Origin of the sequence: Synechococcus sp. UW106, from assembly GCF_900474015.1 — a bacterium.
Classification (GTDB): domain Bacteria; phylum Cyanobacteriota; class Cyanobacteriia; order PCC-6307; family Cyanobiaceae; genus Parasynechococcus.
Genome location: NZ_UCNV01000003.1, coordinates 113,406 through 318,215 on the forward strand (window position 1 = coordinate 113,406; position 204,810 = coordinate 318,215).

The following is a 204,810-nucleotide window of genomic DNA, read 5'->3' on the forward strand; positions in this document are numbered from 1 at the left end:
ACCGCGCAGCTGCACCTGCGCTGGGTGCTGCCCGGTTATGCCGCTGCCGCGCGCAACGCAGGCTCGGCTGTTTTGGACCATCGCCAGCCCCAGTCTCGCCTCGCCGGGATGATGAGTGCCTCAACCTTGCTGAGGGATCACGGCGAAATCATGATTGCCCCCAACGGCTCTCTTGTGACGCCGATTGAGGAGCGGGTGTCGCCGAGTGCTTTCATGCTTGCCCAGCATTACGGCGGCCGGGTGGTGCCGTGGTTCTTTAGCTACGACGGATTGGAGGGGGCCGTCGGCGCGCGCTACAAACCGCTGCAGCTGTTGCTGGGTCGTTTAACAGCGCCATTGGGCACGATTTACTGCCGCCGTGGGCGGGCGGATGATCTCCAGCTGCCCGCGGACCCCCGTGACCGGGAGGGTTTCAGCGCTGCTGTTCAGCAGTATTACCGGGAGCAGACAGCACAAGGCTGATGTTGTGACCGCCGAAGCCAAAGGCGTTCTTGAGCATCAGTCGTTCGGCACCTGAGCCAGAAAGCTCGACTGGCCCTTGGCTGGTCACGGCGAGCTCCACTTCAGGGTCGAGAGGATCGGAATTGATGCTGCGGGGCAACGTCCCCTGCCGAAGCGCTTGCAATCCAAGTATTGCTTCGAGGGCTCCCGCGGCTCCAAGCAGATGCCCCAGCTGCCCCTTGGGTGCAAAGACCGGGATGTGATCGGCGGCAGAGCCCAGGCTGCGCCGCAGCGCCCTTGCTTCGGCGAGGTCTCCAAGGCTGGTGCCGGTGGCATGGGCCTGGATGGCGCAGAGATCCCCAGGCTCAACTCCAGCCCGACGTAGGGCATCCTCGATCGCCAGGCTGGCCTGGGTGCCCTGAGGTTCAGGAGCCACGATGTGATGGCCGTCACTACTGCTGCCGCAGGCTAGTTGCCAACCCAGGGCAGCACCGCACGGGGTGTCTTCCTCCCGCATCATCGCCAGCACTCCGGCACCCTCTGAGAGCACAAAACCGTCCCGGTCTTTGCTGTAGGGCCGAGAGGCCTGCTCAGGGGCATCATTACGGGAGGAAAGGGCCCGCATCGCGGAGAAGCCCACGAGCCCCAGTCGGTTCACCGGTGCTTCGGTGCCGCCGGCCAGGACGAGATCGGCCCGCCCATCATTGAGCAGCATCTGGGCCAGCATCATGGCCTCAGCCCCCGATGCGCAGGCCGAAACGGGGGTGTGCGCACCACCATGCAGGCCCAGGTCGATTGCGACTTGGCCGGCCGCTGCGTCGGGGATCAACATCGGCACGGTGAGGGGATTGACCCGGCTCGGTCCTCCGGCGGTCAGCTGGGTGTGCTGTTCATGCATTGTGTGGAGCCCTCCGATGCCGGTGCCCAGCACCACAGCCACGCGCGCAGGGTCAATGCCTCCGATGGCTGCGGTGGCCATGGCCCAGGCCTCCCGGGCGGCAAGAAGTCCCAGCTGGGCGCAGCGATCGGAGCGGCGCAGCAGGAGCGGCTCCAGGGACGCTGTCGCGGCCTCGGGCACGCAGCCCGAAATGCGCACCGGCAGATCGTCGCTCCAGGTTGCGGTTAGGGCGCGGATGCCGGAGCGCTCTGCTAAGACGCCATCCCAAGTTGATCCTGCGTCACAGCCAAGGGGTGAGACTGATCCCCAGCCCACGATCGAAACACGCTGGGAGAGCTGTTGAAGCACTGCCACGGTTAGGCGGTTTTCGAGCTGGTCAGATCGATGTCGAGAGATTCCAGATGGCTCTGGATATCGCCAACTGTCTTGAATTGCAGCAGCTGCTCCTCTTGGATGCGAATACCGAAACAGGTGTCGGCCTCGATCAAAATTTCGTAGAACCCCAAGGAGTCGATCCCGATGTCCTCCATCAAGCGCGCATCACGTGTGATGACAGACGGATCTGCGCCGGAAATGCGATGCAGGATCTCGACAAGGCGTACCTCCAGCTGTTGCTTATTGGAGATTCCCTCTGTCAACACCCGCACCCTTTTGATCAAGTCAAAGTACCAGCGTCGCTTCGTTCATCACTCGCCCCGGTACCAGCTGAATTGCTGGTAGACGGGTTGGTGGTCAACGTCGATGAAGAAAGACAGGCGATCTTTCGGCAGCTGAGAAAGGTCGGCGGCCATCAGGATTTCAGTGATCTGATTGAAATCCCTCGCCAGAGATAGGTCACAGACCTTGGCTCCCATCAGATTGAAGTATTGACGCAAGAGAACCGGCAGCCGGAAGTCGTCGCTGTGTTCTTCTCGGATCGCTACTTCCAGGGCCTGAACATTGCCGATCGGGTGGATGCTGTCATCGGGCTGGATTTCGTTGATCGGGTGACGCGGAGGGGGCAGCACCGGACTGATCCTGCGGTACGGAGGCCGCATCAATGCAGTGAGAAAGGCTGTATTAATGGCATCGCTGTGGGCGAAGTGGTTGTAAGAGACCAATCCATGCAGGATGCTGAACCTCGAGTGAGCTGCGATTAGGAGCCCTCCGCGGAAGAGGGCCATTAGGGAATGCGGTTGGCGTTGAAAGCGCTGGGCTAACGCCACCCTGCCAATTTCCACATGGTGGGTTTGCCCCGCAAGCATCGCTTTGATGCCGGGGTAGACATGCTCCAAGTAGGACTGCTGGCTGCCGGGAAGGTCCTCAGCTGCTGTGTACTGAGGAATGAACTGCAGCCTGGCGGAGCCCGCCAGGGCACTGCTGCCGGCCTCCAGCAGGATTAAGTGGTCGTAGGCCGCGTCACGGCCGTCGAGGTCTCTCGTGCTGCCGGAGCCGGAAAGCTGCTGGCGGTAGGTGGATTCCCTCAGGGTGCCGACGGCATCGGCGACGGCCTCAAATTTTGATCCAGGGATGAGATGCAGCTCTAGGCCGTCGAGCCGGAACAGAAGGCTGCTGGCTTGGTTGGTTTCGCTCCAGCCTTGAGGAAGCAGGACGTCATCCTGCGCTGCTGGTCCGGTCTTCGTCATGGGCCATATGCCTGAATCGCATTATGCGGGAAGATTGGCGTCAAATTGGATGCTGTCTCAGTTCCACCCATGGTTGTGCCCTCAAGGACCGGTCTCTCCGCAGGTGTTGCTGCAGCGGTTGTGCTCATGGCTCCTGTGTTCCTTGGCGGTGGGCTGAAGGCCGAAGAGCGGATCAACTGGCTGAAAACACCGGCGAGGGTCACCACGCCGCTGCAGGCGCCGCCGCCGTTGCCATCCACGCCCAGGCTGCCGCCCCAGACCTACCGCTACCGCCTGGGCCCTGGGGACAGGCTGGTGACCTCCGTGTTCAAGATCGAGGGTTATGAGGCTCAGGTTCAGGTTTTGAGCGACGGCACCATCAACCTGCCGCGGCTTGGCACGGTTGAGGTGTGGGGGTTGACCCTTGAGGAGGCGCGTCAGCGGATCACCGATGGCTACAACCAATTCCTCCGGCGACCTCTGGTCTATCTCGACCTGGTTGAGCAGCGTCCGGTCCGGGTCACGGTGACCGGCGAGGTCCTGCGCTCGGGAGTTTTCACCCTTCCTGTCAACAGTTCGGGATCCCTAGGGGCGACTGGCGAGGTCACCGGAGTCGGCAACGACGGGGGCGGCTGGCCGACAATGGTGGATGTGATTCAGAAGGCTGGGGGGATTAGCGCCACGGGGGATTTGGCCCGTTTGGAGCTTCTACGCCCTTCCGCAACCCCTGGTGGACCCACCCAGAGTTATGTATTCGACTACCTCAATGTTCTGAAAAAAGGAGGATTTGCCCCCAACCCGTTGATTTATGACGGCGACAGCATCCGGGTTCATAAGGCGAAATCGCCAGTCAATGTGGACCTGCTGACGACGGCTGCCTCAAACTTTTCCCCGACGGCGATCAATGTGCAGGTCATTGGTGAGGTTTTTTCTCCGGGAGTGGTTGAAATCCGTTCCAATGCTCCGTTGTCCGGTGCAATCCTGGCTTCCGGTGGAGTCACCCGCCGCGGCAGTGTGAAGCGGGTGGACTTGATCCGCATGGATGGCCAGGGCCGCACCACGGTCAAGCAACTCCGTTACGACCCCAATGCTGTGCTTAGCAGTGCCAACAACCCGCCATTGCGCAATGGTGATGTGGTGGTTGTGAACCGCAATACCTTCACCAAGGTCACGGACACGATGACCGATGCCATGTTGCCGCTCGAGCCGATTGTCGATGCGGCTTCGGTCTTCCGGCTTCTCGGCCTGCCGACGGGATTTGGATCATCCAGGCGCTGATTAAATCCCCAGTCGCTCCCAGATCACGCCCAGGTTCTCCTGGTGCAATGCGGTGCTGAAGCAGTCAGCCAGCTCCGCTGCGGAGAGCCGGCGGGTGACATCGCCATCCGCTTCGAGGTTGGCGCGGAAGTCGCCGCCGGCGGTGTTCCAGGCCGTATGGGCATTGCGCTGCACGACCCTGTAGGCCTCCTCCCGGCTCATGCCTGTGCCGACCAGGGCGAGCAGCACCCGCTGGCTGAACACCACGCCGCCATACACATTCATGTTGCGTCGCATGTTGTCGGGGTAGATCCCGAGACCCTTCACAACGCTTGTCATCTCCCGCAGCATGAAATGCAGGGTGACCGAGCAATCGGGCAGCATCATTCGCTCCGTGGAGCTGTGGCTGATGTCGCGTTCATGCCAGAGGGCCACGTTCTCCAGGGCGGCAATGGTGTAACTCCGCAGCACTCGGGCCAGACCGCTGATCCGCTCGCTGCGGATTGGGTTGCGTTTGTGGGGCATGGCAGAGCTGCCTTTTTGACCCTTGGCGAAGTTTTCCTCCACTTCCAGCACATCGGTCCGTTGCAGGTTGCGGATCTCGGTGGAGAAGCGCTCCAGGGAGGCGCCCACCAGCGCGAGGGTCTGCACGTAGTCGGCATGGCGATCACGGGAGATCACCTGGGTGCTGGCGGTGTCGGGGGTGAGCCCGAGGATCTCGCAGGCGATCGCTTCCACCTGGGGATCGGTGTTGGCATAGGTGCCCATGGCGCCACTGACCTGGCCAACGGCCACATCCTGCTCAAGCCGTTCCAGGCGGGTGCGGTTGCGCTCGGTTTCCGCCAGCCAGCCGGCCACCTTGAACCCGAAGGTGATCGGTTCGCCGTGTATGGCATGGGAGCGGCCGATCATTTCGGTGCCTTTATGGGCCCTGGCCAGTTCGCGCAGAGCCTCCGCCAGTAGATCGAGTTCATCTCGTAGCAGGGCCACGGAGCGTTTGAGTTGCAGGGCCACGCCCGTATCGAGCACGTCGCTGCTGGTCATGCCCACATGGATGTGGCGGCCGGCATCACCTACGTGCTCGTTCACGTTGGTGAGGAAGGCGATCACGTCGTGGCGCACCTCGGCTTCAATCTCGAGGATGCGTTCCACCTCAAAGCTGGCCTTGGCCTTGATGGTGTCAAGGGCCTCCTGGGGCACCCGGCCGAGCCTGCAGTTGGCTTCGGTGGCGGCGATTTCCACATCAAGCCAGCTCTGGAATTTCGCCTGCTCACTCCAGACGGCTCCCATCTCAGGGAGGGTGTAACGCTCAATCACCGGCGCGCACGGTTGAACAACCCAACAAATCTATGGGGCCGCCTCCGCGCGGCTGGCCGAGCCTCTTTGCCGTCGTGCCATCTCCGGATCACCGCCATCCTGAGGCGATGAGACCAACGTTTTACCTGCACTGGACGGCGACCCCCTACGACTGGATTCGTCCTGGGCACTATCACTCGATCATCAGCGGTGATGGCCGTGTGCACCGGTTGCACGATTACAACGTGGACCTTCCAGCCCACACCTACGGCCGCAACCGCAACAGCGTCGCCCTCTCCTGTGCCTGCATGGGGGGTGTGCCTGACCCCTGGACTCAGCCCCCCACGGATGCTCAGATCAACAGCCTCTGTGCTGAGGCCGCTGCCGTTGCCCGCAGCTGGGCTGGGGAGCGGATCAGATCACGGTGGAGCGGGTGATGACCCATGGCCGAGGCGGCCTCCAACCGCGACGGTCGTTGGATGCACGACAACTACGGACCGGTGATCTGGGGCGGGACGGGGGAGCGCTGGGATCTTCTGCAATTGGACAAGAACGGATCCACAGATGGCGGGGAGCAGCTGAGGAGCCGAATTCAGGCGCTGTTCCGGGCGTCGGATGCGCGACCTGAGAAAGAGCCGCTTGCCTTCCGTGGAACTACGACCATTGAGGCCCGAGGTTATGAGTCTCGGTTCAGTTGGATGCCTTGGGTCGCTCCTGGGCCTTGGCCTCTGACTTGCTGGAACGTTATGAGCTGCCTTTCGCTTGGGATGCAAGCCACCGTCGGGTTCTGATCGGTGCCATGGATGTCAGCCCGACCTTCCGGGAGGACGGTGTTCAGGCTGAGGTGGGCTGGCCGTTGTTTGAGATGTCGCTTCAGAGCGGTTCAGCCCCGGTGATTCTTCGAGGCATTCTTCGACCCGAAACCGATGGGGATCGGGCCTGGTGTCGGGTGGTGGAACTTGCCGAAGAATTCGGTATTTCCGTCAGTTTTGATCCGCTCAGGCTTGGAGAACGCCGCGGCGGATAGGAACTGTTCTGGCCTTCGTGCTCAGAGCGCTGTGCTGTCGCGGTCGCCGGTGCGGATGCGCACCACCGATTCAACGGGGCTGATGAAGATCTTGCCGTCGCCGATTTCGCCGGTACGGGCGGCATCGGCGATCGATTTGACCACCTCTTCCACTCGGTCGTCTTCGACCACAACTTCGATCTTCAGTTTCTGCAGAAACTCAACGGTGAATTCCGAACCGCGGTAACGCTCTACCTGCCCTTTTTGGCGACCGAATCCGCGGACCTCGCTCACGGTCATGCCGATGATTCCTGCTTCAACCAACGCCACCTTTACGTCTTCCAGCTTGAAAGGACGAATGATCGCTTCGACCTTTTTCATGGGGGGAGTACTGATCTGGTCTCAAGGATGCCGCGGTTCTCAGAGCTGTGCGTGGCCGCTGTTACAGAACGCTGCCGAAGCTTGACTTCCTAGGGTCACTGCTCAGAACTGGCCCCGTGAGCCCTTTGACCCAGACCCCCCTCTACGGCGAACGCGCCATCGCGGAAGCCGAGCTGATCTGCTTCGACAATCCCCGGCCCGGGCGACCCTATGAGGTATCGATTGAATTGCCCGAGTTCACCTGTAAGTGCCCTTTCTCCGGGTACCCCGACTTCGCCGTGCTGCGCTTGATCTACCAACCAGGGCCCCGCGTAGTGGAGCTCAAGGCCATCAAGCTCTACGTGAACAGCTTCCGCGACCAGTCGATCTCCCATGAGGAGGTGACCAATCGGATCCTTGACGATCTGGTCTCGGCCACCGATCCGATTTGGATGCAGTTAGAAGCCGACTTCAATCCCCGTGGCAACGTTCATACGGTGGTAAAGGTCAGTCACGGCACCCGTCAGCCCTGCTGATGTCGTTGCCCAGGGTCGGCCGATGCAGCCACCACCTGCTGCACCAACTGGGGTAATTCATTGGCGAAGGCGGCCAGGTTGCGGTTGCAGAGGCCGCCCACACTGAGGGCTCCATCGGTTGCGATGGCCCAGAGCTGACGGGTGGCCACGAGGCTCAATCCACCGCCCACCAGCAGTACAGCGAAGCCCAAGTACACCAGTGGAACTCCAGGATCCCGTTTGAGCAGAAGGCCGCTGGCCGGTAGAACCGAGTCCACCCGCATTGGTAATCCCTTCACCTCAGCGGCTGGACCGCCAGGCTGCAGCCGAGCGATCTGTTGGCCGTCCGCATCGAACACCGTGGCGGGCCCTTGTTCACTGTCCAGGCTCAGGAACACCGGTTCCGTCCCATCGGGGCGGGTCGGCAGCACCAGTCCCCACACCTGATCTCCAAGCTCCGGATAGGTCTGCAACGGCAGCTCTAAAACGGGGCTGCGCCCGATCTGCAGGCTGATCGTCGCTAATGACCAGTCCGCCTGGTAAATCGTGATGCCCCGATGCCGCAGCGGGTGATTGACGCTGATCTCCGCATCCAAGGTTTGATTGGCGCCCTGCAGCTGCAGCGCCGATCGGAACTGTTCGGTGCGGCCGGCCGGGTCCCGATCAATGGCGAAGCGGTCAAGGGTGATCGTCAGCTGACTGGTGCCATCGCGATCCAGCAGATCGAGGCTGCGGCCTGGGGCCAGGAAGCGCTCCAGGCGGTTCCCCGCCAGGGCCCCCCAGGCCGCGCCCAGCATCAGCAGTACAAGGCCGGTGTGCACGAGCAAAGGTCCCACCCGACCGATGGCGCCGCGCCGCGCCGCCAGCCGTTGTGACTTGCGTTGTACCTCCCATCCGCTGGCCCGCAGCAGCTTCTCCAGCTGTGTCAGCCCTTGGCTGGGGTCCAGGCAGGCCTGGCTTTCGGCGATTGCCAATTTGCTCAGTTGGCGCGTGGTTCGGTAGTCGATCCAGCGCCGGGCTGCCACCAGGGCTGGCCATTGACGTCTCCAGCTGCAGAGGATCAGGGCGAGGCCGAGCCAGGCCAGCAAGGCCAAAAACCAACCGCTGGAATACACATGATCGAGCTGTAGTCGCAGTACTTGCTCGCCGTGGAGCAGGCCTAGCCAGGGGCTCGTGGCATAAGCATCGATGTAGCTAGCGGGGGGATCCCCCTGGGGGATGGCGGTTCCCACTGCACTGGCCAGGGCGATCAGCAGCAGAAGCACGATCGCCAGCCGCAGATCGCTGAGCCAGGCCGCCAGGCGTTTAAGCATCGCCATGGCCATCAGCTCCAGCGGGCCAGCAGAGTGAGCAGGCCGGTGGTGAGCAGCACGACGCCACTGGCCGGCGGCACCCAGCGGCTGATGCCCCGCAACGCCAGCAGTTTGGGAATGGCTGCTGCAAATGTGCCGGCCAGCAGCAGAGGCAGCACCTGGCCGATGCCGAAGCTGCTGAGCAGGACCACTCCCACCAGGGGACGTCCGCTTTGGGCGATCCATCCCAGCAGAACCGCCAACACTGGTGTGGTGCAGGGGGAGGCCGCCAGGCCAAAGGCCAGTCCCGCCGCAACGGGTGCCAGTGGGGCCGGGACCTTTTGACGCCACAGCTCTGGATCCGGACCACTGGGCAGCGGAATCCGCAGCACCCCCAGTAGGTTCAGCCCCATGGCAACCGCCAGGATCGCCACCAATGTGGGAATCAGTGCCGGTACCTGCCCGTAAATTCGGCCCAGCAGCCCGCTGACGCTGCCCAGCACCACCAGAGCACCGACGATGCCGCCGCAAAAGGCCAGGCTCCGCTGCCAGGCCGGTTGGCCATCTTCAAAGCCCGCCAGATAGGCCAGGGTCACCGGTAGCAACGACAGGGAACAGGGCCCCAGGCTGGTGAGTGCGCCGCCACCAAACACCAGTGCCAGGGTCAGCGGACCGGGATCCGCCAGGGCACGCTGCAGCAGCTGTTCGCTGCTCTGGGCCAGATCGGAGAGCAGCAGCAGGTCCACAGAAGCCCACGAGTTTCCAAAGCCTATCCAGGCAAGCTGGTTGGCTCGTCAAGCTCAGCGTTGGCGCACTGGCCGTGATCGCGTGCTCGATCGTCCGCCGATCAAGCCGGTGGATTCCAGCGAACAGCGGATCAGCAGCCCCAGGATCACCAGGCTCGACATCAGCGAGTTGCCTCCATAGCTGATCAAGGGCAGCGGCAGACCGGTCGTTGGCATGGCCCCAGAGGCCACCGCAATGTTCAGAATCGATTGGCCCACAAGGATCGTGGTGCAACCGATCGCCACAAGCCGCGCCTGGTGGCTGCGGCAGCGCAGGGCCACTCGCAGCCCCACCCAGGCCACCAGCATGAGGAACAACAGCAGCAGCACTGAGCCGACAAATCCAAATTCTTCGGCGAACACCGCATAAATGAAGTCGGTGCTCTGGATCGGCAGATACTGCAGCTTTTGGGTGGAGAGGCCGTACCCCTGGCCCATCCAGCCTCCCGATCCGATCGCCAACAGGCTCTGCACCAGTTGGTAGCCATCCCCCATCGGATCGTTCCAGGGATCCAGAAATGACACCACCCGCAGGCGTTGGTACTCGTTAATCAGGATGCTCGCGGTGCCCAGAAGCGATCCGGCTAGAGCGGTGCCCACCAGGCTGCGCCAGCGCAGGCCAGCCGCCATGGCCACCATCCATAGGGTGAGTCCCATCAGGGCGGCGGTGGAAAGGTTGGGCTGTTTCAGGATCATCAACAGCAGTCCGCCAAAGCTGCCGAGCCAGAGAAGCTTCTGGTCGAGACTCATCCGGCTCCAGGGAGCGAAAAGGTTGGCGGCCTGCAGAACCACGAAGGGTTTCACAAGTTCTGATGGCTGCACCTGCAGGGGCCCCAGCACCAGCCAGCGGCTGGCGCCGTTCACGGTGGTGCCCATCACCAGGGTGGCGGCGATCAGCAGGCAGCCCATCCACAGCCCCGGGCCTGACCAGCGCAGCCAGCGCCGAAGGCTGGTGGAGATCGTGATGCCGAGCAGGCTCCAGCTCGCCATCAGCCAGATCGCCTGCCGTTTCAGGTAGAAGGCGCCATCACCCATTTCCCGCAGGGCTACCCACCAGCTGGCCGAGGCCAGGATCACCAGTCCTGCAACACTCCAAAACCCGGCCAATCCCATCAGTAGGCGGGCCTCTGCCGGCCAGAGCTGCCAGGGCAAGGGCAGCAGCCTTTGAAACACTCCGTTGTTACCTCCCCCGGTCTTTTCACGCCTGGCAGAAATGGACTTAGGCGCTGTCGCGTTCACCGGTACTGGGCAGAGGGACTCTCGATGCTCCATTGAGCCGTGAAAGCCGGACTTTGCCAAGGCAAAGATGCTGTTGTTCAGGCGGCACTGAGGCGCTCGTGCTCCACTTCCCATTGCACGTGGGACCCCCAGGATTGCTGGCGCACCCAGCAGCGGCCCCCACGGCAGTGCAGCACCTGGAACGGAGGCAGGTCGGACGGCTGGTTGTCGAGCCGCACAAAGCTGCCTGGCCGCAACAGAGGCACCACGTTGGCGGGTTGGGGGCGGTGGGTGGACACGTCCCTCGATGCAGATTGGAGGAAATCCTCACGGCAGAACCGGCTCCAGCCTCTGGATCGCCGGTTTTCTTCGGGATCGTTCTGCTTTTATGTCGCAATGGCGTCCAAACAGCGTCTGGATCTGGAACTCCTGACCCGTGGCCTGGTCAGTTCACGGCAACAGGCGCAGCAGCTGATTCGTGCTGGCAAGGTTCGGGATGGTGCCGGCATGCTGCTCGACAAACCCGGCACGGAAGTCACGGCCGAGCGTGAATTGCGGGTGGAACAGCCCCCTCGCTTCGTCTCCCGTGGCGGCGAAAAACTGTTGGCTGGATTGCAGGCCTTTTCTGTACGGGTGGGGGATCGCGTCTGCCTGGATGGCGGCATCTCCACTGGTGGCTTCACCGATTGCCTGCTGCAGCACGGAGCCAGCCGTGTCTATGGCGTGGATGTGGGCTATGGCCAGACGGCTTGGAGCCTGCGCACCGATCCCAGGGTGGTGCTGCGTGAACGTACCAATCTGCGCCACCTCCAACCCGAGGTGCTCTACACGGCAGATGACCCCTGGCCCAGTCTTGCGGTCACCGATGTGTCGTTCATTTCGCTGCGTCTGATCCTTCCTGCCTTGCGCCGGCTGTTGCAGGGTCCAGGTACCGAGGCGCTGGTGCTGGTGAAGCCGCAGTTTGAGGTCGGTAAGAACAGGGTCGGCAAGGGGGGCGTGGTTCGTGATCCGGCGGCCCACCGTGATGCCATCGAATCCGTGATCACAGCAGCTGGCGAGTCGGGTTGGCAGCCGCAGGGCCTCGTGGCCTCGCCGCTCACAGGCCCCGCCGGCAACCACGAGTACGTGCTCTGGTTGGGTGAGGCCGACGCGGCTGATTTGCCGGATCTAGAGCTTCTGGTGGCGAAGACGTTGAATGGTTGATGGGCAATAAAAAAACCCGGTGTTGAACCGGGCTTAGCCTTGAATTGGAACGGAGTTCAGTTGCCGACGTTGACCTGCTGACCCCCGGTGCAGAGTTCCACCTTGATAATGCGTCCCCCCTGTTTCTGGATGCGCTGTTGCTCAGCGAACCAGCTGTCATAGGGAACCCATTTGGTGAAGAAGGTGTTCTGCAATTCGCGCTGCGTCCGAACCTTTTCAGGGCTGGGGATGCAGGCTGTGACTTTGAACAACCGCATGGGGCTCAGTTGCCGAGGCCGGAGCAGATGTAGTCGAAGTAGACGCCCATTTCCTTGCCGGCGTCAGGGCCGACCAGTCCAGCGGTGACTTCTTTCATGGCTTGGATTGCCTGAACAGTGGCGCCGATGGGAACTCCCAAGGAGTTGTAGGTCTCCTTGAGGCCGTTAAGCACCCGCTCATCGAGGATGGAAGTGTCGCCGGCGAGCATGGCGTACGTGGAATACCGCAGGTAGTAGTCCAGATCGCGAATGCAGGCGGCATAGCGGCGGGTGGTGTACATGTTGCCGCCGGGACGGGTGATGTCCGAATACAGCAGTGCCTTGGCAACGGCATCACGGATGATGGCTGAAGCGTTGGCGCTGATGGTGGCGGCAGCGCGCACGCGCAGTTCACCACTGGCGAAATACGACTCGAGGCTGCTCATCGAGGACGTATCCAGGTACAGGCCCTGGACGTCCGACTTGTTGATGACGTTGGTGATGGCGTCTTGCATGGATCCGTGAGGAGACGAGGGAGAAAATCAGCGAGCGGTTCAGGCGAGGGCGCCAACCACGTAGTCGAAGTAGGTGCCGGCTTCCTCTGCGTCGGCTCCTGTGAGGAGGCCCATGGCGACGATCTTCATCTCGCGCACGGATTCAGCCAAAGCTTCCAGAGGGGTTCCCAGGGAGCGATAGAGCTCTTTTGCGCCGATCACACCGATCTCTTCAATCGGAGTTACGTCACCGGCAACGATGCCGTAGGTGACAAGGCGGAGGTAGTAATCCATGTCGCGCAGACATGTGGCGGTCATCTCCTCGCCGTAGGCGTTACCGCCAGGGGAGATGACGTCGGGACGCTTCTGGAACAGCTGACCTCCAGCCTGCTTGACGATGCGCTCGCGGCTCTCGCACAAGACCTGAGCCACGCGCAGACGGCGTTGACCGCCGGTGACGAAGGCTTTGATCTGGTCGAGTTCGCCAGGGCTGAGGTAGCGGGCTTCGGCGTCCGCGTTGATGATCGAGTTGGAGACGATGCTCATGCAGTTCTGCCTCGAAACAAGCGGCCGCCCGTAGGAGACCGGTATCCGGTGAATAAGGGGTGATCCCGAAGGATCGAGTCTCAGACTAAAGGCTGGGACAGGGGGTCGAAGCGTCGGGAGTGAGACTTGTTCACATCGGTCAACACTGACTGAGGTGAGCTCGCTCCGTTGGATTCGGCTGAGGCATTCTGCGCTGACCATGGCCGGGGAGTTTTGACCGGGTAACAGTTCTTCATGGCTGATTTGTTGCGCAGAAAAGTACTGGCATAACTGCGATCTGCGACTTCGCTCGGGATGCGTCTAAGACGCACAAAATGATCCCGAGGAAGCTTTACTTCACCGGGATCGAATGAGAACAACCGTCGCGAATGTGGCGGTTGTTTGTCACTGAAATGGGCTGTACGGCTTAGATCGCCTCGCTCGAGGGGGGATTCATGCCGGCGTTTCCTCTGTACAGCGATGCTGTCCGCTGAATTGTGGCCTGTGGAACCCCTGAGCTGGTGTTCATGCCATCAACGCGAGGCACCGCTGTGCTGATGCGATCTGCCAGCAATTCGGTCACCGCAGCACCATGGCCTGCCTGGGCTCGTGTGATCAGGAAGCGGCTGGTCTCAGCAGGTGTGGTCGCTCGTCCCAGCAGGGCTAAACCAGCAGCGGAAGCGGCCCGAAGCGGTGCCATCGAGGAGATCCGGTTCTGGAACGCCTCGCTCATCGCTACTTCAGCGATGAAATCAGCCAGTTCGATGTCCTGATTGCGCAGACGTGACTCGGCGCTGATCAGACGCTCACTTCCGATGGGGACACGGTTGAGCAGCTGCTTGTAAGTCGCATCGAGAACCGTCTGGAGCTCATCTTCGCTGCATGGTTGTTTCAGCTCGAGCATCGCGGGAAGTCCACCCCGCAAGCGGAACCCTGAAGCTCCTTCCGTGACAAGGGCCATTCCCATGCGTGGGAGTGCCTGTCCACTCCGCGCGTTGGAAGAAATGAGCTCAACGCTCCAAGTGCGACCACCGATGCTGGTTGGCGTTGAGTTGCTGGCTCGACGCATTGGGAAGCCAGTCTTGTTGGAAGCAAGACCTTGTCGACGCACCACCGACAGCCAACTGGGTCCTGCGGCGTTTGCGTTGGTTGTTGTCGTGAAGTCTTGGGTGGCTGCCTTTTGCGTGTCAGGCAGGTTGCGTGGTGTTACGTCGCCACTGCTGCGGAATGCTTCGGATCGCTGAGTTTCAGGACGGCTGCCAAGGGTCAGGTCAGCGGCAACTTCAAGCTTGAGAGGACGTGCCCAGCCGGGAGCACGGCGAGCAGTCACATCACCGGGTGTGATGAAACGTTCGTAGGGGACTGTGTCGGCTCCAAACGCTTCGCTGTATTCCTTGCTGTCGATCAGTGCGTCCACCACTCCATAGAAACCGTGTCGTGCGGCTGTATCGAAAAGGGCATCGATTTCCCAGCGTCCGAAGGTGGGTCGGCCAAGCAAACGGCGATGCATCACTTCGATCGCCTTCACGATGTAAAGGCCGCTCCAGTAGCGGCGTCGGAAAGCATCGGATTTGGCCACGGCCCGAACAAAATCCTTGAGCGGAATATCCCCGTTTTCGAGGCGGGCTTCATCAGAGCTCATTCGCTCTCCCGCATAGCCGCCGTTGCCTAGCACTTGCACGTAAACCGCCTTGATCACGGCTTGGGTGCTGGCCTCAGTCGTGCGCACGCTGGGCTGACCGCCACGGCCTGGATTCACAGTTCCACCCGTGGCGATCTGTTGAAGTCGCATGACGCGCGGACCACTCTTGCGTGGGCGGCTCTTGCGGAAACTGTCGCTGTCCAGCTGGCCGGGGCTGTTGAGCCCATTGCTCACAAGCAAGCGGCGGCTGTCGTAGCCGTAGGGTGCCGGTCGGGTGGCCACTGAAGCTGTGCCGCTCGGGAAGATGGCTCCGAATTTGTTGGCCACCGGATCATTGCCACCGCCGTAGACGTGCTGGTCGGCAAACGGTTGGCGGTAGGAGGCGTAGAGGGTGACGTATTGCGGTGCTCCATCGAAGGGGGCACTGAAGTTGAAGAGCTTTCGGTTGGATCCCCAGCCGGCGCTTTCCTGGGCTTCCGTGCCGAGATCCCGCAGGTAGGGAACTGTTTCTTCACCAAAGGCCTGGGCGTATTCCGAGGAATTCACCAGCACATCCACGAGGGCATTGAGGCCCTGGTCACTGAGGATGGCGAACGACTTTCGGAATTCCTCGAGGGAGCTGATGCCCCGTCCGAGGAAGTGGCGATAGGCCAGTTCCACAACACGGCTGTTGACGAAACCGTCGTGGAACTGCTGGCGATATTCCTTGCTGCGGCCGAGGGCGCGAACGAATTCGCGCATCGAGATCTGGCCTTGGGCGACCGCGCTGGCTTTGTCTGCGCAGGGGGTCTGGGAGTAACCCTTGGCGATGTCGCGCTCAAAAACCTGGCGGTAAGCGGCGCGAATGATTTCAGCTTTTTCTGCTCCGGAGAGGCCCGGTCGCATCTCAAAAAGCTGGCGGCCTTCTGAGGCAAGGGCGTAGATCGCCGGGAGTTGCAAGCCCTGTTGAACTGCACTCCCCTGCCGCTGCTTGGTGCTGGGGGTGGGAATGGCCAGCTCCTGCAACAGCACGTTGAAGCAGTCGATGGTCATCTGACGGGCTTCAGGACGGTCCCGTAGCAGTTCGGCGGAGGCTGCCCGCATCTCTTGAAGGGCCACGTTGGTGGCAGCCAGAGAGCAGTTTTCCAGAAGGATGTCCCGCAGGCCGCGGGTGTTCACCGCGAGGATGCTGGGGTCTCCAGCCACCAGGGCGTAACCCACATAACGCAGGAACCAGCCCATATCGCGCACCGACTTGCGCATGAACGCAGGGCCGTACTTGGCCACACTGATGGCGTTGAAGCCTGTCGGAAGCACCACACGAATATCAGCATCCCCACCGGCCCCTTCCAAAAGACGGGTCAGAAAGTTGCCTCTCTTTGTGGTGCCGCTGTCGCCGGTGAAGGTGCGTACCGACTGTTCAAAAGCGGCTTGGTCTGCTGCCAGTGGTGTGCCCCCCTGACCACTGCTGAGTCCGGTCTCGCCCGTTGTTAGAGGCGATTCAAGAAAGGAGAGGGGCGTGCCCCCCACAAAAATTCTGTTGGCGGCGCGGGCCACGATGGCCTCGGCATTCGCCGCAATGATCCTGGACGCCTCGATCCGGTCTTGACCAGTTCGGAAGAAGGTCACAAGACTGTTCAGTTCCCCGTTGTCAGGGAAACGGTCCTGCTGCTCTGCCTGACGGACGCTGGAGAGCGGCAGCGTGTCGAACAGTTGGGGAGACACGCGCGGGCTGCCGCTGCTGGCGGTCACTGTCATCGACGAAAGCAAGCCGGATCGCGCCACGTTACGGCTGTCGGGATGATGCTCCGCGGCCCCATGAACAAATGTTTGCAGGCCCTGCGGTGTCGCAGTGTCTCGCTGGCTGTGACGTGAAAAGCTCGCAGGCGCCGAATCTGCACTCCATGGCCCACCCAAAGCCCAGTGATGCTGCGACCCCCGTGGTGAGTGCGTTCTATGACCGCTTCCCTTTCCCGGGGGACCCGCTTCAGGACGGACCGCCCCCGGGATACAACTGGCGGTGGTGTCACCGCAGCGTTCTGGCCGCAGTCCACGGACGGATCCCATCTGGGATGGAGCGGCCGCGGATTCTTGATGCCGGCTGTGGCACCGGCGTCAGCACTGACTATCTCTGCCATCTCAATCCGGGTGCGGATGTGCTCGGGGTGGATATCAGTGATGGGGCCCTGGCGGTGGCGCAGGAACGGTGTCAGCGCTCCGGGGCGGCCCAGCAGGTGACCTCCCTGCGTCAGGAGCAGCGCAGTCTTTTGGATCTCGCTGACGAAGCACCCTTCGATTACATCAATTCGGTGGGGGTGTTGCACCACCTGGATCAGCCGGAAGCGGGCCTGCGCGCTTTGAGCGGTTTGTTGGCCCCCCATGGTTTGCTCCATCTCTTTCTTTATGCCGATGCAGGGCGCTGGGAGATTCACCGGACCCAGAAAGCTCTCACTCTTCTGCAGGCCGGTACCGGGGCGGAGGGGCTGCGCCTTGGTAGGGATCTCTTCGACACCCTGCCCGAAACCAATCGTCTCGCCCGTCATCACCGTGAACGCTGGGCCGTGGACTGTGCTGCGGATGCCAACTTCGCGGACATGTATCTGCATCCGCAGGAGACCAGCTACAACCTCGAGCGGCTGTTCCAATACATCGCCACGGCAGGCCTGCATTTCGCCGGCTTCTCGAATCCGGAGGTCTGGGATCTGGCACGCCTGTTGAACGGGGAGTTGTTGGAGCGTGCCCAAGCGTTGCCCCTTTCTCAGCAATGGGAGCTTGTGGAGCAGCTGGATCCCGACATCAGCCACTTCGAGTTCTTCCTTTCCGCTCAGCCGATTGAGCCAGCGTCGCTCTCTGATGACGCTCTCCTTCAAGCCCATGGTTTGCGCCAGCCCTGCCTCTGGGGGGAGCCGGATCCGATTCTTGGCACCAACATGGAACCGCTGCAGCTGTCGAATGAGGAGCGGGAGTTGCTGCAGAGGCTGCAGGAACAGCCCGATGCTCCGCTGGGAACCCTGGCTGAGCCGTCGGTGATTCGCCGCCTGGTGGATCGGCGGCTGGTGCTGCTGAAGGGCTAAAGAAATGCGCGTGATAGATTCCGCGCGCCATTTCAGGCAGCGCTTGGAGGATTTCTACCGTCTTCAGCGTCGTCTGCTGTTGGCCACCGTTCTGGTGTCCGTCGTCACGATTCCGATCGTGGCTCTCACCATGAACCTTTCGGTGGCTGGCAGTGTTTTTGTGGGCTCCTGCGCCGGACTTTTGTACGTGCGCTTGCTTGCCCGCAGTGTGGCCCGGCTCAGTGACCAGTCCCGTGGACTGGGGCGTTTTCAGCTCATCGTTCCGACCTTGCTTGTGGTTGGTTCGGCCAAGCTGCCCCAGCTCGATCTGTTGCCGGCTTTCCTGGGATTCCTTCTCTACAAGCCCGCCCTGATTCTTCAGCACGTTTTCGACGACCGCTGAAGCTGAGCACTTTTCTCTGCACCCATGGCTTTGCTGCCCCTACCACTTCCGTTCGCTGAACTGGAAGTGGGCCACCACCTGTATTGGCAGATCGGTGATCTGTACCTCCATGGCCAGGTTTTCCTGAGCTCTTGGATCCTGATTGGCATCCTGCTTGCCCTGGTGCTGGCTGGCACCCGCAACATGCAGCGCGACCCTTTGGGGCTGCAGAACCTGATGGAGTTCCTCTGGAACTTCATCCGCGACATCGCCCGCGACAACATCGGCGAGAAGTACTACCGCGATTGGCTGCCATTCATTGGCACCTTGTTCCTGTTCATCTTTGTGAGCAACTGGGGCGGTGCCCTGATCCCATGGAAGATCTTCGAACTACCAGAGGGTGAACTCGGCGCCCCCACCGCAGACATCAACACCACGGTGGCGATGGCTCTGCTGGTGTCGCTGGCGTACTTCTATGCCGGCCTGAGCCGCAAGGGTTTGCGTTTCTTCGAGCTGTACGTGGAGCCGACTCCAATCATGCTCCCGTTCAAGATCATCGAGGAATTCACTAAGCCTCTTTCGCTCTCGTTCCGTTTGTTCGGCAACATCCTCGCCGACGAATTGGCGGTGGGTGTGCTGGTCTACCTGGTTCCGCTTTTAGTGCCTCTCCCCGTGATGCTGCTTGGCCTGTTCACCAGTGCCATTCAGGCTTTGATCTTTGCGACCCTCACCGCCTTCTACATAGGTGAAGGTCTCCACGAAGCCCACTAAACGCCCCCCTTCTCTTTCGCCTTCTATCGGCGATCTGCTAAACACATCCGCGCGCAGGTCCGGCAATGCACCCGGGCCCATTCCTTCGGGAATGTCCCTGCGCGGGGGGAACCGATCCCCAAGACCATTCCGTACAGCGCTTACCAGCGCTTCCCCTTACACCACTCAACATGGATTCCATCACCTCCGCCGCTTCCGTTGTGGCCGCTGGCCTGGCAGTCGGCCTCGCCGCCATCGGCCCTGGTATCGGTCAGGGCACCGCGTCCGGCGGCGCTGTTGAGGGCATCGCCCGTCAGCCCGAAGCCGAAGGCAAGATCCGCGGCACCCTGCTGCTGTCCCTGGCGTTCATGGAATCGCTGACCATCTACGGCCTGGTGGTGGCTCTGGTGCTCTTGTTCGCCAACCCCTTCGCCGGCTGATCAGTGCCGGGGGATCTCTGATCCCCCCTTCTGAACTCCTTGTTTCGATTCCTTTCCAGCGCACCTTTCCATGACCTGGCTTCTGCTCGCTGAAGCAGGTGTTCCGGAGGGAGGTCTTTTCGACCTCGATGCCACCCTTCCGCTGATGGCGGTTCAGGTGGTTCTCCTCACCTTCCTGCTCAATGTTCTCTTCTTCCGTCCGGTCGGCAAGGTCGTGGAAGATCGTGAGGGCTACATCTCCACCAGTCGTGCTGACGCCAAGCAGAAGCTTGCCCAGGTTGAACGCCTGGAAGCTGATCTTGCTGAACAGCTGAAAGGTGCCCGTCAGGCCGCTCAGGCCGTGATCGTTGAGGCGGAGCAAGAAGTCGATCGGCTTTACCGCGAAGCACTGGCCCAGGCGGAAGCTGAAGCCAACAGCACAAAAGAGGAAAGCCGTCGCGCCATCGAGGCCGAGCGTGAATCCGCCCGAACCCAATTGAAGGGTCAGGTGGATCAGCTGAGCACCACGATCATCAACCGTTTGCTGACCGCGTGATGACTCTCAATTTCAATCCGCTTGAGACCAATCTGGTCAACCTGGTCATTGTGATCGGTGTCCTGGTTTGGTTCCTACGTGGGTTCCTGGGAGGAATCCTGGAACGCCGCCGCGCTGACATTCTTCAGGACCTGCAGGACGCTGAGTCCCGCCTGAAGACTGCCAGCGAAAACCTGAGTAAGGCCCAGTCCGAATTGGCTGCTGCCCAGCAGAAAGCCGAAAAGATTCGTGCCGATGGTCAGGCCCGCGCCGCAGGTATCCGTGCCGAAGGCGAGAAGCGGACCATCTCCGTGATGGCTGCCATCAAGGCCGGTGCCGATGCTGATGCTGAGGCTGATGCCGCTCGAATCAAGGACAGCCTTCGTCGTGAGGCCGCTCTTGCTTCGATCGACAAGGTTCTTGCCGAACTACCCGGCCGTCTCGATGCCAAAGCTCAGGCCAAGTTGATCGATTCCACCATCAAAAATCTGGAGAACGCCTGATGCCTCTCCTTAACTCCCTGGCCACCCCTTATGCCGAAGCATTGCTTCAGGTCACAGAGGCCCGTGGCGAGTCTGAAACCGTTGCAGATCAATGCAAGCAACTGCTTGAGATCTGGAACGATTCCGAGGACTTCCGTGACGCCATGGTGTCTCCGGTTCTTGAGCCCGACGCCAAAAAGAAAGCTCTCAAAGCTCTTGTTGGTGAGGATGTCACTCCTTCAGTCTTCAATTTGCTGAAGGTGCTGGCTGATCGCCAACGTCTCATTGCTTTTGATGCGGTCATGCTCCGCTATCTCGAGCTCTACCGCGAACAGCAAGGCATCACGCTGGCCCAGGTCCGTTCTGCTCAGAGCCTCACCGAGGATCAACAGGCGGCACTGTCCAAGAAGGTGCAGGCCATGGCCGGCACCAACAAGGTCGACATCGACCTCAGTGTGGATCCGTCCTTAATTGGCGGCTTCGTCGTGAGTCTCGGATCTCAGGTGATCGACGCCAGCTTGTCTGGCCAGGTTCGTCGCCTTGGTCTTGCACTCGCCAAGGCGAGCTGACCTCACTCTTTCCTCCACCGCTCCTTCCTCCCCAACTCCCACCTGGGATCACACGCCATGGTTTCCATCCGTCCTGACGAGATCAGCGCCATCCTCAAACAGCAAATTGAGGACTATGACAAGTCGGTTTCCGTCAGCAATGTCGGTACCGTTCTGACTGTGGGCGACGGCATCGCCCGCGTCTACGGCCTGCAGCAAGCCATGGCTGGCGAACTCATTGAATTTGAGGACGGCACCGAAGGCATCGCCCTGAACCTCGAAGACGACAACGTCGGCGCGGTGCTGATGGGTGAGGGATACGGCATTCAGGAAGGCAGTACGGTCAAGGCAACCGGCAAGATTGCCTCTGTCCCTGTCGGTGAAGCCCTGCTGGGCCGCGTGGTGAACTCCCTGGGTCGCGCTATCGACGGTAAGGGTGAAATCGCCACCAGCGAAACGCGCCTGATCGAGTCCATGGCGCCCGGCATCATTCAGCGCAAATCGGTGCACGAGCCGATGCAGACCGGCATCACCGCGATCGACGCGATGATCCCCGTTGGCCGAGGTCAGCGCGAGCTGATCATTGGTGACCGTCAGACCGGTAAAACTGCCATCGCGATCGACACGATCCTGAACCAGTCGGATCAGGACATGATCTGCGTCTACGTCGCGGTTGGGCAAAAGGCCGCCTCCGTGGCCAACGTTGTTGAGGTGCTGCGTGAGCGCGGTGCCCTCGACTACACCGTGATCGTGGCTGCGAACGCTTCTGAGCCCGCTGCACTGCAGTACCTGGCTCCTTACACAGGTGCCACCATTGCCGAGTACTTCATGTACAAGGGCAAGGCCACCTTGGTGATCTACGACGATCTTTCCAAGCAGGCTGCCGCCTATCGCCAGATGTCGCTCTTGCTGCGTCGTCCGCCCGGTCGTGAGGCTTACCCCGGTGACGTCTTCTACTGCCACAGCCGTTTGCTGGAACGCGCTGCCAAGTTGTCTGACGCGATGGGCAAGGGTTCAATGACCGCTCTGCCGATCATCGAGACTCAGGCCGGCGACGTTTCGGCTTACATCCCCACCAACGTGATTTCAATCACGGACGGACAGATCTTCCTCAGCTCTGACCTGTTCAACTCCGGTCTACGCCCAGCTATCAACGTTGGTATCTCCGTCAGCCGGGTGGGTGGTGCTGCCCAGACCAAGGCCATCAAAAAGATTGCTGGCACCCTGAAGCTGGAGCTTGCCCAGTTCGACGAGCTGGCTGCCTTCTCGCAGTTCGCCTCTGACCTGGATGCCTCCACCCAGCAGCAGCTCGAGCGTGGCAAGCGCTTGCGTGAACTGCTGAAGCAGCCTCAGTTCAGCCCCCTGATCCTGGCTGAGCAGGTCGCCATCGTTTATGCGGGTGTGAAGGGCCTGATCGATGCGGTCCCCGTCGACAAGGTGGTCGACTTCTCCCGAGAACTTCGTGAGTACCTCAAGTCCAACAAGGCTGAGTTCATCTCCGAAATCCAGGAGAAGAAGGTGATGAGCCCTGAGGCTGAGGCCATCCTCAAGGATGCCATCACCGAAGTCGTGTCCACCATGGTCGCTTCTGCGGCCTGACGGAGCTGCCGAAATGGCGAATCTCAAAGAAATCCGCGACCGAATTAAGTCGGTCAAAAACACCCGCAAGATCACTGAGGCCATGCGCCTGGTGGCTGCGGCCAAGGTGCGCCGCGCCCAGGAGCAAGTGCTCCGCAGCCGTCCCTTCGCGGATCGGCTGGCGCGAATTCTGGAAAATCTCCAGTCCCGCATGCGTTTCGAAGATGCGGCATCTCCCCTGATGCAGCAGCGCGATGTGGAGACCATCACCCTGGTAGCGATCACTGGTGATCGCGGTCTGTGTGGTGGCTACAACGCCAACATCATTAAGCGCACGGAACAGCGTTTCGCTGAACTGAAGGGCAAAGGCTTTGATGTGAAGCTTCTGCTGGTTGGCACAAAAGCCATCGGCTATTTCACTCGCCGCAACTATCCGATCCAGGCCACCTTCTCCGGTCTCGAACAGGTGCCCACCGCTGATGAGGCCAACACGATCTCCACGGATCTTTTGGCTGAATTCCTGGCGGAGAGCACCGATCGAGTGGAGTTGATCTTCACTAAGTTCATCAACCTGGTGAGCTGCAAGCCTGTGGTTCAGACCCTCTTGCCTTTGGATCCTCAAGACATTGCTGATCCGGAGGACGAGATTTTCCGTCTCACCACCAAGGACGGTTTGTTGACAGTTGAGCCCGGTGCTGGTCCTGCCAATACCGAGCCGAAGATTCCTTCGGACATCGTGTTTGAGCAGACCCCTGAACAGTTGCTGAATGCACTGCTTCCTCTGTATCTGCAGAACCAGATGCTGCGTTCACTGCAGGAATCGGCAGCGTCTGAGCTGGCCAGCAGGATGACGGCCATGAACAACGCCAGCGACAACGCCAAGGAATTGGCGAAGACCTTGACGCTGGATTACAACAAGGCCCGTCAGGCTGCAATCACCCAGGAGATTCTGGAAGTGGCAGGTGGTGCCGCCGCGGTCGGCTGATCTTTCCGATTAATCCACCCTTGAAAGCCGGTCCATTGGGCCGGCTTTTTTGTGTTTGTTGAAGCTGGCGTCTCTCCGACTGGTCAAGGCTCTGCTTGGAGAGAGGCCACCACTTCAAGCGTTGTTTACGGTTGAGCTGAGGGGTTTGAGGTTGTCGGCGTGCTTCAGCTGCATCAGCTCTTTCCCACAGTGGTAGGCACAACCCAACTCCCCCTGGACCCACTGCAGCAGGCCGCATGCATGCAGGCTCTGCTGGACGTACGAGGCGAGGCAGAGGGAAACCCCAGCGAGGGCTGCGCCTGGACGGGTGACCTCAATGGTGTGTGGCAGCTCCATCAAGACGACCGCTTTCAGGCCTTGGTGCAACAGGTGAATGATCAGGTGTGGAGCTACCTCGATTCAATTGGGTTCGCCCGAAGCCAAGTTGCCCTGCATCTGCAGCGCTGCTGGCCTGTCATCAGTGACTGGGATCAGGCGGTTGGACGGCACCATCACCCCAATGCTCATCTCAGCGCTGTCCTCTATCTCACCGGCACCGGCTCCGGTGAGGAGGGGGTTTTACGTCTGCATGCGTCCCATCAACCGAATGAGTTGGTGGCTGGCTTGGCGGTGGGTTATGGCGGTCCGATTACACCAAACCATCCTTTGAATCAATCCCATTGGGATCTAGCTCCACGACCAGGTTTGCTCGTGCTTTTCCCTTCGAGTCTTCAGCACAGTGTTTTGCCGAATGCCGACCCGGATGAGCTGCGTTGTTCCATCAGTTTTGATTTTGTTCTGACGGATCAAGAACAGAGTGGACCTCCGGAGTACCTCGCACCCCACCCCCGTCATTGGACATCCCTGGATGAGCCCATTGCCTGAGAGAATGCGGCCTCTTCTCCTCTGACACCCGGCATGACCGACGTGGCCACCTACACCGTCCGCGCCGAGTTCGAAGGCGAGATCCGTACCTTTCCCTGCCGCGCCGACCAGACGGTGCTCAATGCAGCGGAAGCTGCTGGCGTGATGATCCCAAGCTCATGCTGCTCTGGGGTCTGCACCACCTGTGCCGCGGTGATTACCGAGGGCAGTGTTGAGCAGCCCGACGCGATGGGCGTGAAAGGCGAGCTTCAAGAGCAGGGCTACAGCCTGTTGTGCGTCGCCTTCCCGCGCGCCGATCTCACCCTTAAAACCGGCCAGGAAGATGCGCTCTATGAAGCCCAGTTCGGGCAATATCAGAAGTGAGGCTGACCAGCCTGCAACGCCAATTCCTCTGGCCCGCTGATTTGCCGCTGGTTGAGCTGCGCAGCTGGATTCGTCAGCAGTTGGCGCTAGAGGGTGATGTGCTGCGTTTTGCCCTCACTGAAGTGCATCCTGCCCCCGATGGTGGTCGAACCATTCAGGTGGAGGCGGTGACCAGCGCATGAGCTCGGCTCCGATGCCAACGCTGATGCTAGTGCCGACGGGCATTGGTTGTGACATCGGAGGCTATGCCGGTGATGCCTTGCCGTCAGCACGGTTGTTGGCCGCAGCGAGCGGCTGTTTGATCACCCATCCCAATGTGATGAATGGGGCTTCGCTCTATTGGAGCGATCCCCGCGTTCACTATGTGGAGGGCTACGGCCTCGATCGTTTCGCCGTGGGCGAGTGGGCCTTGCGACCGGTGCGGAGGCAGCGCATTGGGCTGTTGTTGGATGCCGGGATCGAGCCCGAGTTGGCCCAGCGCCAGATTCAGGTGGCCGAGGGCTGCCGCGCCAGCTTGGGTTTGGATATCGGCCCGGTGATTTCAACGGATGCGCCGCTCGATGTGACGCTCGAGCGCGGTGCCAGTGGCGCCAGCTGGGGGCGAGTGGGTTCTCCTGATGCCTTGTTGCGGGCTGGTGAACGGTTGAAGCAAGCAGGGGCGACGGCGATCGCCGTGGTGGCCCGCTTCCCGGAGGATCCGGAGAGTGAGGAGCTGGCGGCCTATCGCCAGGGCAGTGGCGTGGACGCTTTGGCTGGCGCTGAAGCGGTGATCAGTCACCTGCTGGTGAAGCACCTGGAGATCCCCTGTGCCCACGCGCCAGCCTTGGATCCGTTGCCCCTAGATCCTCAGCTCGACCCGAGGGCGGCGGGTGAAGAACTGGGTTACACCTTTTTGGCTTGCGTGCTGGTGGGGCTGAGCCGGGCGCCGGATCTCGTGGCCGCTGGGCGACACAGGCCCGGAGACCTCAGTGTCGAGCAATTGGGGGCGGTGGTGGTTCCCGATGGAGCCCTGGGGGGCGAGGCGGTGTTGGCTTGTGTGGAGCGCAATCTGCCAGTGGTCAGCGTGGCCAATCCATCGGTGTTGTCGGTCACTGCCGACGCCCTTGGCTTGAGCCAGAGCGTTTTTCATGTCAGCAGTTACAGCGAGGCAGCAGGTTTGTTGCTGGCTCTGCGGGAAGGGTTGAGTCCGGCCTCCCTGGGCCGCCCACTGCCTGCGTTGCAACGGTTGGACTGATGCCTGGCGGTTTCGGTGGAGTCCTTGATCAGAGTCCTTGTCCCTGTGGGGGTGGTGCTTATCGCAGTTGCTGTGGACCCATGCATCGCGGCGAACAGCGTGCTGAAACGGTTGAACAGCTGATGCGCTCGAGGTATTCAGCCTTTGTGTGTGGGGAAGTGGACTACCTGATGGCCACCCATCCCGAGCCGGATGTTCCAGTGCAGCAGCGGCGCCGTGCCCTGCAGCGGAGTTGTCGCCAGACCCATTGGCTCGGCTTGACCGTGCTTGCTGTCAGCAGAGGCGGCCTGAGTGATCTCGAGGGAACGGTGCAATTTGAGGCGCGTTACCGCGGTGGGGTTCTCAAGGAAACATCGTTGTTTCGGCGTCGCGATGGCGCGGCCGATGGCCCTTGGCTCTACGTGGCTGCGCTCAAGTTGGAGGGCTAACGCAGGCAGGCCATCGGATGCCGGGGCGGCAGGCCAAGCGCTTTGGCTACCCCCGGGTGACAGACAGCACCCTGCACCGTGTTTAGGCCCGAGAGCAGTTCGGGTCGTTCGGTCACGGCCTCTTCCAGGCCCCGGCCTGCGATTCCCAGGATGTAGGGGAGCGTCACGCTGACGAGGGCTTCGGTGGAGGTGAAGGGCACAGCACCCGGCATGTTGCCCACGGCGTAGTGCTGCACGCCATGAATGGTGACGGTGGGATCGCGATGAGTGGTTTCCTGGCTGGTGGCGATGCAGCCGCCCTGGTCGATGGCTACGTCGACAATCACCGAACCAGGCCGCATCTGCTGCACCATCCCTTCGTCTACCAGGGTGGGGGCCCGCCCGCCGGGTGTGAGAACGGCTCCGATCACAAGATCAGCCGTTGGCACCAACCGTTCCAGCAGGCCGCGGCTGCTCACCACACTCATCAGCCGGCCGCGCCGGTCGGCTTCCAGGCTGCGCAACCGTTGGGGCGATCGGTCGAGCAGCAGCACTTCCGCATCCATTGCGGCAGCAATACGTGCGGCATTCCAGCCCACGGTGCCAGCGCCAAGCACCACCACCCTGGCCGGTTGCACGCCGGTGCAGCCCCCCATCAGCACGCCACGACCGCCATGGGGTTTTTCCAGCAGGTGGGCACCCACCTGGCCCGCCAGCCGCCCTGCGATTTCGCTCATTGGTGCCAGCAACGGCAGGCTGCCGTTCTCCAGCTGCACGGTTTCGTAGGCAATGGCGGTGGTGCCTGCCTCCAGCAAAGCTTCCCCGACGCCGGGATAGGCCGCCAGGTGGAGGTAGGTGAACAGCACCATGTCCTGCCGCAGGAAGGCAAATTCCTCCGCTTGCGGTTCCTTCACCTTCACCACCAAATGGGCGCCCCAGGCCTCATCGCGGTTCACCAGGCGAGCTCCCGCCGCGGCAAATGCGTCATCGCCGATTCCTGCTCCGGCTCCGGCCCCCGCTTCAATCAGCACTTCAAGGCCCTGGCTCACCAACTCCCGCACGGCGTCAGGGGTCAGCGCGACCCGTTTCTCATCGAGCTTGATCTCCTTCGGCACACCGATGCTGGCCATCGGGGCCGAGAGGACGGAGGCTGCCATGGCGGCTTCAGGGGGATTCCTTCAATGTGGCTCCGCTGCGAGCAACCCGCCACATCTCAATGGTGGGACTGCTTTAGGCCGCTGCAATTGGCAAGCGCCAGCCGCTGCCGAAGGCCTGGGGACTCACCTTTAGTAACGGTGCCGCCTGCCGCCGTTTGAATTCGGCCCGTTTCAGCAGCCGTTCCACCCGTTCCACCAGGGCGGGTTCGTGGCCGGCGGCCACCAAGGCCTCGCCGGAGTGGCGCTCCTGAATCAGGCCTTTGAGCAGTGCATCAAGGGCGTCGTAGTCGGGCAGGGAGTCGCTGTCCTTCTGGTTGGGCCGCAGCTCGGCACTGGGGGGTTTGCGTCGAATCGCTTCCCCTACCAGCTCTCCTTGCGTCGGTAGCCCCAGCGACTGCCGGCAGCCCTGGGCTGCTTGGCTGTCGAGCCAATCGCACAGGGCAAACACGCTGGTTTTGTAGAGATCGCCAATCACCGCCAGCCCGCCGTTCATGTCGCCGTAGAGGGTGCAGTAGCCCACGGCAAGTTCTGATTTATTGCCGGTAGTGAGCAGCAATTGCCCCTGTTGGTTGGCCACGGCCATCAGCAGGGTGCCGCGAATACGGGATTGCAGATTCTCCGCCGTCACCCCTTGAGGCACCTCCCCCAACGGTGCTGTCAGGGCATTGTCGTAGCCCTCCATTAGGCCGGCGATGGGCACCGTGTTGGTCTGCAGGCCAAGCCGTTCGGCCAAGGCCAAGGCATCGTCAATGGAACCAGCCGAGCTCCAGGGGGAGGGCATCAACAGCGTGGACACTGCTTCCTTCCCCAGGGCAGCGGTGGCGATCACCGCCACCAGTGCGGAGTCGATGCCGCCGCTCAACCCCAGCAATGCCTTTTTGAAACCGCATTTCTGGGCGTATTCGCGCACTCCGAGCACCAGGGCTCGGAAAAGTCGCTCCAGGGGATCCATCGGTTGGATCCGAGCAGGAGCGAGTTGGTCGCTGTCCCAGACCACGAGATGGTCTTCACAGACGGGCAGCTCCAGCTTTACAACGCCATCGGCGCCCACCACAAAACTGGCCCCGTCGAACACCAGCTCGTCGTTGCCTCCGACTTGATTGAGATAGATCAGTGGGCAGTTGAGGCGCCGCGCCGCTGCAGCTGCTAATTGCTGGCGCAGGGCGGGCTTCGCGGCATCGAAGGGAGAGGCCGCAAGGTTGATTACCAGATCCGGCTGCTCTGGCATCAGTTGATCGATGGGATCCGGTCCGGCCAGACGCTCGCGTTGCAGGCCGTCATCCACCCAGAGGTCTTCGCAGATGGTGAGTCCCAGCCGCTTCCCGCCCAGCAAAGTCAGCAGACAGGGGCCATCGCCAGGGCGGAAATAGCGCCGCTCATCAAAGACGTCGTAACTGGGCAGCAGCTGTTTTTGGGCAATCGGCCGCCAGCCCAGGCGATTCACCAGCACGACACCATTGAGCAGCCTTGGGCTGCGGTTATCCGCTGCCGGCAGCGCAGCACCCACCAACAGGGTGATGCTGCTGCTGAGTTGGTTTACCAGCCACTGCAGCATCGCCTGCTGCTGCTGGATGCGGCTGGGCTCGAGCAACTGGTCCCGGGGGGGATAGCCCCAGAGGGAGAGTTCAGGGGTCAGAACAAGCTCTGCCGCCTGTTCCTCGGCACTGCGCACGGCATCCAGAATCTGCTTGGCATTGCCCTCGAAGTCGCCGACCACGGGGTTGAGTTGGGCCAGAGCGATGCGCATCAGCAGAGGCTTCCCGACAGGCCATACAGATTGTGCTGGAGTAACAGCGGCCACACCGATTCCGGAATTTCAGCTGCATTGGGTTGACGGCGCAGCTGCGAACTCGCGGTGGCGGGAACCTCAAGATCCAGCAGCTCCACCCGTCCGCCTAGATCCCGCAGCGCTTGCAGATTCGCGTCCTGGAGGGGCCAGCCCTTGCGCGGGGCGATCGCCAATCGGCACTGCGGCAGCCAGCCATCGCTTTGTTTCCAGCGGGGGATCTGGCTGGCCAGGTCGCTGCCCACCACAAACACCAGCTCCCGATCCGGCCAGTGCTGGGCGGCCCGTTGCAGGGTGATCAAGGTGTATGGGCTGCTCAGGTGCTGGGCTAGTTCCAGGCGTTCATCCTGCAATTGCTCCACCAGCTGGCTGAGCAGCATCGCCCGCAAGGACAGGGGGGCATCGTGTTGTTTCAGAGGGTTGTTGCTGGCCCAGGTCGCCACTTGGCCGTAGCGGTTCAGCAGCCCTTCCAGCAGAACTTGATGGCCCCGGGTGGGCGGATCGGCGCTTGTGCCCAGCAAGGCGATGGCAGCAACGGTCATCTCAAGGCAGCAGCGGTTGGAGATCCTGCTCCAGAGCTTTCGGCCAGCGCAGCAGCCAGTGGTGCACCACGGGATCTCGTTCTGCCAAGCGGCGCAGCAGGGCTCCGGGTTGACCGCCACGACGGCGCAGCAATTGCTGAGCTACGAGCCGTCCCGTCCGGCGGCTGGCATGCACCGCCAGGGCGGCTTGAGCGAGGGCCACAGGAGCTGCCGGGGCCAGGCTGCCGCCGCTGCTGACGGGCACCAGCAGCAGAAGTGCCTGTTTGAGGGCCGCTAGTCCCAGCTGAACACCTCCCAGCAGAGCGTTATGGCTGGAGAGACGAGTCAGCAGCAGTCGTGCCGCCGCTGGCGTCATCGGCAGGTTGTAGAGGCGGCTGAGCTGAAGCACCAGGGCGGTATCGCAGGCCATGCCTCCCGCCATATCAAGTGCCACCACTGGGTTGACGGCCACACCGGTGGCCTTGGCTGCTGCGTAGCGACCGATCAGGCTCTGGGCCGTGCGGCGGTGCTGTTGCAGCCGGAGTTGCTGGCATGCTCCTTGGAAGCGGTCGGCCTGGCGTAGCGACTGGATCGCCAGCAGCAGGGTGCCTTCGCTCTCCAGCTGCTGGCTGAGCTGCTCGCGCAGGTCATGCACCTGTGGAGTTGTAATCGTGCTGCGCACCCGGCCATCGGCCTGGATCTTGGGGCTGCGGGGTGCAGCCGCAGCGGCCGTGATTGGCAGATCCACCGGCAGACGCCCGCGAATGCTGCGAAGCAGCGCGGCGCGCTCCTGCTCCGGCCAGCGATCGCTGCGATTCAAAACCACTTGTAGGGGCTTTCCACTGGCTAAAAGCGTGGTCAAGGCCTCCAGGTCAGCCCGGGTCAAGTCGCTGTCCAGCACCAGCAATACCAGGTCGGCTCCCATGGCTACGCGGGACGCCAATCGTGCCCGCCCGGCGGCATCGATTTCATCGATGCCAGGGGTGTCCACTAGCTCAACTCTGGTCAGCCCAGCAATGTCAATGGGCCAATCCACCGCCTGTTGCCGCCGGGTGCTGCCGTGAGCGACATCCGTCTGCAGTAGCGGGCGTTGGATCAATGCATTGATCAGGCTGGATTTGCCAACCCCCACCCGACCAAACAGCGCAACGCGCAGGCGCCGTTCCTGCAGCCGTTGCAGTTGACGATCCAGAAGCCGCAAGTCACCCCCCAGCAGTCCCCGTTCCTTGGCGCTCAGCTGCAGCTGGTTCCTCCAGCGCTCCAGCAGCACCTGGCAGCGTTCGACGGTGTGGGGCGGGGTGGGTTGCATCCCGCTCATGCTGCCGGCTTGCGCCACCACCCGGCCAGCACTGCCAGCACCGATTCGGCTCCGATGACGCCAACAAATCCTCCGAATTCATCCACCACCACGCGCACTCCGCTGCTGTCGCGCCGGAACCCCGTCAGCAGCCGATCGGCCCGGATCATCTCCGGCACATACTCCACCGGTTCGCAGAGGTCGACGGGGGTAAGCAGGCCACGGTTTTCCAACAGAGCTGTGAGCACCCGTTCGCGGCTGGCCACCCCAAGCACTTTGTCCACCTGATCGCCGAGCACCACCCACCAGGGGTCGTTGTTGCTCATCAGCTGGGCCCGCTGGGCTTCGATGCTCAGGCCGCCGTCAAGGGTTGGTGCCGCCACCCGCGGAGTCATCAGGTCACGGGCAGTGAGATCGTTCAGCTGAAAGACCTTGCCGATCATCGCGGCTTCGTCGGCCTCGATTTCTCCCTTCTGTGAGCCCAGGCGAGCCAGCAGACGGATTTCCTCTTCGTTGGTGCTGAGCTCCGCTTCTGCGGTGATGGCCGGAAGCATTCTCTCCAGCAACAGCACAAGCGGCCTGAGCGCCAGGCCAAGCCAGTGCAGCAAGGGTGCGCTGGCCAAAGCCACCGGCAGGGCCAAGCGGCTGCCGAGGGCTTTGGGCAGGATTTCGCCCAACAGGATCACCAACACGGTCAGGCCCACCGAGAACACCGGCAGGGCGGCGCCGCTGATGTTGCGTTGCTCGAACACCCAGGCGGCGTAACCGCCCAGCATCAGGCTCCCAAAAATGTTGAAGCCGTTGTTAGCGATCACCAGGGCAGACAAGGTGCGTCCCAGGCGCTTGCGCAACTGCGCCAACCTGCGGGCTCCGGGTACGGGGCGCTCCCGGGCCGCCAGTTCGTGCACTCGGATCGGACTCACCGTGAGTAAGGCGGCTTCCACGCCGGAGCAGAGGGCCGAGCCCAGTAGCACCACCAAAACCAGCAGCAACAGCACCAGGAGGTCGGAGCTCATTGCCGTCTGAAACTCCTTGCATCGTAGAGGCCTTGGCCAGTTTGGCCTTGCCAACTGCCATCCTGTTCCTCTGAACTCTCTGCTGCTGTGAACGGCTTCGATTCCGGAATCCATGCGCGTCGTCGCGCCCTGTTCCTGGAGCAACTGGGCGCAGCCGCTGCGGTGATTCCCGCTGCCGCATTGGCCACCCACCACGCCGACTGCGAGTGGCCCTTCCGTCAGGACAGCGATTTTTTCTATCTCACCGGTTTTGATGAGCCCGATGCAGTGGCCTTGTTGCTGCCGCATCGGCCGGAGGGAGAGCGTTACGTGCTGTTCGTGCAGCCCAAGGACCCTGCGGCCGAGGTGTGGACGGGGATTCGTTGGGGTACTGAGGGAGCTGTGGAGCGTTACGGGGCGGACGTGGCCCATCCGTTGGATCAGTTGAGCGCAAAACTGCCGGAGTACCTAGCCGGTGCCGAAGCCATTGCCTTTCGGGTTGGCCGTCACGCTTCTGTCGAATCGATAGTGCTCTCCGCCTGGGGGCGACAGCTCGACACCTTTGCCCGTACGGGGACGGCCGCCTTGGGCTTGGTGGCACCAACCCCGATCTTGCAGCGCCTGCGCCTGCGCAAGGAGCCCCACGAGCTGGAACGGCTAAGGGAGGCTTGTCGCATCTCCGCCGAAGCCCACGAATTGGCCCGTTCGATCACCCGCCCCGGCATGAATGAGGCTGAGGTGCAGGCGGTGATCGAAGCTCACTTCCGCAGCCAAGGTGCCCGCGGCCCGGCCTACGGCTCCATCGTTGCCGGTGGCGACAACGCCTGCGTGCTGCACTACACCGCCAACACGGCACCCCTCCAGGACGGAGACCTGCTGCTGATTGATGCCGGCTGTTCGCTGGCGGATTACTACAACGGCGATATCACCCGAACCTTTCCTGTAAATGGAAGCTTCTCGGCGGAACAGCGGGAGCTCTACAGCCTGGTGTTGGCAGCCCAGGAGGCTGCCGTTGCTGTCGTGGCCCCAGGAGGCACCGCTGATGCGGTGCACGCCACAGCCCTGCGCTTGCTTGTTGATGGGCTGGTGGATCTGGGCCTGCTGATCGGGGACGTGGACGGGATCATCGAGCGGGGCGACTACCGCCACCTGTACATGCACCGCACCGGCCATTGGCTGGGTCTGGATGTGCATGACGTGGGTGCTTATCGGCTCGGGGAGCAACCTGCTCCGCTGGAGCCGGGCATTGTGCTCACGGTGGAACCAGGCCTTTACGTCAGCGATCGGCTCAGCGTGCCTGAAGGTCAGCCTGAGATCGACGATCGCTGGAAAGGCATCGGCATCCGCATCGAAGACGACGTTGCCGTTACCGAGACCGGCCACGAGGTGCTCACTGCTGGTGCCCTGAAGAGCGTTGCCGCGATGGAACGCTGACCCAGGATCAGCTCACCACCTGCAAGGCCACCCAGACCACGCCCACGGTGAGCAGCATCAGACCATCCATTTCGCTGACGCGGCCGCTGATCGGCCGCACCAGGATCAGCGTCAGCACCAGCAGCACCGTTTCGATCGGATCCAGTCCGAGGATTACATCGGTTCCTGTGAATTCACCGATCGCCAGAACTGCCGGCACTGTGAGGCAGAGGGTCGCCAGGGACGAGCCGTAGAGAGTGTTGAGCGACCGCTGCAACTCCCCTTTCCCGGCGGCTTGGAAGGCATTGAGAGCTTCTGGTGCCACCACCAGCAAGCCCACGAGCAGGCCGCCGAGGGAACTGGGTAGCTCGAGGTCGTTGATGCCGGTTTCGATCAGGCTTCCCATCGATTCTGCGATCAGCACCAGCACCAGCAGGCCTGCTGCCATCAGACAGACGTTTTGCAGGATTGAGCTCTGAGATTCTTCATGGGGTGTTGGTTCCGCTGAGGTGCTTTCCGCGAGGGAAAGGTGGTCTGAGCCTTGTTGCTGAGCGGTATCGATGAAGAGGTTGCGGTAGCGGCCGACCTGGCCGCCCAGAAAAATCCCGTAAAGGCTGATCGACACGAACGTCAGCAGCCAATTGATGGGCAGCGAGTAGTTGGCCTCGAGGCTGTCCTGGCTGAAGTTGGGAAGCACCAGAGCCAGAACGCTCATGGTGGTGATCAGATTGATGTAGGCACTTGAACCGCTCTGATTCACAGCCGCCAGGTCTTCCAGCTGCATGGGCTGGGTTCGGCCCTGTCTCTGAAACCTGGCGGCCACGATCAAGGTCACGCCCTTAACCCCCGTGAGCACGATCATCAGCACCGAGAACATCGAGTCCCGGGCCAGGGTGGGGTTGCTGTCTCCCGTCAGCATTGTGGAGGTAATCAGGGCCAGCTCAATCACGATCACGGATCCGGTCAGCACCAGGGTCCCCAGGGGCTCCGTGAGTTGCTCCGCCAGTTGATCGGCATGGTGCGCCACTCCACGCGCCATCAGCAGCACCAGCACACTGAGCAGGCCAAGGCCCGTGAGGACGGGCAGAGCGGGTTGCAGGAGCAGCCAGTCGAGCACTGTTGTGGTTTCCAGGCTGATTAGGGCCAGGATCCCGATGAGTAGGGGAGTTTCGCGGAGAACGGCCGCCTTCATGCCATCACTCCCTCCCAGCTCAGCAGGGCTTCGGTGTTGTTCAGCACCAGATCAGCGCCGGCCTCCTGCAGCCGTTGTTCATAGATCGTGCGCGCCTTTGCCTGCCCCGCGGTCTGCAGGTGAGGTGGCACCACCGCAAGACTCACGAACTGTTGCTCCGGCCAGCGTTCTCGGGCTTGAACCACGGTGTGCACATCGGCCACGGTGTCGCCGAGATAAGCCACTCGAGTTGCCTCTGTGTTCGCCCCCAGAGCCTTGGCCAGGCGGATCAAGCCTGTGGGATCTGGTTTGTCGGGGGCATCTCCCATCGCGATCAAGGGTGGATCCTGGAGCCCCAGTCGCTGCTGCAGCACGAAGCGTGCTGAGGGCGGCTCAGCACCGCTCACGAATCCCCAGCGCACCTTCCTCTGGGAGAGCGTGGCGAAAAAGCTGGCGTCCACAAGCAGGGGCTCATCGCCGATGAATCCAGTCCAGTGACTGGGGTCCCCCTCTGGATCTCCGCCGAAGTAAAAGTCGCTGAACACATCGATCAGCGCGGCCCGATCCGGCAGAGCAGCGCCATGGCGCCGCAGCAATTCAAGGCTGGCGTCCCAGTCGTTGTTCCAGGCCCCTTCAGCCTTGAGTGCATCGATGGCAGCGGCGCTGGGCTGCCAACCGCAGTAGTGCTGGACAGTGCATTGGAGGGCCCTTCGGTAACTGCCAGCGACATCGCGGATCACACCATCGATGTCGAACAGCAGGATGGTTGGAGATCCCAGAACGTCTGATGTGGAGCGGCTGGTAGGTTAGTTGTTTGTATTTCTGTCTTGAGCGCTGACACCATGCCGGTCACCGAAGGCGCTGCCCCTACCGACCAGGAGGTCGCGACTCCGTCCGCCGACGCGGCTGAAGGCGCCACCCAGGCAGCTGAAACCACTGAAAAGCCTGCAGCCAGCGAGGGTGAAGGCCGTCCTGTTCTGAAGGGTGCCGCCGCGGCTCTGGCCACGGCAACCATCGACGCCGATGGTGTTCCCTCCGGCTACACCCCTAAGGCCGACGAGGGCCGCTTCCTGCTGAAGATCCTCTGGCTTCCCGACAACGTGGCCCTCGCTGTTGATCAGATCGTCGGCGGTGGCCCCAGTCCCCTCACCTCCTACTTCTTCTGGCCCCGTGAGGATGCCTGGGAAAGCTTGAAGACCGAGCTGGAAGGGAAGAGCTGGATCACCGACAACGAACGGGTTGAAGTGCTCAACCAAGCCACTGAGGTGATCAACTACTGGCAAGAGGAAGGCAAGGGCAAGAGCCTTGACGAGGCCAAGGTCAAGTTCCCCGATGTCACTTTCTGCGGTACCGCCTGAACCCTGTCTCCAGGCTGTTCATCCAAACCTGCCTTCGGGCAGGTTTTTTTGTGTCTGCCCGAAGGCAGGTGGTGATCGGATGAACCATCAAAAAAGCCAGGAGCGTGAGCCCCTGGCGTATGGAATCTATCTGCGAAGCAGATGAATTAGTCGGGAGTTTTGCTGGCTTGAAGGCGAGCCCGGGCTTCATTCAGCTGCTGCTGTGCCTTGAGCTTTTCCGGAGAAGCCGGTTGGCCTTCCATGCCAGCCACGACGGTTGAGGCCTTCTGGAAGGCGGCTTCAGCGGTACCGGCATCGATGGCGCTGCCCAGTTCGGCTTTGTTCACCAGAACGGTGACTTCATCAGCATCGACTTCAGCGAAACCACCCATCAGAGCGATGGAGTTCCAGGCTCCGTTGGCGCGAACCCGCAGAACACCGATGTCGATGGCGGTGAGCAGCGAAATGTGGCCGGGCAGGATGCCGAGTTGACCGGTGGTACTAGGCAGGATCACCTCGTCGGCGCTGCCATCAAAGACGTTCTGGTCTGTTGCCAGCACGCGGAGGGTGAGGGACATGAACCTTGGTTCGAAAAGAGAACGGACTGTCGAGAAACACGTGATCGGGGGTGTGATTCACACCCCCGCAATGATCACTTGGTTTCGGCGGCGATCTTCTCGGCCTTGGCTTTCACTTCCTCGATGTTGCCTACCAGGTAGAAGGCGGCTTCGGGGAGGCTGTCCAGCTCACCGGAGAGGATCTGGTTGAAACCGGCGATGGTGTCGTCCAGCTTCACGTACTTACCGGGCATGCCGGTAAAGATTTCAGCCACGAAGAAGGGCTGGGAGAGGAATTTCTCCACCTTGCGGGCACGATCCACGATGCGACGGTCGTCTTCCGACAGTTCGTCGAGACCCAGAATCGCGATGATGTCCTGGAGTTCCTTATAGCGCTGCAGGGTGGACTGCACGGCGCGAGCGGTGCGGTAGTGCTCGTCACCCACCACTGCTGGCTGCAGCATGGTGCTGGTGGAATCCAGAGGGTCCACAGCGGGGTAGATGCCTTTGGAGGCCAGGGCACGGTTCAGCACCGTGGTGGCATCGAGGTGAGCAAAGGTGGTCGCAGGAGCGGGGTCGGTCAGGTCGTCAGCAGGGACGTAAACCGCCTGAATCGAGGTGATGGATCCTTCAACGGTTGAGGCAACACGCTCTTGAAGAGCACCCACGTCGGTGCCGAGGGTGGGCTGGTAGCCCACAGCGGAAGGCATGCGGCCGAGCAGTGCGGACACTTCGGAACCGGCCTGCACGAAGCGGAAGATGTTGTCCACGAACAACAGGACGTCCTGCTTGTTCACGTCGCGGAAGTGCTCCGCCATGGTCAGAGCGGAGAGACCCACGCGCATCCGGGCGCCGGGGGGCTCGTTCATCTGGCCGTAGCAAAGAGCCACCTTCGACTTGGAAAGGTCGTCAGCGTTGATCACGCCAGACTCTTTGAATTCCTCGTAGAGGTCGTTGCCTTCGCGGGTGCGCTCGCCCACACCGCCAAAGACAGACACACCGCCATGCTCTTTGGCGATGTTGTTGATCAGCTCCTGAATCAGCACGGTTTTGCCCACGCCGGCACCGCCGAACAGGCCCACCTTTCCGCCTTGGCGGTAAGGAGCCAGAAGATCGATCACCTTGATGCCGGTTTCGAAAACCTTGGGCTTCGTTTCCAGTTCGGTGAGGTTGGGCGCCTCGCGGTGAATGGGAGCAGTGGTTGTGGTTTTGACGGGTCCTTGCTCGTCAACGGGCTCGCCGAGAACGTTGAAGATCCTGCCGAGGGTGGCTTCGCCAACGGGCACTGAGATCGGTGCACCGGTGTCGACGGCTTCCATGCCGCGCACGAGTCCGTCGGTGCCACTCATGGCAACGGCGCGAACGCGGTGGTCACCCAGCAGCTGTTGAACTTCAGCCGTCAGAGCGACGTCATCACCTGCGGGGTTTTTGCCCTCGATGCGCAGGGCGTTATAGATCTTGGGCAATTTCCCTGCGGGAAATTCCACGTCCAGAACCGGGCCGATCACCTGACGGATCACACCCTTGGTGCCAGCAGATGCAGGAGCAGAAGCGACCATAGGTAAGGAGAGTTGCGGGAACAGGCGCTACGCGCTCGGACCCATTCAGAGCGGCGCAACCATACCACTGTCAGTTCAACGGCCCCATCTGTTGGGTCGGCACAGCCTGCGGTTCGGACACCCGCACAGCGCTAGGACTAGAAAAGGGACCGCCCGATTGCATACGTTGGCACTCATCGGCATCGAGTGCCAACTCGGTTCGATGCGTGGCGCATTGCGCCCTGTCCCTGCTCCTGCAAGTACCCATGGCTGCTGTTTCTCTCAGCGTCTCAACTGTTAAACCTCTCGGCGACCGCATCTTCATCAAGGTCTCCGAATCCGAAGAGAAGACCGCCGGCGGCATCCTTCTGCCCGATACCGCCAAGGAAAAGCCCCAAGTGGGTGAGGTGGTTCAAGTGGGCCCCGGTAAGCGCAACGACGACGGCAGCCGCCAGGCTCCTGAAGTCGGTGTGGGCGACAAAGTTCTCTACAGCAAGTACGCCGGCACCGACATCAAGCTCGGCAGCGATGAATACGTGCTGCTGTCCGAGAAAGACATCCTGGCTGTCGTCAACTGAGATCAGCCCCTCTGAGTCTCGGCTCAGTCTTTCCTGTTCATCCTCTTCATTAGGAACCGCCTTCCATGGCAAAGCGAATCATCTACAACGAGAACGCCCGTCGCGCTCTCGAGAAAGGCATCGACATCCTGGCTGAAGCCGTTGCGGTGACCCTGGGACCCAAGGGCCGCAACGTGGTGCTTGAGAAGAAGTTCGGTGCACCCCAGATCATCAATGACGGTGTCACCATCGCCAAGGAGATCGAGCTTGAAGATCACATCGAGAACACCGGTGTTGCTCTGATCCGCCAGGCCGCCTCCAAAACCAACGACGCTGCTGGTGACGGCACCACCACCGCTACCGTTCTGGCTCACGCCATGGTTAAAGCCGGTTTGCGCAACGTGGCCGCCGGTGCCAATGCGATCACTCTGAAAAAGGGCATCGACAAGGCCTCCGATTTCCTGGTCAGCAAGATCCAGGAAATGGCCAAGCCCATCGCTGACAGCAACGCCATCGCTCAGGTCGGCACCATCTCTGCCGGCAACGACGAAGAAGTCGGCAAGATGATTGCCGACGCCATGGACAAGGTTGGCAAGGAAGGTGTGATTTCCCTCGAAGAGGGCAAGTCCATGGAGACCGAGCTCGAGGTCACCGAGGGCATGCGTTTCGACAAGGGCTACATCTCCCCTTATTTCGCTACCGACACTGAGCGGATGGAAGCCGTTCTCGACGAGCCCTACATCCTGCTCACCGACAAGAAGATCGGCCTCGTGCAGGATCTGGTGCCCGTTCTGGAGCAGATCGCCCGCACCGGTAAGCCTCTGCTAATCATCGCTGAGGACATCGAGAAGGAAGCTCTCGCCACCCTGGTGGTGAATCGTCTGCGGGGCGTGTTGAACGTTGCTGCTGTGAAGGCTCCTGGTTTCGGCGATCGCCGCAAAGCCATGTTGGAAGACATGGCTGTTCTGACCAACGGTCAGCTGATCACCGAGGACGCTGGCCTCAAGCTGGAGAACGCCAAGCTGGAGATGCTGGGCACCGCCCGCCGCATCACCATCAACAAAGACACCACCACCATCGTTGCCGAGGGCAACGAGGCGGCTGTCGGCGCCCGCTGCGAACAGATCAAGAAGCAGATGGACGAGACCGACTCCACCTACGACAAGGAGAAGTTGCAGGAGCGCCTGGCCAAACTGGCCGGTGGCGTCGCCGTGGTGAAGGTGGGTGCGGCCACCGAAACTGAGATGAAGGACAAGAAACTCCGTCTCGAGGACGCCATCAACGCCACCAAGGCGGCTGTTGAGGAAGGCATTGTTCCTGGTGGTGGCACCACCCTTGCTCACCTGGCTCCGGCTCTGGAGCATTGGGCTGCCTCCAGCCTCTCGGGTGAGGAGCTGATTGGCGCCAACATCGTGGCTGCTGCTCTCACCGCTCCGCTGATGCGCATCGCTGAAAACGCAGGTGCCAACGGTGCTGTCGTGGCTGAGAACGTCAAGGCTCGCGCAGGTGCCGAGGGCTTCAACGCAGCTTCCGGCGAGTACGTCGACATGCTGGCTGCCGGCATCGTTGATCCCGCCAAGGTGACCCGCTCCGGTCTGCAGAATGCCGCATCGATTGCTGGCATGGTGTTGACCACTGAGTGCATCGTGGCTGATTTGCCTGAGAAGAAGGAAGCAGCTCCTGCCGGTGGCATGGGCGGCGGTGACTTCGATTATTGACGTCGGTGCGGGTGGTTGGCAAACCACCGAATCACTCACATTCCAGTCATATCAAGAGGTCCTGCGGGACCTCTTTTTTTGTCCCGGTCATTGTCTTGTCAGATCTAGACCCTTCAAGACATTTGACGGTTGGGGTGCGGTGTCAGCTGCAGGACATGAAATAGTAGGGGTGCAGAAGTGCGCGGGCTAATGTATTGATTCGTCTGGTTTTGTCGGGACAAATGCCACAGCGCCTCGGTGCCTTTGCCGCTCAGTTTGCCCCGGAGACGCTCCAACGTTTTAAGGATCTCTGTCGACGTCAAGACAAGGCTTATTCCAAGGTATTGGAGCGTCTGGCGTTGTTGTACGTCGAAACGGATGGAGGAATTCTTTCTACAGCAGGGTCTGCGGCACCACCATCACAAGGCGTACAAAAAAGGCAAGTTCAAGTTGAATCACTGCAAAATAAATTGTTAGAAGATCTTTTGAAACGTGTTGAGATCCTCGAAAAGAAAGAAACCAAAATGTTGTATGAGTTGGATCGCGTTCATAAGGAACTTGCCTTCTTTGGGTCAGGCCTGAAGGCACCAGGCCTCTGACTAATTTGTTGTTAAAGATCTGTTGTGATCGGCACTGGCCGTTCCCGTAAATTCAACATCGTTATGATCATATTGATGACAACTTCTATGTGTATGCTGTAGCTAATTAATCCAGAACCTGATGCATCTGCCTTCTTTCTTCTATCGCTAGCAAACAAGTTTCCGACATCTCTCACGAGTGACTTGTCGACCAGTTTAACGGTTGTATTGTTGATTCCCATAGAAAAAACACAATGTTTCTCGTTGGAATGTAATATGCCCGGTTTTTTACAAAATCGATGAGGAACCAGCTGGCCTGCACCAGCGTTCGCAATGAAAAAGTCAACAGACTGGCACTGTTGAATTTTTTCTCGATAATTTTGGCCAACAAGGTTAACGATAGAGGCGTTTGAATAAGGCATTAGTTTCTTCCTTATCGAATCGACAACTACAAGATCTTGACTGATGGGGGTTGCCTTGCTGCCCTTGAGGGGCTGCCCATCAGTGTATTCATATTGCGTGAATCCATCAATTAAAAATACAAACGAATCAAACCATGGTTTTAAGTGTTCCACAAGAGTTGGTAGAAAATCTTCTTGCTCGACCCATATTCTTTTCTGCCCAGAAATGCCAAACCAAAGGGTAAGAGTTCTGTGTTTACCCATTAATTTTTTTAGTGCATTAATCGCTTTATTCCATCCATAATCAATGATCGCTCTATGGAGACCTTTTAAGCTGTCGTCATGGACAACTTTTTCCATTTCGTCGGTATATTTGTCGAGCTTCGTCCCCAATTGAGTCGACCCAATAACCAATGGGAACATAGAAAATGTAGGTTGATTTCTTGTTGAAGGCGTTATTTTCTTTAAGTTTCTTGGGATAAAAAATGAATTGCTGCTGATAATTGGCATTTTAGTTTCTAAATGCACCAGCCACTTGAGTTGGTCGTAGAAGTGATGATATGGCCTTAATTGATCAAGTAAGTATCCAGAAAATATCGCTTGTTCTGCCCAGTTTTGCGTTAGGCCAGCTTTATTGTAGTTTTTGATCACTCTATTGATGTGGTTTAGTATTTGGTTGTCATTGGGGGAAGAGTTGTGCTTGCTTGAATGTGTTTCTGAAAAAATAGCGTCAACGAACGAGGTGGATTGACACAATATCCATCGGTGCCGATTGGTTGAATCATGAAAGAAAATAAAGTTGCACATTCCTTGACGCATGCTTGTGACTGGGAATGTGTCCACACCGTCTAAGAAAGGATGAGGTAAGTGCAATATGCCCTTGCATGTGTCAATTCCTTTAACTATTTCGAGGATTGTTTCGACTTCTTGGTTTTCAATTGAACTAATTATTTTTTTCCATAGTGGACTGCACACTTCTTCGGCAAGAGAGCTTGATAGTTTTGGTGGGATAAAAAATTTGTATTTTCCTGGCTTTTTTGAGTTTGATTTTCCTTTCACTTAGACATCTTGATATCGTTTTGGATTATACATCCTTGCCATTCATTTGAGTGTGCTGAATGTTCAAGCTTGTTGGCAGCTGAGCTTGGCTGGGGAATCTGATACTGACAGCAGTTGCCAAAATGAGAGCTTAGGTATAAACCTGCTTTTGCATCTCTTGATTTGATAATTGGTTAGTGGATTGAATCGTTTCTAAGTTAAGTTTGGATGCCTCTGTTTTAGTGGTCTTTTCTTTCCAGTGATTTTCGTGAAATATATTTTCGCTGGATGTTGTGGTCGAGCTTTATTGACTCGCGGATTAAAGCTTTGAAAGTTCTGTTCTCGCGCGTTCCAATAGTTTTCCTAACTTTAATCCTTGCGGTCGGTTCTCTTTGGCGACTTCCAAAAGTTCAACCTCCGTGGTTTTCGAAACTTTCCCTGACTGACTCAATTCGATGATGGCATCAATGGTGTCGTTGGAGAGTTTTCGCTTGGACTCATTGGTCAATGTCTGTAGGAGTGTATCTCCGATAAGGCATATTGATACGGTTTCCTCGTCACGAATTTTTTGAACTTGTTCGGGTGAACTGGCTTGCATTGCTTCATGGCTGAGCGTTGCGAGCATTGTTAACTGTTCATTTGGGTCAAGGCATGCATTAATTGTTTGAAGATAAGCATCATTTTTTTCATAGACTTTCTCGAGTTGTGGCTTGGCAAGCTTGCATTGCTGGGCCTCAAGCTGGGGTTGATTTTTAATTAATGCGTCTGAAATTCTTGTACTAATCCAAGGGAATTTGCTGTAGTAAAGAGCGTTAATCGTGATCAGAATCTCAAGTTCTTTCCGGCTTAGGCTTCGATTGATAATCGCTCCAGCCATCTGGTCTGCGGGATAGAGTTCTTCGGCACCAATAAATTTGAAAATCAATTGTGAGATATCTCGTTTGTGCCGTGAGTAATTAATGATTGTATTGGGGATGTTTGACTGAGTCATCAATTCAATGATTTCAGCAGCCTTTGCATGATGGGATGATATGAAATGTCTTGCTCGAAGAAATTGTTCTAGTGGCATGGAGTCTCCATGTCGCTTAACGCGTTGTTGGTATTCGGAAGAAAGCATCTCTTCAATCTCTCGTACTGCCAGAATGATGTGTATATCAATATTGTTCTCCCACTTGCTTTTGTTTTGAATTAATTCTGGAATCAGCCAAAAAAGTGATTCCGAACTTAAAATAACTTTTGAATTATCTCCATTGTTTTTGGCGATTTCTAGCAATTCATCGCTCAAGCTCACTTCGGAGTTTGGCTCCCAATTTCCAGACGTAATTTCCAGTCGAGATGCTCGATCCCGTAGCGATTGCTGAATGGGATAACTGATTCCTTGCTCGGCTAAATCGTTTGAAGCGATGGCAAGAGATGACTGGATAGCTGAAGTGCCAGTTTTGCCATGACCAATGTGCAGGAAAAGCTTGGTTTTTTTCACTGCACTCCAGTTATCCTTACAACTTTAGCATTGGCTATGACGTTTTCATTTGCATTCTGTAGTGAAAATTTTAGGCATTGCATTAAGTCGGTATTTTGCTCTAGTCTTTATTGAAATAGGGGGCTTCTGAGGTTTTAAATGACGCGAAGGCTGGTCATTCACGTTGGGGCTCAGAAGTGTGCTTCTTCCTCCCTTCAGGCCTCTCTCCGGCTTGTTGCGCAGGCATCAAAGGGTGGCCTTGGCTTTTGCTTTTTAAATCCTGAGCAACTCCGTGGCGCAGATCAAGCCCTAAAGAAGAATAGTAAAACTACTTTTAATTATATTGATCGTGTTCTTTCTGGCCAATCTAGTTCCAAGGTTGTTATTAGTCATGAAATGTTGGGCAATCGTCCAGCGTTGGTGTGTTCGATAGCGGAGCGGGCATTGGAGGCACATTCATTCGATCATGTTGTGGTTTCTGGGTATTCCAGATTGCAATCTAATTATCATGTTTCTGCGTTCTCTCAATGGTTTTTTCGAGATCGAAAGAGGCTTGTTGATGATTTGAAGGTTTTGTCAAGATATAATTTAAATTGGCGTCAATTTACGGCGCTTGAGCGTAGCTTACTTGCTTTGTCTCTTGTTGGTAAAGATCGCAATTGGTACTCCAACTATCAATGTTTTCGTGACGGGGTGAAGAATCTTGGTGATTCTGTCACGGTCGTGAGTTGCCATATTCCAACACGCTCCCATCCTTACTCATTGCTTGAGCATTTTCTATCTTCGACAGGGATGCCCTTGGCGCTTGAAGAACTGGAATCATTTGATGTGCGAAAGAATCTTTCCTTTCATCCAGTATTGATTCATGGGATGTCTGCTTACCTCAGCTCATTGCGGCCATTGCAGCAGTCGTTTTTTCCGCTCCCCCATGAAGGGAATCGATGGCTCTTTCGTGTTTGCGAACGTCTGTCTGCTGGTCAGGATTTAATGGCTGAGTTTGATTCATTATTCTCTCCTCGACTTCAGCATTCCCTGATCGGTCATCTCGACTGCAGGGCATCGTCGAGTAATAAGCAGTATTGTGACTTAATGTCTGTTGATTTTAGTTATTTTCAGCCATCTGATGAGGCCTCGCTTTTGTCAGAGGAAGAGTTATTGGCTCTTGCTAGAGATACCGCTCAGAGTCGCAATGCAGAAGATATAGGTCATTTCGATCGCAGGATTCAAAATGCATGTATGCAGAGTATGCGCGCAGAAATTGTGAGTTCCTGAGTGCTGGTTTGTTTAGGTCAACCAGCCAGCACTGAGGATCACGGCCAAGGACAGGAACAGCGCCAGACAGGTCCATGTCAGCCGGTTTAACGTTGCTTCGGCGCTACTGGCGCTGCTGAACATTGAGCTGCCGCTGGCAGCCAGTCCACCCATGCCATCACCTTTAGGGCTGTGAAGCAGCACCAGGACAATGAGGAGAAGGCCGGTGCCAATCCAGCTCCAGGACAGAATTGAGGTCAGCATTAGACGGAAAGAGGCAAGCGAGCGGTTTTTGGGGATGGGTCTATGTTGGACATTGGCGCAATCAGGCTGAGGCCGGTCATGGCCTCCGGTTGCGGCAGGTCGAGGATCTGAAGCAAGGTTGGTGCAATATCGGCCAGACCTCCGTTATCGCGGAGTGTGATCCCATTGCCATGGCCAGGCAGCTTGCGCCGTTCTCCCTCGATCAGGATCACGGGCACAGGATTGGTGGTGTGGGCTGTCCACGCCTGTCCATCCGGTCCCTCCATCAACTCTGCATTGCCGTGATCCGCTGTGATCAGCATGGTCCCGCCTTGACGCCCCACAGCATCCAACAAGCGGCCTATGCATCCATCAACCGTTTGAATGGCCTCCTTCGCGGCATCCATCACACCGGTATGCCCGACCATGTCGGGGTTGGCGTAGTTGATCACAATCAGCGAATAGTCAGCCTTTTTGATGGCAGCAACGCAGCTGTCGGTGAGTTGCTCGGCAGACATCGCCGGTGAGAGGTCATAGGTGGCGACTCTTGGAGAGGGCACCAGGTGGCGATCTTCTCCATCCAATGGTTGTTCGATCCCGCCGTTCATGAAGTATGTGACGTGGGGATATTTCTCGGTCTCGGCTGTGCGGTACTGCTTAAGCCCCGCGTCAGCCACCACTTGGCCCAGCAGCTGGTCGAGCGGCTCCGGTGGGAAGACGACGTGGACGGGCAGATCCTGTTCGACCTGGGTGAAGGTCACCACGTCCAATGAGAGAACGCGGTTGCGCTCGAACGATTCAAAGTCTGCAAGGCAGAGCGCCTGCACGATCTGACGAGCGCGATCGGGGCGGAAGTTGAAGACCAGAACACTGTCGCCGTCCTTGATGAAGCTGTTCTGCAGGCGCACTGGTTCGAGGAATTCATCGGTGATTCCTTCGGCATAACTGGCAGCCAGCACCTGATCAGGTGTACGGCTGTCAACGGCGATCTCCGGATCGGTGTAGAGGTTGTAGGCCTTTTCGGTGCGGTCCCAGCGCTGGTCCCGGTCCATGGCCCAGTAACGGCCACAGAGGCTGGCGAGCTGGCCCACGCCGCATTTGCTTAGAGCTTCTTCCACCTGGCTGATGTAGTTCGGTGCGCTCTGGGTTGGTGTGTCGCGACCATCAGTGATGGCATGGACGGCGACATCGGAGAGGCCGCTATCGGCAGCCCACTGGATCAGTCCACAGAGGTGGTTCACATGGCTGTGGACACCGCCATCGGAGCAGAGGCCCAGCAGGTGCAGGGTCCCTCCCCGCTGTTGGATCCGTTCCACCAGCGACTTGAGCACCGGTCTCGTACCCAGTTGATTGCTGCGCACGGTGTCGCTGATCCGCACCAACTCTTGGCGGATGATGCGCCCCGCACCGATGGTTAGGTGGCCTACCTCTGAATTGCCCATCTGCTGATCGGGCAGGCCAACGTGGGATCCGCTGGCTTCAATCAGCGTGTGCGGATACGCATGCCACAGGGCATCCATCACTGGTGTGCCGCTTTGTTGGATCGCGTTGTGCTCGCTTGCGTCCCGGTGGCCCCAGCCATCAAGAATGGCGAGGACAACAGGTGCCACTGTTCCGGAGCGACCTGAACCGTTGGTAGTGCTGTTCCCCACGTTCACCCGCGACCGACGGTTCTTAAGGACTTTTGCAGAATCAACCTAACGCTCCGTCAGCCCTCAGGCTGCAGTTTCACCCGATCCCCACACCGCTGCACTGCTTTATCACCCATGGCTGACCCTGACAGGATTGAAATTCTCTCGGAGCGCGAGCTTGGTTTCACCCTGACGCGCTTGGCGTCTCAGGTGCTGGAGAGTGCCGAAGACAGCCGCAGGCTCATGTTGCTGGGCATCCCAACACGAGGTGTTCAGCTGTCCAGGGTCCTGGCGGGTGAGTTGGAAAGGCTGACGGGTCACGCTATCTCTCAGGGTTCGATCGATCCCACATTCCATCGCGACGATCTGGAGCGCATCGGGACCCGTTTGCCCCAGCTGACATCGCTGCCCAACAGCATTGAGGATCGTCTGGTGATCCTTGTGGACGACGTGATCTTCACTGGTCGGACGGTGCGTGCTGCGCTGGAAGCACTTCAGAGTTGGGGACGTCCGCAACGGGTGATGCTGCTCGCCATGGTTGATCGAGGCCATCGCGAACTGCCTATTCAGCCTGATTTCTGTGGGCGCATCGTTCCCACTCGACGCACCGAAAGCATCGAACTGCGCTTGCAGGATGTGGATGGCGAGGAGGGAGTGTTCCTAAGCCGCGTCAGCCCGCTGACTTGAGTTCGTCGGCCCGGAAGTGGGCTTTGTAGCGGCCGAAGGCAACGATTACGGGCAGCGTCGGGCTGATCACCCTTCCCTTCCAGTCGTTGAGGACGTTCACCACATCACCGCTCTGCCCTTTCATGTCAAAGGCCTGCCCCCGGTGTTCGGGATGGTTGAACACCACGACGGATGCCTCAACCGTCACCCTGTCGCCCGCCTGCATCGCACCTGAATCATCCACCGATCCATTTTGTCACGGGCTCGGAGATGCGCGTCGACAGAAACTTTCTGGCCCGTCTTCTTCGACGCGACCGCCGAGATGATTGCATCCTGAGGAAAAGGCCGTCCAAGGGTCCAGGCCTTGGCGCAATTGATCCTGGACGGCAGCATCTAGCGCCTCACCACTGATTACATCGGCATGCACCGCTGGATGCTGTTGGTGCGCCTGGGCATCGTCGAGAGCCTGAATCGCACTCTCCACACTTTCTCGGGTGGCACGGGCCTGCTGCTGCCACCAGGGATGGTCGAGTTTGTTGAGGCTGTCCAGGGCCTCCCACCAGCGTTCCTTCTCCACCAGTTGCACCAGCCGACGCTGTTCCAGTTGATTGCGGTTCCAGATTTCCATCAGGGTTGCACTGAGTTGGCTGATCGAACTGCGGGAGTGGCCTTTCAGCGGTTCCAGCAAGTCGAGCGCTTTCTGAAGTTCCCCCTGACGAAACAGGGCGACAGCCTGATCCTTCATGGCCTGTCGCCAGCGTTCAAGGGTCTTGCGATCGACGTAAGGGTCGCCGTGGCCCGAGGCGACCAGTTGTTGCTGCAGTGCTATGGCGGCGATGGGGTCACCTTGTTTCCAAAGCTGTTCGGCATGCTTCCGGCGGCAGAGTGCCTGTTCTTTGGGTGCCCCATCGCCCAACCAGCGCAGGGCTGCCAGTTGCTCACTGGTGCGAATGCAGGCCTCGAAGTTGTTGGCGTTGAGCGCGCTCTGGAGCCGATCAGGCAGTTGTTTTTCCCACCAGTAGGCGCCTGCTGCGATCGACAGAACCAGCCCCAGGGTTCCGAGACCCCAGAGCCGCAGCAGCAGATGGCGCGGTGCCGCCAAGAACGAATGAACAAAAGCTGAATCTGTTTTATGGATTGACAGCTGCTGTTCCAAGGGCCTGTGGACGGACGTCTTATCGGACAGCCCCCAGCATTGGGTGGCCCCACGCTTCTCCAGAGCGCAGATCCTTGATCTCCAGCTGAAGCTGCGCTTCAGAATCAATGCTCCAGCGCAGCCTCAAGCAGTCTTCGCCCTTTTCGCCTGCTGGTTCCAGGGGCAGCACCAGAGCGTCGCCGGGCCAGGGCTGATGGGAGATCTCGCCTGCGGGCTGCTCTTGGAGGGTCGGCAATCCATCGATAAAGACCACGCTGTGGCTGCCCTGCGGGATTGGTTCCCCAAGTACAACCTCCAGGCTGTCTTGCCCTGTCTGGCTTGCGGCCAGCACAAGTTCCAGGGGAGCCGGACTCGGCCAAGGTTGTCCGGCCATGAACAGGGGATGCCAGCGGTGGCTGTTGCTGCGCTGATCCCAGAAGCGCAGGGAAACGCCGTGTTGAAGCACATCTCGAATGGCGACCCCTGGTGTGAGTCGAAGGGCGCCGAGGGCCACGGCTTCCACTGGTGGCGGGGTGAGCAAGCGTGCTGGTGCTGTGTTCTCGGTGAGCCACTGGCGCAGGAAAGGCAGCCGGGCACCTCCTCCGACGGCTACGACGCCTTCCAACTCTTCCAGGCTGCAATTGTTGCGGCGACCGCCGGCCAGGCAGGCCTCCAGCAGTTGTTCGAGCGCGTCCCCAAATCCCCTCTCCAGCAGCAGGCTGTTGAGCTCGCTGCGTGACAGGCGGAGAACATGCTCCTGGTGATCTACCGCTAACTCCATCAGCTGCTCGCGTTCGGCCAGCGTGGTGTCGCTCAAACGGCATTTCAGGCGTTCGGCGGCGTTGAGCAGGGTGGAATTGGCGGGTTGACCCGGGCAACAGCGATCCACAATCCAGCGATCGATGTCGCGGCCGCCGAGACGCAGCCCTGCCTTGCCCAGAACCTTGGCTGTGCGCAGCATCTGGCGGCTGTTATCCCCCAGGCTGCGTCCCCCCAGCCGCAGCAGTTGTGCGATCGGTGCTGCACGACCTTCGCCTCCTTCCAGCGCCACCAAAGCCAGATCGAGGGTGCTCCCCCCCAAGTCCACCACCAGCAGCGTCGATCCGGCCGGGAGCCCTGCACCCATGGCTGCTGCGGTGGGTTCATCCACCAGGGCAATTTCGGCCACTGGCAGCGCGGTGCAGGCCTGCAGCAACCAGCTGCGATAAGCCCTGTAGCACTCCACCGGGGCGGTGAGCACCAGCCGCTCAATTTCGAGGTCAGGGGGGAGCCGGCTCCAGATCTGCTGAAGCAGCTGTTCCCCTGCCCAGCGGGCGGCCTTCTGATCTGGGGCGTCGGCTTGACCGATGCGGCCCTTGAAGTCTCGATGTAGACGGATATCACTGGAGTCATGGAGCCCTGATTCGAGCACCTGCCGACCAATCAGGGGCCGTTGCGTCGCGTTCCAAACCAGGCTCGGGATTTCACCGGCCCGACTGCAAATGGCTGGCAGGTTCAGCAGATCGGCTGTGGCTGATGTCGAACCCTGATACGCCACCACCGTGGTGGTGCTGCCCAGATCGATGGCGAGTGTTCCGCCCCGTTGGTCTGAATGCTGAAGCTTTTCTTCGCCCACGCGATCTGTGACCGTGCTCGGGGCACGGTGAAGTCAGGATGAGACTAAGGGGACTGGAGGCGATGGATCGATTGCAGCAGCTGATCTTCTCCTTCTACCGGGAAGATCCTGAACTGCAGGACAGGCTGGAGCCGCTGCGGAGCTGTCGCATGCGTCGCAGCTGGGGCACCATCCGCATCGAGTGCGTTGACGATGCTCACCTCGAGGAGCTGAGTGGTTTGGTGGTGTATTTGCGGTTGCCTCTGGCCGCTCTGGGTTTGGGGCGCCAGATCGTTTTGCGTGTGCCCGGATCTCGTCAGCGTGCTTATCCCATGCACGTGCCCTTTCACACCGATCAGCTGGCTTGAGACGGTCAACAATTAGTATGTAAATGTTTGCCTAAAAAGCCTGTGCTTTCGGCCGGAGTTGACTCCAAAGATCTCGCCAAGCGTGGCGAAAGCTTGATCCGTCAATCAAGCAACCGTTATCTGACGACCGTAAGGATTGCTTTCCGGGCCAAACAGCGGCGATTCGATGATTTCGATGGCCTGCTGGAGGAGTCCAGCGTCAAGCCGGTTCAGCGAGCCATTGTGGAATTGAGTGACGAGCAGGACCAGCCCGACCTGCTGCCTGGTTGATGGGCTGGGTGTGATTCAACAGGAGGGAGCCGGTTGGCGTGTGTCTCGGGATCCCTCCCGCGGTCACTACTGCGTTCTTGTTGGTGGAGAACGCTGGGCTTTTGAGTTGACCGAGTCGGAGTGGCGAGATCTGGTGGATCTTGTGATGACCCTGGAGCAGCAGCACCGGGGCCTGGTTGACCAGCTGATGCCTGAGGAAGCGATTGAGCTGGAGCTTGATCGCGGCGTCTGGTGGGGATGCTTGAGCGGTGATCGCAATCAATGGGACCTGCGCATCCTGCTCACCCCGCTGGAGGGCCGTGCTGCTGAAGGGGAATGGACGGCCCCCGCGGCCGCGGCGGCGGTGGCTGCGATGAGAACTCTGTGGGACTCGCAGCGTTGATTAGTGCGGCTAATCATTTCCGAGTCATTGATTTCCCCCGCCTTTTGCCGCGAGCTCTGCACAGTTTTTCCACAGGCGATGGGCTGTGAGCGCCGTTATGGAGGGCTGCTGTGGAAATCCTCCGGTTTTTGTTGTTTTCGCTTGACGTTGGCGACGGGGTGCTTAGGTCCGGCCCCTCTGGCGCACTGGCCAGTGCAGGAGTGGCTTCCAGCCATGAATCTCATGTGGAGATGCATGAGAATGCCCTCATGTTGGCTGCCCTTGACGGTGGCGCTGTGGTGTGGAGAACTGGTGTTCGTTTCGAAAAACAAAAAAGATGCCGGAAGGCCTTGAGCAAGCTTCCACGGCTGAGAGCAGTGTTGTGAGTTTCCAATCGGAAGTACCGCAACCCCTTCAGCAGGCCATGACCCAATTCATCGAGGGTCATCCGAATTGGGATCAATACCGTTTGGTTCAGGCGGCGCTGGCCGGTTTCTTGGTGCAGAACGGCACTCCTTCGCGGGAGATCACCCGGGTTTACGTCGGAAACATGTTCCGTCGGGAGTCGTTGCTGAATGGGGTTTGAGGTCGGCAGCAGGCCATCAGCACCAGGGCGCTGAAGGGGAGGCTGAGCAGCAGCCCAAGGGTCGCTCCGATCAGCCCCAGCAGATTGATCCCCAGCAGCATCCCCAGCAGCGCTAGCACCTTGAGGCCATTGCGGTGCACCAGCTGGCGGCTGTGGTCCATCGCTTGTAGAGCTCGGCAGCGCTCGTGAACCAGCAGGGGGAAGGCCAAGGTTTGGCTAAACAGCCAACTCATCAGACCCAGCCCCCCCAGCAACACGCTGAGTCCTGCCAGGGCAGTGCTCCAGCGTCCGAGCATCCAGCTCAACGACTGAATCAGTCCGAGCCCCCCCAGGACGAGAAGCATTTCAAGCAGCATCAGGGTGAAAGCTTGATGCAGAAGCTGCCGCCAGGTCTGGTCAGGCCTGTCGTCGCGTCGATCAGGGAGCAGGCCATCCGTCAGCCGCAGCAGGGCCAAGAGGGGGAACAGGGGAAGCACCAGGCTGGTCAGCACAGATAAATCCCCCAGTCGGTTTAGCCACGGGGAACCTGCTAAACGCAGGTCGTGGCCGACCACCGCAGGGCCACTGGCGCTGACCAGGACCAGCGCAGCCAGGCCCACGCAACGCCAAGGCCCGCGGCTGAAGCCGATCCAGGCCCGGGGCAGCAGTGTGACCAGTGGGATCTCAGTGGAGCTGGCCAAGCCGCGAGAGGAGGTCGAGGGCAGTGTCAGCTGGAACAGGAAGGATCGAAAGCCTGTTCCCGCGTTTGATCACGGGCAACTGCTGTTCGCTGTAGATCTCCCGCAGCTGGTCGAGACTGAGTAGAGCGTCAAACTCGCCGAGAAATCGCAGGCGAGCACAGTCCCAGCGGGGCTTATCGGTGGTTGATTTGGGGTCGTAGTACTTGGCCGCCGGATCAAACTGTGTTGGGTCCACCAAGCCGGTTTCCATGACCTCCATCAGCCCGATGATCCCGGGAGGTTTGCAATTCGAGTGGTAGAAGAACGCCTGATCGCCCACCTCCATGCTGCGCATGAAATTGCGGGCTTGGTAATTCCTAATGCCGTCCCAAAGCGTGGTGCCTTCACGACGAAGATCTTCGATCCCGTAAGCGTCGGGTTCGCTTTTCATCAACCAGAAGGCCACGTCAACAGGCTTGTTTGAGGTCATCATCGGACCGCTTGGCCCGGATGCATCCCATTGCGTTCGTTTTGTCTCAGGCGGCGTCCAAGAAGGGTTGAATCAGAGAGCGGAAGTGCTCGCCTCGCGCTTCGAAATCCCGGTATTGATCAAAGCTGGCGCAGGCCGGAGACAGCAGTAGCGCCGAGGCATCCGTCCGCTGCACGGCAGCCGCTGCCAAGTTCACAGCACTTTCGAGATCGGGGCATTGCAGAAGTTCGCCTGGATAACCCGCGGCTTTGGCCAGGCTGGCCAGTTCGTCAGCCCCCGCTCCGAAAAGGATCAGGCTGCAGGCCCTGGCGTTGAGTTCCTGCAGCCATCCCCTGGCATCGCCACGTTTGGTCTGTCCTCCGGCAAGCACCACTACCGGTCCCTGCATCGCTTGTAATCCCACCTCAGCCGCGTCGTAGTTGGTGGCCTTGCTGTCGTTGAACACGGTGGCTCCTGACAAGGTTCCGAGTTGCTCGAGGCGATGCGGGACGCCCGGAAACGTGCTGAGGGCGTCTGCGATCTGCTGGGGGGGGAGGCCGACCGCTAATGCAGCAGCTGTGACCAGTAGAAGGTTCTGACGATTGTGGCTCCCTGGCATCGCCAAGACATCAGCAGAAAACAGCGTGGTGATGCTGTTCCGCACCAAGCCCTCAGCATCAATCCAGAGATCGGCTGGCTGGCCATCCGGACTAGCCCCTTCACTGCTGACCCAGGTGCCGCGCTGCCAACTGCTTCGCTGCTGGCGCAGGTCCGGATCATCGGCATTGAAAAGGGCGCAGTCCGAGCGTTCGAGCAGCCCACGTTTGATGGCCCTGTAGGCCTCAAGGCTGCCGTGGCGCTCGAGATGGTCCGGGGTCAGCGTTGTCCAGATGCCGATCTTGGGGGAAATGGCCGGTGCTGCTTCAATCTGGTAGCTGCTTAGCTCCATGACGAGCCAATCCGGCCGTGGCGAGGCCCCTGCCGCGATCTGACAAGCCAGTTCAGCCGCTGAGAGCCCCATGTTTCCGCCCATGGGAGCATTCAGGCCGGAGCGCTCTAACACGTGGCTGAGCAGGTGCGTGACCGTGGTCTTTCCGTTGGTTCCGGTGATGCCGATCCAGGGGATCTGGCGGAGGGCATCCCAGGCCAGGTCCATCTCGCCTCGCACCTGAATGCCTTCGGATCGCAGTTGGATCAGAGTTGGATGATCCCAGGGAATGCCTGGTCCGATCACCACTGCTTCTAGCCCTTCGCGCCAGGCTTGGAAGCTCTCTGGGGTGAGGGGCTGCCCTAAGACCACCTGAATGCCCTCTTGATCCAGCTCAGCCGCGATCAGCTGGAGGGCGTCGTTGTCGCCACGTTCAAAAACAACGACATCGCAACTCTGCTGTTTGAGCAGACGCGCAGCACCCAAACCTGAGCGACCCAAGCCAACGACAATCGTGCGTGTCATCGCAAGGTCTGAAGTTTGAAAACGCAGTCCCGATCAGGGAAGTGGGCGATACTGGATTTGAACCAGTGACTCCTACAATGTCAATGTAGTGCTCTACCCCTGAGCTAATCGCCCGCCAATAGATCGAATTGGAATCTTGAGATTCCTTCGATCGAGGCTGAACAGTAGCAGCCGGAGGGGAAGCTCAATTCAACTGCGGCGCAGTTCAACCCGCCAACGTTCACGTTTTGTGCGTGTTAAGGAGAGCACCTCCACAGAGCCGCGGTCCTGCAGCTGCAGTCGGTCCCCAACCACCAGTTCACGGCTCGCTTGCCGCACGTTCCCCCAGTTGAGGCGCAGACGTCCAGCTTTGACGTGGGTCACGATCTTGGCCCGGGACAGGCCAAATCCTGCTGACGCAATCGCATCTAGGCGACAGGACGCCTCCACGGTTTGCAGGGTGCGGACGCTGCGTTGCACGGGAGGCTGTAGCTGTTCTAGGGGACGCGATTCACAGCGGATCTCCACGTCGCGGACGGCACCCACGCGTCCATGAAGGGCTTCCGCCGCGCTAATGGTGCAGATCCCTTGCCCGCCGCGATCGCCCCGCACCCAGAGATCACCAAGGCTGGTCTCGTCCATGCCCATCGCCTGCAACGCCTCGCGCAGGTCGTCGGGGGAGAGGGGGTCGAAGAGGAAGTTGCCTTCGATCAGCAGACCTTGAACGGGTGCTGCCGAATCGGGGGTGTCATCGCGCCGGTGGCAGAGCAGCTGTTGGCGCTCGGCCCCTGGATAGCCACCGTCACTCATCCAGGTCAATTCACTCAGGCTGCCCAGCCGAGCAAGGGTTTCCTCCCGGAGTGGTGCGCTGAGGAAGGGGCTCCAGGCCGGTTGCCAGGTGCGCAGAACCTGCTCCGCCAGATCGATCAGCACCGTCAGTCCTTGGGGGTCCTGGGCTCCCATTAGCAGATCCTCTCGGGGCAACATCACAGGTCGTCGAGGCGTACCACCTGTTGCGGGCGCGATCGTTGAATCACCTGCCAGGGCGCCTCGATTCCATTGGGGGTTTCCAGGAGCACCAGCCAGCATCCTTCGTCGCGGCGGTTGCGAAGAATTCGCACCCCAGCATCGTTGTCCGAATCGACGCTGGCGGCCGCGGCGTAGCTCCCCATCAGGCCGGAGCCCATTCCGAGCAGGCCGCTGATCAGGGTTTCAGCCCAGGGGCCAAAGCTGGCGAAGGTGGTGAGGTTGGTGATTTTGGTAAAGGTGACCCCAGCAAGAAAGCCGAAGGGCATCAGCCAGCGGGCCATGCCGCGCTGCCGCTGCTGACGTGTCAGGTTGGGGTTCAGCAAAGCAACTTTGTCGATGGCATCCCCGTCAGGCGGGATCGTCAAACACTTCAGCAGCGGCAGATCGGTGTCGCGGAGCCGCTGGGTCAGACCTTCTGCCGATGGGGCATCGGCCATCACCATCACACAGACCGGCATGGGGCATTCAGATCCAATGCGCTGAATTCTGAACCCTGTGCTTCGAACCGGAGGGGGTGGTGGATGTTGATCTCTACAGTTTGGCGCGGCAGTTCTGCGCCTTTCGATGACGAAAGTTCTTGTCTCTGATCCGATCGACCAGGCCGGGATCGACATCCTTGGCCATGTGGCGCAGGTGGATCAGCGCACCGGTCTCTCCGAGGACGAGCTGATCGGCATCATCGGTGAGTACGACGGTTTGATGATCCGTTCCGGCACCCAGGTGACTGCAGCGGTGATCGCCGCTGCGAGTCGACTCAAAATCATTGGCCGCGCGGGCGTCGGTGTCGACAACGTGGATGTTCCTGCTGCAACCCAGCGGGGTGTGCTGGTGGTGAACTCCCCGGAGGGCAACACCATCGCTGCAGCGGAGCATGCTCTGGCCATGATGCTGACGCTCTCGCGTCATATCCCCCAAGCTCATTCCGGCATGCGGGCCGGCAAATGGGACCGCAAGAAGTATGTAGGCAACGAGCTGTACAAGAAAACGCTCGGCGTCGTCGGTCTCGGCAAGATCGGCTCCCACGTCGCCCGGGTAGCCCAGGCCATGGGGATGGAGGTGATCGCTTACGACCCGTTTATCGCGGCTGACCGTGCCCAGCAGATGCAGGTCAAGCTCTCTGAGCTCGATGAGCTGTTCCGCACGGCCGACTACGTCACCCTGCACATCCCCCGCACCAAGGACACCGAAAACCTGGTGAATGCGGAGCTGCTGCGCACGATGAAACCCACGGCACGCATCGTTAATTGTGCTCGCGGTGGTGTTGTGGATGAGGCAGCGATCGCTGAAGCCATCAACAACGGTGTGATCGCCGGGGCTGGCCTGGATGTGTATGCCAGTGAGCCTCTCGCGGAAGACTCCCCTCTGCGGGCGGTTGAGCGTGGGCTCGTGCTGACCCCCCACCTCGGTGCTTCGACGGAGGAGGCCCAGGAGAATGTGGCGATTGACGTGGCGGAGCAGATCCGTGATGTGCTGCTGGGTCTGCCGGCCCGTAGTGCCGTCAACATCCCTGGCCTCAGCGCTGAGATCATGGAGCGCCTCAAGCCTCACCTGCAGCTAGCAGAGACCGTTGGTCTGCTCGTCAGTCAGCTGGCCGGCGGCCATGTGAAAGAGATGGAACTGCGGCTTCAGGGTGAATTCGCCAGCCATCCGTCTCAGCCTCTGGTGATCGCGGCTCTGAAGGGACTGCTCAGTGCGGGGCTGGGCGACAGCATCAACTTCGTGAATGCCTCACTGGAGGCCAAAGCTCGCGGTATTCAGGTGCTGGAGGTGAAGGATGAGAGCAGCCGCGACTTCGCCGGTGGCTCGCTTCAGATCACCACGCGCGGGGATCAGGGCAGCCGCAGTGTCACTGGAGCCGTCTTTGCCGATGGCGATCTACGCATCACCAGCATTGATGCCTTCCCGGTCAATGTGACGCCGAGCAGCCACATGCTGTTCACCCGACACCGGGACATGCCCGGAATCATTGGTCATCTGGGATCCCTGCTGGGTGAACACAACGTCAACATCGCCTCGATGCAGGTGGGTCGCAAGATCGTGCGAGGGGACGCTGTGATGGTGCTCAGCATCGATGATCCGATCCCTGCCGACCTGCTGCAGACGATCACGGCGATCGAGGGCATCCAGGAAGCTCACCCGGTCACGCTCTGATGTGGTGGCGTCTGACACTGCCGTGCCCTCCAGAACTGGAGGAATCGCTGGTGTGGAAGCTGACAGATCTCGGGCTGCATCGCCATGCGGTGCAGCATGCGCCGGAAACGCCTGACCGCAAGACGCTGCTGGTCTGGTTGCCCCAGCCAGAGTGGCCGGAGCCCCAGCGGCGTGAGCTGATCGCCAGCCTGCAGCCGCTGGCAGAGCCCTTTGGTCTCTGCCTGCCAGAAGGACGCTGGGACGTTGTGGCCGACGAGGATTGGAGCCTCAGCTGGAAACAGCACTGGCAGGCGGATCCTGTCGGCATGGGGATGCTGATTCTGCCGGCCTGGCTGGAGATTCCGCCGGAGCATGCGGACCGCCTGGTGATCCGCATGGATCCGGGCAGTGCCTTTGGCACTGGAAGCCACCCCACCACTCGGCTCTGCCTGGAAGCGTTGGAGCAGTCGCCTCCCGTGGGGGGGCTGGTGGCTGACCTGGGTTGCGGCAGTGGTGTGTTGGGGCTTGCTGCGCTGGGATTGGGAGCGCAGGCAGTGGTGGCTGCCGACACCGATTCCCTGGCTGTGCGTGCCACAGCCGCGAACCGTGGCCTGAACGACCGATCGGAGGCTGAGCTTGAGGTGGCCCTCGGTTCCGTGGACCGACTGACGGAGCTGCTTGCGCCCCGCCGCGCTGATCTGCTGCTCTGCAACATCCTGGCCCCGGTGATCGAAGCCCTGTCGCCTGGCTTCGAGGGGCTGCTTCAGCAGGATGGTCGTGCTCTGCTCAGCGGGCTCCTGGTGGATCAAGCACCACGCCTGAAGGACGTTCTTGGGGAGTTGGGCTGGGTGGTCACCAAGGAAGCGGAACAAGGCCGCTGGGGGCTCCTGGAAATCCGTCGCCAGTAGCCGTAGCCCCATAAGCCACGCTTATCGGAGTGGGGTCTCCGATTGGACCTCCTCCCTAGTCAGCCAGGAATCGTTTGGTTAGGCACCTAATTGAAGTAAAAAAGTGCTGTCCTGCAGGACCGGATTTTCCGGAGCCCTGTACGCATTCACTAAGTCATGGCTTCCTACAAGGTCACCCTGGTCTCCGAGAGCGAAGGTCTGAACAAGACCATCGAAGTGCCCGACGACCAGTACATCCTCGACGCTGCTGAAGAGCAGGGCATCGACCTCCCCTACTCCTGCCGTGCGGGCGCTTGCTCCACTTGCGCCGGCAAGATCACCGCTGGCACCGTCGACCAGTCCGACCAAAGCTTCCTGGACGATGACCAGATCGAAGCTGGTTTTGTGCTGACCTGCGTCGCCTACCCCACCTCCGACTGCACCATCAAGACCCACGCCGAAGAAGAGCTCTATTGAGCTTTCGTCCTTCAACAGGACTTGTCTTCAACCACCCCTTCGGGGGTGGTTTTTTTTGGTCTGGTCGCCTTCCATGCAAGTCCCTTGCCTTCACCTGCCGTGAGCCGCCCCGAAGTTGACGATCTTCTGGAGCCCGGCAGTGTCCACACAAGCCCTGGCGGTCAGTACAGCTTCCGTGTTATTGGCCCCTGTTGCCGATTGTTTGATCGTGAAGAGCTGCCCTGGCCTTGCTGTCGCCTCGCCTGGCGCAGCAAGGAGCCGAGTTGGCGGCGGATCGGACGACGGTTTGTGCCAGACCTGGCTGCCCGGCGTTGCCCGTCCTATGCGGTGGAACTTCTACAGCCGGGGGGGCGGCCTACGCCCACGGTGCTGACCCTGTTCTCTGTGCGCTTCACTCGAGATCTGCAGGAGTGGTGGTACAGCCGCCACCCCAACTCCATGGCTCCGGACTGTGTGAGTCCCCAACAAAAAACCCCGACGACCTAAGGGCGCCGGGGACGAGCAAAATTTCGATTGGGATCGATCAGAAATAGATCTTGCCACCGCCCCAGGCAGTTCCCTGAACTTTGGGTGACACAAGGATGTAACCGGCCATCAGGCGCAGATCCTCATCATCAAGGTCACGCATGGCGGGGTAGAGCTCGGCGTCGCGCATGCTGGGATGCACGTCGGCAATGCTGTATTCGCCGTCGTAAGAGGTCGGATCCTTCATGTAGTCGACCAGGGCCTCGACGTTGTCGCGGGCCGGGGTGGCCAGGGCAAGAGTTTCTGGATCCAAGCCCACGTTGTGGTTGGTCTTGGTGATGCCGCCAGCGTGGCAGGTTCCGCAGCTGGTGTTGAACACCTTGCGGCCAGCATCGATTTCCCGATCGCTGAAGGTCACCTCTGAACCGGAAGGGTTAGCTGGAACCGTCAGGGTCTCAGCGTCCCACTGGGCCGCCTGAGCCGGCGAGATGACGGCAAGGCCGAACAGCACCGGGATGAGGACCAGAAGGCCCTTCAGGGACCGTCGCAAGGAAGAGAACACAGAGGCCATGAAGGTTGGGGGGGCGTGACGCATTCACCGCACCCAGCTCTTGTATCACGGGGAAGTGACCCTCCGAGGCCGGATCACAAACTGTTGCAGCGTGGTTTGACGTCAATGCTGAGGAAGTCCTTCGCCAGCAGCGTGTTGGGAAAGATCGCCTTGGCCTCGTCCAGCAGGTTTTGGGGAGTCACAGGATTGCCTGGTGCATAGCGCGGGCTGAGGTGGGTCAGCACCAGTTGCCCTACCCCTGCTTCAGCGGCCGTTTGGGCCGCCATCGTGCTGGTGGAGTGCTGTTTCTGGAAGGCCATCTCCGCCTCTCCATGGGCAAAGGTGGATTCATGGATCAAGAGGTCCGCCCCCTGGGCAAGCTCCACGGCGGCATCGCAGAACACGGTGTCGGTGCAATAAACAACGCTTACTCCCGGTCGTTCCTCACCGCAAAGGCTGTTGCCGTCGATGGTGCGACCGTCCTCCAACTTCACCGTTTCGCCCCGCTTCAGCCTCGCGTAGACGGGGCCGGGCGGGATGTTGAGCTCCCGTGCTTTCTGAATATCGAACCGACCGGCCAGGGGCTTCTGTTCAATGCGATAGGCGTAGGCCGGCACGCGGTGGGTGAGTGGGGTGCAGCGCACGGTGAAGTCGTCGTCCTCGAACAGCAGCGAGCCTTGCTCTGCCGCTGACCTCACTCGATGCACCTCCAGGGGATAGCCGATGCGGGTGGAGCTGGTTCTCAGCACACCGTTGAGGTAACTCTCGAGCGGGTCTGGTCCGTAGAGATCCACTCCCGCTGGGCTGCTGCCGGCAAGCCCGAGGCTCGCCAGGAGCCCCGGCAGGCCGAAAATATGGTCGCCATGCATGTGGGTGATGAATACTCTGCGGAGCTGCGACAGGCGCAAATCACTGCGCAAAAACTGATGCTGCGTTCCTTCCCCGCAGTCGAAAAGCCACATCTCCGAGCGCTGCGGCAAGCGCAGGGCCACTGCTGAGACGTTGCGGGCCCGAGTGGGCACCCCAGAACTCGTACCGAGAAAAGTGACCTGCAAGGCCGGTGCGCCTCAGGACTCATGCTGCCATCTGGCTGAACTGAGGATCAGGCGGCACACTGGGACGCCTTTTGATCCCCAGCGTGCGCCGCGCCTCCGTTGTCGTCGGGCTGGTGCTCGTCGCTGTGATCGCTCCAACTCCCGCGGCGCTGGCCCGTGGCCGGGAGCCACAGATGCGCGTACTGCTCCTGGAGAACACCCAGCTCAGCCTGCGCTCCGATGGTGCGCAGCCGTTGCGGGTGCAGGGCCTCCCTGGCGGCGAGCGACGGCCTCAGCGGCTGCAGCTCAGCCTGCGGGGCACGCGCCTGAGTGCCAATGTTGATGGTCGTTTGATGGCGCTGCGGGCCAGCACCCTGCTGACGGTGCAGAACGACGACCCACGGGGCATCTGGCTGGGATCCCGTCGGTACCGCGGTGTGCTGCGCATCAGCGGACGGGGCGGGCGCTTACGGGTGGTCAACAGCCTTGGCATCGAGACCTATCTCGCCAGCGTTGTGGGTAGCGAAATGCCCCATCGCTGGCCCTTGGCTGCGCTGCAGGCCCAGGCGGTGGCGGCCCGGACCTATGCGCTGAAACAACGAAGCCGTGGTGGGGCCTGGGATGTGAAGGCGACGGTCGCGAGTCAGGTGTACCGCGGTGTGGAGTCCGAAACTCCGAGCACCCGGCAGGCGGTGGCCAGTACCCGTTCGCTGGTGCTTGTTCATGGGGGGCGCTTGATCGATGCTGTGTTTCACAGCAGCTCCGGAGGGGTGACCGAGGCGAGCGGGATGGTCTGGCGCCGACAGCACCCATATCTGGTCAGCGTTCCAGACCACGACCAGCACAGTCCGGTGCACTGCTGGGAGCAATGGTTTGATCCGTCCGGTTTGCGCCAGCGGTTGCCGGAGACCGGTGGACTCCAGGCCGTTGAAGTGCTCAGCCGGTCCGGCAGCGGTCGTGTGCGGCAGGCCCGGTTACGTGGTCCACGCGGATCGTTGGTGCTCAACGGGGCTGAGCTGCGCAAACGGTTGGGTCTCAAAAGCACCCTGGTGAGCTTCGAGATGGTGACGGGGGGGCAGCGCCCACCTGCGGCTTTCCCGGTGCGGAGTGGGACCACACAGGTGAGTGGTGGATCCCGCATCGATCGGATCACAGCGGCGGTGGCCCGGCAGGGGCCAGGACGCCCACCACTGTTGGTGGCACCTCCGCCGGTGCTGGTCAGCAAAGCCTCAGTGGGGCGTTGGTCCGGTGGCGGCCTACAGCTGTTGGTGAAGGGCCAGGGCTATGGCCATGGTGTTGGCATGAGCCAGTGGGGGGCCCATGGTCTGGCCGAGCAGGGGGCCGACTTCCGCTCGATCCTCCAGCACTACTACCGCGGTGCTGAGGTCGTTCCCTACCGACCGCACTTCGACCCATCGCTGGCGCTGAAGCCCCCGACGAAGCCACTCTGGAGGGAAGCTCAGGTTTCGCCTTTTGGCCCGGTTTCCCTGTCATTTGCAGCGCCACTCCAATGACATGGATCTCTGCGCTGTGCTGGCGGCCCATCTGGAGCGCCATCTGCGCAGCGGCTCTGGCCAGGGGCCTCGCTCCCTGAAGCCTTTGGGCCTGGCTACGGGACGCACGATGGAGCCGCTCTACAGGACCCTGGTGGAACGGCTGTTGTCGTGGTCTGCCGATGAGCTGGAGGCGCTACGCGCCAGTTGGTGCAGTTTCAACTTGGACGAGTATCTCGGGCTTTCTGCAGAGGATCCCCGGGGTTACCGGGCTTACATGACCCAGCACCTTGCTGCGCCACTGGGTTTGCCGCAGTCAGCGGTGCACCTGCCCGACAGCACCGCCGCTGACGGACAGGCGGCTGCGCGCCGCTACGGCGAGCAGCTGACACGCTGCGGAGGCATCGGGCTGCAGCTGCTGGGGCTGGGCAGCAATGGACATGTCGGCTTCAACGAGCCGCCCTGCCCCCCCGACCAGCACTGTCATGAAGTGGTTCTGACGCCCGCAACCCGGCATCAGAACGCTGCCCTCTTTGATGGGAGCGTGGAGGCTGTGCCCCAGCGGGCCATCACCCTTGGCCTACGCGAGATTCTCGAGGCTGCCGAAATTCATCTGGTGGTGACTGGCACCGCTAAGTCAGGCATTCTCAAGCGCTTGCTCGCCCTGAAGGAGCCGGACCCTTCGCTACCTGCCAGTTGGCTGCTGACCCACCCCAATGTTTGGCTGTGGTGCGATGCAGCGGCTCTAGCTTGAACAGCCGATGGCGGAGGCCATGAGCATCGACCCCTTGCAACGGCGTCTCGAGCAGAGTTTTGAGGTGGAACGCTGGACGCGATTTATCCAGGACTGCCAGGACCTCGAGCAATTGCGCGAAACGGCCCTGGCGCTCGTGCAGCAGCTGGCTCAGCAGAAGGCGGCCAGTGCCTGGATGGCCACCCGGGCTTCTGAATCGGAAAATGCCAAGTTGGAGATGCTGGCCCGGATGATTCGTCAGCAACCCGATGCCACAGAGGAGGAGGCGACAGGCGCTCCCTGAGGGAAACCCCGCCGCCAGCAGTCGTCCGGTGCTCAGTGTTCGCGCTGCCAGCGGGTCAGCAGAGCTGGCGAGAACTTGTGGCCGTGTTTGGCACCAACCTTGACCACGCAGGAGTTGTCCTTGCCGCAGCGCTGCACCTCGTCGCGCAGGGAGTCGTTGCTCTGAACCCGCGACATGAACGTCTCCAGCTGTTTCATGGACATGGCGATCCTCCAGTAGGGATTCCTTCGGCCTAGCTCTGGGGTTGTAGGGGGCTCAGGAGCGCAAGCTTTGGTGCGGATTTGCTGACGACAAACTTCAAGAAGGGGTCAGTCGATCTCCAGACCTTCGGCGAGATCGAGGTTGGCGCTGACGCTGCGAACATCGTCGAGCCCGTCGAGGGAATCCAGCAGCTTCAGGCAGCTGTGGGCAATGTCTGGATCATTCACAGGGACGCTGGTCTGGGCGGACCAGTGATGCCCCCACTCCCGCACATCCCAGTCATCCCGGCGCAAGCCGTCCTGAAGGCTCTCCAAGGCCTCGAACGGGCCGTGCACCACAACGGCCGCCTCTTCCAGCTCATAGCCATCGGCGTCCAGCTCCAAGAGGCTTTCCAGCAGCCGTTCCTCGTCCTCGGGGCCCGCGTTGAGGATCACTTCGCTGCGGTGTTCAAACAGATAGGCCACGCAGCCGTGCTCTCCCAGGTTGCCGCCGTTCTTGCTGAAGGCCAGCCGCAGATCCGCGGCGGTGCGGTTGCGGTTGTCGGTGAGCGCCTCCACCAGCACGGCCATGCCGCCAGGGCCATAGCCCTCGTAGCGCACCTCTTCCAACTGGGTGTCGTCGCCAGCCTGGCCTGACCCCTTGGCGATGGCGCGTTCAATGTTGGAGGCGGGAACTCCAGCTGCGCGGGCCTTGCTGATGGCCGTCCGTAATTGGAAATTCCCGGCGGGATCGGCTCCGACGCGGGCCGCCACCATGATTTCCCGGCCCAGACGAGTGAACACCGCCCCCCGTTTGGCATCAACGACGGCCTTGGTGCGTTTGATCTGTGACCATTTGCTGTGGCCAGCCATCGCGTCAGGTCAGGGCGGAATGCGGTCGGAGAGTACTGACCGACCGGGTGTGCTCAGCCTGCTGCATCGAACACCACTTTGGGGCGCAACAGACCCTCGTTCTCGCGGTGGCCGATGCCAGCCATGCTCCCATCCGCGTTGCACACCACCACAGCGTCCCCAGCTCCGGGCTCCATCGTGATGCGACGGCCGCAACGCCAGTCGATCTGTTCCGCTTCGGTGAGATTCCGCCGGGGCAGGGCTGCTAGGGCCAGCAGCGGAGATAGGGGATCGGGTGGCGGAGCGTCTCGCTCCGGTAGGGGATGGGCCTGGTGAGCATGGAATCCCAGGGCCTGGGTGCGGCGCAGCGAGGCCAGACAGCCTCCACACCCGATGCTTGCCCCCAGATCCCGAGCGATCGAGCGGATGTAGGTGCCGGCGGAGCAGTGAACGTCGATGCTGAGCCTCCCCTGGGCCTCATCCCAATCCAAAAGCTGCAGCCGCTGCACCGTGACGGCTCGCGGCGGGAGATCCATTGCTTCGCCACGCCGGGCCCTGGCATGGGCCCGTTCGCCATCCACATGGACGGCTGAGACCTGCGGCGGTCGCTGTTCAATCGCGCCTCGGAACGGCTCCAGGGCGGCATCCAGCTCGGCCTCGCTTAGCGAGGGCCAGGCCTGTTGGTCCAGCAGCTCTCCCTCCAGGTCGTCACTGCTGGTGCGCTTCCCCAGTTGGATGACGCCGGTGTACGTCTTTTCTCCGGGGAGGTACGGAAGCAGTCGGGTTGCCGGGCCCAGAGCGATGGGGAGAACTCCAGTAACTGCAGGATCGAGGGTGCCGCCATGGCCCACGCGCTTGAGGCCGTAGCTGCGGCGCAGACGGCTGACGCAGGCATGGGAGGTGAGGCCTGCGGGCTTGTCGATCACCACGAAGCCGAAGGGGCCGTTCACCGGGGCTGGAGCGGGGTGCTCTGACTGTTGCATTCCGGCGTCTGCGTAGGTTGGCCGCGCCCTGACGCCCATTCATGCCCCAGCTCCGCAGCAGCACGGATGTGGACGTCTCTGCTTTTCTGGCGAACGGTCTTGGCATCAAGCAACATCTGAGCCGTTATCTCAACCTGACGCCGGAGCTTCTGGAGCAGCGTCTGCCCAGCAGCACCGACGACCTGGCGGATCTGCACCCCGGTGCGTTTCGACCGGAGGACGCCACCGCCTTTTATGAGGACACGGTGGGTACCGGTCACCTGCTGGAGCTGGCGGCTTGGCACCTCTCCAGTGCGGACTACATCGCAGACACACTGCGGCTGCAAGGTATTGCCGTGCAAGGCCAGGTACTGGATTTCGGTGGTGGCATCGGCACCCATGCCTTGTCGGCGGCGGCGCTTCCGGAGGTCGACCACGTCTGGTTTGTTGATCTCAACCCCCACAACCAGGCCTTTGTGAAGCAACGGGCGGAAAGCTTGGGTCTGTCGGACAAACTCTCGGTGCATCGGGACCTCAGCAGCACGGGTGAAGTGCGTTTCGATGCGGTGGTATGCCTCGATGTGTTGGAACACCTGCCGGATCCCTCGGCGCAGTTGCTGCAGTTTCACCAGCGCATGGCTCCTGGGGCCATTGCCCTCCTGAACTGGTACTTCTTCAAGGGCCATCAGGGGGAGTACCCCTTCCACTTTGATGATCCGGCGCTGGTGGACGGGTTTTTCCGCACCCTGCAGGCCCAGTTCCTGGAGGTGTTTCATCCCTTGTTGATTACGGCCCGGCTGTACCGCCGTCCCTGAGGCTGAGGCGATAAAAAAGCCCCAATGCCAAACGGCATTGGGGCTTTTTTATCGTTGCTTGCGTCGAAACTCAGACCGCTGCGGTGATGTTGATGCGCTTGCGATTGCGCAGGCCGCGGCGGATTGATTCGAACTTCACCACGCCATCGGTGAGAGCAAACAGGGTGTCGTCTTTGCCCTTGCCGACATTGACGCCGGGAAGAACGGAGGTGCCGCGCTGGCGGATGAGGATGGATCCGGCGGTTACGGTTTCTCCGCCGTAGGCCTTCACGCCAAGACGTTTGGCGTTCGAGTCGCGGCCGTTACGGGTTGAGCCTGTGCCTTTTTTATGTGCCATGAGAAGTAATGGTGGTGGGGGCGGTCGATGAAGCGGGGGGATGAGGTCAGCTGATGGCCTTGCCGCCCACGGAGATGGACTCAACCATCACTCGGGTGAGTTCCTGCCGATGACCATTCTTGCGGCGGGTTTTCTTTTTGGGGCGCATCTTGTACACAATCACCTTGGGCCCGCGGCGATGGGCCATCACCTTGAGGGACACCGTGGCGTCCTTGACGTAGGGCTGGCCCAGGGTGGTGCCAGCGCCGTCCTTCACCAGAAGCACGTTCTCGAGCTTGATCGTGTCGTCCACCTCGGCTTGAAGCCTGTCGAGGTCGTAGTAACGGTTGGGCTGCAACCAGATCTGGGTGCCTGACGCCTCAACGATGGCGTAGGTCCCGCTCTGTTCCGCGGCTGGTTTGGTGTCGGCCATAGGGTGAAAAGACGCGTTCAGGCTCGGCGAACCGATTCAGGCCTGATCCGCAATCGAAAGACAAACAAAGATCTTCGTCTCTGACGCGCCCCCTCGTCAAGATTCAGATACTTCAATGATTCGGCTGAACGGATGGCCAGGCCGGCCCTCACTGTTGCTCTCGTCCTCGACAGCCCTTCTCTGGTGGAATCCTGTCGCCAGTGGCTGCCGTCCAATCGCTATGAGCCTGTTGTTCTAACTGTTGAAGCTGGAGAGGCCCTGACGGCCGTTCTCGGGCCCAGGCAGGACGACTTCGATGCCGTGGTGCTTGAGCAGACTCTTCTGGACACTGAGGTCAGGGAGCAGCTGCTCTCTGCTGGTCTGCTCTTCCCGGCCGTGATCGTTGGGGAAGTGAAGGGCCATGTGGATTACCACCCTGAGGAGCTGCATCTGCCCGACGACCAGCTGGCCCAGCTGGGATACAACGTTGACGCGGCAATTTCCCGCTTTCTGCGCCAGGGCCGCGCCGATGGCCGCCAAGAAGACCCCGCCAGCCGAAGCAAAGCCGTTGACAACCTCTCCCAACGTCTACAGGAACGACTCGGTTATCTCGGGGTTTTCTACAAACGTGATCCGTCTCGATTTTTAGGGAGCTTGGCTCCTGAAGAGCGCCGGGATTTGCTCCTTTCGCTGCAACGCACCTATCGGGACTTACTCGCGAGTTATTTCAGTGATCCGGCAGCATCCAACCAGGCCCTAGAAAGCTTTGTGAATACAGCCTTTTTCAGTGACCTGCCTATCACGCGAACCGTTGAGATTCACGTGGATCTCATCGATGAATTCTGGAAACAGCTGAGTTTGGAGGGCCACAAACATGACTTTCTTCAGGATTACCGCCTTGCGCTTCTCGACGTGATGGCCCATCTGTGTGAGATGTATCGGCGTTCCATTCCGCCGGACCTTCCTTTATCGGGCACGGCCTCCAGCCGTGTACGTCGCCCGATGGATCAGCTCGATGTCTCGGAGGAGTCGTCATGAGTCCCCGCAAGACCTACATCCTCAAGCTCTACGTGGCGGGCAACACGCCCAATTCGATGCGGGCGCTGAAAACCTTGCGCAACATCCTTGAAACCGAATTCAGGGGTGTCTATGCCCTCAAGGTGATTGATGTGCTCAAAAATCCGCAACTGGCGGAGGAGGACAAAATTCTTGCAACGCCGACGTTGTCCAAGATTCTTCCCCCGCCGGTGCGCCGCATCATCGGTGATCTCTCTGATCGGGAGCGGGTTCTGATCGGTCTCGATCTTCTGTACGACGAGCTGTCCGACACGGCTCTTAACTCAAGTGTGATCGACGCTGTCGATGAGGAGACCGACACGACGATCACGTCGGATCCTTAAGCGACATGGTGCGCTCCAGCACGGTTCAACTCCTGCTCACTACGGTCAAGTCATAGGTGTTCGCCATGCAGTTCCCTCCGACCAGCGGTCAGCCTCAGATGCAGGTTCAAAAGCTCCCGACAGGGATCGAGGGCTTTGATGATGTCTGCCAGGGCGGCCTACCGATCGGCCGTAGCACGCTGATTAGCGGTACGTCCGGCACCGGAAAGACGGTGTTCTCGCTGCACTTCCTCCACAACGGCATCAAGGATTTCGACGAACCCGGCATCTTCGTCACCTTCGAGGAGTCGCCCCTCGACATCCTGCGCAATGCCGCCAGCTTCGGCTGGAACCTGCAGGAGATGGTCGAGCAGGACAAACTTTTCATCCTTGATGCCTCACCGGATCCCGACGGCCAGGATGTGGCCGGAAGTTTTGATCTCTCGGGTCTGATCGAGCGGATTAACTACGCCATCCGCAAGTACAAAGCCAAGCGTGTTGCTATTGATTCGATCACGGCGGTGTTCCAGCAATACGACGCAGTCTTTGTGGTGCGTCGTGAGATTTTTCGCTTGATCGCCCGGCTCAAGGAAATTGGCGTCACCACGGTGATGACCACCGAGCGCATCGACGAGTACGGCCCTATCGCCCGCTATGGCGTTGAGGAATTCGTCTCCGACAATGTGGTGATCCTCCGCAACGTGCTTGAGGGAGAGCGGCGCCGGCGCACTGTTGAAATTCTCAAGCTGCGGGGCACGACCCACATGAAGGGTGAGTTCCCCTTCACCATGGGAACCCACGGCATCAGCATCTTCCCGCTTGGGGCTATGCGCCTCACCCAACGCTCGTCGAATGTTCGGGTGAGTTCAGGTGTGCCTCGCCTCGACGACATGTGCGGTGGCGGCTTCTTCAAGGATTCGATCATTCTGGCCACCGGTGCCACTGGCACGGGCAAGACGATGCTCGTCTCCAAATTCATCGAAGACGCCTGCCGTAACAAGGAACGCGCCATCCTCTTCGCCTATGAGGAATCGCGTGCTCAGTTGCTCCGCAATGGCACCAGCTGGGGCATCGATTTTGAACAGATGGAACAGGACGGACTGCTCAAGATCATCTGCGCCTACCCCGAATCCACGGGTCTTGAAGATCATCTGCAGATCATCAAAACGGAGATCAGTCAGTTCAAGCCGTCGCGGATGGCGATCGACTCCCTCTCAGCCCTGGCGCGCGGCGTGAGCCATAACGCCTTCCGTCAGTTCGTGATCGGGGTGACCGGATATGCGAAGCAGGAGGAGATCGCTGGCTTCTTCACGAACACCTCTGAGGAGTTCATGGGCAGCCACTCGATCACTGATTCCCACATCTCCACCATCACCGACACGATCCTGCTGCTGCAATACGTTGAGATCCGCGGTGAGATGGCCCGTGCCTTGAATGTTTTCAAGATGCGTGGTTCCTGGCATGACAAGGGCATCCGCGAATTTGTGATCACGGGCAATGGTCCACAGATCAAGGACTCCTTCTCCAACTTCGAGAGGATCATCTCTGGTGTGCCTCATCGGGTGACATCGGATGAGCGCAGCGAGTTGTCGCGCATCGCCCGGGGCGTCTCCAGCGAGGATTGATCTAAAGCTCGACGGCCTCGGCGATGGAGTTGCGACTGCGACGCTCTGCTTGTAGTTGCAACTCATCTTTGTCGGCTTCCGCTAACGGCAGCTCAAACCAGAAGGTGGTGCCGACTTCAGGCTCACTCACCATCTGAATTTGAGCCCCGTGTTTCTCGAGGATGCCCTGCACGATTGAGAGGCCCAGCCCGGTGCCCACTTCAGTGTGAACGGCATTTTCGACCCGGAAGAAGCGATCGAAAATGCGTTCCTGATCGGCATTACTGATGCCGCATCCCGTGTCGGCGATTTCCACCCTGAGCTTGGGCAGCGGTGAGGTGAGGGCGCAGGTGGGTCCATCACTTCCCGTGATCGCTGTTCCCTCCACCGAACAGGTGTCGGGCCAGGCATAGGCCCTCAGCGCGAGGGGGCCACCGGGGCGGCTGAACTTGAGGGCATTGCCCATCAGGTTGTCGAGCACCTGGAGCAGAAGGTCCCAGTTGCCCAGCACCTCAGGCAAGTCTTCCGGAACATCCAGCACCAGCTCAACCTGGCGATCCTCGGCATTCAGCCTGTAGGTACGCAAGGTCTGCTCCATGGCCGGGCGCATGCTGATCGGTTCGAACTGCAGTGTTCGACCCGACTCCAACCGGGAGAGGTCCAGCACATCGTTAACCAACCGGGTGAGTCGATCGGTTTCGTCGTTGGCAACCCCGAGAAACTCCTTGTGTTCTTCAGGGCTGAGCTGATCGCCGAGGTCGTGCAGGGTTTCGACGTAGCTCTTGATGTTGAACAGCGGGGTGCGCAATTCGTGGGAGACGTTGCTGATGAAACGGCTCTGGGCTGCATTCAGCTCCACCTCGCGGGTGAGGTCCTGGATGGTGACGGCGATGCCTTTGAGGCTTTCTCCGCTGGCATCACGCACGGCCTGTAGAACGATGCGCAGGGTGCGGGCTGGTTCCCCCACGCTGCAGCGCAGATCTTCACTGTCAGAGGCACCACCAAGCAGTGCATCAAGGGGACTATGCAGTTCGATCGCCAGAAGTTCGGGTAGTTCTCCCACCAGCTCCTGGCCTTCCAGGCTGCGCCCTTCCCAGCGGAACAGGCGCCTCGCTGTGGGATTCGCCAGCACGATCCTGCCGTCGGCATCCAGCAGCATCGCCCCGTCCGCCATGGTGGCGATCAACGATTGCTGCTTGACCTGGGCAGCCGTGAGTTCCTCGATGTTGGCTTCGTCATAGGCCTCGAGCTGAGAGGCCATGGCGTTGAATCCATTCAGTAACTCTCCCAGTTCCCCTCCCACCGGCAGGTCAACACGAGTTCCGAAGTTGCCTGAGGCGACGGAGCGCACCCCCCGCAGCAGTTCCTTGACCGGACGGGTGATGGTGAGGGCGTTGAACACGGCTCCAAGAATCACCAGCACCCAGATTGAGATGAACACCGCCACCGTGACTTCGCGGGTGAGGGCTGCACTGGCCAGGGCGGTTTCATTCGGGTTCACACCGAGGCCGAGCACGCCGTAGTACTGACCTCCCCGAATCAGGGGGACAAACACGTCTGTGACGGCCCCTTGGGGCGTCAAGTGTTGCCGAACCAAGGGGTTCTGGGGGCGTCGGCGCAGCTCGTCAGGCAGTTCCAGCCGGCGATTCAGACGCAGTTCCCCATCGCCATTGCTGGGGGTGGCGCTGATGGGGATCCCCAAATAAACGACGCCTTCAGGATCGGCGAAGAAGATGTAGCGAACGCTGCGACTCGAGCGCCAAAACTTTTCGGCGACGTTGGCGAGCTCACGGTCCTGCCCCTGGGCCACCAGTTCGGTGACATTTCCGGCCAGCAGCAAGCCAAGATCCCTGGCATAGCGCGTGTCGCTCATCACTGCATCGCGCTGAATTCCATTCAGCGCGAAAAATGTGATGCCTGTCATCATCAAACTCACCACCAGGGTGGCGATCGCCAGCAGCTTGGTCTGGAGGGTGAATTCCGCCCACCAGGCGGTGATGCGGTCCCACAGGTTCTGGTCTTCCCCCGGGGGTTTGCCTTGGGGGGGAAGAGCCCAATCAGCGATGGTGGCTCCGCTGCTGCTGCTCATCCGCCCGAGCGCACTTGATGACCTATATCGCGACGGTAGGTGATTCCGGCGTAATCCAGTTGGTTCAGACCGTTGTAGGCCCCTGCAAACGCCGCATCGAAGTCATCGCCCTGGGCTACCACGGCCAGCACCCGGCCCCCTGCGGTGAGCAGTTCCCCGGTGCTTTCGCGGCGGGTGCCGGCGTGGAACAGCTGATGGTCGGGGCTTGGGGGGAGGTCGATGCGGATGGCATCGCCTTTGCGGGGGGCTTCTGGGTAGCCCTCCGCTGCGGCGACAACGCAAGCACTGCAACGGTCGGCGATGCTCAGCTGCGGGGCCAGATCAAGGCGGCCCAGGGCACAGGCCTGAAGTACAGCGGCGATCTCGGGGCCCAGTAGGGGCATCAACGTCTGGCATTCGGGATCACCGAAGCGACAGTTGAATTCAATGACCTGGGGGCCATCGGCCGTGAGCATCAGGCCTGCATAGATCACCCCGCGGTAATCGATACCGCGACGTCGTAGGGCCTCCAATGTGGGCTCGAGCACGAGGTGGCGCACGGCGTCGAGCCCGTCGGCATCCAGAAGCGGGGCGGGGGCATAGGCGCCCATGCCACCGGTGTTCGGACCGCGATCGCCTTCATTGAGCCGCTTGTGGTCCTGCGCTGGTGGCAACAGCACCATCCGCTCCCCATCGCACAGGGCGAAAACCGACACTTCAGGACCCTCCATCCGCTCTTCCAGCACCAGCTGAGAGCCCGCAGCACCGAACCGCCCTTCGAAGGCCTCGCGGATAGCGGCTTCCGACTCCTCCACTGTGTTCGCCACCGTGACGCCCTTGCCGGCGGCCAAGCCATCAGCTTTGACCACCAGTGGACGTTGCACCTCCCGCAACACCGCGAGCGCTTCCGCCTCATTGGCCACCGCCCAGTGGCCTGCCGTGGGGACCCCGGCCTCCTGCATCAGCTGCTTGGCCCAGGCCTTGCTGGCCTCCAGTTGGGCGCCCTCTGCTCCTGGACCGAACACGGAGAATCCTGCATCGCGCAGGGCATCGGCCACGCCAGCGGCCAGAGGAGCTTCCGGCCCCACCACCACCAGATCAACGGCGTTCTGCTGGCAGAGGGCAATCAACCCATCGCTATCGGTTTCGGCCACGGCCAGGGCGCTGCCTTCATCGCCCCCATTCCCTGGGGTGATCCAGACCGTATCCAGGCCGGGGCAACGGCTCAGGGCCCAGGCCAGGGACTGTTCCCTGCCGCCGCCGCCGACGACGAGGGCACGTTGGAGAGTGGGCAGCGTGCTGGGACGGGTGGACGAGATGGCCATGGTTTCGGAAGGAACGGTTTGGGCCTCGTAGGTTTTCCTTTGTAGACCGCAGCCCGTCATGGGGACTCCCCTTTTCCCCTTCGCTCTCACCCTTCTGGCTGCTCTCACGGCGGCACCCGATCCGCAGGTGATGAGCGAGGAACGCTTTCAGACCGTTCTCGTTGAGATGGATGTGGCCGCTGCGGAGCAGGCCTGTCTGGACCCGCTGATCGCTGATACCGATCGCCGTCGCCAGGACTTGCGCGATCGACTTTTGGCGTTGCATCCCGTCATCGATTCGTTGGACTTGGTGTTGGAGAACGCCGAAGCCTTAATGAGCTGTGGCGCACCCGAAGCGGCGGCGGTGGTGCTCAATCGCTACAGCCCAAGGGCTGGCGATGAACGGCGGAAGTGGCTGTTGCTGCGCTGGCGAGCAGCAGCTGCAGCCCTGGATCACCGCCAGGCGGCCTTGGCCCTACGGCGTTTGGTGGTCGGCAACCTGACCGCCCTGAACGCCCCGCTGTTGCCAGGTGAGGTCAATGGCCTGGATCAGTTGGCTTTGCACGAGGCAGCCCAGGGCCGAAACGCTGTGGCTGTGGAGGTGCAGCTGATGGCGGATCTGTCAGGTGTGCAGGGGGCGAGGCGGCTGGCGCGAGCGGTGCAATGGCTCGATGCCGATCAGTTTGAGCAAGCCGATCAACTGCTGGAAACCGCCTTGGATCAGGCGGCGGCGGCAGAGGTCTGGGGATTGGCGATGGAGCTGTTGCGTCAGCAGCTGCAACTGCAGCTGGCTGCAGGGGGCGATGGCGCCCGGCCGCGGCAGCGGATGGAACGGTTGGCCACTGTCCTTGACGACCGCTATGCCCTCCAGCAACTGCAGCCGGAGAACGACCCCGATCCCCTGCTGCGTTCACCGCGGGACCCCGGAGGCCATGCTGATGTAAGTCCTTCTGCCATTGCACCGTCGCCATGACGCCCGATCACGGAGAGCTGCTTTACGAGGGCAAGGCGAAGCGGGTGTTCGCGAGCGCGGATCCCGACCGGGTGCTGGTGGAGTTCAAAAACGACGCCACGGCCTTCAATGCCCAGAAAAAAGCCCAGCTGGAGAATAAAGGTCGGCTGAATTGTCAAATCTCGGCACGGTTGTTCGAGCTGCTGGAGCGCGAGGGGGTGCCGACCCATTACTGCTGTCTGGCCGGGGAGACCTGGATGCAGGTGCGACGGGTGGAGATCATTCCCTTGGAGGTGGTTCTCCGCAACACCGCCACAGGATCGCTCTGCCGTCAGACCCCAATCGCCGAAGGCACACCCATCGATCCAGCCCTGTTGGATCTGTATTACAAGGACGACGCCCTTGGGGATCCGCTGTTGACCGAGGCCCGCGTCCATTTGCTGGGTGTGGCGGACCCAGCGCAACTGTCAGCAATTGAACAACTTGCCCGCAGGGTGAATGGGATGCTGCGGCCTTTTTTTGAAGAAATTGATCTGCAGCTGGTGGATTTCAAGTTGGAGTTGGGGCTGGCGTCCGATGGAACACTCCTGCTCGCTGATGAGATCAGCCCTGACACCTGCAGGCTCTGGGACCGCCGCAACAGTAACGCCGAGGACCGGATTTTGGACAAGGATCGCTTCCGCAAGGATCTCGGCGGGGTGATGGAGGCCTACGGGGAGGTCCTCAAACGGGTCCAAGGCGCCTGCGCCAACCCACGCAACTGCCTGTAAGGTCGGCGCACCTTTTTGTGGCTTCGGCCCAGCCTGCGCCTCGATGACACGCCGTTCGTCTCGCCGCTCCTCGGTTGCTGTTCGTCGCACGGTGTTGGGTCTGATGCTGGGCATGCCCCTGGTTGCCCAGCCGGTGCTGGCCCAGGAGTCCCCGCCGTCTGCCGCCGACACGGTCGAGGTGGAGGAGACGATTGTTGAGGAAACGGTTGTTGAAGAGACTGTTATTGAGACGCCCGTTGTCGAGCAGCCCAGGGTTCTGATCTCCGAGGTGCTGATTGAGGGCATCGAGGGTCACCCGGAGGAGGAACGCCTTCAGATCTCCACTTATGACGCGATGCAGGTGCGTCCGGGGATGCGTGTCACCCGGGAGGAGCTGCAGAACGATTTGAATGGCATTCAGGCCACGGGCTGGTTCTCAGATGTGCGGATCGTTCCCCAGAACGGACCGCTCGGCGTGCAGGTGGTTGTGCAGGTAGCTCCCTTCCCCTCCCTGAGTGCTGTTGAGATCAGTGCCGACGATGAGGCTCTTCTGCCCGATGCGGTGGTGGAAGAGACGTTTGCGTCGGATTACGGCCGCACTCTCAACCTCAACGACCTGCAGCAGCGGATGAAGGCCTTGCAGGGCTGGATGGCCAGTGAGGGCTACTCCCTGGCTCGGGTGTCTGGTCCTGAACGGGTCAGCCCCGATGGAGTGGTCACACTGAAACTGCTTCAGGGCAGCGTGGCTGGCGTCGAAGTCAAATTCCTCAACAAGGAGGGGGATGACACCGATGAGAATGGAAATCCCATTGGCGGTAAGACCAAAGAGTGGGTGATCACCCGGGAGGTCTCGATTCAACCTGGAGATCCCTTCAACCGAAACAAGCTTGAGCGGGATATCAAACGGTTATACGGAACCCAGCTCTTCAGTGATGTGAAGGTGACGCTGCGGCCTGTGCCCGAGGTGCCAGGGGATGTGTTCATTGTTCTAGGCATTGTTGAGCAGTCCACCGGTCAGCTTTCTGGCGGCCTTGGCTACAGCCAGAGCCAGGGCGTGTTCGGTCAGGTGCAGGTACAGGAGACCAATCTCTTTGGACGTGCCTGGACTCTGGGTACGAACATCACCTACGGCCAGTACGGCGGTCTGGCCAACCTCAACTTCTCGGATCCCTGGATCTACGGCGACAACCACCGCACCAGCTTCCGAACGTCTTTGTTCTTGAGCCAGCAGGTGCCTCAGGTCTTCCAGAGCGAAGACAACGGCAACATCCGCACGGCCAAGGACTACGTCGACAACAACACCAACAAGGCCTACCGGACAGGCCGCAATTACGGCTTCACTGATGGAGATGCTCCGGGCAACATCAAAAAGGCCGAGGACGAATATCCCAATCGCAGTTGGTTTGACTACGAGGGAGACACGGTGGTGCTGCGCAAGACCGGCGGCAGCTTTTCCTTTGCCCGCCCCTTGAACGGTGGTGATCCTTACAAGGACGCCAAGTGGAATGTGCTTGCCGGCATGTCCTTCGCTGAGGTGCGGCCGATCAACTTTGCCGGTGACTCAAGGCCCTACGGCGTCTCCACAAATAACTTGGGCAAGAAAGTTAAAAACGACGACATCATTTGCGTGTCGTACAACTGCGCCGACAGCAACACCCTTGTGGGGGTGCGTGTCGCCACCACCTACAACAATTTCAACAATTCTCGCAATCCCACTAGCGGAAACTTCTTCACCGCCGGAACTGAGCAGTTCGTCGGCATCAATAACGATTCGCCCACCTTCAACAGACTTCGGGCCAGCTACACCCAGTTCTTCCCGGTGGACTGGCTGAAGCTTCACAAGGGTTGCCGTCCCAAGCCCGGTGAAGAGGCCGATTGCCCGCAAGCCATCGGTGTGCAGATCAAGGGTGGCGCCATCATGGGTGAAGCACCTCCATACGAAGCGTTCTGCATGGGTGGATCCAACTCGATTCGGGGTTGGTACGACTGCGACCTGGCTGTGTCCAAGGCCTTCAGTGAACTCACAATCGAGTACCGCTTCCCCCTGATCAGCATCTTCTCTGGTGAGGTGTTCATGGATGCCGGCACCGATTTCGGCACTCAGAAGGATGTGCCAGGCAAGCCGGGCCTGCTGCTCGATAAGGATGGCTCCGGTGTTTCGCTGGGTACCGGTGTGATTGTCACCACGCCCGTCGGTCCGATCCGACTTGAGGTGGCCAGCAAGGACTTCGCCTCCGACTGGCGCTTCAATCTGGGAGTGGGCTGGAAGTTTTAGTGACCAGCTGGCCTCAGGACTACTCAGCTGCCTGGACCCTGGCGGCTGAGACAACATGCTCCGGCGTCGGTCTCCACAGTGGAGCTGAGGTCACGGTTCAGCTTTGCCCGACGGATCAACCGGGATTCCACATGCGCTTGCCGGGGATGGAGCAACCGATCCAGCTACGGCCGGATCAGGTGCGTGACAGCCCGTTGTGCACCACGCTGGATCTTGGCCCCAGCAAGGTGGCCACCGTTGAACATCTGCTGGCGGCCCTGGCGGGTTGCGGCCTCAGTCATGTCGAGATCGTGGTCAGCGGTCAGGAAGTCCCCCTGCTGGATGGCTCAGCGCTGGTTTGGGTGGAGGCCATCGCTGCGGCGGGTTTGGTGTCTGCGGCAACCCCCAGGCCGGCTCCACCCCAGTTGGACCAACCACTCATGCGTCATCGCGGCAGCAGTGTGATCACGGCCACCCCGGCGGACCGCTTCGGTGTCGTGGGAATTATCGATTTTCCTCAGCAGGCCATCGGCCGTCAGCAGTTCGCCTTGGAACTCACGCCCCAGCGGTTCGTGGATGAGATTGCTCCGGCACGCACCTTTGGCTTCCGGGAGCAGGTGGAGCAGCTGCGCGCTGCCGGCTTGATCCAGGGTGGAGCCCTGGACAACGCCCTGGTCTGTGACGGCGATCAGTGGATGAATCCTCCGCTGCGGTTCGAGGATGAACCGGTGCGCCATAAGCTCTTGGATCTGATCGGCGACCTGGCCCTCGTCGGTTTTCCCCAGGCACAGGTTCTTGTGTACAGGGGATCCCATGGTCTTCACACCGATCTCGCAGCCGCTTTGTGACTGAATCCACCACCCCAGACATCGTGCTCACCAGCGAGCAGATCGCCGGTTTGCTTCCGCACCGTTACCCCTTTGCACTGGTGGATCGGGTCATTGCCCATGAGCCCGGGGTTTCGGCCACGGCGATCAAGAACGTGACCATGAACGAGCCCCAGTTCCAGGGGCATTTTCCAGAGCGCCCACTGATGCCTGGGGTGCTGATTGTGGAAGCCATGGCGCAGGTGGGCGGGTTGATCGTGACCCAGATGCCCGATCTGCCAAAAGGACTGTTCGTTTTTGCCGGCATCGACGGGGTACGCTTCCGGCGCCCTGTGGTTCCTGGAGATCAGCTGGTGATCCGCTGTGAACTGCTCAGCCTTAAGCGCAAGCGCTTCGGCAAGGTCAAGGCAGAGGCCACGGTTGACGGAGATCTGGCCTGCTCCGGCGAATTGATGTTCTCCCTGGTGGATTGAGCGCGATGTCGCAGCAAACGGCGTCACAGCAGATTCACCCCACGGCAGTGGTGGACCCGAAGGCCGAGCTGGCCTCGGGGGTGGTCATTGGCCCTGGCGCAGTGGTCGGCCCTCAGGTGGTGATCGGAGAGAACACCTGGATCGGTCCCCATGCCGTGTTGGACGGTCGGCTGACCCTGGGGCGCGACAACAAGGTGTTCCCGGGTGCCTGCCTCGGACTGCCGCCGCAGGATCTCAAGTACCGCGGTGCTGAAACCGAGGTGCTGATTGGGGATGGAAACACGCTGCGGGAATGCGTGACGATCAACCGGGCCACCGAAGAGGGAGAGGTGACCCGTATCGGCAACGGCAACCTGTTGATGGCTTACTGCCATCTGGGGCATAACTGCGATCTCGGAAACAACATCGTGATGTCCAATGCCATTCAGGTGGCGGGCCACGTTGTGATCGAAGACCGTGCCGTGATTGGTGGCTGTTTGGGCATTCACCAGTTCGTCCATATCGGTGGGATGGCGATGGTGGGAGGGATGACCCGCGTGGATAGGGATGTTCCGCCGTACTGCCTGGTGGAAGGCCATCCGGGTCGTGTTCGGGGTCTGAACCGGGTGGGCCTGCGTCGCAGTGGCATGGCCGGCAATCACGACGGCGCTGAACTCAAGCAGCTTCAGGAGATCTGGACCCTGATGTATCGCTCCGATCTGGTGATTGCCGATGCGCTCAAGCAGGCTCGAGTCCAGGCGTTGCTGCCGGCCGCCGAGCACCTCTGCCGGTTCCTCGAGGCATCCACTGGTCAGGGGCGACGGGGTCCGATGCCACTGCAGGGCCGCTGATGGTTCGGCTGCTGATCAGCACCGGTGAAGTCTCCGGTGATCTTCAGGGCAGCCTGTTGATTCGGGCCCTGCGGTTGGAGGCGGAACGGAGGGGCCTTGAGCTCGAAGTGCTGGCCCTCGGTGGACCGCGCATGGAGGCGGCAGGGGCTTCGTTGATCGCTGATACCGCGCCGATGGGGGCGATCGGTCTGTGGGAGGCCGTCCCGTTGATTCTTCCCACGCTGCGGCTGCAGGCCCGGGTGGATGCGCTGCTGGAGGAACGGCCCCTCGATGGGGTGGTGCTCATCGACTACGTCGGAGCCAATGTGCGCCTGGGCACACGGCTGCGGAGGCAACGGCCCCACCTGCCGATCACGTACTACATCGCCCCCCAGGAATGGGCCTGGCGCTTCGGTGATGGCAGCACCACCCGTCTGCTGGAGTTCACCGACAAAATCCTGGCGATCTTCCCGGCGGAGGCCGAGTTCTATGCGGCCCGCGGTGCGGATGTGAGCTGGGTGGGTCATCCGCTGTTGGACAGCTTCCAGAATTTGCCTGACCGCGCCAGCTCCCGACGCCAATTGGGCTTGGATCCCGAGGCGCCGGTGTTGCTGCTGCTGCCGGCATCCCGGCCCCAGGAGTTGCGCTACCTGATGCCACCGTTGGCCCAGGCGGCGGCCCTGCTGCAGCAGCGCCACCCTGATCTTCAGGTGTTGCTTCCCGCCGGGCTGGAGCAGTTCGAACAACCCCTAGCTGCTGCGCTTGAGGAGGCCGGTGTGCGCCATGCCCGGGTGATTCCTGCCGCTGAAGCGGATGCTCTTAAGACCACCCTTTGTGCGGCGGCAGATCTCGCCCTGGGAAAATCCGGCACGGTGAATTTGGAACTGGCTTTGCAGGGGGTTCCGCAGGTGGTGGGATATCGCGTTAGCCGACTGACGGCGTGGGTCGCACGCCATGTCCTGCGGTTCCAGGTGGACCACATCTCACCGGTGAATCTGTTGCTCAAGCAGCGGTTGGTGCCGGAGCTGCTGCAGGACGAGCTCACCGCAGAAGCTTTAGTGGAGAGGGCTTTACCCCTGTTGACCGCCACACCGCAGCGCCGGGCGATGCTGGAAGGGTATAAGCGGTTGCGAGCCAGCCTGGGTTCTCCCGGAGTGACCGGACGGGCTGCTAAGGCCATTTTTGATCAGGTGATCGGATGAAACGAACGCTGCTTCTGCTGTCTACCTGCTTGATGCTGTTCTGCTGGCCCCAGAGCGCCATGGCCGAACTGGAGACAGCGGTCTTCGCCGGTGGTTGTTTTTGGTGTTTGGAGCACGACCTGGAGGACCTGCCCGGGGTGCGTGATGCCGTGAGCGGCTACAGCGGCGGGCATGTGGAGCGACCCACCTACCGCCAGGTCAGCAGCGAGACCACTGGCCATCAAGAAGTAGTGCAGGTGCGTTTTGATCCCGAGCAAATCAGCTACTCCGAGCTACTGCGCAGCTACTGGCGCAATGTGGACCCCCTTGATGACGGTGGTCAGTTCTGCGACCGCGGCGATTCCTACAGGCCGGTGATCTTTACGGCCGATGCCGCTCAGGCCCAGGCTGCTGAAGCCAGTGCCGAGGCGGCGGCCCGCGAGCTGTCGCAACCGCGGGCCGCACTGAAAGTGGAGCTCAGGGAAGCGGCTCGGTTTTGGCCTGCAGAGGGCTACCACCAGAACTACGCAGAGAACAATTCCCTCAAATACAACTTTTATCGGTTCAGTTGCGGTCGCGACCGTCGCCTGGATGCGGTGTGGGGTGATAAGGCGCGAACCGGTCAGCCATGGCGTTAAACCACTGAATTCGGTCAACTTCCTTAAGAAATAGACAATCAACCTGTTGAAAAGATTAAGCGCCGCAACCTGATTGATTCAGCAAGTTCTCAGTGAACAGACGGGTTCCCAGCCATCGACCAGGCTTGCGGCCATGCTTACGATCAGTCAGTAAGTGGAGGAATGTATGTATCTGCTGACCATTAAGGATGGTCTTGGCACCCGTCACATCGGTCCCTATCCGTCGCCAAAGCATGCGTCGGACGATCTTGATCGTGTGTTGGAAACTTGCTCTGAGCGAGCACGGTGGCAGATCCATGCGCTCGAAACGCCAAGCCGATCGCTTGAACTTCAAGCTGTTGCGTCCTGATCAGCTCTGACGTCGCCCTGGAAAGCCACGGGTGAGACCGCTGTCAATCATCAGTCCAATTCCGGCATTGATACAGATCAGGCTGAGGGTTCCGTACCAGAACCAAGGGCCACCGTCGTTGCCCAGCATTTGAACGACCTTGCGGCTGATCGCTTCGCCGAACAGGCAGAGGCCCACCGGGAGCAGAAGCACCCCCAGCTGAGCCTTGATATACCAGCGCACCCGGGATCGAGTCATGACTGAGCCAGCACCCAGTTCACCAGGGTGCGTACGCCGTATCCAGTGGCACCGGCTGGATTGACGCCTTTGCCCTTGTCACTCCAGACCGGCCCGGCGATGTCGATGTGGGCCCAGGCAGTGTCCTTGGCCACGAATTCCTTGAGGAAGAGGGCAGCTGTGATCGAGCCCCCCGGCCGCGGACCGGTGTTCTTCATGTCAGCCAACAACGACTTCAGCCCATCCTTGTAGGACTGCCGCAGGGGCATGCGCCACAGGCCTTCACCGCCGGAATGGGCGGCGGCATCGAGGGCTTCCGCCAGGTCGTCGTTGTTGGACCACAGCCCGGCCATCTCATCGCCGAGGGCAATGACGCAGGCTCCGGTGAGGGTGGCCAAATCCACAACGGCATCGGGTTCCTGCTCACAGGCGTAGAGCAGGGCATCGGCGAGGGTCAACCGGCCTTCAGCGTCGGTGTTGTTGATCTCGATCGTCATGCCGTTGGCGGCCGTGACGATGTCACCGGGGTGGACGGCAGAGCCGTTCACCATGTTTTCGCAGGAGGCCACCACCATGTGTACCTCAACGCCGGCTGGCTTGAGTTCAGCGATGCTGCGCATGGCGCCCAGCACAGCGGCGCTCCCGCCCATGTCGAACTTCATCATGTCGATCTGCGCCGCCCCCACCTTGAGGTTGTAACCGCCGGAATCGAAGGTGAGGCCCTTGCCCACCAGGGCGACGCGGCGATTCACTTCGCCCTCTGGGCGGTAAATCAGGTGAATGAATTTGGGCGGTAGATCGGAGCCCTGGCTCACGGCCAGAAAGGCGCCCATGCCTTTGGCTTCGCAGTCGCTGCGCTCCAGCACCTTGAGCTCAAGGCCGTGGTCGCTGGCGATGCCAGCGGCTGTTTCCGCCAGGGCGGCCGGGGTAACCACATTGGGGGGGGCGGCCACCAGCTCCCTGGCCAGCTCCACGCCGGCACAGGTGGCGTTGACCGCCATAAATCCGCTGGCGGCGGTGGGGTCGAGGTCGATCAGCTCAAGAGCTTCGGGAATCCGGCGTGGTTCCGCCTCCTTGCGGAAGCGCTGGTCTTTGTAAAGGCAGAGCCGCACGGCTTCAGCACTGATGCGGGCCGCTTCGGTGGCATCGGTTCCATGCCATGGCAACTGCAGTCCCAGAGTGCCTCCACAGCCGATCGCGGCCTTGGCTGCACGGGCAGCGGCGCCGCGCAGGCGGTCGATGTCGATTCCATCGGCGTCGCCCAGGCCCAGCACCACCAGGCGCTCTGGGCCGGCACCCAGGGGCGTAATCACCAGTTGATCACCCGGCTTCCCCTTGAACTCCTGCTGTTTCAGGGCGTCGGTGATCCCCGCAAAGCGCTGTTCCAAGGCCGTTGCGGTTGCATCGGCATCGCCCTGGGGTAGCCCCACCGCCAGCACATTGCCGTTCCACTCCTGCAGACCGTTGGAGGACAGGGAGAAGCGCATGGATGGACGCATCGGCAAAGAACGAGCGTAGCGATCCTGCGCGACGCCTTTGCACCTTGCTGATCAGGGCGAACAGCGCTGGTTCAGGGCGGTGATGATCAGCTGCTCGGCGTCCGGTTGGCTCTGGATTACGAAGGCTTCCTGCTCGAGTGCAGTGTTGTTGGACTTGTAGTGGTTGTGCAGCAGATAGCGGATCCGGCTCACCACCGCTGGATCAACCTTGCGTTGCACACCGATCAGCGAGAGCGCTCCGTTGGGACAGCTCTGGGCGGCATGCACCGCTTCATGCAGCAACACGGCCCGGGTGATGCCGAGCTCCCGCACCAGGGGCGAAATCTCCAGCCGTTTCTCCGCCGGGATGAAGCGTCCGTAGGTCTGCCCCGGGGGCTGCCGGACGTCGATCGTGAAGCCATTGCGCAGAAGACTGCGCTGCAGTTGTTCCAGATCAGTAGCGGGGGCTGGCAGGGCCAGCAGCAGCAGCGCCAGCGCCGCTCGGATTGGGGTCACAGCTCGGCGGTGAAGGGGGTGGCCCAGCGTTGGCGGGTTTCCTTGTTGAAGGGCGGCCACCAGCGTTGAATCAGCTGTTGTTCCAGGGCCCGCCGTGCGCGGGTGGCCTGAGGTACATCGCAACTGAAGCGGATGCTCAGCTGGGCACTGAGCTCGCAGCGCTGAAGGGCTTCGCCGTAGGCGGCGAGGTAGGCCTTGCAGTCGTGATCGCCTTTCCAGCGGCGCTCGGCGGCGAGCGTTTCTCCCACATAGAGCAGAAGAGGCTGCTCCAGTTGGGCTGGCCGATCCATCACCAGGTAGATCGCCGCACCCCGATGGGACGGTTCCGGCCAGCGCCAGAAACTCATCGCCAGGGGGGTCAGCGTCAGTGGATCCAGGGCCGCGGCAGCGTCGTTGGTGGCGGAGCCGAACAGATCCCCTTGGGCGGCGTGAGTTGTTTCGCCGCGGAAGAGCGGCGCCTGATGGTCATGCAGGCGCTGTTGCCAGGAGATCAGCTGCTCCCGTTGCAGGGGTAGCTCAGGTGCATTGCTGAAGGCCAGCGCCTCGGTGGAGAACAGATCTCCCTGCATTAGTGCAGTGGCAGGCTGGGGCCGGACCGGCGGTTGCCGAAACTCACCCGGCCGATCAGGTCTTCCACGGTGCTGGCGGGAAGGCAGAGCCGTTCCTGTAGATCAGCCAGATCTTTGAAACCGGAGCTGCGTCGCTCCCGCAGCAGGCTGGCCAGCCGTTGCTCTGGCCAGCAGAGCAGCTCGAGCTGATCGGCGCTGGCGTTGTTCAGGTCCAGGGGAGTGGCCTGCGGCTGCAAAGGTGCATCGCCATGCCAATGGAAGACGAGATGCGGAGTCCAGAGCCTGCTCAGATCGATGGGCAGCTCCAGCAGCCGGAACAAATCATCTGCGCAAGCGAATTGCACGCCCCCCTGTTGCAGGCGCACCAGTAGATCGGCCATGTCCTGGCTGCAGCCGGGCAATTGCAGCCACTCATTGCGGCTGGCCCGATTTACATCCATTACCCAGGCTGGAGGCTCGGCCTCGATCGCTAATGGCTGTAGTGGCGCTGGACGGGGTGGTGTTGGCAGTTGCCCGGTGGCCTGCAGCACCCGCCTGGCCAGGGGATCCAACCAGTGGCTGCGGGGCATGCTGCTCAGCAGAGATGGGCCGACATTAACGAGTGTGGTGGGGGTGCGTCAGCGCAGGGCGCGCACAAGACCCTCGCAGCCCCCCTGTTCGTTGATGTAGCGGCGCATCAGGTCGTCGTAACCGGGAGCGCTTTGCACCTCCTCGCGCTCGGCATCGCTGACCCCTTTGCTGAGCAGAAACTGGTTGGCGATGTTGCGGGCCTTCGCGGGTTTCATCTGTTTGGTTTCGATCAGACAACGGGCATTGGCCTCGGCGATGGTCACCAGGGCGGTCGTGCGCTCGCTTGCGGCATCCACTGTCTGGATCCCGAGGCCGCTGACGCTGAGAACGACCAGGGCTGCGGTGGCGGCGCGTCGGACCATGGCGTCAAGACCGTTCAATTCATCTCAGGATGGTCCCTTTGGGGCTAAGGGGTCCAGCGGGGAATCGGCATCGGTGGATCCACCAGATTGTGTTGAAAGGCCATCAGCACAGCCTGGGTACGGTTCCTGGCATCCAGTTTGCGCAGCAGTCCTGTGATGCAGTGCTTGGTGGTTTCAATCGAGATGTGGAGTTGATCCGCAATCTCCTGATTGCTCAGGCCGCGGCAGAGGCCACGCAGCACGTCTTCTTCCCGCAGGCTCAGCACGTCGCTGATCGGATGCCCCACCCCTGCCAAGCTGCGGTCGTGATGGGCCACGCCGGCAATCACCGGATCCATGTGGCTGCCATCGCTTTCCATGGCGCGCAAGACGCTGAGCAAGCCGCCGTCGCCAATGCGCTCATGGCTGCAGAGACCGTCGCAATCAGCCGCTGCAGCGGCACGAATGGTGCTGAGCAAGGGGCGTTGGATCAGCATGAGGCAGCGCAGCGAGGGTTGGTGGGCCTTGGCTGCTGCCACCAGGGAGGGGCCGCTGCCGCGTTCGAGCCTGTCGCTGCAGATCAGTAGATCGGCGGCCGTATTGCTGAGGCAGGCCAGTGCTTCCGCTTCGGTGCTGGCAGCCCCCACGATGGAGCCGATGCCATCGAGGCTGTGCAGCAGTCCGCTGACCAAAACCCGATCGGCCGAAGCGACCACCAGACGACGCCCCTCCAGCAGGGGCCGGTTGCGCTGGGGCAGCTCACGCATCGCGGCCAGCTGAGCGGTGAAGTTCACATCCTGAATGCAGCCCGAAACTCACCATGAATCCCATGCCGCCTGCGGGCGGTGCTGGTCAGGAAGACCGTACAAAAATCCCGCCTCAGGCCTCGGCAAGGTGCGGCGATTACCCCTCAAACAAGTCGATTGTTCTTGGCAGAATTGCCTGTGCCCAGCGCGACTCGACATGGCCTTCTTCGATTCCGACATCGTTCAGGACGAAGCAAAGCGGCTGTTCAGCGATTACCAGCAGCTGATGCAGCTGGGCAGTGAGTACGGGAAGTTCGACCGGGAGGGCAAGAAGAAGTTCATCGAGACGATGGAAGAGCTGATGGGCCGCTACCGGGTGTTCATGAAGCGCTTTGAGCTCTCGGAAGATTTCCAGGCCAAGCTCACGGTGGAGCAGCTGCGCACCCAGCTCAGTCAGTTCGGGATCACCCCCGAGCAGATGTTCGAACAGATGAATTCCACCCTCGAGCGGATGAAGGCCCAGATCGAGCCTCCCTCGCCGAGCTGAACCAGCACTCGTACGATCGCCAGCGCCCGCTCGTTGCGCACCCCATGTCGGACTCAACCCCGTCGCTGCCGAATTGGCTGTCCCGGGGCATGGCCGATTTGTTCCCGGCCGGCGACCCGAGCGACGCTGATCAGGCCCTTGCGGCACGGCTGGTGCAAGCCGAGAAGGAGGGCAGGCCGCTGAGGGTGAAGCTGGGCATTGACCCCACCGGCAGCAACATTCATCTCGGTCACAGCATCCTGTTCCGCAAGTTGCGGGCTTTCCAGGACGCAGGCCATACGGCGGTGTTGATCATCGGCGATTTCACGGCGCGGATCGGCGATCCCACGGGCAAGAGCGCCACCCGGGTGCAGCTCAGCAAGGAGCAGGTGGCTGCCAACGCCTCCACCTATCTGCGCCAGCTGGGGCAGGACCAGCCCAAGGAGACGGCGCTGCTCGATTTCGAAACGCCTGGACGCCTCGAGGTGCGATACAACAGCGAATGGCTGGAGGGAATGGACCTGCCGGCGGTGATTGGGCTGCTCGGCACCGGCACCGTGGGCCAGATGCTGGCCAAGGACGACTTCTCCAAGCGTTATGGCAGTGGCACCCCCATCGCCCTGCATGAATTCCTCTACCCGCTGCTGCAGGGCTATGACTCGGTGGCGGTGAACGCTGATGTGGAGCTGGGGGGCACTGATCAGAAGTTCAATGTGGCCATGGGCCGTGATCTGCAGCGCCATTTCGACAAGGGCACCCAGTTTGGCCTGCTGCTGCCGATCCTGGTGGGTCTCGACGGGGTTCAGAAGATGAGCAAGAGCCTGGGCAACGTGGTGGGGCTGGAAGAGGATCCGCTCTCGATGTACTCCAAGCTGGAGAAAGTCGGCGATGCGGCGATCGACGACTACGTCACGTTGCTGACTGACCTGGATCTGGCCTCCTTGCCGGAGAACCCACGCGAGAAGCAGAAGGCGATGGCCCTGGCGGTGACCGCCAGCCGCCATGGTCTGGCCGCGGCGCAGAAGGCGCAGAGCGATGCCGCCACCCTGGTGGGTGGCAGCGGTGATGCCGGTGCCGATGTGCCCGAGGCCTCGCTGGCGGAGGTGAACTTCCCGGCCAAGGCGTTCTATCTGTTCAGCGCGGTGGGGATCTGCGCCAGCAGCAGTGAGGCCCGCCGCCAGATCAAGGGCGGTGCGGCGCGGCTGGAGGGAGAAAAGATCACCGACCCGAACCAGGAATTCGCCTCAGCCGCGGAGCTGGAGGGCAAGGTGCTGCAGCTGGGCAAGAAAACCTTCCGGCGGCTGACGGCTTGAGCCGCCAGTAATCCCCCTTTTGGGGGATCCGCCAAGAGAGCACTGGCGCGATGGTGAGTTCATCCGAGCCAAGATCAATGCCAGCGCCTGAAACTGAATTCAGATCAGATCAGCAAATTGCTGCTGATTTCTTGCTTTATCTGCAATCGGAATTTGAGGATCCTGTCGAGTATGAGTTTGAGCCGACCCGCCTGACTGGAGGTTTTGATGCTCGGCTGTATCGCTACAAGCTTGTTGGCCAGGAACCAAGAGTCCTTCGCATTCTGCGTCCTGCCCGTGAGGCGGAGGAGCTTTTGCACCATCAGTTTGTTCATCAGATTATGAATCACAGGGGTCTGAAGACCCCTGTGATTCATCATGTTTGTGGAGATCAATCAGTCTTGGGTGGTGTCTTTGCGGTCATGGATTTGGTGCCCGGCCAGCCTTTGATTGAGCAGAAGCCAGAGCTCCATGCCAAAGTCTTGGGCGAGTCGATGGCCACCATGCATGAGCTGGATGTGAGGCCCATCGTTGAGTCGTTCAGGCGAGCTGGTGTCCCTGATGAGCTTTTTTTAAGCCCTGCTATTGATCAAAGATCCTTGGATTTTTGTGTACAGAAGATCCCTTGGGCTTCGGAATTGATTCTTTGGCTGCGCGATCATTTGCCCCTTGATGGGCAGGATGTTGCTGTGATCCATGGTGACTATCACGGCAATAATTTGATGTTTCAAAATGGCTCTGTATCAGGAGTGTTGGATTGGACGTTTCGTATCTCTGATCCTGCTTTGGATCTGGCCCACACGATGAATGATTATCTGGTTTTTGTTCCCCAGATTGATCCAACTGCGTCGTCTTGTTTTTGGGAGCAGATCATTGATGAAGCTCTTAAGGCTTATCAAGCGATCAGACCTCTGAATTACGAGCGCATCAAGGCCTTTCGTGTTCTTCATCTTTTGGGTGCGTTGACTGCCGGTGCTGCTGCTTTTGGCCCCGAATTCATGCGTAAGCCTGAATCGCAGCGCGAGTATCTGGCCTTTATCGAGCAAACGACAGGCCTCACGCTGTCGTCCTCAGCCTGAACCCTGGTTGAGGACCACCTGCCGGCGCGACAGGATGGACTTCGGATCACCCGCTTGCCTTGGCTCCGACGCTCTCCTCTGACCCCGCCGATCGGATCATCGTGGCCCTCGATGGCATGGCGCCAGAGCAAGCGCTGCATTTTGCCGCCCAGGTGACGGGGCTGCGTTGGGTGAAGGTGGGCCTGGAGCTGTTCGTGCAGGCCGGCCCTGAGGTGGCGGCGCAACTTCGGGATCAGGGCCTGCGGGTGTTTCTCGACCTCAAATTTCACGATATCCCGGCCACGATGGCGGGGGCCTGCAGGCGGGCTGCGGCGCTGGGGGCGGAATTGATCACCGTGCATGCCTGTGCTGGCAGCGAAGCGCTCAAGGCGGCCCAGGCTGCTGCGGTGGAAGGCGCCCAAAGCGCTGGGCAAGCCATTCCAACGCTGCTGGCAGTGACGGTGCTCACCAGTTGGGAGGAGCAACGGTTGCAACGGGAACTCGCCATTGCCCAGGGCATCGCCGAACGGGTGCCGGCGTTGGCGCAGCTGTCGGCAACTGCCGGCATCGGCGGCTGCGTCTGTTCACCCTTGGAGGCCGCGGCGCTGCGGGCACAGCACCCGGAACCGTTCGCGTTGGTCACCCCTGGAATTCGCCCCAAAGGCACCGCAGTCGGTGATCAAGCCCGGGTGATGGCACCCGCTGAGGCGATTGCAGCGGGTGCCAGTCAGCTGGTAATCGGCCGGCCGATTACTAAAGCTGAAGATCCCAGCGCCGCGTTTGAGCTTTGCTGTGAGGAGTTGCTTGGTCTGGTTGGTTGATTGATTGTCGATAACGATCCTAGTGAGACCGAATGAAGCAATGACTTGTTGTGTGTCTGCAAACGATTCTCACATGATTAAAAGTCTGTATGAATTCGATCCTGGTATTGCTTTGTTGACTTCATTTCTGTTGACGAAGAGAGGCTGGAAGTCAGTATTTAGCGTTGCAAGCTTTTGCTTCCGGCGTTATCAAGATATTGACAAGGGTTGATCCGCGTTCTCCTGCTTGATCAGCCAGTTGGCTGATGGCAGTGTGATTGATGGCTGGGGCCCTGAATTGGGTCGCTGTTACGGTTTTCAGGGTGCATTTGTGCTTCTCAGCCAGCAGTGGGACCATTCCCGTCTGATTTGGCGCCTGCAGGCTGAGAAGGGTTAGGCAAGATTTGTCATAACCACTCACTAGCTTGCTGTCCGTTTCTGGTCAGCTTTAGTTGCGCATGGGGAGGCGATGTGATTTCTGATGTCTGCCTGGACGATCAGGTTGAGGATGGCCAGGGTGATGCCTACCGCTCCACTTAAGACTTCTGCCCGATTGTGGGTTCGGTGCCCGCCAGCAGTCGTTCAATGTTGCTGCGATGGCGCCACAGCACCATCAGGCTGGCTACCAATGACACCACCACATAGGCGCTGCTGCTGCCAGAGATAACCATCAGTGCTGGCAGGCTGATGGCGGCTACCACGCTGGAGAGCGACACGATTCTGCTCAGGCTGATCGTGGCCATGAACAAGCCAAAGCATGCCAGCCCCACCGGCCAGGCTAGGCCGAGCAACATCCCTAAGCCGGTGGCCACCGCCTTGCCGCCTTTCCAGCCCAGCCACAACGGCCAGATGTGCCCCGCCAGGGCAGCCAGGCCCGCCAGCACCTGCAGCCAGTCGTTGAGGCCAAAGCTGCGTGCCAGAAGTACCGCCAGAGTGCCCTTGCCCACATCCACGAGGAACACCACCAGGGCAGGGCCTTTGCCCACGTTGCGCAGCACGTTGGTGGCGCCGGTGCTGCCGGAGCCACACTCGCGCAGGTCGATGCCCTTCAACCAGCGGCCGGCGAGGTAGCCACTAGGGGTCGACCCCAGCAGGTAGCCAATGGCCAGAAGCAGTAAGGAGGTGAGGATCACAGAAACGAGCGCGGTTACGAGATCGCGGCTGAATCGAAGCACGGCGCGGGTCGGTTTGCACGGAGCCAGTGCTCGCTTCGTCGACTAAGCCCCAAATACATCTTTCGCGCTTGGTGGATGCGGCGGCGTCCGGTCAGTCGTAATGGCTCCACAGGCGCAGCACTTTCACCAGCTGTTGATCCGCTTCGGCGCTATACACGAGTCGATGTTGGATGTTGATCCGCCCGGAATAGGCCCCTCGCAGCCCACCACCCACCAGTGCCTTGAAGGGTGGTGGGCTGCGCCATGGGTCTTCAACCAGTTTTCGAGCATCTTTCTGGGCTAGTCGGCTGAACACCACTCGCCAACTCACCAGCCGAGCTCCTCGTTCATCGCATCGGCTGGCGTGGCCATTCCTTCAAGAATGGATTCGCGCATGCCCGGGATCGAGGTGAGATAAAGCGTTTCTTGGATCGCTCGCCAGTCTTGTTCGGAGAGGAGCACGGCGCTGACACGTTTGCCTTGATTCTCAATGGATTCATGGTATCCAGGCACTTCGTCGATCAACGAGAACAGGTATTTGCGTGCTTCCGTTACACAGAGATCGATCCCATCACCCCAGGTCGATCTACGAAAGATCGTACCGGTGACTGTCTGATGCGACAGGGGATCGATTTGCTTGGCGCCTACAGAAATTCGACGTCGTCGATGCGCTCGCCCGGTCCGGCCGCGAATGCCAGCCAGAGTGGGAACTGCAGCACGGGGATGTCGACGCTGCGTTCGGCGGCATCGATCAGGATCAACGGCACTTCGCCCCGTTCTTCCAGCCGGTCGGCCCGTTCCACCAGGGCTTCCGGGCGTTCGAACAGCATGATGCCGCTGCTGGGGCCGAAGTCTTCCCTCCCCAGCCCCAAGGCATCCTGCAGACCCCGTCGCCATTCACCGAGCCGTTCCGGTCCGCCGGCTAGCACTATGCACTGGAATTGGTCGCCGTAGAGCTCGCCGATGATCGCGATCAGGGCGGCGCTGGCCAGGATGTTGCGGGGCCGGGTGCCTCGGCTGGGCTGGGCGCCGCGTCCGCCTTGGTTGAAGAACCAGTCCTCTAGCAGGGCGATGTCTTTGGCATCAACGCTGCGGCGCAGGGTCCAGGGATCGGCATACACATCCGGCTGTTGGAGGAAGCGCTGCAGCGAATCGCGGATGAGCGCTTCGTCGGGGCGGAAGGTGTCGGCCACCGCTGGTGGCGGAGTGCTCTCACCGCCCTTCTCTGATGCCGTTGCGTTGTCTGCGGTCTGATCGAGGGGGGAGGGCTGCACCACCATCGGCTGCACCACCAGCTCCAGGTTTTCCACGCTCTGCACCAGGTCCTGCAAGGCGCCGCCCAGATACTCCTGGAAGCCCTTCACGCGGCGGGCGATGGCGTCCGACTGACCGGCGAAGTTGGCCTGCAGTTCGGTTTCGAGCTGCTGCTTGCGGGAGGTGAGGGCGGTGATCTCCGCCTCCAGGGCATCGCGGCGGGCCTGCAGATCCTTCAAGGCCAGTTCCAACAGCTTGTTGGCAGACGCATTGGGGGCTGTGCTGTCCTCGCCCGATGCCACTGGCTCAGCGTTGGTCTGCGGCGGGCCCGTTTGCTCGGTGTCGTCAGCCATGGCGAGATGGAATTACATCCATTTCAGCCGAAAGGGTCGAGGTGGGTCCAGCCATTGATGCAAAAGCGGTGCCTGCTGAGAGAACGACATGTCGAGCCATGCCTCTGAGCATTGGGCCATGACAAGTAGGATTTTGCGCTTGGGTGGCATCTAAGGAGATGATTTGATTGTATTGATATAGATGATTATTTTTGGTTGCGATGAATAAGGCATTTATCGAACAAATGTTTTCTAGTGGCATTCCTGAATGAACTGCTTACTTGGCAAAGGAGGGCTTTGCTTAATATTTAGCGTTGCACGCTCTTGCTTCTGGTGTCATCATCAAATTGACAATTGATGGGCCATTGTCCCCCAGGCCCGTTGCGGCCTGGCTGATGGCGGAGAGTTCTTTGCCGGTGTAGCGACTCTGAAAACTATTGGCCATGCAGTTGCAATATCTCCTTTGGTTGGAGACTTCCTCCGTTTTCCCTTGATTGCAGCCGCGCTCAAAGCCATCTCGGAATTGCTTGACGAGCTGCCTGTCGGGCTGAGCAGGCACAGCAATTGGAATCATGCTGATGCCAATTGCAGCAGCAAGGCTTATGGCGAGGGAATGTTTCATGGTAAGCACACAATGAATCAAGGAGATTGGAATGGATTTGGAGGCTATAAAGATTGGATCAATTACTTCTGGTTCGAGAGAAACGATTGAACGCGGTTCATTAGCGCGTCGAAACGAGATTGCTGTGCTTCTAGCTTGTCTTCCAGTTCTTCGATTCGAGCATTCTGGCGCCGATCTTCTGCTTCTGATTCTGCTTTTTCGTCTTCGAGTTCAGTGATGCGCTCTTGGAGCATGGCGATCAAGACGTCCTCTTCTTGCGTTGCCCCGTTGTTGCGCTTCTGATCGTCGATGAGTTTTTGCAGACGAGATCGAAGTAGATCAATTTGCTCATCTCGTGAGGAAACATCAGTTTCCAGTTTGGCAATGGTCTGCTTCACCTCGGTGCGGTACCAGAGTGACTGCACTGGAGGTGCTGAAGACAGCTGTTGATTTGCCTCTGGAATGCTCTCAGAGGTGTTGCCTGTCCAATCTTCACCACTTGGCTTTGCTTTTGGAATGCTCGCCTTCTTTGATCCACCACCGCCGATGGGGAAGCTGAATCCCACTCGTCCGGCCAGGGAGCTTGTGGAGCCATAATGATAGTCAACGGTGGGTGAATAGGCAATAGCACCGTTGAGGTGGATGCTGTCTTTGATTCGAGCGGCACAACCGCCGGCGATGGCGTATTGAGAGCCGAATCCGCCTCCAGCAAACCCGCAACGGAGTGGCTCGTCAGGATCGAGAGACACCTCGGGGATGCCGGAAAGGGCTGCACCCATGGCGCCAGCCGCTTCTGCCGCATCACCGAGAGAGCGTGCAGCACCCTCGAGCTTGTTGATATCTTTCCTGTTTTTTGCAATGTTGTTGGTGTTGTTATTGATTTGCTGGATGTTTTGATTAATTTGATTGGCATTGTCGATTATTAGAACTCTGTTGTCGTTGATGACGCTTGGGTCGAATGTGCTGTTAAACAACTCGCCATCATTGCTAACGCCAACAAGCGAATTGCCTCGGCCAGACAGGCTTGGAACCTGCACTTGAGTGTTCCCGTTGCCAAGAGTGATGTTGCTTCCTTTGAGGGTGGTCTTGCCGTTTGCAGAGGTCAGAGCATTGGTACGCTTCAAGGTTCCATCATCATTCACCATGACGGTTGAGAGTTGTTCCTGATTGGTCGAAATGTCGATCGACTTGGAACGTTGCAGACTCGGCGCTGTGATCTCAACTTGAGGGCGTGCCAGCACCATCTGGTCGGCTCGTGTGGTTGTGCTGCGTGCACCGATGGCGATCGAATTGATGTGGGTCGCTTTTGCACCAGCGCCCAGAGCAATGGATCCGGCCGCTGTGGCGCGGGTTCGTGAACCGATGGCGGTTGTGTTTTCAGCGGATGCTGTGGCGTTGTCTCCGTAGCACTCGGCTCCATTTGCATCGTCTTCGCATTGCAGTGCATTGAAGCGTTCGTCGCTGATGTTGAGTCCGACGGTGTAATCGGTGGAGTAGTTGTTGTCCTGATCAAAACCACCTGATGCGGTAACGGTGATTTTGCGATCCGATGCTGAAACAGTACTCTTGTAACCGTTGATTGCGCCGTTGGAATCGAGATCAATGTTGCTTCCAGTGTTGATCTCAATCTGGTCGTTGTTATTGATGTCTATACCATCACCGGTGGCGATTTCGATACCATAGGTCGTGGTCTGTGTGTTGGCGTTGTATCGCCACGAGACAGTGGCTCCATTCGCGGTTTGTGTTGACTCTGCGTCAGCAACAGCACCTGCTTGGGTTGCGGAGTTGTAAGCACTAACGGTGTAAGTCGTGACGTCGTCGGTATCTCTGCTGGATGTCACCACCGTGTTCAAACCTTCCTCGACGATCGACGCGGCTTTATTGATGATTGTGGAGCCCCCATCGAAGCGGATCGTTCCCGAGTTCGTGTCAATCGTTGCCCCGCTTTCGATCCGCAGGCCAGATAGCGTGCCATCGCCATTCGCCACGATCATGTTGAATTCAGTGCCGTTGTTGGCGACGCGCTCTGTGGCAAGGTTGCTTGCGGTGATCTCCGTTGTTGCTTTTCCGAGCACGATCTGAGAATCACGTGTGGTTGATGCTTCTGCACCAATTGCCGTGGCATTGGCATGGCTTGCCACAGCCGAGCTGCCAAGGGTTGTAGATCCCGTTGCGGTGGATTGTGCGTTCGAACCGATCGCAGTGGTGCGATCACCGGTGGCGATTGCACCTGTTCCATAACACTCGGCACCATCACCGATGCTCTCGCAATCGAGAGGTGTTCCAGCTGAATTCCAATTAATGGTGCTGGAGTTGCCGTTGTTAATGACATCGATATTGTTGCCGCCATTGATTTCAACGGATCTATCGCTACTCCCACCGCCTTCAGCACTGATGGTGTAAGTGGTGACGCGTCCGTCGTTGCTGGTTTCAACGGAGACGTTGTCCCCTGCTACGACGACCGCTTCATTAGCCTGAAGGGCGCCATTGTCATCGATGCTGATGCCGTTGCCTTGGCTCACATTGACTTCAATCTGACCGTTCTGATTGATAGTGATGCCATTGCCGGTGTTCACCGAGAGGTTGAGATCGCCTGTGGATTGATCAACCTCTACCTGCAATCCATCGCCAATGCTGGAGCGGATCAGGGTGCCATCGCCATTGGCCATGACCGCCCCGAAGCTGGAAGGATCCTGACCACTGACTGATGTTGGCTCTGCCAGGTTTGCGACGGTGACTTCTGCAGAAGCAGAGCCCAGCGCGATCTGGCCGGAACGGGTGGTGGAAACGTTCTGGCCGAGGGCTGCGGAACCTGAGTAATTCGCAACAGCACCACTACCAAGGGCAAGCGTGTCGTTTTGAGCAGCATTGGCCTGGACGCCAAAGGCAAACGAGCGATTGCCCAAGGCTTGCGCTTCTTCTCCAATCGCGAGTGAGCTGATGCCGGTTGCATTGGCAAGCCTGCCTACGGCAACTGCGTCTTGACCGATGGCACTGGCATAAGCGCCGAGGGCTGTGGCGCGATCAACTGCACTCGCATTCGAACCAACGGCGGTGGCACCTTGCCCCGTGGCGTTAGCACTCACACCAAAGGCAGAGGTGGCATCACCAATGGCTTGTGCATCTTGGCCAAAACAGGTGGCGCCGTTGCCCTCTGCAATGCAATTGAAGTTGGGGGCAATGATGTTGACCTGCGGTGGAACTTCAGCAATGGCGGCAATAATTTTTCCTCTCGAATCAACCGTGAGGTATTGCGTGCCTCCGGACTGATTGGAGCCTTCTTCACCGGGCTTGTTGGCGAGACCTGGGAGAAAGTAGTCCGTTTCGCCATCACCTTCTCGTCCGAGCGTGACGGAGGAATTAGAGCCATCTAAATCTTGTTTGGCGACTGATCCAGCACCAATCGCGGTGCCGTTATCGATGTCTGAGCGAGCACCTGTTCCGATGGCAATTGAGTTGAGGCCCGATGCCTCTGCTGCATCACCCAGTGCAGTGGAACCAATTCCACTTGCAATGGCATCAGAACCCAGTGCAACGGCATCCCTTTTATTGGCTAGAGCGCCTTTTCCGACTGCGGTGGAGTCAATTCCAAGTGCTTGAGCCTGGAAACCAATTGCTGTGGCGTCGCCAGCAGTTGCGTTACCCAAGGTTCCAAAGACACTGGCGTTGGGGCCAGAGGTGAAAGCAGATGTGCCAAAAGCAAGATCGTTTTTGCTGGCGGCCATTGATGCTGCGCCAAACGACATGGAGTTCTCGCCGGCTGACACAGCACCAGCTCCATAAGCGCTGGCGCTGACTCCCGTCGCTTGGGCGGCTGTGCCCATGGCTGTGGCATTCGATGCGTTGGATTTGGAACCAGCACCGAAGGCCATGGAGCGCTCTCCACTGGCACTGGCTTGGGTGCCATAAGCACTAGCCGATTCCTGGCTGGCGAAGGCTTCGGTGCCAACAGTTGTGGTGTTCGGTGCAGAGGAATTCGAGAGAATACCGATGGCGATGGCATCGGCCTCGGAAGCTGATGCATTGGTTCCAATCGCTAGAACGCTGGTGCCCGTCGCCCTGGAGAATTGTCCAATGGCCACAGCGCAAGTTTTATTCGAGAGGCTGCCAGCACCGAGAGCGATGGTGCGTACATTCTGTGCTCGTGCAAGGTGTCCGACTGCGATCGCTCCCTGGTCGGTGGCTTGTGATCCTTTACCAAGGCTGGTCGAGTCTTGACCACTCGCCGTTGCTTTTAAACCAAAGGCTGAGCTGTTGTTTGCACTTCCAACTGCTGCGTGACCGATTGCCGTTGCATTCGTCCTGTTTGCAATGGCAGCATCTCCGATGGCAATTGAATCTTTTGCAGTTGCTGCTGCATCAGTGCCAATCGCGATGCTGTTGGCATTGCTGGCCTCGGCGTCGTAGCCGATTGCTATCGACTGATTGCCAGAGCTGCTGGAACGGGTCCCAACAGCCGTTGCTCGGAAGCCAGATGAGGTTGAGTTGTAACCAATGGCCGCTGATGCATTGTTACTGGCACTGGCATAGCCACCAATAGCAGTTGTTCGATTCGATGTTGCTTGGGACTCGTAGCCGACCGCAAGAGTGGCATTGCCTGTTGAATTGCTGAACGCGCCAATGGCCTGAGATCTCAGTCCTGATGCATTGGCTTGAAAACCAACAGCTGTACTGGCGTTGAGCGTTGCTGTTGAAAAAGCACCAATGGCAGTGGCGCGATTACCAGTGGCTAGTGAATTTCGAGCAAAGCTGGCTGAATTGGCGGCAGAAGCATTGGCTCCATAGCCAACTGCTGTTGAGCCAAGAACGGCTGTGGATGAACTTGCCGCTGCAGAAGCATTAGCGCCAATGGCGGTTGTGAACTTTCCAGTGGCATTAGCGCCAGGTCCATAACAAACAGCATTCGTACCATTGCCCTCGCAATTCAGAGATTCAAGGTCGTTATCACTAATCGTGGAACGAGAAAGTGTTCCATCGCCATTAGCAACAATGAGCGAAGTGCTGGTACCACTGAGGTTGGCAACAGTAACCTCCGTTGCTGCTTTACCAAGCATTAACTGATCATCACGCGTGGTAGCTGAGCCAGTACCAATTGCTGTAGATCTGCTATTGCTTGAAGTGGCATAGCTACCGACGGCAGACGAATTCTCACCAGAAGCAGTTGCATTGGCACCAAAAGCTTGGGAAAGGAAGCCACTAGCAACGGCTAAGGCACCCACAGCTGTTGAGCACTTCCTATTGGCTCGGGTTAAAACACCGATTGCAGTAGCTCGTTCACCCGTTGCTTTGCTGACTGTGCCAAGAGCTGTGGCATCGTGCTTGCTGGCTAAAGATTGCCTACCAACGGCCGTTGATTGAGTGCCAGAAGCCTCCGCCTTCTCTCCAATTGCTGTGGCATTTTCGTTCGTCGCTGCTGAGCCAGCACCAAATGCAGTGGCTTGATTTCCGGACGCTTCAGCGGCATCACCAAAAGCACTGGAATTGACCTTTGTAGCCTTGGCTTCCGTACCAATCGCTGTTGAATTGGTTTCACTTGCGACTGAGGATGTACCAATAGCAATCGCATCCAGTCCTGAAGCTGCTGCTGAATATCCAAAAGCGATGGCATCCTCTTTAGTTGCGGTGGATGCTGTACCGAAGGTTGATGAATTAGCTCCAGAAGCTACGGAATTCACGCCATGAGCGATGGCACCAGTCTCACTGGCATTCGCGCCTGCACCAAAGGCCATCGAGGCCAAGCCACTGGCATTGGCCAATGTTCCATAGGAACTGGAATAGTTGGCTTGTGCCAAAGCAGAGGTACCAACTGCTGTGGAGTTGATTCCTAATGCGTTCGCTGTGTAGCCAATTGCAGTGGCATTAATGGCTGTGGCATTGGCCTTCCAACCCACAGCCAATGCACATTCTGCGCTGGCCTTACTTCCAGTGCCTAAAGCTGTTGAGCGAAAAGCAGTTGCATGCGCTAGGTGACCGATAGCTGTAGAGCCTTGTTGTGTCGCTTTGGACTTAATACCGATGCTGGTGGAATCGTTCCCGGAAGCTGTGGACGTAAAACCAAATGCCGAGCTGTTCTTCCCAGTAGCTTTTGAACTATCTCCATAAGCAGTGGAATTCTCTCCACTCGCTTGTGAGTCAGTACCAGTAGCTGTTGAGTTGCTTGCGCTAGCAACTGAAGATTTACCAATGGCAATGGCATCCGATCCAGAAGCCTTAGCGAGATGACCAACGGCGATGGCATCTTCAGCTGTTGCATTGGCTGCTGTGCCAAAGGTCGATGAGTTAGCGCCTGAGGCTGTTGAATTCACACCATGAGCGATTGCACCAATCTCACTAGCATTCGCCTGAGCACCAAAGGCCATCGAGGCAATGCCACTGGCGTTCGCCAATGTTCCATAAGAACTGGCATAATCGGCTTCTGCTTGAGCCGATGTACCCACTGCGGTGGAGTTAATTCCAACTGCATTAGCTGTGTGGCCAATTGCGATGGCATTTGTGGAAGTGGCGTTGGCATTCCAACCAAGTGCCATCGAGCATGTTCCATTCGCAGTACTTCCAGATCCAATAGCGATGGACCGTTCAGCATCAGCATTTGCCAAATGGCCAACTGCTATAGACCCTTGTTTAGCTGCTTTGGCAGAGGCTCCAATACTGGTCGACGATGCTCCAGATGCTCCCGCATTCGGTCCAATAGCAATTGCAGATTCGGCTGAGGCGTTGGCTTGAAATCCCGATGCTTGGGAGTAATTAGCTATTGCTTTTGCTTGAGACCCCGATGCCTGGGAGCCAATGCCAGCGGCGTTGGCCGCAGCGCCCAGAGCAATAGAGCCATTTTCAGTGGCTTGGGAAGCAGCACCAATTGCCGTGCTATTGGAGCCTGTGGCCTTTGCCTTATCTCCTAAAACCGTTGAATTTTCTTGGTTAGCAACACTCAGACGACCTACGGCAATGGCCCCATCTTCGGAAGCTTCAGTCAGCACACCAATAGCGATGCTTCCTTGATTGAGAGCCTTTGTCCCATTGCCAAGTGCAATTGATCTTTGGCCGGAGGCATTAGCGTTGTTGCCGATGCCAACTGAGGCAACACCTGCGTAGCTCGAGCGGCCAATTGCCGTTGAATTTCTATTGGCAGCACGAGCTGATGCTCCAATCGCAGTGGCGCCATAGTCGTATGAATTATCGGAGTTAGGGATCGCCGCGTTTGCTGCTGTTCCGATCGCGGTGGAGTTTTTCCCGTAGGCGTTGGCAAGAATTCCTACGGCTGTGGAGTTCACTCCATTGGCGATGGCACTCATTCCAATTGCAAATGCCCCTTCGCCAATTGCAGTGCCTCCCTCTAATGACTGTGGGCTTTCTGCTTTTAATGGAAGCGGGTTGGCAGCTTCACTTACCAGCACTCCCACGCTGCCCAATTGCCCAAAAACAGCCCAACTGGCGAAGAGTGTCTGCGCTGATCTGCTCCAGCGACGGCTACGGCTGCTGCGACGTGTCTGACTGCCACGGCGATAGCCGGCCAATTTCAGAACGAGCCTCAGCAGCAGCGATTGACCCAAAACGTCCGAAGTCGATCTATTGAGTGACTTTGTTGAGTTCGATTTGGTTTGGCATGGCTTTGTAAATGTGTCTCGCTGAGACTCGAACTAATCGGACCATTGCTATTTTTTTGCTGTTGTTGCAAAGATTTTTTTGATACCTCGACGTCAGCAGTTGCTGATGGTCTCGCTATGAGATTGCAATGTTGGCGGTGTTTCTCGCCGAAACACCTTTAATCTCCACCATATTGTTTTTCATCAGGGGATGGCGGCTTTCGGTGCACTGGAGCGCAGCCTCGTCCTCGTGATTGCTGAGGTGCGCTGGTGCGTCGCGCCAGTTCCCAAGGTCGCTTCCACCCTGCTGAAGCGTCTGGCCGTGATCGCCTCGGGGCGGGAGCCAGAAGAAAGGGCGTCTGTGGGTGAAACCCGTCCAGCCCTGGCCATCCACCGTTCGGATGTGCACCAGCTGCCGTCCTTTGCGCAGTTGTTGCAACAACAACAGGAGCAGCTGCTGGCCGACCCCCATGGGCTGCGTCTGGCAGTGACACGCCATCCCGGAGAGCGCCTGCTGTCGTTCTGGCACGACAAGTTGCATCTGGCCGATCCGGCCTATGCACCACTGAATGCCTCGGTGCAACTTTCGCGGGGTCGCTATGGGGAAGAGGCCTGCCGCTTCCAGGATTTTCTGGCCTACTTGGAGGAACATTGGCAGCCGCTGCAGAGCGATGGGCACCTGCGTCCGCAGAGTCAATGGCTTGGTGAGGCTGAGCTGTTTAATCAGCGGTTGGATCGTGATCAGTTGATCAAGGCTTTGCCGCCTTTGCTGGAGCCGTTGCTGCCCGCTGAACGTCTCCAGCGGATCCAGCATGAGTTGCAACGCTACGACCATCAGTTCCGGCAACGGCTCGCCAAACGCTGGGAAGACGCATACAGCAAAGACGGTCTGGCGCGATTGGAGCGCCTGTATGGAGCCGATCTGGAGGCCTATGGCTATGAGCTGCCGCGTCGTCGGGGCGACAAGGTTCGCCCTCTTGCCGCCGTGGATACGGATGCCCTGGTGGATCCGCTGCAGCAGCTGCGCGATCGCCACCTCCAGATCGCTGGGCTGCAGCAGCAGTTGCTCGAAGCCCAGCAGCAACTCAGTGTTGCCCAACAGGCCTTGCAACGGCCGCCGCTTGCTTCCATTGATCCACCGCAGGGCCAGTGGCCAGCACACAACAGCCCTGAGTCGGGCCTGGCGCACCTTTATGAGGCCATCAACCAGAACCGCTCCCAGGAAGCGCTGGATCAGGTGGCCTCCCTGCACAATCATCCCCATGCTGGTGAGGTTGCTTATCTGGCAGGTCTGGCCCATGCCCAGTTGGGACAGTATGAGCAGGCCCTGAGGGCCTACGAGCGGGCTCAGGCCGCTGGCTTTCTGACGCCCTATGTGCTGTTCAACGGCGGTAATGCCTGCAGAGCTGTTGGCAATAGCATGGAAGCCATTCGGCTTTATCGAGAAGCTCTTGAGCAATTCCCTAGCTTTCGAGAAGCCCACACGAACCTGTCACAGGCCTACCTCGACGCGGGGGATCGCGATGCGGCGGAACGGCAGCTGCGCCTGCTGCTGCGGGATCAGCCAGCTGCCTACCAGGCTGCTTTTGCACTCGGCAACCTGCTGCGAGAGCTCAAACGTGATGCCGAATCCGTGGAGGCGTTCCGGCTCTGCCTCGAGCATGCACCGACCTACGCCGATGCTTGGAACAACCTCGGCCTGGCCTACGGGGCCCTCAAACAACCGGCAGCGGCGATGGCCAGCTACCGCCAGGCACTTGCCATTGATGCCAACTTCAAACCTTCACGCCAGAACTTGGCCCAGGGGCTGATTCAGGAGAAGCGCCACGGCGATGCGCTCGAGCAGTTCGAACTGCTCAGCGGTCTGGCCTCGCTCACACCGATGGAGACGGTGATCGGCCTGCAGGGCCGCATCGCTTGCCTGATGGAGCTGGATCGATATCAGGTCGGGTTGTCGGTGGCGGATGCCGTCAGTGACGACAGGCGTCTCCAGTTGATGGCTCGGCTGCATGTGCTGCCGGTGCTCTACAGCGACGATCAGCAGGTTGCCGAGGTTCGTCGGCGCTGGAGCGACGACGCCCATGAGCTCTATGCCCTGCTCGAAGACATCAATCAAGACGACGCTGCCTGGCCCGAGCTGTATGCCCATGCCTGGTCGTTGACCAATTTTTACCTGGCCTATCAGATGGAGGACGACCGGCCGCTGCAGGAGCTGTACGCCGGCATCCTCGATCGGATCCTGCGCCCGAAACTGGCCAAATTCATGCAGCCCCGGCCCCAACGCGATCCAGCCGACCCCCGGCCCCTGCGGGTGGGGGTGATCTCACCACATCTGATCAATCACAACGGCTCGATCTGGGCGCTGGGGTGGTTGGAAGCCATCGCTGGCAATTCCGGCTACGAGATCGTCAGCTACAACATCGGCGAAAGCGAGGATTCAGGCACTGAGCGCTTTGGGGCCCTTGGCACCTATCGCCACATACCACTGAAGCCCGACAATCCTGAGCCGATGCTGCAGCAGATTCTCGACGATCAGCTCGATCTGCTCCTGTTCACCGACATCGGCATGCATGCCGCCAGCAAGGTGGCCTCGGTGCTGCAACTTGCTCCGGTGCAGGGCCAGGGCTGGGGGCATCCGATCAGCAGCGGTTCCCGCACGACCCACTACTACTTCTCCGGTGAGGGGATGGAGCCCCCCGGCAATGAAGCCCATTACAGCGAAACCCTCTACCGCCTCCCTAAGACTGGTCTCAACTACGAGACACCGGCGGCGATTCACGATGGCCAGCTGTTGTTCGAGAAGTTCGATCTACCTCGCGACCGGCCGATCCTCAACTCGCTGCAGAGCACCTTTAAGTACTTGCCTCGCAACGACTGGACCTATGCCGAAATCGCCAAACGTCACCCCGAGGCTTTCATTGTGCTGGTGGGGCATATGGGCAGCAACAGCATCTGTGATCGCCTCTACGAGCGCATGCGTCCTCATTTCGAGCACCGCAACCTGGTGATCGAGGAGCATCTGCGCATCCTGCCCCGCCTCGACTATGGCGATTTCATGGGCCTGTTCGCCATCAGCCACCACACCATCGACACGATCGACTGGAATGGCGGCAACAGCTCCATGCAGTCGTTCTCCCTCGACTGTCCCGTCGTCACCCTGCCCACCGCCTTCATGCGCGGTCGCCACACCGTGTCGATGCTCGAAGTATTGGAGTTGCCTGAGCTGATCGCCAAGGACGTCGACGATTACCTCGCCATCTCGGTGCGCTTATTGCAGGACGCGGGCTTTCATGCCGAGATGAAGCAGAAGATTGGAGAGCGCAAGCAGCGCCTGTTCCACGACAAATCAGTGGCCGTCGCTTTCCAGACAGCAGTTGAAACAGTCTGCCGGCAACGGCCAACAGTGGGTCAGCTTCCCCTGGAGAGCCAGGACCTGGCGGCATGATGCTGCAGCTCCAAGCCCACGACCTCTTGCCCGGTCGCCGGGTTGATGACCCCGCTTGCGACTGGGCCCAGATTCAGCTGCGGATGCGTGAGGGCGTTCAGCTCTCCCCTGTGTTGCCTGTTGGTGGTGATGCTGGCTTGGTATGGGTTCCCAAGAACGGGTGCAGCACCCTTAAGCGGGTATGGCTCCAATTCCAAGGTGCCGATTGTCAGCGGCCTGGCTTTGATCCCCATAGCGCCGCGCTGTCTGCCACCCATTGGTTGAACCCAGAAGAGCTGCGCGCCGTTTCAGACCATCGCGCTTTGGTAGCGATTTGGCGTGATCCCATCGATCGGTTTGTCTCGGCCTGCCGCAGCCATTTGGTTGAACTCACCACCGGTGCGATGTACGCCAAGTTGCGTTCCTCCAGCCCTGATCAGAGTGGTTTTGACAATGCCTTGCGCTTTCACGATGAACTGTTTGCAGGCCACGGCGTTCACTCTTTTGCCGATGATGCTGATCCGGTGGATGTGATGAATCAGGTGGCTCTGCAGTTGCCGGAATGGATTGCCTGCCACATCGATTGGAGCCACCACACCATTCCCCAGATCAACTTTCTCGGTGGTGATCCGCGTTGCTATCGCACGATCTTGGGGATGGAGCAGATCGATGCGCTGGTATCCCATTGGGCCAAGGCGTCGGGCTTACAGCTCGATCTCACACCGCAGCATGTCTCCAGCCAAGAAGAAACTAATAATCTATGGCGGCGCCTGAAGCGCGATCAACTCAGCGCAGAAGCCATCGCTGCACTGCAGAATTTTTACGCTGGTGATTTGGCCTTTTTGGAGTTGGCGCAACAGCAGCTAGGGGCTTGGCAGGCGGCATGACGCAAGCATTCCCTCCCTTATTGCAGGGGCGCTCCGAGGCCGAGCGCCTGCAGTGGGCCCGCTGGGTGTTGGGTAGCCATAGCGATCAGTTCCTCCCGGAGATGGTTGCTGCTGTGGATCAGCTCAACCGGCAATACCCCATTGAGCAGGGCCAGCCCGTTGTGAATCCAGGGGCAACGTCCAATGATTTGGTGGTGATTGCCACCCAGCGCGGCCGTCATTGCGTGGTGTTTGATCAGCCCCTTGCGTGCCCAGTCGTTTTGTTTGATTGGAACGGGGAAGGCCTAGAGCCCGGCAGCAATCCCCACGGCTTTGATGTGATCAGTGTGGCAACCGAGTGCAAAGGCCATCTGATGGAAGAGGCCTGGAAGCGACTGCCGCCGCCAGCAGGTGACCACTACATGGGTTTCATCGATGACGATGTTTTGATCAGTGCCAGCGCGATCAATCGGCTGCTGGCTGTGGCACGCATCCACAACCTCAGCGCCGCCCAGCCGGCGGTGAGGTTTGGCAGCAGTCTTTGTCAGGAATATGGCTGGCTACGGCAACGGGCCTGCACGACGCTGCACCGGGTGCCGATTGTGGAAATCATGTCTCCATTTCTTCGCCGTGATCTGCTTGATCTGGCGATGCCTTTTTTGACTGGTGTCCGCAGTGGCTATGGCCTCGATCGGTTTGCCCTGCCGCTCTGCGCCGCCCATCTCAATGCTTGGCGCTTTGGCGCTGTTGATCTCACGCCACTCACCCATGTGCGCGTGTTTGGTTCGCTTGAGAAACGCTTCTCCAATGGCTTGCGCAGCAAGGAGGAGGAATATCTCGTGCGTTTGCGGGTAATGCTCGCCATGGGCTTTGACGTCGATCGTGAGATCTACGAGCGACTTGAGGCGGCTGTAGCTCCAGCGATTTTGGCCTGAGCACTGACCTTATTAAATCTAAAAACGTCGAACTTCAGCGCGAACACGTCAACTGGCCGCAGGTCTGGCGCTGTTGATCAGTGCTTAGCCAAATAATTGAAGCTCGGCGTTATCGATGATACGCACAATTCCGAGCCAAAATTATGCCTATTTCGTGCTCAATTCGTGCCTATTTGGTGATAGCAGCTTTCGCGAAGGCCATCACCTGCTCCGCGACGCCGCGCGCCTCGTCGCTGTCCTCAGCCTCGAAACGATCGGCGAGTGCTTCGCTCTCGCTGGGATACAGCGTTTCGCTGTTCATCCGGCTCAACGCCTTGAGCCGCACAGTGCTGATGGGTGTCAAGTCGACCCCTCATGCTTCCAGGTTCTTCACAAGGCGATCCAGCGCGTGGCTGTAGGGCGGCAGGGAGCCCAGGGAAATCAACAGGGCCTTCAGCGCTTTTTCGGTGGCCTGGCCGAAGTGGTACCAAGACTTGCTTTGAAAGTCTTGTTGGGCGGTGAGTTCAGTAACAGCCCAATCGCTGTTGGCCTGGAGCATCCAGGCATCAGCGCGCGGGGTCATGACTGGCCCAGGCGCACGGCATCGCGACCGATGGCGCGCCAGTTTCCATTGCGCCGCTCCTGCCATTCCAGCTCGGTCAGCGCCAGCACGCTGGCTTTGCTGCAGTTCGGGGCAACGGCCAGCACATCCACATCTGAAAAGCCATCCCAGTCGCCCCGGGCCTAGGAGCCGAACAGCAAGACTATGCCACCGGGCTGCTGGGCCAGCACAACATTGGCCTGCTGATGCAGCTTGCTGAGCTGCTCGGCCTGCTTGCGGCGGCGGATATCAGCACCGTCATTCCCATGCCTCGACGCTATGGGCGGATCGCCCTTGCCACAAGCGCTCAGTCAGCGCTGGTTGCTGGAACTTCGAGGCTCCCAACCCGCAGCTCCAGCTGTTCGCGTAGCTCCCTTGGGCTGAACAGGATCGGCAGAAAGTGAATGCTCTGGGTTTCGCGGAAATAGAAGAGGCCTGGCAGCCAGGGGGCGAACAGCCGCCAACTCAGCCATTGGTCGTAGGGAAATCGGCGCAGCTCGCGGCCGTTCTGCCAGACGATCAGAGCCTCTTCCTTGAATTCCAGGCGCAGGCTGGCGCTCTGGATCAGCAGAAATAGTCCGAACAGCGACACCACCAGGGTGAGCCAGGGGGTTAGCGGTAACGGCAGCAGTGCCAGTCCGAGGGCCACCACTAGTAGCGGCAGCCGTACATCCGGCTTGAGGGTGACGGGGGTGGGGGGTGAACTCATGTACCGAATAGCACCTGGGTAAGAACGACATCCATCAGGGCCACCAGGATCAGAATCATTACCACCGCGCCGGTGGTGCTGGTGCCCACTTCCTTGGGGCCGCCGCGGGTGGTCAGCCCCCAGCCGCAGGCCACCGTCGCGATGATCAGCCCGAAAACCAAAGCCTTCACCAGCATGAATGGCAGGTCAAGGGGGTCCATCCAGGTGCGCACCGACGTCCAGAACACCGCCGGCGGGATGTTGTAGAGCGCCGTGCTGGTGAGTTGGCCCGACCACACCGCGACGAGGAAGAAGAAGAAGCACTGCACCGGTGCCATCACCACCATGGCGATCATTCGGGGCACCACCAGGTACTCCACCGGATCGGTGCGCAGCATCGTGATGGCGTCGATCTGTTCCGTCACCTTCATGGTGCCCAGCTGGGCGGCGTAGGCAGTGGCCACCTTGCCGGCCAGCAGGCAGGAGGTGAGCAGGGGAGCGATTTCCCGGGCCAGGCCGATCGCGAGGATGCCGCCCACCGTCGATCCTGCTCCCTGGCGGGTGAGTTCGGCGGCGACCTGAATGTTGAACACCGAGCCGGCAGCTACAGAGATGATCAGCACGATCAGCACGCTGCCGGGGCCGGCTTCCAAAAGTTGATCAAACAGCTCCCCCCGATCGATGCGTCCGCGCAGGGTGGCTGCCACGGCCTGCCCCCCGATCAGCAGGCTGGATCCCAGGCGTTTGATCGAACGGGGCGTCTTCATCCGGCGGCCTTATGTAGATGGGCTCCACGGTCAGGCCAGCCTCGCATCACTGCAAGGCCGCAGAGCACAAGAATGGCTGGAAGCAGGCCCATGCACATGCGGATCGCCAGCAGGGCTGAAAACGGTTGTTCGATGAAACTCAGGGCCCCACTGCAGTCGCCACCTTTGGCGGAGATGTAACCCGTGAGCGAGAGCAGGCTGCCGAACACCGACATGGTTAGGCCGATGATCAGCTTTTGGCCGAACACCATCCAGGCGGTGTAGAGCCCGGCGGGTTTGCTCGGGTCGGCGTCGATGGCATCGGGAAGCAGCGACCAGGGGATCAGATAGGCGGTGGCGGCTCCCACGCCCACCAGGGAAATCAGGCCGACCAGCGGCAGCAGTTGCAGCAGGCCGGGATCCGCCGGCAGGGGTGGGAACACCATCGACAGCATGCAGGCCGTGATCCAAAGCCCTGCGCCCCAGCGCAGGGCAGCCACCCTGCCGTTGCGGTTGCTGAGGGCGCTCCAGAGCTGAAGGCCCAGTAGGGCGGCGATCTGGAAGGGCAGCAGAATCCAGGTGGACAGGTTGGCGGGCACATGCACCACTTGCACCAGCCATATCAGGGCCACCACCTGCATCAGTTGCAGGCCGAACCAGAGCAGGACGTACAGCCCCAGCACTTGGCGGAAACGGGGGTTGGCCAGCACCCGTTTCAGTTGCTGCATCGGTGCTTCGCTGGTGGGTATGGGGCGCTGGGCCCGTTTGGCGTAGGGGGCGAGTCCCCAGCAGCAGAGCAGCGTGGCGATGGCGGCGATGCTGCCCGTGATGCGGCCCATCGCCAGGTAGCCCCCGCCGCCATTGGTCAACACCACCGATGCCACGACGAGTCCACTCAGGCCAGCCAGGATCGATCCGGTGAATCGCGCCGCATTGAGGCGGGTGCGAATGGCGGTGTCCGGCGTTAGTTCGGTACTGAGCGCGGCGTAGGGGAGGTTGACGCTCGTATAGGCGGTCATTAAAAGGATCGCCATTACCGCGTAGTAGCCCGTGCGTTGCCAGGTATCCCCGGGGGGGACCCACCACATCGCTGCCAGGCTGATGCCCAGCGGTAGGGCTGCGGTCAGCATCCAAGGCAGGCGCGGGCCCCAGCGGCTGCGGGTGTGATCGCTGAGCCAGCCGATCAGCGGGTCGTTCAGTGCGTCCCAGACCTTGCTCACCGTGAGCAGGGAGCCAGCGATGTAAGCCGGTAGGCCTGCGGCGCAGATGAAAAAGGGGAAGAGATAGAAGCCCAGCTGGGTTGCGGCAAGTCCAGTACCGGCATCGCCCAGGCCGTAGGCGAGCATCAGCCTGCGGCGAGACCCCTGCAGGGATGCGTCGGTCGGTGTCACTCGGAGGCTTCGGGCAGGCGAATTGCCATAATGAACGCGTACTTACGACGCCACCAGCCCTGCGGCACTGGTTCGTTTGTACTATGCGGGTGTTGTGTAATGGTAAGACCTCAGCCTTCCAAGCTGATGACACGGGTTCGATTCCCGTCACCCGCTCTGTTCACAACCGAAGGTCGGTTGTCTCTTCTTCGGCGAGCAGCAGCACGAAGCTTCTGCTCTGCAGCGGAATCTCCACACCGCTGAAACTGGCGGGTTCTGCCGGAAAATCTTTGGGACTGGGTAACGAGGTGTCGATCACCCGCTTCCAGGGGGAGGCCGGAATCGGCAACTCAAAACTGAGGCTTTCCTTGTAGGCGTTGAAGCCCATCCATAGAAGTGCGCCGCGGCTCCCGCTGTGGAGGCTGGTGGCCGTGGTGCGGCTCCAGGCGGCCCAGTCGGGTTTGGCCAGGCTTACTCCGTGCCATTGACGCCAGAGATCGCTCTGTTGTTGAGCTGATTTGCGCTTGCTCTCCCGCGGCGGCACCAGAGGGTTAAACAGTTGCGGCAGGGTCTGGCGCAGGCGCAGCAGGCGTTGCAGAAATTGCTTGAGTTCCAGGTCGCAGTGGTCTTCATCCCAGACCATCCAGCCAAGCGGGCTGTTCTGGCACCAGCTGTTGTTGTTGCCCCCCTGGCTGCGGCCCACTTCGTCGCCCATCAGCAGCATCGGCACGCCACGGGCCAATAGCAGTGAGCTGAGCAGGTTGCGTTGCTGACGCCGACGCAGGGTTTGCACCAGGGGATTGCTGCTGGGGCCTTCAATGCCATGGTTCCAGCTGTTGTTGTGGTTCTCGCCGTCGCGGTTGTCTTCGCCGTTGGCCAGGTTGTGTTTGCGGTTGTAGCTCACCAGATCCGCAAGGGTGAAGCCGTCATGGGCGGTGATGAAGTTCACCGAACGCCCCAGGGCGACCGGTTTGCCGTCATAGAGATCAGGGCTGCCCTTGAACCGCTGGGCCAGGGTCCAGGTGCTGTGCTCATCTCCTTTCCAGAACCGCCGCACTCCGTCGCGGAAATGGCCGTTCCAGGTGCCGATCCGCTCGGCGGGAAAGTCCTCCAGCCGATACAGGCCGCCGCAATCCCACGGTTCACTCACCAGTTTGAGGTCGCTTAGGTGCGGATCGGCCTCCATCGCCGCGAACAGGGGTGGCTCGTCCAGGGGTTTGAGTTGATCGCCGCGGCTCATGGCGATGCCCAGGTCGAAGCGGAAGCCATCCACCCCCAGCTCCAGCGCCCAGCAGCGCATCGACTCGAGGATTAGCTGGGTGCTTATAGGTGAATTGGCGGCGATTGAGTTGCCGCAGCCGCTCACGTCTTGATAGTCGCCGACCTCGTTCTGGTGGTAGTAGACGTCGTCGGCAAAGCCCCGCCAGCTCAGGGTGGGGCCATGGCGGTTGCCTTCGGTGGTGTGGTTGTAGACCACATCCAGCAGCACTTCGATGCCGGCCTCATGGCAGGCGGCCACCAGTTGGCGCACTTCATGACGGGCCTGTAGCGGGTCGCCACTGCTGCAGTAGCCGTGGTGCGGTGTGAACCAACTCAAGGGGCTGTAGCCCCACACGTTGTCGCGCCCGGGGGGGGCATCTGCAGGGTCGAAGCAGAACACCGGCAACAGCTCAACCGCCGTGATGCCTAGCTCCTTGAGGTAGGGCAGCTTCTCGATCAGTCCGAGGTAGGTGCCACGGTGTTCAACGGCGACCCCTGCATCCTCCCGGCGGGTGAAGCCGCCCACATGTAGCTCATAGATCACCGTTCGTTGCCAGCTGTTGCGCGGTCGGGGATGGGTCTGAAAATCGAACAGATCCCTTTCGCAGACCACCCCCTTGAGGCAGGCATGGGCGTTGGGTGAGGGGCCGGTAGCCAGCACTCGGTCGTAGACATTCCAGCCGCTGATGGCGCGAGCGGCGGGGTCCAGTAGCACCTTGGAGGGGCGGAAGCCGTGCTCCCCCGCAGCCAGAGGCCCGAAGACGCGGAAGCCGTAACAGCAGCCCTCGCCGAGACCTTCCACCTCCACATGCCAGTAGTCGCCGGAGCGGTGACGTCGACTATCCAGTTCGATCACCCGCTCCGGACTGCGGTCATTGCCGTTGCCGTAAAGCAGCAATTCGATGCGGTCGGCCCGGGGGGCCGCCAACACGAAGTTCACACCCCTGGTGGTAATGCTGCTGCCAAGGGGCCAGGGAGAACCGGTGTGAATGCCACTCAAGGCTGCTGGGGCATCTCGACTTCAAACTAGTGGTTTGGTCCGTTGTGTGAAGCGATGGCGATGACCACCACACTTGAGGCCGGTCGGCCGCCGCAGCAGCTGCGCGACAACCTCTGGTTGTTTCCGCCCAACCGCGACAGTCAAGGTGGCAGCGCCTGGTGGCTGGATCTGGATCCCGAGCCGGTATTGGTGGACTGTCCGCCGTTGACGGAGGCCAGCCTCACCGCCCTGCGTCAGCTGGCGGGAACGCGCATCCCAAGGATCTTGCTGACCAGTCGTGAAGGGCATGGGCGCCTGCGTCGCCTGCAGGAGCGTTTGGGCTGGCCGGTGCTGGTGCAAGAACAGGAGGCTTATCTATTGCCCAATGTTCAGCCGTTGGAGACCTTCGTTGAGCAGCACACCACCGTCGCTGGAGTGCGGCTGTTGTGGACGCCGGGGCCGACGCCGGGAAGCTGTGTGGTGTTCGCACCGGCACCAAACGAGCTGTTGTTCTGCGGGCGTTTGCTGACGCCATGGGCTCCAGGGCAGCTCGCACCCATGCGCCATGCCCGGACTTTTCACTGGTCCAGACAGCTCAACAGTCTGGCCAAACTCAGGGGTTGGATTCCCCCAGATGCCAGTCCCCATCTGTTGTCTGGGGCTGCACTCGGTGCCCTGCGTGGGGAGCGTCTTGTGCCCTTTAGTGGGTGGCGTGATGTTGCGCAGAACTGCTAAAGCATTGCGGCACAGGACTTTTCGCTTGCAGCAACCGGTTGCTCTCCATACGATTGGGCCGCTTGGGGAAGGCAGCGGCGAGACCACTACGCCGTTTTTGAGCCGTCTCCCGCCCCCCGACTCTCTCTAACCAATGAACAAAGCTGATCTGGTGAATCTGGTGGCTGCTCGCACCGAGCTCACCAAGACCGACGTCTCCATGGTTGTCGACGCCGCCATCGACACGATCATCGACTCTGTGGTTGAAGGCAAGAAAGTTTCCATCCTGGGTTTCGGTTCGTTTGAGCCCCGTGAGCGTTCTGCCCGTCAGGGTCTGAACCCCAAGACCGGAGAGAAGATCGCGATTCCTGCCAAGCGTGTTCCCGCCTTCACCGCCGGCAAGATGTTCAAAGATCGCGTTCAGGGCTGATCGACGGTTCACCGTTCGTTCTCCAGGCGGCCCGATGGGTCGCCTTTTTTGATGTCTGTTCCGGAGCACCTGCAGCAGCATTTGGAGGCGGGCCGAGCCCTATGGGCTGGTGGTGGCTACCGCGGTCGTTTTGCCCCGTCGCCCACTGGGGCTCTCCATCTCGGCAATCTGCAGACGGCTCTGCTGTCGTGGTTGGCGGCACGTCAGGCCGGTGGTGCTTGGTTGCTGCGCATTGATGATCTCGACACGCCGCGCAATCGCGCCGGTGCAATTGAGTCGATCCAGAGGGATTTGGCCTGGCTGGGTCTGTCTTGGGATGGTCCCCCTGTGCTGCAGAGCGAACGGCGTGGCATCTATCACTCCTGGCTGTCATGGTTGCGTTGTTCCGGTCGGCTTTTTGCCTGCCGCTGTTCCCGGCGGGAGCTGGCCGATCAACCGATCTATCCCGGGATCTGCCGGCAGGCTGGGCACGCCTGGGGCTGGCAGCAGCAGCGGCTCCCCAGTTGGCGCTTGCGGGTCGCAGATGACGACCCCCACGGGAGTGGTGATGTGGTGCTGCGCCGGGCAGACGGTTTCATCGCATATCAGCTCGCCACCGTTATCGACGAACTCAGTTTTGGTATCACCGATGTGGTGCGTGGTGCCGATCTACGGGAAGCGTTGCCGGCCCAGCGCAGCTTGTTTGATGCCTTGGGTCAACAACCACCCCTGTTTCGGCATGGCCCGCTGCTGCGCGATGCCCAAGGACAAAAACTCTCCAAGCGAGTCGCTAGTTCAGGTTTGGAATCGCTTCGTGCCGCGGGGATGGATGCGGCCATGGTTGTCGGACGCTTGGCCTCGGGCCTCCAGCTGGTGGACCCCGATGCGCGGCTCAGTGCAACAGAGTTGCTCGAAGGCTTGACGCATCAGCAGATCAATGAAGTGATTTCTTAAGGATCACTTCGGGATCAGCCGAGGGATTTCGCCTCAAACTGACTTCATCGTCTGATCCTTGGGATCATGTGCACTTGCACCGTTTGTGGGGGCAGTGGAATGCAGCGTGTTTCGGGTGATCGCTTCCGTACCTGCATTGTCTGTCTTGGAACTGGTCAGCTCAGTTCAGCCGTGCAATCCGCACCGTTGAACCACCAGCCGATCAACGCCCCTGGCCTGGCCAAGCTCAGCTGCCCGACCCGGCCGATGGCCTGAGCTTCGGTGGGCTGAATCTCAGCTCAGGGGAGCTTTTTGGTTGTTCTGGATCACGAAATAGGTCACCGTCGCCACCACGATCAACAGAGGCACCGCAGTGAAGAGCAGCAGAGCAAGGGCAGTCCAGTCTGTGTACACGGCGGTGTGATTGATCGTTGTTGCGGCATCATCTCAGTAAATCGCCCCCCTGAGCCCTGCTCACGCGCTCCGTCACAGTCCTGCTCGCTTTCGGCATGGTGGCCCCGGCGGCCCAGGCCTCTTCTCTGGCTGCCTTTCAGGCCCGAGCCCAGCGCTGCCTTGAAGCGAGTCACCACCAGCTCTGCCAACAGGCTCTGCTTGAGGCGGAGGCCCTGCAGCGAAGGGCATCGGCTCGCAGTGCGTACCCCTGTCAGACACTGCTGCTGGGCGTCCAGGCCGACCTGATCATGCAGCAACTGAAGGCTGGCCGTGGCGCTCAGGCCGTTGTGGATCTGCAGGCTGCAACCCGCGGCTGCTCTGGCCTCTGAGGAGGGAGTCTGGTCGCCGATGTGTTTCTCCCGCGTCCGGCCATTGACCAACCCGGTCATTGACCAACAATGACTGGTGTTGTGCTTCCTCCGCGGATGGGCGGAACCACCTTGGTTTTGCCGTCCCACTTATCGAGAAAGAGCTTGTAGAGGACGCTGTCATTAAGCGACTTGGTCAAAGTCTGAAACTTCAGAGCTTCTTGTTCTGCGATCTGAACTTCTGTTTTGGCACGTAGAAGTTGCTGCTGCGCAATTTGCTTCTGTTCGATTGCAGCTCTGTATTCTTCAGCGATCTTAAGGCCAGTGATGTCAAGGCCTTTGACGGCAACGTAGTCGAATTTGCTGAGTTCGTTTGAGACGCTTTCTTGTACAAGTGTAGAAATATTGTTCCAATCAGTTGCGATGGTGTCTAGTTCATACTTTGAGAAAACTGACTTCAAAGACTTCAGCAGTGATGGCTGAATCACTCGTGCGTAGATCGCAGAGTCGTCGGTTGCAATGGTGCTGTAGATTCTCGGCGCTTCTCCAGGTTTGACCGCATATTTCACGGTGGCTGTCGCTTCAATCACTTGAAGGTCTTTCGTGAGTGTCGAAAATTTTTCGGGGATGACCTGCGTTCTTACGCTGAAGTTATGGGTTGACTGAATAAAAGGGAGTTTTAAGTTCAAGCCTGGTTCCCGCGGGGTATCGGAGACTTTTCCCAGGGTCGTGACAACGCCAACTTCGCCAGCGGGAACAACAAAAATGCTCGATAGAATGGTAACTCCACCAATGAAGATCGTCGTCATGCCGACCACGGTTTTTGTGATCTGCTCTGGCTGGGGTTTTGTCTGCATAATGATGACGTGAATCGATGCTTGAAATATTAGTGATTCCTTATTGGTTGTGATGAAAAAATATTCTGGTTATTTCTGGGCCAGATTCGCTGCAATTTTTGTTGCTTCGTTGACGAGCAGTGTGCTCAGTTCTGTTGTTTGACGTAGGCCTGGATCGTTTGTGCTTCTGAGGATCAGTGGGGAAGGCCCCTCATCAACCAGGACTCCATCACAAAGAACAGAAGGAAGAATCCAACAATTCCTGCAACGAGGAGTTTGCCGTTCATTGAATTAGCTCCGTGCTTCTCTGTGCATCCAGCTGATCCAGTCAGCAGAAATGTCCTGGGGGCAGACCGCTTCGCATTCCAGGTTGCTGCTGCAGCTCCCGAAGCCCTCCGCCTCCATCTGGCGCTGCATGGCGTCGGCGCGTCGGGCCCGTTCCGGTTGCCCCTGTGGCAGCTGACCCAAATGCGCCAGTTTGGCGGCCACGAACAGGCTCGCTGAGGCATTGCGGCAGCTGGCGACGCAGGCGCCACAACCGATGCAGGTCGCTGTGCTGAAGGCGCTCGTGGCTTGCTCTCGCCCCACTGGCAAGGCGTTGCCATCCGGCGCCTGACCAGTGCCTGTGGAGCAGTAGCCCCCGGCAGCGATGAGGCGGTCGAAGGCGGAGCGGTCCACCATCAGGTCCTGGATTGGAGGGAAGGCTCGTGCGATCCAGGGCTCCAGGGTCAGCACCGTGCCATCGCTGAACTCCCGCAGGTAGAGCTGGCACACCGATGTCGCGGCCCGAGGTCCATGGGCCTGGCCATTCACGAGGAAGCCGCAGCTGCCGCAGATCCCTTCGCGGCAGTCGTGCTCGAAGCTCACGGGCCGTTCTCCGGAGCTGATCAGTTGTTCATTGAGCTGATCAAGTGCTTCAAGCAGGGAGAGGTCGGGGGAGACGTTCTCCAGCAGATAGCTCTGATGTGTCCCGGGTCGATCGGCGCTGCTCTGGCGCCAGATGCGCAAAGTGATTTTCATTTGTAGCTCCGGGTGCTGGGTTGCAGCGTGGTGAACTGCAGTGGTTCGCTGTGGCGGATCGGCTCTCCGTCAGTGTTGTGCTCCCAGGCCGCGATGTGGGCGAAGTTGGCATCGTCGCGACGGGCTTCACCGTCTTCACTCTGGTGTTCCTCGCGGAAGTGGGCGCCGCACGACTCCTCTCGGGCCAGGGCATCCCGCAGCATCAATTGGGCAAGCCCGAAGAAGTCTTTAACCCGCAGAGCTTTCTCCAGCTCGGCATTGGGACCGCTGGCGTCGCCGGGCACCCGCACTTCAGTGTCGAAGCGCTGTTCCAGGGATCGCACCTGCTGCAGCCCCTCCTGCAGACCATTGGCATGGCGGCTGATGCCGCAGCGGTCGATCATCACGCTTCCCAGCTCGCGATGGAAGCTGTCCACCGGGGTGTTGCCCTGGCTGTTGAGCAATTGGCTGATCCGGGTGCGGGTGCTCTCCAGGGCCTCGCGGCAGGCCGGGTGGTCGGTGGAGACATCCTCGGCCGGTGTGCTCGCCAGCCAGGCCGTGACCGTGGACGGCGCGATGAAGTAGCCATCGGCAAGCCCTTGCATCAAGGCGCTGGCCCCGAGTCGGTTGGCGCCATGCTCGGAGTAGTTCGCTTCCCCGAGCACAAAGAGTCCTGGGACCGAACTCATCAGGTGGTAGTCGACCCAGAGACCGCCCATTGTGTAGTGGGGGGCGGGATAGATCCGCATCGGCTTGCTGTAGGGGTCGTCGCCGCTGATCCGCTCGTACATCGTCATCAAGTTGCCGTAGCGCGCAGCAATGGCGTCGCGACCTTCGGCTTTGATGGCATCGGTGAGGTCGAGGTAGACCGATCGCCCCCCCGGGCCGACGCCCCGCCCAGCGTTGCAAAGCTCCCTGGCTCGCCTGGAGGCGACGTCCCGCGGCGTCATGTTGCCGTAGGTGGGATAAAGCCTCTCCAAGAAGTAGTCGCGCTCCTCTTCAGGAATCGCATCGGGAGATCGTGTCTCGTCCGGGTTTTTGGGCAGCCAGACCCGCCCGTCGTTGCGCAGGCTTTCGCTCATCAGTGTCAGCTTGCTCTGGAAGACATCGCCACTAGGAATGCAGGTGGGATGAATCTGGGTGAAGCAGGGATTGGCGAACAGGGCCCCTTTGCAGTGGGCTCGCCAGATCGCACTGGTGTTGGATTTGAGCGCATTGGTGGAGAGGAAGTAGACGTTGCTGTAGCCACCGGTGCAGAGCAGGACAGTGCGGGCGGTGTGCACCTCCAGTTCACCGCTCAGCAGATGGCGCGCCACCACACCGCGTGCGACCCCATCCACGGTGATTAGCTCGAGTACATCCCGACGGGTGAGCAGTTGCACGCGACCCAGCTCCACCTGGCGCATCAAGGCCTGGTAGGCGCCGTAGAGCAATTGCTGGCCGGTCTGACCACGGGCATAGAAGGTGCGGCTCACTAGAGCACCGCCGAAACTGCGGGTGGCCAGGCTGCCGCCGTATTCGCGCGCGAACGGCACCCCCTGAGCTACGCATTGGTCGATGATGCCGCTGCTGATTTCCGCCAGTCGCTGGCAGCCTGATTCGCGGGCGCGGAAGTCGCCCCCCTTGAGGGTGTCGGCGAACAGGCGACTGATGCTGTCGCCATCGACCGCAACGGAACGCGCGGCATTAATGCCGCCCTGAGCAGCGACCGAATGGGCACGGCGTGGACTGTCATGGAAGCTGAGCACCGTGACCCGGTAGCCCTGCTGCGCCAGGGTTGCCGCCGCTGAAGCGCCTGCCAGGCCGGTCCCCACCACGAGTACATCCAGCTGCCCTTTGCGTAAGGGGCTGATCAGCGGCAGTCCCTCCCGGGTCCTTCGCCAGGCATCGGCGAGCGGACCGGAGGGAATCCTGGGGTCAGGCCAACCACTGCTCATATCAATACTCCGAGGGCCAGTCCCAGGCTGATCAGCAGGAAGCCTCCTCCGATGACAGACGCCAGCAGGCGCCCCCCCCAGCGGATGCTGGGGCCATTAACCGGGGTCAGCAGCCCCAGGTTGCGGTGTGCTGCCTCAGCACCGTGCAGAAGATGCAGCCCGATGGCCAGGCTGCCGGCGGCATAAACAATCAGGCTGATCGGTTGCTGCAGCACTTGCAGCAATGCCTCTCTCTCCAATCCGTCTGCAGGACGGGGCCAACGCAATTGCTGCAGGTGCAGGGTTAGGAATCCCAGCGTGATGATTCCTGCAGCGACTTTGCTGCGGCTGGCGAGAGCCGCGAGCGGTCGACCACGACGGCTGCGCAGCGCAGCTGTATTTCCAGCGCGACGATTTCGCAGCGTTTTGGCGACGGTGAAGACCAGATGAATGGTTGCGGTGGTGGCCAAGCTGGCCTCCAGCAGAGGGAGCCACGGCTGGTGATGCAGGGTCGTGGCATACAGCTCGAACGTCAGCGGTGCGATCAGCGCTGGCAGCAAACCGGCCAGATGAACAACCAGAAACAGCACTAGCAGCAACCCACTCAGGGCTGATCCGATACGCATCGGGGTGGGGTCCTGCATCAGTCCCAAAACACAGGATTCCGGCTGGGACGATACCTGCCGTAGTCGAGTTCACTAGGCATCAAGTCTTCACTGATTCCCACACAGATCGTATTCAGCGGCATCGAAAAGCTGCTGCCGTCTTGATCAAAAGGCCCTTCCACGTAGGCGCCAATCCGCTCAGCAATCAAGAAGCCGAAAAAGAGCAGGATTCCTGTAATCGGTGAACCTTGGCTTTCAAATGAGAGCAACAGCTGCGTTCCGAACACCCAATTGATCACACGAACGAAGAGGTCGTAAGGCGGTGGAATCGGGGTGTTCCGGATCCGTTCGAGACCTCCAACGGCATCGGTCATGGCATCACTGATCTCCAGCAAATGGATGCGACCCCGCTCGCTAATCCACTGCTCCTCAGCCAGCTTCTGAATGGCCATCGCCCGTTGAGCCGACAGGCTCCGAACTGTGCTGTTGACAGGGAGAGCGAGCTGATGCAGCAGCTGTTGGCGCATCAACTGGAGATCAGGGTGCCAGAAGTTGCGCAATTCAAAGTTCAGTTGCCAGGCAATGGCGACCTGAAGCTGCACCAAGTGCTGTGTTCGTGCACTTTGCCATTGCTGCTTACTTAGCAATCCGCGTAGGCCGTCGGCCCAACAGCGGCTTTTGTTCACAACGGATCCCCACAGTGTTCGCGCCTCCCACCAACGGCTGATGGCTTGGGTGTTGCGGAAACCGATGAAGATCGACATGGCGATCCCCAGAACAGCCACGGCCTTCGTGCTCAGCAACCAATCTTTGAGGTGAATGTCGAGCGGGATCAGCACAGCACTCATCAGCACCAGCATCCCCAGATCGAATTTCGCCCGTTTCACGAGTTGGAACGCCACCCGCCAGTAGTCGCGTTGGTTGGTAGCGGCCGGGTCCCCGTAGCTGCCTGTTTTGAAGGCCACGCCTCTAGAGGGAAGGATCACAGAACGTGCACGGCGCTGGTTTTCAAGTATTGCTCTTGTCATCGTGCGAGGAGTTCTTGGTCGCCGGACGTGCGCGTCTCGTCCCGTCGCATGCGCTGGCTGATCCCGTTGGTGGCAACAGTGCTTGTTCTCAGCTTGTTGTTGCACCCCTTGCTGCACAAGGCCCCATCTCTGCCTGCAAACACATCCCCTCCGGCGTTTGACTGGGACAGGCTTGCTCAAACTCTGATTGATGTGCCTGAGGATCAGAGTGGGTCCCCAGGAATCTTGCAAGTTGGCGCTTATGTCACGAACCTGAGTGATCTTGATCTACTTGAAAATCGCTTTTCAGTACAACTTTTTTTGTGGTCGATTTGGTCGGGTCCTGCGGATCAGAATCCCAGTGATGACCTCACCGTCCTGAATGGCATTCATGACGGTGATGTGCAGCGCTTTGAACGGGTGCGTCGAGAGTCTCGTGCCGATGGTCGTGTCTGGAGCCTCTACCGCATTCGTACGCAGGCGGTCCAACGCTGGCAGCTGAGTCGCTATCCCTTTGATAGCCAGCATTTGAAGGTTGAGGTTGGCTTCCTCGATCCGTTGAACCCGACTGCTTTGGAGGTGGTGCCATCCAATGGCTTCTCTTTGAGCCCAGGATTAATTCTGCCCGGTTGGTTGTTGCATGATTCAGAAGCCTTCCCTTCTCAAGTGTCACTGATGAGTGACCTGGGCTCGGAGATCGAGTCTGGATTGTCGTTGATTCGTCAGCCCACGGTTGTATTTCAGATGCATTTGGAACGGGTGAGTTTGCTGTGGTTCACCCCTGATTTTCTTGGATACATTCTTGCAGTTGGCCTGTGCTGCATGGCGCTGCTGATTAGCCGCAGTCGTGATGATCTGATCCTTGCTGCGGTTGTTTCTGCAGGTGGTAATTATGTTTTTATTGCAGGGAAGCTTCCTGTGACAGCTATGAGTGGATTTATCGGCAATCTTCAGATCATTATTTTTCTCGGTATTCTTTATGTGGTAGGTGCGGATGAGGTTATTGATAATCATCTTGCTGACTATTCGAAGCGTGTATCTGGGATCCTGCGGCGTTGTCTGTTGCCAAGTTATTTGGCGTTCACCTTGTTTGGTGTTTACTTGATTATTCCCTCGAGCTGATGTCCACACCTCGCTTTGGTTCGCAAACAGCTGCTTCGGTTGTTCTGAGTTTGCTGGTGGTGGTGGCAGCCTTCCTCGCGATCCGCCCAAGATTTTCGGAAGGCCAGCTCGATCTTGAAAATAAGCATTTACTAACGCCAGTGGAAGTGCAGGCCATCCCTGATGGTGTGCTCCCGGTAGTGCTTGGTCGTGATCTCGGTGATACGGAACGGGAGTTCAAAACGCAGCTTTTGCGCTTGATTATGGAGCGCAGTGGAGTTGATTTTGCCTTTGGTCTAACTGCTGAAGATCTGTCGCAGGACGCAGCCATTGATGCCTTGGCATCAGGCCAGCTGGTGTGAGGCAAAAACCCCCATGCCATCACGATCGGTGCCTACGGTGCAGGTCGATCATTGAACGCGCGTTTGCGGGTCATTCCGATTCCCATTACTGGCGGTGTCTTGGGACTTCGTGTTGGTTGGACCCACGACAAGCGCTTGCCAAGGTTGGCATCTGTCGACAGCTTGAAGGAATTACGTGCTCTGACCCTGCTGCAGAGGAGTGGTTGGAGTGGGCTGGATATTTTTGATGCGGCTGGGTTGCGAACATTTGAAACATCCGGGGATAATTTATTTCGGCTCGTTGATCAGCAGAGGGTTGATCTGCTGTTGCGTGGGGTAGCAGAAATTGAGGGTGAACAGGGGGTCGTTAATCGCTTTTCCGATGGAGTGGTTCTTGATCCTCATGTTCTTGTGGTCTATCCATTTGCGGGTTTCTTTTATGTCAGCCCCGATAACATGGAGCTGGCTGATGCTGTGACAGCGGGTTTTGAGAAGATTATTCGTGATGGCTCCTATCAGCAGTTGCTCGAGTCTCAGGTTTATACATCCTGGTTGCGTGATCGCCTGAAGCTGAAACAAAGACAGGTGATTTTTATTCCCAATCCAGAAGCGCGTGGTGTTCTCGATGTTGTTGATCCTCAGCATTGGATTGTTCCCTGGGGATTGCTGGCAGACGGAACCATCCAGACGGGTGTGCAGCTATGTGCCATTCCTGGCCTTGCTGCACTTTGTCGTTAGTGCGTGAAATTAGGCGGTCTGATGTGTTGTGACCAGATCGATCGACTTAAATGCTGACAGCGTTACCAACAAACACTGCGAACCAGTGCTGAAAGCACTTTGAACATGATGTGAAGCCGATGACCTGACTTGAACAGGCGACCCACGCTTTACGAAAGCGTTGCTCTACCGGCTGAGCTACATCGGCGTCATGAGCAATTTAACATTTGCTCTGAATCCCACGGGGACGTTTGTCCGATAATCAGCGCTCCAAATCCAGCCTGGATCCCGCGTTGCGGGAGCGATTGCTCAAAGAGTCACAGACTCCCTGGCGGGGGCTCCGACGACTCCTCTGGTTCGCTCTCTTTGCCTCCGCTGGGCTTGGTCTGTTCACCATGGCCTTCCGTGCTTCCGCCGGCGACAGTGTCGACTTGGCTGATTTCGGGATCCAGGGCGGTGCTCTCCTCCTCTTCTCCGGGCTGCTCTGGTTCGATCGGGACAGGACCGGAAGCAGTGGCGACTGATTCAGGCGAAGCCGATGGGTTGGTGTTTGCAGCAGCATCGACTTCAGCCTCAACGTCAGCTTCAGCACTGTCGACATTCAGTTCTGACTCGGTGCTGACCTCCTTGTCTTCGTTGTTCAGCATCAGCTCTTCAGGCTCAATGTCAGCAGATTCCGCAGACATCTTCGCGGTGTTGTCTGTGCTCTCTTGTTCGGTGATCTTGTTTGCAGTCCCGTCATCCGTCTCCGGCTCCGCGGGTGCCGCGTCGATGTCTCGGTCGACGCCATCACTGGCTGATGCGTCGACGTTCACCACCTCAACGGCTTGATCGGTGTCGATGGCTTCGGTTTCAACCGAGTCCTCAGGCATCCCCCGGTTGATGTCTGTGCTGTCTTGAACGGTGGTCTCATTTTCAGCGCCGTCATCCGTCTCCGTCTCCGCGGGTGCCGCGTCGATGGCTTCGTCGGGAATCTCGTTGTTCGGCTGATCGATTTCCGTTTCAGATGCGTCGATGTCTCGGTCGACGCCATCACTGGCTGATGCGTCGACGTTCACCACCTCAACGGCTTGATCGGTGTCGATGGCTTCGGTTTCAACCGAGTCCTCAGGCATCCCCCGGTTGATGTCTGTGCTGTCTTGAACGGTGGTCTCATTTTCAGCGCCGTCATCCGTCTCCGTCTCCGCGGGTGCCGCGTCGATGGCTTCGTCGGGAATCTCGTTGTTTGACGGATCGGTTTCGCTGTTGTCCTGGCCCTGGCTGTCTTCAGCAACGGCTGGCGCGTCGACGTCCGCCTCCTCAACGATGCCTTCCGTGATTGGGTCTGCCTGAGCCTCCGGCCAGTCCAGGGCAGGGAGGTTGAGCAGCTGCAGGCCAAGGCTGGTTCGCTGCGTTGCAACAGCGTCAGCTCGGAAGGTTGAATCAGCAGCCGCAATTGTTGTTGCCGAACCAACCAAGACCGCTGCGGCTTGAACCAACTGCTGCAACTGCCAGACGATCAGCGCCAGCAGCGGACTGACAAGCAACAGGGTGACGAGGCGGGACTGGCCCGAAACCGGAGAAAATTCATTCACCAGCACTGCTGAATCATCGAGCCACCAGAGGGTGGGCAGCAGGATGACCGCCGCAACTACTACAGCAATGCGGCTGCTGAGACCGCTTTGCGATGCACTGATGCGGAGTTGATCGCTGCTGCGGCTGGCCAGCGGCTGACGCACCAGCAGCAGTGATCCCCAGTCGGCGGGGCGCCGCCATAACGCCACAGTCGGAGCCAGCACCCCGACGCTCCAGATCAGAAATCGCTCCACACCAGGCACAGGTCCCGGATCCGCGCCGGCTAGAACCAGGCGGATCACCAGCAGTTCCAGTGGGATGGCTCCAAGAGCCAGGCACTGAAGCCAGAGCAGTGGCTCGCTGCGGGGCTGCACGATCGCTTGCGGGGTCAGGTGGTGAGTTTGCGACGTTGGGTGACCATCTTGAACGCTTCAATGCGATCGCCTTCTTCCCAGTTGGCGAACCGATCGGTGCCGACACCGCATTCGAAGCCTGTGGCCACTTCCTTGACGTCGTCCTTGTTGCGACGCAGGGAGTCGAGGTCGCCCTCGTAGACCACCTGTTTCCCGCGATGGACCCGCACCCGGCAGTTGCGATGCAGCTTGCCAGTGTTGACATAACAACCGGCAACGGCACTCTTGCCGATGGTGAACACGGCGCGCACCTCGGCTTCGCCCAGGGCTTCCTCCACCAGCTCCGGCTCCAGCAGACCTTCCATCGCCATCTGGATGTCCTCCAGAAGCTTGTAGATCACGTCGTAATCGCGGACGTCCACCCCGGTGGCATCTGCGGCCTTCTTCGCTCCGGAGGCCATGGAGGTGTTGAAGCCCACGATCACAGCGCCGGATGCGGCGGCCAGATCTACGTCGGTTTCTGTGATCTCACCGGGTGCGGACAGGAGCACACGCACCTGAACCTCATCTTTGGGCAGCTGTTCGAGCGATCCGAGGATGGCTTCCACAGAGCCCTGAACATCTGCCTTGAGAATCAGGTTGAGTTCCTTGAGCTCGCCGTCATTCGCTTGACCGGACATGGCCGTGAGCGAGACCCGTCGCGATGCCATCTGCTGGGCGAGTCGTGTGGCACGGGCATCGGAGGCACGATCGCCCACAACAGCCCGGGCCGACTTCTCGTCGGGGTACACCTCAAACTCATCACCGGCTGTGGGGACTTCGCTGAAGCCCAGGGCCTCTACGGCGAAGGAGGGACCGGCCGACTTCAGCCTTTGACGGTTGTCGTCCACCATGGCGCGCACCTTGCCAAGCACCGGACCAGCGGCGACCACGTCGCCGGTCTTGAGGGTGCCGTTCTGCACCAGAAGCGTGGCCACGGGGCCTTTCGCCTTGTCGAGGTGTGCCTCGATCACGGTGCCGCGGGCCAGACGATCTGGATTGGCCTGCAGGTCTTCCACTTCGGTGACCAGCAGCAGCATCTCCAGCAGTTTGTCGATGTTCTCGCCCTTGATGGCGCTCACCGGCACCATCACCACATCGCCGCCCCAGTCTTCCGCCAGCAGGTTTTGTTCAGACAGCTCCTGTTTGACCCGCTCGGGAGAGGAACCCTCTTTGTCGATTTTGTTGATCGCCACCACGATCGGCACTTCAGCAGCCCGTGCATGGCTGATGGCTTCAAGGGTTTGAGGGCGGACGCCGTCATCAGCAGCCACCACCAGCACAGCCACATCCGTCACCTTGGTGCCGCGAGCCCGCATGGCGGTGAACGCTGCGTGGCCCGGGGTGTCCAGGAAGGTGAGTTTGCGCGGCTCGTTGTTGTGCTCAACCTCAACCTGATAAGCACCGATGTGCTGGGTGATGCCTCCCGCCTCTCCCGCAGCGACGCGGGCCTGACGGATGGCATCCAGCAGGCTGGTTTTGCCGTGGTCGACATGGCCCATGACGGTGACCACGGGAGGACGTCGGATCAGATGAGCCTTGTCGGCTTCCTCGATCATTTCGACGGTCTTCTTCGCAGCCTCCTCAACGTCGTCCTGGAGCACCGGCACACCGAATTCCTCGGCCACGGCCTCGATCGTCGGCATATCCAGGGTCTGGGTGACCGTGGCGATGACCCCCTTGAAGAACAGGGATTTGATGATCTCCGAGCTTTCGACGCTCAGCATGTCGGCCAGTTCCTGCACCGTGAGGTTGTCCTCCGGCACCACGATCATTTCGGGCCGCACCTGCTTGGCTTCCCGGGCTGCCCGCAGCTCCATGGCACGCCGACGCTGGCGCTGACGGGCGGTTTCCTTCTTGCGCTTGCGCATCGCCGCCACCGGCTTGGGTGCCTTGCGCTGCTGCAATTTGGGTTTTGAGGGACGAGCCAGGCTCGCCGAGAGCACCATGTTCTCCTGTTCCCCGGCGAAGCCGCCGGTCTGTGCCGCCAGCGAATCATCGTTTTCTCCGATGATGTGGACCTTCTGGCGCTGCTTCTGCGGCGAGCGGCTGCGCAGGGCTTCCAGCTTGGCGCTGTCATCCCAATCCGGCCGACCGGGACGTCGCTGGCCACCAGGACCGCCAGGACGGAAGCTCGGACGACGTGGTGCCGATGGAGCGGTCGGACGTGCCACGGGGGGTGTGGCTGTTCCTGCACCGGCTTTGGTTGGTGCGTCGGGACGGCGGGGGGCCGGTGCCGTCGGTCGGCCGACCGGCTTCTGCAGCTGCATGAGCTCACCGGGAGCCACAGGTTTGCGCATTCCAGCGGGCATTCCTGGACGCCCAGGAGCTCCTGGACGGGTGGGAGCACCCGGACGTCCGCTGCCGGTCGTGCTGCCGTCGCGACGAATCGGTTTTCCAACCAATTCCAGGGTGTTGCCACTGCGTGGGGGCATCCCTGGTCGACTTTGTCGGGTGGGGGTTCCCGGTCTGCTCGGTCCCCCCTGACGTTGGGGAACGCCGGTGCCAGCAGGGCGACGCGGCACTGGTTTACCCACCAATTCGGGCTTGGGGGTGGGGCGTGATGGGGCTCCGGGCTTGCTGGGGGCTCCAGCACGGGTTGGTGCACCCGGTCGTGTCGGGGCTCCTGCGCGGATGATCTGTGGTTTTTGCTGGCCCTGGCCTGGGGTGGGGCGCGCGGGACTTCCAGCCCCAGCGGGACGGGGCGTTGGCCGAGCCGGGGTGGGTGCTGTTGGTTTGGCGGCAGCCTTGGGCTTGCTCACCAGTTCCGGTTTGGCCGCTGGAGGTTTGCTCACCAGTTCCGGTTTGGTCGCTGGCGGTTTGCTGACGGGCTGGGGCTTTGAGGACGCTCGCGGCGCGGGTGAGGCTGCAGGCCGAGGCACGGGCTTTGAAGCCGTGGGTCGCGCAGGCGCTGCCGGCGGTTTTTGAGGGGCTGCAGGCCGTGCTGGGGGCGCCGACGCTTTTGCGGGGGCCGGCGTGGGCTTGCTGATGATCGGTTTCGGCGTTGTGGCTGCCGGTGGTTTCGGGGGTGCTTGCGGCGTGGGAGCTACCTGAGGCTTGGCCGCCACAGGCTTGCTCACGGCCGGTGTGGGCTTGCTTGGTGCGGCAGGGGCTGCCTTCTTCACAGACAGGATCGCTTTCCCTGGTGAGGGCTTGGCAGGCGCAGCAGCAGCGGGCTTCGCACCGTTCCCGCCCTTGACGAGGAGTGAACGAATCTTGCCGGCTTCAGCGTCGCTGATCGAGCTGCTGTGGCTCTTCGCAGCGATCGACAGCTTTTCAGCCGCGTCCAACACGTCCTTGTTTTCAAGGCCGAGGTCCTTGGACAGCTCGTAAATTCTGACTTTGCCGCTGCTGGTCATTCAGTTCGGGTCTCCGATCGGTCCGGGCATGGAACGCCGCGGTGGCCACTCACACAGTGGGGCCAATGTTCAGTCTGCCTCAGCGGATTCACCAGGGGTCTGGATAAGCCGCTGTTTCAACATCGCAAGCACTGTTTCGGGCACCTGACAACGCAGGGCTTTCTGTAGGCGTTTGCGACGGGTTGCCTCCTCAAGGCAGTTTTCCTCGGGACAGAGATAGGCCGATCGGCCCATCCCTGCATCGAGGAGAACTCCGTCCTGATAGTCGCGGATCACCCTCCAGAGTTGGCGGCGATCCAAGAGCTGGCGGCAGGCCACGCAGCGACGCAGGACGGGGCGCTCACTCACCGGACCTGCTCCTGGTCGGCATCGGCGTCCACCTCTGCCTCCGTGGCATCTGATTCTGGCTCAGCGTCGATTTCAGTGTCGGCTTCAACCGCGGCGGGCTCCTCTTCCGTGAATTCCTGCTCGGCCTGCTCTTCGCCGTACTCCTCCTCGTCCTCGGGCAGCGGGTACAGCTCCCGCAGACGTGCATCTTCTTCTGCCCGAGCAGCCTGTTCGGCGGCCAGGCGTTCCTCCGCTTGTTGCTGGAGGGCCTCCTCTTCCTCGCGCTGGGCGATCAACTCAGCTACCACGGCATCCTCAGCTTCCTGGTCGTACTCCGTGGAGTTTTTGATGTCGATCTTCCAGCCGGTGAGTCGGGCGGCCAGGCGCACGTTCTGGCCTTCACGGCCGATGGCCAGGCTCAATTGATCGGGGGGAACCAGCACGTGGGCATGCTGCCCCATCGGATCAACGAGGCGCACCATGTCCACCCTGGCAGGGCTGAGGGAATTGGCGATGTACTGACCTGGATCCTGAGACCAGCGGATGACGTCGATTTTTTCCCCACGCAGTTCGTTCACCACCTGCTGAATGCGGGAGCCGCGGGCTCCGATGCATGCACCGACGGGATCGACTTCACGCTCGATACTGTCGACGGCCACCTTGGTGCGGGGTCCCACCGAACGGGAGGGTGGATTGGCCTCGCGGGCCACGGCCACGATCCGTACGGATCCCTCCTGAATTTCGGGAACTTCGTTTTCAAATAGGTAGACCACCAAACCGGCATTGGAGCGGCTGACGAAAAGCTGTGGTCCCCGCCGGGGAACTTCGCTCACCTCTTTGAGGAACACCTTGAAGGTGGCGTTGGCGCGGTAGTTGTCGTTGGGCAGCTGATCGCGACGGGGGAGTTCCGCCTCGACTTCCGGACGCCCCAGGCCTGAGCTGACCGCCATGATCACTGACTGGCGCTCAAAGCGGATGACCCGTGCGGTCAGCACAGGATCCTCCAGATCGGCGAACTCCTCCTGGATCATGCGGCGCTGTTGATCCCGCAGTTTCTGGGCCAGCACCTGTTTGGTGGTGGCGGCGGCCATCCGGCCGAAATCCTCCTTTTCCGGGGTGACATCCAGCACCACCGTGTCGCCCACCTGGGCATCATCAGCCACCTGCATCACCTCGGCGATGGCGATCTGGTGGTCTTCGCTTTCCACCTCATCAACAATGATTTTGCTGGCCAGAACCCGGTATCCCTCCTCTTCCAGGTCAAGGCCGACGTCGAAGTTGCTGAAGTACTCCTCATCAAAGGGGTCTTCGCTGATCCCGAGGTAAAGGGTGCGCCGGTAACGCTCGTAGCCCTTCAGTAGGGCCTCCCGCAGGGCTGCTTCCACAACCTGAGGTGGCAACTTCTTCTCTTCACTGATGTCGTCGATCAGATTGGTGAGACCTGGAAGAAGAACGAGAGCCATCGCGTTGGTTTAAGGGAAGGGTTGAGCGGTTTGAGGAGGGTGAACGCTGGGTTCAGCTGCCTGGACTGGTGAGGCGGACACCGATCACGCAATCGCGGGGAATCCGTTTGACACGCCCGCGAATGTTGATCTGCAGCGTGTCGGCGTCGCGTTCAAGCAAGAGGCCTTCAAGGCGTTGCTCGGTCTCGCCCTTGTCGCGGTGATGGACCTCGATGGGAAAGCCGCGGAAGGTCTGAAAATCGCGATCGCTGGACAGCTGCTCTCCGATTCCGGGGCTGCTGATCTCCAGAACATACGCGTCAGTGAGCAGGGTGGAGGCCTCAAGGGCATCCCCAAGCACTCCGCTAAAACCCGCGCAGTCGTCGAGGCTCACATCCGCTCCACTGTTGTGGCGGATCTGCACTTCCAGGGTCATCGGGCTCATATGAGTGAGCAGCTGGATGCCGCAAAGGTCAAAGCCTTTGCGGGCGGCCACGTCGGTGGCCAGCGTTTCGAGATCCGGAAGCAGAGGATGAGGCAACGCGAACTGAGGGCGGACGTCGGTCCGACGTGCATTTCAGTTGTGACCGATCTCCACAGGGAGATGCCCGTCGGACACATCTTCAATCTAGGGGACCGCCCGCCATCCGTCAGGTGTTGCCTAGATCGATGGGCGGTGCATCCGGGAAAGCGTCACCAGCCTGTTCGGTGCCGCGACGTTCGGAATCCTGATTGATGCAGATTCGCTGACGGTCTGGATCAGTCACGTACTGACAGACGCGACTCCAAAGTTTGCTGCGGCTGCCTTGCGGACCATTGCTGAACGTCACCACATCGGGTAGGCCAGGCCGATCTTCAATCACAACCTGGCAGAGCTCACAGCGTTGTGAAGCAGCGGATGCGCTCAAGGATGAAGATCACAAAGCGGCCCGACCTTAAGCAGGGGAATCAAGATCTGCAGTGCGATCAGTGGCAACCCTGAACGGAGATGCAGTAGCTGAATCCAGTGGCTTGCGGGTCTTTGTTGGCCCCGATCCGGAAATTCACCTGGTTGACGCTCTTCCCCGCCACCTGTTGAAAGGGGCCGAACATGCGGCCAGTGCCCACGGGGGGCTGCAGTTGTTAATCGGCCACCTTGAGGTTGCTGCCATCGCTGAATTTGAGGAAGGCCTGGATCGGATAACTGCTGGGGTCGCTGGAATCGGCCGTGAAAAACAGTTTGAAGCTGCGATAGGGCTGATCCACCACGAAATCGGTGTTCCAGTTGGTGCGGCCGACGGCTTTGCCAATCAGTCCCTTTGGTCGCTCCACCGTCTTTTGCACAATTGGGTCACCGCAGCCCACCGGGGGCAAAAAGCTGCAGGCGGCTCGGGCCTGCATCGGAATGATCAGCAGGCCCAGGACAGGCAGAACAGCGATGGACCGCATGGAGAACCAGATCAATTGGGTGTGATGGGAGTCAGGGGAGGACCCTCTTCGAACCGCTCCAGCAAAACCTGAACAGGAATCTGGGTGCCGAATCGACAGGCATTGGTTTCGCTGGCCGCCAGACTGCCGTGCTCCCAGAACTTGTTGCTGCCGGTGCCCCCACCACACAGCCCGAAGTACTCGCAGCCCTTGTGGCAGGTGTCGACACCGCTGGTCATGTCAGCCAGGAGGCGACGGAACTGATCGGTTTTGGTGGACTCCACCAACGACAGATCACGCAGGTTGCCGAGGTTGAAGGTGCCGTAGCGGTCGGTGGCCACCGACAGCAGCTCGGGGTCGAAAGTGGAGAAATTCCCATCCGAATCAACGCTGAGAATCGAGAACGGGCGATTGAGCTCGTTCTGGGTCATCCGTTCGTTGCCTTGAATCAGGCTGATGACCTGCTCGAATTCCCGCAGCACGACGGGATGGCCGTCTTGCTCGCTAAGGCGCCAGAAAGCCCGTAGGAAGTCGCGATATTTCTCCTCCATCGCTGAGCCTTGCATCGAGGAGCTGGTGTGAATGCCCTCCTGTTCCTCAACGTTGAAGCCCACATCGCTGATGCCGTTGTCCCGGAAAAAGCGGTACATCCGCTCCGGTTGCTCCATGGCATCAGCGGTGATCACCGAGATGCAGTGAAAGGGCACATCGTTGCGGTGCAGGGCTTCAATCCCTTTCATCGCCATGGCGTGGGAGCCACGTCCATTGCGGAAGCGCCGGTGGGAGTCGTGAATGTCCTCTGGGCCATCCACACTGATCCCCACCACGATGCGGTTCCGCCGGAAGCAGTCGCACCACGCATCGTTGATCAACGTTGCGTTGGTCTGAACGTGCTGGGTGAAGTCCAGCCCCTGGGCGTTGAACTGCTCGAGGCTGCGATGCAGGATCGCCGTTGCCTCGTCGTACCAACTGGTGGGCAGGGTGAGCGGTTCCCCGGCATGCCATACCAGTCCGAACTCCGGCCCGGCATAGGGGCTTTCCAGAATCCGCTGGATCAATAGAGGCAGTAGTTCGAGGTCGAAAACCCGCTTCTTCTGCCGATCGGGCAGATAGCAATAAGAACAATCGAGGTTGCACAGCGATGTCGACTGCACAACCACGAGCCCGATGGGCCCGAACCGGTTGAGGTCGGGCCCGACGTTTGGGGAAGAAACAATCACCAGTTCACGAATCCGCCGCCACCGTTCTTCCAGCCACCGCCACCGTTGCGCCAGCCACCGCCGTAGCCACCGTTGCCCCAGGTGTTGCGGCTATTGCCCCACTTGTTGCCGCTCTTTCCATTGCCCCACTTGCCTTTTCCACGGCTGTTGCCGAACTTTTTGCCCTTGCCGTTTTTCCATTTGCTCTTGGCAACAAGCTCACCTTCGATTTCGGGATCCTTGAGCAGGCTGCCCCAGTCGGTGTTCCGCACCGCTTCGATTCGGGCTTCGATGCTGTTGGCTTTGGCCTGACCGTTGAATTGCTCAGGCGCGCTATAGCTGGAGCTGGCTTGGGCGGTTTGGCACAGCACTGCGCTGGAGGCCAGCAGTGCTTGAAAGGCAATGAGAGAACGCTTCATGGCTGTTGATTGATAAAAAAGGAAAGCAATCGAGGAACAGTCAGATTCCCGGTGTCGCTGGGGTGTTGATTTCTGCTGTGATGCTGAGGATCAGGCCGTAAAGAGACCGAATCGTTTCCTGGCTCAGGCCCACATCGCTGCCGGGACCAATCCAACGGTTGATCATGCGGCGCGTTCCGGCATCACCATCCATGTAGGCCTGCATCATCTGGCCCAACGCGATGTTGGTGGACGAGAGCAGCTTGCCGTTGTCCTGCTTGACGATGCAGCTGATGCCCGAGCGGCCGTAGGGGCGGAAGGGCAGTAGAGCCGTTTTGTCGATTCGGCTGTTGGCGGCCAACCAGAGGGTTCCACCACCAAGGATCGGAACCTCACCAGTGTAGAAGGCTTCCAAGGCTTCCTTGGGGGTGTCGAAGTTTTTCAGTGTGGCGCCGGGCACCACGCTCTTCAGCACCTTGGCGGAGGCGGTGTCCTTGACCACGCCGATGGTTTCTCCTGCCAACGAGTCAGGGGTTCCATCGATGGTGGTATCACTGGCCATCAGTAGCCGTGTGCCACCGACGCCGAAGGGAAGGCTGTAAGTGACCTGAGTGGAGCGGCCCCAGGTGAAGGCCACACCACAGGCGATGTCGGCCTTGCCGGTGATGACGGCACCAATGCCGTCATTGACGGAAGACGCAACTCGGTAAGTCACGTTGCGGCGGTTGGCCTGAATCCGGATCTGTTCGAGAACATCAACCCCGAGCCCTTCGTAGCCGGTGTCGGTTTTTTGATACAGCGGTTTGACTTCCTCAAAAATCACCGCCTTAAGCGTTGTGCTTTCCGCGGAGGCTTGTTGAGTCAGGGCAACTGGGCCAGCCAGGGCAAGCAGCGCTGCCGCTGGAGCCAGAAATGCACGCATGCGAAAACTGCGTTTGCTTGACTATTAGCTGGATTTTTCAGGCTTGTCCGCCGATTGCAATCGGCGTTGTGAGATTGCGATCGATCGGGACCAAAGCCCGCTTCCCCGGCTGGATCCGATAAAAAGAAGTCAATTCGTCGGTCCTGGTGTTGCGGTACGCCCTGCGTCAACTGTTGGTAGTGCTGGTGGCAGTGGCCTGCTTGGTCGGTGATGGAGCGTCTGTGCAGGCTCTAGAGCACAGCTTTGTAGCCGATGCCGTTCAGCGGGTGGCCCCGGCTGTGGTTCGGATCGACACCGAGCGCACCATTGAACGGCAGCCGTTTGATCCCACCCTTCTCGATCCGTTGCTGCGGGATCTGCTGGGGGACCCGCCTGCGGGTCCGGGGCGGGAACGTGGTCAAGGCTCCGGTGTGGTGATTGATCCCAAGGGGCTTGTGCTCACCAACGCTCATGTGGTGGATCGGGTGGAGTCCGTCAGCGTCACCCTGGCCAACGGGGATCAACGCGATGGCCGGGTGGTGGGCACAGATGCCGTGACGGATCTGGCCCTAGTGCGTCTTGAGGGTGATCAATTGCCTCCGCGGGCTCCCCTGGGTGACTCCGAAGCCATGCAAGTGGGCGATTGGGCGATCGCCCTCGGCACTCCATTTGGACTGGAACGCACAGTGACCCTAGGAATTGTTAGCAGCCTGCATCGCAACATCAACAGTCTTGGTTTTGCTGACAAACGGCTTGAACTGATTCAGACCGACGCCGCCATCAACCCCGGTAATTCCGGCGGGCCTTTGGTGAACGGTGATGGCCAAGTGATTGGGATCAATACCTTGGTGCGTTCTGGCCCTGGGGCTGGCCTTGGTTTTGCCATCCCGATCAACCTGGCCCGCAGGGTGGCCGATCAGCTGCAGCAGCAGGGTGAGGTGGTGCATCCCTATATCGGCCTTCAATTGGTCGCTCTCACGCCCCGGATCGCGCGCGAGCACAACAAGGATCCCAATGCCCTTGTGCAGCTGCCGGAACGCAGCGGTGCTCTGGTTCAAGCCGTGCTTCCCGATGGCCCGGCCGAAAAAGCGGGCCTGCGCCGCGGTGATCTTTTGATCACTGCTGATGATCGCGACATCCCCGATCCTCAGGTGCTTCTGGAGGTGGTTGATGCTGCTGCCATCAATGCTCCACTGCCCTTGAAGGTGCTGCGGGCGGGTCGCGAGTTGACCCTGTCGGTCAAACCTGAGCCTCTGCCTGGAATGGCTTGAAACCCTTGCTACGGTCGCGCCCAAAGGACGAGACCTGATGGCTGATCTTCAGACCCAGATGAAGCAGGCAGTGGCCGATGCCGCTGTTGAACAGATCAAAGACGGCATGGTGCTGGGTCTGGGATCTGGGTCGACTGCCGCACTAATGATTCAAGGCCTGGGCGCCAAGCTCGCCAGCGGCGAACTCAAAGACATCGTGGGTGTAACGACCTCTTTTCAGGGGGAGGTGCTGGCCGCAGAGCTGAACATCCCTCTGCTCAGCCTGAATGCTGTCAACCGTATTGATCTGGCCATAGACGGTGCTGATGAAGTCGATCCTGGCTTCCAGTTGATCAAGGGCGGTGGCGCTTGCCATGTACAGGAAAAACTCGTAGCTGCACGGGCCGATCGTTTTGTGGTGGTGGTGGATTCCACGAAACTTGTGGATCGTCTCAACCTCGGTTTTCTGCTGCCGGTTGAAGTCCTTCCGGGCGCCTGGCGCCAGGTGAAGCAGCAGCTGGAAGCCCTGGGGGGTACTGCTGAACTGCGGATGGCCCAGCGCAAGGCCGGCCCTGTGGTCACGGATCAGGGCAATTTGGTGCTGGACGCCAAGCTCAATGGAGGCATCACCGATCCAGTGGCCCTGGAGCAGACCATCAACAACATTCCGGGAGTGCTGGAGAACGGATTGTTCGTCAACATCACCGATGAGGTGTTGGTGGGCGAGATCGCTGATGGCGTGGCGGGGGTCCGCAGCCTGGAGAAGCGCCTCAGCTGAGGCGCCGTCGCACCGATTCGGCATGGCTGTGCAGGCCCTCACTGGTGGCCAGCTCCTGCACAGCTGAACCTGTTGCTTCCAGAGCAGCCCGGTTGAATCCGATCAGTGAGGTGTGGCGCATGAAGGTTTCAACGCTTAGCGCTCCACTGAAACGCGCGGCTCCACAGGTGGGCAGGGTGTGGTTCGGACCTGCTAAGTAATCCCCAACGGCTTCCGGAGACCAGGGGCCCAGGAAAATGGCTCCAGCGTTCTGGATCCGATCCGCTAGAGGTTCGGGACGTTCGACCAAGAGCTCTAGATGTTCCGGAGCGAAGCTGTCGCTCAGGCGGGCACAGCTCTCGAGGTCGTCGCACACCACCACCAGCCCCCAGTCCCGCAGTGCGGCTTCGCAGATCTCGCGACGGGGGTGGTTGGTGAGCTGCTCGGCGACCGCGGCGTTGATTCCGTCGGCCAGAGCATGGTGGGTGGTGATCAGCACCGCCGCCGCCAGAGGATCGTGCTCAGCCTGCGCCAGCAGATCCGCAGCCACCTGATCCGGTTGTGCGGAGTGGTCGGCAATCACCAGCACCTCGCTTGGACCTGCCAGGGAATCGATGGCCACCTGTCCGTATACCGCTTGTTTTGCCAGGGTGACGTACAGGTTGCCTGGGCCGCTGATCACATCCACTTTGGGCACGCTTTCACTGCCGTAGGCCATGGCGGCAATGGCTTGGGCGCCCCCGAGGCGGAACACCGTCTTCACGCCGGCAAGGTGCGCCGCTGCCAGCACCACAGGGTTGACCTTGCTATCCCGGCCGGCGGGGGAACAGATCACCAGCTCTTTCACCCCGGCGACACGGGCTGGTACTGCATTCATCAGCACCGTGCTGGGGTAGGCCGCGCGTCCGCCGGGAACGTAGAGACCCGCCCGCTGCACCGGTCTCCAGCGCCGTCCGAGCTGCTCTCCGTGGGGACCTGTTACCGCTAGGTCGGCGGGACGTTGACGTTGGTGGAAATCGGTGATGCGGCGATGGGCCAGCTCCAGAGCATCACGCAGGTTGGTCGGCAGCGTGGTCCAGGCCTGTTCGAGCGCCTCCTGGGGAACCGCCATCGGCAGAGGCCGAAAGCCATCGAACCGTTCCGTGAAGTCTGCGATCGCCGCATCACCGCGGTCGCGCACCGCTTCAAGAATCGCGTCGACTCGCTGTCTGGCTTCGTTTTGCTGGGTCTGAGCCGTGCGGCTTGATAAGCGCTGCAGTTCTGTCTGGGCCTGTTCCGGATCCCGCACGATGCGCAGGGGAGCGACGGCCGGTTGGCTCACAGACAAAGGTACTTGTGGAAGATGTAGTCAAGTTAGGACTCGACAACACTGGGAAGCGGTCCTGTCACGGAGTAAGGTGCTGGATTGTTCGCAACGTTTAAGCCTCAGTGGCCAATAACAAGTCAGCCAAGAAGCGGATTGAGATTGCTGAGCGCAACCGTCTTCGCAATCGCACCTACAAGTCGTCCCTGCGCACGTTGATGAAGCGTTGCTTCACCGCCTGTGACGCTTACAGCGCAACGCCTGGCGACGAAGCCAAGACGACGGTGCAGAGCTCGATGCGTGCCGCCTTCAGCAAGATCGACAAGGCGGTGAAGGTCGGTGTCCTGCACCGCAACAATGGCGCCAACCAGAAGTCCCGTCTCAGTGCAGCGGTGCGCAAGGTGCTCGAGCCCGCCAGCTGATCCGGTTTAAGCGGGCAGAATGGGCCGAAAGCGCGTTTCGGCCCAGCTGTGTCTCCCATCCCGACGCTGATCGACAGTCACTGTCACATCGTCTTTCGCAATTTTGACGAGGACCTCGACGACGTGGCCTCACGCTGGCGAGAGGCCGGTGTAGCCGCCTTGTTGCATGCCTGCGTGGAGCCCTCCGAAATTCCCGCGATCCGGGCATTGGCTGATCGATTTCCCGAAATGCGGTATTCCGTCGGCGTCCATCCTTTGGACACTCAACATTGGGCTGATGACACGGTGGCGGTGCTGCGTCGGGCGGCCCTGGAGGATGACCGGGTGGTCGCGATCGGTGAACTCGGGCTCGATCTCTTTCGCGAGAAGAACCTTGAGGATCAGCTTGCTGTGCTGCGTCCGCAGCTGGATCTGGCGGTGGAGCTGAACCTGCCAGTGATCATTCACTGCCGTGATGCCGCCGAGCCGATGCTGGTTGAACTTCGGGCCCGTCAGGCGGAGGGTCGTTGTCCCGCGGGGGTCATGCATTGCTGGGGCGGCACTCCCGATGAAATGCAGCAGTTCCTGGAGCTGGGTATGTACATCAGCTTCAGTGGCACCGTGACCTTTTCTAAGGCTGAGCCCACCCACGACTGCGCCCGTCAGGTGCCTGAGGATCGTTTTTTGGTGGAAACCGATTGCCCCTTCTTGGCTCCCGTACCTCGTCGCGGCAAGCGCAATGAGCCCGCCTTTGTGGCCTCTGTAGCGACGCGTGTGGCTGAGCTGCGGGGTGTGGATCTCGAGAGCGTGGCTAGCAGCAGCACCGCCAACGCCCGACGATTGTTTGGACTCCCTTAACTGCTCTTCCAAGAGTGTCGACTCCATATGTAAGATGTTGTATTGGCCTGGCCATGCGCGGGATTCGTTCTTGTGTGTGGTGCCTGAAGCGTCCATTTCCTTCCGGTGCACTTGTCGTCGTCAGCTGATCTGACCCGCGATTTCTGAACAGCAGCAGCGGCTCTGTCGGCTCCTTCCTGGAAACCGTCGGTGCCGCTGTTGTGGAGAATCGTCCTGTCGGGTGAGCTTTTGCCGCCAATCCAGACCTTCTCAGTCCCTTCGTCCTCTCTGCCGGTCCCCGCATGAGCAGCAGCGCGATTCAGGTCGCCAAGACCGCCACCTACCTCCCTGATCTGGTGGAGGTGCAGCGGGCCAGCTTTAAGTGGTTTTTGGATCAAGGTCTGATTGAGGAGCTGGAAAGCTTCTCTCCGATTACGGATTACACCGGCAAGCTGGAGCTGCACTTCATCGGTAGCGAGTACCGCCTGAAGCGCCCCCGCCACGATGTGGAAGAGGCGAAGCGTCGCGATGCGACCTTTGCCTCGCAGATGTATGTCACCTGCCGTCTGGTCAACAAGGAGACCGGTGAGATTAAAGAGCAGGAGGTCTTTATCGGCGAACTGCCGCTGATGACCGAGCGAGGCACGTTCATCATCAACGGTGCTGAGCGCGTGATCGTGAATCAGATCGTGCGGAGCCCCGGTGTCTATTTCAAGGATGAAATGGACAAGAACGGTCGGCGCACATACAACGCCAGCGTCATCCCTAACCGGGGAGCCTGGCTGAAGTTTGAGACCGATAAGAACGACTTGCTGCACGTCCGTGTGGACAAGACCCGCAAGATCAATGCGCACGTGCTCATGCGTGCCATGGGTCTGTCCGACAACGACGTGCTCGACAAGCTGCGTCATCCCGAGTTCTATAAGAAGTCGATTGATGCCGCTAATGACGAGGGCATCAGTTCGGAAGACCAGGCGCTGCTCGAGCTCTACAAGAAACTTCGTCCGGGTGAACCCCCCTCGGTGAGCGGCGGTCAGCAGTTACTGCAGACCCGTTTCTTTGATCCAAAGCGTTACGACCTCGGCAGGGTCGGTCGCTACAAGATCAACAAAAAGCTGCGCCTCACCATCCCCGACACGGTGCGCACCCTCACCCATGAGGACGTGCTCTCCACCCTTGATTACTTGATCAATTTGGAGCTGGATGTCGGCGGCGCCACCCTCGATGACATTGACCACCTCGGTAACCGCAGGGTGCGTTCTGTCGGTGAACTGCTGCAAAACCAGGTTCGGGTTGGTCTGAACCGCCTGGAGCGGATCATCAAGGAACGGATGACCGTCGGTGAAACCGATTCGCTGACTCCGGCTCAGTTGGTGAATCCCAAACCTCTGGTGGCGGCGATCAAGGAGTTCTTTGGCTCCAGCCAGCTGAGCCAGTTCATGGATCAGACCAACCCTCTGGCTGAGCTGACACACAAGCGCCGTATCTCGGCCCTGGGACCTGGAGGTCTCACCCGTGAGCGTGCTGGCTTTGCCGTCCGCGATATTCACCCCTCCCACTACGGCCGCCTCTGTCCGATTGAGACTCCGGAAGGTCCCAATGCCGGTCTGATCAACTCCCTAGCGACCCATGCCAGGGTCAACGAATACGGCTTCATCGAAACCCCGTTCTGGAAGGTGGAGAACGGTGTCGTCATCAAGGAAGGTGACCCGATCTATCTGTCCGCAGACCGTGAAGACGAAGTGCGCGTTGCCCCGGGTGACGTGGCCACCGAGGGCGACGGTCGGATCACGGCGGATCTGATTCCTGTGCGCTATCGCCAGGATTTTGAGAAGGTCCCCCCCGAGCAGGTCGACTACGTCGCCCTATCGCCGGTTCAGGTGATCTCCGTGGCAACCTCCCTGATCCCCTTCCTGGAGCACGACGACGCCAACCGGGCCCTGATGGGCTCCAACATGCAGCGTCAGGCTGTGCCGCTGCTGCGCCCCGAGCGTGCTCTGGTGGGCACCGGTCTCGAGACCCAGGTGGCCCGCGACTCCGGCATGGTGCCGATCTCCCGGGTGAATGGCACCGTCACTTATGTGGATGCCAACGCGATCGTTGTTCAGGACGAGGACGGCAATGAGCACACCCACTTCTTGCAGAAGTACCAGCGCTCCAACCAGGACACCTGTCTGAACCAGCGTCCGATCGTCCGATGTGGCGATCCCGTGATCGTCGGCCAGGTGATGGCGGATGGCTCGGCCTGTGAAGGTGGTGAGATCGCCCTCGGACAGAATGTTCTGATCGCATACATGCCTTGGGAGGGCTACAACTACGAGGACGCGCTGCTGGTCAGCGAACGTCTGGTTACCGACGACCTCTACACCTCGGTGCACATCGAGAAGTACGAGATCGAAGCGCGGCAGACCAAGCTCGGTCCCGAGGAGATCACCCGAGAGATTCCCAACGTCGCTGAGGAAAGCCTCGGCAACCTCGACGAGATGGGCATCATTCGCGTGGGTGCTTTCGTCGAAAGCGGCGACATCCTGGTGGGCAAGGTGACGCCCAAGGGCGAATCCGATCAGCCGCCGGAGGAGAAGCTGCTCCGCGCGATCTTCGGTGAGAAGGCTCGTGATGTTCGCGATAACTCCCTGCGCGTGCCTGGCACCGAGCGCGGCCGCGTTGTGGATGTGCGCATCTACACCCGTGAACAGGGTGATGAGCTGCCGCCTGGCGCCAACATGGTGGTCAGGGTTTATGTCGCTCAGCGCCGCAAGATCCAGGTCGGTGACAAGATGGCCGGCCGCCATGGCAACAAGGGCATCATCAGCCGCATCCTTCCCCGGGAGGACATGCCATATCTCCCCGACGGCACCCCTGTCGACATCGTGCTCAACCCCCTGGGTGTACCGAGCCGGATGAATGTCGGTCAGGTGTTTGAGCTGCTGATGGGTTGGGCGGCGTCCAACTTGGACTGCCGCGTACGTATCGTTCCCTTCGATGAGATGTATGGGGCTGAAAAGTCTCAGCAGACTGTGGAGACCTTCCTTAAGGAAGCCGCCAAGCAGCCCGGCAAGGGTTGGGTGTACGACCCCGCAGATCCTGGCAAGCTCCAGCTGCGTGATGGGCGCACTGGTCTGCCCTTCGACCAGCCCGTGGCCGTGGGCTATTCCCACTTCCTCAAGCTGGTCCACCTGGTGGACGACAAGATCCACGCTCGTTCCACCGGCCCCTACTCCTTGGTCACCCAGCAGCCTCTGGGTGGTAAAGCACAGCAAGGCGGTCAGCGTCTTGGTGAGATGGAAGTTTGGGCACTTGAGGCCTATGGCGCCGCCTACACCCTGCAGGAACTGCTCACGGTCAAGTCGGATGACATGCAAGGCCGCAATGAGGCCCTCAACGCAATCGTCAAGGGCAAGCCGATCCCCCGCCCAGGTACGCCGGAATCCTTCAAGGTGCTGATGCGCGAGCTTCAGTCTCTTGGTCTGGACATCGCCGTCTATACCGATGAAGGCAAGGAAGTGGATCTGATGCAGGACGTGAACCCGCGTCGCAGCACCCCCAGCAGGCCCACCTACGAATCCCTCGGCGTCGCGGATTACGACGAGGACTGACGGATCAACGAACGAACCGATTCCCCGCTCCTTCTTCCTTAACCGTCAATGACCAACAGCAACCTCCGCACCGAGAACCACTTCGATTACGTCAAGATCACCCTCGCCTCACCCGACCGGGTGATGGAGTGGGGACAGCGCACCCTGCCCAACGGCCAGGTTGTCGGTGAGGTCACCAAGCCGGAGACCATCAACTACCGCACCCTCAAGCCTGAGATGGACGGGCTGTTCTGTGAAAAGATCTTCGGCCCTTCCAAAGACTGGGAGTGCCACTGCGGGAAGTACAAGCGGGTGCGTCACCGGGGCATCGTTTGTGAGCGCTGCGGTGTGGAGGTCACTGAGAGCCGCGTGCGTCGTCACCGCATGGGTTTCATCAAGCTGGCGGCTCCTGTCTCCCACGTCTGGTATCTGAAGGGGATTCCCAGCTACGTGGCCATCCTGCTGGACATGCCCCTGCCGGATGTTGAGCAGATCGTCTACTTCAACTGCTATGTGGTGCTGGATCCCGGCGATCACAAGGATCTGAAGTACAAGCAGCTGCTGACCGAAGACGAGTGGCTGGAAATTGAAGACGAGATCTACGCCGAAGATTCCGAGATCGAGAACGAACCGGTGGTGGGCATCGGTGCCGAGGCTCTCAAGCAACTACTCGAAGATCTCACCCTCGATGAGGTTGCTGAGCAGCTGCGTGAGGAGATTAACGGCAGCAAGGGCCAGAAGCGCGCCAAGTTGATCAAGCGTCTGCGCGTGATCGACAACTTCATCGCTACCAGTGCCCGTCCTGAGTGGATGGTGCTGGATGTGATTCCAGTGATTCCGCCTGACCTGCGCCCGATGGTGCAGCTCGATGGTGGACGCTTTGCCACCAGTGATCTCAACGATCTCTACCGGCGGGTGATTAACCGCAACAACCGCCTGGCTCGGTTGCAGGAAATACTGGCTCCCGAAATCATCGTCCGCAACGAAAAGCGGATGTTGCAGGAGGCCGTCGACGCTCTCATCGATAACGGCCGTCGCGGGCGCACCGTTGTGGGTGCCAACAACCGGCCGCTCAAGTCATTGAGCGACATCATCGAAGGTAAGCAGGGCCGCTTCCGTCAGAACCTGTTGGGTAAGCGGGTCGATTACTCCGGTCGTTCCGTGATCGTGGTGGGTCCCAAGCTCAAGATGCACCAGTGCGGTCTCCCAAAGGAGATGGCGATTGAGCTGTTCCAGCCGTTCGTTATCCACCGCCTGATCCGCCAGAACATCGTCAACAACATCAAGGCGGCCAAAAAGCTGATTCAGCGTGCCGATGATGAAGTGATGCAGGTGTTGCAGGAGGTGATCGACGGTCACCCGATCCTGTTGAACCGTGCTCCAACCCTGCACCGTCTCGGTATTCAGGCCTTCGAACCCAAGTTGGTGGATGGACGTGCCATACAGCTCCATCCCCTGGTCTGCCCAGCCTTTAACGCTGACTTTGACGGCGACCAGATGGCTGTTCACGTGCCCCTGGCCATCGAGGCTCAGACCGAAGCCCGCATGCTGATGCTGGCCAGCAACAACATCCTTTCGCCTGCAACAGGCGAGCCGATCATCACTCCGTCTCAGGACATGGTGTTGGGCTCTTACTACCTGACGGCGCTTCAGCCCGATGCGACCAAGCCAGAATTCGGAGACCGCAGCTGCACCTTTGCGGGCCTGGAGGATGTCATCCACGCCTTCGAGGACACTCGCGTCGGTCTACACGATTGGGTTTGGGTTCGCTTCAACGGCGAGGTCCAAGACGATGACGAGCTGGATGCACCCATCAAGAGCGAATCACTCAGTGACGGCACGCGCATTGAACAGTGGAGCTTCCGCCGCGACCGTTTCGATGAAGACGGTGCCCTGATTAGTCGCTACATCCTCACCACCGTGGGCCGCGTGGTGATGAATCACACGATCATCGACGCGGTGGCCGCCGGCTGAATCAAAACAGACGCCCTTTCCTCCCTTTCCTGATCTGCGCGCAGCCATGACCTCTTCCTCGAAATCCCGCAAGTCCAAATCCAGCAAAGCCTCCAAAGCCTCCAAAGCCTCCAAGGCCGCCAAGCAGGCTCCTGTGAGCGCATCCCGTCCGCTCTCGAAGACCCCGCCCCCGTTCCGCAACCAGGTCATCGACAAGCGGGCCCTTAAACAGCTCGTTGCCTGGTCCTACAAGAACCACGGCACGGCGGTGACCTCGTCCATGGCCGACAACCTCAAGGATCTCGGCTTTAAGTACGCCACCCAAGCTGCCGTCTCGATCTCCGTCGACGACCTGAAGGTGCCCGAGGCGAAGAAGGATCTGCTGGGCCAGGCCGAGGAACAGATCACGGCCACCGAAGAGCGTTATCGCTTGGGTGAAATCACCGAGGTTGAACGTCACACCAAGGTGATCGACACCTGGACCGAGACCAACGAGCGTCTGGTCGATGCCGTCAAAAAGAACTTTGACGAGAACGCACCACTCAACTCGGTGTGGATGATGGCCAACTCCGGCGCGCGGGGAAACATGTCCCAGGTGCGTCAGCTGGTGGGCATGCGCGGTCTCATGGCCAACCCGCAGGGCGAAATTATTGACCTTCCGATCCGCACCAACTTTCGTGAGGGTCTGACGGTTACCGAATACGTCATCTCCTCTTACGGCGCCCGTAAGGGTCTGGTGGATACAGCGCTTCGTACCGCTGACTCCGGTTACCTCACCCGTCGATTGGTGGACGTTGCCCAGGATGTGATCGTCCGTGAGGACGACTGCGGAACCACCCGCCACATCGTGGTGGAGGCCGAGGGTGGCAAATTCCGCAGCCGGCTTGTGGGTCGCCTGACGGCCGCCCAGGTGGTGAACGCGGATGGCGAAGTGCTTGCTGAGCGCGACACCGAAATCGATCCGCCTCTGTCCAAAGCCTTTGAGGCAGCTGGGGTGAACGCGGTGAGTGTGCGCTCGCCGCTCACCTGCGAAGCCAACCGTTCTGTCTGCCGCAAGTGTTACGGCTGGGCACTGGCCCACAACGAACTGGTCGATCTGGGTGAAGCCGTCGGCATCATCGCTGCCCAGTCGATCGGTGAGCCTGGAACCCAGCTCACCATGCGGACCTTCCACACCGGTGGTGTTTCCACGGCTGAAACCGGTGTGGTCCGCTCCAAAGCTGCGGGCACCGTTGAGTTCGGCAGTAAGGCGCGGGTGCGTCCTTACCGCACGCCCCATGGTGTGAACGCCCAGCAGGCTGAGGTTGACTTCAATCTCACGATCAAGCCTGCCGGGAAAGGAAAGGCGCAGAAGATCGAGATCACCAACGGCTCCTTGCTGTTCGTCGATAACGGTGCCGACATTGATGCCGACGTGACGGTGGCTCAGATCGCTGCTGGTGCGGTCAAGAAGAGTGTTGAGAAGGCCACCAAGGATGTGATCTGCGATCTGGCCGGCCAGGTCCGCTACGAGGAGGCGATTCAGCCACGCGAAGTCACCGACCGCCAGGGCAACATCACCCTGAAGGCTCAGCGCCTCGGCCGGATGTGGGTGCTTTCGGGCGATGTTTATAACCTGCCGCCCAACGCACAGCCCGTCGTTGGTGGTGAGACCCAAGTCACCGAGGGGCAAGTCCTGGCTGAGGCAAGCCAGCGCAGTGAGTACGGCGGTGAAGTGCGCCTGCGCGATTCCATCGGTGATTCCCGCGAGGTGCAGATCGTCACCACGGCGATGACCCTCAAGGACTTCAAGCTGCTTGAGGAGTCCACCCATTCCGGTGAGATCTGGAATCTCGAGGCCAAGGACGGCACCCGATATCGCCTCAACACCATCCCCGGCAGCAAGATCGGTTCCGGTGAGGTCATTGCCGAACTGGCGGATGATCGCTTCCGCACCGGCACCGGTGGCCTGGTGAAGTTCGCACCCGGTCTGGCGATCAAGAAGGCCCGTTCCGCCAAGAACGGCTACGAAGTCAACAAGGGCGGCACCCTGCTGTGGATCCCCCAGGAAACCCACGAGATCAACAAGGACATCTCCCTGTTGATGATCACCGACGGTCAGTGGATCGAGGCCGGCACCGAGGTTGTCAAAGACATCTTTAGTCAGACCGCCGGCATCGTCACTGTTACCCAGAAGAACGACATCCTGCGCGAAATCATCGTCCGCAGTGGTGAGTTCCACCTCTGCACAGATGCCAAGGCGTTGGAGCGTTTCGAGGGCGATGGCCAGATGGTCAACCCCGGCGAGGACGTTGCCAAAGGGCTATCCGTTGATGCCATGAAGTATGTGCAGACGGTCGAGACCCCTGAAGGAAAAGGCCTGCTGCTGCGTCCGGTTGAGGAATACACCATCCCCAATGAGGCCCAGCTGCCTGAGCTGTCTCATGTGAAGCAGGCCAATGGCCCTCACCTCGGTATCAAGGCCACCCAGCGTCTGGCCTTCAAGGACAACGAGCTGGTCAAGTCAGTCGAGGGTGTGGAGCTGCTGAAGACGCAGCTGCTTCTGGAGACCTTCGACACCACCCCTCAGATGACGGTGGATGTGGAGAAGGCTCCCGACAAGCGTGCCAAGACCATTTCCCGTCTGCGACTCGTGATCTTGGAGTCGATCCTTGTGCGTCGCGACACCATGTCTGACTCCAGCCACGGTTCGACCCACACTGAGCTGCAGGTCGAGGACGGTATCTCCGTCAAGGCTGGCGATGTTGTTGCCACCACTCAAATCCTTTGCAAACAGGCTGGTCTGGCGCAGTTGCCAGAAGCGACGGAAGCCGACCCGGTGCGTCGGATGATCGTCGAGCGCCCCGAAGACACCACCACCCTCAGCACCTCCGGCAAGCCGGTGGTGAGCGTCGGCCAGCGGATTGTCGACGGCGACCCCCTCGCTGATGGGGAAACTGCCAGCTGCTGCGGTGAGATCGAGGCTGTCTCCGGTAACAGCGTCACCCTGCGTCTGGGACGCCCCTACATGGTGTCGCCGGACTCCGTCCTGCACGTGCGCGATGGCGACCTGGTGCAACGGGGTGATGGTCTGGCCCTGCTGGTGTTTGAGCGGCAGAAGACAGGTGACATCGTTCAGGGTCTGCCCCGAATCGAAGAATTGCTAGAGGCCCGTCGCCCCCGCGAATCCGCGATTCTCTGCAAGAAACCCGGAACTGTTGAGATCAAGCAGGGTGAAGACGACGATTCCCTCGTCGTCAATGTGATCGAATCCGATGACGCCATCGCTGAATATCCGATCCTGCTCGGCCGCAACATCATGGTGAGCGATGGTCAGCAGGTCACGGCTGCTGAACTCCTGACGGATGGCCCGATCAACCCGCACGAGCTTCTCGAGTGCTATTTCGAGGATCTGCGCAGCCGTAAGCCTCTGATGGAGGCCGCCCAGGAGGCGATCGCCAACCTGCAGCACCGCCTGGTGACTGAGGTTCAGAACGTTTACAAGTCTCAGGGCGTGTCGATCGACGACAAGCACATCGAAGTGATTGTGCGTCAGATGACCAGCAAGGTGCGGGTGGAGGATGCCGGTGACACCACCCTGTTGCCGGGTGAATTGATCGAACTGCGTCAGGTGGAGGACACCAACCAGGCAATGGCGATCACGGGCGGTGCTCCCGCCGAATTCACGCCGGTTCTGCTGGGTATCACTAAGGCGTCGCTCAACACCGACAGCTTCATCTCCGCCGCCTCCTTCCAGGAGACGACCCGGGTGCTGACGGAAGCCGCCATCGAAGGCAAGAGCGACTGGCTGCGCGGTCTCAAGGAGAACGTGATCATCGGTCGCTTGATCCCTGCCGGTACAGGCTTCAGTGGTTTCGAAGAGGAGCTGCAGAAAGAGGCCGGTCCCCACCCCGACATCCTGTCGGAGGACCCCGCTGGTTACCGCCGCATGCAGAACCTGCGTCCCGACTACACCGTTGATATGCCTCCTGCGGCTAGTGCCAGTGCTGTGCTGGATGACCCAAGCGATGCCGACCTTGAGGCCACCCGCACCCGCCACAACATCGACCCCTCGGCGAGCAATTTCGCCGCGTTCACCCGTCCGGACGCCGACAATGAGCTGAAGGAAGAGCAGGTGGTTGATGCTGAAGCCGTTGAAGGTCTTCAGGAGGAAGGCCTGCTCTCTGACGAATGAGCTCCGCTCAATTGTTCACCGTTGCAGACCCTTCCATGCTTGAGCCGACTGAGATCCCCACGAGACGCCTGCCCCGGTATGGGTTCCACACCCATACCGAGAGGCTGAACGGACGCTTGGCCATGCTTGGCTTCATCGCCCTGATGGCGGTGGAGATCAAGCTGGGCCATGGTTTGCTGATCTGGTGAGCCAGGCTCTGCTGGGTCGCAGTGCGGCCGAGCTGCAGGACTGGGCGGTTGCCCAGGGGCAGAAACCGTTCCGCGGCCGTCAGCTCCACGATTGGATTTATGCCAAGGGTGCCCGTTCCTTGGCAGACATCACGGTCTTCCCCAAGACCTGGCGTGCCGCCCTGCTCGAGGACGGCATTGATGTCGGTCGCCTGAAGGAAGTGCATCGTTCAGTGGCAACCGATGCCACCACCAAGCTGCTGCTTTCCACAGAAGACGGCGAGACCATTGAAACCGTGGGCATTCCCACCGACCAGCGGCTCACGGTCTGTGTGTCCAGCCAGGTGGGTTGTCCCATGGCCTGCCGCTTCTGTGCCACCGGAAAAGGGGGGCTGCAGCGTTCGCTCCTGACCCACGAAATCGTGGATCAGGTGCTGAGTGTGCGTGAGGCGATGGAACGACGTCCTTCCCACATCGTCTTTATGGGTATGGGTGAGCCTCTTCTGAACAGTGAGGCTGTTCTGGAATCGATTCGCTGCCTCAATGATGATCTCGGCATCGGCCAACGGCGCATCACCGTCAGCACTGTTGGTGTTCCGAAGACCTTGCCGCAACTTGCGGAACTGGCCATGCAGAGGTTGGGGCGAGCCCAATTCACCCTTGCTGTGAGTCTCCATGCGCCCAACCAGCGGCTGCGCGAGGAGCTCATCCCCACGGCCCATGCCTATCCCTACGAAGCTCTTCTTGATGATTGCCGTCACTATCTGGATGTGACCGGTCGCCGGGTGAGTTTCGAATACATCCTTCTCGGTGAACTCAATGACCAGCCCCACCACGCCGCAGAGCTAGCGGATCGCGTTGGTGGCTTCCAGAGCCATGTGAACCTCATCGCCTACAACCCGATTGAGGAGGAGGAGTTCAAGCGGCCGACGCCGCAGCGGATCGAGGCGTTTCGTCGTGTTCTTGAACGACGTGGTGTCGCCGTCAGCCTTAGGGCTAGCCGCGGGCTTGACCAGAATGCGGCCTGCGGCCAGCTTCGGCGTCAGCAGATGACCTCGAGCTCCGCAGAGAGCTGAACGTTGGGAAGAACGGTGGGCTGATGGCGTTTTCATCAGCAGACTGCTTCTGAACAGGGTCTTCGAATGACAGCAATCGACTGGCTGCTTCTCGGTGCCTATCTCGCCCTCACCCTGATGCTGGGGTTGTGGCTCTCGCGCCGCAACAGCGGCGAAGAGGATTATTTCGTAGCCGGCCGTCGTCTCAACGGTTGGCTTGCTGGTGCATCGATGGCCGCCACCACCTTCTCCATCGACACGCCGCTATACGTCGCTGGCCTCGTGGGCGCACGCGGGTTGGCTGGGAACTGGGAGTGGTGGAGTTTTGGTTTGGCCCATGTGGCTATGGCTGTTGTGTTTGCGCCCCTCTGGCGGCGTAGTGGCGTGCTGACCGATGCCGCTTTCACCGAGTTGCGTTACGGCGGTGCGGCGGCGGCATGGCTGCGAGGCATCAAGGCCTTCCTACTGGCCGTGCCGGTCAACTGCATCGGCATCGGTTATGCCTTCCTCGCGCTTCGCAAGGTGGTGGAAGCCCTGGGCCTGGTGTCCGGTCAACCAGCTGCGCTGGGGCTCACAGACACGGTCTGGTTGTTGATGGTCGTGGCCCTGCTCGTGATGAGCTACACCGTTGCCGGTGGCCTTTGGGCTGTTGTGGTCACCGATCTGGTCCAGCTTGTGCTGGCGTTGGCGGGCGCCCTGGCCGTGGCCGTGGCTGCCCTGCATGCAGCAGGCGGAATGACGGCTCTTCTGGAGCAACTGCAGGCCTTGCAGAGGCCTGAGCTGCTGTCTCTTGTGCCCTGGACCTGGGATGAGTCTGGCTTCAGTTGGTTGCAGGGCAGTGGCATCAGCATCCCGATGTTTACGGCCTATATCGCTGTGCAGTGGTGGAGTTTCCGCCGCAGCGATGGGGGGGGCGAGTTCATCCAGCGGATGCTGGCCACCCGTGATGAGCAGCAGGCACGGTTGGCGGGGTGGGTGTTCCTTGTGGTGAATTACCTCGTGCGCAGCTGGCTCTGGATCGTGGTTGCTCTTGCGGCTCTGGTGCTGTTGCCGGCCGGCTCTGATCTGGAGCTGGGCTATCCAGCTCTTGCGGTGCAATTGTTGCCCCCCGTGGCGCTCGGCCTGGTGGTGATCTCGCTGGTGGCGGCGTTCATGAGCACCGTGAGCACATCGGTGAATTGGGGTGCCAGCTACCTCACCCACGACCTGTATCAGCGGTTTGTTCGTCCTTCCGCCACTCCGCGGGAGCTGTTGCTGATCGGGCAACTCACCACTGTTCTACTGCTTGTTCTGGGCGTGATTACAGCCCTGATCAGCGACAGCATCGGTGCGGTGTTCCGCCTGGTGATCGCCATCGGTTCAGGCCCGGGTGTGGTCCTGGTACTGCGCTGGTTCTGGTGGCGGGTCAACGCAGCAGCTGAGCTTTCGGCCATGCTTTGCGGCTTTTTTGTGGGTGTGTTCACGTCTGTGGTTCCCCTGGTTCGGATTGAGGATTACGGGGTTCGCATTGCGGTGATCACCGGCCTCTCAGCGGTGGCCTGGTTGGCTGTGATGCTGACCACGCCTCCGGAATCGGATGCTGTCTTGGAGCAGTTTGTGCGGACGGTTCGCCCTCCGGGACCTGGTTGGGCACGTCTTCGCAAGCGCTTTGGCGTCATGCCCATGGAGTCCCTACCTGGGATGTTGCGTCGCTTCGTTCTCGCTTGCGGTGTGCTGTTCGGCGGCTTGCTCGGGACGGGTGGGTTTCTGTTGCACCAGCAGTGGACTGGCTGGATTGGTCTGTCGGTACTGATCCTCTCGATCTGGCAACTGCGGCGGCGTGTCGATGCCGTGCCGTCTTGAGCAGAATGGCGCCTTGGTTGCAGTGTTCCGGTGTCGTTTTTTCGTTCCACCCTTCTGCCGGCTCTCATTGTTCTTCTGTTCGCGCTGGCGTTGGTGGCCGTGAGTGCGCGGATCTGGCTCCCCGGTGACATGCTGGCTCCAGCTTCGATGGGTTGAGCCCTGGAATGCCTCCCGTAGCATCGATCCATGACTGACGATCGCAGCCAACAGAAGGACCAGGGGCTCTCCAACCTTTCCGTGGATCCTGAACTTCTGGCGCGCGAGCTGGCGGCCGAAGAGGACGTGGATCCGCTTGATGCGATCCAGCTCGACGACACCGATCAGGATTCCTCCCTGGAGATTGCTAGGGCCTGTGACCAAGCCCTGGTCTGGTTGCGGGGCAAACACGGAGAACGTTTGCAGGGTTTGCAAGTGTTTTGCGAATACCGCGATCCCAGGGCGATCGCCTTGCTGCTGCCTCTGCTGCAGAACTCCTGTCCAGTGGAGCGGATGAGTGCGGTCTACGCCTTGGGTCGTAATCCATCGCCTCCGGCCGTTGAACCGCTGCTGCAGCTGCTGCAGATGGATGCCAATGCCTACGTCCGTAAGGCCGCGGCTTGGAGTCTGGGCAATTTTCCGGATGCACCGGTGCTCAATCCGCTCATCCGTGCCTTGCAGACGGATGTCGCTGCTGTTCGCCTGTGGTGTCCAGGCTCGTTGGCTGAGGCCGGCAGCCGTTCACCGGTGAAGGCAGACCCCGCTGCGGGGCAACTGCTTGTAAGCCTGCGCATCGACAGCGAAGCGGTGGTGCGCAGCAACTGCATTTGGGCTTTGGGCCGTTTGATCGATCAGCTGGTGCAACCGCGGCAAGCCGAGATCGTTGAAGCTCTGGTCAGTGCTCTGCTCCACGACGGTGAGATTTCTGTGCGTGATGAGGCCAGAACCGCTCTCGAACAACTGGAGGATCCGCTGGTGTTGGAACGTCTGCAGACGTTGATCAACGACGGATTCATCCTGTAACAGGGCTATGTAACGAGGAAGGCAACAATCAGCGGTGACCCCCACTAGATTGCTGCGCAAATCACGCCGCTTCGATGCCCCAGAAGACCATTCGTTTCACCATTCGGCCCGATGGTCGTGTGGAAGAGCGGGTCGAGGGGGTAGCTGGTGAGGCGTGCCAGCAGCTCACTGAAGAAGTTGAAGCTGCACTTGGAACGGTTGAACGTCAGGAGTCCACTTCCGAAGCGTTTCTGCAGCCTGAGGTCCAGTCCCAGATTCTTCCCGCTCATACGAACTGATGTCGCATTTCAGCACCGTAAAGACCGAACTGCGTCAGCTTGAGCCTCTGGTCAAAGCCTTGGAAGACATGGGCTATGCCCCTGATCAGGGGGAACGTCCCGTGCGTGGCTATCGCGGTCAGACCGTCACGGCCGATCTTGCCATCGCAGTGCAAGAGGGAGGCGACATCGGCTTTCGCTGGAACAGCGCATCTGAGTCCTACGAGCTGGTGACCGATCTAGATCTTTGGAAGCAACAGATTCCTGTAGAACGCTTTCTTTCCAAGCTCACCCAGCGCTACGCCTTGAACTCGGTTTTGGCAGCCACCTCAAAAGAAGGTTTTCAGGTCGCAGAACAGACCCAGGCACAGGATGGTTCGATTGAACTCGTGGTGACCCGCTGGGACGCTTGAAACCTGGCTGATCCTTCTTCTTACGCCTTTTCAGCCCCCGCTCGGCCGCAGGAGCAACCAACAGGGCGCGAGCCCTTGCTTGGCGGAGATATGCGAGACCAGGCCGTCTGGGTCGATGAGGCCGTATGTATTGGCTGTCGCTATTGCGCCCACGTGGCTTCCAATACTTTTGTTGTTGAGCCGCATCTGGGACGCTCCAGAGCGATCCGACAGGACGGTGACTCCACCGAATGCATCCAGGAGGCCATCGATACCTGCCCCGTTGATTGCATTCACTGGGTTCCCTTCGAGTCGCTTGAAACGCTGAAGCAGAACCTGATTCGCCAGAATCTTCAACCTCGTCCTCAGGGTTGATGGCGCTGCCCACCCGTCGATTCGGCCGCACGGAGCTCGAGATTCCCCTGTTGTCTCTGGGTGGAATGCGGTTTCAGCAGAGCTGGACCGACCTTCCACCAGACGAAATCACTCCCGCCTCCCAGACCCAGGTCGAAACGACCCTGAAGCGAGCGGTGGATCTGGGCTTTCATCACGTTGAAACGGCGCGGCATTACGGCAGTTCCGAGCGTCAGCTTGGTTGGGCCCTGCCGCGTACGCCCGACCCTTCACGTCTGCTTCAGAGCAAAGTGCCTCCCCGGCAAGATCCCGCCGCGTTTGAAGCGGAACTGGAGCTCAGCTTTGAGCGGCTGGGTTGTGATCGCCTGGATCTGCTGGCCATCCATGGCATCAACCTGCCGGAGCATCTCGACCAGACCCTTCAGCCTGGGGGATGCATGGAGGTGGTGCGCCGCTGGCAGGCCGATGGACGGATCGGCTATGTGGGCTTTTCAACCCATGGACCCACGGCGTTGATCGCTGATGCCTGCGCCTCAGGTGCCTTCGACTATGTGAACCTGCACTGGTATTACATCCGTCAGGACAACAGTCCAGCCCTGGATGCTGCCCGCCGTCAGGACATGGGGGTGTTCATCATCAGTCCCACGGACAAAGGCGGCCATCTGCACACGCCGTCTCAACGGCTATTGGAGCTGTGTGCACCGCTGCATCCCATCGTGTTCAACGATCTGTTCTGTTTGCAGGATCCGCGGGTGCACACCATCAGTGTCGGAGCGGTACGGCCAGAGGATCTTGACCTTCACCTGGAGGCGCTGCAATTGCTGCCGGATGCGACGGCTTTGATTGCCCCGGTGGACCAGCGGCTGCGGCGTGCGGCTGATGACGCGCTAGGTCGTGACTGGATGACCACCTGGTTCGTCGGGCTGCCGCCTTGGCATGCGACGCCGGGGGACATCAATTTGCCGGTGTTGCTTTGGCTGTACAACCTGCTTGAAGCCTGGGATCTCGAGAGTTATGCCAAGGCCCGTTATCGGTTGCTGGGCTCGGGAGGGCACTGGTTCGCCGGTGCCAACGCTGATGCCTTTGATGGGGAGGTCAGTGCGCAGGAGTTACAAACCGTTCTGCAGGCGAGTCCGTGGCGCGAGCGAATTCCCGACATCCTGCTCAGCCTTAAGGACCGGCTCAAAGGGGTATCCCAGATGCGACTGTCGAGCGTCTGAACGGTCGACTTACGTCCCGAGGGGTTCACGGCTCGGCGTTCCCACGGCCCTCGGGTAGCTGCGGGGGCAGGGCCCGGTCGGTTGCACCCGCAACAGATGGCGTGTGCCGCGATCGTTGGGGAGCTGCCGGTGCTGAACTTCCACCAGACGGGCGTGCAGCAGGCGCAGGGCCTTGTTGAACGGCACGGCATCGCTGTCATTCCACTGGCCGCGATAGAGCAAGGCCTGCCCGTCCGTGTTCAGCAGGGGCACGAGGTATTCGGCTACCACAGGGGCTGCCGCCACGGCCCGGGCCACGGCTCGATCGAAACTGCCGCGGAACGCGCCGTCGCGACCGGTGGTCTCGATCCGTTCGGTGCGGACGCGCACTCGATCAGCCAGCCCCAGGGTGTTGGCCATGGCTTCAACGGCGGCTGTCTTGCGCCCAACTGAATCCAGAAGGGTCACCTGTGCCTTGGGCAGGGCAATGGCGATGGCTAGCCCGGGGAAGCCTCCCCCGGTGCCCACATCAATCCAGTGCAACGGCTGTTCCGGCGATTGCAGTTCTCCCGTCAGCGGCCAGAGGCTGTCAAAGACTTGACCCACCCAAAAATCATCACCATCAACCAGGCGTGTGAGGTTGACCTTTTGATTCCAGCTCTGTAGCTGGCCCTGAAGGGCGATCAGCTGGTCGCGCTGCGCTTGCGATGGCTGCCATCCCAGTGCGTCCCAGTACGCCGGTTCAGGCGCTGTGGCGGCCATGGCTGGAGCAACAACTCTTCTTAGGATGAAGGACCGGCCGTCCCCTGTGTCCGAAGCCCGCCTCAGCCATCACGAACGGCTTGGCGTGCGCCCAGGGGTCGACGCTGAAACACTGCGTCAGGCCTTTCGACGTCAATCCAAGGCCCTTCATCCCGACACGACGCAACTGCCGCCAGAGCAGGCCAGCATTGCGTTCCAGCAGCTCAAGGAGTCCTACGACGCGTTGCTGCGCCAGAGTCAATCACCCCCCAACCAGGGCTCACCAGCAGTGCCAATGGCACCGCCTCTGGAGAGCCAACCCCGCCCAGATGCCTGGCAGGGCATCGGTCAACGCCGACCGCTTTCAGGCGGTGAATGGTTTTCCTTGTTGTTGTTGAGCATTGCGCTGCTGCTCAGCCTGGTGCTGGGGTTGGGGGTAGCTCTGGCGCAGGGGCGCGACTGGCAGGTGTCACCCAGCTGGTTGGCGGATGAGCAGACTCAAAGAACAACCGTGCGTTCGCTGACTGATGGCCGCCCTGCCCCCGGAGAGCACCCCGCTGAATCAGCACTCTCTCCGGGCGCTTGAGGCCTGGCTTCAGCAGCTGGGGGCGATTCGCATGGATGACAACCCCTGCCAGTGGATGCTTGAGCGTTCTGAATGGAGGGCCCTGCTGCTGCTTGAGCGAGAGGATCTCAAAGTGATTTGGCACCCCGGTTCGCTGGAAGCGATGGTGCAGTGTTCTTTGCCTTACGGCCTCTCCCGAGCCGATGTCGAAGCGGCGATTCAGGCGGGTCCTTGAGGCCAAAAGAGCTCAGAGCTGATCGAGGGCCATCGCGATGACCGCGTAGCACCGTTCCAGCTGGGCATCGCTGATGCAGAGCGGTGGCAGCAGATAGACCACCTGGCCCAGGGGTCTTAGGAAGACTCCGTTTTCCATGGCCAGTCGCTTCAATTTCGGCCCCGCCGGGTTGAGGTAGCCGGAGGTCCCATCCACAACGAGATCGAAGCCGGCGACAGTCCCCGTCAATCGAGGGCGCTGAACCCGCGGATGCCGTGCCAGCTGCTCTAAATGCGGTCGATGCCGTTTTTCAAACTGTTGAAATGCGGCGGGGTTGCGCTCCAGCAGGTCGAGGCTGGCGTTGGCCGCGGCACATCCCAGTGGATTGGCGGTGAAGCTGTGGCCGTGCCAGAGGGTCAAGCATGGGTCTTCGCCGACGAAGGCTTCGAACACCTCTTCACTGGCCATGGTGACGCCCATCGGCAGGCATCCACCCGTCAACCCTTTGGAAAGGGCCATCAGATCGGGCCGGATGCCCGCACGCCGGCTGGCGAACCAGTCGCCACAGCGTCCGAAGCCTGTCAGCACCTCGTCGGCGATGAGCAGCGATCCTGCCTGGCGGGTTCGTGCTTCCACCTGCCGCAGAAATTCAGGCCGCACCATGGCCATTCCGCCGGCTCCCTGAAGCAGAGGCTCGAGAATCACTGCCGCTGTCGGCGTCTTCAGCACGCGTTCGAGCACCTCCAGCGCCGCCGATTCCTTGGCCTCCACGTCATCGTCGTCCCACCAGGTGGCTGGCCAGGGAACACGGGCGACGGGAAAGAGCTTGTCTTCGAAGGGCGCGCTGAACAGGTTGCGTTCACCAACGGCCATCGCACCGAAGGTGTCTCCGTGGTATGCCCCGTCGAAGGCGACGATCTGATGGCGAGGTTGTCCCCGGTTGGCCCACCACTGGCAAGCGATCTTGAGGGCCACTTCCACCGCGGTTGACCCGTTATCGGAAAAAAACAGGCGTTGCAGACCGCAGATTCCGCTCAGTCGCACCGCTAGTTGCTCCGCGGGCTCGTGGGTGAAGTCGGCAAAGATCACCTGCTCGAGGCAGGCGGCCTGATCGGCGATCGCTTTGGCCAGCACCGGATGGGCATGGCCATGCAGGGTGACCCACCAGCTGCTGATGGCATCGATCAGGGGCTCTCCTTCCTCGCGGATCAGCAGGGCACCGTCCCCAGAGACCACCCGTTGAGCGCTGGCTGCTTTAGCCATCTGCGTGAAGGGGGGCCAAAGATTTGGATGTCGTATTGGCCCCATGGCAGCAGCTGCAGCTTTTGCCATATTGGATCTGGAGCTGTTACTGATGCCCTGGATGGCTGCCACACGCACCCGTCGTCAGTCCAAGCGTTTTGCCGTCCCAAGCAGGCCTGAGGGGTCTGCAGTGCGTCGCCCTGTAACGCGACGCCTTGTCCTTCCGGAGGGCGACTGGCAATCGATCCGCAGTGATCTTGAGCTGCGGGGCTGGTCGTCTTCCCAGCTGGAGGTCATTCAGGCTGAACTCCGTCAGGGCTGGCCCCTGCGGATCGCAGTACGCCATGCAGCGATGCGGTTAGGTACCTGCCCTACGGGGTCAAAATCCCTGGGCTGATCCCTCAACGGCACACGTCACTGTTCTTTTCTGCCTCTGTGGCGATGGCGCTGCAGTTCACCCATCGCACGAGCTGCACTTCGATATCGGTGAACAGCACCAGAATGCCCACGCACAGTGCTGAAACAGCCAGAGTCGCCAGGGTTTGACGGGAAGTCACAGGGAAGTTCGGTTCAGCGCCTGTTGAAATTTAGTGCTGAGATCCTGCTCATGCCAAAGCCGCTCCAGAACTGTTGCTGAGAGTGAGGCTTGCGGTGGGAGTTGCGCTAGCACCGGAACATCACCGAACTGTTCGAGGGTGCCGGGGTTGTCCTGATGCAGAGGGCCGTTCAGGATCAGTCCCAGCACCGTGAGATTGCGTTTTCGCAATGCTTCCAGGCTGAGCAGGGTGTGATTAAGGGTTCCAAGCCCACTCCGGGCGACCAGCACGATCGGCAACTGCCACTGCACCAGTTGATCGATCTGGAGCCAGCTGCGGGTGAGGGGGACCATCAGACCTCCAGCTGTCTCAACCACCAGGCCCCCCTGATGGTTGGGAATCTGGAGTTGGGCCGGGTCGAGAACAGTTTCGTCCAGTTCGGCGGCCCAGTGGGGGGAGACCGGCTCTTGGAAGGAATAGGCCTCGGGCAGCATCCGTTCCGGAGGGAGGTCCAAGAGCTGGCGCACCCGTTCCCTGTCACCACCGCCCTCAAGTCCGCTCTGTACCGGTTTCCAGTAGCTGGCTTCAAGTCCCTGCACCAGCCATGCACTCACCACGGTCTTGCCAACGTCCGTGTCCGTTCCGCAAACCACCAGTCGACTGAAGCTGTTGTTCATCGCTTCACCATCAGGATCAACATCTTCCATGTCAGGGTGAACCGTGGCGACTGATCGGATTGGGGCCAAGCCCGGAAGAGGGCCTTCCACTGACCTGGGGTGAGTTGGCCGGCGTTGGTTACCGAAGCGCCAACGTTGCTCATGGGTCGCAGCAGCTTCAGCGGATTGGCGGCGTGCTGGGTGAAGCTCAGGCACTGTTCCAGTTGCACCACGCCATCGGGGAGGGCCGCCATCAGTTGATCCCGCACTGGCATGGTCAAGGCGGTGCAGTTCTGACTGGCCTTTTGGGCGGCCTGCTGCCATTGCGGAAAACTGCCATCAATCGGCACCGCTAGGGCCAGCCAGCCTTGGTCCGCTAGCGCATCCACCCAGGTCCGAAGTTGCTGCGCCGGATCCGGCAGCCAATGAAGAACAAAGCTGGAGGCCAGCAGTTGAGGTGGTACCGGCAAGTCCGGCAGTCCGCTGCTCAGGTCATGCCGCAGGATCTGCACCCCGCTGGGATGGCTTCTCAGCATGGCTGCACTCCCATCGATGCGCATCACCTTCTGCCCGGGGTGAATGGCCTCCAGGGCCGCGGCGAGATGACCGGTACCGCTGCCCAGATCAGCCCAAAGGCCGCGCGGGATCGCGCAGCGTCGGCTCAGTTGGGCGAGACGCCAGGCCATTGCCCGTTGCAGCAGGGCGTCGGTTGCGTAGGTCGGTGCTGCGCGACTGAACCGCTCCAGAACTTGGTCGGAGCGAATCACAGGCCCTCCAGCCATCGCTTTACCACCACGAAGACCCTTTGCGTGATCAGCGCGTGACCCCATGTCGGGTCGCGATGGAGGGTCAGCGGTTGATGCCCCAGCGCATCGATGAGCTGTTGCGCTGATTCTGCAGGCACGATTGCATCCCGTTCGCCCTGCACCACCAGAACAGGAACGGTTTCTGGCCACCCCGTCGGCAGAGTGCGGCAGTCCCCCAGCAGGTCCAGATCCTCCTGGAGACGCTGGCGCCCCAGGGTCGTCAGGCCCTGCAGCAGGGGGTTGGGGGGCAGGGCGCTGAGGGCATGAGGTGAAGCTGCTTTGTCGAGGAAGCGTTCCAGCATCGGCAGTTCCTGGTCAGTGCCCAGGGCTGCCTGCATTCCCTGTAGAGCGGCCCCGATAGAGCGCCCTGCTCGCCCATCCGGCACAAATCTGGTGAAGCTGCCAAGCAGCACCACTGCCGATGCCTTCTCCAGGACGGATGCTGGCAGCAGATGGAGCCCCAGGGAGTGGACGATCAGCACGTTTCGTTCCGGGCCCGTTCGCTCCGGGCCGTTTCGTTTTGGGCCGGTGGTCCATGCCGGTGGAATGGGCTTCTCACTGCCATAGCCCCGTTCGGCGACGTTCCAGGTGGCCCCCCCCTGCTCGAAGTGCTTTCGCCAGTGGGACCAAGCGCCGGCGTGGCCTGCCCAACCATGCATTGCCAGGATCTGCATCATCGAGCGCAGAGGGCTGCGAGCAGTTGCTCCAATGTGCCCTCCGGCAGGTCCCGCCGCAGCACCAGGCGCAATCGGGCGGTGCCCTCAGGCACTGTGGGTGGTCGGATCGCGACCGAAAGCAGACCGGCCTGCTCCAGCTCTTGCTGAAGGTCGAGAGCGTCTTGGTCCCCACCGACCAGCAAGGGGAGAACTGGTCCGCTCCCTGGGGGGCGCGGCCAGCCCTGGTTCATGAGTGCTGTTCTCCAGGATTCAGACCGTTGGCATAGCTCGGAGCCCCAGGTCGGGTTGGACTGGATCAAGTTCAGGGCGGCTTGGGCCCCAGCCACCAGCGGTGGCGCCAGGGCCGTGGTGTAACGGAAGGCTCCACTGGTTTGAAGCAGCCGTTCCATCGTGGTGTTATCCCCTGCGAGAAAAGCGCCTCCGCTGCCGAAAGCCTTCCCGAAGGTGCCGCTGACCAAAGCCACAGGCTGTCGCAGTCCATGGCAAAGCCCGCGGCCTTCTGGGCCCAGCACGCCTAGGCCATGGGCTTCGTCGACCAGCAGATGTGCACCGTGGTGGGCACACAGGTCGGCCATGCCTTTTAGGTCGGGACTGGTGCCTTCCATGCTGAACAGGCTTTCGGTCACGACCAGAGGTGTTGTCGTTGCGTGCTTCAGCCGCTGCAGACGCTGGTCGAGATCCTGAAGATCGTTGTGGGCAAATCGTTGCAGCCGTGCACCACTCGTGCGGATGCCTGCCAGCAGCGAGTGGTGAATCAGCCGGTCCACCAACACGGTGGTGTGCCGTTCACTCAGGGCTGTTACGGCGGCGATATTGGCTTGAAATCCACTGGGGAACAGCAGCACCCGATTCCGATCCAACCAGGTGGCGAGGCCCGACTCCAGCTCCAGATGACGTGGTCGGGTGCCTGTGATGAGTCGAGAGCCACCGGCCCCGACCCCATCGGAGGCCATGGCTTCCATCGCCGCCGCGACGACAGTGGGATGCCGGCTGAGGCCGAGGTAGTCGTTGCTGGCCAGATCGAGAAGTTGGCGCGTTCCAGACGGATCTCGCAGTTGCCAGGGTTCCCGGCCGGAGTCCCAACTCCGCAGGCGACGGCGGCGCGCCGGATGAATGGGAAAAGCCTGGTCCCGCATCACAACAGTTTGGAACCCGCCCTGATCAAGGATGGCCGCAGTCCTCTGATCGTGATGACCTGGGAGCGTTTTACTCTGCTTTTTCCGCTGTGGACGTTGCTGGGAGCTGTTCTAGCCCTGGTGCATCCACCCCTCTTTGTCTGGTTCAGGGGGCCACTGATTGCCCTTGGACTGGGCGTGATCATGTTGGGCATGGGCGTGGGGCTGACGCCGGCAGACTTTCTGCGCGTTGGTCGCAGGCCGCGCGCCATGCTGCTCGGGGTGCTGGCTCAGTTCCTGGTGATGCCGGCCCTCGCAGCAGTCATTGCGGCGGCCCTGCACCTGCCCGCACCTCTGGCAGTGGGTTTGATTCTTGTCGGCTGTTGCCCGGGGGGGACCGCCAGCAATGTGGTGGCACTGATCGGCCGCGGTGATGTGGCGCTTTCGGTGGTCATGACAACCATCAGCACCCTGGCTGCTGTTGTGCTGACTCCACGTCTCACGCAGGTTCTCGCCAGTCAGTATGTGCCGGTGGACGGTTGGGCTCTGTTCTTGACTGTGCTTCAGGTGGTGCTGCTGCCTGTCACCGTCGGGGTAGTGCTCAAGCGTGGTCTTCCCGGTGTGGCCCAGCGGATTGAGCCGGTGATGCCCCCTTTGGCAGTGATGTCCATCGTGATGATCGTCTCCAGCATCGTCGGCAGTCAGACAGCGGTGCTGCGTCAACAAGGCCCCGTGTTGATCCTGGCTTGCCTCCTATTGCATGGCGGCGGTTTTTTGCTGGGTTGGCTGATTCCGCGGCTGATGGGCCAAACCGTGCAGGCCCAGCGCACCATCAGCATTGAGGTCGGGATGCAGAACTCGGGATTGGCGGTAGTGCTCGCTCGAAGTGGAGGGTTCGCCAGTCCCCTCACGGCGTTACCGGGCGCCATTTCCGCTGTCATTCACTGTTTGATCGGCAGCGCTCTTGCCGCCCTCTGGAGGCGGCGGCCAACTCCTTCGCTTCGTCAGTCGTCTTAAGTCAAGCCCCCACCGTGGAGTTCGAACAGCAGACGGGCGGCGAGCCCGCGGGAGATGCGTCGTGCCACGAGCAGATCACAGATCCAGGTGAACAGCGGTGGGGCATCGGTGCTGGATGCCAGGCGTTGTTCGAGGGCCTTCAGCTCCTTGACGTCGCGGCAGCCCCGCAGTGCATCAATCAGGGTGTCTTCAGCCGGCCGCGGCTTGGTGAGCTGGGTGGTGGTCACAGCAGAGTGCGTTTCATTCCCTCTGTCATGGCACCGGCGGTGTGTCTCTGTCACCCTTTTGAAGCTGGGTTTCCTGGCACAAAAAAAGCCCCGGTGGGCTCACCAAGGCTCGAAGCATTCTCTTTCTTATTTTCACGATCTAGGTCGCTTCCGTCAAAGGTTGTCGGCACATCTAATTGATGGCATTGGCCTGGCTTATCGCTTCGTTGAAGGGAAGGCTCAGCAGGCCTCCTTAGGATTGTTCGATGAACCAATCGACACCGGCCACGCCTTCATCAGAGCCCGATGTCGATCGCAGTGCAGCACTGAATCCCTCAGAAATCTTTCCATTCCCGCTGGATGATTTCCAGCTTGAGGCCATGGATGCCCTCAATCATGGGCACTCGGTTGTGGTCAGTGCCCCCACAGGATCTGGCAAGACGCTGATCGGGGAATACGCCATCCATCGCGCCCTGGCCCACGGCCAGAAGGTCTTTTACACCACACCACTGAAGGCCCTGTCCAATCAGAAATTGAGAGATTTCCGTGCTCAGTTCGGCGTTGAGAACGTGGGGCTGATGACCGGTGACCTCAGCATGAATCGCGAGGCATCCATCGTGGTGATGACCACGGAGATCTTCCGCAACATGCTCTACGCCGAGGCGGATGAGCACGATGATCCCCTGGCTGATGTGGAAGCTGTGGTGCTGGATGAGTGCCACTACATGAATGACTCCCAGCGCGGCACGGTCTGGGAGGAGTCGATCATTCACTGCCCCCCGCCGGTGCAGCTCGTGGCTCTCTCCGCCACGGTCGCGAATGCAGGCCAGCTGACCGACTGGATCGAAAAGGTTCATGGTCCGACCACCTTGGTGATGAGTGATCACCGACCGGTTCCTCTTCAGTTCAGTTTCTGCAGCGCCAAGGGTTTGCACCCTTTGCTGAATGATGCTGGAACCGGACTGCATCCCAACTGCAAGGTCTGGCGAGCGCCCAAGGGGCAAAAGCGCAAGGGACGCTCCCAGAGACCGCCTCAACCGGAACCACCACCAATCAGTTTTGTTGTGGCCCAGATGGCCGAGCGGCAGATGCTCCCGGCGATTTATTTCATCTTCAGTCGACGTGGATGTGACAAGGCGGTTCGGGATCTTGGTGTGCAGTGTCTGGTCACCAAGGAGGAGCAGGCGCGGATCAAGGCTCGCTTGACGGCCTACAGCGACGACAACCCTGAGGCTGTCCGAGATGGAATCCATGCCGACGCCCTGTTACGGGGTATCGCGGCACACCACGCCGGTGTTCTGCCCGCCTGGAAGGAGTTGATTGAGGAGCTGTTTCAGCAAGGGCTGGTGAAAGTGGTCTTCGCGACGGAGACCTTGGCCGCCGGCATCAACATGCCCGCCCGCAGCACGGTGATCGCAGCGATGTCCAAGCGAACCGAACGCGGGCATCGCCCACTGATGGGCAGTGAGTTTCTCCAGATGGCGGGTCGTGCCGGCCGGCGTGGTCTCGATTCCCAGGGCTACGTCGTGACGGTTCAGAGCCGCTTTGAGGGCGTGCGTGAGGCCGGACAGCTCGCGACGAGTCCTGCCGACCCTTTGGTGAGCCAGTTCACCCCCAGCTACGGGATGGTTCTCAACTTGCTGCAGCGCCACGACCTGGCCAAGGCCAGGGAGCTGGTGGAACGCAGTTTTGGCCGCTACCTGGCGGGTCTCGACCTCGTGGAGGACGAAGACAATCTTTCGCAACTGCGGCTGCAACTCAGCCAGCTTGAGGGAGTTGCCGGAGATATCCCCTGGGAAGACTTCGAGGACTACGAGAAAATGCGTGGGCGGCTCCGCGAAGAGCGGCGCTTGCTTCGCATTCTCCAGCAACAGGCTGAGGAAACGCTGGCCAACGAGCTGACGATGGCTCTTCAGTTCGCCAGCACCGGCACCTTGGTCAGCTTGAAGTCACCACAGCTACGAGGGCGCGTCGCACCAGCGGTGATTGTCGAGAAGGTGAAGGGTCCTGGTCAGTTTCCGCTGCTGCTCTGTCTGACCGATGACAACGTCTGGATCCTGCTTCCCTGTCAGGCCGTGGTGAGCATCCATGCAGAGCTCAGTTGTCTTCAGGTGGATGGGCTGGAGTTACCAGAGTTGACCCGCTCGGGAGAGTTGCGTCATGGCGATCAGGCCAGTGGTGGTTTGGCCTTGGCGGTAGCCCATATGGCCCGGCGCCACGACATGACCACCCCGCAATACGACTTGGCCGGGGAAGTGTTGACCCAAGCCCGGCTGGTCCGAGATCTCGAACAGGAGCAGGAGCAGCATCCGGCCCATCGCTGGGGGGATCGCAAGCAGCTCAAGAAGCACCGCCGCCGCATGGAGGATCTGGAACTCGAGATCGCTGAACGTCAGCAGGTGCTGCATCAACGGGCCAACCGTCACTGGGAAACCTTCCTGGCCTTGATGGACATCCTTCAACAGTTTGGATGTCTTGACGAGCTGGATCCCACGGAGATTGGCCGCACCGTTGCCGCGTTGCGGGGCGACAACGAGCTGTGGCTGGGGCTGGCTCTGATGAGTGGTCATCTCGATGACCTCTCACCCCCTGACCTGGCGGCGGTGTTTGAGGCGATCAGCACGGAGGTCAATCGCCCTGACCTTTGGAGTGGCTTTCCGCCGCCTGCTGCGGCAGAGGAGGCCCTTCAGGATTTATCTGGCTTACGTCGCGAGCTGCTTCGGGCCCAGGAACGCGCAGGAGTGGTGGTACCAGCCTGGTGGGAACCCGAGTTGATGGGCTTGGTGGATGCCTGGGCCAGGGGAACAACCTGGAACGATTTGATTGCCAATACATCGTTGGACGAGGGCGATGTGGTGCGCATCATGCGCCGCACCGTGGATCTGCTTGCCCAGGTTCCCTATTGCGAGGCCATCAGCGAGCAGCTACGTAGCCATGCCCGGCAGGCTCTGAAAGCCATCAATCGCTTCCCGGTGGCGGAGGCTGAGGATCTGGTTCCATCCTCCGCTGCTCTCAACCCGGCAACAGAGCGGGCGGCCTGAGCTCAGGCGTCAGGAGCGGCCATCGCGCTGGGATCCACCTGTTGATCGAAGTCCGCTTCCGTGATGTGACCTAGCTCCAGGGCCGCCTGCTTCAGCGTCAGCCCGTGATGGTGGGCATGTTGAGCGATAGCGCTTGCCTTCTCGTAACCGATGCTGGGGGTCAAAGCGGTGACCAGCATCAAGGAGCGATCGACGAACCTTTGAATCTGTTCTAGATCCGGCTCCAATCCCTCCACCAGGTTCTGGCGGAAGCTGGTGATGGCGTCCTTGAGCATCCGTATCGACTGCAATAGGTTGAAGCCGATTAAGGGTTTGTAGACATTCATCTGCAGATGGCCACCTGCGCCGGCGGCCGCTACGGCGCCGTCGAGTCCGATCACCTGGGTGCAGACCATCGCCATGGCCTCGCATTGGGTGGGATTGATTTTTCCCGGCATGATCGAACTCCCCGGTTCATTGGCGGGGAGCTGTAGCTCGCCCAGACCGGCCCTGGGGCCGCATCCGAGCAGACGGATGTCGTTGGCGATGCGCAGTAGGGCCACGGATAGAAGGCGAAGCAGCCCCATCGCATGGACGAGGGCGTCATGGCCGGCCATGACCGCGAACAGATTTTCCGCAGGACGGACATCAACTCCAGCGACCCGGCTTAGCTCGTCCGCGACGGCATGGCGGAAGCCCGGGGGGGTGTTTAACCCCGTGCCAACCGCGGTGCCCCCAAGGGGGAGGTCGCCAAGGCTGATCAGGCAGTCCTCAATCCAGCCCTGGGATTGTTTGAGTTGATCCCTCCATGCGGCGACTTCATCGCCAAGGCGCAGGGGCACCGCATCCTGCAGGTGGGTGCGGCCGATCTTGACGATCGGCATCCAGGCCTGGGCTTTGGCATCGAAGGCATGCACCAGGGCATCGAGTGCTGGCAGCAGCCCATCTTTCAGCTGCTTGGCCGCGGCGACATGGATGGCCGCGGGAAACACATCATTGGTCGATTGCGATCGATTGACGTGGTCATTGGGATGCACCGGACAGTGACTGCCGAGGGCGGTGCCTGACGCCTTGGACGCCAGATTGCTGATTACCTCGTTGATGTTCATGTTCGTCTGGGTCCCACTTCCGGTCTGCCAGACCCGAAGTGGGAACTGATCGTTGTGCTGGCCGGCGGCAATGGCATCGGCCGCCGTGCAGATCAGCTCTACCTGTTGAAGGCTCAGAAGCTCATGCTGGCCGTTCACCGTGGCGCAGGAGCGCTTGATCCAGGCCAGGGCCTGGATGATTTCGAGGGGGATCCGTTCATTGCTGATGGCGAAGTTCTGAAGCGACCGCTGGGTCTGGGCCCCCCAGAGCGCCTCAGATGCCACCTCAATGCCACCCAGGCTGTCGGTTTCAATCCTGAACGGCTGCGTCATCGGGGCCTCGGCGCGATCGAGCGTTGACTCGATCATCCGTGATCACCTTCCGTCAGACGTGCCATCGTTCCGCATCAACCGTTTCCTTGTTGTCCGGTGCAGGTTCACCGTTCCCATGGCGTCGCTCTTCCGTTGCCCGATGCATCCCTGGCTCAGCTGCAGGGATACCTATCGCAGCCTGGCCGTCCGATGAAAGCACTGTTGAATCGCAAAAGAGTGGAGGGGCTGCAGAACGGCCGTTTCCTCTATGCGTCTCGTCCCTATCAGCTGCTGAATTTCCAGCTGCAGCCCGAGGTGATATTTCGCTCTAGTTGGGATGGTGATCGACTCACCATCGTGTTTGAACATTGCACGATTCATGGACTCGGCCGGTTGCAGGATCTGGTTCAGTTCCAGTGCCAGGCATGGATTCGTCCAGAGCCGGAATGCCTGATGGCGAAGGCTGATCTGAGTCTTGAGCTCTCACCGAGTGGAGCAGCGGCACTATTACCGCAGCCGCTAATGCGACGCACTGGGTATCTCGCTCTGGATTTGGTGACGGATCGCTTGGAGAAGCGTTGTCGCACCGGACTGATGAAAGGTGCTCTTGATTGGGTTGCAAGCCACTCCTGAAGCTGCTTCATTTCACGGTGGTATCGTCACGTCCTTGGGACGTTTTTGGCTGTGGTGGTGGATGCGACGGGTTTAGCCACGCCGGTGTTGACGTTCCGGAATCTTTCACTTCGCTGCGATAAATCAAACCCTCAAATTACGTTCCAGACTCCGTGGAATTGGGAGCTTCTGCAAGCAAGGAGAATCGCTGTGATTACAAACAGTGCATTTTTGCGATACCAGTTAAGTTCTGCTCTTGCTGGCCTTGTCCCTCCAGTATCTGGTGAAATAGTTAGTGATGGGGTAATTGGCTGGCCTGTCGGCGGCGAAGGCGGCTTGGACAGCAAGTTGCGGATCTCCCACGCGCTCAGCTTTCTCTCTACTGTCTATAGCGACTGTCTTGAAAAATCTCGCGTTGGTTTGGATGAGTTCTGGGGGCTGCTGTCAGAAAAGGAGATATACCCCAGCGTTATTATTAAAGAGCTTTCAAAAGAGCAGAAAGACTTTTTCTTTCTAGCATTGTCCGTTCTTTTTTCGTTTGACTGCTATTTATTTTCTAGCACAAGATTTTTAATGTCTAGGCCTGCGAAGCCGCTTCGATCACTCTTGTGGAGGCAGCTTGAGGGCAAGTCTCTTTTCGCAACCTCCACCAACAGCCGCTTTCAACGCGAATTTTGTACCGAGGGCCTTGTACTGGGCTCCTTGGGTCAGATTCTGTTTGCAGGTGGACTTTCAGAGTCGATTCAGTGGGCTGATCAATATCTTGAAGCATCCGATGTGTCAGACTCGGATGAAGAACCACTGGTGATAGGTCAAAATCTTCTTAATTTGGAATCTATTGATGATGGTTTTGATGATGATGGTTTCGCTTGAGGAGCTCTTGAAGTCATGATTTTTTTGCGAAAGCTTTTCAATTCAATTTGGCGTCAGATTGCAATTGTTTTGGCGATAGCCACCTATGAGAATAATAGAAAATCGACAGGAACTTCGATTGGTGCCTGGGAGAGCATTGTAACTCCGTTGCAGATCATGTTGTTCTTTATTGTTATGCGTGTAGGTTTTGCTTTTTTGAGGGGTACTAATAGGTTTGCTGCGGGTGGTTCAACGGACATGTACTTCAATATTGTTGTTTTTATCGCTTCCGGATTTGCTCTTGCTTTTTTGTTTAGGCAAGGGGCAATTAAGGCGCTTTCTGGCTTGAAGCTAAGGGCTCCTCTTTATTATAAAAGAATTCAGCCATTGGATATTCTCTTGGCTTTATTGGTTAATGATTTCAGGGCTATTTCAACCATATCGTTGGCAATCCTTGGTTTGGTTTGGTATTTTACGTGGAGTTTTCAGCTCGATAGTCCTGGCCTGGCAATCAGTGTCTACTTGTTGACGGTATTCATGGCGCTTGGTTTTGGGATTTGTCTTGTATTTCTTGGCAGGTTTAATAAGTGGATTACGAGAATTCTTAAGCGAATTTTGCAGCGATTGATTATTTTTACTTCTGGAATATTTTTCGCTACTTTCGAGCTTCCTGAGTATACAAGGCCGTTCGTAACATGGAATCCAATTCTTCATGCCGTTGAGCTTTTCAGGTATTCGATGAATAACGAATATCCGATACCAGATATTTCTCTGTCTTATTTGGTTTGGTGTTCTATGATTCTTCTTGGATTTTCTTTGATTCTTTACCGAACCAACGAGTCAGTGCTCCTGGAGGCCAATGATGATTAGCCCTTGTTCCCTGCCCAGTTGCTTGCCTTGGTTTAATTTTTAGTTATGTCTGAATCAATCCCGCCTTCCAGCTCCTCCACTTCTCTCCAAAAGGAGCTGCCATCTTCGTTTCGGATTTCTAATTCCGTGGTTCCGGATCAGCCAAAACCGGCATGGCGTGAGCGGTTGGACAGGATTGCAAAGCCTAGGGTCCTGATTTCAGTCTTTCTGGCAACCTCAGCGTTCTATTGTTTTGTAATTGGGCGAGATCGCTATACTTCAGTTTCTGAGTTTGTAATTCAACAGGCCTTACCTCTCGAGGGATCATCGGCTTCGGTGTTGGCAGGCGCTGCTGCTGCACCGCAGGTACTGACCTCCCTTGTGGATGGTCAATACCTGCAGGTCTATCTCGAATCGTCGGATGTGAAGGCCCGCTTGTTCCCTGACGGCAAGAAACTTGAGCAGGATTACCGTATCAAGCTTCCGGATCTTCGTGCTGGATTGCCCGCTAACAGTTCTGCTCCGGCACAGCTTGGCTTCTACAGAAAACAACTCTCTGTGGCTCCTCAGCCCTTGAGTGGTTCAGTCATCCTGACGACATCGGGATTTTCACCCAAGCAGGCTTTCAATCTCAACATCGAGTTGCTGAAGCAGTCTCGTCGCTTTGTGAATGAGGTGAATCAATCCATTAATGCTGACCAAAATCAATTTGCGAGAAAAGAGGTAGAACTGGCCGAGAGTAATCTCAAAGTAGCCAAGAGAAGTCTTGAGCTCTTTCAGGAAAAGCATGGAAACCTAAGTGTGCTGACTGAACAATCAGCAGCTAGTTCGTATATCTCTGGGCTTGAATCTCAACTGGTTGATTTGAAAGTTCAAGAAGCCGCATTGCGTCGCCAATACCGAGACCCTAATGCACCTGAAGTCGCATTCATTGCAGACCAAGTGAGTGAATTAGAGGTTCAGATTCGCGAAGAGAGAGATCGTGCTGTAAGTAAAAATGGACGAGATTTGAATACTCTTGCGCTTGAAGAGGCTGGCTTGGTTTCTGATGTTGAATTTGCGACTCAAACCTTGCAGTCTGCTCGTCTTGCCTCCGACAATAGTCGTCGCGAGAGTCAACGTCAGTTGAAATTTGTGGTTGTTCTCAGTCAACCTCAATTGCCTGTTAAGCCTGATCAAAACTGGCGCTGGCAAGCATTTCTTGCCTCTGTCGGAATCATTATTGTGGCTTGGGGCGTTGGTGGCTTCCTGCTCAACGCGATGCGGAAGAGTTGATATCTTGATCACTCATGGTTAATTAATTCAAGGCCGTATTGCACCGTGTCCTTTGCCAGCCAAATAATAGCCGCAGGCCCTTGCAAAATGAAGCCGTCGGCGTAGCACCAGTTCGTTGTCGCTGATGTTTGGGTACAACTTCTGGGCTGCGCGATCGTTGGTACAAGATCGTTCAACCATTTGTAGAACCTGTTCTTTGGTCGCAGGCAATCTTTCGCCAAGCATTTGGTCATAGAAATGCCATTCCGTGTTGGCGCGTAAGACCGCTTCCCGGAAGCCATATTCATGGGAATGGCGAACCACTGCTGTTGAGGCATAGGCCTTTTTATAACCTTTTCTAAGAATTTCGCGGGCCCACAATTGATCCTCGCCATATACGACATCGGGAAGTGGAACAGCTTCCCAAATGGATTTCCTTAAGCAGGAATTGTTGTCGGAGTAAAAGCGTTCATGGGTTGAGACAACGCCATTGGAGGTCTGTCGATCAGCATCGAGCTCGATCGGTTGGCGATGGCTTCTAAAAATCCAACGATTGAAGTGTTGGTCAAGGTCATGGGCGGTGAGTTCTCCATGATCGGTATGGGCGATATGGCAGCCGAAGACCCCGGCCACACTTGGATCGCTCTGCAGTGGGGCGATCAGGTTCATGAGCCACATGCGATTCGCTGGGATGGCGTCCTGCGTGATGAAAGCGACGTACTCCCCTCGGGCAAGCTCCACTCCCAGGTTGCGGGTGCGCCCATGGCCGAAATCCTCCTTGCGAATCCTGTGGAGGCGGAGTCGTTCATCCTTGGGTAAACAATCCAGACATCCATCGCTGGATGAACTGTCGATCAGTAACACCTCAAATTTTTCATTGAGATCTTGTGCGAGACAGGATTGAACGACGTCTTTCAGCATTGTTCCCCCGTTGTAAACGGGGATCACCACAGTGACCAAGGGGGGTGATGGTTTTGCAGGCTTTAATGCTGCTGTTTCTGAAGGAAGTGATTCCAGAATAAAAGCCTCAATCAGTTTGTTTGAAGCATCCCAGTTGATTTGTTCGATGGCTGCGAGTCCTTTGCTTGAAGTGCTTTCTCGGAACGACGCATCATTCAGCAATCGGCTTAACGCGTTTGCCAGGCCTATGGGAGTTGGTTCTGCTAAGACTACTGTTTCTTTTTCATAGCAGAGACGTGTGTGTTCGGCATCGATATCAACCACGGGCAGCCCACAAGCCATCATTTCATTGGGCACCAAGGAGTAGTTGGTTCCTGAAAGTACGAACCCAACCGTGCATTGGCGATATAGGTTTGCTAAGTCGTTGGCATTCAGAATTCCTGCGTGGTGAACTTTCGCAGGAATTCCAAAGTCAGGCAGATCTTTTTCGCCGAAGGTGATGACCTCGAAGTGGTCGCCCAGATCAAACAAAGCTCTTAAAGCAAGCAGCCCCAGTTCATAGAGCCGTCTTGGCGTGCTACGTCTCACATAGAAGGCGATGGCGTGACAGCTGCGTTTCTGATCGTTGTTGGGGTGGTAGACACTGTGATCGACAGCTAGCGGGAAAGAGATGGCTGAGTTGCCAAAACTTTCCATCTTTTGCTTTAGCCAAGGACTTGCGCAAATGCAGGCAAAGTTGTTTCTAGATGCATATGATTGTTCGGTGAGGATGCTGGAACTTCCTCGTGCAAAAAAGTAGGGCTCGTAATCCTGTACAAAATAAAATCTTTTCTGAAACTTTTTCATTCCAAGCACTGGATATGTGCTCATTCGATCTGTCGCGATCACGACGTCGCCGCTGATGTGGTCAAGATCCTTCTGTCTGTTGCCGAGTACGTAAACTTGGTCTGTTTTGAGTGGGATGAAGTATTGATCGATTACACGCTTGTGTAAGTAGCTTAGGCGACTTGGCTTGTCATTCCCTTTGAGCTCGGAATGAACCCAAATTGTGCATTTGTGCCCAGAGTTTTCTAGATAATCAATTGTTCTGAAAATAGTCATGTGGCCGCCAAGGCCAGGTGTAAAGTTAGGAATAATCCAATGGATATGTAGAGCTTTATTGTTGGTGTTGTTTTTCAGTGACCAGTTTGTTTCAAGTTGTTGTGGCTTGAATTGAATGACCTTCTCGAAGCCATCGATTCTCAGTTTGTTGCGAGCTTCGATGATGGATTTGTCACTGAAATATTGTTTCGAAAGCAAGTATCCGCAGTATGTTGTCTTCAGCTTTTGCTTGTAAATTTCGGTTGCCGAAAGGCCAATCAGGCGTTCAATGCTATGGGCGATGGTCCCATCGATCTGCCCACCTTCCTCATCAAAGTCGTTCCAGTCGAGATCCCAGTCAAGAATGGGTTTAAGGAGCTCTGGCTTGCACCAGAACATTGTCCCGGTTGGGAAGCGGAACTGGCTGTCTCGTGAGATGTAGTCGAGATTGAAGCGTTTTAGGAATGGATTGGCCTTTGTGTAGTTGCCATCTTCATGGCCCCAGCATGAATCGTGTTTGATTCCGAGGCTGAGAGCGTAGTTCTCAATCGGATAGACAATGCCTACCTCTGGTGATTGAAGAGCTTTGAGATTGGTGGCTGTAATCACTTCGCTGCCAATCAGGTTGTCTAGGCAGTGAAGGAACCAGCCGCTGAGTGCATTGCTGTGAGGGCTTTTTTTGGAGTGGAGCTTCAGGATGAGGTCGTAGTTGAGGATTTGATCCTTGAAGCCAACGATGAACGGAGCGACGTCTCGTCCGATGTTCCTGAAATGTCTGACTTCTACTTTCTGGGCATTGTCGACTCGGTTAAAAATATTTTTCAGCGACAAGACTGAATCTTCCTTTGTGGAAATGAAGATGTCGATGCTGCACGGGATATTCTTAAGACGGGTGGCAATTTCTTCGCCTAGTTCTGGGTAAAAGATATGCAGAAAAACGCCAATTTTTTTAGTCATTAAATCTTCTATGGCTGCGTTGAGAGCGCTTGGCTCAGGCCTTTTAATATCAGCCATCTTCCGCATGAAATGGATGTTATCCATCGAATAGCGGTGTTCGTTCATTCCAAACTTGAAGCAGTGAACCATCGGGTTGAGCCCACTCTCTTTGACGTCGGGATATTTGCTGAAATAATTTTCTGTGTCGAATAAATTGCTCGGGTCAATGCCCTCTAGGCTGCCTGATCTGCAGTAATGAAGAATGACGTCGCCGATGCTTTTAAGCTCTTCCGCTTCTTCCACCTCTAGTTGAGATTTATAATGTTCAATGTCAAACACATAGGCATAATGAGCCAATTCGCGAAAGTCGCGAATTATTGTTTTGCTTATTTCTTTGCTTTGTATGTCTTTGATGTACTCCTGCAGTTCAGGAGTAATTTTTTTGCGCCTGTTGTTGGGCGGGCTTGGTCGTCTGGCTCCCCCCAGGCGACTGAGATGCTGTCGTAGTGCCTTGGGGAAAATTTTCTGCCTTCCCGCCGCAGAAGCAGATCGCTTCAACAGTTGTCGGGTCGTTTGCGAAATAGCAGAGAGCGGATGACGTTGTTTAGGCATGCCCCTCCTCTGTGATGTCTAAGAAAAGCAGGTCGCAAATTATCATTCGTTTGCTTTTTTTTGAGTTGTTTTCATTCCTAATCTGCTGCCATCATATCCCGCTCGTTCACGCACTTTGCTGCACCATTCCTGATGAGACAAGTACCAATTCACTGTCTCCGCTAAGCCTTGCTCAACATTATGGCGTGGGCTCCAGCCTAGTTCCGAACTGATGCGGCCTGGGTCAATTGCGTAGCGGCGGTCGTGGCCCGGGCGGTCGGTCACCGGCGTAATTAAATCCGCATGGGGAGCTGATGCTGGGCAGCTCTGATCCAACTGCTGGCAGATGGCGTGAACGACTTCTTTGTTGGTGCGTTCACCGTGGCCGCCCACGCAGTAACTGCGACCAGATTCACCCTTGCACGCGGCCAGAAGTAGCGCGTCCACGTGGTCTTCCACGTACAACCAATCCCGCACATTCAGTCCATCCCCATAGAGAGGAATCGACTCTCCTCCGGCCGCCTTCAAGGTGACCACAGGAATGAGCTTTTCTGGGAACTGCCAGGGGCCGTAGTTGTTCGAGCAGTTGGTCAGCACCACGGGCAGGCCGAACGTATGGTGCCAGGCCTGAACCAGGTGATCGCTCGCCGCCTTGCTGGCGGAGTAGGGGCTGCGGGGGTCGTAGGGCGTTGTTTCTGAGAAGCGTCCCTCAGCGCCAAGTGAGCCGAAGACCTCGTCTGTGCTGATGTGGTGCATCCGGAAGGCCTCTCGACGCTCTCCACTCAATCCTTCGTAGTGCCCCCGCACTGCCTGCAGCAGGTTGTAAGTCCCGGTGATATTGCTCTCAATGAACACGCCAGGTCCGGAGATCGAGCGATCCACGTGGCTTTCGGCTGCCAGGTGCATCACCAAATCCGGGTCGGCCTCACGCACCGCAGCCTCAACGGCTGCCTCATCGGTCAGATCCACTTGTTGAAGTCTGTGCCGATCTTTCGCCGCGTCGCCCAGCTCGCTGAGAATCTCCTCAATCGATGCCAGGTCGCTGGCGTAGCCCATCTTGTCGAGATTGAAGACTGTGACCGTGCTCTCCCTCAGGAGCCTGCGGACCACGGCGCCTCCGATGAAGCCGGAACCTCCCGTCACCAGAACTCTGCGGCGATCTCCCAGCAGGTCAGCGGCGGAAGGCATGGACGAAACCATTGGTCAGGGAGTGGGTGGGGCGTTGTGAGGAGGAGGGGACGTTGAACTCAGTGGAGCTTCATGGGGTTTTGGCCTGCTGCAAAACATCCCTGAGAGCGTGCTGCCAGTGCTGTCCGCTCAGTTGCAGGGCTGCTCTGGTGCTCGTGCTGTCCAGAAGCGAATAGGCCGGACGCTCTGCTGGGGTTGGATAGTCCGCTGTTGTGATCGGTTGAACCTCTGCGGGCATGTCGATCAGCCCTAGCTCAGCCCCGATCCGACCCACCGCTACCGCAACGTCGTACCAGCTGGCAGCGCCGGCATCACTCCAGTGCATGACAGCCGGTAGCTCGTTCTCTCCAGCGATCTGGAGGGTTCTCCAACAGGCCTGAGCCAGGGTCAGGGTGCTGGTGGGACAGCCCACCTGATCGGCCACGACGCCCAGTTGATCCCGCTCGCGATGAAGGCGCAGCATGGTGAGGGCAAAGTTCTTGCCAACGGGGCCGATCACCCAGCTGGTGCGCAGGATCAGGCCCCGTCCGTCCGTTCCGAGACCGCTTTGCACCGCTGCTTCTCCGGCTGCTTTGCTGGCGCCATAAACCCCGAGAGGGTCGCGGGCCTGCATGGGTTGATAGGGCTTTCCTTGGGTTCCATTGAAGACAAAGTCGGTGCTGATCTGAAGCAGGCGGCCCCCCTGTTGATCCAGAGCGCGGGCGAAGGCTTCCGGTGCCCCGGCATTCACGGCATGGGCCAGGTCGGATTCCGATTCGGCTTTGTCCACGGCCGTGTATGCACCTGCATTAAGAACCCAGTCAGGCTGATGCTGCTCAACGGCCGTACGGCAGGCTTCAGGGTCAGCCAGGTCGAGATCTTGACGGCTGGTGGCCACCAGCTCGAGTCCATGGGGCACCGAGGCGATCAGGGCCTGGCCAAGCTGTCCGCCAGCTCCGGTGAGCAGAACCTTCATGGGAAAACGTCTCCCGCGGCTTCAGCGGCTTTGAACCCCGGCGCTTCGGCATCTTTGCCAGAGAGGCTCACCTCTCCGCCCTCTAGCTGATCGATCGGCCAGGCAATGGCCAGATCCGGGTCATTCCAGACGATGGCCCGTTCACAAGCTTTGTTCCAGAACCCCCGTGCCTTGTACTGCACTTCAGCAACGCTGCTGAGGGTGAGAAAGCCGTGGGCGAAGCCTTCGGGAATCCAAAGCTGGCATTTGTTTTCGGCACTCAGTTCGGCGCCGACCCAAGCGCCGAAGGTGGGCGAGTCGCGCCGGATGTCGACGGCGACGTCGTAAATCGATCCGACCGTGGCACGCACCAGCTTGGCCTGGGGTTCCGGTGCGAGTTGATAGTGCAGTCCCCGAAGCACACCCCGGACCGAGCGGGAGTGGTTGTCTTGCGAGAACAGCACCGATTTGCCGACGGCTTCATCGAACTTGCGCTGGTTCCAGCTTTCGTAGAACCAGCCACGGTCATCGCCGAAGGCCTGGGGCGTAATCAGCAGGGGCCCCTGCATCAATGCGCCGGAGGGAGTTGTGAGTTGTTCAAGCTGCATGGCTTACCTCCAGGCTGGTTTGCAGGGCCGCGTGATCGCTCACGCTCTCCTCAAGCATCTGGAGGAGATAAGAGCCGTAGCCACTCTTCTTTAAGGGCTGCGCTAGCTGATTCAGCTGTTCTGCTGTGATCCAGCCCTGGCGCCAAGCCACCTCCTCCGGGCACCCCACCTTGAGCCCCTGACGGTGTTCCAGGGTGCGGATGTAGCTGCCTGCATCGTTGAGGGAGTCGCAGGTGCCGGTGTCGAGCCAGGCCATGCCACGGCCCATCAGCTCCACCCGCAGCCGCCCTTCGTCCAGATACATCTGATTGAGATCGGTGATCTCCAGCTCGCCGCGCGCCGAAGGCTTCACCTGGCGGGCTCGTTCCACGACGCTGTCGTCGTAGAAGTACAAACCCGTCACGGCGTAGCGGCTCTTGGGCTGTTGAGGTTTTTCCTCCAGGCTCAGCACGCGGCCATCGGCATCGAACTCGGCCACGCCATAACGCTCGGGATCACTAACGGGGTAGGCAAAGACCGTCGCCCCTTGGGCTTGAGCGTTGCTGTTCACCAGCTGGGGCACCAGATCGTGTCCATGGAAGAGGTTGTCCCCCAACACCAGAGCAGCGGAGTGGCCCGCCAGGAAGTCGGCACCAATCAGAAACGCCTGGGCCAATCCGTCCGGGCTTGGTTGCACGGCGTACTCGATCGTCATGCCCCAGCGGCTTCCATCGCCGAGCAAGCGCTGGAAAGCCTCCCTGTCGTGGGGGGTGGTGATGATCAACACCTCGCGAATCCCCGCCAGCATCAAGGTGCTGAGCGGGTAATAAATCATCGGCTTGTCGTAAACCGGCAACAGCTGTTTGCTGACGGCCTGGGTGATCGGATGCAGCCGCGTGCCACTTCCGCCAGCCAGGATGATTCCCCGTCGCTTGGATGCGGTGCTCATCAGCTGGCTCACCGGCGTGAAGTCGGCGCCATTACAGCACGAGACCCCTTGCGATCACTTCCGTTCCCTCGACGGCGAAGCCGTTCAAACAGCCGCTGCAATTCTGGTTTGGGCCGCAGTTGTCGTTGGATGCTGGCCGCCAGCTGAGGGTTGCGTTGGCCGATCACTTCGGGCCAGGTGTCGACGGGTTGTCGCGTCGGGTTGTCCCGCAGAAGGCTCACCTTGAGGAAGGGGAAGGCGCGTTGCTCAATCAAGTGCTTCCAGTCGTAGTGCAGAACATTGCCGTTGGCGTTGTGGGTGTAGAGGCTCTCGAGCCTTAGCCCCGCTTCCTGCAGCTGCACCGGCAGGCCGACTTCGCAATGTTTGACCAGGTCCCGTTTGCGGGGCCAGATCTGCAATGTCTCCCAGAAACGGCCAAAGGCTGGGCACTGCAGTGCCTTGGGTTTGTAAGCAGTGAAGGCTGACGACAGATGGGGTTCGTACATCAGATCGTCCGTCAGCCCAATCACGTCCGCTGAACTGGCATGCAGGCGTTGGAACAGGTCGTCGAGGGGAGTAACCGGTCCCCAGAAGCTGTCGTTGGTGAGCACCAGGAATGCTGCCTGCTCAATGTCCTGCCGATGCAGGTTCAGTGCTGTTTTCCAGCTGCCGAAGTCATACCCCTGGTTGCGTCGAATAACGATGGCCGCACAGCGTTGGCGCAGCCGATGCAGCGTTCTCGGGTGCCACCGCAACCCGCTGGCCGACGACACAACGATCACATCGGCGAAGCGTCGGTACTCATCAATCAGTGGGAAGAGGTCGTCCCGAAACCGGTTGTTGCCTGAAAAATGCGCCAGCAGAACGATTGGTCGTTGGCGGCTGGGCTGGAAGTTTGAATTCCTCCAGTGCATCAGCACGGCATCGGCAACCGGCCCTTTCGATCGCGGCGCTGTCTCCCTGGGTTGGTAGCGATTGCTGTGGGGGTGAATGCCCTGACTGGTGAGGGGATCACCTTCGGCGAACAACCTGGCGTGCTTGGCCCTCAGGTGACCGGACTCCCTTTGATGCCGGGCCAGAGCGGTGCCTTCGCGGTCTTTGCCGCGACTGATCGATTCGTGATGAACGATCTCCACAAAGGGGGTCACGGCGACCGAACCACCGCTCTGCCTGAGGCGCAGGCAGAGATCCACATCGTTGAACACCACGGCGAGATCTTCATCGAACCCTTGGATGCGATCGAAATCGCTGCAGCGGAGCATCAGGCAGGCCCCTGTCGCTGCGGTGAACTCCTCCTGCACCAGCAAGGGGGTGAGCGTGGCCAGCACAGGGGCACTGTGCAGGTGTTTTCCGGGCTCAACCACACAGCGCCGTTCCCCCTTCACCACGGCGACCCCTTGATGCTGGATGCTCCCGTCGGGGTAGTGCAGCCTCGCCCCCACAGCAGTGGTGCCGCGGTACGCGAACGGGTCCAGCAGGGCCTGAAGCACCTCAGCTGATCGGAATTCAATGTCGTTGTTCAGCAGCAACAAATGGCTGCCACGGGCATGGCGTCGGCCGATGTTGTTGAGACGCGAATAGTTGAACGGTTCGTCCACCCGCACCACGCACACGTCGTCGAGCTGCGCCTGTTCTTCCAGCCAGGCCTGGGTGGAGGATTCCTCACTGCCGTTGTCGATCAGGATCAGCTCATAGGCCACAGCTCCGGCGCAGCGGCGCAGGGAGTCGACGCAGCTCTGGGTGAGGTCGACCCGGTCGCGAAACGGGATCAGAACCGACACCAAAACGTTGGGTTCGGTGCGGAGTTGCAGCTGATGGCAGGCGCTCAGCGAATCAACGGGAGTGAGTTGCCCACCGGGCACCAGAAAGCTTGGGCTGTGTCGCTGGGTGATCGCCAGGATCTCAGCGCTGAGCTCAGGGGGCCAGCAATGGCGGTCGGCCGGCGAGGCCACGTCGGGCACGGTCGGGTTCGCCCGAATCGATCGCTGTAGCAACACCTCTGAACAGTGGGCGACGGCGTCGCCGCGTCCGCAAACCTGCAGCGCCAGATCCAGCAGCAGGGCATGGAGCGAACCGGTGGACGTCGGCAGTGTCAGTTGTTGCAGCGTTGACCAGCGGATCGTCACCAGGCCGCCTAGGCATCCCCGGCAGAGCAGACGAAACGCTGTGATCTCTGTTCGGTTCTGGCGGTTCCCTGCCGGAATGCCTGGGTCGTCGCTCCAGCGCAGCGTCTCATCGCTGGTCAGCAAGACCGCTGCAGGGTGTTTCATCGCACACTGCGCCATGCGCAGGGCCGCCTGGGGATCCAGCTGATCACTGGCATGGCAGAAGCTGACCAGGGTTTCGCCATCGAGGGTTGGCTCGCTCATCCAACCGGAAGGATCCTCCAGAGAGGCGTGGCGGATCTGGCCCCACCCCTGCCCTGGCTGGATGTGCTCGGCCTCGACCTCCGCTTGTGTTTGGTGGAGAACCACCAGCATCGAGGCCGCTGAGGGAATGGACTCGCTTGGTGCTGGGTCTGGAGCGGGGGGCTGGTACCGATCGAGATCCTTGCCAAGGGGCAGTCCTCGCTGGAAGCGTTGACGGCCGATGCCGGCCAGGTGCTCCAGAGCACTAAGGAAGCCCTGATGTGCTGCTGGTCTCAGCCCATCCCGGTAGGCCTGGAGGTGCACCGGCGGCAGATCAGCGAACAGGCTGCGCTGTCCCAGGGCGATCTCGCGCAGGCGACCGCTACTCAACAGCTGCTTGGCGTCAGTGAGATCCCTGTGGGATGAGAGAAGGTCGATGGGATCTATCCCGCTGTCTGTGGGGGCCCACTGGGTTGCATCACGCAACAGGGAGACGGGCAGCAGAGACGGATCCAGCAGCTCCTTCGGCAGCTGGGGAAGGTGCTGGCTGAGCTGCTGTTGCCAGCGCTGGATCTCCTCCGCGCTTGCCAATCCGGACTGCCAGCGCTGCCAGGCATTGGCATCAAGCGTGTTGTCCTTGCCGCTTGAAGGCGCCACGCCCTGACCGTCGGAGCGTCCAGTCAAGCGGACGCGGCAAGAGCGTCGATCTGCTGATTGAGCAGTTCCCTGGCCTGGGCGGGTGTGGGGGCCCGCATCAGGTCATGACGCAGTCGCGATGCCCCGGGGAAGCCCGTGCAGGTCCAGCCCATGTGTTTTCTCGCGATCAACAGCCCATGGTCGCCGCGATCCTTCACAAGATCGTCCAATTGATCCCGAGCCAGCGCAAGCCGTGCCGTCGGGTTGGGCGTAGAGGGGATGGCACGACCGGTCAGCGCGGCATCGATCTGTCCCACCAGCCAGGGGGACCCCATGGTCCCTCGGCCCACCATCACGCCGGCTGCGCCGGTTTGATTCAGGCAGCGCAGAGCATCCTCGGGAGTGTTGATGTCGCCATTCGCGATCAGGGGGATCGTGAGGGCCTCACGGACCTGGGTAATGGCGCTCCAGTCGGCAGGGCCTTTGAAGCCCTGTTCGCGGGTGCGTCCATGCAGCGTGAGCAGTTGAGCTCCTGCACGTTCCAGTTGCTGGCACCACCGCACGGGATCAGCATCACCTCCGCACCATCCCAGGCGCGTCTTCACGGTGACGGGCAATGCCACGGCATCCGCCACCGCTTCCACGATCCGGATCGCCAGTTCGGGATCACGGATCAATCCGGAACCACCCCCTTTGCGAGCGATCTTCCGAACGGGACATCCCATGTTGATGTCGATCAGGAAGGCTCCACTGGCTTCGGCCCGCCGTGCCGCATCGGCCATGGCCTGGGGGCGATGGTCGAACAGTTGCACGCCGATGGGTCCGGACTCGTCGGCCAGTGACTCCACCTTGCAGCGCCCATGCCCCATTTCGAGGCTGGTGGCATTCACCATTTCGGTGAAGAGCAGGGCGTCAGGAGCCCATCGTCGAACCAGGCCACGAAACACCCGGTCGCTCACCCCCGCAAGCGGCGATTGCAGAACACGGCACCGCAGCTGACGTGCGATTCCATTGCCGGGAAGCTGCAGGGGGGGTGAAGCAATCATGGGTCCATGCTGCACAACGCACTCGACATGTCCTGGCCGCTGAGTCGTTCGTTGCTCTTGCAGATCCTGGAGGACCGCTGCAGTGATCGCTTTGTCTGCGAAAGGGTTTGGGAACGCTTGGGATACCGGCCCAATGAACTCCAATGGTGCGCCAGTCCAGACACGCCAACGGATTGGGCGGATGCCTTCCCCTTGGCTCCCGAGTTGATCGCCGAGCGGCCGGCATCGGTTCGTTTGACCCGATCGATTCCCAAGGAATACAAGCAGCTGCTGAAGCAGCAGCTCAACTTTGCGGGCTACCGGATCGGTGAGCTTTTTCCCCGACGGACCCGGCGTGCCACGGCGGTGAACTGGCTCTTGGCCTGGCTGGCACAGCAAGGCGAGCCCCTGCCGGAACAGGGGCCTTTAGGGCCAGAGCTTCCGGCTCCAGCCGATCCGGTGCAGGGGCACCCCGGCGATCTGCCGGTGGGGTGATTCAGGCCTGAATGGTGATCGGCGTGCCCTTCGGCGTGTTGTGGAACAACCAGCGGGCGTGGGTCATGGGCATGCGCACACAGCCATGGCTGCGGGGGACGCCGAAGGGTTGCCCGGCGTTCTCCTGCCAGGGCGCTGCATGGAGGCAGATGGCCTCGTTGGCACTGACGCACATCGTGTAAGGCACGCCTGGAACGGTGTAGGTGCGTCCGTACATCGTGGTGGAGCGGTACTTCGTGAAGACCTTGCTGTTGAAGGTCGGTGTTGGCGTTGAGGCCTTGCCGGTGCTGACGGGGATCACGCGGACGACTTCCTGTTGGCTGTTGTAAACCGTCAGGCGCTGGTCGGAGAGGTCGACCACAAGGCTGGCGACGAGCTCGAGCATGGCGAGGGAACACACTTCACACGCCCTAGCTGTCTCAAGTGAGACTCATTTGTCTCGCCCGGAAAGAATTTCGGTTCTGCTCGCGATCGGCGCCAGGCTGCGACGGGCTCAGAGCGGTGATGCCTGTTCAGGACGTCGCGTCAGTAGTAGAGGCCACAGCAGGAGTAGCAGGCTCATGGGAACTAAAGGCGTCTCTGTAGGGTGAATGATTGGCCTGAACAGACCCTTGGCGCGTCCCGTCGTCGCAATCATCGGACGCCCCAATGTCGGTAAGTCGACCCTTGTGAACCGGTTGTGCCGCAGCCGAGAAGCCATCGTTCACGATGAGCCCGGCGTGACGCGTGATCGCACCTATCAGGACGGCTATTGGGGTGATCGAGAATTCAAGGTCGTCGACACCGGCGGACTGGTGTTTGATGACGACAGTGAATTTCTGCCTGAGATCCGGGAGCAGGCGGCTCTTGCTCTCGAGGAAGCCAGTGTGGCCTTGGTGATCGTGGACGGTCAGCAGGGACTGACGGCCGCTGACGAATCCATTGCTGAATTTCTGCGCAGTCATCGCTGTCCCACGCTTCTCGCGGTGAACAAGTGTGAGTCGCCTGAACAGGGCCTGGCCATGGCTGGCGAATTTTGGAGTCTTGGGCTTGGTGAGCCCCATCCGATTTCGGCCATCCATGGGGCCGGAACCGGTGAACTCCTTGATCAGGTCCTCACGTTTCTCCCGCCGAAGGATCAAGAGGGGGAGGAGGAGGAACCGATTCAGATGGCCATCATCGGCCGGCCGAATGTCGGGAAATCCAGTCTTCTGAATGCCATCTGTGGAGAACAGAGGGCCATCGTCAGTCCGATTCGCGGCACAACGCGCGACACGATCGACACCAGCATCATCCGGGAGCAACGCCCCTGGCGTCTGGTGGACACAGCTGGCATCCGCCGGCGGCGCAGCGTCAACTATGGCCCGGAATTTTTCGGGATCAATCGAAGTTTCAAGGCGATCGAACGCAGCGATGTCTGCGTGCTGGTGATTGATGCCCTGGATGGCGTGACCGAGCAGGATCAGCGCCTGGCGGGCCGCATTGAGGAGGACGGACGAGCCTGTGTGGTGGTTGTCAACAAATGGGACGCCGTCGAGAAAGACAGCCACACCATGACGGCGATGGAAAAAGAGCTGCGCTCCAAGCTGTACTTCCTCGATTGGGCCCCGATGTTGTTCACATCGGCACTCACCGGCCAACGGGTGGACAGCATCTTCGCTCTGGCCGCCTTGGCGGTTGAACAGCATCGTCGCCGTGTTACCACCTCTGTTGTGAATGAGGTGCTGAAGGAAGCACTCAGCTGGCGTAGTCCGCCCACCACCCGAGGGGGGCGTCAGGGCAAGTTGTATTACGGCACGCAGGTCGCAAGTCGACCCCCCAGCTTCACCCTGTTCGTCAACGACCCCAAGCTTTTCGGGGAAACCTACCGGCGCTATGTCGAGCGCCAGATCCGCGAGGGCCTCGGCTTCGATGGAAGTCCGTTGCGTCTGTTCTGGCGCGGCAAGCAACAGCGCGACGCTGAACGCGATCTGGCCCGTCAACAGAGCCGTAAAGGCTGAGTCATGGACTGGTTACGTCAGGTCCCGATGGGCCAATACGTCGATGGCTCCAGTGGTTGGCTCAGGCGGTTGGACCCTCGACTGAAGCTGGCCTGGTCCCTCGTCTTTCTGCTCACACCTGTTTTGGCCGGCCCCGTTTGGCGCGTCGCTCTTGTGGTTGCTCTGGTGGTGATCACCCTGGCCAGTGGTCTGGCCCGGTCGCTGTGGTGGCGGTCTGTCCTTCTGCTGACGGCGTTGGCGCTTGTGGTGGGTCTGTTGTCGATGCTGTTGCCGGCTGTTGATCCCCCTGCGGCTTTTCCCCTTCGTAATCCGGCCGAGCTTCCTGGGCTCGAGACGGAAGGACCCTCCTGGGATCTGCTGCGCCTAGGACCCCTGCAGTTGGGTGGTCTCAAGCTGGGTCCTCTGGTGGTGGACCGCGCCTCTGCAGTGCTGGGGCTGCGGACGTCGACCTTGATCTTCACGGTGATTCACAGCGTCAATTTGATGTTGATCACAACCCCTCCGGAGGATCTGGTCTGGGCTCTCAGTTGGTGTCTGACTCCTTTGAAGTGGCTGGGGTTTCCTGTTGAGCGGCTGGGGTTTCAATTGTTGCTGGCCCTTCGTTTTCTGCCTCTCGTTCAGGAAGAGCTCCAGAATCTGCTGCGATCTCTTGCCAGTCGTGCCGTCAATCTGCGCCAGCTGGGTTTCAAGGCCGGCTTCGGCTTGGTGCTGGCCGTGGGAGAGAGGCTGTTGGCCAACATCCTTCTAAGAGCTGAGCAGGGAGCGGATGCACTGGTGGCCCGTGGGGGTCGGATTCTTGGCCCTTCGTATTTCCGCATGCCTCCTGAACGTCCTGCTCACCTGCTGAATGGCCTGGCGATGACATTGCTCCTATTGGTGATCGGGCTCCGGGGTCAGTACGGTGCTCTATGACCTCTGATCACGGCTGATCACGGCATGGCGTCCGAGCGATATCTGAATCACCCCACCTTCGGGATGCTCTATCGGGTAGCTCCGGCTGGTGAGGGTCGCGACGTTTACGCCACGCTGTATGCCCAGAGAATGTTCTTCCTGGTCACCTTGCAGCCCCGTGGCGCCCAGTTCGAAGTGATCCCCTACGGCGACGCACGTCACCACGCTGAGGTGCATCTGGGCCGGTGCCGGCGGGATCGGTCAGAGGACCTGGACTCCTGGACTCAGCTGTTCGATCAGACGTTCATCTGAACTCTTGACGGATTCATTCGCTGCGCGTTGGCAGGCGCTCCAAGTTGACCGCCCCTCCTCCGCCAGGCTTCTGGCGGTTAGCAAGGGCCACCCGGCATCGGCCGTCCGTTCCGTGGCAGAGCTCGGTCAGTTTGATTTCGGGGAAAGCCGTGTTCAGGAGGCGCTGCCTAAGCAGAAGGAGCTGATCGATCTGCAGCTGCGCTGGCATTTCATCGGCCGCCTCCAGAGCAACAAAGTGCGGCCCGTGGTGAAGGCCTTCGATTTCATCCACTCCGTCGATTCTTTGCTGCTCGCTGAACGGGTATCGCGCATTGCTTTGGAGGAGGCCCGGCAGCCCGATGTGATGCTTCAGGTCAAACTGCGCCCAGATCCCACTAAAGGGGGGCTGTCTGCTGATGAACTCTGCGCTATCTGGTCAGACCTGCAAGCTCTGCCGGGGTTGCGGATCTCGGGCCTGATGACCATGGCGCCATTCGAAATGGCCGCGAAGCAGCGCAAAGAATTGTTTTCCGACTGCCGTTCCCTGGCGGATCGGTTCAACTTGTTGGAGTGTTCGATGGGGATGAGCACCGACTGGAAAGAGGCTGCGGAAGCGGGCAGCACCTGGCTCAGGGTTGGCTCGGCACTGTTCGGCCCGAGATTGGTGTCAACAGACTCTGCGAATTGACTTGCCCCGCACCGGCGAAAACGGTATCCAGGGACATGGTTTTCGAACCACATTCAGACCGAGAGGAATCCCAAGGTGTCGCTGATCTCCCGTCTCCGTGCTGTCGTCGCTGGCGATGACTATCTCGATGGCGAATTGGACGATTTTGCTTACGAAGACGAGCAAGACGACCAGGACCAGCGCGCCATGCAGGCTGATGGTGGTGCCCTGGCAACCATTGGTGACACCAACCCATTTGACCTCGGTAGTGACCTGCCTGGATCCAATGTGATCGGGATGCCGGGCATCAGCACTGCGTCTGCTGAGGTGAATGTGATGGAACCTCGCAGCTTCGATGAAATGCCTCGGGCCATCCAGGCCCTGCGAGAACGGAAGACGGTCATTCTCAACCTCACGATGATGGAGCCTGACCAGGCGCAGCGTGCCGTTGACTTCGTTGCTGGTGGCACCTTCGCGATCGATGGTCATCAGGAGCGCGTCGGAGAGAGCATCTTCCTGTTCGCTCCAAGTTGCGTCACCGTCACCAACACGGGCCAGGACGAGGCTTCGGCCCCCACGGTGGTGAGCCGCGAGGCCGATGTGGCAGATGCTGGGGAATCCTCCAGCGCTCCTTCGCCCGCTTGGGGAGCCGCCGCTCTCTGAATTCTCCTGTGCAGCCCGCTTTCGGTGTGATCGGTCTGGGCCGCATGGCTCAGGCCCTTGTGCTTCCCCTTCTGGAGAGTGGTCGGATTCCGGCTCACCAGCTGCTGGCCGTTGTTGGGGGGAGCGGCTCCTTGGAGCAACGCCGCTTGGAGTTGCCGGCTGGCATCGGACTGTTTGCTGCTGACGATCCTTCGGCTCCCAAGGTTTGGACCGCACCGGTCCAGTTGCTTGCGGTGAAGCCGCAGCAACTGGATTCCGTTGCAGCAGCAGCTCCACCCGTCACGGATCAGCCGCTGCTCATTTCTGTTTTGGCGGGAGTGTCTCTGGCTCGCTTGCAGCATCTGTTTCCTGGCCACTGCTGTGTGAGGGCGGTGCCCAATACCCCTGCGCTGGTGGGAGCCGGTTTGACGGCTTTGGCCTGGGGTGAAGGGATCACTCCAGTGCAACGGGATCAGGTGCAGCAGCTATTCGCCGATGTGGGCGAAGTGCTTGAGCTGGCTGAAGCCAAGCTTGATGCCTTCTTGGCGTTGACTTCCTCGGGTCCAGCCTTTGTGGCTTTGGTGGCTGAGGCCATGGCTGATGGAGCGGTGGCTGCCGGTCTTCCAAGGGATCTGGCGTTGCGGCTGAGCCACCGAACCCTGGCTGGAACGGCTGAACTGCTGGATCGTCGCGATCTGCACCCTGCCCAGCTCAAGGACATGGTCACTTCACCGGCGGGAACGACAATTGCTGGCGTTCGTGCATTGGAACGTATCGGTCTGCGCTCCGCCTTGATCGAAGCTGTCATCGCAGCCGCGGAACGCAGTCGGGAGCTGGCTTAGGGCAACACGTCAGGCCATCCCTGACGAATGAGCAGTAGTGAGAAGTAGGGGCGCGGTTCGGCATCAACGGCATCCGCTGAACAGATGCGTTGTTCTGGCCAACCGACTCGCTCGGCGAACAGTGCTTGATGTAGCAGCGAGCGTTGCTTCAGCAGGGGTTGCACCCAACTCCAGCGTCGCCCCAGTTTCAGCAGGGCGAGCACCTGCCCCGTGGTGGCGGCGGTGTCCAGAACCACCCCCAGCTCCTCAGGTGTGTCGGGGCAGGGGCGCACCAGCAATTGATCCTGCTGCAGGGCGAGGGGCCAGAGGCCGGCCGCGGCAGCGGCGGAGCACGAGGTGATACCGGGAATCACCGTGACGGGACAGTCGGGCCACTCCTGGAGAATGGCCAGCAGGACATAGCTGCAGCTCGCAAATAGAGACGCATCGCCTTCACACAGCAGCGCAACTCGCTGGCCAGAACGGACGATGTTTTGCAGCTGTTGCGCCGCCGTCTCCCATGCGGCTCGACGTGGCTCGGCGGCCTCCACCATCGGGAACAACAGCGGCAGGCACTGATGGTCGCTGCGGATCCAATCGGTGGCGATGCGGGCGGCCATGCTGTCGGCTCCCGGTTGTCCGACCGGGTAGGCCACCACCTGCGCTTGGCGGATGGCCTCAACGGCGGCCAGGGTCAGCAGAGATGGATCGCCCGGGCCGACTCCCACCAGCGTGAGACCCCCAGTCATGGTGGGATCGATGATGGTCAGCAGTCGATGCGCCCGGGGTCCAGACGATGAGTCGTCTCAGCATCTTTCCAGACGAAACAGCACAAAATGCCCCGAATGGGCTTCTACCCCAGCTGGAGAGCGGTGATCCAGCGGTGATTCAGGCGGAACTTCAGCGCCGGGGCATCGGTTTTGAGCAATGGCCCGCCGATCAGCACCTTCCTGAGGGTGCTGATCAAGCCTCCATCCTTGATGTTTATGCCGCAGCTATTGCCCGGGTTCAGCGCGATGGCGGCTACGCCACGGTCGATGCGATTCGGATGACTCCGGATCACCCCGATCGCGAGACCCTGCGTTGCAAGTTTCTCGAGGAGCACACCCATGCCGAAGACGAGGTGCGCTTTTTTGTGGAAGGGTGCGGCTTGTTTGTGTTGCACATCGGTTCTGAGGTGCTCAGCGTGCTCTGTGAACAGGGCGACCTGATTCGTGTTCCGGCAGGGACCCGTCATTGGTTTGATATGGGCCAGCGCCCCCGGTTCTGTGCCGTGCGTTGGTTCAACAATCCTGAGGGATGGGTGGCTCAGTACAGCGGCAGCACCATCGCCCAGCGTTTTCCCAGGCTTGACTGAGTGAGCTTTCCAGGCAGGTTGATGCACTTCCCCCGATCTCTCGCTGGGCTGCTCTTGGGTCTGCCCCTGGCGTCAGTGATGGCTGTTGCCGGAGTGATGGCTGTTGCCGCAGAGGATGCTCCCCTGGCACCCGAGGTTCAACGGCGGGTCGCCGTGGTGGTGCTGGCCCGCAGGATTCGAAGTTATGCCGCCATGGCCAAGGCCAGCAGCGACTGCCTCGTGGAGAAGGGACGTCTTCGGCGCAGCCAAGCCAACCAAGCGCTGGTCAACACGCTGGAGGAGCTGGGCATCAGCCGGGGTGTGCTGACCAATCCCCTGGTGGAGGCCGTGAGCCCACGCCTTCAGCTTTTGCTGGATGACAGCTGTGCCTTAGATCCCAAGAGGGAGGCTGAAGCACTGCAGCTCGCTGGAAACGAACTCTGAGCCCTTCTCGCAGCGGGTCTCAGAAGGGGACGGTGAGACGGCTGGCTTTTATTTCCTCAGCGAATAAAAACCGCCCATAGGGTTCCGGCCTCCATGCCTGGTTGCTGTGGTCGTTCGGTCTTGTCTCGTCTTGAATCTGCTGGCGCTGTTATCCGTGCCCTGTTCTGCGGCTGAGATGGATCTGGCCTCTGCATCCACTTCCCCATCCACTCCCCCGTCCACTGGTGAGTCGGTTCTGGTGCTGAACCGCACCATGCGATCGCTCACACACACTCGAGATCCCATCTGGAGTCTTCGTCTGGAAACCCCTGGCGAGCCTGTGCAGCACTTTGATGCCGTCAGCGGTCGAGCCCACCGTCAGAACGCCGATCGTCATCGGTCCGGCACCCGTGCGCCGCTTCCTGCTGGTCGTTACAGCCTCGGGCCGGTGGAAGCCCTGGGTCCCGCTGATCCGAGCGAGCTCGGGCCGATTTGGATCGGGATTGAACCGGAGTTTCCAACAGGGCGAGGACATTTGGGCATTCATCTCGATCCCAGCGCCAACCGCAATGCCAACAGCGGCACTCTCGGCTGTGTGGGGTTGATTCGCTGGGAGGACATGCAGGCCCTGGCGGGCCTTGTGCAGCGCCGTAACGTCCGAACATTGGTGGTGAGTGAGTAAATGTTCTCGGATTGGGGCTTCAGTTGGGGTGGCTGGTTGGACAACCGCCGCGGTGAGTGGTGGCTTCTGGCTCAGCTACTGCTGATCACGGCTCATCTGCTCCCTGTCTGGCCTTCCCCGGCCAGCTTCGGTCTGTTGATCTGGCCCTTGCCCTTGTTTGGGCTTGGCTTGCTGTTGCTGGCTTTGGGTCTGTTTCGGGCCATCGGGGCCCTGCGCTCTCTTGGGGCTAGCCTGTCGCCGCTGCCGGCGCCCAAGCTGTCGAATCAACTGATTGCTACTGGGGCATACACCATCTGTCGGCATCCTCTGTACCGGGCCCTGTTGCTTTGTTCAGCAGGTGTTGTGCTGGCCACAGGCAGCTTGCTGCATCTGTTGCTCTTGTTCAGTTTGGCGGTGGTACTGCGGGGTAAAGCCCGCTTTGAGGAGGAGGGTTTAAGGGCTGTGCATCCGAATTACACCCAATACGCCGCGGTTACTCCGGCGATTGTCGGCTGGATGCCGGGTCTCGACTGGCGCTGATCGACAAGTTCAGGCGGCGACCCTGCTGCGCAGCATCAGATCTGAATAAAGCTGTTCGAGGGCGTCGATGTTGCGTGAAATCGTGTATCTCTCCAGCGCGCGGATGCGGGCTTGCCGGCCCAGTTCCGCTGTCAGCACCGGCTGGTCTCTGATCACTGGGAGCAGGGTGCGCAACTGGGTGGTGACTCCTTGCGTGCTCAACACGATCCCCGCTCCTTGCTCCAAGACCTCGCCATCGGCACCAGCATCGGTGGCAACGCAGGCTGTTCCGGTGGCCATCGCCTCTAGCAGGGCCAGCGACAGACCTTCGACAAGGCTCGGAAGGATGAAGACCTCAGCGCACTGGAGCAGGGCAACCCGGGTGTCCTGCTCCGGCTCATGGCCCCACCAGAGAATCCGGTCGTCGTTGAACTGGTTCATCAAGCTGTTGCGAAGCGGTCCGTCGCCGACGATCACCAGTCGACACCCCTCTGGGGAGACAAGACGCCAGGCTCGCAGCAGGGCCTCGACGTTCTTCTCCGTCGCCAATCGCCCCATATAAAGCACGATGCGTTCTCGGCCCAGCCGCTGCCGAACCTGTTGATGCATCAGCGAAAGGGTTCCTGGGGCTGTTGGGCACCAGCGGTCGGTGTCAACACCATTCGGGATCACTGTCAGACGATCAGCAGGAACGCCGAGGCGCTCCAGGAAATCCGCCTGAAGCTGCGAGAACACGATGACCCTGTCGTAGCGGGCCAGAGCTGGTGCATACAGCTGGTAGGTGAGCTGTTGGGTTCCCGCCGTCAGATTGCGTAGGCCCGCATCAAAGGGGGGATGGAAGGTGGCGACGAGGGGGACGCCTAGCTGCTGACAGAGCTCCGGCAGACGGAAATCCAGAGGCGAAAGGGTGAGGCTGGCGTGAACCAGGTCAGGCTGCAGCCGTTCGAGTGATTCCCTCAGCTCCCTTTGTGCTCCAGGGGAGGGAATCGTATAAACCTGCGATTTGACCAGATAGGGCAGGCTGACGTCAGGGTCGTTGGCCAGCAGTGACGTGTTGTCGCGCTCAGGGCTGCGCGGGTTGTCGAAATGGATGAAGTGCACCTGATGCCCGCGACGCCGCAGCGCTTCGGTGGTGCTGATCCCGTAGGACACATTCCCGCAGAAGGGAGACTTCTTGCCGAGCCAGGCAATCTGCGCCAAGCGGGTTAGGCCTCTTCATGCGAACCGGCAAGTTAGCAGCGTTGCCACGGTCGTTCGATCAAAGCCGCAACCAGTGCCAATCCAGCCAGCAGCCATAGCACTGGTTGCAGGCCAATGCTGCTTACCAGGGTCCCTGCCAGAACGAGCGGCAGACTCAGGGCAATGTTGATCAGGTTGTTCTGGAGTCCAAACACTCTTCCCCGCTCTGTTTCGGGGGTTTCCTCCTGAATCGTGGTCTGAGCGGGAATGGCTACCAGAGCTGCTCCAATTCCGAGAATGCCGCAGAGGCTCAGGGTGAAGATCAAGGAGCCCTGAAGTTGGCTGAGCAGCACCAACGTCCAGGTGATGGTTCCCAGGCCTGTCGCTGTGAGTCGACGTCGGCTGAACCGATGTCCCAGTTGGGCTATCACGACGGCTCCGATCGCCATTCCCAGCCCACTCATGGCCAGGAGTGCGCCAAACCCCGAGGGGCCCAGGTTGTCGATCAGGGCAGCGAGCTGAAGCGCGAGCACGTAGAGCGCCGCCAACAGGCTGTAGAGCAGCACCAGATGAATCATGGCGCCCCGCACGGAGGGAACCCGTCGCAGCACCTGCAGCCCTTCACCGATTTCTGTCCACACCGAGGTGTTGGAGGCGGGCTTGGGGGCTTCTTGAAGTTTCAGGCGCGACAGGCTGAGGGCGGCGAGGCCGTAACAAAGAGGAAGTAACAGAAACTCGCCGCCATCGATGCCGAGGGACGCCAGGCTGCTGTGCAGCGTTCGAAGAATTGGTTCCCCCAGGGCGAAGCCCAGGATCGTGGCTCCCATGCTGGTGGCTTGATAGAGGGAGTTGGCGGCCAAGAGGTGTTCCCCAGGCACCACAACGGGAATAGTGGCCTGTTCAGAGGGGGCGAAAAACTGCGTCAGGATCGACTCAAGGAAGGTCATTCCCACCAGCCCCCAGTAGCCCCAGGGAAGCCCGAGCCAAATCGGGCCTGAGAGGAGACAGATCGGTGCGAACACCACGAGAAGGGCTCTCAGGGCATTGCTGGCCACCATGACCCGACGCTTGGGCCAGCGGTCAGCCCAGACCCCAGCTACCGTCCCAAGCACCATGGCGGGGATGGTGTTGGCCACAAAGATGCCTGTGGCAAGCAGGGTGATCACCTGAGTGCGTGTGCTGATGTCAAGGCCGTAATCCGACGCCATCTCCACCAGCACGCCATTGCCCTGCCCCTTCAGCAGCAGGTGTTGATCGATCAGAAAGACCATCAACACGATGTAGAACTTGTCCGCAAGTTGGGAAAAGATCTGGCCCAGCCACAGCTTGCGGAAATCGTTCAGTCGCAGCACGGCTTCCAACCCGCGTTTCCCTTCGGGATTGCTGCCGGTGGGCAGAGCGGGTTCAGGCGTGGACAGGCTGGGTCCGCTCAAGGGGTAACTGCATCGCGGCCATGATGGCTCACGCACCTGCCAGCAGCGTCTCCCGCAGCATGGCCAGGGCTTTGCTCGGGCGGTTGAGATGCGTCCGGCTCCAGATGTCGACCACGCTCAGCAGGCGGCGCCACACCGCCGGTGGACCCATCAGGTTGCCGTCACGGCGTCGGGGCAGATCGGCACGGGTCAGCCGCTGCAGCAGCGCTAGTTCGGAGGGATTCAGCTGGATCGCCGCCCCAGGCTGCTCGTCGATGGCAAAGCCGTCCTGCGGTAGCAGGCTGCAGCGCCAGTCCCACTGACCCAGTGGAGGTGCCAGGGGATTGCCCGTTATGCAGCACGTTTGCAGTGGCAATCCATAACCGCCGAGGGTGAGCAGATGGATGCAGGCCTGGACCGTTCCGGCCAGCACCAGCTCAGGCTCGGCTCGGTGGCTTTCGAGACGTTCCAGGTGCAGTTGCATCGTGGCGAGCAAGCCTTCCACGGGGTCCTGCGCCGCCAGCTGAAGGCACAAATCACACAGAGCCTGCGCCGCAGCCAGGGTTTCAAGCTGTTGTCCGAGACCGGAGAAACTCCGCAGAACCCGCAGTTGACGCACTCGTGCTAGGCCACTGCGTCCTCCTACTTGGAGTTCCAACAGGGTTAGGGGTGCCGCGGCAGCGAGACTGCTCTTCGGCCGGCGCGCTCCGGGAACGGCGAAGCGGCTGACACCTTCCGCATCACTGAGCAGGCTCAGCAGGCGGTCATGCTCGCCCAGGGGCCCCACCTTGAGGGCGAGTCCTGTGAGGCGTCGTTCTGCCATTCAGGCAGCGGGGCGGCGTTGGGCCTGAAGCAGAGCAGGGGCGCTACTGGTGCCCAGTAGATCGGCCCCCGCCAACAACAGTTCACTCACATGGCTGAGGCTGTGAATACCACCGGCTGCTTTGATCGCGCAGCGTTTGCGGCTCAGTTGCTTCAACTGACGGATCTGATCGGGATGACACGCCGGACCAAAGCCGTTTCCGGTCTGTAGACCAGCAGCGCCTGCATCAATGGCGGCCTCCACGGCCAGCTCCAGTTGTTCCGTTTCAAGACGTGCCATGTCGAGGATGATCCGCACAGGAAGCCCCAGGTCGCAGAGAGCCGAGAGCTCTTCGGCAAATGCTCCTGAATCGCCGTTTGCCAAGGCAAGGAAGTCTGGAACGACATCGAGCTCCTGGGCTCCATGGGCGGCACACCACTCCGCTTCCGCCAGCTTGAGATTGGCTGGAATAGCACCGAACGGGAAGCCAATGGCGGCCACCAGGCGAGGGCCCGAGTCGGTGCCGCCGAGTCGCTCACGCAGCAGTGGCAACTGCCGAGGAGTGGTGCAGATGGCACGCACGCCCTCCTGCACCCCGGAGTCAGAAAGGGTTTGGAGTTGGTCTCGGGTCAGCAACGGGTCAAGGATCGCCTGATCAAGCCTTGGCGGTAGGTCGGGGAGCTCTTGGGCTGGATCAGCCATGGCGGGCCAAGCGGTCAGTCACGAGCCTGAATCACGCCATATCCCCCATGGTTACGTCGATAGATCACCTGCAGTTGGTCACTGTCCTTCTCGCGGAAGAGATAGAAGTCGTGGTCGATGAGATCCAACTGGCGACGAGCGTCGTCCAGGCTCATCGGTGGCATGGCGAAATATTTCCGTCGGACACCCGGATCCGGCAGTTCCGCCTGTCGCCCCTGCAACAGGGAGTCCTCAACTGGGATGTCGTCAACGACGACATCCGTGCTGGGGGTGTGGCTGGCGCTGTGGCCATGGCTGTGGTGGTGATCGCTGTGGCGTTCCTTCCAGCGGCGCAGCTGGCGGGCGAGTTTGCCAGCGGCCAGATCGATGCTGGCGTAGAGGTTTTCACTCCGTTCCTGGGCCCGGATCACGGTTCCGTTGGCGAAGACCGTCACTTCGGCAGTCTGCTGCGGGACGCGGGGGTTGCGGGCTACCGAGAGATGGACGTCCGCTTCCCGCACAGCACCATCGAAGTGCGCTGTGGCCCGCTCCAGTTTGGTTTGCGTGTAGTCCCGCAATGCAGGCGTGATCTCGAGGTTGCGACCATGGATCAGCAACTTCATGCCTCGCTCCTGTGCCGGTTGTCATCGGCAAGCTAGATACGGCGCACGATTCGGCCCACCCCCAGCGTGCATTTCTTTTCGAGCCCGTTCATCCGGTTCGGTTCGATGCGGCTTGGTCAGCGCAACAGCGCTGGCAGAGCAGTCTTTTGGCTGACTCGTTGGCGCCCGAGGCGGTCTGGATTCTTCAGCATGAGCCCTGCTACACCCTCGGCCGAGGCGCGAGTGAGGAGCACGTGCATTTTGACCCTGTCGATCCACCCGCACCCCTATACCGGATTGATCGGGGCGGTGAGGTCACCCATCACCTCCCCGGTCAGTTGGTGGCCTATCCGGTATTGGACCTTCGGCGGCGCACTCCCGACTTGCACTGGTATTTGCGCCAGCTGGAGCAGGTCGTGCTGGATGTTCTGTCGGAGTTGGGCTTGGAGGGGCAGCGTTTGCCGGGATTGACAGGCCTCTGGTTAAACAACCGCAAAGTCGCCGCCATCGGTGTTGGCTGTCGCCGCTGGATCACCCAGCACGGCCTGGCCCTAAACGTGAATTGCGCGATGCAGGGGTTTGAGCAGGTCACCCCCTGTGGTCTCACTGGTCGTGCTGTGGGAAGGCTGGCGGACTGTTTGCCGGGACTAACGATGGCTGAGGTGCAGCCGCTGCTGCGGCAGGCCCTGGCCCATCGCTTCGGTCTGGTCTGGGAGGACGAAGCGAGATAGACCTGAGCTGTTTGAACCCCTGCATCGGATGACGGCCAGCTGGAGCCCGATAGCCCGCGAGACGGATGCTCTGCAACGTCACGCCCATGTTCAGACGTTGCCAAGGGTTGATGCGGTTTGGCCCTGGCTCGCTGACCGCTATGGGGTCATTGCTGCCGTGGATGCGCCCCATGCGGCTCATCCCGAAAGCTTTAATTTCGGCGAACTGGCTGAGCGCATCGCCACCGCCGCCGCTGCATTTCGGCGCCATGGCGTTAAGGAAGGGGATGTGGTGGCTCTCTTTGCTGAGAACAGCCCCCGCTGGCTTGTGGCCGATCAAGGCTTGATGCGTGCCGGCGCCGCTGATGCTGTGCGCGGGGCCTCTGCCCCAGTGGAGGAGCTTCGTTACATCCTTCTGGATTGCCAGGCGACAGCCCTGGTTGTTCAGAACGCAGACGTGTGGCGTCGTCTGGACCTTCCCCCAGAACAACGGGCTCTGTTGCGCTTTGTGCTTCAGCTGGAAGGGGAGCCAGCCGAGGGGACTATCGGCTGGGAAATGTTCCTGTCGTCGGGTGCTGGATGTGATCCCGTTCGCCCGGCTGGGGGGCGAGAGGCCGTAGCAACTGTTTTGTACACCTCCGGGACGACCGGGCAGCCCAAGGGGGTCCCATTGACCCACGCCAACCTGTTGCATCAGATGAGCTCACTGGCTTGCGTGGCCTATCCCGAGCCCGGTGCTCCGGTGCTGAGTGTGCTGCCCATCTGGCATGCCTACGAGCGCAGCGCCAGCTACTACTTTCTCTCCTGCGGTTGTACGCAGACCTACACAACCATCAAGCAACTGAAGAAGGATCTGCCGCGGGTCCGGCCGATTGCGATGGCCACCGTCCCCCGGCTGTGGGAGGCCGTTCAAGCCGGATTTGAGGATGTGCTCAAGACCTTCCCTCCGTCTCGACAGCGCTTGCTTCGGGCGGCGTTGGCCAACAGTGCTGCCCAGCGCAACGCCATGCGAACGGCTCGCAACCTCCTGCTTGATCCGGTTTCAGCCTCCGGACGGTTGCTTGCCTTCGGTTCTGCTGCGCTGCGCTGGCCCCTGCATGCTCTGGCTTCGGCCCTGATCTGGCCCAAGCTGCGGCGGCAGCTCAGTGGTGGTCAGCTTGCCTATCCGATCAGCGGTGGCGGTGCCATCGCTCCTCACATCGATGCCTTCTTTGAAGCCGTGGGGATTGAACTGTTGGTGGGCTACGGCCTTACGGAAACCAGCCCTGTGGTGAGTTGTAGGAGGCCTTGGCGCAACATTCGTGGCAGCTCGGGGCTACCCATGCCACAGACCGAATTCCGAATTGTGGATCCCGACAACGGTCAGCCTTTGGCCTTCCGGCAACGGGGTCGGGTGATGGTGCGGGGTCCCCAGGTGATGGCGGGTTATCTCGGAAAGCCTGAGGCCAGCGCCAAAGTTCTTGATGCAGAGGGTTGGTTCGACACCGGTGATCTGGGCATGCTCCTGCCGGATGGTTCCGTGGCACTCACCGGTAGGGCCAAGGACACCATCGTGTTGAGCAGTGGCGAGAACATCGAGCCAGGCCCATTGGAAGAGGCCTTGATGGCCAGCCCCCTCATCGAGCAGGTGATGTTGGTGGGTCAGGACGAACGCCAGCTCGGTGCTTTGATCGTGCCTCGTGCGGAGGCGATCCTTGCCTGGGCGGCAGAAGCCGGAGTGACCGTTGCTCAAGATCTGGGCGGCCAGCCTGGAGAACCGGCCCTGCTCAAACTCTTGATGCGCGAATGCAACAGGTTGCTGAAGCAGAGGGCTGGATCTCGGGGAGATGAGCGCTTGACCGGGGTGGTGCTGGTGAGTCTCTTCAGCATCGAGAACGGACTTTTGACCCAGACCCTGAAGCAGCGTCGTGATCGCATCACTAGCCGTGACCAGAACTTGATCGATGCTCTCTACGGACGTTGAACGCGGTTTAAGACGATTGTGAGGCGGTCGGTTTACCGGTAATTGACCACACGCGGAAGTGCTGACACGCTTTGGCCGTCTCCCAAGAATCCATGTCCGACGTCACCTCCTTGACGATCAAGCGTCCAATCTCAGTTCGTGCTGTGGTGACGCCCACTTGGAAAGAAGAAGCAGAGCGCGAGCTTAGTAATGGCATAGCGACAGCCGACCAGCAGCTGGCGCAGCTGGAACAAGAAGGTCAGAACGTCATCGATCAGGTGCGTCGTCAGAGCGCCAATCCCCTTGATCCGCGCGTGCAGGATCAGGTGGCGCAGATTCAACAACAGGTGTCGGCGAAGCGTTCTGAGCTGGAGGAGCAGAAGCGCAACCTGCTTCAGCAGCAAGCGAAGATCCGTGAGTTGGAGATGGATCAGATCGTTGAACAGGGGCAGCTGGAGAGCACCTGCGAGCTAAAGGTCGGCGACAACCTGGTTCAGAAGATGCAGGTGGCCATCGTTGTGAAGGACGGCGTTGTTCAGTCGATTGAAGAGTCCATAGCTTTAGAGGACAGCGTTGTTCAGTCGATCGAGGAGGCCTGATCGGCTTCCTTCTGCTAACTCGTAAACTCCCCTGATCTGCCCTTTCGGAGACGGTTTTGGCAACCACGGACATCTTCATGCCTGCCCTCAGCTCCACCATGACGGAGGGGAAGATCGTGGAATGGCTGAAACAGCCCGGTGACAAGGTGGCTCGGGGTGAGTCCGTCCTTGTCGTTGAGTCCGACAAAGCAGATATGGACGTTGAGTCGTTTCAGGACGGTTATCTCGCCGTCGTCTTGATGCCGGCCGGCAGCACGGCGCCGGTGGGCGAAACCATCGGTCTGATTGTCGAAACCGAAGCCGAGATTGCTGACGCGCAGGCCAAGTCTCCCAGCGCCCCTGCGGCTGCACCTGCCCCGGCACCAGCTCCCACACCAGCTGCGGTTCAGGCTTCAGCTCCGACTCCTGCGCCTGCACCAGCCCCAGCACCGATCGCCGCCCCTGCTCCGTCGGCGCCGGTTGTGAACGATGGCCGCATCGTGGCGACCCCCCGGGCCAAAAAGCTCGCGTCCCAGATGGGTGTGGATTTGGCCACGGTGCGTGGCAGCGGGCCCAATGGCCGGATTCAGGCCGAAGACGTTGAACAAGCTTCTGGACAGCCCATCTCTGCCCCCCGTGTGGCGGAGGGTTCCGCTCCTGCGGCTACGGGTCAGCCTGCGGCTGCATCCTCTGCCGCTGCTGCGCCCGCTGGAAACAGCTTTGGTCGGCCCGGCGAGACCGTGGCCTTCAACACCCTGCAGGGTGCGGTGAACAAAAACATGGAGGCGAGCCTGGCGGTTCCCTGCTTCCGCGTCGGCTACGCCATCACCACCGACAAGCTGGATGCCTTTTACAAACAGGTGAAGCCGAAGGGCGTCACGATGACGGCGTTGCTGGCCAAGGCGGTGGCCGTCACGTTGGCGCGTCACCCTCAGGTGAATGCCGCCACGACCGCGGCTGGAATGGCCTACCCCGCTGAGGTCAACGTCGCCGTGGCTGTGGCGATGGAAGATGGTGGCTTGATTACACCTGTGCTGCGCAACGCTGATCGCACCGACCTCTATGAGATGTCGCGTCAGTGGGGCGATCTGGTCAAGCGCTCCCGCAGTAAGCAGTTGCAGCCCGAGGAATATTCCACGGGAACCTTCACCCTCTCCAATCTCGGCATGTTCGGGGTTGATCGCTTCGACGCGATCCTTCCCCCAGGCACCGGGGCCATCCTCGCCGTCGCCGCATCACGCCCCACGGTGGTGGCGGGCAAAGACGGTTCCATCGCCGTCAAGCGTCAGATGCAGGTCAACCTGACGGCGGATCACCGGGTGATTTACGGCGCCGATGGCGCTGCATTCCTGAAGGATCTCGCTGAACTGATCGAGACCCGTCCGGAGAGCTTGGCGCTCTGATCGGTCGTCCGCGTGCCTGACCCCAGGGACCATCAACTCAGCAGCTACGACTACCCGCTACCGCCAGAGCGCATCGCCCAGGCACCGGTCGAGCCCCGTCACAGCGCTCAGTTGTTAATGGTTCCCCCGCAGGGTGAGCCATCAACGGAAGCAGCTCACGGCACGGTGTGGGATCTGCTCGAGCAGCTACGGCCCGGAGATCTGCTGGTGGTGAATGACACCCGGGTGCTGAAGGCGCGACTGACGGTGCGTCGTTCCGGGGGTGGGCTGTCCGAATTGCTGGTGCTTGAGCCGCGGGGGGAGGGACGCTGGTTGTGTCTGGCGCGCCCCGCCAAGCGCATGCGGCCAGGCGACAGCCTCACGATTGAGGGGACCTCGATCTGCCTGAAGGTGCTCGCTGAAGATCCAGCGAGCGGTGGACGGGTGGTTCAGTTCCCAAGTGATTGCAGGGATGCGGAAACCATTGAGGGTTTGCTGAATGAAGTGGGCGAAGTGCCTCTGCCGCCTTATATCGAACGGCACGATCCCAGTGACAGCGAGCGTTATCAGACTCGCTATGCCAATCGTCCCGGGGCTGTGGCTGCGCCGACGGCTGGACTGCACTTCAGCGATGAGCTTTTGGAGGCCTTGCAGCAGAAAGGGGTTGACCTGGCGCGGATCACCCTTCATGTGGGCCTTGGCACCTTCCGTCCCGTCGAAACGGAAGATCTCACCGCGTTGGAGCTTCACAGCGAATGGGTCGATGTCAGCCCCGCTGTGGTGAAAGCGGTGCAGGCTTGTCGAGGTCGCGTGATTGCTGTGGGCACCACGAGTGTTCGTGCTCTGGAGGGAGCCGCTCAGGCCCATGGCGGCGTTCTGATGCCGTATACGGGGCCGGTGGATCTGGTGATTCAGCCCGGCTATCAGTTCAAGGTGATTCAAGCCTTGCTCACCAACTTTCATCTGCCCAAAAGCTCTTTGCTTCTGTTGGTGAGTGCCCTCATCGGCCGGGAAACCTTGTTGAAGCTGTATGCGGAAGCGATTGAGAGGAACTATCGCTTTTTCTCCTATGGCGATGCCATGTGGATTGATGCTGCAGCGGTGCAGCCCCATGCGGCGCCCACTGGCTTGGCAACGCAATAAAAAAGCCCCGTCAAGGACGGGGCTGGTGCTGGTGGGTCGGAGTGAACTCAGACAGCCACCGGTTGCTCGATGATGCCGGTCGGCACCTCAGCGAACATCACAGACGAGAGATAACGCTCAGCCAGGTCAGGCAGCACCACCACGATGGTTTTGCCGGCGTACTCATCTTTCTCGGCCAGACGAATCGCTGCAGCGGCGGCAGCACCGCAGGAGATGCCGACCAGCAGCCCTTCCTCTTGGGCCAAGCGCAGGGCCATCGCGACGGATTCCTCGTTGGTCACCTGCTCCACCTTGTCGACCACGGAAAGATCGAGGTTTTTGGGGATGAAGCCGGCGCCGATGCCTTGAATCTTGTGGGGACCGGGCTTGACGTCCTCACCGTTCATGGTCTGGGTGATCACCGGGCTGTTGGTCGGTTCGACGGCCACAGATTCGATGGCTTTTCCGGCTTCATTTTTGATGTAACGGGAGACGCCGGTGATCGTGCCGCCCGTGCCGACGCCTGCCACCAGCACATCGATGGCGCCATCGCAATCGTTCCAGATCTCCGGACCAGTGGTCTTGAAGTGGATTTCAGGGTTGGCGGGATTGTCGAATTGACCAGGCATGAAGTATTTGGCCGGGTCGCTATCGGCGATTTCTTTGGCCTTGGCGATGGCGCCAGGCATGCCCTTGGCGGCTTCTGTGAGGATCAGTTCGGCACCGAGAACCGCCATGACCCGACGACGCTCGATCGACATCGATTCAGGCATCGTCAGGATCAGCTTGTAACCCCGGGCAGCCGCAGTGAAGGCCAGAGCGATGCCGGTGTTGCCGGAAGTGGGTTCAACAATCACCTTGCCTTTGGTGAGCTTTCCGCTTTTTTCAGCGTCCCAGATCATGTTGGCGCCGATCCGGCACTTGACGCTGTACGCGGGGTTGCGCCCCTCGATTTTGGCCAGCACTGTGGCCTTGCAATTCTTGGTGACGTTGTTCAGCTTCACCAGCGGGGTGTTGCCGATGGCCTGGCTGTTGTCGTCGTAAATGCGGGACATTGAGCTGCTGCTGTAGGAGGGGCCCGAAGAAAACAAACTAATGATGTTGAGCGGCTCCCCCCTCCGTTGTTAAGGGCTTTTTCAGAGTCTCACCGGTCTCTTAGCTATCCAAGGCTCGCTGAAAGCGCATCCAAAGTTCGTCAGGGTCTTCTAAACCCACCGACACCCTGAGTAAATCAGCGGCGACGCCGCAGCGCTCGGCCCAGGCCAGTTCGTCGTAGTGGGCGAGCTGGGTGTAGGGGCAAGCCAAGGTGAAATTGGTGCCAAGGCTGGGCCCTTTACTGACGCTTAGAGCGTCGTACACCACCTGCGCCTGCTGACGACCTTGCTTCAGTTCGAACGAGAGCAGGCAGCCATAGCCCGCTCCGCTGCGCATCAGAGCTCGAAAATTGGGGCAGTCTTTGGGATGAAGCACCCGTTCGACGGCTGGATGGGTTTCCAGCCGTTCGGCGAGAAGGAGCGCGTGGGCATCCAGCTTTGGTGCCCGTTCCTTTACATCTCGGCTGGCTTCCTCCAAGGCAATGGCATCGGCATCGCCGAGACCAGCCACCGTCGTGCAGGCGGTGAGCAATGTTCTGGCCCAGGTCGACTGGGGACTCACCAACAAGCTGCCAGCCATCACATCACCACGCCCTGCAAAGCTTTTGGTCAAGGAGGTGAAGATCAGATCCGCATAGGGCAAGGCATTGAGGTTGATTCCGGTGCCAATCGTGTCGTCGGCGATCAAGGGGATGCCGCGGACGCGGGCCAAGGCCGATACGGCAGGCAGATCAACACAGCGCAGGAGCGGGTTGCTGGGAAGCTCCACAATCACGGCGGCAGGCTCCAGTTGATCCAGCGCTGCTTCAACGTCCGCCAGGTCTTGCGGTTGAAGCAGGTCTCCGCCGTGGAAGACCACCCGCGGTTGCTTCAACACATCCACGTATGGAAAGCCCAGTTGCAGTGTGCTGCGTCCTGGCCGCAGGCTTTGCACCGCAGTGAGGGCTGCATGGAGCCCCGCCATGCCGGAGGGATGAAGGCTGATGTGGTCAGGCCCCACGTCGTGGATGGCGGCTAGGCGTTGTCGAATGGCACGCCGTGCTGCTTCGCCGTCTTCGCTTGTGGGAGGAGCTGCCTGACCCAGGGCGATCGCGGCCTGGCGGGACGAGAGCCCAAGGCCGGTGTGTTGCCAGAACGCTTTGGCGTGGGGAGTGGCCGATGCATCGCTGCGCAGGCAGGAGATGCTCGCGATAGCAATCAACTCCGAACGGCTGTCTGGTGCCTTGCGGCGGCAGTGGGCCAGGGCCGCCTGGGCTGCTGCCGCCGTGGGGTAGGGCCAGACTGTGCTGCCCTCAATCTCGGACGGTTGAGTGAGTTGTCGGATCAGTGGATGCAGCCCGAAGCGGGGATAGACGGTCTTCAGTGCATCGCGGCAGGCCGGATCGTTCTCCTCGTAGGCAACCACATCACGCCAGCGCGGCAGCGCGACGGACACCGCATGGGGTGAGTCCGGCAGAGGATGGCCAAGATCGCAGCCCTGCCAGGCCGGATCGTTGAGCAGGTTGCGGGGACTCACGCCAGCAGCTCCAGGGCCTGTTGAAGGTCAGCCTGCAGATCGGCGAGGTCTTCACAGCCCACCGAGAAGCGCACCAGGCCATCGTCAATGCCCAGCTTGGCTTTCACCTCTGCAGACACAGCGGCGTGGGTCATGGTGGCAGGGTGGCAAATCAGGCTTTCGATGCCGCCCAGACTTTCGGCCATCGTGAACCAGCGCAGCTGCTTGCAAAGGGCATAGGTCTGCTCCTGGCTGGCGTTGAAGCTCACCGTCACGATGGCGCCGCCGGATTTCATTTGTCGGTTCGCCACCTCGTGCTGCGGGTGGTCGCTGCGATGGGGATAACGCACCCAGTTCACCTTGGCGTGTCCTGCCAGTTGATCGGCAACGGCCGCGGCATTAGCCATCTGCTGTTTGAGCCGCAGTGGCAGTGTTTTGATGCCCCGCGTGATCAGCCAGCAGTCGAAGGGGGAGGGTTGCAGTCCCAATGCCTTCTGGGAGAAGACCATCTTCTGGTGCCAGTCGGGGTCGTTGGTGCAGACGGCTCCACCCAGGGCATCGGAGTGGCCGTTGATGTATTTCGTGGTGCTGGTGAGCGAGAGCGTGGCGCCCAGATCCAGGGGACGCTGAACGAGGGCGGTGGCAAAGGTGTTGTCCACCACCACGGGGATCCCAAGGGTTTGGGTGATGGCGCAGACCGCCTCCAGGTCGATCACCTTGAGCAGCGGGTTGGTGGGACTCTCTAGCCACACCATTGCGGGCTTCCGGGATTGGATCTCCTCCAGCGCTTCCGGCTGGGTGAAGTCAACCCATGCGGTTTTCAGCCCGAACTTGGCGAAGACCTGTTCGAACAGACGCACGGTGCAGCCGTAGAGGTTCTCTTCGCACAGCACCAGATCGCCCTGTTTGAGCTGGGAAACCACAGCGGTAATAGCGCTGACGCCGGAGGCGAAGACGGTGGCGTGAGCGCAGCCCTCGACCGAGGCGAGCACCCCATCGAGGATGCGGAAGTTGGGGTTGCCGGAACGGGTGTAATCAAACCCACCGGGGTTGCCATGGGCGAAGGTGCTGGTGGGAAAGATTGGCGGCATCACCGTGCCGGTGTCGTCCGCGTAGCTGTCGCCGTGGTGGATCACGCGGGTGTTCAGACCTGTGTTCACGGACGATCCGTCGATCTGAACAGGCTAAGAAATCGCCTCCCCCCACCCAATAAAAAACCCCCACCGTTAGGCGGGGGTTGATTGACGATCGTTTGGGCTTGAACCGGTGGATCAGTCGAGATCGGGCATGCCCAGCACAGGCTCAGCCTTGCGGTCGATGCCTTTCTCGAAGCCAGCAGCAGCAGCGCGAGCGCGGCCTGCGTGCCAGAGGTGACCAACCAGGAAGAAGAAGGCGAGCACGAATTGCGCTGCACCCAGCCACTGGCGGAGGTTCACGTAGTTCACCGAGTTGGGCTCGGTGATGATGCCGCCCACAGAGTTCAGGGAGGCGTTGGGGGCGTGCGTCATGTATTCAGCGGCACGGCGCACCTGCCAGGGCTGAATGTCGTTCTGCAGCTTGTCGAGGCTGAGACCGTTGGGGCCACGCAGGGGCTCCAGCCAGGGACCACGGAAGTCCCAGAAGCGCATGGTTTCACCACCGAAGATGATTTCACCCGTTGGTGAGCGCATCAGGTACTTACCCAGGCCGGTGGGGCCCATGGCGGAACCGATGTTGGCGCCGAGGCGCTGGTCACGCACCAGGAAGGTGAAACTCTGAGCTTGGGAAGCCTCAGCGTTTGTGGGGCCCCAGAACTCGGAGGGATAGGCGGTGTTGTTGAACCAGATGTAAGCCGAGGCGATGAAGCTCATGAAGCTCAAAGCGCCGAGGCTGTAGCTCAGGTAGGCCTCACCGTTCCAGATGAAGGCGCGACGCACCCAACCGAAGGGCTTGGTGATGGCGTGCCAGATACCACCGAAGATCAGAGTCAGGCCCAGCCAGATGTGTCCACCGATGATGTCCTCCATGGAGTTCACACCGATGATCCAGCCTTCGCCACCGAAGGGGGCGCGGAACAGGTAGCCGAAGATCACACCCGGATCGAGAGTCGGGTTGGTGATCAGACGCACGTCACCGCCGCCGGGGGCCCAGGTGTCGTAGACGCCGCCGAAGAACATGGCCTTGAAGACCAGCAGCAGGCAGCCAACGCCCAGAAGGATCAGGTGATAACCAATGATGTTGGTCATCTGGTTCTTGTCACGCCAGTCCTGGGAGAAGAAGGAGGAGTAGTTCTCCAGAATCTCCGGACCACGCAGGGCGTGATAGAGGCCGCCGAGACCGAGCACGGCGGAGCTGATCAGGTGCAGAACACCGACCACGAAGAAGGGGAAGAGATCAGTCACCTCACCGCCGGGTCCCACGCCATAGCCAAGGGTGGCGACGTGGGGCATGCAGATGAAGCCCTGCTCGTACATGGGCTTGTCGAAGGTGAAGTGACTCACCTCGAACAGCATCATTGCGCCGGCCCAGAACACCATCAGACCAGCGTGGGCCACGTGGGCACCAAGCAGACGGCCTGACAGGTTGATCAGACGGGCGTTGCCAGACCACCAGGCATACCCGGTGGAGGAGAGGTCTTTGCCGCCAGTGGCGCCAAGACCGGGATTAGAGAGCGTTACCACGGGGCAGAACCTCTTCAGGGAAGACGAAGTTTTCGTGCGGCTGGTCAGCCG

213 protein-coding genes, 3 tRNA genes and 3 pseudogenes (1 of these 219 cut by a window edge) are annotated in these 204,810 nt (G+C 60.1%); 110 read left to right on the plus strand and 109 right to left on the minus strand.

Annotated features, from left to right (window positions below; translation table 11 throughout):
- Window positions 1-462, plus strand: the end of a protein-coding gene (locus DXY30_RS01870) for a capsular biosynthesis protein (protein WP_115093148.1). It extends 1,557 nt beyond the left edge of the window; the window shows 462 of its 2,019 coding nt (coding positions 1,558-2,019); the start codon falls outside the window, past its left edge; its stop codon occupies window positions 460-462.
- Here DXY30_RS01870 and DXY30_RS01875 read toward each other — a convergent pair.
- From DXY30_RS01875 to DXY30_RS01885, 3 genes are read right to left on the minus strand one after another with little or no spacing between them, the layout of a single operon-like run.
- Entirely contained in the window at window positions 413-1,693 is a 1,281-nt protein-coding gene (locus tag DXY30_RS01875) for a beta-ketoacyl-[acyl-carrier-protein] synthase family protein (protein ID WP_244281209.1), read from the minus strand. The genes DXY30_RS01870 and DXY30_RS01875 overlap by 50 nt on opposite strands.
- Window positions 1,694-1,695: 2 nt before the next feature.
- On the minus strand, window positions 1,696-1,986 hold the full coding sequence (locus DXY30_RS01880; protein ID WP_244281210.1) for an acyl carrier protein: 291 nt from the start codon (window positions 1,984-1,986) through the stop codon (window positions 1,696-1,698).
- A gap of 39 nt (window positions 1,987-2,025) precedes the next feature.
- Entirely contained in the window at window positions 2,026-2,964 is a 939-nt protein-coding gene (locus DXY30_RS01885; RefSeq protein WP_115093149.1) for a GNAT family N-acyltransferase, read from the minus strand.
- 69 nt (window positions 2,965-3,033) lie between these two features.
- On the opposite strand from DXY30_RS01885, the gene DXY30_RS01890 reads away from it, so the two are divergent.
- Entirely contained in the window at window positions 3,034-4,221 is a 1,188-nt protein-coding gene (locus DXY30_RS01890) for a polysaccharide biosynthesis/export family protein (RefSeq protein WP_115093150.1), read from the plus strand.
- Here DXY30_RS01890 and purB read toward each other — a convergent pair whose 3' ends face one another.
- Entirely contained in the window at window positions 4,222-5,517 is a 1,296-nt protein-coding gene (purB, locus tag DXY30_RS01895; RefSeq protein WP_115093151.1) for an adenylosuccinate lyase, read from the minus strand.
- Window positions 5,518-5,624: 107 nt separating this feature from the next.
- Between purB and DXY30_RS14645 the strand changes: the two genes are divergently transcribed.
- The 3 genes from DXY30_RS14645 to DXY30_RS14655 are packed head-to-tail and all read left to right on the plus strand — an operon-like array spanning window position 5,625 to window position 6,523.
- Window positions 5,625-5,933 carry a hypothetical protein gene (locus DXY30_RS14645; protein WP_371638508.1) on the plus strand — a complete coding sequence of 103 codons (309 nt, stop codon included), beginning with the start codon at window positions 5,625-5,627 and terminating at the stop codon, window positions 5,931-5,933.
- Window positions 5,934-5,939: 6 nt separating this feature from the next.
- Window positions 5,940-6,287: a hypothetical protein gene (locus DXY30_RS14650; RefSeq protein WP_371638510.1), complete on the plus strand. Its 348-nt coding sequence runs from the start codon at window positions 5,940-5,942 to the stop codon at window positions 6,285-6,287.
- A gap of 8 nt (window positions 6,288-6,295) precedes the next feature.
- Complete coding sequence (locus DXY30_RS14655) at window positions 6,296-6,523, plus strand: hypothetical protein (RefSeq protein ID WP_371638512.1); 228 nt, start codon at window positions 6,296-6,298, stop codon at window positions 6,521-6,523.
- Between the two features lie 21 nt (window positions 6,524-6,544).
- Here DXY30_RS14655 and DXY30_RS01905 read toward each other — a convergent pair whose 3' ends face one another.
- Window positions 6,545-6,883 carry a P-II family nitrogen regulator gene (locus DXY30_RS01905; RefSeq protein WP_006851285.1) on the minus strand — a complete coding sequence of 113 codons (339 nt, stop codon included), beginning with the start codon at window positions 6,881-6,883 and terminating at the stop codon, window positions 6,545-6,547.
- 125 nt (window positions 6,884-7,008) lie between these two features.
- On the opposite strand from DXY30_RS01905, the gene queF reads away from it, so the two are divergent.
- A complete protein-coding gene (gene queF, locus DXY30_RS01910) occupies window positions 7,009-7,398 on the plus strand; it encodes a preQ(1) synthase (RefSeq protein ID WP_115093152.1) in 390 nt (129 codons plus the stop codon).
- Here the strand turns inward: queF and DXY30_RS01915 are convergent.
- The 4 genes from DXY30_RS01915 to DXY30_RS01930 all read right to left on the minus strand — a co-directional run bounded on the left by DXY30_RS01915 (window position 7,386) and on the right by DXY30_RS01930 (window position 10,971).
- Window positions 7,386-8,696 carry a cytochrome c biogenesis protein ResB gene (locus DXY30_RS01915; protein WP_115093297.1) on the minus strand — a complete coding sequence of 437 codons (1,311 nt, stop codon included), beginning with the start codon at window positions 8,694-8,696 and terminating at the stop codon, window positions 7,386-7,388. The genes queF and DXY30_RS01915 overlap by 13 nt on opposite strands.
- Before the next feature lie 5 nt (window positions 8,697-8,701).
- Complete coding sequence (locus DXY30_RS01920) at window positions 8,702-9,415, minus strand: cytochrome c biogenesis CcdA family protein (RefSeq protein ID WP_115093153.1); 714 nt, start codon at window positions 9,413-9,415, stop codon at window positions 8,702-8,704.
- Window positions 9,416-9,469: 54 nt separating this feature from the next.
- A complete protein-coding gene (locus DXY30_RS01925; protein WP_244281224.1) occupies window positions 9,470-10,567 on the minus strand; it encodes an FtsW/RodA/SpoVE family cell cycle protein in 1,098 nt (365 codons plus the stop codon).
- 203 nt (window positions 10,568-10,770) lie between these two features.
- Window positions 10,771-10,971, minus strand: coding sequence for a hypothetical protein (locus DXY30_RS01930; RefSeq protein WP_115022436.1), 201 nt, complete (start codon window positions 10,969-10,971; stop codon window positions 10,771-10,773).
- 97 nt (window positions 10,972-11,068) lie between these two features.
- On the opposite strand from DXY30_RS01930, the gene DXY30_RS01935 reads away from it, so the two are divergent.
- On the plus strand, window positions 11,069-11,875 hold the full coding sequence (locus tag DXY30_RS01935) for a TlyA family RNA methyltransferase (RefSeq protein WP_115093299.1): 807 nt from the start codon (window positions 11,069-11,071) through the stop codon (window positions 11,873-11,875).
- 56 nt (window positions 11,876-11,931) lie between these two features.
- Here the strand turns inward: DXY30_RS01935 and DXY30_RS01940 are convergent, their stop codons facing one another.
- The 4 genes from DXY30_RS01940 to DXY30_RS01955 form a co-directional block, all read right to left on the minus strand.
- Window positions 11,932-12,132 (minus strand): phycobilisome linker polypeptide, encoded by a 201-nt coding sequence (locus tag DXY30_RS01940; RefSeq protein ID WP_006851140.1) that lies wholly within the window; start codon window positions 12,130-12,132, stop codon window positions 11,932-11,934.
- Window positions 12,133-12,137: 5 nt separating this feature from the next.
- Window positions 12,138-12,626, minus strand: coding sequence for an allophycocyanin subunit beta (apcB, locus tag DXY30_RS01945; RefSeq protein WP_115022433.1), 489 nt, complete (start codon window positions 12,624-12,626; stop codon window positions 12,138-12,140).
- 39 nt (window positions 12,627-12,665) lie between these two features.
- Window positions 12,666-13,151, minus strand: a complete 486-nt coding sequence (locus DXY30_RS01950; RefSeq protein WP_006849995.1) for an allophycocyanin subunit alpha — start codon at window positions 13,149-13,151, stop codon at window positions 12,666-12,668.
- 406 nt (window positions 13,152-13,557) lie between these two features.
- Complete coding sequence (locus DXY30_RS01955; RefSeq protein ID WP_115093154.1) at window positions 13,558-16,509, minus strand: phycobilisome rod-core linker polypeptide; 2,952 nt, start codon at window positions 16,507-16,509, stop codon at window positions 13,558-13,560.
- A gap of 146 nt (window positions 16,510-16,655) precedes the next feature.
- On the opposite strand from DXY30_RS01955, the gene DXY30_RS01960 reads away from it, so the two are divergent.
- The 14 genes from DXY30_RS01960 (at window position 16,656) to DXY30_RS02025 (ending at window position 26,372) form a co-directional block, all read left to right on the plus strand.
- The gene (locus DXY30_RS01960; protein WP_115093300.1) at window positions 16,656-17,825 is read left to right on the plus strand and encodes a class I SAM-dependent methyltransferase; all 1,170 of its coding nucleotides are present in this window, start codon (window positions 16,656-16,658) and stop codon (window positions 17,823-17,825) included.
- Window positions 17,826-17,868: 43 nt separating this feature from the next.
- On the plus strand, window positions 17,869-18,207 hold the full coding sequence (locus DXY30_RS01965; RefSeq protein ID WP_115022430.1) for a hypothetical protein: 339 nt from the start codon (window positions 17,869-17,871) through the stop codon (window positions 18,205-18,207).
- A 24-nt stretch (window positions 18,208-18,231) separates the two neighbouring features.
- Window positions 18,232-18,957, plus strand: coding sequence for a F0F1 ATP synthase subunit A (gene atpB / locus DXY30_RS01970; RefSeq protein WP_115022428.1), 726 nt, complete (start codon window positions 18,232-18,234; stop codon window positions 18,955-18,957).
- Between the two features lie 170 nt (window positions 18,958-19,127).
- Entirely contained in the window at window positions 19,128-19,376 is a 249-nt protein-coding gene (atpE, locus tag DXY30_RS01975; RefSeq protein ID WP_006851467.1) for an ATP synthase F0 subunit C, read from the plus strand.
- Window positions 19,377-19,446: 70 nt separating this feature from the next.
- Window positions 19,447-19,911: a F0F1 ATP synthase subunit B' gene (locus DXY30_RS01980; RefSeq protein WP_115093155.1), complete on the plus strand. Its 465-nt coding sequence runs from the start codon at window positions 19,447-19,449 to the stop codon at window positions 19,909-19,911.
- Window positions 19,911-20,393 (plus strand): F0F1 ATP synthase subunit B, encoded by a 483-nt coding sequence (locus DXY30_RS01985; RefSeq protein ID WP_115022424.1) that lies wholly within the window; start codon window positions 19,911-19,913, stop codon window positions 20,391-20,393. The genes DXY30_RS01980 and DXY30_RS01985 overlap by 1 nt, the downstream gene beginning before the upstream one ends.
- The gene (atpH, locus tag DXY30_RS01990; RefSeq protein ID WP_115093156.1) at window positions 20,393-20,941 is read left to right on the plus strand and encodes an ATP synthase F1 subunit delta; all 549 of its coding nucleotides are present in this window, start codon (window positions 20,393-20,395) and stop codon (window positions 20,939-20,941) included. The genes DXY30_RS01985 and atpH overlap by 1 nt, the downstream gene beginning before the upstream one ends.
- A 57-nt stretch (window positions 20,942-20,998) precedes the next feature.
- Window positions 20,999-22,519 carry a F0F1 ATP synthase subunit alpha gene (gene atpA / locus DXY30_RS01995; protein ID WP_115022421.1) on the plus strand — a complete coding sequence of 507 codons (1,521 nt, stop codon included), beginning with the start codon at window positions 20,999-21,001 and terminating at the stop codon, window positions 22,517-22,519.
- 13 nt (window positions 22,520-22,532) lie between these two features.
- Window positions 22,533-23,483 carry a F0F1 ATP synthase subunit gamma gene (locus tag DXY30_RS02000; protein ID WP_115022419.1) on the plus strand — a complete coding sequence of 317 codons (951 nt, stop codon included), beginning with the start codon at window positions 22,533-22,535 and terminating at the stop codon, window positions 23,481-23,483.
- A 159-nt stretch (window positions 23,484-23,642) separates the two neighbouring features.
- Window positions 23,643-24,347: a TIGR02466 family protein gene (locus DXY30_RS02005; RefSeq protein WP_115093157.1), complete on the plus strand. Its 705-nt coding sequence runs from the start codon at window positions 23,643-23,645 to the stop codon at window positions 24,345-24,347.
- A 33-nt stretch (window positions 24,348-24,380) separates the two neighbouring features.
- Window positions 24,381-24,710 (plus strand): 2Fe-2S iron-sulfur cluster-binding protein, encoded by a 330-nt coding sequence (locus tag DXY30_RS02010; RefSeq protein ID WP_115022416.1) that lies wholly within the window; start codon window positions 24,381-24,383, stop codon window positions 24,708-24,710.
- Window positions 24,707-24,892: a hypothetical protein gene (locus DXY30_RS02015; protein ID WP_115093158.1), complete on the plus strand. Its 186-nt coding sequence runs from the start codon at window positions 24,707-24,709 to the stop codon at window positions 24,890-24,892. Before DXY30_RS02010 ends, DXY30_RS02015 begins: the two co-directional genes overlap by 4 nt.
- Window positions 24,889-25,944 carry a DUF3326 domain-containing protein gene (locus DXY30_RS02020; protein WP_115093159.1) on the plus strand — a complete coding sequence of 352 codons (1,056 nt, stop codon included), beginning with the start codon at window positions 24,889-24,891 and terminating at the stop codon, window positions 25,942-25,944. Before DXY30_RS02015 ends, DXY30_RS02020 begins: the two co-directional genes overlap by 4 nt.
- Complete coding sequence (locus DXY30_RS02025) at window positions 25,944-26,372, plus strand: YchJ family protein (RefSeq protein WP_115093160.1); 429 nt, start codon at window positions 25,944-25,946, stop codon at window positions 26,370-26,372. The genes DXY30_RS02020 and DXY30_RS02025 overlap by 1 nt, the downstream gene beginning before the upstream one ends.
- On the opposite strand, the gene ald is transcribed toward DXY30_RS02025, so the two are convergent.
- From ald to DXY30_RS02050, 5 genes are all read right to left on the minus strand, one after another.
- The gene (gene ald / locus DXY30_RS02030; protein WP_115093161.1) at window positions 26,369-27,508 is read right to left on the minus strand and encodes an alanine dehydrogenase; all 1,140 of its coding nucleotides are present in this window, start codon (window positions 27,506-27,508) and stop codon (window positions 26,369-26,371) included. The two genes, DXY30_RS02025 and ald, sit on opposite strands and share 4 nt — an antisense overlap.
- Window positions 27,509-27,581: 73 nt before the next feature.
- A complete protein-coding gene (locus tag DXY30_RS02035) occupies window positions 27,582-29,255 on the minus strand; it encodes an NAD+ synthase (protein ID WP_115093162.1) in 1,674 nt (557 codons plus the stop codon).
- Entirely contained in the window at window positions 29,255-29,836 is a 582-nt protein-coding gene (locus DXY30_RS02040) for a nicotinate-nucleotide adenylyltransferase (RefSeq protein ID WP_115093163.1), read from the minus strand. Before DXY30_RS02040 ends, DXY30_RS02035 begins: the two co-directional genes overlap by 1 nt.
- A 1-nt stretch (window position 29,837) precedes the next feature.
- Window positions 29,838-31,133 (minus strand): GTP-binding protein, encoded by a 1,296-nt coding sequence (locus tag DXY30_RS02045; RefSeq protein ID WP_115093301.1) that lies wholly within the window; start codon window positions 31,131-31,133, stop codon window positions 29,838-29,840.
- The gene (locus DXY30_RS02050; RefSeq protein ID WP_115093164.1) at window positions 31,130-32,128 is read right to left on the minus strand and encodes a CNNM domain-containing protein; all 999 of its coding nucleotides are present in this window, start codon (window positions 32,126-32,128) and stop codon (window positions 31,130-31,132) included. The genes DXY30_RS02045 and DXY30_RS02050 overlap by 4 nt, the downstream gene beginning before the upstream one ends.
- Window positions 32,129-32,215: 87 nt before the next feature.
- Between DXY30_RS02050 and DXY30_RS02055 the strand changes: the two genes are divergently transcribed.
- Window positions 32,216-33,541, plus strand: coding sequence for an aminopeptidase P N-terminal domain-containing protein (locus DXY30_RS02055; protein ID WP_115093165.1), 1,326 nt, complete (start codon window positions 32,216-32,218; stop codon window positions 33,539-33,541).
- Window positions 33,542-33,548: 7 nt separating this feature from the next.
- Here the strand turns inward: DXY30_RS02055 and DXY30_RS02060 are convergent, their stop codons facing one another.
- Together DXY30_RS02060 and DXY30_RS02065 are read right to left on the minus strand one after the other, a co-directional pair.
- On the minus strand, window positions 33,549-34,712 hold the full coding sequence (locus DXY30_RS02060; protein WP_115093166.1) for a calcium:proton antiporter: 1,164 nt from the start codon (window positions 34,710-34,712) through the stop codon (window positions 33,549-33,551).
- Window positions 34,709-35,431 (minus strand): TIGR01548 family HAD-type hydrolase, encoded by a 723-nt coding sequence (locus tag DXY30_RS02065; RefSeq protein WP_244281211.1) that lies wholly within the window; start codon window positions 35,429-35,431, stop codon window positions 34,709-34,711. The genes DXY30_RS02060 and DXY30_RS02065 overlap by 4 nt, the downstream gene beginning before the upstream one ends.
- 102 nt (window positions 35,432-35,533) lie before the next feature.
- Between DXY30_RS02065 and DXY30_RS02070 the strand changes: the two genes are divergently transcribed.
- Complete coding sequence (locus tag DXY30_RS02070) at window positions 35,534-36,049, plus strand: 30S ribosomal protein PSRP-3 (RefSeq protein ID WP_115093168.1); 516 nt, start codon at window positions 35,534-35,536, stop codon at window positions 36,047-36,049.
- Window positions 36,050-36,195: 146 nt separating this feature from the next.
- On the opposite strand, the gene atpC is transcribed toward DXY30_RS02070, so the two are convergent.
- Window positions 36,196-36,606, minus strand: coding sequence for an ATP synthase F1 subunit epsilon (gene atpC / locus DXY30_RS02075; RefSeq protein ID WP_115022395.1), 411 nt, complete (start codon window positions 36,604-36,606; stop codon window positions 36,196-36,198).
- A gap of 74 nt (window positions 36,607-36,680) precedes the next feature.
- Window positions 36,681-38,144, minus strand: a complete 1,464-nt coding sequence (gene atpD / locus DXY30_RS02080; RefSeq protein WP_115093169.1) for a F0F1 ATP synthase subunit beta — start codon at window positions 38,142-38,144, stop codon at window positions 36,681-36,683.
- 245 nt (window positions 38,145-38,389) lie between these two features.
- Here atpD and groES point away from each other — a divergent pair, with 245 nt between their 5' ends.
- The 3 genes from groES (at window position 38,390) to DXY30_RS02095 (ending at window position 40,976) form a co-directional block, all read left to right on the plus strand.
- The gene (gene groES / locus DXY30_RS02085) at window positions 38,390-38,701 is read left to right on the plus strand and encodes a co-chaperone GroES (protein WP_115022391.1); all 312 of its coding nucleotides are present in this window, start codon (window positions 38,390-38,392) and stop codon (window positions 38,699-38,701) included.
- Between the two features lie 65 nt (window positions 38,702-38,766).
- Window positions 38,767-40,398: a chaperonin GroEL gene (groL, locus tag DXY30_RS02090; protein ID WP_115093170.1), complete on the plus strand. Its 1,632-nt coding sequence runs from the start codon at window positions 38,767-38,769 to the stop codon at window positions 40,396-40,398.
- 221 nt (window positions 40,399-40,619) lie between these two features.
- Window positions 40,620-40,976 (plus strand): hypothetical protein, encoded by a 357-nt coding sequence (locus DXY30_RS02095; RefSeq protein WP_115093302.1) that lies wholly within the window; start codon window positions 40,620-40,622, stop codon window positions 40,974-40,976.
- A gap of 11 nt (window positions 40,977-40,987) precedes the next feature.
- Here the strand turns inward: DXY30_RS02095 and DXY30_RS02100 are convergent, their stop codons facing one another.
- Both DXY30_RS02100 and DXY30_RS02105 read right to left on the minus strand, forming a co-directional pair.
- Window positions 40,988-42,415 carry a hypothetical protein gene (locus tag DXY30_RS02100; RefSeq protein ID WP_115093171.1) on the minus strand — a complete coding sequence of 476 codons (1,428 nt, stop codon included), beginning with the start codon at window positions 42,413-42,415 and terminating at the stop codon, window positions 40,988-40,990.
- A 298-nt stretch (window positions 42,416-42,713) separates the two neighbouring features.
- Window positions 42,714-43,874, minus strand: a complete 1,161-nt coding sequence (locus DXY30_RS02105; protein ID WP_115093172.1) for a hypothetical protein — start codon at window positions 43,872-43,874, stop codon at window positions 42,714-42,716.
- A gap of 138 nt (window positions 43,875-44,012) precedes the next feature.
- On the opposite strand from DXY30_RS02105, the gene DXY30_RS13485 reads away from it, so the two are divergent.
- Window positions 44,013-45,125, plus strand: a complete 1,113-nt coding sequence (locus tag DXY30_RS13485; RefSeq protein ID WP_137006769.1) for a hypothetical protein — start codon at window positions 44,013-44,015, stop codon at window positions 45,123-45,125.
- 12 nt (window positions 45,126-45,137) lie between these two features.
- Here the strand turns inward: DXY30_RS13485 and secG are convergent, their stop codons facing one another.
- Both secG and gpmI read right to left on the minus strand, forming a co-directional pair.
- Window positions 45,138-45,368 carry a preprotein translocase subunit SecG gene (secG, locus tag DXY30_RS02110; protein ID WP_115093173.1) on the minus strand — a complete coding sequence of 77 codons (231 nt, stop codon included), beginning with the start codon at window positions 45,366-45,368 and terminating at the stop codon, window positions 45,138-45,140.
- Window positions 45,368-47,005 carry a 2,3-bisphosphoglycerate-independent phosphoglycerate mutase gene (gpmI, locus tag DXY30_RS02115; protein WP_115093174.1) on the minus strand — a complete coding sequence of 546 codons (1,638 nt, stop codon included), beginning with the start codon at window positions 47,003-47,005 and terminating at the stop codon, window positions 45,368-45,370. Before gpmI ends, secG begins: the two co-directional genes overlap by 1 nt.
- Window positions 47,006-47,113: 108 nt before the next feature.
- On the opposite strand from gpmI, the gene pyrR reads away from it, so the two are divergent.
- Window positions 47,114-47,665: a bifunctional pyr operon transcriptional regulator/uracil phosphoribosyltransferase PyrR gene (gene pyrR, locus DXY30_RS02120; RefSeq protein WP_115093175.1), complete on the plus strand. Its 552-nt coding sequence runs from the start codon at window positions 47,114-47,116 to the stop codon at window positions 47,663-47,665.
- Here pyrR and DXY30_RS02125 read toward each other — a convergent pair.
- The 3 genes from DXY30_RS02125 to DXY30_RS02135 form a co-directional block, all read right to left on the minus strand.
- Complete coding sequence (locus DXY30_RS02125) at window positions 47,649-47,870, minus strand: ferredoxin-thioredoxin reductase variable chain (protein ID WP_115022378.1); 222 nt, start codon at window positions 47,868-47,870, stop codon at window positions 47,649-47,651. The genes pyrR and DXY30_RS02125 overlap by 17 nt on opposite strands.
- 30 nt (window positions 47,871-47,900) lie before the next feature.
- A complete protein-coding gene (locus DXY30_RS02130; protein WP_115093176.1) occupies window positions 47,901-48,746 on the minus strand; it encodes a hypothetical protein in 846 nt (281 codons plus the stop codon).
- A gap of 73 nt (window positions 48,747-48,819) precedes the next feature.
- Window positions 48,820-50,394: an Hsp70 family protein gene (locus DXY30_RS02135; protein WP_115093177.1), complete on the minus strand. Its 1,575-nt coding sequence runs from the start codon at window positions 50,392-50,394 to the stop codon at window positions 48,820-48,822.
- 62 nt (window positions 50,395-50,456) lie between these two features.
- Here DXY30_RS02135 and DXY30_RS02140 point away from each other — a divergent pair, with 62 nt between their 5' ends.
- The 4 genes from DXY30_RS02140 (at window position 50,457) to DXY30_RS02155 (ending at window position 51,958) form a co-directional block, all read left to right on the plus strand.
- Entirely contained in the window at window positions 50,457-50,741 is a 285-nt protein-coding gene (locus DXY30_RS02140; RefSeq protein ID WP_115093178.1) for a hypothetical protein, read from the plus strand.
- A gap of 42 nt (window positions 50,742-50,783) precedes the next feature.
- Window positions 50,784-51,011 (plus strand): DNA-directed RNA polymerase subunit omega, encoded by a 228-nt coding sequence (locus tag DXY30_RS02145; protein ID WP_025362489.1) that lies wholly within the window; start codon window positions 50,784-50,786, stop codon window positions 51,009-51,011.
- A gap of 10 nt (window positions 51,012-51,021) precedes the next feature.
- Window positions 51,022-51,393, plus strand: coding sequence for a DUF1818 family protein (locus DXY30_RS02150; protein ID WP_115093303.1), 372 nt, complete (start codon window positions 51,022-51,024; stop codon window positions 51,391-51,393).
- 316 nt (window positions 51,394-51,709) lie between these two features.
- A complete protein-coding gene (locus DXY30_RS02155) occupies window positions 51,710-51,958 on the plus strand; it encodes a DUF2811 domain-containing protein (RefSeq protein ID WP_115093179.1) in 249 nt (82 codons plus the stop codon).
- Here the strand turns inward: DXY30_RS02155 and DXY30_RS02160 are convergent.
- From DXY30_RS02160 to DXY30_RS02185, 6 genes are all read right to left on the minus strand, one after another.
- A complete protein-coding gene (locus DXY30_RS02160; RefSeq protein ID WP_170951098.1) occupies window positions 51,910-52,638 on the minus strand; it encodes a hypothetical protein in 729 nt (242 codons plus the stop codon). The genes DXY30_RS02155 and DXY30_RS02160 overlap by 49 nt on opposite strands.
- Window positions 52,622-53,107 carry an EVE domain-containing protein gene (locus tag DXY30_RS02165; RefSeq protein ID WP_115093304.1) on the minus strand — a complete coding sequence of 162 codons (486 nt, stop codon included), beginning with the start codon at window positions 53,105-53,107 and terminating at the stop codon, window positions 52,622-52,624. Before DXY30_RS02165 ends, DXY30_RS02160 begins: the two co-directional genes overlap by 17 nt.
- Window positions 53,108-53,153: 46 nt before the next feature.
- The gene (gene murD / locus DXY30_RS02170; protein WP_115093181.1) at window positions 53,154-54,539 is read right to left on the minus strand and encodes a UDP-N-acetylmuramoyl-L-alanine--D-glutamate ligase; all 1,386 of its coding nucleotides are present in this window, start codon (window positions 54,537-54,539) and stop codon (window positions 53,154-53,156) included.
- A 42-nt stretch (window positions 54,540-54,581) separates the two neighbouring features.
- Window positions 54,582-54,653: transfer RNA gene (locus DXY30_RS02175), tRNA-Val, on the minus strand.
- A 75-nt stretch (window positions 54,654-54,728) separates the two neighbouring features.
- Complete coding sequence (locus tag DXY30_RS02180; RefSeq protein WP_170951099.1) at window positions 54,729-55,505, minus strand: photosystem II S4 domain protein; 777 nt, start codon at window positions 55,503-55,505, stop codon at window positions 54,729-54,731.
- Window positions 55,505-56,005 (minus strand): hypothetical protein, encoded by a 501-nt coding sequence (locus tag DXY30_RS02185; RefSeq protein ID WP_115093183.1) that lies wholly within the window; start codon window positions 56,003-56,005, stop codon window positions 55,505-55,507. The genes DXY30_RS02180 and DXY30_RS02185 overlap by 1 nt, the downstream gene beginning before the upstream one ends.
- Window positions 56,006-56,111: 106 nt before the next feature.
- Between DXY30_RS02185 and serA the strand changes: the two genes are divergently transcribed.
- The 4 genes from serA to DXY30_RS02205 all read left to right on the plus strand — a co-directional run bounded on the left by serA (window position 56,112) and on the right by DXY30_RS02205 (window position 59,527).
- Window positions 56,112-57,698 (plus strand): phosphoglycerate dehydrogenase, encoded by a 1,587-nt coding sequence (serA, locus tag DXY30_RS02190; protein ID WP_115022364.1) that lies wholly within the window; start codon window positions 56,112-56,114, stop codon window positions 57,696-57,698.
- Complete coding sequence (gene prmA, locus DXY30_RS02195; RefSeq protein WP_115093184.1) at window positions 57,698-58,585, plus strand: 50S ribosomal protein L11 methyltransferase; 888 nt, start codon at window positions 57,698-57,700, stop codon at window positions 58,583-58,585. The genes serA and prmA overlap by 1 nt, the downstream gene beginning before the upstream one ends.
- A 156-nt stretch (window positions 58,586-58,741) precedes the next feature.
- The gene (locus DXY30_RS02200; protein ID WP_006043345.1) at window positions 58,742-59,041 is read left to right on the plus strand and encodes a ferredoxin; all 300 of its coding nucleotides are present in this window, start codon (window positions 58,742-58,744) and stop codon (window positions 59,039-59,041) included.
- Window positions 59,042-59,140: 99 nt separating this feature from the next.
- Window positions 59,141-59,527: a hypothetical protein gene (locus DXY30_RS02205; RefSeq protein WP_115093305.1), complete on the plus strand. Its 387-nt coding sequence runs from the start codon at window positions 59,141-59,143 to the stop codon at window positions 59,525-59,527.
- 37 nt (window positions 59,528-59,564) lie between these two features.
- On the opposite strand, the gene psbV is transcribed toward DXY30_RS02205, so the two are convergent.
- Together psbV and rnz are read right to left on the minus strand one after the other, a co-directional pair.
- Window positions 59,565-60,077: a photosystem II cytochrome c-550 gene (psbV, locus tag DXY30_RS02210; protein ID WP_115022620.1), complete on the minus strand. Its 513-nt coding sequence runs from the start codon at window positions 60,075-60,077 to the stop codon at window positions 59,565-59,567.
- A gap of 74 nt (window positions 60,078-60,151) precedes the next feature.
- Window positions 60,152-61,111, minus strand: a complete 960-nt coding sequence (gene rnz / locus DXY30_RS02215; RefSeq protein WP_115093185.1) for a ribonuclease Z — start codon at window positions 61,109-61,111, stop codon at window positions 60,152-60,154.
- Window positions 61,112-61,194: 83 nt separating this feature from the next.
- Here rnz and DXY30_RS02220 point away from each other — a divergent pair, with 83 nt between their 5' ends.
- The 3 genes from DXY30_RS02220 to DXY30_RS02230 are packed head-to-tail and all read left to right on the plus strand — an operon-like array spanning window position 61,195 to window position 63,620.
- On the plus strand, window positions 61,195-62,604 hold the full coding sequence (locus tag DXY30_RS02220; protein ID WP_244281212.1) for a SpoIID/LytB domain-containing protein: 1,410 nt from the start codon (window positions 61,195-61,197) through the stop codon (window positions 62,602-62,604).
- A gap of 1 nt (window position 62,605) precedes the next feature.
- Window positions 62,606-63,337, plus strand: a complete 732-nt coding sequence (locus DXY30_RS02225; protein ID WP_170951100.1) for a glucosamine-6-phosphate deaminase — start codon at window positions 62,606-62,608, stop codon at window positions 63,335-63,337.
- Between the two features lie 19 nt (window positions 63,338-63,356).
- Window positions 63,357-63,620: a hypothetical protein gene (locus DXY30_RS02230; RefSeq protein ID WP_115093307.1), complete on the plus strand. Its 264-nt coding sequence runs from the start codon at window positions 63,357-63,359 to the stop codon at window positions 63,618-63,620.
- Window positions 63,621-63,652: 32 nt separating this feature from the next.
- Here the strand turns inward: DXY30_RS02230 and DXY30_RS02235 are convergent, their stop codons facing one another.
- From DXY30_RS02235 to truB, 3 genes are all read right to left on the minus strand, one after another.
- Window positions 63,653-63,823, minus strand: a complete 171-nt coding sequence (locus DXY30_RS02235; protein WP_115022356.1) for a Nif11 family protein — start codon at window positions 63,821-63,823, stop codon at window positions 63,653-63,655.
- A 105-nt stretch (window positions 63,824-63,928) separates the two neighbouring features.
- Window positions 63,929-64,672 carry a YebC/PmpR family DNA-binding transcriptional regulator gene (locus DXY30_RS02240; RefSeq protein ID WP_115093187.1) on the minus strand — a complete coding sequence of 248 codons (744 nt, stop codon included), beginning with the start codon at window positions 64,670-64,672 and terminating at the stop codon, window positions 63,929-63,931.
- A 53-nt stretch (window positions 64,673-64,725) separates the two neighbouring features.
- A complete protein-coding gene (gene truB / locus DXY30_RS02245) occupies window positions 64,726-65,634 on the minus strand; it encodes a tRNA pseudouridine(55) synthase TruB (protein ID WP_115093188.1) in 909 nt (302 codons plus the stop codon).
- 41 nt (window positions 65,635-65,675) lie between these two features.
- Here truB and DXY30_RS02250 point away from each other — a divergent pair, with 41 nt between their 5' ends.
- Window positions 65,676-66,428, plus strand: a complete 753-nt coding sequence (locus DXY30_RS02250; RefSeq protein ID WP_115093189.1) for a bifunctional 2-polyprenyl-6-hydroxyphenol methylase/3-demethylubiquinol 3-O-methyltransferase UbiG — start codon at window positions 65,676-65,678, stop codon at window positions 66,426-66,428.
- 70 nt (window positions 66,429-66,498) lie between these two features.
- Here DXY30_RS02250 and rpmA read toward each other — a convergent pair whose 3' ends face one another.
- Together rpmA and rplU are read right to left on the minus strand one after the other, a co-directional pair.
- The gene (gene rpmA / locus DXY30_RS02255) at window positions 66,499-66,765 is read right to left on the minus strand and encodes a 50S ribosomal protein L27 (protein WP_115022352.1); all 267 of its coding nucleotides are present in this window, start codon (window positions 66,763-66,765) and stop codon (window positions 66,499-66,501) included.
- 46 nt (window positions 66,766-66,811) lie between these two features.
- Window positions 66,812-67,177: a 50S ribosomal protein L21 gene (rplU, locus tag DXY30_RS02260; protein WP_115093190.1), complete on the minus strand. Its 366-nt coding sequence runs from the start codon at window positions 67,175-67,177 to the stop codon at window positions 66,812-66,814.
- Window positions 67,178-67,309: 132 nt separating this feature from the next.
- Between rplU and DXY30_RS02265 the strand changes: the two genes are divergently transcribed.
- The 3 genes from DXY30_RS02265 (at window position 67,310) to kaiC (ending at window position 70,160) form a co-directional block, all read left to right on the plus strand.
- On the plus strand, window positions 67,310-68,194 hold the full coding sequence (locus DXY30_RS02265; RefSeq protein WP_115093191.1) for a circadian clock protein KaiA: 885 nt from the start codon (window positions 67,310-67,312) through the stop codon (window positions 68,192-68,194).
- Complete coding sequence (kaiB, locus tag DXY30_RS02270; RefSeq protein WP_115022346.1) at window positions 68,191-68,556, plus strand: circadian clock protein KaiB; 366 nt, start codon at window positions 68,191-68,193, stop codon at window positions 68,554-68,556. The genes DXY30_RS02265 and kaiB overlap by 4 nt, the downstream gene beginning before the upstream one ends.
- A 65-nt stretch (window positions 68,557-68,621) precedes the next feature.
- Window positions 68,622-70,160 carry a circadian clock protein KaiC gene (gene kaiC, locus DXY30_RS02275; RefSeq protein WP_115022615.1) on the plus strand — a complete coding sequence of 513 codons (1,539 nt, stop codon included), beginning with the start codon at window positions 68,622-68,624 and terminating at the stop codon, window positions 70,158-70,160.
- A gap of 1 nt (window position 70,161) precedes the next feature.
- Here kaiC and DXY30_RS02280 read toward each other — a convergent pair whose 3' ends face one another.
- Together DXY30_RS02280 and purD are read right to left on the minus strand one after the other, a co-directional pair.
- Window positions 70,162-72,228 carry an ATP-binding protein gene (locus DXY30_RS02280; protein ID WP_115093192.1) on the minus strand — a complete coding sequence of 689 codons (2,067 nt, stop codon included), beginning with the start codon at window positions 72,226-72,228 and terminating at the stop codon, window positions 70,162-70,164.
- Entirely contained in the window at window positions 72,225-73,532 is a 1,308-nt protein-coding gene (gene purD, locus DXY30_RS02285) for a phosphoribosylamine--glycine ligase (protein WP_115093308.1), read from the minus strand. Before purD ends, DXY30_RS02280 begins: the two co-directional genes overlap by 4 nt.
- 58 nt (window positions 73,533-73,590) lie before the next feature.
- Here purD and DXY30_RS02290 point away from each other — a divergent pair, with 58 nt between their 5' ends.
- The 9 genes from DXY30_RS02290 to DXY30_RS14370 all read left to right on the plus strand — a co-directional run bounded on the left by DXY30_RS02290 (window position 73,591) and on the right by DXY30_RS14370 (window position 81,743).
- The gene (locus DXY30_RS02290) at window positions 73,591-74,484 is read left to right on the plus strand and encodes a hypothetical protein (RefSeq protein ID WP_115093193.1); all 894 of its coding nucleotides are present in this window, start codon (window positions 73,591-73,593) and stop codon (window positions 74,482-74,484) included.
- Window positions 74,481-75,233 (plus strand): phosphoribosylaminoimidazolesuccinocarboxamide synthase, encoded by a 753-nt coding sequence (gene purC / locus DXY30_RS02295; protein ID WP_115093194.1) that lies wholly within the window; start codon window positions 74,481-74,483, stop codon window positions 75,231-75,233. Before DXY30_RS02290 ends, purC begins: the two co-directional genes overlap by 4 nt.
- A gap of 43 nt (window positions 75,234-75,276) precedes the next feature.
- On the plus strand, window positions 75,277-77,487 hold the full coding sequence (locus DXY30_RS02300) for a BamA/TamA family outer membrane protein (RefSeq protein WP_115093195.1): 2,211 nt from the start codon (window positions 75,277-75,279) through the stop codon (window positions 77,485-77,487).
- Window positions 77,487-78,314: a UDP-3-O-acyl-N-acetylglucosamine deacetylase gene (gene lpxC / locus DXY30_RS02305; RefSeq protein ID WP_115093196.1), complete on the plus strand. Its 828-nt coding sequence runs from the start codon at window positions 77,487-77,489 to the stop codon at window positions 78,312-78,314. The genes DXY30_RS02300 and lpxC overlap by 1 nt, the downstream gene beginning before the upstream one ends.
- Entirely contained in the window at window positions 78,311-78,766 is a 456-nt protein-coding gene (gene fabZ, locus DXY30_RS02310) for a 3-hydroxyacyl-ACP dehydratase FabZ (RefSeq protein WP_115022337.1), read from the plus strand. Before lpxC ends, fabZ begins: the two co-directional genes overlap by 4 nt.
- A 5-nt stretch (window positions 78,767-78,771) precedes the next feature.
- Window positions 78,772-79,596 carry an acyl-ACP--UDP-N-acetylglucosamine O-acyltransferase gene (lpxA, locus tag DXY30_RS02315; RefSeq protein ID WP_115022335.1) on the plus strand — a complete coding sequence of 275 codons (825 nt, stop codon included), beginning with the start codon at window positions 78,772-78,774 and terminating at the stop codon, window positions 79,594-79,596.
- A complete protein-coding gene (gene lpxB, locus DXY30_RS02320) occupies window positions 79,596-80,777 on the plus strand; it encodes a lipid-A-disaccharide synthase (RefSeq protein ID WP_115093197.1) in 1,182 nt (393 codons plus the stop codon). The genes lpxA and lpxB overlap by 1 nt, the downstream gene beginning before the upstream one ends.
- Window positions 80,774-81,394 carry a peptide-methionine (S)-S-oxide reductase MsrA gene (gene msrA, locus DXY30_RS02325; RefSeq protein ID WP_115093198.1) on the plus strand — a complete coding sequence of 207 codons (621 nt, stop codon included), beginning with the start codon at window positions 80,774-80,776 and terminating at the stop codon, window positions 81,392-81,394. Before lpxB ends, msrA begins: the two co-directional genes overlap by 4 nt.
- A gap of 166 nt (window positions 81,395-81,560) precedes the next feature.
- Window positions 81,561-81,743 (plus strand): hypothetical protein, encoded by a 183-nt coding sequence (locus DXY30_RS14370; protein ID WP_115022302.1) that lies wholly within the window; start codon window positions 81,561-81,563, stop codon window positions 81,741-81,743.
- Here DXY30_RS14370 and DXY30_RS02335 read toward each other — a convergent pair whose 3' ends face one another.
- The 7 genes from DXY30_RS02335 to DXY30_RS02365 all read right to left on the minus strand — a co-directional run bounded on the left by DXY30_RS02335 (window position 81,744) and on the right by DXY30_RS02365 (window position 86,200).
- Window positions 81,744-81,980, minus strand: coding sequence for a hypothetical protein (locus DXY30_RS02335; RefSeq protein ID WP_115093199.1), 237 nt, complete (start codon window positions 81,978-81,980; stop codon window positions 81,744-81,746).
- Window positions 81,977-83,446, minus strand: a complete 1,470-nt coding sequence (locus DXY30_RS02340; protein WP_115093200.1) for a leucyl aminopeptidase — start codon at window positions 83,444-83,446, stop codon at window positions 81,977-81,979. The genes DXY30_RS02335 and DXY30_RS02340 overlap by 4 nt, the downstream gene beginning before the upstream one ends.
- 63 nt (window positions 83,447-83,509) lie before the next feature.
- Complete coding sequence (locus tag DXY30_RS02345) at window positions 83,510-83,953, minus strand: hypothetical protein (RefSeq protein ID WP_115093201.1); 444 nt, start codon at window positions 83,951-83,953, stop codon at window positions 83,510-83,512.
- Window positions 83,950-84,522: a GIY-YIG nuclease family protein gene (locus DXY30_RS02350; protein WP_115093202.1), complete on the minus strand. Its 573-nt coding sequence runs from the start codon at window positions 84,520-84,522 to the stop codon at window positions 83,950-83,952. Before DXY30_RS02350 ends, DXY30_RS02345 begins: the two co-directional genes overlap by 4 nt.
- A complete protein-coding gene (locus DXY30_RS02355; protein ID WP_115093203.1) occupies window positions 84,522-85,091 on the minus strand; it encodes a hypothetical protein in 570 nt (189 codons plus the stop codon). The genes DXY30_RS02350 and DXY30_RS02355 overlap by 1 nt, the downstream gene beginning before the upstream one ends.
- Before the next feature lie 48 nt (window positions 85,092-85,139).
- Window positions 85,140-85,472, minus strand: a complete 333-nt coding sequence (locus tag DXY30_RS02360; RefSeq protein ID WP_115093204.1) for a hypothetical protein — start codon at window positions 85,470-85,472, stop codon at window positions 85,140-85,142.
- 26 nt (window positions 85,473-85,498) lie between these two features.
- Window positions 85,499-86,200, minus strand: coding sequence for a response regulator transcription factor (locus DXY30_RS02365; protein ID WP_115093309.1), 702 nt, complete (start codon window positions 86,198-86,200; stop codon window positions 85,499-85,501).
- Between the two features lie 196 nt (window positions 86,201-86,396).
- On the opposite strand from DXY30_RS02365, the gene DXY30_RS02370 reads away from it, so the two are divergent.
- Genes DXY30_RS02370 through pyrF form a run of 4 tightly spaced genes read left to right on the plus strand, consistent with a single transcriptional unit; the run spans window position 86,397 to window position 89,876 of the window.
- Complete coding sequence (locus tag DXY30_RS02370) at window positions 86,397-86,726, plus strand: DUF1825 family protein (RefSeq protein ID WP_115022290.1); 330 nt, start codon at window positions 86,397-86,399, stop codon at window positions 86,724-86,726.
- Between the two features lie 44 nt (window positions 86,727-86,770).
- Window positions 86,771-88,018, plus strand: coding sequence for a tyrosine--tRNA ligase (gene tyrS, locus DXY30_RS02375; protein WP_115093205.1), 1,248 nt, complete (start codon window positions 86,771-86,773; stop codon window positions 88,016-88,018).
- A gap of 50 nt (window positions 88,019-88,068) precedes the next feature.
- Window positions 88,069-89,076: an aminoglycoside phosphotransferase family protein gene (locus DXY30_RS02380; RefSeq protein WP_115093206.1), complete on the plus strand. Its 1,008-nt coding sequence runs from the start codon at window positions 88,069-88,071 to the stop codon at window positions 89,074-89,076.
- A 59-nt stretch (window positions 89,077-89,135) separates the two neighbouring features.
- A complete protein-coding gene (gene pyrF, locus DXY30_RS02385) occupies window positions 89,136-89,876 on the plus strand; it encodes an orotidine-5'-phosphate decarboxylase (RefSeq protein ID WP_115093207.1) in 741 nt (246 codons plus the stop codon).
- A 515-nt stretch (window positions 89,877-90,391) separates the two neighbouring features.
- Here the strand turns inward: pyrF and plsY are convergent.
- The 6 genes from plsY to DXY30_RS02420 all read right to left on the minus strand — a co-directional run bounded on the left by plsY (window position 90,392) and on the right by DXY30_RS02420 (window position 100,746).
- Window positions 90,392-90,988, minus strand: a complete 597-nt coding sequence (gene plsY, locus DXY30_RS02395) for a glycerol-3-phosphate 1-O-acyltransferase PlsY (protein ID WP_115093310.1) — start codon at window positions 90,986-90,988, stop codon at window positions 90,392-90,394.
- A 133-nt stretch (window positions 90,989-91,121) separates the two neighbouring features.
- A complete protein-coding gene (locus DXY30_RS02400) occupies window positions 91,122-91,340 on the minus strand; it encodes a type II toxin-antitoxin system YoeB family toxin (protein WP_115093208.1) in 219 nt (72 codons plus the stop codon).
- The gene (locus DXY30_RS02405; protein ID WP_115093311.1) at window positions 91,337-91,576 is read right to left on the minus strand and encodes a type II toxin-antitoxin system Phd/YefM family antitoxin; all 240 of its coding nucleotides are present in this window, start codon (window positions 91,574-91,576) and stop codon (window positions 91,337-91,339) included. The genes DXY30_RS02400 and DXY30_RS02405 overlap by 4 nt, the downstream gene beginning before the upstream one ends.
- A 77-nt stretch (window positions 91,577-91,653) precedes the next feature.
- Window positions 91,654-92,616, minus strand: a complete 963-nt coding sequence (locus tag DXY30_RS02410) for a DUF3086 domain-containing protein (protein WP_115093209.1) — start codon at window positions 92,614-92,616, stop codon at window positions 91,654-91,656.
- Window positions 92,617-92,896: 280 nt separating this feature from the next.
- Window positions 92,897-93,217, minus strand: coding sequence for a hypothetical protein (locus DXY30_RS13495; RefSeq protein ID WP_137006772.1), 321 nt, complete (start codon window positions 93,215-93,217; stop codon window positions 92,897-92,899).
- 62 nt (window positions 93,218-93,279) lie between these two features.
- Entirely contained in the window at window positions 93,280-100,746 is a 7,467-nt protein-coding gene (locus DXY30_RS02420) for a YadA-like family protein (protein WP_115093211.1), read from the minus strand.
- Window positions 100,747-100,990: 244 nt separating this feature from the next.
- Between DXY30_RS02420 and DXY30_RS02425 the strand changes: the two genes are divergently transcribed.
- The 3 genes from DXY30_RS02425 to DXY30_RS02435 are packed head-to-tail and all read left to right on the plus strand — an operon-like array spanning window position 100,991 to window position 106,004.
- On the plus strand, window positions 100,991-104,224 hold the full coding sequence (locus tag DXY30_RS02425) for a sulfotransferase family 2 domain-containing protein (protein ID WP_115093212.1): 3,234 nt from the start codon (window positions 100,991-100,993) through the stop codon (window positions 104,222-104,224).
- Window positions 104,224-105,090: a sulfotransferase family 2 domain-containing protein gene (locus DXY30_RS02430; protein ID WP_115093312.1), complete on the plus strand. Its 867-nt coding sequence runs from the start codon at window positions 104,224-104,226 to the stop codon at window positions 105,088-105,090. Before DXY30_RS02425 ends, DXY30_RS02430 begins: the two co-directional genes overlap by 1 nt.
- Entirely contained in the window at window positions 105,087-106,004 is a 918-nt protein-coding gene (locus DXY30_RS02435) for a hypothetical protein (RefSeq protein WP_170951101.1), read from the plus strand. The genes DXY30_RS02430 and DXY30_RS02435 overlap by 4 nt, the downstream gene beginning before the upstream one ends.
- A 169-nt stretch (window positions 106,005-106,173) precedes the next feature.
- Here the strand turns inward: DXY30_RS02435 and DXY30_RS13865 are convergent, their stop codons facing one another.
- The 6 genes from DXY30_RS13865 to DXY30_RS02460 all read right to left on the minus strand — a co-directional run bounded on the left by DXY30_RS13865 (window position 106,174) and on the right by DXY30_RS02460 (window position 109,364).
- Window positions 106,174-106,347: a hypothetical protein gene (locus tag DXY30_RS13865; protein WP_170951102.1), complete on the minus strand. Its 174-nt coding sequence runs from the start codon at window positions 106,345-106,347 to the stop codon at window positions 106,174-106,176.
- 9 nt (window positions 106,348-106,356) lie between these two features.
- Window positions 106,357-106,566: a HEPN domain-containing protein gene (locus DXY30_RS02440; protein WP_170951103.1), complete on the minus strand. Its 210-nt coding sequence runs from the start codon at window positions 106,564-106,566 to the stop codon at window positions 106,357-106,359.
- A complete protein-coding gene (locus DXY30_RS14515; protein ID WP_256359538.1) occupies window positions 106,563-106,697 on the minus strand; it encodes a hypothetical protein in 135 nt (44 codons plus the stop codon). The genes DXY30_RS02440 and DXY30_RS14515 overlap by 4 nt, the downstream gene beginning before the upstream one ends.
- Window positions 106,698-106,891: 194 nt before the next feature.
- Window positions 106,892-107,293 (minus strand): DUF3119 family protein, encoded by a 402-nt coding sequence (locus tag DXY30_RS02450; protein ID WP_115093214.1) that lies wholly within the window; start codon window positions 107,291-107,293, stop codon window positions 106,892-106,894.
- Window positions 107,290-108,039: an ABC transporter permease gene (locus DXY30_RS02455; protein WP_115093215.1), complete on the minus strand. Its 750-nt coding sequence runs from the start codon at window positions 108,037-108,039 to the stop codon at window positions 107,290-107,292. The genes DXY30_RS02450 and DXY30_RS02455 overlap by 4 nt, the downstream gene beginning before the upstream one ends.
- Window positions 108,036-109,364 carry an MFS transporter gene (locus DXY30_RS02460; RefSeq protein WP_115093216.1) on the minus strand — a complete coding sequence of 443 codons (1,329 nt, stop codon included), beginning with the start codon at window positions 109,362-109,364 and terminating at the stop codon, window positions 108,036-108,038. The genes DXY30_RS02455 and DXY30_RS02460 overlap by 4 nt, the downstream gene beginning before the upstream one ends.
- Window positions 109,365-109,494: 130 nt before the next feature.
- On the opposite strand from DXY30_RS02460, the gene DXY30_RS02465 reads away from it, so the two are divergent.
- A tRNA-Gly gene (locus DXY30_RS02465) sits at window positions 109,495-109,565 on the plus strand.
- Window positions 109,566-109,569: 4 nt separating this feature from the next.
- Here DXY30_RS02465 and DXY30_RS02470 read toward each other — a convergent pair.
- Complete coding sequence (locus DXY30_RS02470; RefSeq protein WP_115093217.1) at window positions 109,570-111,648, minus strand: glycogen-debranching protein; 2,079 nt, start codon at window positions 111,646-111,648, stop codon at window positions 109,570-109,572.
- 54 nt (window positions 111,649-111,702) lie between these two features.
- Between DXY30_RS02470 and DXY30_RS02475 the strand changes: the two genes are divergently transcribed.
- From DXY30_RS02475 to DXY30_RS02490, 5 genes are all read left to right on the plus strand, one after another.
- Window positions 111,703-112,362, plus strand: coding sequence for an MBL fold metallo-hydrolase (locus tag DXY30_RS02475; protein WP_115093218.1), 660 nt, complete (start codon window positions 111,703-111,705; stop codon window positions 112,360-112,362).
- A gap of 133 nt (window positions 112,363-112,495) precedes the next feature.
- The gene (locus DXY30_RS02480; RefSeq protein ID WP_006850925.1) at window positions 112,496-112,771 is read left to right on the plus strand and encodes an HU family DNA-binding protein; all 276 of its coding nucleotides are present in this window, start codon (window positions 112,496-112,498) and stop codon (window positions 112,769-112,771) included.
- Between the two features lie 51 nt (window positions 112,772-112,822).
- A complete protein-coding gene (gluQRS, locus tag DXY30_RS02485; RefSeq protein ID WP_115093219.1) occupies window positions 112,823-113,704 on the plus strand; it encodes a tRNA glutamyl-Q(34) synthetase GluQRS in 882 nt (293 codons plus the stop codon).
- 99 nt (window positions 113,705-113,803) lie between these two features.
- Entirely contained in the window at window positions 113,804-113,959 is a 156-nt protein-coding gene (locus DXY30_RS13870; RefSeq protein WP_170951104.1) for a hypothetical protein, read from the plus strand.
- A gap of 233 nt (window positions 113,960-114,192) precedes the next feature.
- Window positions 114,193-114,465, plus strand: a complete 273-nt coding sequence (locus DXY30_RS02490; protein WP_115093220.1) for a hypothetical protein — start codon at window positions 114,193-114,195, stop codon at window positions 114,463-114,465.
- A 56-nt stretch (window positions 114,466-114,521) separates the two neighbouring features.
- Here the strand turns inward: DXY30_RS02490 and DXY30_RS02495 are convergent, their stop codons facing one another.
- The 5 genes from DXY30_RS02495 to DXY30_RS02515 form a co-directional block, all read right to left on the minus strand.
- On the minus strand, window positions 114,522-115,253 hold the full coding sequence (locus tag DXY30_RS02495) for a prohibitin family protein (RefSeq protein WP_371638548.1): 732 nt from the start codon (window positions 115,251-115,253) through the stop codon (window positions 114,522-114,524).
- 318 nt (window positions 115,254-115,571) lie between these two features.
- Window positions 115,572-116,300, minus strand: coding sequence for a succinate dehydrogenase/fumarate reductase iron-sulfur subunit (locus DXY30_RS02500; RefSeq protein ID WP_115093222.1), 729 nt, complete (start codon window positions 116,298-116,300; stop codon window positions 115,572-115,574).
- A complete protein-coding gene (locus DXY30_RS02505) occupies window positions 116,297-118,216 on the minus strand; it encodes a fumarate reductase/succinate dehydrogenase flavoprotein subunit (protein ID WP_115093223.1) in 1,920 nt (639 codons plus the stop codon). Before DXY30_RS02505 ends, DXY30_RS02500 begins: the two co-directional genes overlap by 4 nt.
- Window positions 118,213-118,839: a succinate dehydrogenase cytochrome b subunit gene (locus tag DXY30_RS02510; protein ID WP_115093224.1), complete on the minus strand. Its 627-nt coding sequence runs from the start codon at window positions 118,837-118,839 to the stop codon at window positions 118,213-118,215. The genes DXY30_RS02505 and DXY30_RS02510 overlap by 4 nt, the downstream gene beginning before the upstream one ends.
- Complete coding sequence (locus DXY30_RS02515) at window positions 118,839-119,765, minus strand: bestrophin family ion channel (protein ID WP_244281213.1); 927 nt, start codon at window positions 119,763-119,765, stop codon at window positions 118,839-118,841. The genes DXY30_RS02510 and DXY30_RS02515 overlap by 1 nt, the downstream gene beginning before the upstream one ends.
- Window positions 119,766-119,855: 90 nt before the next feature.
- Here DXY30_RS02515 and DXY30_RS02520 point away from each other — a divergent pair, with 90 nt between their 5' ends.
- The 3 genes from DXY30_RS02520 to DXY30_RS02530 all read left to right on the plus strand — a co-directional run bounded on the left by DXY30_RS02520 (window position 119,856) and on the right by DXY30_RS02530 (window position 121,987).
- A complete protein-coding gene (locus DXY30_RS02520; protein WP_244281214.1) occupies window positions 119,856-120,929 on the plus strand; it encodes a hypothetical protein in 1,074 nt (357 codons plus the stop codon).
- Entirely contained in the window at window positions 120,863-121,270 is a 408-nt protein-coding gene (locus DXY30_RS02525) for a hypothetical protein (protein ID WP_137006773.1), read from the plus strand. Before DXY30_RS02520 ends, DXY30_RS02525 begins: the two co-directional genes overlap by 67 nt.
- Window positions 121,271-121,333: 63 nt before the next feature.
- The gene (locus DXY30_RS02530) at window positions 121,334-121,987 is read left to right on the plus strand and encodes a hypothetical protein (RefSeq protein WP_115093227.1); all 654 of its coding nucleotides are present in this window, start codon (window positions 121,334-121,336) and stop codon (window positions 121,985-121,987) included.
- Window positions 121,988-122,101: 114 nt separating this feature from the next.
- Here DXY30_RS02530 and DXY30_RS02535 read toward each other — a convergent pair.
- A tRNA-Thr gene (locus tag DXY30_RS02535) sits at window positions 122,102-122,174 on the minus strand.
- A gap of 97 nt (window positions 122,175-122,271) precedes the next feature.
- Here DXY30_RS02535 and DXY30_RS02540 point away from each other — a divergent pair.
- A complete protein-coding gene (locus tag DXY30_RS02540) occupies window positions 122,272-122,490 on the plus strand; it encodes a DUF3493 domain-containing protein (RefSeq protein WP_371638550.1) in 219 nt (72 codons plus the stop codon).
- Between the two features lie 843 nt (window positions 122,491-123,333).
- Here DXY30_RS02540 and DXY30_RS14375 read toward each other — a convergent pair.
- From DXY30_RS14375 to grrP, 10 genes and pseudogenes are all read right to left on the minus strand, one after another.
- A pseudogene (locus tag DXY30_RS14375) lies at window positions 123,334-123,894 on the minus strand (low-complexity tail membrane protein); the annotation flags it as partial.
- 14 nt (window positions 123,895-123,908) lie between these two features.
- Complete coding sequence (gene infB, locus DXY30_RS02550; RefSeq protein ID WP_115093229.1) at window positions 123,909-127,271, minus strand: translation initiation factor IF-2; 3,363 nt, start codon at window positions 127,269-127,271, stop codon at window positions 123,909-123,911.
- A gap of 69 nt (window positions 127,272-127,340) precedes the next feature.
- Window positions 127,341-127,619 (minus strand): YlxR family protein, encoded by a 279-nt coding sequence (locus tag DXY30_RS02555; RefSeq protein WP_115093230.1) that lies wholly within the window; start codon window positions 127,617-127,619, stop codon window positions 127,341-127,343.
- Entirely contained in the window at window positions 127,616-129,061 is a 1,446-nt protein-coding gene (gene nusA, locus DXY30_RS02560) for a transcription termination factor NusA (RefSeq protein ID WP_115093231.1), read from the minus strand. The genes DXY30_RS02555 and nusA overlap by 4 nt, the downstream gene beginning before the upstream one ends.
- 52 nt (window positions 129,062-129,113) lie before the next feature.
- Window positions 129,114-129,581: a ribosome maturation factor RimP gene (gene rimP / locus DXY30_RS02565; RefSeq protein WP_115093232.1), complete on the minus strand. Its 468-nt coding sequence runs from the start codon at window positions 129,579-129,581 to the stop codon at window positions 129,114-129,116.
- Window positions 129,582-129,690: 109 nt separating this feature from the next.
- Window positions 129,691-129,948 carry a hypothetical protein gene (locus tag DXY30_RS02570; RefSeq protein ID WP_115093233.1) on the minus strand — a complete coding sequence of 86 codons (258 nt, stop codon included), beginning with the start codon at window positions 129,946-129,948 and terminating at the stop codon, window positions 129,691-129,693.
- A gap of 58 nt (window positions 129,949-130,006) precedes the next feature.
- Window positions 130,007-130,468: pseudogene (locus tag DXY30_RS02575) on the minus strand (hypothetical protein).
- 11 nt (window positions 130,469-130,479) lie between these two features.
- Window positions 130,480-131,667 (minus strand): cyclophane-forming radical SAM/SPASM peptide maturase GrrM/OscB, encoded by a 1,188-nt coding sequence (gene grrM / locus DXY30_RS02580; protein WP_115093234.1) that lies wholly within the window; start codon window positions 131,665-131,667, stop codon window positions 130,480-130,482.
- Complete coding sequence (gene grrA / locus DXY30_RS02585; protein WP_115093235.1) at window positions 131,664-132,065, minus strand: GrrA/OscA1 family cyclophane-containing rSAM-modified RiPP; 402 nt, start codon at window positions 132,063-132,065, stop codon at window positions 131,664-131,666. The genes grrM and grrA overlap by 4 nt, the downstream gene beginning before the upstream one ends.
- A gap of 40 nt (window positions 132,066-132,105) precedes the next feature.
- Window positions 132,106-132,966, minus strand: coding sequence for an extracellular substrate binding-like orphan protein GrrP (gene grrP / locus DXY30_RS02590; protein ID WP_115093236.1), 861 nt, complete (start codon window positions 132,964-132,966; stop codon window positions 132,106-132,108).
- Window positions 132,967-133,145: 179 nt separating this feature from the next.
- Between grrP and DXY30_RS02595 the strand changes: the two genes are divergently transcribed.
- Window positions 133,146-134,216, plus strand: a complete 1,071-nt coding sequence (locus tag DXY30_RS02595) for a trypsin-like peptidase domain-containing protein (protein ID WP_305791154.1) — start codon at window positions 133,146-133,148, stop codon at window positions 134,214-134,216.
- 37 nt (window positions 134,217-134,253) lie between these two features.
- Window positions 134,254-134,973: a ribose-5-phosphate isomerase RpiA gene (gene rpiA / locus DXY30_RS02600; protein ID WP_115093238.1), complete on the plus strand. Its 720-nt coding sequence runs from the start codon at window positions 134,254-134,256 to the stop codon at window positions 134,971-134,973.
- On the opposite strand, the gene hisD is transcribed toward rpiA, so the two are convergent.
- Window positions 134,966-136,273, minus strand: coding sequence for a histidinol dehydrogenase (gene hisD / locus DXY30_RS02605; protein WP_115093239.1), 1,308 nt, complete (start codon window positions 136,271-136,273; stop codon window positions 134,966-134,968). The genes rpiA and hisD overlap by 8 nt on opposite strands.
- 107 nt (window positions 136,274-136,380) lie before the next feature.
- On the opposite strand from hisD, the gene rpsT reads away from it, so the two are divergent.
- The 14 genes from rpsT (at window position 136,381) to DXY30_RS02670 (ending at window position 153,481) form a co-directional block, all read left to right on the plus strand.
- On the plus strand, window positions 136,381-136,677 hold the full coding sequence (gene rpsT, locus DXY30_RS02610; protein WP_115022238.1) for a 30S ribosomal protein S20: 297 nt from the start codon (window positions 136,381-136,383) through the stop codon (window positions 136,675-136,677).
- 48 nt (window positions 136,678-136,725) lie between these two features.
- Window positions 136,726-137,514, plus strand: a complete 789-nt coding sequence (locus tag DXY30_RS02615; RefSeq protein WP_115093240.1) for a TatD family hydrolase — start codon at window positions 136,726-136,728, stop codon at window positions 137,512-137,514.
- 281 nt (window positions 137,515-137,795) lie between these two features.
- Window positions 137,796-141,089, plus strand: coding sequence for a DNA-directed RNA polymerase subunit beta (rpoB, locus tag DXY30_RS02620; protein WP_115022234.1), 3,294 nt, complete (start codon window positions 137,796-137,798; stop codon window positions 141,087-141,089).
- 48 nt (window positions 141,090-141,137) lie between these two features.
- Window positions 141,138-143,042: a DNA-directed RNA polymerase subunit gamma gene (locus tag DXY30_RS02625; protein ID WP_115093241.1), complete on the plus strand. Its 1,905-nt coding sequence runs from the start codon at window positions 141,138-141,140 to the stop codon at window positions 143,040-143,042.
- Between the two features lie 46 nt (window positions 143,043-143,088).
- Window positions 143,089-147,195: a DNA-directed RNA polymerase subunit beta' gene (locus DXY30_RS02630; RefSeq protein WP_115093242.1), complete on the plus strand. Its 4,107-nt coding sequence runs from the start codon at window positions 143,089-143,091 to the stop codon at window positions 147,193-147,195.
- A gap of 35 nt (window positions 147,196-147,230) precedes the next feature.
- Entirely contained in the window at window positions 147,231-147,383 is a 153-nt protein-coding gene (locus DXY30_RS02635) for a high light inducible protein (protein ID WP_115093315.1), read from the plus strand.
- Complete coding sequence (gene rlmN / locus DXY30_RS02640; protein WP_115022229.1) at window positions 147,380-148,438, plus strand: 23S rRNA (adenine(2503)-C(2))-methyltransferase RlmN; 1,059 nt, start codon at window positions 147,380-147,382, stop codon at window positions 148,436-148,438. Before DXY30_RS02635 ends, rlmN begins: the two co-directional genes overlap by 4 nt.
- A 66-nt stretch (window positions 148,439-148,504) precedes the next feature.
- Window positions 148,505-150,259, plus strand: a complete 1,755-nt coding sequence (locus DXY30_RS02645; protein ID WP_115093243.1) for a sodium:solute symporter family protein — start codon at window positions 148,505-148,507, stop codon at window positions 150,257-150,259.
- 30 nt (window positions 150,260-150,289) lie between these two features.
- Window positions 150,290-150,415, plus strand: a complete 126-nt coding sequence (locus DXY30_RS14520; RefSeq protein ID WP_256359539.1) for a hypothetical protein — start codon at window positions 150,290-150,292, stop codon at window positions 150,413-150,415.
- Between the two features lie 30 nt (window positions 150,416-150,445).
- On the plus strand, window positions 150,446-151,258 hold the full coding sequence (locus DXY30_RS02650) for a HEAT repeat domain-containing protein (RefSeq protein WP_115093244.1): 813 nt from the start codon (window positions 150,446-150,448) through the stop codon (window positions 151,256-151,258).
- A gap of 74 nt (window positions 151,259-151,332) precedes the next feature.
- Window positions 151,333-151,536, plus strand: coding sequence for a DUF2997 domain-containing protein (locus tag DXY30_RS02655; protein WP_115022223.1), 204 nt, complete (start codon window positions 151,333-151,335; stop codon window positions 151,534-151,536).
- Complete coding sequence (locus DXY30_RS02660) at window positions 151,536-151,928, plus strand: DUF1257 domain-containing protein (protein WP_115093245.1); 393 nt, start codon at window positions 151,536-151,538, stop codon at window positions 151,926-151,928. The genes DXY30_RS02655 and DXY30_RS02660 overlap by 1 nt, the downstream gene beginning before the upstream one ends.
- 3 nt (window positions 151,929-151,931) lie before the next feature.
- Window positions 151,932-152,282, plus strand: coding sequence for a ferredoxin (locus DXY30_RS02665; protein ID WP_226398724.1), 351 nt, complete (start codon window positions 151,932-151,934; stop codon window positions 152,280-152,282).
- On the plus strand, window positions 152,282-153,481 hold the full coding sequence (locus DXY30_RS02670; protein WP_115093247.1) for an aldo/keto reductase: 1,200 nt from the start codon (window positions 152,282-152,284) through the stop codon (window positions 153,479-153,481). Before DXY30_RS02665 ends, DXY30_RS02670 begins: the two co-directional genes overlap by 1 nt.
- A gap of 9 nt (window positions 153,482-153,490) precedes the next feature.
- Here the strand turns inward: DXY30_RS02670 and rsmG are convergent, their stop codons facing one another.
- Entirely contained in the window at window positions 153,491-154,222 is a 732-nt protein-coding gene (gene rsmG / locus DXY30_RS02675) for a 16S rRNA (guanine(527)-N(7))-methyltransferase RsmG (protein WP_115093248.1), read from the minus strand.
- A 25-nt stretch (window positions 154,223-154,247) separates the two neighbouring features.
- On the opposite strand from rsmG, the gene DXY30_RS02680 reads away from it, so the two are divergent.
- On the plus strand, window positions 154,248-154,787 hold the full coding sequence (locus DXY30_RS02680; RefSeq protein WP_115093249.1) for a J domain-containing protein: 540 nt from the start codon (window positions 154,248-154,250) through the stop codon (window positions 154,785-154,787).
- Window positions 154,729-155,001, plus strand: a complete 273-nt coding sequence (locus DXY30_RS02685; protein ID WP_226423728.1) for a DUF3143 domain-containing protein — start codon at window positions 154,729-154,731, stop codon at window positions 154,999-155,001. Before DXY30_RS02680 ends, DXY30_RS02685 begins: the two co-directional genes overlap by 59 nt.
- 12 nt (window positions 155,002-155,013) lie before the next feature.
- On the opposite strand, the gene bioA is transcribed toward DXY30_RS02685, so the two are convergent.
- Complete coding sequence (gene bioA, locus DXY30_RS02690; protein WP_115093250.1) at window positions 155,014-156,312, minus strand: adenosylmethionine--8-amino-7-oxononanoate transaminase; 1,299 nt, start codon at window positions 156,310-156,312, stop codon at window positions 155,014-155,016.
- Between bioA and DXY30_RS02695 the strand changes: the two genes are divergently transcribed.
- Entirely contained in the window at window positions 156,287-156,619 is a 333-nt protein-coding gene (locus DXY30_RS02695; RefSeq protein ID WP_244281216.1) for a hypothetical protein, read from the plus strand. The two genes, bioA and DXY30_RS02695, sit on opposite strands and share 26 nt — an antisense overlap.
- A 4-nt stretch (window positions 156,620-156,623) precedes the next feature.
- Here DXY30_RS02695 and DXY30_RS13875 read toward each other — a convergent pair whose 3' ends face one another.
- Genes DXY30_RS13875 through DXY30_RS02715 form a run of 5 tightly spaced genes read right to left on the minus strand, consistent with a single transcriptional unit; the run spans window position 156,624 to window position 160,033 of the window.
- Window positions 156,624-156,779, minus strand: coding sequence for a hypothetical protein (locus DXY30_RS13875; protein WP_170951106.1), 156 nt, complete (start codon window positions 156,777-156,779; stop codon window positions 156,624-156,626).
- On the minus strand, window positions 156,776-157,435 hold the full coding sequence (bioD, locus tag DXY30_RS02700) for a dethiobiotin synthase (protein WP_115093317.1): 660 nt from the start codon (window positions 157,433-157,435) through the stop codon (window positions 156,776-156,778). Before bioD ends, DXY30_RS13875 begins: the two co-directional genes overlap by 4 nt.
- A complete protein-coding gene (locus DXY30_RS02705) occupies window positions 157,432-158,196 on the minus strand; it encodes a methyltransferase domain-containing protein (protein ID WP_115093251.1) in 765 nt (254 codons plus the stop codon). The genes bioD and DXY30_RS02705 overlap by 4 nt, the downstream gene beginning before the upstream one ends.
- Window positions 158,178-158,894 (minus strand): alpha/beta hydrolase, encoded by a 717-nt coding sequence (locus DXY30_RS02710; protein WP_244281218.1) that lies wholly within the window; start codon window positions 158,892-158,894, stop codon window positions 158,178-158,180. Before DXY30_RS02710 ends, DXY30_RS02705 begins: the two co-directional genes overlap by 19 nt.
- Window positions 158,894-160,033, minus strand: a complete 1,140-nt coding sequence (locus tag DXY30_RS02715) for an 8-amino-7-oxononanoate synthase (RefSeq protein WP_115093253.1) — start codon at window positions 160,031-160,033, stop codon at window positions 158,894-158,896. Before DXY30_RS02715 ends, DXY30_RS02710 begins: the two co-directional genes overlap by 1 nt.
- A gap of 54 nt (window positions 160,034-160,087) precedes the next feature.
- Here DXY30_RS02715 and DXY30_RS02720 point away from each other — a divergent pair, with 54 nt between their 5' ends.
- On the plus strand, window positions 160,088-161,029 hold the full coding sequence (locus DXY30_RS02720) for a bile acid:sodium symporter family protein (protein WP_115093318.1): 942 nt from the start codon (window positions 160,088-160,090) through the stop codon (window positions 161,027-161,029).
- Here the strand turns inward: DXY30_RS02720 and DXY30_RS02725 are convergent.
- Window positions 161,026-161,256: a hypothetical protein gene (locus DXY30_RS02725; protein ID WP_115022205.1), complete on the minus strand. Its 231-nt coding sequence runs from the start codon at window positions 161,254-161,256 to the stop codon at window positions 161,026-161,028. The genes DXY30_RS02720 and DXY30_RS02725 overlap by 4 nt on opposite strands.
- 245 nt (window positions 161,257-161,501) lie before the next feature.
- On the opposite strand from DXY30_RS02725, the gene DXY30_RS02730 reads away from it, so the two are divergent.
- Window positions 161,502-164,276 (plus strand): RNA helicase, encoded by a 2,775-nt coding sequence (locus tag DXY30_RS02730; RefSeq protein WP_115093254.1) that lies wholly within the window; start codon window positions 161,502-161,504, stop codon window positions 164,274-164,276.
- A 2-nt stretch (window positions 164,277-164,278) separates the two neighbouring features.
- Here DXY30_RS02730 and DXY30_RS02735 read toward each other — a convergent pair whose 3' ends face one another.
- Window positions 164,279-165,712, minus strand: coding sequence for a class II fumarate hydratase (locus tag DXY30_RS02735; RefSeq protein ID WP_115093255.1), 1,434 nt, complete (start codon window positions 165,710-165,712; stop codon window positions 164,279-164,281).
- A gap of 60 nt (window positions 165,713-165,772) precedes the next feature.
- On the opposite strand from DXY30_RS02735, the gene DXY30_RS02740 reads away from it, so the two are divergent.
- The 4 genes from DXY30_RS02740 to DXY30_RS02755 all read left to right on the plus strand — a co-directional run bounded on the left by DXY30_RS02740 (window position 165,773) and on the right by DXY30_RS02755 (window position 169,243).
- Window positions 165,773-166,288: a DUF1997 domain-containing protein gene (locus DXY30_RS02740; RefSeq protein WP_115093256.1), complete on the plus strand. Its 516-nt coding sequence runs from the start codon at window positions 165,773-165,775 to the stop codon at window positions 166,286-166,288.
- Window positions 166,289-166,333: 45 nt separating this feature from the next.
- Entirely contained in the window at window positions 166,334-167,140 is an 807-nt protein-coding gene (locus DXY30_RS13500) for a hypothetical protein (protein WP_137006775.1), read from the plus strand.
- A gap of 15 nt (window positions 167,141-167,155) precedes the next feature.
- Window positions 167,156-167,989 carry an ABC transporter permease gene (locus DXY30_RS02750; protein WP_115093258.1) on the plus strand — a complete coding sequence of 278 codons (834 nt, stop codon included), beginning with the start codon at window positions 167,156-167,158 and terminating at the stop codon, window positions 167,987-167,989.
- A gap of 126 nt (window positions 167,990-168,115) precedes the next feature.
- Window positions 168,116-169,243 carry a sugar ABC transporter gene (locus DXY30_RS02755; protein WP_244281220.1) on the plus strand — a complete coding sequence of 376 codons (1,128 nt, stop codon included), beginning with the start codon at window positions 168,116-168,118 and terminating at the stop codon, window positions 169,241-169,243.
- 27 nt (window positions 169,244-169,270) lie between these two features.
- Here DXY30_RS02755 and DXY30_RS02760 read toward each other — a convergent pair whose 3' ends face one another.
- From DXY30_RS02760 to dusB, 7 genes are read right to left on the minus strand one after another with little or no spacing between them, the layout of a single operon-like run.
- Entirely contained in the window at window positions 169,271-172,750 is a 3,480-nt protein-coding gene (locus tag DXY30_RS02760; RefSeq protein ID WP_115093260.1) for a rhamnan synthesis F family protein, read from the minus strand.
- A 42-nt stretch (window positions 172,751-172,792) separates the two neighbouring features.
- Window positions 172,793-173,929, minus strand: coding sequence for a dTDP-glucose 4,6-dehydratase (rfbB, locus tag DXY30_RS02765; protein ID WP_115093261.1), 1,137 nt, complete (start codon window positions 173,927-173,929; stop codon window positions 172,793-172,795).
- Between the two features lie 58 nt (window positions 173,930-173,987).
- Entirely contained in the window at window positions 173,988-174,872 is an 885-nt protein-coding gene (gene rfbD / locus DXY30_RS02770) for a dTDP-4-dehydrorhamnose reductase (RefSeq protein ID WP_115093262.1), read from the minus strand.
- Window positions 174,869-175,459, minus strand: a complete 591-nt coding sequence (gene rfbC, locus DXY30_RS02775; protein WP_115093263.1) for a dTDP-4-dehydrorhamnose 3,5-epimerase — start codon at window positions 175,457-175,459, stop codon at window positions 174,869-174,871. Before rfbC ends, rfbD begins: the two co-directional genes overlap by 4 nt.
- Window positions 175,449-176,387: a glucose-1-phosphate thymidylyltransferase RfbA gene (gene rfbA, locus DXY30_RS02780; protein WP_115093319.1), complete on the minus strand. Its 939-nt coding sequence runs from the start codon at window positions 176,385-176,387 to the stop codon at window positions 175,449-175,451. The genes rfbC and rfbA overlap by 11 nt, the downstream gene beginning before the upstream one ends.
- Window positions 176,388-176,395: 8 nt before the next feature.
- Window positions 176,396-179,398, minus strand: coding sequence for a rhamnan synthesis F family protein (locus DXY30_RS02785; RefSeq protein WP_115093264.1), 3,003 nt, complete (start codon window positions 179,396-179,398; stop codon window positions 176,396-176,398).
- Window positions 179,395-180,396: a tRNA dihydrouridine synthase DusB gene (dusB, locus tag DXY30_RS02790; RefSeq protein ID WP_115093265.1), complete on the minus strand. Its 1,002-nt coding sequence runs from the start codon at window positions 180,394-180,396 to the stop codon at window positions 179,395-179,397. The genes DXY30_RS02785 and dusB overlap by 4 nt, the downstream gene beginning before the upstream one ends.
- A gap of 6 nt (window positions 180,397-180,402) precedes the next feature.
- On the opposite strand from dusB, the gene DXY30_RS02795 reads away from it, so the two are divergent.
- Window positions 180,403-180,870, plus strand: a complete 468-nt coding sequence (locus tag DXY30_RS02795; protein ID WP_115093266.1) for a DUF1823 family protein — start codon at window positions 180,403-180,405, stop codon at window positions 180,868-180,870.
- A 1-nt stretch (window position 180,871) separates the two neighbouring features.
- Here DXY30_RS02795 and DXY30_RS02800 read toward each other — a convergent pair whose 3' ends face one another.
- Window positions 180,872-181,255, minus strand: coding sequence for a L,D-transpeptidase (locus tag DXY30_RS02800; protein WP_115022181.1), 384 nt, complete (start codon window positions 181,253-181,255; stop codon window positions 180,872-180,874).
- A 226-nt stretch (window positions 181,256-181,481) separates the two neighbouring features.
- On the opposite strand from DXY30_RS02800, the gene der reads away from it, so the two are divergent.
- The 6 genes from der to proC all read left to right on the plus strand — a co-directional run bounded on the left by der (window position 181,482) and on the right by proC (window position 186,182).
- Complete coding sequence (gene der, locus DXY30_RS02805) at window positions 181,482-182,849, plus strand: ribosome biogenesis GTPase Der (protein ID WP_115093320.1); 1,368 nt, start codon at window positions 181,482-181,484, stop codon at window positions 182,847-182,849.
- 3 nt (window positions 182,850-182,852) lie between these two features.
- On the plus strand, window positions 182,853-183,761 hold the full coding sequence (locus DXY30_RS02810; RefSeq protein WP_115093267.1) for an energy-coupling factor transporter transmembrane protein EcfT: 909 nt from the start codon (window positions 182,853-182,855) through the stop codon (window positions 183,759-183,761).
- Between the two features lie 24 nt (window positions 183,762-183,785).
- Window positions 183,786-184,052, plus strand: coding sequence for a PipX family protein (locus DXY30_RS02815; protein WP_115093268.1), 267 nt, complete (start codon window positions 183,786-183,788; stop codon window positions 184,050-184,052).
- A gap of 4 nt (window positions 184,053-184,056) precedes the next feature.
- Window positions 184,057-184,719: a YggS family pyridoxal phosphate-dependent enzyme gene (locus DXY30_RS02820; protein WP_115093269.1), complete on the plus strand. Its 663-nt coding sequence runs from the start codon at window positions 184,057-184,059 to the stop codon at window positions 184,717-184,719.
- 75 nt (window positions 184,720-184,794) lie between these two features.
- Window positions 184,795-185,361: a cell division protein SepF gene (locus DXY30_RS02825; protein ID WP_115022174.1), complete on the plus strand. Its 567-nt coding sequence runs from the start codon at window positions 184,795-184,797 to the stop codon at window positions 185,359-185,361.
- Window positions 185,362-185,405: 44 nt separating this feature from the next.
- Complete coding sequence (gene proC, locus DXY30_RS02830) at window positions 185,406-186,182, plus strand: pyrroline-5-carboxylate reductase (RefSeq protein WP_371638552.1); 777 nt, start codon at window positions 185,406-185,408, stop codon at window positions 186,180-186,182.
- On the opposite strand, the gene cobI is transcribed toward proC, so the two are convergent.
- A complete protein-coding gene (gene cobI / locus DXY30_RS02835) occupies window positions 186,179-186,910 on the minus strand; it encodes a precorrin-2 C(20)-methyltransferase (RefSeq protein ID WP_244281221.1) in 732 nt (243 codons plus the stop codon). The two genes, proC and cobI, sit on opposite strands and share 4 nt — an antisense overlap.
- Window positions 186,911-186,957: 47 nt before the next feature.
- Between cobI and DXY30_RS02840 the strand changes: the two genes are divergently transcribed.
- The 4 genes from DXY30_RS02840 to DXY30_RS02855 all read left to right on the plus strand — a co-directional run bounded on the left by DXY30_RS02840 (window position 186,958) and on the right by DXY30_RS02855 (window position 189,121).
- Window positions 186,958-187,518, plus strand: coding sequence for an acireductone dioxygenase (locus DXY30_RS02840; RefSeq protein WP_115093271.1), 561 nt, complete (start codon window positions 186,958-186,960; stop codon window positions 187,516-187,518).
- 21 nt (window positions 187,519-187,539) lie between these two features.
- The gene (locus DXY30_RS02845) at window positions 187,540-187,941 is read left to right on the plus strand and encodes a hypothetical protein (protein ID WP_115093322.1); all 402 of its coding nucleotides are present in this window, start codon (window positions 187,540-187,542) and stop codon (window positions 187,939-187,941) included.
- Between the two features lie 175 nt (window positions 187,942-188,116).
- On the plus strand, window positions 188,117-188,602 hold the full coding sequence (locus DXY30_RS02850) for a L,D-transpeptidase (RefSeq protein WP_115093323.1): 486 nt from the start codon (window positions 188,117-188,119) through the stop codon (window positions 188,600-188,602).
- The gene (locus DXY30_RS02855) at window positions 188,603-189,121 is read left to right on the plus strand and encodes an isoprenylcysteine carboxylmethyltransferase family protein (protein WP_115022167.1); all 519 of its coding nucleotides are present in this window, start codon (window positions 188,603-188,605) and stop codon (window positions 189,119-189,121) included.
- A gap of 9 nt (window positions 189,122-189,130) precedes the next feature.
- Here DXY30_RS02855 and DXY30_RS02860 read toward each other — a convergent pair whose 3' ends face one another.
- From DXY30_RS02860 to hpf, 5 genes are read right to left on the minus strand one after another with little or no spacing between them, the layout of a single operon-like run.
- Window positions 189,131-190,300, minus strand: coding sequence for a glycosyltransferase family 4 protein (locus tag DXY30_RS02860; RefSeq protein ID WP_115093272.1), 1,170 nt, complete (start codon window positions 190,298-190,300; stop codon window positions 189,131-189,133).
- 32 nt (window positions 190,301-190,332) lie between these two features.
- Window positions 190,333-191,712, minus strand: a complete 1,380-nt coding sequence (locus tag DXY30_RS02865; RefSeq protein ID WP_115093273.1) for an MFS transporter — start codon at window positions 191,710-191,712, stop codon at window positions 190,333-190,335.
- A gap of 28 nt (window positions 191,713-191,740) precedes the next feature.
- A complete protein-coding gene (recO, locus tag DXY30_RS02870) occupies window positions 191,741-192,514 on the minus strand; it encodes a DNA repair protein RecO (protein ID WP_115093274.1) in 774 nt (257 codons plus the stop codon).
- The gene (locus DXY30_RS02875; protein WP_115093275.1) at window positions 192,515-193,195 is read right to left on the minus strand and encodes a 2-deoxyribose-5-phosphate aldolase; all 681 of its coding nucleotides are present in this window, start codon (window positions 193,193-193,195) and stop codon (window positions 192,515-192,517) included.
- Window positions 193,196-193,209: 14 nt separating this feature from the next.
- Entirely contained in the window at window positions 193,210-193,797 is a 588-nt protein-coding gene (gene hpf, locus DXY30_RS02880) for a ribosome hibernation-promoting factor, HPF/YfiA family (RefSeq protein ID WP_115093276.1), read from the minus strand.
- 11 nt (window positions 193,798-193,808) lie between these two features.
- Here hpf and lipB point away from each other — a divergent pair, with 11 nt between their 5' ends.
- The 5 genes from lipB to queA all read left to right on the plus strand — a co-directional run bounded on the left by lipB (window position 193,809) and on the right by queA (window position 199,531).
- On the plus strand, window positions 193,809-194,507 hold the full coding sequence (lipB, locus tag DXY30_RS02885; RefSeq protein ID WP_115093277.1) for a lipoyl(octanoyl) transferase LipB: 699 nt from the start codon (window positions 193,809-193,811) through the stop codon (window positions 194,505-194,507).
- A 28-nt stretch (window positions 194,508-194,535) separates the two neighbouring features.
- Entirely contained in the window at window positions 194,536-196,449 is a 1,914-nt protein-coding gene (locus tag DXY30_RS02890; RefSeq protein ID WP_115093278.1) for an AMP-binding protein, read from the plus strand.
- A 92-nt stretch (window positions 196,450-196,541) separates the two neighbouring features.
- The gene (locus DXY30_RS02895; RefSeq protein WP_115093279.1) at window positions 196,542-197,027 is read left to right on the plus strand and encodes a YlqD family protein; all 486 of its coding nucleotides are present in this window, start codon (window positions 196,542-196,544) and stop codon (window positions 197,025-197,027) included.
- A gap of 56 nt (window positions 197,028-197,083) precedes the next feature.
- Entirely contained in the window at window positions 197,084-198,409 is a 1,326-nt protein-coding gene (locus tag DXY30_RS02900) for a dihydrolipoamide acetyltransferase family protein (RefSeq protein WP_115093280.1), read from the plus strand.
- Window positions 198,410-198,421: 12 nt separating this feature from the next.
- Window positions 198,422-199,531, plus strand: a complete 1,110-nt coding sequence (gene queA, locus DXY30_RS02905) for a tRNA preQ1(34) S-adenosylmethionine ribosyltransferase-isomerase QueA (protein ID WP_115093281.1) — start codon at window positions 198,422-198,424, stop codon at window positions 199,529-199,531.
- 47 nt (window positions 199,532-199,578) lie between these two features.
- On the opposite strand, the gene cysK is transcribed toward queA, so the two are convergent.
- The 5 genes and pseudogenes from cysK to DXY30_RS14660 form a co-directional block, all read right to left on the minus strand.
- Window positions 199,579-200,565 (minus strand): cysteine synthase A, encoded by a 987-nt coding sequence (gene cysK / locus DXY30_RS02910; protein ID WP_115093282.1) that lies wholly within the window; start codon window positions 200,563-200,565, stop codon window positions 199,579-199,581.
- Window positions 200,566-200,665: 100 nt separating this feature from the next.
- Window positions 200,666-202,120, minus strand: a complete 1,455-nt coding sequence (locus tag DXY30_RS02915; protein WP_115093283.1) for a PLP-dependent transferase — start codon at window positions 202,118-202,120, stop codon at window positions 200,666-200,668.
- Entirely contained in the window at window positions 202,117-203,259 is a 1,143-nt protein-coding gene (locus DXY30_RS02920; protein WP_115093284.1) for a PLP-dependent aspartate aminotransferase family protein, read from the minus strand. Before DXY30_RS02920 ends, DXY30_RS02915 begins: the two co-directional genes overlap by 4 nt.
- 111 nt (window positions 203,260-203,370) lie before the next feature.
- Window positions 203,371-204,759: a photosystem II reaction center protein CP43 gene (gene psbC / locus DXY30_RS02925; RefSeq protein ID WP_115022594.1), complete on the minus strand. Its 1,389-nt coding sequence runs from the start codon at window positions 204,757-204,759 to the stop codon at window positions 203,371-203,373.
- Window positions 204,743-204,810, minus strand: a pseudogene (locus DXY30_RS14660) (photosystem II protein D2); the annotation flags it as partial. The gene psbC and the pseudogene DXY30_RS14660, both read right to left, overlap by 17 nt.

Excerpts from the sequence above, each read along its gene's own strand:
- DXY30_RS01885 (WP_115093149.1), bottom strand. The coding sequence starts at position 2,964 with ATGACGAAGACCGGACCAGCAGCGCAGGATGACGTCCTGCTTCCTCAA.
- DXY30_RS01890 (WP_115093150.1), top strand. The coding sequence starts at position 3,034 with ATGGTTGTGCCCTCAAGGACCGGTCTCTCCGCAGGTGTTGCTGCAGCG.
- DXY30_RS14645 (WP_371638508.1), top strand. The coding sequence starts at position 5,625 with ATGAGACCAACGTTTTACCTGCACTGGACGGCGACCCCCTACGACTGG.
- DXY30_RS14650 (WP_371638510.1), top strand. The coding sequence starts at position 5,940 with ATGGCCGAGGCGGCCTCCAACCGCGACGGTCGTTGGATGCACGACAAC.
- DXY30_RS14655 (WP_371638512.1), top strand. The coding sequence starts at position 6,296 with ATGGATGTCAGCCCGACCTTCCGGGAGGACGGTGTTCAGGCTGAGGTG.
- DXY30_RS01905 (WP_006851285.1), bottom strand. The coding sequence starts at position 6,883 with ATGAAAAAGGTCGAAGCGATCATTCGTCCTTTCAAGCTGGAAGACGTA.
- DXY30_RS01915 (WP_115093297.1), bottom strand. The coding sequence starts at position 8,696 with ATGGCGATGCTTAAACGCCTGGCGGCCTGGCTCAGCGATCTGCGGCTG.
- DXY30_RS01925 (WP_244281224.1), bottom strand. The coding sequence starts at position 10,567 with ATGGGATTGGCCGGGTTTTGGAGTGTTGCAGGACTGGTGATCCTGGCC.
- DXY30_RS01935 (WP_115093299.1), top strand. The coding sequence starts at position 11,069 with ATGGCGTCCAAACAGCGTCTGGATCTGGAACTCCTGACCCGTGGCCTG.
- DXY30_RS01940 (WP_006851140.1), bottom strand. The coding sequence starts at position 12,132 with ATGCGGTTGTTCAAAGTCACAGCCTGCATCCCCAGCCCTGAAAAGGTT.
- apcB (WP_115022433.1), bottom strand. The coding sequence starts at position 12,626 with ATGCAAGACGCCATCACCAACGTCATCAACAAGTCGGACGTCCAGGGC.
- DXY30_RS01950 (WP_006849995.1), bottom strand. The coding sequence starts at position 13,151 with ATGAGCATCGTCTCCAACTCGATCATCAACGCGGACGCCGAAGCCCGC.
- DXY30_RS01955 (WP_115093154.1), bottom strand. The coding sequence starts at position 16,509 with ATGACAGTGACCGCCAGCAGCGGCAGCCCGCGCGTGTCTCCCCAACTG.
- DXY30_RS01960 (WP_115093300.1), top strand. The coding sequence starts at position 16,656 with ATGGCCCACCCAAAGCCCAGTGATGCTGCGACCCCCGTGGTGAGTGCG.
- atpB (WP_115022428.1), top strand. The coding sequence starts at position 18,232 with ATGGCTTTGCTGCCCCTACCACTTCCGTTCGCTGAACTGGAAGTGGGC.
- atpE (WP_006851467.1), top strand. The coding sequence starts at position 19,128 with ATGGATTCCATCACCTCCGCCGCTTCCGTTGTGGCCGCTGGCCTGGCA.
- DXY30_RS01980 (WP_115093155.1), top strand. The coding sequence starts at position 19,447 with ATGACCTGGCTTCTGCTCGCTGAAGCAGGTGTTCCGGAGGGAGGTCTT.
- DXY30_RS01985 (WP_115022424.1), top strand. The coding sequence starts at position 19,911 with ATGACTCTCAATTTCAATCCGCTTGAGACCAATCTGGTCAACCTGGTC.
- atpH (WP_115093156.1), top strand. The coding sequence starts at position 20,393 with ATGCCTCTCCTTAACTCCCTGGCCACCCCTTATGCCGAAGCATTGCTT.
- atpA (WP_115022421.1), top strand. The coding sequence starts at position 20,999 with ATGGTTTCCATCCGTCCTGACGAGATCAGCGCCATCCTCAAACAGCAA.
- DXY30_RS02000 (WP_115022419.1), top strand. The coding sequence starts at position 22,533 with ATGGCGAATCTCAAAGAAATCCGCGACCGAATTAAGTCGGTCAAAAAC.
- DXY30_RS02010 (WP_115022416.1), top strand. The coding sequence starts at position 24,381 with ATGACCGACGTGGCCACCTACACCGTCCGCGCCGAGTTCGAAGGCGAG.
- DXY30_RS02020 (WP_115093159.1), top strand. The coding sequence starts at position 24,889 with ATGAGCTCGGCTCCGATGCCAACGCTGATGCTAGTGCCGACGGGCATT.
- DXY30_RS02025 (WP_115093160.1), top strand. The coding sequence starts at position 25,944 with ATGCCTGGCGGTTTCGGTGGAGTCCTTGATCAGAGTCCTTGTCCCTGT.
- ald (WP_115093161.1), bottom strand. The coding sequence starts at position 27,508 with ATGGCAGCCTCCGTCCTCTCGGCCCCGATGGCCAGCATCGGTGTGCCG.
- DXY30_RS02035 (WP_115093162.1), bottom strand. The coding sequence starts at position 29,255 with ATGCGCATCGCTCTGGCCCAACTCAACCCCGTGGTCGGCGACTTCGAG.
- DXY30_RS02040 (WP_115093163.1), bottom strand. The coding sequence starts at position 29,836 with ATGACCGTTGCTGCCATCGCCTTGCTGGGCACAAGCGCCGATCCGCCC.
- DXY30_RS02045 (WP_115093301.1), bottom strand. The coding sequence starts at position 31,133 with ATGAGCGGGATGCAACCCACCCCGCCCCACACCGTCGAACGCTGCCAG.
- DXY30_RS02050 (WP_115093164.1), bottom strand. The coding sequence starts at position 32,128 with ATGAGCTCCGACCTCCTGGTGCTGTTGCTGCTGGTTTTGGTGGTGCTA.
- DXY30_RS02060 (WP_115093166.1), bottom strand. The coding sequence starts at position 34,712 with ATGAAGGCGGCCGTTCTCCGCGAAACTCCCCTACTCATCGGGATCCTG.
- DXY30_RS02070 (WP_115093168.1), top strand. The coding sequence starts at position 35,534 with ATGCCGGTCACCGAAGGCGCTGCCCCTACCGACCAGGAGGTCGCGACT.
- atpC (WP_115022395.1), bottom strand. The coding sequence starts at position 36,606 with ATGTCCCTCACCCTCCGCGTGCTGGCAACAGACCAGAACGTCTTTGAT.
- atpD (WP_115093169.1), bottom strand. The coding sequence starts at position 38,144 with ATGGTCGCTTCTGCTCCTGCATCTGCTGGCACCAAGGGTGTGATCCGT.
- groES (WP_115022391.1), top strand. The coding sequence starts at position 38,390 with ATGGCTGCTGTTTCTCTCAGCGTCTCAACTGTTAAACCTCTCGGCGAC.
- groL (WP_115093170.1), top strand. The coding sequence starts at position 38,767 with ATGGCAAAGCGAATCATCTACAACGAGAACGCCCGTCGCGCTCTCGAG.
- DXY30_RS02095 (WP_115093302.1), top strand. The coding sequence starts at position 40,620 with ATGCCACAGCGCCTCGGTGCCTTTGCCGCTCAGTTTGCCCCGGAGACG.
- DXY30_RS13485 (WP_137006769.1), top strand. The coding sequence starts at position 44,013 with ATGACGCGAAGGCTGGTCATTCACGTTGGGGCTCAGAAGTGTGCTTCT.
- secG (WP_115093173.1), bottom strand. The coding sequence starts at position 45,368 with ATGCTGACCTCAATTCTGTCCTGGAGCTGGATTGGCACCGGCCTTCTC.
- pyrR (WP_115093175.1), top strand. The coding sequence starts at position 47,114 with ATGGCTGACCCTGACAGGATTGAAATTCTCTCGGAGCGCGAGCTTGGT.
- DXY30_RS02125 (WP_115022378.1), bottom strand. The coding sequence starts at position 47,870 with ATGCAGGCGGGCGACAGGGTGACGGTTGAGGCATCCGTCGTGGTGTTC.
- DXY30_RS02140 (WP_115093178.1), top strand. The coding sequence starts at position 50,457 with ATGGATCGATTGCAGCAGCTGATCTTCTCCTTCTACCGGGAAGATCCT.
- DXY30_RS02155 (WP_115093179.1), top strand. The coding sequence starts at position 51,710 with ATGCCGGAAGGCCTTGAGCAAGCTTCCACGGCTGAGAGCAGTGTTGTG.
- DXY30_RS02165 (WP_115093304.1), bottom strand. The coding sequence starts at position 53,107 with ATGACCTCAAACAAGCCTGTTGACGTGGCCTTCTGGTTGATGAAAAGC.
- murD (WP_115093181.1), bottom strand. The coding sequence starts at position 54,539 with ATGACACGCACGATTGTCGTTGGCTTGGGTCGCTCAGGTTTGGGTGCT.
- DXY30_RS02180 (WP_170951099.1), bottom strand. The coding sequence starts at position 55,505 with ATGTTGCCCCGAGAGGATCTGCTAATGGGAGCCCAGGACCCCCAAGGA.
- DXY30_RS02185 (WP_115093183.1), bottom strand. The coding sequence starts at position 56,005 with ATGCCGGTCTGTGTGATGGTGATGGCCGATGCCCCATCGGCAGAAGGT.
- serA (WP_115022364.1), top strand. The coding sequence starts at position 56,112 with ATGACGAAAGTTCTTGTCTCTGATCCGATCGACCAGGCCGGGATCGAC.
- prmA (WP_115093184.1), top strand. The coding sequence starts at position 57,698 with ATGTGGTGGCGTCTGACACTGCCGTGCCCTCCAGAACTGGAGGAATCG.
- DXY30_RS02200 (WP_006043345.1), top strand. The coding sequence starts at position 58,742 with ATGGCTTCCTACAAGGTCACCCTGGTCTCCGAGAGCGAAGGTCTGAAC.
- psbV (WP_115022620.1), bottom strand. The coding sequence starts at position 60,077 with ATGGCCTCTGTGTTCTCTTCCTTGCGACGGTCCCTGAAGGGCCTTCTG.
- DXY30_RS02225 (WP_170951100.1), top strand. The coding sequence starts at position 62,606 with ATGGATCTCTGCGCTGTGCTGGCGGCCCATCTGGAGCGCCATCTGCGC.
- DXY30_RS02230 (WP_115093307.1), top strand. The coding sequence starts at position 63,357 with ATGAGCATCGACCCCTTGCAACGGCGTCTCGAGCAGAGTTTTGAGGTG.
- DXY30_RS02235 (WP_115022356.1), bottom strand. The coding sequence starts at position 63,823 with ATGTCCATGAAACAGCTGGAGACGTTCATGTCGCGGGTTCAGAGCAAC.
- DXY30_RS02240 (WP_115093187.1), bottom strand. The coding sequence starts at position 64,672 with ATGGCTGGCCACAGCAAATGGTCACAGATCAAACGCACCAAGGCCGTC.
- truB (WP_115093188.1), bottom strand. The coding sequence starts at position 65,634 with ATGCAACAGTCAGAGCACCCCGCTCCAGCCCCGGTGAACGGCCCCTTC.
- DXY30_RS02250 (WP_115093189.1), top strand. The coding sequence starts at position 65,676 with ATGCCCCAGCTCCGCAGCAGCACGGATGTGGACGTCTCTGCTTTTCTG.
- rpmA (WP_115022352.1), bottom strand. The coding sequence starts at position 66,765 with ATGGCACATAAAAAAGGCACAGGCTCAACCCGTAACGGCCGCGACTCG.
- rplU (WP_115093190.1), bottom strand. The coding sequence starts at position 67,177 with ATGGCCGACACCAAACCAGCCGCGGAACAGAGCGGGACCTACGCCATC.
- DXY30_RS02265 (WP_115093191.1), top strand. The coding sequence starts at position 67,310 with ATGGCCAGGCCGGCCCTCACTGTTGCTCTCGTCCTCGACAGCCCTTCT.
- kaiB (WP_115022346.1), top strand. The coding sequence starts at position 68,191 with ATGAGTCCCCGCAAGACCTACATCCTCAAGCTCTACGTGGCGGGCAAC.
- kaiC (WP_115022615.1), top strand. The coding sequence starts at position 68,622 with ATGCAGTTCCCTCCGACCAGCGGTCAGCCTCAGATGCAGGTTCAAAAG.
- DXY30_RS02280 (WP_115093192.1), bottom strand. The coding sequence starts at position 72,228 with ATGAGCAGCAGCAGCGGAGCCACCATCGCTGATTGGGCTCTTCCCCCC.
- purD (WP_115093308.1), bottom strand. The coding sequence starts at position 73,532 with ATGGCCATCTCGTCCACCCGTCCCAGCACGCTGCCCACTCTCCAACGT.
- DXY30_RS02290 (WP_115093193.1), top strand. The coding sequence starts at position 73,591 with ATGGGGACTCCCCTTTTCCCCTTCGCTCTCACCCTTCTGGCTGCTCTC.
- purC (WP_115093194.1), top strand. The coding sequence starts at position 74,481 with ATGACGCCCGATCACGGAGAGCTGCTTTACGAGGGCAAGGCGAAGCGG.
- DXY30_RS02300 (WP_115093195.1), top strand. The coding sequence starts at position 75,277 with ATGACACGCCGTTCGTCTCGCCGCTCCTCGGTTGCTGTTCGTCGCACG.
- lpxA (WP_115022335.1), top strand. The coding sequence starts at position 78,772 with ATGTCGCAGCAAACGGCGTCACAGCAGATTCACCCCACGGCAGTGGTG.
- lpxB (WP_115093197.1), top strand. The coding sequence starts at position 79,596 with ATGGTTCGGCTGCTGATCAGCACCGGTGAAGTCTCCGGTGATCTTCAG.
- msrA (WP_115093198.1), top strand. The coding sequence starts at position 80,774 with ATGAAACGAACGCTGCTTCTGCTGTCTACCTGCTTGATGCTGTTCTGC.
- DXY30_RS14370 (WP_115022302.1), top strand. The coding sequence starts at position 81,561 with ATGTATCTGCTGACCATTAAGGATGGTCTTGGCACCCGTCACATCGGT.
- DXY30_RS02335 (WP_115093199.1), bottom strand. The coding sequence starts at position 81,980 with ATGACTCGATCCCGGGTGCGCTGGTATATCAAGGCTCAGCTGGGGGTG.
- DXY30_RS02340 (WP_115093200.1), bottom strand. The coding sequence starts at position 83,446 with ATGCGCTTCTCCCTGTCCTCCAACGGTCTGCAGGAGTGGAACGGCAAT.
- DXY30_RS02350 (WP_115093202.1), bottom strand. The coding sequence starts at position 84,522 with ATGCAGGGAGATCTGTTCTCCACCGAGGCGCTGGCCTTCAGCAATGCA.
- DXY30_RS02355 (WP_115093203.1), bottom strand. The coding sequence starts at position 85,091 with ATGCCCCGCAGCCACTGGTTGGATCCCCTGGCCAGGCGGGTGCTGCAG.
- DXY30_RS02365 (WP_115093309.1), bottom strand. The coding sequence starts at position 86,200 with ATGCGTGAGCTGCCCCAGCGCAACCGGCCCCTGCTGGAGGGGCGTCGT.
- DXY30_RS02370 (WP_115022290.1), top strand. The coding sequence starts at position 86,397 with ATGGCCTTCTTCGATTCCGACATCGTTCAGGACGAAGCAAAGCGGCTG.
- tyrS (WP_115093205.1), top strand. The coding sequence starts at position 86,771 with ATGTCGGACTCAACCCCGTCGCTGCCGAATTGGCTGTCCCGGGGCATG.
- DXY30_RS02380 (WP_115093206.1), top strand. The coding sequence starts at position 88,069 with ATGGTGAGTTCATCCGAGCCAAGATCAATGCCAGCGCCTGAAACTGAA.
- DXY30_RS02410 (WP_115093209.1), bottom strand. The coding sequence starts at position 92,616 with ATGGCTGACGACACCGAGCAAACGGGCCCGCCGCAGACCAACGCTGAG.
- DXY30_RS13495 (WP_137006772.1), bottom strand. The coding sequence starts at position 93,217 with ATGAAACATTCCCTCGCCATAAGCCTTGCTGCTGCAATTGGCATCAGC.
- DXY30_RS02425 (WP_115093212.1), top strand. The coding sequence starts at position 100,991 with ATGGCGGCTTTCGGTGCACTGGAGCGCAGCCTCGTCCTCGTGATTGCT.
- DXY30_RS02430 (WP_115093312.1), top strand. The coding sequence starts at position 104,224 with ATGCTGCAGCTCCAAGCCCACGACCTCTTGCCCGGTCGCCGGGTTGAT.
- DXY30_RS02435 (WP_170951101.1), top strand. The coding sequence starts at position 105,087 with ATGACGCAAGCATTCCCTCCCTTATTGCAGGGGCGCTCCGAGGCCGAG.
- DXY30_RS02440 (WP_170951103.1), bottom strand. The coding sequence starts at position 106,566 with ATGACCCCGCGCGCTGATGCCTGGATGCTCCAGGCCAACAGCGATTGG.
- DXY30_RS02450 (WP_115093214.1), bottom strand. The coding sequence starts at position 107,293 with ATGAGTTCACCCCCCACCCCCGTCACCCTCAAGCCGGATGTACGGCTG.
- DXY30_RS02455 (WP_115093215.1), bottom strand. The coding sequence starts at position 108,039 with ATGAAGACGCCCCGTTCGATCAAACGCCTGGGATCCAGCCTGCTGATC.
- DXY30_RS02460 (WP_115093216.1), bottom strand. The coding sequence starts at position 109,364 with ATGCTCGCCTACGGCCTGGGCGATGCCGGTACTGGACTTGCCGCAACC.
- DXY30_RS02475 (WP_115093218.1), top strand. The coding sequence starts at position 111,703 with ATGGCGATGACCACCACACTTGAGGCCGGTCGGCCGCCGCAGCAGCTG.
- DXY30_RS02480 (WP_006850925.1), top strand. The coding sequence starts at position 112,496 with ATGAACAAAGCTGATCTGGTGAATCTGGTGGCTGCTCGCACCGAGCTC.
- gluQRS (WP_115093219.1), top strand. The coding sequence starts at position 112,823 with ATGTCTGTTCCGGAGCACCTGCAGCAGCATTTGGAGGCGGGCCGAGCC.
- DXY30_RS13870 (WP_170951104.1), top strand. The coding sequence starts at position 113,804 with ATGCAGCGTGTTTCGGGTGATCGCTTCCGTACCTGCATTGTCTGTCTT.
- DXY30_RS02490 (WP_115093220.1), top strand. The coding sequence starts at position 114,193 with ATGGTGGCCCCGGCGGCCCAGGCCTCTTCTCTGGCTGCCTTTCAGGCC.
- DXY30_RS02495 (WP_371638548.1), bottom strand. The coding sequence starts at position 115,253 with ATGACGACGATCTTCATTGGTGGAGTTACCATTCTATCGAGCATTTTT.
- DXY30_RS02500 (WP_115093222.1), bottom strand. The coding sequence starts at position 116,300 with ATGAAAATCACTTTGCGCATCTGGCGCCAGAGCAGCGCCGATCGACCC.
- DXY30_RS02505 (WP_115093223.1), bottom strand. The coding sequence starts at position 118,216 with ATGAGCAGTGGTTGGCCTGACCCCAGGATTCCCTCCGGTCCGCTCGCC.
- DXY30_RS02510 (WP_115093224.1), bottom strand. The coding sequence starts at position 118,839 with ATGCAGGACCCCACCCCGATGCGTATCGGATCAGCCCTGAGTGGGTTG.
- infB (WP_115093229.1), bottom strand. The coding sequence starts at position 127,271 with ATGACCAGCAGCGGCAAAGTCAGAATTTACGAGCTGTCCAAGGACCTC.
- nusA (WP_115093231.1), bottom strand. The coding sequence starts at position 129,061 with ATGGCTCTCGTTCTTCTTCCAGGTCTCACCAATCTGATCGACGACATC.
- grrA (WP_115093235.1), bottom strand. The coding sequence starts at position 132,065 with ATGAAGCGTTCTCTCATTGCCTTTCAAGCACTGCTGGCCTCCAGCGCA.
- grrP (WP_115093236.1), bottom strand. The coding sequence starts at position 132,966 with ATGCGTGCATTTCTGGCTCCAGCGGCAGCGCTGCTTGCCCTGGCTGGC.
- rpiA (WP_115093238.1), top strand. The coding sequence starts at position 134,254 with ATGGCTGATCTTCAGACCCAGATGAAGCAGGCAGTGGCCGATGCCGCT.
- rpoB (WP_115022234.1), top strand. The coding sequence starts at position 137,796 with ATGAGCAGCAGCGCGATTCAGGTCGCCAAGACCGCCACCTACCTCCCT.
- DXY30_RS02625 (WP_115093241.1), top strand. The coding sequence starts at position 141,138 with ATGACCAACAGCAACCTCCGCACCGAGAACCACTTCGATTACGTCAAG.
- DXY30_RS02630 (WP_115093242.1), top strand. The coding sequence starts at position 143,089 with ATGACCTCTTCCTCGAAATCCCGCAAGTCCAAATCCAGCAAAGCCTCC.
- DXY30_RS02635 (WP_115093315.1), top strand. The coding sequence starts at position 147,231 with ATGCTTGAGCCGACTGAGATCCCCACGAGACGCCTGCCCCGGTATGGG.
- DXY30_RS02645 (WP_115093243.1), top strand. The coding sequence starts at position 148,505 with ATGACAGCAATCGACTGGCTGCTTCTCGGTGCCTATCTCGCCCTCACC.
- DXY30_RS02650 (WP_115093244.1), top strand. The coding sequence starts at position 150,446 with ATGACTGACGATCGCAGCCAACAGAAGGACCAGGGGCTCTCCAACCTT.
- DXY30_RS02655 (WP_115022223.1), top strand. The coding sequence starts at position 151,333 with ATGCCCCAGAAGACCATTCGTTTCACCATTCGGCCCGATGGTCGTGTG.
- DXY30_RS02660 (WP_115093245.1), top strand. The coding sequence starts at position 151,536 with ATGTCGCATTTCAGCACCGTAAAGACCGAACTGCGTCAGCTTGAGCCT.
- DXY30_RS02670 (WP_115093247.1), top strand. The coding sequence starts at position 152,282 with ATGGCGCTGCCCACCCGTCGATTCGGCCGCACGGAGCTCGAGATTCCC.
- rsmG (WP_115093248.1), bottom strand. The coding sequence starts at position 154,222 with ATGGCCGCCACAGCGCCTGAACCGGCGTACTGGGACGCACTGGGATGG.
- DXY30_RS02680 (WP_115093249.1), top strand. The coding sequence starts at position 154,248 with ATGAAGGACCGGCCGTCCCCTGTGTCCGAAGCCCGCCTCAGCCATCAC.
- DXY30_RS02685 (WP_226423728.1), top strand. The coding sequence starts at position 154,729 with ATGGCCGCCCTGCCCCCGGAGAGCACCCCGCTGAATCAGCACTCTCTC.
- DXY30_RS02695 (WP_244281216.1), top strand. The coding sequence starts at position 156,287 with ATGGCAGCAGCTGCAGCTTTTGCCATATTGGATCTGGAGCTGTTACTG.
- bioA (WP_115093250.1), bottom strand. The coding sequence starts at position 156,312 with ATGGCAAAAGCTGCAGCTGCTGCCATGGGGCCAATACGACATCCAAAT.
- bioD (WP_115093317.1), bottom strand. The coding sequence starts at position 157,435 with ATGAACAACAGCTTCAGTCGACTGGTGGTTTGCGGAACGGACACGGAC.
- DXY30_RS02705 (WP_115093251.1), bottom strand. The coding sequence starts at position 158,196 with ATGGCTGGAGGGCCTGTGATTCGCTCCGACCAAGTTCTGGAGCGGTTC.
- DXY30_RS02710 (WP_244281218.1), bottom strand. The coding sequence starts at position 158,894 with ATGCAGATCCTGGCAATGCATGGTTGGGCAGGCCACGCCGGCGCTTGG.
- DXY30_RS02715 (WP_115093253.1), bottom strand. The coding sequence starts at position 160,033 with ATGCGGGACCAGGCTTTTCCCATTCATCCGGCGCGCCGCCGTCGCCTG.
- DXY30_RS02720 (WP_115093318.1), top strand. The coding sequence starts at position 160,088 with ATGACCTGGGAGCGTTTTACTCTGCTTTTTCCGCTGTGGACGTTGCTG.
- DXY30_RS02730 (WP_115093254.1), top strand. The coding sequence starts at position 161,502 with ATGAACCAATCGACACCGGCCACGCCTTCATCAGAGCCCGATGTCGAT.
- DXY30_RS02735 (WP_115093255.1), bottom strand. The coding sequence starts at position 165,712 with ATGATCGAGTCAACGCTCGATCGCGCCGAGGCCCCGATGACGCAGCCG.
- DXY30_RS02750 (WP_115093258.1), top strand. The coding sequence starts at position 167,156 with ATGATTTTTTTGCGAAAGCTTTTCAATTCAATTTGGCGTCAGATTGCA.
- DXY30_RS02760 (WP_115093260.1), bottom strand. The coding sequence starts at position 172,750 with ATGCCTAAACAACGTCATCCGCTCTCTGCTATTTCGCAAACGACCCGA.
- rfbB (WP_115093261.1), bottom strand. The coding sequence starts at position 173,929 with ATGGTTTCGTCCATGCCTTCCGCCGCTGACCTGCTGGGAGATCGCCGC.
- rfbD (WP_115093262.1), bottom strand. The coding sequence starts at position 174,872 with ATGAAGGTTCTGCTCACCGGAGCTGGCGGACAGCTTGGCCAGGCCCTG.
- rfbC (WP_115093263.1), bottom strand. The coding sequence starts at position 175,459 with ATGCAGCTTGAACAACTCACAACTCCCTCCGGCGCATTGATGCAGGGG.
- rfbA (WP_115093319.1), bottom strand. The coding sequence starts at position 176,387 with ATGAGCACCGCATCCAAGCGACGGGGAATCATCCTGGCTGGCGGAAGT.
- dusB (WP_115093265.1), bottom strand. The coding sequence starts at position 180,396 with ATGATTGCTTCACCCCCCCTGCAGCTTCCCGGCAATGGAATCGCACGT.
- DXY30_RS02795 (WP_115093266.1), top strand. The coding sequence starts at position 180,403 with ATGCTGCACAACGCACTCGACATGTCCTGGCCGCTGAGTCGTTCGTTG.
- DXY30_RS02800 (WP_115022181.1), bottom strand. The coding sequence starts at position 181,255 with ATGCTCGAGCTCGTCGCCAGCCTTGTGGTCGACCTCTCCGACCAGCGC.
- DXY30_RS02810 (WP_115093267.1), top strand. The coding sequence starts at position 182,853 with ATGGACTGGTTACGTCAGGTCCCGATGGGCCAATACGTCGATGGCTCC.
- DXY30_RS02815 (WP_115093268.1), top strand. The coding sequence starts at position 183,786 with ATGGCGTCCGAGCGATATCTGAATCACCCCACCTTCGGGATGCTCTAT.
- proC (WP_371638552.1), top strand. The coding sequence starts at position 185,406 with ATGGCTCAGGCCCTTGTGCTTCCCCTTCTGGAGAGTGGTCGGATTCCG.
- cobI (WP_244281221.1), bottom strand. The coding sequence starts at position 186,910 with ATGACTGGGGGTCTCACGCTGGTGGGAGTCGGCCCGGGCGATCCATCT.
- DXY30_RS02840 (WP_115093271.1), top strand. The coding sequence starts at position 186,958 with ATGAGTCGTCTCAGCATCTTTCCAGACGAAACAGCACAAAATGCCCCG.
- DXY30_RS02845 (WP_115093322.1), top strand. The coding sequence starts at position 187,540 with ATGCACTTCCCCCGATCTCTCGCTGGGCTGCTCTTGGGTCTGCCCCTG.
- DXY30_RS02850 (WP_115093323.1), top strand. The coding sequence starts at position 188,117 with ATGGATCTGGCCTCTGCATCCACTTCCCCATCCACTCCCCCGTCCACT.
- DXY30_RS02855 (WP_115022167.1), top strand. The coding sequence starts at position 188,603 with ATGTTCTCGGATTGGGGCTTCAGTTGGGGTGGCTGGTTGGACAACCGC.
- recO (WP_115093274.1), bottom strand. The coding sequence starts at position 192,514 with ATGGCAGAACGACGCCTCACAGGACTCGCCCTCAAGGTGGGGCCCCTG.
- DXY30_RS02875 (WP_115093275.1), bottom strand. The coding sequence starts at position 193,195 with ATGGCTGATCCAGCCCAAGAGCTCCCCGACCTACCGCCAAGGCTTGAT.
- hpf (WP_115093276.1), bottom strand. The coding sequence starts at position 193,797 with ATGAAGTTGCTGATCCATGGTCGCAACCTCGAGATCACGCCTGCATTG.
- DXY30_RS02890 (WP_115093278.1), top strand. The coding sequence starts at position 194,536 with ATGACGGCCAGCTGGAGCCCGATAGCCCGCGAGACGGATGCTCTGCAA.
- DXY30_RS02895 (WP_115093279.1), top strand. The coding sequence starts at position 196,542 with ATGTCCGACGTCACCTCCTTGACGATCAAGCGTCCAATCTCAGTTCGT.
- cysK (WP_115093282.1), bottom strand. The coding sequence starts at position 200,565 with ATGTCCCGCATTTACGACGACAACAGCCAGGCCATCGGCAACACCCCG.